176 protein-coding genes and 4 tRNA genes (2 of these 180 running past the window's edge) are annotated in these 230,686 nt (G+C 45.1%); 85 read left to right on the top strand and 95 right to left on the bottom strand.

The features are described from left to right. The 3 genes from F3J22_RS06400 to F3J22_RS06390 form a co-directional block, all read right to left on the bottom strand. Positions 1–553: the 5' end (the start) of a DUF1501 domain-containing protein gene (locus F3J22_RS06400; protein WP_167015414.1), read on the bottom strand. The gene continues 1,034 nt to the left of window position 1, outside the view; 553 of the gene's 1,587 nt are visible here — the first part of the coding sequence; its start codon is at positions 551–553; the stop codon falls past the left edge of the window. Between the two features lie 20 nt (positions 554–573). Next, positions 574–2,193 (bottom strand): DUF1800 family protein, encoded by a 1,620-nt coding sequence (locus F3J22_RS06395; protein ID WP_167015412.1) that lies wholly within the window; start codon positions 2,191–2,193, stop codon positions 574–576. A 220-nt stretch (positions 2,194–2,413) separates the two neighbouring features. Further along, a complete protein-coding gene (locus tag F3J22_RS06390) occupies positions 2,414–3,592 on the bottom strand; it encodes an acetyl-CoA C-acyltransferase (RefSeq protein ID WP_167015410.1) in 1,179 nt (392 codons plus the stop codon). Positions 3,593–3,714: 122 nt separating this feature from the next. Here F3J22_RS06390 and F3J22_RS06385 point away from each other — a divergent pair. The 4 genes from F3J22_RS06385 (at position 3,715) to F3J22_RS06370 (ending at position 7,089) form a co-directional block, all read left to right on the top strand. Next, positions 3,715–3,787 (top strand) — tRNA-Lys (locus F3J22_RS06385). Positions 3,788–3,976: 189 nt separating this feature from the next. Continuing rightward, the gene (locus tag F3J22_RS06380) at positions 3,977–4,522 is read left to right on the top strand and encodes a hypothetical protein (protein ID WP_167015408.1); all 546 of its coding nucleotides are present in this window, start codon (positions 3,977–3,979) and stop codon (positions 4,520–4,522) included. 761 nt (positions 4,523–5,283) lie between these two features. Beyond that, positions 5,284–6,123, top strand: coding sequence for an SDR family oxidoreductase (locus tag F3J22_RS06375; RefSeq protein WP_167015406.1), 840 nt, complete (start codon positions 5,284–5,286; stop codon positions 6,121–6,123). 51 nt (positions 6,124–6,174) lie between these two features. Beyond that, entirely contained in the window at positions 6,175–7,089 is a 915-nt protein-coding gene (locus F3J22_RS06370; RefSeq protein ID WP_167015404.1) for an AraC family transcriptional regulator, read from the top strand. A 170-nt stretch (positions 7,090–7,259) separates the two neighbouring features. Here F3J22_RS06370 and F3J22_RS06365 read toward each other — a convergent pair whose 3' ends face one another. Continuing rightward, a complete protein-coding gene (locus F3J22_RS06365) occupies positions 7,260–7,400 on the bottom strand; it encodes a hypothetical protein (RefSeq protein WP_167015402.1) in 141 nt (46 codons plus the stop codon). A 193-nt stretch (positions 7,401–7,593) separates the two neighbouring features. On the opposite strand from F3J22_RS06365, the gene F3J22_RS06360 reads away from it, so the two are divergent. After that, on the top strand, positions 7,594–8,625 hold the full coding sequence (locus F3J22_RS06360; RefSeq protein ID WP_167015400.1) for a DUF2167 domain-containing protein: 1,032 nt from the start codon (positions 7,594–7,596) through the stop codon (positions 8,623–8,625). Positions 8,626–8,697: 72 nt separating this feature from the next. On the opposite strand, the gene F3J22_RS06355 is transcribed toward F3J22_RS06360, so the two are convergent. From F3J22_RS06355 to F3J22_RS06340, 4 genes are all read right to left on the bottom strand, one after another. Continuing rightward, entirely contained in the window at positions 8,698–9,828 is a 1,131-nt protein-coding gene (locus tag F3J22_RS06355; RefSeq protein WP_167015398.1) for an RtcB family protein, read from the bottom strand. 381 nt (positions 9,829–10,209) lie between these two features. Then, on the bottom strand, positions 10,210–11,610 hold the full coding sequence (locus tag F3J22_RS06350; protein WP_167015396.1) for a RagB/SusD family nutrient uptake outer membrane protein: 1,401 nt from the start codon (positions 11,608–11,610) through the stop codon (positions 10,210–10,212). A 24-nt stretch (positions 11,611–11,634) separates the two neighbouring features. Next, positions 11,635–15,222 (bottom strand): SusC/RagA family TonB-linked outer membrane protein, encoded by a 3,588-nt coding sequence (locus F3J22_RS06345; protein ID WP_167015394.1) that lies wholly within the window; start codon positions 15,220–15,222, stop codon positions 11,635–11,637. Between the two features lie 24 nt (positions 15,223–15,246). Further along, positions 15,247–16,263, bottom strand: a complete 1,017-nt coding sequence (locus F3J22_RS06340; protein ID WP_167015393.1) for a FecR family protein — start codon at positions 16,261–16,263, stop codon at positions 15,247–15,249. Between the two features lie 261 nt (positions 16,264–16,524). On the opposite strand from F3J22_RS06340, the gene F3J22_RS06335 reads away from it, so the two are divergent. Further along, on the top strand, positions 16,525–17,139 hold the full coding sequence (locus tag F3J22_RS06335; protein WP_167015392.1) for an RNA polymerase sigma factor: 615 nt from the start codon (positions 16,525–16,527) through the stop codon (positions 17,137–17,139). 12 nt (positions 17,140–17,151) lie between these two features. Here F3J22_RS06335 and F3J22_RS06330 read toward each other — a convergent pair whose 3' ends face one another. Further along, a complete protein-coding gene (locus F3J22_RS06330) occupies positions 17,152–17,577 on the bottom strand; it encodes a secondary thiamine-phosphate synthase enzyme YjbQ (protein ID WP_167015391.1) in 426 nt (141 codons plus the stop codon). Between the two features lie 173 nt (positions 17,578–17,750). On the opposite strand from F3J22_RS06330, the gene F3J22_RS06325 reads away from it, so the two are divergent. The 4 genes from F3J22_RS06325 (at position 17,751) to F3J22_RS06310 (ending at position 22,236) form a co-directional block, all read left to right on the top strand. Then, positions 17,751–20,174 carry an ABC transporter permease gene (locus tag F3J22_RS06325; protein ID WP_167015390.1) on the top strand — a complete coding sequence of 808 codons (2,424 nt, stop codon included), beginning with the start codon at positions 17,751–17,753 and terminating at the stop codon, positions 20,172–20,174. 152 nt (positions 20,175–20,326) lie between these two features. After that, a complete protein-coding gene (locus F3J22_RS06320) occupies positions 20,327–21,175 on the top strand; it encodes an alpha/beta fold hydrolase (protein ID WP_167015389.1) in 849 nt (282 codons plus the stop codon). Beyond that, the gene (locus tag F3J22_RS06315; protein ID WP_167015388.1) at positions 21,126–21,650 is read left to right on the top strand and encodes an RNA polymerase sigma factor; all 525 of its coding nucleotides are present in this window, start codon (positions 21,126–21,128) and stop codon (positions 21,648–21,650) included. The genes F3J22_RS06320 and F3J22_RS06315 overlap by 50 nt, the downstream gene beginning before the upstream one ends. Next, a complete protein-coding gene (locus F3J22_RS06310; protein ID WP_167015387.1) occupies positions 21,640–22,236 on the top strand; it encodes a hypothetical protein in 597 nt (198 codons plus the stop codon). The genes F3J22_RS06315 and F3J22_RS06310 overlap by 11 nt, the downstream gene beginning before the upstream one ends. Before the next feature lie 103 nt (positions 22,237–22,339). Here F3J22_RS06310 and F3J22_RS06305 read toward each other — a convergent pair whose 3' ends face one another. The 5 genes from F3J22_RS06305 to F3J22_RS06285 all read right to left on the bottom strand — a co-directional run bounded on the left by F3J22_RS06305 (position 22,340) and on the right by F3J22_RS06285 (position 31,403). Next, positions 22,340–23,647 (bottom strand): RagB/SusD family nutrient uptake outer membrane protein, encoded by a 1,308-nt coding sequence (locus tag F3J22_RS06305; RefSeq protein ID WP_167015385.1) that lies wholly within the window; start codon positions 23,645–23,647, stop codon positions 22,340–22,342. Between the two features lie 18 nt (positions 23,648–23,665). Then, positions 23,666–26,782, bottom strand: coding sequence for a SusC/RagA family TonB-linked outer membrane protein (locus F3J22_RS06300; protein ID WP_167015383.1), 3,117 nt, complete (start codon positions 26,780–26,782; stop codon positions 23,666–23,668). A 100-nt stretch (positions 26,783–26,882) separates the two neighbouring features. Next, positions 26,883–27,629: a DeoR/GlpR family DNA-binding transcription regulator gene (locus F3J22_RS06295; RefSeq protein WP_167015381.1), complete on the bottom strand. Its 747-nt coding sequence runs from the start codon at positions 27,627–27,629 to the stop codon at positions 26,883–26,885. A gap of 87 nt (positions 27,630–27,716) precedes the next feature. Further along, positions 27,717–30,182 carry a glycoside hydrolase family 9 protein gene (locus F3J22_RS06290; RefSeq protein ID WP_167015379.1) on the bottom strand — a complete coding sequence of 822 codons (2,466 nt, stop codon included), beginning with the start codon at positions 30,180–30,182 and terminating at the stop codon, positions 27,717–27,719. Between the two features lie 75 nt (positions 30,183–30,257). Next, positions 30,258–31,403 (bottom strand): FAD-dependent monooxygenase, encoded by a 1,146-nt coding sequence (locus F3J22_RS06285; protein ID WP_167015377.1) that lies wholly within the window; start codon positions 31,401–31,403, stop codon positions 30,258–30,260. A 135-nt stretch (positions 31,404–31,538) separates the two neighbouring features. Here F3J22_RS06285 and F3J22_RS06280 point away from each other — a divergent pair, with 135 nt between their 5' ends. Next, positions 31,539–31,925 carry an SRPBCC domain-containing protein gene (locus tag F3J22_RS06280; protein WP_167015375.1) on the top strand — a complete coding sequence of 129 codons (387 nt, stop codon included), beginning with the start codon at positions 31,539–31,541 and terminating at the stop codon, positions 31,923–31,925. Positions 31,926–32,030: 105 nt separating this feature from the next. On the opposite strand, the gene F3J22_RS06275 is transcribed toward F3J22_RS06280, so the two are convergent. Together F3J22_RS06275 and F3J22_RS06270 are read right to left on the bottom strand one after the other, a co-directional pair. Then, positions 32,031–32,675: an SMI1/KNR4 family protein gene (locus F3J22_RS06275; RefSeq protein ID WP_167015373.1), complete on the bottom strand. Its 645-nt coding sequence runs from the start codon at positions 32,673–32,675 to the stop codon at positions 32,031–32,033. Positions 32,676–32,754: 79 nt separating this feature from the next. Then, positions 32,755–33,588, bottom strand: coding sequence for a metallophosphoesterase (locus F3J22_RS06270; RefSeq protein ID WP_167015371.1), 834 nt, complete (start codon positions 33,586–33,588; stop codon positions 32,755–32,757). A 331-nt stretch (positions 33,589–33,919) separates the two neighbouring features. Here F3J22_RS06270 and F3J22_RS06265 point away from each other — a divergent pair, with 331 nt between their 5' ends. The 5 genes from F3J22_RS06265 to F3J22_RS06245 all read left to right on the top strand — a co-directional run bounded on the left by F3J22_RS06265 (position 33,920) and on the right by F3J22_RS06245 (position 43,627). Further along, positions 33,920–35,434: a malate:quinone oxidoreductase gene (locus F3J22_RS06265; protein WP_167015369.1), complete on the top strand. Its 1,515-nt coding sequence runs from the start codon at positions 33,920–33,922 to the stop codon at positions 35,432–35,434. Between the two features lie 241 nt (positions 35,435–35,675). Then, the gene (locus F3J22_RS06260) at positions 35,676–37,079 is read left to right on the top strand and encodes an alpha-L-fucosidase (protein WP_240155009.1); all 1,404 of its coding nucleotides are present in this window, start codon (positions 35,676–35,678) and stop codon (positions 37,077–37,079) included. A gap of 57 nt (positions 37,080–37,136) precedes the next feature. Beyond that, positions 37,137–38,675: a glycoside hydrolase family 28 protein gene (locus F3J22_RS06255; protein ID WP_167015367.1), complete on the top strand. Its 1,539-nt coding sequence runs from the start codon at positions 37,137–37,139 to the stop codon at positions 38,673–38,675. A gap of 126 nt (positions 38,676–38,801) precedes the next feature. Further along, positions 38,802–41,894 carry a TonB-dependent receptor gene (locus tag F3J22_RS06250; RefSeq protein ID WP_167015365.1) on the top strand — a complete coding sequence of 1,031 codons (3,093 nt, stop codon included), beginning with the start codon at positions 38,802–38,804 and terminating at the stop codon, positions 41,892–41,894. Between the two features lie 17 nt (positions 41,895–41,911). After that, positions 41,912–43,627 (top strand): RagB/SusD family nutrient uptake outer membrane protein, encoded by a 1,716-nt coding sequence (locus F3J22_RS06245; RefSeq protein WP_167015363.1) that lies wholly within the window; start codon positions 41,912–41,914, stop codon positions 43,625–43,627. 78 nt (positions 43,628–43,705) lie between these two features. On the opposite strand, the gene F3J22_RS06240 is transcribed toward F3J22_RS06245, so the two are convergent. Both F3J22_RS06240 and F3J22_RS06235 read right to left on the bottom strand, forming a co-directional pair. After that, complete coding sequence (locus F3J22_RS06240) at positions 43,706–44,104, bottom strand: DUF1634 domain-containing protein (RefSeq protein ID WP_167015360.1); 399 nt, start codon at positions 44,102–44,104, stop codon at positions 43,706–43,708. Positions 44,105–44,108: 4 nt separating this feature from the next. After that, on the bottom strand, positions 44,109–44,945 hold the full coding sequence (locus tag F3J22_RS06235) for a sulfite exporter TauE/SafE family protein (protein WP_167015358.1): 837 nt from the start codon (positions 44,943–44,945) through the stop codon (positions 44,109–44,111). 141 nt (positions 44,946–45,086) lie between these two features. On the opposite strand from F3J22_RS06235, the gene F3J22_RS06230 reads away from it, so the two are divergent. From F3J22_RS06230 to F3J22_RS06220, 3 genes are all read left to right on the top strand, one after another. Next, positions 45,087–45,917 (top strand): S1 RNA-binding domain-containing protein, encoded by an 831-nt coding sequence (locus F3J22_RS06230; protein WP_167015356.1) that lies wholly within the window; start codon positions 45,087–45,089, stop codon positions 45,915–45,917. 115 nt (positions 45,918–46,032) lie between these two features. Continuing rightward, entirely contained in the window at positions 46,033–46,233 is a 201-nt protein-coding gene (locus tag F3J22_RS06225; protein ID WP_167015354.1) for a hypothetical protein, read from the top strand. A 203-nt stretch (positions 46,234–46,436) separates the two neighbouring features. After that, entirely contained in the window at positions 46,437–46,667 is a 231-nt protein-coding gene (locus F3J22_RS06220; protein ID WP_167015352.1) for a hypothetical protein, read from the top strand. A gap of 14 nt (positions 46,668–46,681) precedes the next feature. Here the strand turns inward: F3J22_RS06220 and F3J22_RS06215 are convergent, their stop codons facing one another. Further along, complete coding sequence (locus F3J22_RS06215) at positions 46,682–46,900, bottom strand: helix-turn-helix domain-containing protein (protein ID WP_167015350.1); 219 nt, start codon at positions 46,898–46,900, stop codon at positions 46,682–46,684. Positions 46,901–47,115: 215 nt separating this feature from the next. Here F3J22_RS06215 and F3J22_RS06210 point away from each other — a divergent pair, with 215 nt between their 5' ends. After that, positions 47,116–47,346 (top strand): hypothetical protein, encoded by a 231-nt coding sequence (locus F3J22_RS06210; RefSeq protein ID WP_167015348.1) that lies wholly within the window; start codon positions 47,116–47,118, stop codon positions 47,344–47,346. Here the strand turns inward: F3J22_RS06210 and F3J22_RS06205 are convergent. The 11 genes from F3J22_RS06205 to F3J22_RS06155 all read right to left on the bottom strand — a co-directional run bounded on the left by F3J22_RS06205 (position 47,343) and on the right by F3J22_RS06155 (position 65,960). Then, a complete protein-coding gene (locus tag F3J22_RS06205) occupies positions 47,343–47,612 on the bottom strand; it encodes a helix-turn-helix domain-containing protein (protein WP_167015346.1) in 270 nt (89 codons plus the stop codon). The genes F3J22_RS06210 and F3J22_RS06205 overlap by 4 nt on opposite strands. Before the next feature lie 294 nt (positions 47,613–47,906). Next, positions 47,907–48,833, bottom strand: coding sequence for a PorP/SprF family type IX secretion system membrane protein (locus tag F3J22_RS06200; RefSeq protein WP_167015344.1), 927 nt, complete (start codon positions 48,831–48,833; stop codon positions 47,907–47,909). A 13-nt stretch (positions 48,834–48,846) separates the two neighbouring features. Then, a complete protein-coding gene (locus F3J22_RS06195) occupies positions 48,847–56,067 on the bottom strand; it encodes a cadherin domain-containing protein (protein WP_167015342.1) in 7,221 nt (2,406 codons plus the stop codon). 328 nt (positions 56,068–56,395) lie between these two features. Further along, the gene (locus F3J22_RS06190) at positions 56,396–57,838 is read right to left on the bottom strand and encodes a hybrid sensor histidine kinase/response regulator (RefSeq protein WP_167015340.1); all 1,443 of its coding nucleotides are present in this window, start codon (positions 57,836–57,838) and stop codon (positions 56,396–56,398) included. A 41-nt stretch (positions 57,839–57,879) separates the two neighbouring features. After that, positions 57,880–59,301: an MDR family MFS transporter gene (locus F3J22_RS06185; protein ID WP_255492050.1), complete on the bottom strand. Its 1,422-nt coding sequence runs from the start codon at positions 59,299–59,301 to the stop codon at positions 57,880–57,882. Beyond that, the gene (locus F3J22_RS06180; protein WP_167015336.1) at positions 59,298–59,645 is read right to left on the bottom strand and encodes a damage-inducible protein D; all 348 of its coding nucleotides are present in this window, start codon (positions 59,643–59,645) and stop codon (positions 59,298–59,300) included. The genes F3J22_RS06185 and F3J22_RS06180 overlap by 4 nt, the downstream gene beginning before the upstream one ends. Beyond that, positions 59,638–60,585: a DnaJ C-terminal domain-containing protein gene (locus F3J22_RS06175; protein WP_167015334.1), complete on the bottom strand. Its 948-nt coding sequence runs from the start codon at positions 60,583–60,585 to the stop codon at positions 59,638–59,640. Before F3J22_RS06175 ends, F3J22_RS06180 begins: the two co-directional genes overlap by 8 nt. Before the next feature lie 100 nt (positions 60,586–60,685). Further along, positions 60,686–61,708 (bottom strand): glutaminase A, encoded by a 1,023-nt coding sequence (gene glsA / locus F3J22_RS06170; RefSeq protein ID WP_205195150.1) that lies wholly within the window; start codon positions 61,706–61,708, stop codon positions 60,686–60,688. A gap of 10 nt (positions 61,709–61,718) precedes the next feature. Further along, the gene (locus tag F3J22_RS06165) at positions 61,719–63,011 is read right to left on the bottom strand and encodes a DcaP family trimeric outer membrane transporter (protein WP_167015332.1); all 1,293 of its coding nucleotides are present in this window, start codon (positions 63,009–63,011) and stop codon (positions 61,719–61,721) included. A gap of 15 nt (positions 63,012–63,026) precedes the next feature. After that, the gene (locus F3J22_RS06160; protein WP_167015330.1) at positions 63,027–64,463 is read right to left on the bottom strand and encodes an APC family permease; all 1,437 of its coding nucleotides are present in this window, start codon (positions 64,461–64,463) and stop codon (positions 63,027–63,029) included. Between the two features lie 90 nt (positions 64,464–64,553). After that, positions 64,554–65,960 carry a glutamate decarboxylase gene (locus F3J22_RS06155; RefSeq protein ID WP_167015328.1) on the bottom strand — a complete coding sequence of 469 codons (1,407 nt, stop codon included), beginning with the start codon at positions 65,958–65,960 and terminating at the stop codon, positions 64,554–64,556. Between the two features lie 299 nt (positions 65,961–66,259). Here F3J22_RS06155 and F3J22_RS06150 point away from each other — a divergent pair, with 299 nt between their 5' ends. Then, positions 66,260–66,508: a hypothetical protein gene (locus F3J22_RS06150; RefSeq protein WP_167015326.1), complete on the top strand. Its 249-nt coding sequence runs from the start codon at positions 66,260–66,262 to the stop codon at positions 66,506–66,508. Between the two features lie 7 nt (positions 66,509–66,515). On the opposite strand, the gene F3J22_RS06145 is transcribed toward F3J22_RS06150, so the two are convergent. The 4 genes from F3J22_RS06145 to F3J22_RS06130 form a co-directional block, all read right to left on the bottom strand. Further along, positions 66,516–67,376: a DUF4249 domain-containing protein gene (locus tag F3J22_RS06145; protein ID WP_167015324.1), complete on the bottom strand. Its 861-nt coding sequence runs from the start codon at positions 67,374–67,376 to the stop codon at positions 66,516–66,518. A gap of 4 nt (positions 67,377–67,380) precedes the next feature. After that, complete coding sequence (locus F3J22_RS06140) at positions 67,381–70,017, bottom strand: carboxypeptidase-like regulatory domain-containing protein (protein WP_167015322.1); 2,637 nt, start codon at positions 70,015–70,017, stop codon at positions 67,381–67,383. A 36-nt stretch (positions 70,018–70,053) separates the two neighbouring features. Then, positions 70,054–71,043, bottom strand: a complete 990-nt coding sequence (locus F3J22_RS06135) for a FecR family protein (protein ID WP_167015320.1) — start codon at positions 71,041–71,043, stop codon at positions 70,054–70,056. Between the two features lie 165 nt (positions 71,044–71,208). After that, positions 71,209–71,724, bottom strand: a complete 516-nt coding sequence (locus F3J22_RS06130) for an RNA polymerase sigma-70 factor (protein ID WP_167015318.1) — start codon at positions 71,722–71,724, stop codon at positions 71,209–71,211. 186 nt (positions 71,725–71,910) lie between these two features. Here F3J22_RS06130 and F3J22_RS06125 point away from each other — a divergent pair, with 186 nt between their 5' ends. Further along, the gene (locus F3J22_RS06125) at positions 71,911–72,936 is read left to right on the top strand and encodes a quinone-dependent dihydroorotate dehydrogenase (protein ID WP_167015316.1); all 1,026 of its coding nucleotides are present in this window, start codon (positions 71,911–71,913) and stop codon (positions 72,934–72,936) included. 26 nt (positions 72,937–72,962) lie between these two features. Further along, positions 72,963–73,751 carry a TerC family protein gene (locus tag F3J22_RS06120; RefSeq protein ID WP_167015314.1) on the top strand — a complete coding sequence of 263 codons (789 nt, stop codon included), beginning with the start codon at positions 72,963–72,965 and terminating at the stop codon, positions 73,749–73,751. A 991-nt stretch (positions 73,752–74,742) separates the two neighbouring features. Here F3J22_RS06120 and F3J22_RS06115 read toward each other — a convergent pair. The 3 genes from F3J22_RS06115 to dnaB all read right to left on the bottom strand — a co-directional run bounded on the left by F3J22_RS06115 (position 74,743) and on the right by dnaB (position 78,499). Then, positions 74,743–75,450, bottom strand: coding sequence for a 16S rRNA (uracil(1498)-N(3))-methyltransferase (locus F3J22_RS06115; protein WP_167015312.1), 708 nt, complete (start codon positions 75,448–75,450; stop codon positions 74,743–74,745). 25 nt (positions 75,451–75,475) lie between these two features. Continuing rightward, positions 75,476–76,834 carry an MATE family efflux transporter gene (locus tag F3J22_RS06110; RefSeq protein ID WP_167015310.1) on the bottom strand — a complete coding sequence of 453 codons (1,359 nt, stop codon included), beginning with the start codon at positions 76,832–76,834 and terminating at the stop codon, positions 75,476–75,478. A gap of 93 nt (positions 76,835–76,927) precedes the next feature. After that, the gene (dnaB, locus tag F3J22_RS06105; protein WP_167015308.1) at positions 76,928–78,499 is read right to left on the bottom strand and encodes a replicative DNA helicase; all 1,572 of its coding nucleotides are present in this window, start codon (positions 78,497–78,499) and stop codon (positions 76,928–76,930) included. Between the two features lie 557 nt (positions 78,500–79,056). On the opposite strand from dnaB, the gene pheT reads away from it, so the two are divergent. From pheT to F3J22_RS06070, 7 genes are all read left to right on the top strand, one after another. Further along, the gene (gene pheT / locus F3J22_RS06100) at positions 79,057–81,486 is read left to right on the top strand and encodes a phenylalanine--tRNA ligase subunit beta (protein WP_167015306.1); all 2,430 of its coding nucleotides are present in this window, start codon (positions 79,057–79,059) and stop codon (positions 81,484–81,486) included. Positions 81,487–81,500: 14 nt separating this feature from the next. After that, positions 81,501–81,809, top strand: a complete 309-nt coding sequence (locus F3J22_RS06095) for a hypothetical protein (RefSeq protein ID WP_167015304.1) — start codon at positions 81,501–81,503, stop codon at positions 81,807–81,809. Between the two features lie 33 nt (positions 81,810–81,842). After that, entirely contained in the window at positions 81,843–82,136 is a 294-nt protein-coding gene (locus F3J22_RS06090) for a cell division protein ZapA (RefSeq protein WP_167015302.1), read from the top strand. A gap of 170 nt (positions 82,137–82,306) precedes the next feature. Then, the gene (gene rny, locus F3J22_RS06085; RefSeq protein WP_167015300.1) at positions 82,307–83,866 is read left to right on the top strand and encodes a ribonuclease Y; all 1,560 of its coding nucleotides are present in this window, start codon (positions 82,307–82,309) and stop codon (positions 83,864–83,866) included. Positions 83,867–83,976: 110 nt separating this feature from the next. Continuing rightward, positions 83,977–84,591 (top strand): DUF1080 domain-containing protein, encoded by a 615-nt coding sequence (locus tag F3J22_RS06080; protein ID WP_240155008.1) that lies wholly within the window; start codon positions 83,977–83,979, stop codon positions 84,589–84,591. After that, entirely contained in the window at positions 84,591–85,379 is a 789-nt protein-coding gene (locus tag F3J22_RS06075; protein WP_167015298.1) for an SDR family oxidoreductase, read from the top strand. Before F3J22_RS06080 ends, F3J22_RS06075 begins: the two co-directional genes overlap by 1 nt. Positions 85,380–85,549: 170 nt before the next feature. Next, positions 85,550–86,164, top strand: coding sequence for a nucleosidase (locus tag F3J22_RS06070; protein ID WP_167015296.1), 615 nt, complete (start codon positions 85,550–85,552; stop codon positions 86,162–86,164). A gap of 165 nt (positions 86,165–86,329) precedes the next feature. Here F3J22_RS06070 and F3J22_RS06065 read toward each other — a convergent pair whose 3' ends face one another. The 4 genes from F3J22_RS06065 to F3J22_RS06050 all read right to left on the bottom strand — a co-directional run bounded on the left by F3J22_RS06065 (position 86,330) and on the right by F3J22_RS06050 (position 91,868). Next, positions 86,330–88,702 carry an ABC transporter permease gene (locus F3J22_RS06065; RefSeq protein ID WP_167015294.1) on the bottom strand — a complete coding sequence of 791 codons (2,373 nt, stop codon included), beginning with the start codon at positions 88,700–88,702 and terminating at the stop codon, positions 86,330–86,332. Between the two features lie 266 nt (positions 88,703–88,968). Next, the gene (gene scpB / locus F3J22_RS06060; RefSeq protein ID WP_167015292.1) at positions 88,969–90,114 is read right to left on the bottom strand and encodes an SMC-Scp complex subunit ScpB; all 1,146 of its coding nucleotides are present in this window, start codon (positions 90,112–90,114) and stop codon (positions 88,969–88,971) included. 123 nt (positions 90,115–90,237) lie between these two features. After that, a complete protein-coding gene (atpG, locus tag F3J22_RS06055; RefSeq protein WP_167015290.1) occupies positions 90,238–91,119 on the bottom strand; it encodes an ATP synthase F1 subunit gamma in 882 nt (293 codons plus the stop codon). Positions 91,120–91,286: 167 nt separating this feature from the next. Further along, a complete protein-coding gene (locus F3J22_RS06050; RefSeq protein WP_167015288.1) occupies positions 91,287–91,868 on the bottom strand; it encodes a DJ-1/PfpI family protein in 582 nt (193 codons plus the stop codon). 168 nt (positions 91,869–92,036) lie between these two features. Here F3J22_RS06050 and F3J22_RS06045 point away from each other — a divergent pair, with 168 nt between their 5' ends. The 5 genes from F3J22_RS06045 (at position 92,037) to F3J22_RS06025 (ending at position 97,398) form a co-directional block, all read left to right on the top strand. Further along, the gene (locus tag F3J22_RS06045; protein ID WP_167015286.1) at positions 92,037–93,413 is read left to right on the top strand and encodes a DUF1080 domain-containing protein; all 1,377 of its coding nucleotides are present in this window, start codon (positions 92,037–92,039) and stop codon (positions 93,411–93,413) included. 110 nt (positions 93,414–93,523) lie between these two features. Beyond that, the gene (locus F3J22_RS06040) at positions 93,524–95,296 is read left to right on the top strand and encodes a DUF885 family protein (RefSeq protein WP_167015284.1); all 1,773 of its coding nucleotides are present in this window, start codon (positions 93,524–93,526) and stop codon (positions 95,294–95,296) included. Between the two features lie 224 nt (positions 95,297–95,520). Beyond that, positions 95,521–96,102: a hypothetical protein gene (locus tag F3J22_RS06035; RefSeq protein WP_167015282.1), complete on the top strand. Its 582-nt coding sequence runs from the start codon at positions 95,521–95,523 to the stop codon at positions 96,100–96,102. Positions 96,103–96,244: 142 nt separating this feature from the next. Next, on the top strand, positions 96,245–96,763 hold the full coding sequence (locus F3J22_RS06030) for a hypothetical protein (protein WP_167015280.1): 519 nt from the start codon (positions 96,245–96,247) through the stop codon (positions 96,761–96,763). A 278-nt stretch (positions 96,764–97,041) separates the two neighbouring features. Next, positions 97,042–97,398 (top strand): MmcQ/YjbR family DNA-binding protein, encoded by a 357-nt coding sequence (locus F3J22_RS06025; protein WP_167015278.1) that lies wholly within the window; start codon positions 97,042–97,044, stop codon positions 97,396–97,398. 22 nt (positions 97,399–97,420) lie between these two features. Here the strand turns inward: F3J22_RS06025 and F3J22_RS06020 are convergent, their stop codons facing one another. The 5 genes from F3J22_RS06020 to F3J22_RS06000 all read right to left on the bottom strand — a co-directional run bounded on the left by F3J22_RS06020 (position 97,421) and on the right by F3J22_RS06000 (position 104,007). Next, a complete protein-coding gene (locus tag F3J22_RS06020; protein WP_167015276.1) occupies positions 97,421–98,212 on the bottom strand; it encodes a sulfite exporter TauE/SafE family protein in 792 nt (263 codons plus the stop codon). A gap of 499 nt (positions 98,213–98,711) precedes the next feature. Next, positions 98,712–100,049: a Gfo/Idh/MocA family protein gene (locus tag F3J22_RS06015; RefSeq protein ID WP_167015274.1), complete on the bottom strand. Its 1,338-nt coding sequence runs from the start codon at positions 100,047–100,049 to the stop codon at positions 98,712–98,714. Positions 100,050–100,196: 147 nt separating this feature from the next. Then, positions 100,197–101,570, bottom strand: a complete 1,374-nt coding sequence (locus tag F3J22_RS06010) for an alkaline phosphatase family protein (RefSeq protein WP_167015272.1) — start codon at positions 101,568–101,570, stop codon at positions 100,197–100,199. Between the two features lie 47 nt (positions 101,571–101,617). After that, positions 101,618–102,832, bottom strand: coding sequence for a metabolite traffic protein EboE (eboE, locus tag F3J22_RS06005; RefSeq protein ID WP_167015270.1), 1,215 nt, complete (start codon positions 102,830–102,832; stop codon positions 101,618–101,620). Positions 102,833–102,852: 20 nt separating this feature from the next. Beyond that, on the bottom strand, positions 102,853–104,007 hold the full coding sequence (locus F3J22_RS06000; RefSeq protein ID WP_167015268.1) for a 3-dehydroquinate synthase: 1,155 nt from the start codon (positions 104,005–104,007) through the stop codon (positions 102,853–102,855). Between the two features lie 425 nt (positions 104,008–104,432). Between F3J22_RS06000 and F3J22_RS05995 the strand changes: the two genes are divergently transcribed. Together F3J22_RS05995 and F3J22_RS05990 are read left to right on the top strand one after the other, a co-directional pair. After that, positions 104,433–106,397 carry a tetratricopeptide repeat-containing sensor histidine kinase gene (locus F3J22_RS05995; protein ID WP_167015266.1) on the top strand — a complete coding sequence of 655 codons (1,965 nt, stop codon included), beginning with the start codon at positions 104,433–104,435 and terminating at the stop codon, positions 106,395–106,397. Positions 106,398–106,614: 217 nt separating this feature from the next. After that, positions 106,615–106,953, top strand: coding sequence for a LuxR C-terminal-related transcriptional regulator (locus F3J22_RS05990; protein WP_240155007.1), 339 nt, complete (start codon positions 106,615–106,617; stop codon positions 106,951–106,953). A 51-nt stretch (positions 106,954–107,004) separates the two neighbouring features. Here the strand turns inward: F3J22_RS05990 and eboC are convergent, their stop codons facing one another. The 6 genes from eboC to F3J22_RS05960 all read right to left on the bottom strand — a co-directional run bounded on the left by eboC (position 107,005) and on the right by F3J22_RS05960 (position 116,995). Beyond that, positions 107,005–107,880: a UbiA-like protein EboC gene (gene eboC, locus F3J22_RS05985; protein ID WP_167015262.1), complete on the bottom strand. Its 876-nt coding sequence runs from the start codon at positions 107,878–107,880 to the stop codon at positions 107,005–107,007. Positions 107,881–107,975: 95 nt separating this feature from the next. Then, positions 107,976–108,956, bottom strand: a complete 981-nt coding sequence (locus F3J22_RS05980; RefSeq protein ID WP_167015260.1) for a TatD family hydrolase — start codon at positions 108,954–108,956, stop codon at positions 107,976–107,978. Positions 108,957–109,006: 50 nt separating this feature from the next. Beyond that, a complete protein-coding gene (locus F3J22_RS05975) occupies positions 109,007–109,900 on the bottom strand; it encodes an EboA domain-containing protein (RefSeq protein WP_205195149.1) in 894 nt (297 codons plus the stop codon). A gap of 416 nt (positions 109,901–110,316) precedes the next feature. Then, on the bottom strand, positions 110,317–111,852 hold the full coding sequence (locus F3J22_RS05970) for an FG-GAP-like repeat-containing protein (protein WP_167015258.1): 1,536 nt from the start codon (positions 111,850–111,852) through the stop codon (positions 110,317–110,319). Between the two features lie 117 nt (positions 111,853–111,969). Next, complete coding sequence (locus tag F3J22_RS05965) at positions 111,970–113,742, bottom strand: RagB/SusD family nutrient uptake outer membrane protein (protein ID WP_167015256.1); 1,773 nt, start codon at positions 113,740–113,742, stop codon at positions 111,970–111,972. 31 nt (positions 113,743–113,773) lie between these two features. Further along, positions 113,774–116,995 carry a TonB-dependent receptor gene (locus F3J22_RS05960; protein WP_167015254.1) on the bottom strand — a complete coding sequence of 1,074 codons (3,222 nt, stop codon included), beginning with the start codon at positions 116,993–116,995 and terminating at the stop codon, positions 113,774–113,776. 576 nt (positions 116,996–117,571) lie between these two features. Here F3J22_RS05960 and F3J22_RS05955 point away from each other — a divergent pair. From F3J22_RS05955 to F3J22_RS05930, 6 genes are all read left to right on the top strand, one after another. After that, entirely contained in the window at positions 117,572–117,955 is a 384-nt protein-coding gene (locus tag F3J22_RS05955; RefSeq protein ID WP_167015252.1) for a transmembrane 220 family protein, read from the top strand. Between the two features lie 215 nt (positions 117,956–118,170). Beyond that, positions 118,171–118,920, top strand: coding sequence for a FecR domain-containing protein (locus tag F3J22_RS05950; protein ID WP_167015250.1), 750 nt, complete (start codon positions 118,171–118,173; stop codon positions 118,918–118,920). 19 nt (positions 118,921–118,939) lie between these two features. Further along, positions 118,940–119,449 (top strand): DinB family protein, encoded by a 510-nt coding sequence (locus F3J22_RS05945; RefSeq protein WP_167015248.1) that lies wholly within the window; start codon positions 118,940–118,942, stop codon positions 119,447–119,449. A gap of 228 nt (positions 119,450–119,677) precedes the next feature. Further along, positions 119,678–120,418: a 3-oxoacyl-ACP reductase family protein gene (locus F3J22_RS05940; protein WP_167015246.1), complete on the top strand. Its 741-nt coding sequence runs from the start codon at positions 119,678–119,680 to the stop codon at positions 120,416–120,418. 209 nt (positions 120,419–120,627) lie between these two features. Then, positions 120,628–121,080 carry a MarR family winged helix-turn-helix transcriptional regulator gene (locus F3J22_RS05935; protein ID WP_167015244.1) on the top strand — a complete coding sequence of 151 codons (453 nt, stop codon included), beginning with the start codon at positions 120,628–120,630 and terminating at the stop codon, positions 121,078–121,080. 113 nt (positions 121,081–121,193) lie between these two features. Further along, positions 121,194–121,781 carry a YceI family protein gene (locus tag F3J22_RS05930; RefSeq protein ID WP_167015242.1) on the top strand — a complete coding sequence of 196 codons (588 nt, stop codon included), beginning with the start codon at positions 121,194–121,196 and terminating at the stop codon, positions 121,779–121,781. A 157-nt stretch (positions 121,782–121,938) separates the two neighbouring features. Here the strand turns inward: F3J22_RS05930 and F3J22_RS05925 are convergent, their stop codons facing one another. Continuing rightward, positions 121,939–123,189, bottom strand: coding sequence for a DEAD/DEAH box helicase (locus F3J22_RS05925; RefSeq protein WP_167015240.1), 1,251 nt, complete (start codon positions 123,187–123,189; stop codon positions 121,939–121,941). A gap of 30 nt (positions 123,190–123,219) precedes the next feature. Then, positions 123,220–123,744, bottom strand: a complete 525-nt coding sequence (locus tag F3J22_RS05920; RefSeq protein WP_167015238.1) for a YceI family protein — start codon at positions 123,742–123,744, stop codon at positions 123,220–123,222. 133 nt (positions 123,745–123,877) lie between these two features. On the opposite strand from F3J22_RS05920, the gene F3J22_RS05915 reads away from it, so the two are divergent. Further along, the gene (locus F3J22_RS05915) at positions 123,878–124,612 is read left to right on the top strand and encodes a DUF4184 family protein (protein ID WP_167015236.1); all 735 of its coding nucleotides are present in this window, start codon (positions 123,878–123,880) and stop codon (positions 124,610–124,612) included. Here the strand turns inward: F3J22_RS05915 and F3J22_RS05910 are convergent. Continuing rightward, the gene (locus F3J22_RS05910; RefSeq protein ID WP_167015233.1) at positions 124,589–125,272 is read right to left on the bottom strand and encodes an ATP-binding cassette domain-containing protein; all 684 of its coding nucleotides are present in this window, start codon (positions 125,270–125,272) and stop codon (positions 124,589–124,591) included. The genes F3J22_RS05915 and F3J22_RS05910 overlap by 24 nt on opposite strands. 1 nt (position 125,273) lies before the next feature. Next, positions 125,274–125,630 (bottom strand): hypothetical protein, encoded by a 357-nt coding sequence (locus tag F3J22_RS05905; RefSeq protein WP_167015231.1) that lies wholly within the window; start codon positions 125,628–125,630, stop codon positions 125,274–125,276. Between the two features lie 131 nt (positions 125,631–125,761). Here F3J22_RS05905 and F3J22_RS05900 point away from each other — a divergent pair, with 131 nt between their 5' ends. Further along, the gene (locus F3J22_RS05900; protein WP_167015229.1) at positions 125,762–126,343 is read left to right on the top strand and encodes an NADPH-dependent FMN reductase; all 582 of its coding nucleotides are present in this window, start codon (positions 125,762–125,764) and stop codon (positions 126,341–126,343) included. Between the two features lie 134 nt (positions 126,344–126,477). Here the strand turns inward: F3J22_RS05900 and F3J22_RS05895 are convergent, their stop codons facing one another. Then, on the bottom strand, positions 126,478–128,184 hold the full coding sequence (locus F3J22_RS05895) for a chloride channel protein (protein ID WP_167015227.1): 1,707 nt from the start codon (positions 128,182–128,184) through the stop codon (positions 126,478–126,480). A gap of 106 nt (positions 128,185–128,290) precedes the next feature. Here F3J22_RS05895 and F3J22_RS05890 point away from each other — a divergent pair, with 106 nt between their 5' ends. Next, positions 128,291–128,959, top strand: a complete 669-nt coding sequence (locus F3J22_RS05890; RefSeq protein WP_167015225.1) for a Crp/Fnr family transcriptional regulator — start codon at positions 128,291–128,293, stop codon at positions 128,957–128,959. A gap of 27 nt (positions 128,960–128,986) precedes the next feature. Beyond that, complete coding sequence (locus tag F3J22_RS05885; protein ID WP_167015223.1) at positions 128,987–129,391, top strand: NUDIX domain-containing protein; 405 nt, start codon at positions 128,987–128,989, stop codon at positions 129,389–129,391. Between the two features lie 36 nt (positions 129,392–129,427). Here F3J22_RS05885 and F3J22_RS05880 read toward each other — a convergent pair whose 3' ends face one another. The 3 genes from F3J22_RS05880 to F3J22_RS05870 form a co-directional block, all read right to left on the bottom strand. Continuing rightward, the gene (locus tag F3J22_RS05880; RefSeq protein ID WP_167015221.1) at positions 129,428–130,024 is read right to left on the bottom strand and encodes a hypothetical protein; all 597 of its coding nucleotides are present in this window, start codon (positions 130,022–130,024) and stop codon (positions 129,428–129,430) included. Positions 130,025–130,371: 347 nt separating this feature from the next. After that, positions 130,372–131,913 carry a SusD/RagB family nutrient-binding outer membrane lipoprotein gene (locus F3J22_RS05875; RefSeq protein WP_167015219.1) on the bottom strand — a complete coding sequence of 514 codons (1,542 nt, stop codon included), beginning with the start codon at positions 131,911–131,913 and terminating at the stop codon, positions 130,372–130,374. A gap of 62 nt (positions 131,914–131,975) precedes the next feature. Further along, positions 131,976–135,347 (bottom strand): SusC/RagA family TonB-linked outer membrane protein, encoded by a 3,372-nt coding sequence (locus tag F3J22_RS05870; RefSeq protein ID WP_167015217.1) that lies wholly within the window; start codon positions 135,345–135,347, stop codon positions 131,976–131,978. Between the two features lie 425 nt (positions 135,348–135,772). Here F3J22_RS05870 and F3J22_RS05865 point away from each other — a divergent pair, with 425 nt between their 5' ends. The 5 genes from F3J22_RS05865 to bglX all read left to right on the top strand — a co-directional run bounded on the left by F3J22_RS05865 (position 135,773) and on the right by bglX (position 141,395). Further along, the gene (locus F3J22_RS05865) at positions 135,773–136,315 is read left to right on the top strand and encodes an RNA polymerase sigma factor (RefSeq protein WP_167015215.1); all 543 of its coding nucleotides are present in this window, start codon (positions 135,773–135,775) and stop codon (positions 136,313–136,315) included. Between the two features lie 82 nt (positions 136,316–136,397). Beyond that, positions 136,398–137,468 carry a FecR family protein gene (locus F3J22_RS05860; protein WP_167015213.1) on the top strand — a complete coding sequence of 357 codons (1,071 nt, stop codon included), beginning with the start codon at positions 136,398–136,400 and terminating at the stop codon, positions 137,466–137,468. Positions 137,469–137,551: 83 nt separating this feature from the next. Then, positions 137,552–138,208 (top strand): GDSL-type esterase/lipase family protein, encoded by a 657-nt coding sequence (locus F3J22_RS05855; protein ID WP_167015212.1) that lies wholly within the window; start codon positions 137,552–137,554, stop codon positions 138,206–138,208. A gap of 69 nt (positions 138,209–138,277) precedes the next feature. Further along, positions 138,278–139,102 (top strand): endonuclease/exonuclease/phosphatase family protein, encoded by an 825-nt coding sequence (locus F3J22_RS05850; protein WP_205195148.1) that lies wholly within the window; start codon positions 138,278–138,280, stop codon positions 139,100–139,102. Positions 139,103–139,118: 16 nt separating this feature from the next. Next, positions 139,119–141,395: a beta-glucosidase BglX gene (bglX, locus tag F3J22_RS05845; RefSeq protein WP_167015210.1), complete on the top strand. Its 2,277-nt coding sequence runs from the start codon at positions 139,119–139,121 to the stop codon at positions 141,393–141,395. Between the two features lie 59 nt (positions 141,396–141,454). On the opposite strand, the gene F3J22_RS05840 is transcribed toward bglX, so the two are convergent. Both F3J22_RS05840 and F3J22_RS05835 read right to left on the bottom strand, forming a co-directional pair. Then, positions 141,455–142,174, bottom strand: a complete 720-nt coding sequence (locus tag F3J22_RS05840) for a LytTR family DNA-binding domain-containing protein (protein ID WP_167015209.1) — start codon at positions 142,172–142,174, stop codon at positions 141,455–141,457. Continuing rightward, positions 142,171–143,265, bottom strand: a complete 1,095-nt coding sequence (locus F3J22_RS05835) for a sensor histidine kinase (RefSeq protein ID WP_167015208.1) — start codon at positions 143,263–143,265, stop codon at positions 142,171–142,173. The genes F3J22_RS05840 and F3J22_RS05835 overlap by 4 nt, the downstream gene beginning before the upstream one ends. Before the next feature lie 209 nt (positions 143,266–143,474). Between F3J22_RS05835 and F3J22_RS05830 the strand changes: the two genes are divergently transcribed. Then, positions 143,475–144,572 (top strand): acyltransferase, encoded by a 1,098-nt coding sequence (locus tag F3J22_RS05830; protein ID WP_167015207.1) that lies wholly within the window; start codon positions 143,475–143,477, stop codon positions 144,570–144,572. A gap of 59 nt (positions 144,573–144,631) precedes the next feature. Here the strand turns inward: F3J22_RS05830 and F3J22_RS05825 are convergent, their stop codons facing one another. Further along, complete coding sequence (locus tag F3J22_RS05825; protein WP_167015206.1) at positions 144,632–145,327, bottom strand: FkbM family methyltransferase; 696 nt, start codon at positions 145,325–145,327, stop codon at positions 144,632–144,634. Positions 145,328–145,543: 216 nt separating this feature from the next. On the opposite strand from F3J22_RS05825, the gene F3J22_RS05820 reads away from it, so the two are divergent. Continuing rightward, on the top strand, positions 145,544–146,512 hold the full coding sequence (locus tag F3J22_RS05820; protein ID WP_167015205.1) for a phosphatidylinositol-specific phospholipase C: 969 nt from the start codon (positions 145,544–145,546) through the stop codon (positions 146,510–146,512). Between the two features lie 182 nt (positions 146,513–146,694). Here F3J22_RS05820 and F3J22_RS05815 read toward each other — a convergent pair whose 3' ends face one another. Continuing rightward, positions 146,695–147,099 carry a hypothetical protein gene (locus F3J22_RS05815; protein WP_167015204.1) on the bottom strand — a complete coding sequence of 135 codons (405 nt, stop codon included), beginning with the start codon at positions 147,097–147,099 and terminating at the stop codon, positions 146,695–146,697. Positions 147,100–147,204: 105 nt separating this feature from the next. Here F3J22_RS05815 and F3J22_RS05810 point away from each other — a divergent pair, with 105 nt between their 5' ends. From F3J22_RS05810 to F3J22_RS05800, 3 genes are all read left to right on the top strand, one after another. Next, complete coding sequence (locus F3J22_RS05810; RefSeq protein WP_167015202.1) at positions 147,205–147,648, top strand: hypothetical protein; 444 nt, start codon at positions 147,205–147,207, stop codon at positions 147,646–147,648. A gap of 261 nt (positions 147,649–147,909) precedes the next feature. Beyond that, positions 147,910–150,135 carry an arylsulfatase gene (locus tag F3J22_RS05805; RefSeq protein ID WP_205195147.1) on the top strand — a complete coding sequence of 742 codons (2,226 nt, stop codon included), beginning with the start codon at positions 147,910–147,912 and terminating at the stop codon, positions 150,133–150,135. 265 nt (positions 150,136–150,400) lie between these two features. After that, a complete protein-coding gene (locus F3J22_RS05800; protein ID WP_167015198.1) occupies positions 150,401–151,465 on the top strand; it encodes a serine hydrolase in 1,065 nt (354 codons plus the stop codon). Between the two features lie 128 nt (positions 151,466–151,593). On the opposite strand, the gene F3J22_RS05795 is transcribed toward F3J22_RS05800, so the two are convergent. Together F3J22_RS05795 and F3J22_RS05790 are read right to left on the bottom strand one after the other, a co-directional pair. Then, positions 151,594–153,090 carry a DUF1254 domain-containing protein gene (locus tag F3J22_RS05795; RefSeq protein WP_167015196.1) on the bottom strand — a complete coding sequence of 499 codons (1,497 nt, stop codon included), beginning with the start codon at positions 153,088–153,090 and terminating at the stop codon, positions 151,594–151,596. A 350-nt stretch (positions 153,091–153,440) separates the two neighbouring features. Then, positions 153,441–155,018, bottom strand: a complete 1,578-nt coding sequence (locus F3J22_RS05790) for an arylsulfatase (RefSeq protein ID WP_167015194.1) — start codon at positions 155,016–155,018, stop codon at positions 153,441–153,443. Positions 155,019–155,541: 523 nt separating this feature from the next. Between F3J22_RS05790 and F3J22_RS05785 the strand changes: the two genes are divergently transcribed. Next, positions 155,542–157,935, top strand: coding sequence for an arylsulfatase (locus F3J22_RS05785; RefSeq protein WP_205195146.1), 2,394 nt, complete (start codon positions 155,542–155,544; stop codon positions 157,933–157,935). Between the two features lie 132 nt (positions 157,936–158,067). Here the strand turns inward: F3J22_RS05785 and F3J22_RS05780 are convergent. From F3J22_RS05780 to F3J22_RS05745, 8 genes are all read right to left on the bottom strand, one after another. Beyond that, a tRNA-Pro gene (locus tag F3J22_RS05780) sits at positions 158,068–158,141 on the bottom strand. Between the two features lie 216 nt (positions 158,142–158,357). Then, positions 158,358–159,986 (bottom strand): hypothetical protein, encoded by a 1,629-nt coding sequence (locus F3J22_RS05775; protein ID WP_167015190.1) that lies wholly within the window; start codon positions 159,984–159,986, stop codon positions 158,358–158,360. 9 nt (positions 159,987–159,995) lie between these two features. Continuing rightward, positions 159,996–160,529: an RNA polymerase sigma factor gene (locus F3J22_RS05770; RefSeq protein ID WP_167015188.1), complete on the bottom strand. Its 534-nt coding sequence runs from the start codon at positions 160,527–160,529 to the stop codon at positions 159,996–159,998. A gap of 120 nt (positions 160,530–160,649) precedes the next feature. Continuing rightward, positions 160,650–161,009 carry a hypothetical protein gene (locus F3J22_RS05765; RefSeq protein ID WP_167015186.1) on the bottom strand — a complete coding sequence of 120 codons (360 nt, stop codon included), beginning with the start codon at positions 161,007–161,009 and terminating at the stop codon, positions 160,650–160,652. Positions 161,010–161,434: 425 nt separating this feature from the next. Further along, positions 161,435–162,604, bottom strand: a complete 1,170-nt coding sequence (locus F3J22_RS05760) for a metallophosphoesterase (RefSeq protein WP_167015184.1) — start codon at positions 162,602–162,604, stop codon at positions 161,435–161,437. Positions 162,605–162,636: 32 nt separating this feature from the next. After that, on the bottom strand, positions 162,637–163,623 hold the full coding sequence (locus F3J22_RS05755; protein ID WP_167015182.1) for a hypothetical protein: 987 nt from the start codon (positions 163,621–163,623) through the stop codon (positions 162,637–162,639). A gap of 83 nt (positions 163,624–163,706) precedes the next feature. Next, positions 163,707–165,242, bottom strand: a complete 1,536-nt coding sequence (locus F3J22_RS05750; RefSeq protein ID WP_167015180.1) for a hypothetical protein — start codon at positions 165,240–165,242, stop codon at positions 163,707–163,709. Positions 165,243–165,279: 37 nt separating this feature from the next. After that, positions 165,280–168,069, bottom strand: coding sequence for a TonB-dependent receptor (locus tag F3J22_RS05745; RefSeq protein WP_167015179.1), 2,790 nt, complete (start codon positions 168,067–168,069; stop codon positions 165,280–165,282). 213 nt (positions 168,070–168,282) lie between these two features. On the opposite strand from F3J22_RS05745, the gene F3J22_RS05740 reads away from it, so the two are divergent. After that, positions 168,283–168,756 carry a hypothetical protein gene (locus tag F3J22_RS05740; RefSeq protein WP_167015178.1) on the top strand — a complete coding sequence of 158 codons (474 nt, stop codon included), beginning with the start codon at positions 168,283–168,285 and terminating at the stop codon, positions 168,754–168,756. 51 nt (positions 168,757–168,807) lie between these two features. Here F3J22_RS05740 and F3J22_RS05735 read toward each other — a convergent pair whose 3' ends face one another. The 4 genes from F3J22_RS05735 to dnaA all read right to left on the bottom strand — a co-directional run bounded on the left by F3J22_RS05735 (position 168,808) and on the right by dnaA (position 171,847). After that, complete coding sequence (locus F3J22_RS05735; RefSeq protein ID WP_167015176.1) at positions 168,808–169,620, bottom strand: ATP-grasp domain-containing protein; 813 nt, start codon at positions 169,618–169,620, stop codon at positions 168,808–168,810. 113 nt (positions 169,621–169,733) lie between these two features. Next, positions 169,734–169,807: transfer RNA gene (locus tag F3J22_RS05730), tRNA-Pro, on the bottom strand. Positions 169,808–169,829: 22 nt separating this feature from the next. Next, positions 169,830–169,918 (bottom strand) — tRNA-Ser (locus tag F3J22_RS05725). Positions 169,919–170,413: 495 nt separating this feature from the next. After that, positions 170,414–171,847: a chromosomal replication initiator protein DnaA gene (gene dnaA / locus F3J22_RS05720; protein WP_111595019.1), complete on the bottom strand. Its 1,434-nt coding sequence runs from the start codon at positions 171,845–171,847 to the stop codon at positions 170,414–170,416. A 549-nt stretch (positions 171,848–172,396) separates the two neighbouring features. On the opposite strand from dnaA, the gene F3J22_RS05715 reads away from it, so the two are divergent. From F3J22_RS05715 to F3J22_RS05700, 4 genes are all read left to right on the top strand, one after another. Next, positions 172,397–172,780, top strand: a complete 384-nt coding sequence (locus F3J22_RS05715) for a DUF3127 domain-containing protein (RefSeq protein ID WP_167015174.1) — start codon at positions 172,397–172,399, stop codon at positions 172,778–172,780. A 115-nt stretch (positions 172,781–172,895) separates the two neighbouring features. Next, positions 172,896–174,458 carry an NAD(P)/FAD-dependent oxidoreductase gene (locus F3J22_RS05710; RefSeq protein ID WP_167015172.1) on the top strand — a complete coding sequence of 521 codons (1,563 nt, stop codon included), beginning with the start codon at positions 172,896–172,898 and terminating at the stop codon, positions 174,456–174,458. 52 nt (positions 174,459–174,510) lie between these two features. Then, positions 174,511–175,446 carry an ABC transporter ATP-binding protein gene (locus F3J22_RS05705; protein WP_167015171.1) on the top strand — a complete coding sequence of 312 codons (936 nt, stop codon included), beginning with the start codon at positions 174,511–174,513 and terminating at the stop codon, positions 175,444–175,446. Positions 175,447–175,448: 2 nt separating this feature from the next. Further along, positions 175,449–176,744 (top strand): ABC transporter permease, encoded by a 1,296-nt coding sequence (locus F3J22_RS05700; RefSeq protein ID WP_167015169.1) that lies wholly within the window; start codon positions 175,449–175,451, stop codon positions 176,742–176,744. Positions 176,745–176,774: 30 nt separating this feature from the next. Here F3J22_RS05700 and F3J22_RS05695 read toward each other — a convergent pair whose 3' ends face one another. Both F3J22_RS05695 and F3J22_RS05690 read right to left on the bottom strand, forming a co-directional pair. Next, positions 176,775–177,719, bottom strand: a complete 945-nt coding sequence (locus F3J22_RS05695; RefSeq protein WP_167015168.1) for a nitronate monooxygenase family protein — start codon at positions 177,717–177,719, stop codon at positions 176,775–176,777. A 24-nt stretch (positions 177,720–177,743) separates the two neighbouring features. Beyond that, positions 177,744–178,736, bottom strand: a complete 993-nt coding sequence (locus F3J22_RS05690; protein WP_167015166.1) for a sugar phosphate nucleotidyltransferase — start codon at positions 178,734–178,736, stop codon at positions 177,744–177,746. A 173-nt stretch (positions 178,737–178,909) separates the two neighbouring features. On the opposite strand from F3J22_RS05690, the gene glyA reads away from it, so the two are divergent. The 5 genes from glyA (at position 178,910) to F3J22_RS05665 (ending at position 183,202) form a co-directional block, all read left to right on the top strand. Beyond that, on the top strand, positions 178,910–180,190 hold the full coding sequence (glyA, locus tag F3J22_RS05685) for a serine hydroxymethyltransferase (protein WP_167015164.1): 1,281 nt from the start codon (positions 178,910–178,912) through the stop codon (positions 180,188–180,190). A 225-nt stretch (positions 180,191–180,415) separates the two neighbouring features. Further along, positions 180,416–181,249 carry an ATP-binding cassette domain-containing protein gene (locus F3J22_RS05680; protein ID WP_167015162.1) on the top strand — a complete coding sequence of 278 codons (834 nt, stop codon included), beginning with the start codon at positions 180,416–180,418 and terminating at the stop codon, positions 181,247–181,249. A gap of 6 nt (positions 181,250–181,255) precedes the next feature. After that, positions 181,256–182,083: a hypothetical protein gene (locus tag F3J22_RS05675; RefSeq protein ID WP_167015160.1), complete on the top strand. Its 828-nt coding sequence runs from the start codon at positions 181,256–181,258 to the stop codon at positions 182,081–182,083. Between the two features lie 8 nt (positions 182,084–182,091). Continuing rightward, positions 182,092–182,475 (top strand): GntR family transcriptional regulator, encoded by a 384-nt coding sequence (locus F3J22_RS05670; RefSeq protein ID WP_167015158.1) that lies wholly within the window; start codon positions 182,092–182,094, stop codon positions 182,473–182,475. After that, positions 182,465–183,202, top strand: coding sequence for a hypothetical protein (locus F3J22_RS05665; RefSeq protein WP_167015156.1), 738 nt, complete (start codon positions 182,465–182,467; stop codon positions 183,200–183,202). Before F3J22_RS05670 ends, F3J22_RS05665 begins: the two co-directional genes overlap by 11 nt. A gap of 275 nt (positions 183,203–183,477) precedes the next feature. Here the strand turns inward: F3J22_RS05665 and F3J22_RS05660 are convergent, their stop codons facing one another. The 10 genes from F3J22_RS05660 to F3J22_RS05615 form a co-directional block, all read right to left on the bottom strand. Continuing rightward, a complete protein-coding gene (locus F3J22_RS05660; RefSeq protein ID WP_167015153.1) occupies positions 183,478–184,659 on the bottom strand; it encodes a M20 family metallopeptidase in 1,182 nt (393 codons plus the stop codon). Next, positions 184,643–185,083, bottom strand: a complete 441-nt coding sequence (locus F3J22_RS05655; protein WP_167015151.1) for an SPOR domain-containing protein — start codon at positions 185,081–185,083, stop codon at positions 184,643–184,645. The genes F3J22_RS05660 and F3J22_RS05655 overlap by 17 nt, the downstream gene beginning before the upstream one ends. 24 nt (positions 185,084–185,107) lie before the next feature. Next, positions 185,108–185,764 carry a deoxyribose-phosphate aldolase gene (gene deoC, locus F3J22_RS05650; protein WP_167015149.1) on the bottom strand — a complete coding sequence of 219 codons (657 nt, stop codon included), beginning with the start codon at positions 185,762–185,764 and terminating at the stop codon, positions 185,108–185,110. A gap of 157 nt (positions 185,765–185,921) precedes the next feature. Beyond that, entirely contained in the window at positions 185,922–189,242 is a 3,321-nt protein-coding gene (gene secA, locus F3J22_RS05645; protein ID WP_167015148.1) for a preprotein translocase subunit SecA, read from the bottom strand. Between the two features lie 475 nt (positions 189,243–189,717). Next, positions 189,718–191,205, bottom strand: a complete 1,488-nt coding sequence (locus F3J22_RS05640; RefSeq protein WP_167015146.1) for a PKD-like family lipoprotein — start codon at positions 191,203–191,205, stop codon at positions 189,718–189,720. Between the two features lie 24 nt (positions 191,206–191,229). Continuing rightward, positions 191,230–192,000, bottom strand: a complete 771-nt coding sequence (locus tag F3J22_RS05635; protein WP_167015144.1) for a DUF4843 domain-containing protein — start codon at positions 191,998–192,000, stop codon at positions 191,230–191,232. A 10-nt stretch (positions 192,001–192,010) separates the two neighbouring features. After that, a complete protein-coding gene (locus F3J22_RS05630; RefSeq protein ID WP_167015142.1) occupies positions 192,011–193,444 on the bottom strand; it encodes a RagB/SusD family nutrient uptake outer membrane protein in 1,434 nt (477 codons plus the stop codon). Positions 193,445–193,462: 18 nt separating this feature from the next. Continuing rightward, positions 193,463–196,816, bottom strand: a complete 3,354-nt coding sequence (locus F3J22_RS05625; RefSeq protein WP_167015140.1) for a SusC/RagA family TonB-linked outer membrane protein — start codon at positions 196,814–196,816, stop codon at positions 193,463–193,465. 65 nt (positions 196,817–196,881) lie between these two features. After that, positions 196,882–197,853 (bottom strand): FecR family protein, encoded by a 972-nt coding sequence (locus F3J22_RS05620; RefSeq protein WP_167015138.1) that lies wholly within the window; start codon positions 197,851–197,853, stop codon positions 196,882–196,884. A 114-nt stretch (positions 197,854–197,967) separates the two neighbouring features. Continuing rightward, positions 197,968–198,561 (bottom strand): RNA polymerase sigma-70 factor, encoded by a 594-nt coding sequence (locus F3J22_RS05615; protein ID WP_167015135.1) that lies wholly within the window; start codon positions 198,559–198,561, stop codon positions 197,968–197,970. Between the two features lie 175 nt (positions 198,562–198,736). On the opposite strand from F3J22_RS05615, the gene F3J22_RS05610 reads away from it, so the two are divergent. The 9 genes from F3J22_RS05610 (at position 198,737) to F3J22_RS05570 (ending at position 208,853) form a co-directional block, all read left to right on the top strand. Then, positions 198,737–200,032: a sugar MFS transporter gene (locus tag F3J22_RS05610; protein ID WP_167015133.1), complete on the top strand. Its 1,296-nt coding sequence runs from the start codon at positions 198,737–198,739 to the stop codon at positions 200,030–200,032. Positions 200,033–200,062: 30 nt separating this feature from the next. After that, complete coding sequence (locus F3J22_RS05605; RefSeq protein ID WP_167015131.1) at positions 200,063–201,226, top strand: Gfo/Idh/MocA family protein; 1,164 nt, start codon at positions 200,063–200,065, stop codon at positions 201,224–201,226. A 24-nt stretch (positions 201,227–201,250) separates the two neighbouring features. Further along, the gene (locus F3J22_RS05600; RefSeq protein ID WP_167015129.1) at positions 201,251–202,306 is read left to right on the top strand and encodes a sugar phosphate isomerase/epimerase; all 1,056 of its coding nucleotides are present in this window, start codon (positions 201,251–201,253) and stop codon (positions 202,304–202,306) included. Between the two features lie 35 nt (positions 202,307–202,341). Then, a complete protein-coding gene (locus F3J22_RS05595) occupies positions 202,342–202,746 on the top strand; it encodes a c-type cytochrome (RefSeq protein ID WP_167015127.1) in 405 nt (134 codons plus the stop codon). Between the two features lie 30 nt (positions 202,747–202,776). Beyond that, on the top strand, positions 202,777–203,493 hold the full coding sequence (locus F3J22_RS05590) for a DUF1080 domain-containing protein (protein WP_167015125.1): 717 nt from the start codon (positions 202,777–202,779) through the stop codon (positions 203,491–203,493). A 127-nt stretch (positions 203,494–203,620) separates the two neighbouring features. Further along, complete coding sequence (locus F3J22_RS05585; RefSeq protein WP_167015123.1) at positions 203,621–204,349, top strand: ThuA domain-containing protein; 729 nt, start codon at positions 203,621–203,623, stop codon at positions 204,347–204,349. A gap of 27 nt (positions 204,350–204,376) precedes the next feature. Beyond that, positions 204,377–207,778 carry a ThuA domain-containing protein gene (locus F3J22_RS05580; RefSeq protein ID WP_167015121.1) on the top strand — a complete coding sequence of 1,134 codons (3,402 nt, stop codon included), beginning with the start codon at positions 204,377–204,379 and terminating at the stop codon, positions 207,776–207,778. Between the two features lie 212 nt (positions 207,779–207,990). Further along, positions 207,991–208,410, top strand: coding sequence for a hypothetical protein (locus F3J22_RS05575; protein ID WP_167015119.1), 420 nt, complete (start codon positions 207,991–207,993; stop codon positions 208,408–208,410). Positions 208,411–208,460: 50 nt separating this feature from the next. Beyond that, a complete protein-coding gene (locus F3J22_RS05570; RefSeq protein WP_167015117.1) occupies positions 208,461–208,853 on the top strand; it encodes a hypothetical protein in 393 nt (130 codons plus the stop codon). 66 nt (positions 208,854–208,919) lie between these two features. On the opposite strand, the gene F3J22_RS05565 is transcribed toward F3J22_RS05570, so the two are convergent. From F3J22_RS05565 to F3J22_RS05555, 3 genes are all read right to left on the bottom strand, one after another. Beyond that, the gene (locus tag F3J22_RS05565) at positions 208,920–211,211 is read right to left on the bottom strand and encodes a GH92 family glycosyl hydrolase (RefSeq protein ID WP_167015115.1); all 2,292 of its coding nucleotides are present in this window, start codon (positions 211,209–211,211) and stop codon (positions 208,920–208,922) included. 100 nt (positions 211,212–211,311) lie between these two features. Further along, positions 211,312–213,603 carry a GH92 family glycosyl hydrolase gene (locus tag F3J22_RS05560; RefSeq protein ID WP_167015113.1) on the bottom strand — a complete coding sequence of 764 codons (2,292 nt, stop codon included), beginning with the start codon at positions 213,601–213,603 and terminating at the stop codon, positions 211,312–211,314. Positions 213,604–213,774: 171 nt separating this feature from the next. Then, positions 213,775–214,791: a LacI family DNA-binding transcriptional regulator gene (locus tag F3J22_RS05555; protein ID WP_167015111.1), complete on the bottom strand. Its 1,017-nt coding sequence runs from the start codon at positions 214,789–214,791 to the stop codon at positions 213,775–213,777. Between the two features lie 250 nt (positions 214,792–215,041). Between F3J22_RS05555 and F3J22_RS05550 the strand changes: the two genes are divergently transcribed. From F3J22_RS05550 to F3J22_RS05525, 6 genes are all read left to right on the top strand, one after another. Continuing rightward, positions 215,042–216,112: a fatty acid desaturase gene (locus tag F3J22_RS05550; protein WP_167015109.1), complete on the top strand. Its 1,071-nt coding sequence runs from the start codon at positions 215,042–215,044 to the stop codon at positions 216,110–216,112. A 190-nt stretch (positions 216,113–216,302) separates the two neighbouring features. Further along, positions 216,303–217,565 carry a beta-ketoacyl-ACP synthase II gene (gene fabF, locus F3J22_RS05545; RefSeq protein WP_167015106.1) on the top strand — a complete coding sequence of 421 codons (1,263 nt, stop codon included), beginning with the start codon at positions 216,303–216,305 and terminating at the stop codon, positions 217,563–217,565. A gap of 151 nt (positions 217,566–217,716) precedes the next feature. Continuing rightward, positions 217,717–218,589, top strand: coding sequence for a hypothetical protein (locus tag F3J22_RS05540; RefSeq protein ID WP_167015104.1), 873 nt, complete (start codon positions 217,717–217,719; stop codon positions 218,587–218,589). Positions 218,590–218,971: 382 nt separating this feature from the next. Beyond that, positions 218,972–221,854: an excinuclease ABC subunit UvrA gene (gene uvrA / locus F3J22_RS05535; RefSeq protein WP_167015102.1), complete on the top strand. Its 2,883-nt coding sequence runs from the start codon at positions 218,972–218,974 to the stop codon at positions 221,852–221,854. A gap of 24 nt (positions 221,855–221,878) precedes the next feature. Continuing rightward, a complete protein-coding gene (locus F3J22_RS05530) occupies positions 221,879–222,355 on the top strand; it encodes a DUF6452 family protein (RefSeq protein ID WP_167015100.1) in 477 nt (158 codons plus the stop codon). Continuing rightward, complete coding sequence (locus F3J22_RS05525; RefSeq protein ID WP_167015098.1) at positions 222,348–223,115, top strand: DUF6048 family protein; 768 nt, start codon at positions 222,348–222,350, stop codon at positions 223,113–223,115. The genes F3J22_RS05530 and F3J22_RS05525 overlap by 8 nt, the downstream gene beginning before the upstream one ends. A 36-nt stretch (positions 223,116–223,151) precedes the next feature. Here the strand turns inward: F3J22_RS05525 and F3J22_RS05520 are convergent, their stop codons facing one another. Beyond that, on the bottom strand, positions 223,152–223,592 hold the full coding sequence (locus F3J22_RS05520) for a GNAT family N-acetyltransferase (protein WP_167015095.1): 441 nt from the start codon (positions 223,590–223,592) through the stop codon (positions 223,152–223,154). A gap of 26 nt (positions 223,593–223,618) precedes the next feature. After that, complete coding sequence (locus F3J22_RS05515) at positions 223,619–224,968, bottom strand: M28 family metallopeptidase (protein WP_167015093.1); 1,350 nt, start codon at positions 224,966–224,968, stop codon at positions 223,619–223,621. Between the two features lie 92 nt (positions 224,969–225,060). Here F3J22_RS05515 and F3J22_RS05510 point away from each other — a divergent pair, with 92 nt between their 5' ends. Continuing rightward, positions 225,061–226,551 (top strand): ATP-binding cassette domain-containing protein, encoded by a 1,491-nt coding sequence (locus tag F3J22_RS05510; protein WP_167015091.1) that lies wholly within the window; start codon positions 225,061–225,063, stop codon positions 226,549–226,551. Between the two features lie 46 nt (positions 226,552–226,597). Then, positions 226,598–230,686: the 5' portion of an alpha-2-macroglobulin gene (locus F3J22_RS05505; RefSeq protein WP_167015089.1), read on the top strand. The gene runs 1,494 nt beyond the window's last position; only the first 4,089 of its 5,583 coding nucleotides appear in the window; its start codon is at positions 226,598–226,600; the stop codon falls past the right edge of the window.

Here is a 230,686-nt window from a genome sequence, read left to right as displayed (position 1 = left end):
CAGGAGATACGATAGACCCTATCTGAATTGCCAGCGGGTCTGGATTATCTGCGCTGGGATAGCCGTTAGGGAAATCCGGGTTCAGGGATTCCAGGTACCTGCCGGTCCAGCCGGTGGTAAGCACTTCGTTGGAATCGGAGCCAGTGAGCCAGATATCTGTTGCGCGGAAGTGCGAGAAGTTCGGGGAAGGATAGCCTACACTTTGGATGAGGCTTACTTTTCCGTCGTTATATAATTTTTGCAGACCTGTCATGGCAGGGTGCAAACCTGATTTCGTATAGCCGTCAAGTTTAAGGACTTTTCCTTGCGGGATAGCGATGTTGGTACGGGCGGCCTGGTATTTTCCATAGATATCCAGTGGAATGACCATGTTGAGGCCATCGTTTCCGCCAGTCATCTGAATCATAACCAGCACGTGATCATTATCGGAGGCGGCCCCGCTGAGTGCCGACAGCAGCGGAGTAGCACCAAAAGCCTTTACTGAGAAGCCGCCCAGGATTCCGGGAAGCACCGCAGCAGGAGCAGTATATTTAAGGAAATCTCTTCTCTTCATAAATAGGATATTTCAGCGGATCAGGATAGTTGATATTCAGACAGGTCCATGATATATTTATACAGTGCCTGCAAACGGATATGCACATCACTTTTCGCCTGCATATCATTAGGATTGCTTACATAATTTTTCCAGGCATTGGTCCAGTAGTAGTCGGATTGCTGACCGGTAAGCAGGATGGTCGTTTTCAGGAAATCCTTCACATTATCGGAAACGCCTACACGATAAAGAATATCCAGAGAATCCGCCACCAGTGCAACCGGGTTACCGGGATCAGAGAGTTGGGCAGCGAATGCCATAGGATCTATCTGTACGCCGGCAAAGCCGTTATCCCCGATCAGTGCGTCGCTGAGCTGGTTACGTTTGGGCAGGGTATCTGTATTGATCCAGAGTTCATGAAAGGAAGGTTCCTGGTAGTAAGCGTCCCAGCCGGCCACCAGTGGCGGATCGCCCAGGTTTTGCAGCATCATCGCTGTAGCGCGGTGGACGCTGGTCCAGGCTTTATATTGACTGGGATAGTCGGGCGGAAACTTCACAGCAAACTCCCTGCATATACCGATACAAAAATCCACCGGACTTTTAATGAGGCATGCCATATTTAACGGATCGAAGAAGTGATCGCTGGTAAACAGGGCATTGAGAACGGTTTTCATGTCGTAGCCGCTGCTGCGGAAGATATCGGCCAGTGGCGCGATCACATTCTGTTCTGTAGCCGCATCGATATCATAATATACAAAGAAGCGGTATAGTTTCCGGCAGATGAATTTAGCAACTTCCGGTTGTGCGAAGATAATATTGAGGAGGTCGTCCACCTCGGTAGCGCCATCAGTGCCGGTTTTGCCGGAAATGACTTTATTGAGATAGAACGAGCTGAATGACTTATTGGTAATATCGTGCTGAGTGGTGTTGAACGTGCTGACGATATTGACAGGATCGACACGGAAGCCGGTGAGTACGCGGGCGGTGGCCTTCACATCATCTTCTGTATAATGTGAATCCGGGCCTTTACCTACGGTAAACAGCTCATGCAGTTCGCGGGCATAGTTTTCGTCAGCGGCGCCTTTAGAATTGAGGTAACCGTTGAGATATACCAGCATGGCCGGGTCGAGGGTTACCGCTTTGGTCAGCGTTTTGAAATTCCCCAGGGCATTTTGCCGGAGGGTAAGATTATATTGGTAGATGTACCTGCTGTCTTTCACCATGCTTGTTTCTGTAACGAAGTGGTTATGCCAGAAGAGTACCATTTTTTCGTGTATGCTTCGCTGTTGGGCCAGCATTTGTCCGACCCACCATGCCTTGTAGGAGGCGATCCTATCGTCCTCGAGGGTTTCATCTCCTTTAGGTGCGCGGTTCCAGGCGGCGCCTGGCGCAACGCCGGTACTGTCTATCCCATAGTCATTTACGGGTGGAGCAGGATCTGGCTGGGGAGTAAGGAGGATATCCACTACCTGTTGCATGGAAAGGCCTTTCAGTGCGTTGACATCAGCAGGCGTAACACCAAACATGGTGCGTTTGAGGAGGTGGATAAGTTGTAGGGAGCCCCATTGGCCGGTATAGGCTGTGATGCCGGTTACAGTACGGGCAGCAGCAGTGTTCCGGCTACGTGCAGGCGATAAGGTTAGGAATTGTCGACGATCCATAATAAACGATATGGTTGACAGCTTTTTGGCTGAATCGGCAGTAAATTAGTAAAAACTTTAATTCATCTAGATTAAAAAATTATTTCATATGCATTCCTAATCGGTCGAAGAGGTGCTAACCTATTGAGTTAGAACAGGTCGGGATCAAAAATATTTTCGTGGAAATAAAAAGGCAGCGTCTATTGGATAGACACTGCCTTTTGAATTCAGATGGGTATAATTAGTTTATATTTTCGATGATACCGGCGATGCCTTGACCACCGCCTACGCAGGCGGTAACGATGCCGTATTTTTTATTGAGACGTTTGAGATCACCGAGGATTTGTACGGTGAGTTTGGCACCGGTGCAGCCGAGCGGGTGACCGAGGGCGATGGCGCCACCGTTGATATTCACGATATCCGGGTTGATGCCCAGTTCTCTGATTACGGCGATAGATTGGGAAGCGAATGCTTCGTTGAGTTCTACCAGGTCGATATCGCTGAGATTTTTACCGGCTCTTTCTAGGACTTTAGGCACGGCGGCAACAGGGCCTATGCCCATGATACGAGGGTGTACCCCTGCGGATACGCAGGCCACCAACTTACCTATAGGTTTGATATTCAGCTTATTGACCATTCTTTCACTCATCACTATTACGAAGGCGGCGCCATCGGAGGTTTGTGAGGAGTTACCGGCGGTAACGGATCCTCCTGCGGCAAACACCGGTTTCAGTTTACCGAGTGCTTCGAGGGAGGTATCGGCACGAGGGCCTTCATCTGTATCTACTACGTAGCTTCTTGCTGCTTTTTTGCCTTTGGCGTCCACATATACTTCATCTACGTTGATCGGTAGAATACCGTCCTTAAAATAGCCGTTTTTAATGGCATTCAAGGCTTTCATATGTGATTTATAGGAGAATTCGTCCTGATCTTCGCGGGAGACTTTAAATTCATTCGCAACGGCTTCAGCGGTGAGGCCCATACCGATGTAGTAGTCCGGGTTGGATTTAGCCACGGTATAGTTGGGAACGGTTTTCCAACCGGCAACAGGAACGAGGCTCATACTTTCGGTACCGCCGGCGATGATACAGTCGGCCATACCGGTTTGGATTTTAGCGGTAGCGATGGCGATGGTTTCGAGGCCGGATGCGCAGTACCTGTTGACTGTCATGCCGGGAACATCGATACCGAGTGCCCTTACGGAAATCATACGTCCAATCTGCAAGCCTTGTTCTGCTTCAGGCACCGCATTACCGACGATGAGGTCATCTACCTGTTTAGGATCGAGCTGTGGAACAGCTTTGAGCAATCCGGTAATGACATCAACTGCCAGGTCATCGGGTCTGTAAAAGCGGAAACCTCCTCTCTTCGATTTGCCGACCGCCGTGCGGTAACCGGCAACTATATATGCTTCTTGCATTAGACAAATGTTTTATAGTGAGCTAACCTTTTTTATACTATCCTTTCAAATTTAATCAAATAAAATTGATAAAAATTCACAGGAACCGTTAAATTTGGAGATAGGTAATTTAACATTTACTTGTCTTCGTAGCTCAGTTGGTAGAGCAGCTGACTCTTAATCAGCGGGTCTAGGGTTCGAGTCCCTACGAGGACACTTTTATAGGATAGGCTTTCAGCATCAAATCTGCTGAAAGCCTTCTTAATTTGCTTACAATTTGTACGAATTTCTCCCTTCGCTGGATGGCCTGAAGGAAAAATCAGCAAGATCAGATACACAGACGATAGAAAATCAATCAATTAGCACTATCTGAAAATAGTCTACCGGTATTAGTAAAAAATATTAATGAAATCATTAGAACAATATTTCGAGCAGTGTAAGGATTGGGTAAAGGAAATTCAGGAGTATACAGATGCGCTGCTGGAACTGGCAAATTATATCGCTACCGGAGATTTTGAATTACCAATGAACCTACCTGGTATTGCAGCACATATAGATGATTTTATTACCAGAAAGTCAATACTATTATCTGCATTTAAAAAAATGCTCCAGGAGCAGTTAGTACAATCTAACAGTAACGAATATACGCAAAATATGCTTTCCGGATTATGGAACCAATATACAACGTTAGAACAGCTATGCAGTGCATTTCATGAACTAAACAGCAGGACAACCTATTGTTTTATGGAGCATGTCGGCCAGGAGTATAAGCAGCACATGAGTGAAACAGAGGTCATACCTGCAGACGAACAGATAACCAACATTGGCGACATCTTAACAATAGTTAGCTATTTGATTGCATCAGGAATGGACTTCTCTAAACAGATCTCACAGGCGATTCGCTCCGAATCCAACATAAAACAGGGTGACAAAAGCTCCCCGATTGATTAAAGTAAAAATAGCCAGTCATAAAAACACAAGAACGAAACGGCCTGCTAATTAAAAGGAGACAGCTCAGTTAAAGAACTCTGCACAAACGGCATAACAGACAACTCACTGCGAGCATACTTCTTTCAAAAATATTATCATGATATCCCTGTTCTCAAATTCTGACAGGGATTGTCTTTCATTAAACCAGTACACCATCAAAAAAAATTTTCCGCCTCAGAAAAAATACCTACATTCATTAACGTACTGATGACCGATTAGCTTTCCGAACTATATAACCCAATGAACCCGACAGACTAACATTTGTTTTCCCTGGCCTAACTTTCGTATCCAGTACATCTTCCTAGAAAATAAATGCATTATACCTGCTTAACGCTGAACAACCGCTCCACGGCATTGCCACCAAGGCTAAAGACAGGAGAGGACAAATTTCCAAATGTAATCCACCATGAAACAGCAACAAACCAAAAAGCCGCTTCAGTTAACCAAAATCAAAGTAGCTAACCTTAACATGCCTAAACAAAAAGGCCAGGTTTGCTTAACCTCAGTTGATGCAACTACCTGCCCAGGCTGCCGTTTAACAATAACTGTAGACTGTCTGTAACCGACAAGCACCTTCTCCAGGTCAGTCGCTACATGCCGGCAGCTGACCTGGTTACCAACACATTTTCACGATTTAGCTACAGGATTAACTGATCCGGCTACATTTCTTTTTCTATTGCACCTCACCTTTGTTCCATCACTTTAAACCCAAAAAGTAAAGTATGGAAACAAATAACGTATGGCTGGTAACCGGCGCCTCCAAAGGAATCGGACTATCACTCGTAAAAAAACTACTGGCATCAGGCCACAGTGTTGCAGCCACTTCACGCAATGCACAATCACTGATAGATGCCATCGGCGCGCCTGCTGCCAACTTCCTTCCCCTGGAAGTAAATCTTGCCGATAATAACAGCGTACTTACAGCTGTTGAAAAATCCATTGCACAATTCGGCCACCTCGACGTAGTGGTTAATAATGCCGGCTATGGACAGATAGGTACCTTGGAAGAGCTTTCCGACATGGAATCAAGAGAAAATTTTGATGTAAATGTTTTCGGTACTTTAAATGTTATCCGGAATGTAATGCCTCAGCTACGCAAACAACAAAAAGGACATATTTTCAACATTGCATCCATTGGTGGCTACCATGGCGGATTTCCCGGATGGGGAATTTATCTCGCCACTAAATTTGCGGTTGCCGGACTTACAGAATCCCTTGCAGCAGAGATAAAAGAATTCGGCGTGAATGCAACGGTAGTATACCCTGGCTACTTCCGTACTGACTTCTTAAGCAAAGGTTCGGTGGGTAGGCCTGCGCGCCCGATTGAGGCCTATACAGCCGCCCGAAAGGCAGAGCAGGCACATATCAATGAAATCAATCATCAGCAGCCTAATGACCCCGAAAAAGCTGCAGACGTACTGATCGCCATCAGCCAGGAAGCAAATCCTCCGGTACACCTCTTCCTGGGAAAAGATGCATATGACCTCGTACAAGACAAACAAAATATCGTTAACAAAGACGTGGAACAATATAAAAATTACACTTTTTCCACCGCCTATTAATCACGACATTTGCAGTAAAGAGGCATATCGTATATTGTTAAATTAACCAGTATGGATAAGACATTCCGCTTTAATTCAATTGCTGAGTTCCATAGTTTCTGTCAGCTCTCCGGTCCTGACCATCCACTGATCAGTCTGATCGATTACAGTAAGGTTCAGTACCCTATAGATGATACCGAGCTTAAATGGATACAAAACTTTTATTCAATTGGATTAAAACGGAATGTTCAGGGCAGGTTTAACTACGGACAACAACCATATGATTTTAATTCAGGGGTACTTTGCTTTATTTCACCGCTGCAGTTTCTGCGACTTGAAATTCAACCGGATGTACAGGTTCAGCCCAGCGGATGGCTGTTACTCATACATCCCGACTTCTTATGGAATACCCCATTGGCAGCTAAAATAAAGTCGTACGATTTTTTTCAGTATGCAGTAAATGAAGCGCTTTTCCTTTCTGAAAAAGAAGAAACTACCATAGCTGATATCTTAAAAAGTATAGAAAAAGAATATCAGTCAAATATAGATCGCTTCAGCCAGGAACTAATCATAGCACAACTGATATTATTACTTACCTATTCCGAACGCTTCTACGAAAGACAGTTTCTCACCCGTAAAAAATCAAGTCATGAATTACTGGAAAAATTCGAAATGGTATTGAATGAATATATTTCTGCCGGAAACCTACTATCAGCAGGTATTCCAACAGTCACCAGTATCGCACAAAAATTAAACATCTCTCCTAACTACCTCAGTACTTTATTGCGACTTCAAACCCAACAAAATACACAACAACACATACAACGAAAAATGATTGACTATGCGAAGGAACGCCTGAGTACCACCAGCTTGAGTGTCAGTGAAATCGCCTATGAGCTTGGATTTTCGCACTCTCAATCTTTCAGCAAATTATTTAAGCAAAAAACCAATCAGTCTCCAATGGAATTCCGGGCCGCATTTCAATAATTGATCTGCTATCTTGTGGAAAAATGTAATTTCATCATCTTCCCTATTGTATGAAACAACAAATAATCAGGTGGTGTATTACTTTGGTAATCATCCTGGGAACTAATCTTTCCACACACGCTATCAGGCTATTTATTTATGGTAGCGGACCTGGAGGCACTTAGCTTTTCTTACCTGAGGCACGGCATCAGGATGAATTTATGGCCATTGTACGTGTTTTTCATCTTAATGGTAGTGTTCCAGCTTTTATTGCTGGCGGCCATGATATTGAAACGATACAGGTGGTGGTTATATACTTTATTGGTTATCATTTTATTAAATGTCCTGTTACATACAGATGCCTTAATATGGTTAGTTAAATCCTTTCAACCACAGGAAGGAAGGCCTTAAACAAGGGCATTCAGAACTTATCTAGTCACCCCCCATTAAAGTTGTAATCTGGACGACTATGTTTTCATTTCCAGAAGAAAAATTGCACTTTTGCGCGAACCCAAATTTTTTAACATGCGCAATTTTCTGTACCTGGCTGTTATATTGTTTACGACCCTCCAACTGAAAGCCCAGAAAAAAGTGGACTCTTCTGTTGTAGAAGAAGAAGCAATCAATGCATACGCCGACTCTCTCCGGGGAGCGATGAAATACAAGACAGGCCTCGTCACGTTATCGGCAGGCGATGCCCAGCTGAATGTTCCTGCAGGCTTTAAATTCCTTGGAAAAGAACAAAGTCAGTTCATTATTGAAAAGATTTATGGCAACCCTCCTCAGATTGCAGCGGAGGCCCTGGGCATGATCTTTCCCGAAAAATCAGACATCTTAACAGAAAACTCCTATGTTTTTATTGTGAAGTATGAAGATGTTGGCTTCATTAAAGATGATGATGCCGAACATATGAACTACGATGATCTGAAGAAGCAAATAATTGAAGATGAAGTAAAAACCAATGAGGAGCGTAAAAAGAACGGTTACCGCACCATTCATCTGATTGACTGGGCGCAGAAACCATTCTACGATAAAGAACATAAAGTATTGCATTGGGCCAAAGAATTGCAGGTAGGCGAACAACCATCAGATAATAACACCCTGAATTACGAAGTTCGTATTCTCGGTAAAAAAGGTATTCTCTCGCTGGATGCGGTGTGTTCTATGTCAGAACTTCCGCTGGTAAAAGCTGATATCGACAAGGTATTAAAGATGGCCACTTTCACGGAAGGTAATGCCTATGCTGATTTCGATCCTAAAGTGGATAAGGTTGCCGCCTGGACAATCGGTGGTCTGATTGCCGGTAAGGTACTCGCTAAAGTCGGTTTCTTTGCTGTTATCCTGAAATATTTAGCCGTTATCTGGAAATTCCTGGTAGTAGCTGCCATGGCAGTTATCGGCTTTATCAGGAAGAAAATTCTGGGTAAAAAAGATGAACCTTCCTACCAGATAACTACCACGGAAGTACCTGATACTGTCAGCGAAGAAATTGCACAGGATACACCTCCGCAACATCCGTCGTCAGAAGAGCATAAGGATACGCCTCCAATGGTATAAAATATTTTTTTTCTAAAACAGAAAACCACGGAAGATCCGTGGTTTTCTGTTTTTTGCAGCTATCTGCCGGGATTAAATCTCCGTATACTTTACCGTTACAACCGGCTTTGTTTGGGTGATTTTTTTCAGGTATGGCTGATAGTTAAAGATATCCGCATCATCCTTATAGGCAAAGTCAAACTCCTGGATATACCCTGACGGTAAATTCCCGCTGCGGTCCAGCAATTCGCTGAACTGCTCCTGGTAAGCCTTTCGCTGCTTTTCTTTTAATACTGTTTTCCAGTATTTCATGGCTGCATACCTCGACAACCTCCTGCCAGCGCCATGCGCACAGGAATTCAATGCCGTTGCAGCGGCAGCAGTATTATTGATTTCCACCAGCAAACTACCTCTGGACATAGACAACGGGATAACGGCCATCTGCCCTTTTTCCAGCTCTGTACTTCCTTTACGATGCATGATATATTCATCTGTAAAGCGTAAATGATTATGTACGGAGTCTGAAAGGAAATAAGGCGTACCATGTAATATCCCTTCTGCCGCTATATCCTTATAGTTTTTAGCCAGATAATCGCCGGGTATTGTCTCTTTCCTGCATTGGATATAATTCGCCTGTTGCAGGAAGATCAGGGTTTTAATACAGAAATTCCGACGACGTTGCTGACCGAAATCCAATGTCTGCCTGTAATAGTGCACAAAATCCTCTCCGGCGAAATCTTTATGCACAAAATCTACCTGTTGCCCATATTCCTGTGAGAAATCTCTGGTGAGCTGCAAACATTGCTGGTACAGCGCTATACCCCGATCGCGGGTACCGGTATGACAAATAATATAAACTGACTGGTCATCTTCCTCAATAGATAAAAAATGATTTCCTCCACCCAATCCATCATCCGTCATTTTAGTATGAGCCAGCTGAAAGGCTTTATAGTGGGCCTTCTTATCGAATGGTTTCAGCCAGTATTCCTTTTTGATATGCAGCACCATCACGCCACAGCCAATATCCTTGCCGGTGATGAGCGGATAAAAATAGTCCGACGTACGAAAGGCGACACCAACGGGCAACGCCTTTTCATCACAGTAATGAATATCAGTAAATGCGCAGATACGCTCCAGGAAAGATTTTTGGGCATATTTTTCCAGCTGCTGCATCGCATTTTTTTCGATGCCAGCGGCATCGCAATAGAATCCAATAGATTCCATATTCCTTATTTTAAATAAAAAAAGATTAGTTCGTGGGGCCTGGGTAGGTACATCTGCCCCGTTCAGAGATGTCAGCAGCCTGTTAAAGGCGGTACAAATATAGTAAGAATTATTTTAATAGGGGAACAGACAGCAATTCTACCCCTAAAGGGGGATATATCCTCCTGTCCTACTTCGGAAAATATTGCGTAACTTTTCAGTTCTCAAGTATGTCATCTTACAATTAAGTCTTTACTACTATTAGCCTATATTACGCGAATTAATCCGAAGGGTGTGCCAGCAATGGTACACCCTTGTTCATTTATAAAAAACAAACAGGGAGCCTGTACGGGCTCCCTGTTGTTTTTCTAAGAGTTGGTGATTTTATTTACAAAACGGACATTATTTAGAGTTCTGTACCAGGCGTCCTTCGCCGTAGGCGATGGAAGTTGCAGAGAATGGCATGATCCAGATATAGGAATCAGGTGCAATAGAATAGGTAGTTGTTCCTTCTGTTTTGGTCAGTGTGGTTTTATACACAGGGTCCATGTTAAAGCGGCGGTAATCCAGGTACATCATACCAGCGCCACGATATTCACATCTCATTTCCCTACGGATCTTTGCGATAGCTTCTGCTTCTGTTGTAGCAGTTACGTCGCTATAAAAAGCCGTGATGATGCGTTTACGGCGTACGGTATTCAGTACCTCCATTGCTTCCTGCATGTTACCGGCACGGGCCAGGCATTCAGCCTTGATATAATAAACTTCCGGAGTACGAAGTCCGCTCATGTTAGGCTTATCATTACGGCGATAGGAAAGAATGGCCTCACTACTAACTGTTCTCACCGCAAAATTGACTTTTAAGCGGGCATCTCCTTTATCGTACAGTACACTATCACTAGCCTTCAGGTATCCGGTAATGTAATAACCTTGTGATTGGTTGGTACCACCACCATGATTAAACACGTAGTTTTCCGGGTTAGAGAAGTCAATCAGTGGCACATTAATACCAGGAGAATTACCATCGGCCAATGTTTTATTATCATTGTAATACTTCACATAGTCGAAAAGTGTGTTATTCTGTTTCAGTGCATTATCTGCAGCTTCGGCGGCTTTGGCATAATCACGCTGGAACATGTACACTCTTGCCAGTAAGGCATATGCAGCACCTTTGGTTGCATAGTACCCATTCATAGAGGTAACAGGCAGGTCCTGAATTGTTTGTGTTGCCTCCCGGATAACAAAGTCATATACTTCTTTCACGGAAGACTGATTCAGGGTTTGCTCCATATCATCATTCACATTGATCATCACACCGGGATCAGTGGCCGCAGTGCTGGGATTATATGTTTTAGCGTAGGTATTTACCAGGTTAAAATAATGCAATGCTCTGCAAACTCTTGCCTGCGCAATCAATTCTGCTTTCTGTGTAGCAGTACCTGTAGTTGCACTGGCAACGTGATTGATCAATACATTGTAAACAAAAATGGCGGCGTAGGCATCGCTATAGGTCATGTCCGTCAGCACATATTGTAACCGGTCGATACCTTCTTTCCAGTTATAATTTATCATGGCAAAGCTCTGTGTTGCCTGTGCGGTTTGTATGGTATACCATTCGTTTGCTACAACTGCCTGGCTGGTAAAGTCGAAAGTATGTGCCTTTGTGGAACCAAGCAAAGCCTTGTAGTCTTCAAAGGTTTGCGGTATCTTCTGACCTTTCGGTACGATATCCAGGTATTTATTACAACTGGCGGCTCCTGCCAGGACAGCTCCACACAATATCAGTTGAAAAATCTTTTTCATATTCTATTCTTTACTGCCTTTGAATTAGATAGAAATGTTTAATCCGAAATTATAAGTTGGCATGATGCGGTTTCCTCTGGTGAAAGTGGTGAGTCCGCCGGTACCAAATGATCCGGTTTCCGGATCCAGGTGTTGTCCGTTAAAGCTGATATAGAAAAGATTATCAGCCTGGAAGCGGATTTTTGCACCAGCAAGCTTCATGCGTTGTAACCAGTTTTTAGGCAGGTTATAGGTGAGCGCAATATTTCTCGCCTTGATGAAAGAGGCATTCTTAAAGTTGATGTCGGCATTATTCCAGTAAGAGTTACGGAGATTAATCCCCTGGTCACTATAATCCCATGCAATACGAGGGACATTGGTCGTCAGTTCATCTCCCGGCTTTTGCCATGCATTGCCGATACCAGCCATCAGTGGGCTATTAGGATACATGTTTATAGAGAATGGTACTTCTGTTCTCATAACATGGCCTGCATTATATACAAACATTACAGACAGATCAAACTGCTTATAGGAAACGTTGTTGATCAGTGCACCGGAATATTTAGGTACATAACTACCCATATATGCTACTGCAGCAGGAGATGTTACCGTTCCTGAAGTTGGTTTGCCATCCGCCCCAATGATCATTGGGTCACCTTTTGCATCCAGTCCTGCGTACCTGTAACCATACAGCGACTGAAACGGATCACCTTGAAGGATGTAACCAGAAGCATTCGGGATAAGATCAGAAGCCAGTTTAGGGCTATAATCAATTCTGGTTACCTTGTTATCATTAAACGAAGAATTCACTGTTACATCCCAACGTACATTACGGGTACTGATTACATTTCCCCTGAGTGATAACTCCAGCCCTTTATTACGCATGGCGCCATTATTCACATATGCGCTGGTAAAACCCAGTACAGGATCAATTGTTTTACTTACCAACAGATCTTCACTGTTACGAACATACGCATCTACGGAACCAGAAAGCCTGTTTTTCAACACAGCGAAATCAAATCCGATATTGGAAGAAGTCGTTTTTTCCCAACGCAGGTTTGGATTTGGCGGATTGGAAATAGTACCGGTAGGAGCACCTCCGGCAACACTGTTAGTGCCATAGGATGCCACCATAAATGGCCCTGCATTCTTTGCCACGTTTCCGTTGATACCATAGGAAGCTCTAAGTTTCAGCATGTTCAACCAGGAGATCTGATCCATGAAATGTTCTTTAGACATAATCCAGCCTGCACCTACTGACCATAAAGGACGGTATTGGTAGGTAGGATTGGTACCAAAGAGGTTAGACAGATCATAACGAATACTTCCTGATGCCATGTATTTTTCACTATAGGTATAAGCAGCATTTCCATAGAAAGAAGCATACCTGTTCGTCAGTTCATTGAAATTGGCCAGCATAGAATTGCTAAAAGAAGTGGCCTTACCATTTGCAGAGGTGAAACCACCCTGCAATGCTGTTGCATTGACAGGAAGCGTGGAAAGCGTCAGTGGATCATAGCCGTATACCGCATTGAAATCTCTGTTTACTTTACTCTCTCTGATTTCGGAACCCAGGATAGCAGTCACCTCATGACGATCCGCAAAAGTACGGTTGAAGTTAACCTGGTTACGAAGGCTGTAAGTACGTTGGTTGTTATATGTACTTCTCAAAGCATTTCCAACAGGAATATTATAAACTACTGCCCCTTTAGCATCTACGGTACCATACGAGTTAAAAATATCGTGCATGTAGGCAGAGTTCTGGTCCAGGAGCTGTTCTGTTTTCCTGTTATCACGCTCATACAGGAACATTACATCATAATTTAACCATGGCGTAATTTTAGCATTCAAACGCAGGTTAGCTCTTGCATCCAGGCCCTTTGTCTTTAACAGGTTGTAATTAAGGTCCTGCGCCGGATTACGGTCTATTGAATACAGGTTATACAATGAAAACCTGTCTTTCTCTATCTGGTTCTGTTTATTACGCAGTGTCGTAAAATTTCCATTTGCATCATAGATAGATTCAAAAGGCATCAGGTAATTAAAATAATCTTCAGGAGAGGATAAAGAAAGGTTATTATCCGGTGTCGAGTTATCAATATAATTCAGGTAGATGCCCACATCAGCTTTTAACCATTTGGAGATATCCGTACTGTTACGCACGTTGACACCCAGGTTACTGTTGCGGTCATTCTTTCCATACCCAAGACTGTTTTTATAGGTAGCAGAGAGATTGAAGATATTGGATTCACTTGCCTTACCAACAGACAGGTTATACTGTTGATTAGTCTTAGGACGCATAAAGGCATCCATGATCTGCTGATTAAACTGGTTGCCTTTAGTACGCATAACAGCCAATTGGGCATCTGCCTGCTCACGGGTGAGTTTTCCTTCCAGTGTTTGCAGCAGCACATCCAAAGCTGGAGATACATAACCAGGGCCCTCTCTCAATGATTTTATTTCTCCGGCAGTATTTGTTTTTAATAATGTGTTATTATCAAAATAAGAAGTGATGAGGTCCACCATTTCAGCAGAACCGGCCCTGTTATAATAGCCCAGATCATACAAAGGAGTTACTGCATAGTCAGCAGAAAACCCTATCTGTGTTTTACCGGCTTTCGCTTTTTTTGTAGTGACAACGATCACGCCATTTGCCGCTCTGGCGCCATAAATAGACGCTGCTGCCGCATCTTTCAGCACGGTAATACTCTCTATATCTTCCGGATTTATATTTGGTATACTTTCCTGGATATATCTGTTGGCATCATAGGAAGTGCTTTCTACTGGAAAACCATCAATTACATAAAGTGGACTTGCTGTTGCATTAATAGTACTTCTTCCACGAACGTTTATACTTCCACGGTAACTAACCACACCTGGCAGCGTACCTTCCAATACCTGTGATAATGAAGAGATACGGCGCTTTTCCAGGTCAGCAGCCTTCACAATTGAGAAGGAGCCAGTAGCACGCTCTTTGGATAAAGTCTGGTAACCCGTTACCACCACTTCGTTCAGCACCTTACTTTGCATCACCACATTAATATAATTACGGTTCAGTACCGCTACCTTTTCGCGTTCCATACCGGTGTAATTATAAATCAGCTCAGCGGTTTCTTTAGGAACCTTAATAGCGTAGCGACCGGTATTGTCTGTTACTGCCCAGTATTTGCCGCCTTCTGTTTGTACATACACTCCGGGAAGCGGCGTTTTTGCATCGTCGGTAACCATACCGCTGATGATAGTAATTGTCAGAGTGACATTTCCATCACTATCAACGGATTTGACTTTCTCCAGACCAGGAGCCAATGGCACATCTGCGTTGGCAGCCTTTTTACGGGGAACGATGGTATAGTGATTTTTATTTACGTACAGAAAATACAATTCCGGGTAGAGGATCGCTTTCAGTACTTCCTCTACAGGGCGTTTGGACAGTGCTTCTACATTCACGGATGTTTTCTTTCCTTCTACGATCAGCCCTTCATAAATAAAGGTAGTGCCGTAGTACTTTGTTACCTTTTCCAGGGCTTCTTTCACAGAAATTTCCTTTTGCTGTGCATTGGCATAGGTGCAAGTGACTAACAGTACCCACAGGCATAGCAAGCCCCTCAGGCTTTGTCTGGTACAAATCCTCATTGATCTTGGTTTTAATGAAATTGTTTAATACCCCCGCTGGCCGTTACTCTTAAATGTCAGCGTGTCATTGTTCTTTTCGATGGAGACATTCAGTATCGCCTGTAATTCGAAAATTACGGTGTTGATGTTGTCTAGCGATAATGTTCCGTCAATAGATCTGTTGGCAATAGATGAGTTTTGGAGGATGATGGTATAGCCATATGTATCCTGCAATGTCTCAATAATTTCTTTTACTGTCGTATTCTTAAGCTGCATCTTGCTTTCCAGCCAGGCCGTTGATGCGTTACTGTTATCCGGCGGCGTACTCATAAGCATAAATCTGGTTGCATCATAGCTGGCCTTCTGTTCCGGCGCCAGTATGATCGGCTGCTGATGACCATCTGCGGTTACCCTTACCTTACCTGATTGCAGGTAAACCTCAGCATTATCCCGCCTGCTCTTTATATTGAATACTGTCCCTAATACTTCTACTTTTACTTTTCCGGCATGCGCAATAAACGGGAATGCCTTATTAGTGGCCGTTACATTAAAGAGGCCTTCGCCCTCCAGCCATACTTCACGCTTTCCATCCTTCCACGGCCCGTAAGTCAATACAGAATTGCCATTCAGCGTAACGGCAGTGGAATCCGGCAGATGCAACTTTACGATCTGCCCATATCCGGCCTTAATAACAATCGTTCTGTTGATATATTTATAATATCCAAATACAATCGCTGCTGGTATCACCACTGCTGCAGCGGCATATTTCCACCAGTTACTCCTGGATTTTAGCGGATATATTTTTTGTTCTTCACTTATTCCTGCCTGGATATTTTTCCAGACTGCTGCTTTTATATCAGCCGCAGGCGTCATTCTTTCTAACCTGTAGATCCCCGATACTACAGCCTTTGCTTCCAGCATCTCCTGCAGATTTGCCGGCTGCTCCTGCTGCCACAACGTCCAGAATGTCTCCGCTTCCGGGCGGGCATATCTTACCCATTCCAGAAAATCTGCATCTTCCAGAAAATCTTCTTTAGAAAATAAATGATATGCTTTATCCAATATCCACCTTCGTTAGTACCACTAAATCGTTCACAGGATGTAAAAAATAACCCCGTGTTTAAATAGAACACAAGGATTTTACAAAACACCCCACTTTTTTTTAATTTTTTTAATTTTTCTTAAATGAATTTTTAACTCGATTGTTTTTATAATTTTACGACTGCAATTATATCCTTATATCATATCAGCCAAAACAACACAGCCAACTACCGTCTACGGCAATGCTGATTTTTTGTACATTTAATTCGAAGAAGTTGGGATATGGATCTTTTATCTGCATCAGATATTACACTCTGGGAGTCACTAAAACAAAGCAACGAACAGGCTTTTGCTACAATTTATGACCGGTATTTTGACCGGTTGTATGAATATGCTATTCGTTTCCATGCCGATCAGGACCTCGTAAAAGATGTTATCCAGGAACTTTTTATCAAATTATGGACAAACAGAGACACCCTCAGTAACGACGTAGACCTTCGCCCATACCTGTTTGTAGCACTTCGCAGCACTTTGTACAACCGCTTGCGGCCACGCCGCAACGTAACGCTGGTACCGTTCGATAAAGATCAGCACGACTTCCTCGCCAACTTCTCCTACGAGCAGGCATATATTAAAAAAGAACAGGTACAGGAACAGCAGAAACAGCTCACAGACGCCCTCAACCAGCTGAATAGCCGGCAAAAGGAGATCATCTACCTACGATATTTTGAAGAATTAGACTATGATCAGATAGGACAAATTATGGAAATCTCCGTTAAAGGAGCCTATAAACTCGCTGCCAGAGCGCTTAAGAGCATGCGTGATATTCTGCAGGTATCTACCGGCACCTTGCTGATTATGCTCGCTGCATATAAAGTCCATCACCAGGAATTATAATCAGGAATCCTTTTACTCTTCTCCCCAAACGGTGATCACCAGGCTTCTGGCGCCGCCCTCATTTCTGTGCTCACATAAATAAATTCCCTGCCAGGTACCAAAGGCAAAACGGCCGTTATGCACCGGAATCATCACAGAACTCCCCAGCAGAGAGGCTTTCAGATGTGCAGGCATATCATCCGAACCCTCATAGTCATGTTCATAATCGGGATCGTTTTCCGGCACCGCCTTGTTGAAGTAAGTCTCGAAATCCACCCGCACCGTAGGATCGGCGTTTTCATTGATGGTAAGTCCCGCTGATGTATGTTGAATAAACACCTGGCACATACCCGTTTTGATACGCGCCAGCTCCGGCATCGCCTGCATCACTTCTGCCGTGATCAGGTGAAATCCTCTCGCCCTTGGCCTTAGCCTTACGCCTTTCTGATATATCTTCATTACAGCCCGTTTTACCCAAAATTAAAAAATGTAACTTTAATCTATCAGCGATGGCTGTCTGCATTTGAACACTATTGTCTCAAAAACGGACATTATCCCAGTACTTAAAGACAATTAATCTACTGATAATCAATACCAATCCGTTACGGCATTTCCTTTGATTTCCTTTTGACATGATACAGAATTACGCCAAGGTCGCCTTTCGGAACCTCCGGAGCAACAAGGCTTTCACAGCGATCAATATTACGGGACTGGCTATAGGGATAGCCACCAGCCTGATCATATTGCTATATATCAGTCACGAACTGAGCTACGACCGCTTTAACAAACGGTCCGGGGATATAGTGCGGGTGGTCTTCCGCGGCCATGTGAAATCTGACGCGATGAATGAATCACACGTATTTCCACCGGTAGCGCAGACATTGAAAAATGAATGCCCGGAAATTGAGGAGGCTGTCCGAATCAAATTAACCTTCGCTCCCATCATCAGCCTTAACGATAAAACCTTTGAAGAAAACAACTACGCCCTTGCCGACGCATCCTTATTTAAGGTATTTACCATTCCCCTGCTGAATGGCGACCCTAATACCGCGCTCACTGATCCCAATACCATCGTTATATCAAAAGCCATTGCCAGCAAATACTTCGGTGATCAGAATCCGGTAGGACAGCTATTACATTTTAAGAATACCAACCAGGATATGCGCGTTACCGGTGTTTATGATAAAATCCCCGAAAACGCACATTTCCACTTCGATATGATCGGCTCCCTCACAGGATTTCCAGACGCGTCCTCCAATTCCTGGATGACCTCCGGCTACCATACCTACCTGTTGCTACGCCCTGGCAGCGACTATCAGAAGCTACAAGCCAAACTGCCCGCTATCATGGACAAGTACATGGCCCCGCAGATGGAACAATCCATGCACCTTACCCTAAAAGAATTCAGGGCAGCAGGAAATGACATAGGCATCTACCTGCAACCCTTAACAGATATACATCTGCACTCAAACTTCCCGGATGAAATGGAGCCTGCCGGCGACATGAAATACATCTATATCTTCGGCGCCATCGTATTGTTTATGATATTGATCGCCTGCATCAACTTCATGAACCTGACTACCGCCAATGCGATTGGCCGTGTCAAGGAAGTGGCCATGCGCAAGGTTTTGGGAGCTCCAAAGAACAGGCTTGTCTTGCAGTTTCTGCTGGAATCCATTTCCATTACTCTGATAGCCACGCTGCTGGCGGCTATCCTGGCAGTGATACTACTGCCTTCCTTCAACCAGCTGGCACAACGCAATCTCAGTATCTCCGGCCACGACCTGCTATGGCTCATTCCAGGCCTCTTCCTTTTTGCTGTAGTGGTAGGAACCTTTGCCGGCATCTATCCTGCCTGGTTCCTGTCTTCCTTTAAACCGGAGGCCGCACTGAAACGCAGCTTCTCGCCGGGAGGCAAACAGGGCAACCGTCTCAGAAGCGGGCTGGTAGTATTTCAGTTCTTTATCTCTATTACACTGATGGTGAGCACCGCCGTCGTATATAAACAGCTATCTTATATACAGCACAAAAAACTGGGATATAATAAAGATCAGGTCATCATCCTCAACCAGGCCGACCATCTCGACCAGGCCGTATCCGCACGCCTGCGCAGCATCATTCAGCAGGATTCCAGGGTGGCCGATATTACCACCTCAGGTTTTATCCCTTCCGGGCCTACCTATAATAATAACTTCTTCATCTTTGAAAATGGTACCAGTGCCCAGGTAAAATCGATCTGTTACGAGATAGATGAACATTATATCAACGTGATGGGGATGACATTGGCCGAAGGCCGCAATTTCTCACCGGCATACAGTACGGATTCCACCGCAGTCATAATAAACCAGGCGGCGGTAAAAGCCATGGGTTGGACAGGTAACGTGATAGGCAAGACCTTCCGTCATCTCAGCAATGAAGGCATCGGCAAGGAATTCCATGTAGTGGGCGTAGTGAACGACTTCCACTTCAAATCCATGCATAGCCTGATTTCTCCGCTGGTAATGAAATTGAGTGAGAACTACGGCAACATCCTTATTAAAACCAATACCAAAGATGTAACGGGCCTGCTGGCCACCCTCCAGAAAGAATGGGAACAGCTAAACGTAGATACCCCTTTCAGCTATTCCTTCCTGGACCAGCGTTTTGAAGATACTTATAAGTCCGAAGCCAATGTAGGCCGCATCCTGGCCATATTTGCAGGACTCACCGTATTCGTGGCCTGCCTCGGTGTATTCGGACTGGCAACCTTCACTGCGAAGAAGCGTAGCAAAGAAATCAGTGTCAGGAAAGTATTGGGCGCCAGCGTGACCAGTATTATCACCATGCTATCTGCAGATTTCCTCAAACTGGTGATCATCGCCTTTGCAGTAGCCGGCCCCGTAGCATGGTATATGATGAATAACTGGCTGCAGGGATTCGCCTACAGAGTTAATATCAGCTGGTGGATATTTGCAGTATCCGCATTAACAGCCATTCTCATTACATTATTAACAGTAGGTACCCAGGCCATCAAAGCCGCTATTGCTAACCCGGTAAAAAATCTTAAAGCAGACTAACCTTCTCAGCCTTTTGATTTATAAAGAACGCATGTCACCCTCAGGTGCATGCGTTTCTTTTTTGTTGATAATCAATCACTAAAAAAAATTTCAAAAATTTCTGTAACATTTTGAAACGTCGTGTATCTAAAAGGAAATTTAAAACGAAAAACATGAAAAAGTCATTCTTCCTCTTCCTGATACTCGCTACCGCAGCCTTATTCCTGAACCTGTTCGCTAATGCACAGACATCTTCCAACCTCCAGGTAAAAGTGGAAGGAAAAGGAAAACAAGTTGCCATTTTTATCCCTGGTTTTACCTGCAGTGGTGATGTATTTAAAGAAACTGCTGCAGCCCTGAATAAAGATTATACCTGCCACATTTTTACAATGCCTGGTTATGCCGGCGCCCCTGCAGATGCTAATCCAAGCCTCGAAAAATGGGCTGATGAAATTGTCGCCTATGTTCGCAAAAATCATCTTACCAAACCGGTAATTATCGGACATAGTCTTGGTGGTGGTATGGCGCTGATGCTCGCCACCAAATATCCTGATGTGTTCAGCAAACTGGTTATTGTAGATGCACTGCCTTGCCTCAACGCGGCCTTCAATCCTGAATTCAAATCAGTAGAACATCCTGATTGCAGCAAAATGGCCGCCCGTATTATGCCGTTGTCTGATTCTGCCATGTATAAAATGCAGCTGGCTAACCTCCAGCGTCTGATCGTAGACACTGTACATCGTGAAGAAATAGCTATGTGGGGCGTTAAATCTGATAGAAAAACGTATCTTGACACCTATTGCGAATTTTATAATATGGACCAGCGTCAAAGTATTACAGCTATTAAAATCCCTACACTGGTTTTGCTCGAATCTGTATTTGCTAACTATAAACCCGCAATCGAATCACAATATACTAATCTGAAAACCGCAACCCTGAAATACGCAACCAAGGGATTACACTTTATCATGTATGACGATCAAGAATGGTATCTTAACCAAATCACCGAATTCCTCCGCTAAACAACAGGCTGCATTCGATGACATCTATGCAGACTACTGGGACAAAGTATTCCGGTTATGCATGGGTTATGTAAACGATGATGACTGGGCCAAAGACATCGCACAAGACACTTTCATCACCGTTTGGCAACAACTGCCTAACTTCCGCCAGGAAGCCTCCATAGGAACCTGGATCTTCCGGATAGCCTGTAATAACTGCCTCCGGCAACTGGAAAGAAGTAGCAGATTTGTAAACAAGGAAGTAGACAGGGCTGATGAAATCAGCCACCAGGTAAATGAAGATGAAGTGAATTTCCTGTACAAATGTATCGCTACTTTGAATGAAACAGACAGGCTGATCATCTCCATGGAACTGGAAGAAGTAAAGCAGGCAGAAATCGCTACCATTCTTGGGTTATCAGAATCAAACGTACGTGTACGCATTCACAGGATCAAAGAAAAATTAACCGAAAAATTTAAGTCTTATGAGCGTTGAGGATAAACTGCAAAAGTTGTGGCAAAGCAAAAAAACCGCACCTGCACCATCGAAAGAAGCATTGCTGAAAAAAGCCTTTCAGGTAAAAACAGGTTTAAGACGTAAGTTAATTCGTACCAGCATCTTGCTGATCATCACAAGCGTATGGATCATATATGTGGTAGCCGCAGCCAAACCAACGATGATCACCACCTGGATAGGTACAGCCATGGCATTGATTGCCATGTTCCTGTTCCTCTTTTCCTCCACCAAGATGATGCAGATGCTGAGCAACGATCAACACACAGATTTACCTGTAGTAGATTATTTGCAACATATGGTACAGGTAAGAGAGAAACAACGGTTTATGCAGACCACCATCATGAAAATATATTTTATACTGCTCGGTGCTGGTGTCTGCCTCTATATGATAGAATATACACAAACCTACCAACTACCTGTAAGACTCTTCATATTTGCGCTGGTACTGGGATGGATGGCCTTCACCTGGTTCATTCTCGGGAAGCGGGTGATAAAGAAGCAGGAATCTGCCGTCACGGAAGTAATAGAACGATTGCAGTCACTGATAAAAGATAACAACAACTAACTATAAAAAAAATCCCGGCCAACGCCGGGATTTTCAATTTCACAAGCAAAATAAGCAAGACTGAAAACAGGTCTCTACTCTTGAGAGAACAACATATGCATGGTTAGAACGAAGGGTCATTAGGTGTATTCGGATCATCATTTCTTTCAACAAACGGATAAGGGAAATAACTCCGCTTACGCTCACTGTCAGGACGTCCGAAACGGCGCGAATCAATCAGTTCCTGGCCAGCCATAAACAATTCGATACGACGGTGTTTATAAATCAGGTCCAGTAATTGCGCCTGTGAAGTAGCAGTAACAGCTGTCAAACCCGCACCTATGCCAAATGGATCACTAGCCGGCTGTTTGGTTACAATTTTGTTCAGCTCTGTCAGACCATCAGAAATATCTCCCTGACGCGCGTAACATTCCGCTTTAATTAATGTAACCTCACCTGGCAGATACACAGGGATAGCTGTAATGGTGCTATTGTAATAGCCGTTGATAGTCCAGGTAACAACACCTGTAGCGGATACTTTACGCAGCATGTAATACAAAATACGTTTATCGGCTATATCCGGTCTGAACCCTACAGGCAGGCCCATTGTACTGTCTACCGTCTGGAAGATATTTCCGGTAGATGTAGCCAGCGTATAGATTGGGTTTGTAACAGTTGTGTTGAAGTTAAAGGTAGATTTCACCGTCAGATCAACCATTCCTGCCGCAGCAAGCGCCACATCATACTGACCCGCATACAGCGCATAACGAGCCTTTAAGGCATACAGTGTATTTAACAGATTAATACCAGCCGGTACATACTGCGAGAAGCTGGCACTTGGCGGATTTGCAGTAATAACATTAATAGCGTTATTAAGTATGCCCACTGCTTTTTCAAATCCCTGCTGTGCAGGGATGAAATGTACATCGTAATGAGCAGTATCAGGTCTGCCGGTGGTATCGGGTACCTGTGTCCAATAAGTACCCTGTATACCGATAGACATTGCCTTGAACATATAGGCATAAGCAAGGATACCGCTGGCATCAGCTGCAGTAGGCACTACTGTAGGTGTTGCAGCAAGAATGTTATTGGCATCAAAAATAATTTTGTTGGTAACGCTCCAGAGGTTGCCTACCACCACATTTGTATTTAATACGTTACCTCCTCCGGCAGCTAATTGTGCCTCGTCCGTATTACCACTATTGGTAACATATGTTTCACCGGTAAGTAAACTACCTGCACAGACAGTATTATAGATTAAACCGCCTCTGTCTTTTACATACCAGGCCTGCAAACCAACTGCTGCATCCGTGAGGGCTACACGTGTCTGAAATACCTGTGTAGAAGAAGGCCCCGAAGGGTCAGTAAAATTCTTGGAACAGGCTCCCAATACCAATGCGCCTATTAAAGAAAGTGTTATATAGCGTTTCATGATTGTTCGGTTTTTAATTTAGAATTTAGCACGTACCCCAACATTCCATGTTCTTGGAATAGGAATGGTTCCGAAGTCGATACCACGTAATAATGTACTTTGTCCCGCAGCATTTACTTCCGGATCATATCCCTTGTAATGATCCCACGAAATCAGGTTACGGCCACCGAAATTTACCGTCAGATCACTGAATACACCGATTTTTCCAAAGTTATAACTCAATGAAGCTTCACGCAGTTTTACGTAGGAACCATCATCCACTCTCCATTCCTGGATTAAATAAGCCGCACTTATCCAACCTCTTGGCAGTTTACCCTCATCTTCTGCTTCTGCAACTTTACCATTATCAACACCCTGGCGTGTTCTGTAATCTGCATTAAATACATCCACTCCCTGTACAAAGTCGAACTGTGTATGTAAGCTGAAACGTTTATACCTGAAGTCGTTGGTCAATGTACCTGTCCATTTCGGATTAGGATCACCGATTTTCCTATTCAACACCGTTGCAAGGGTATCTGGTAAACCGCCCATAGATCTGTCTACCGTATAGGTCAGCGGAGAATTCTGTACGCCTTTGTCAATGATCGGCAGTCCGTTTTGGTCCAGCAACAGATCACCGTTCGCTTGTCTGGCGAAGAAGGTACCGTAGAAGAAACCTACCGGCTGACCATTGGCAATTGCAATTGGCGCGCCACCTACGGTAGGGAATACCAGCAGTGATTGCCCGATATCAATCGCCTTGTTCCTGTTTCTGTTGAAAATAGCCGTCAGGTTCCATTCAAAATTTTTCGTCTGAACAGGGATGGCATTCAACACTACTTCCAACCCATTATTCTGTAAGGAACCTACATTGGAGAGGTAGTTGGAATAGCCATTGGTAGGAGCTATTGCACGACTAATCAGCAGGTCCTGTACCTTTTTGCGGTAGTAGTTAACGCTAAGGCCTATACGATCTCCAAAAAAGGACATATCTGTACCGAATTCCAACTCTTTCGATCTTTCAGGTTTAACATTCGGATCTGTCCAGGTGGATGGCGACTGGAAGGCCAATGCCCCGATAAATGCAGTACCGGAATAGGTATTGTACCGTGCATAGGCAGGGATGCCGGTTAAGTTACCGGATTCACCATAGGCTGCTCTGAATTTCAGAAGCGTCCACCATTTAGAGATACTGGAATTTTTCCAGTAATCTGCACCAGACAACACGTAGCTTCCACTCAATTTAGAGTAGAGCTGGTTACGTTCATTTTTACCGAATACAGAAGAACCATCCACACGCAATGCACCTGTCAGGAACAAATGATCACGGTACTTAAAGTTCTGCTGAATAAATTCACCATTAATAGAAATCTCTGTACGCTGATCATCACCAGGAATCACCGTTATCGCCTTACTCGGGAATTGGATCTGCGGGCCAAGGCCACGGCCTTGCGCCATAGAATAAGTCATCTTCTGATATTGTAAAGAATAACCTACCTGTGTAACAGAAGATAAATTTTTGTTGATATCTGCCGTATAGGTTGCTCCTACATCATGGTTGATCATGAAGGAAACATTATTCGCCGTACTTGCATAACCGTTCTGGGTTGGATCAAAATTGGCACCACCACCATAAAAGGCAGGACTCACAAAGTAAGCATATGCCGGAATATAGGTAGCCCCATTCTGAGAATAGTTATCGATACCAACTTTATAGTCTATGCTAAGATTTTTAATAGGTTTGATAGATAAGCCAGCACCAGTGATAATACGGCCAACCTGTTGTCCCTGGCGGATATCTTCGATAATAGATACCGGGTTTACACGGCCGAAGTTACCCACTTTTATCAGCTCACCATTTGCATTACGCTGCTGAATATCATAATAGTTACCGATGATGGTAATAGAGTTAAGCGGCGAGTAGAAAGTATTGCCATCTGGTTTTTCATTGGATTTACTGTAGATATAGTTTACAGAACCATTGAAAGTTAACCATTTGGTGATCTCCTGGTCCAGGTTCAGTCTGAAGCTGTAACGCTGGAAGTCAGTATTTTTAACGATACCCTGGTTATAAAAGTAACTGGCAGATGCAAAGTATTTTGTTTTCTCAGAACCACCGTTAACAGATACGTTGTTATCTGTTCCTACGCCTGTACGGAAAATGTAATCCTGGTAGTTATACCTGTTAACATTTGTTTTCTGAGTAGAAAGCGGTTTGGTAATCAGGTCCTGGGTAGTAACCTGAGGATCGCCACCAAACTTGGTCGGGGATTCATTTACGTCCAGTTCCTTACGTAAGCTGCTTAGGGTCATCCCGGTAGAGAAGCTCACTGTTGGTCTTCCGGAAGTACCTCTTTTGGTAAATATCTGTACCACACCGGCGTTTGCTCTGGAACCATAGATCGCAGCAGCAGCAGCACCGTTCAGTACCTCGATATGATCAATATCTGCCGGGTTAATATCTGCCAGCCTGTTCTGACCAATATTACCTACAAACGTACCCCCGTTATAGTTAGGGTCGGTATTGGTAACACGGGTAGTGCTGTTATCGACGATCACACCGTCAATGATATACAATGGTTCGGTAGAGCCACTGATAGTACTGATACCACGGAGTTTCACGGACATAGCACCGGAAGGATCACCAGAATTCTGCGTAATCTGTGCACCGGCGGTTTTACCCTGCAATGCTGTCAGTACGTTACTGGTGGCGCCTTTATTCAGTGCGTCTGCTTTTACAGAACTGATATAGCTACCCAGCTGCTTGCGGGTAGTACCGGCAGAAGTACCTGTTACTACTACCTCATCCAGCTTGGATACGGATTCACTCATTTTTGCATTGAGTGTAACCGTTCCAGTAGCCGTTACCGTTACATTCTGTTGCTGTTGTGCATATCCGATACCGGAAAAGATAAGTGTATAAGTGCCTGCCGGCTGTGTTAAACGAATGGTGTAGTGGCCGGCAGGGTCTGTCTGGGTACCCTGGGAAGTATTTTTTACAGCCACGGTGATGCCTGGTAACGGGTTCCCTGTTTCATCTGTCACCTTACCAGAAATAATGCTTTGCGCGGACGCTGCCAGGGACACACAGCAAAGCAGCAGAAAGAGCAACATGGAGCGCGGACACGCTGCTCGCTTGAATCGGAGCAATTTCATAATTAATGTTTAGACTTGTTGATAAATGGGTGGTTCCCCTAACCCTTTACAGGCAAAGCTCTTGGTTACTGATTTAGTCGAATAGCGGCAAGAAACAGGATTATAAAATTTTGACTCCCTTCCTGCTGTATGGTTGTAATTTCTTTGCCTTTGGATGTAATTCTGTTATTAAAATATCGATATCATCCACTTCACAAACTTTCAAACGATCGGTGGTATCTACCTTTTCTGAAATGCATAAGGCAACGACCTTTCTCGACGTGGCTATCATGGCCTTTTTTACCTGCACTACTTCCCAGTCGTTATCTGTAAGTCCGGCATCGGCATCAATCGCATTCACTCCCAGGAAACACAAGTCTGCACGGATATTCATGATTTTGGTAATGGCTTCACCGCCTACTGTAATTTTAGAATCCTTTGCCAGCCGGTCACCAATTACAATGACTTCAATATTCGGATGATTTGCATACTCAAATGCAGCTGGTAAACTAACAGTAATAAATGTTGCACGTAATTCTGAAGGTAGTATCCTGGCCAATTCTATGATGGTGGTTCCTCCGGTGGTAAGCACAAACATACCATCCTGGATGAGCGTTACCGCTTTCATTGCTATAGTACGCTTCTCTTCCGCAGCATATACGTCCCTGGAGGCAATCCCCTGATGAAAGGAATTGGATAATGCCCCACCATGCACCTTCAATATCTTTCCCTCTTTCGCAAGCTCCGTCAGGTCGCGCCTGATGGTATCTTCAGATACCTGAATCTGCTCACTCAGATGTGATGACAAGACTTTATTGTGCAGGTTTACCTGGTGAAGGATATATGCCTGGCGTTCTTCTTTTAACATGGATCAGGATTCGTTCTGTCAAATTCGGCAAAAAAAAGCATGAATCCAAATATAAACCTGCAAATATTTGCAGGTTTATGCACGATTTTAGTTTTTGAGAAGATCATCAACCCGTGAAAACGTATAGCCACGTGATTTTAACGTATCTATCAGCGCTGGTAACCGGTCATAAAACTTGTCTTTACGACGTGGATCTGTACCTATATGTATTAATAACAGAAAACCATTCAATCCGGTTGGCTGAATGTTGTCATATGTGAGTATTGATTGGAAAATTTCTTCGCTGCCAACATAATTTTTCATCTCCGGATAGGTATAATCCGCATTGGAACGCGTGCCTGGCGTGAAACAGACCAGTTTTAAGCCCTGCTTCCCGGCCCAGCTGGCAATGGTGTCGTTCCACCATTCGTAGGGTGGCAAAAAATACGGGGCTTCCTGCTTACTGATACCGAAACTGCCCATCGTTTTATAGGCAGCGGTAATATCTTTATCGAATGCAGTCCTGGTAACCAATAAACTATCCCGCCTGGTCCAGTCGCAGTACAGCAAATGCGCATCGGAATGCGAACCCAGGTAATGCCTGTCTGCCTGTAATTGCCGGATCAATGCAGGATTTTGCCGGTAAAATCTCCCTGTAAGAAAAAAAGAACCAGGAACCTGCTTGTCTTTCAACGTTTTACGTATAGCCGTGCCTCCATCGGCAAATTCATCACCGGTGAAAACCAGGGCTAAATTTTTTTTTTGCGTATTGCCACGAATAACGGCGCCCTGTACACGTTGCTGTACCGGCATGCCTTCCTGCGCCATAGCGGCCAGCAAATACACCATAGAAGCCGTTCCGTCCATGGTTGGCTCGTTGGTGCTGTAATCCCCGAAATCATCGTGATATACCGCCAGATCGCTCTGGAAATCCGCATAGGCATCTGGCTTAGACAACTTAATACCTATCAGGTTTTTATAAATAGCGGTATATACCGGCCCATCTACCAAACCGCCATCTATCGGATAATTTCCGAGGTGCGTAAAGGCGGAATGCGGGTCTGTAGGGGTATCTCCATCGGCAGGCAACCCATATACCATACTGGTACCCCAGGGGTTACAGCCAAACAGCCAGTCTATATTGGCCTGTTCCAGTTGCGCAAAGCCTTTATCATGGCTCAGCTGCCGGTACCAGTAACACTGAATGGCGAAACTGGTGGTCAGGTTGTTACTACACCATATGAAAGGGATGGCACGGTAGAATGCGTTTTTCTGCGCTTTTTCCCATACGCGCTGAATACCGTCTCTGTAATAACCTACTATCTCCTGCTGTGCTGCACCGTGTAGCTGCTTCGCCAGTTCGTAATGTCCCAGATTGATGAATGGATACCATTGGTAGTGATTGGCGGTATCTTTTCCCAGCCAGGGCGTTACCTTTTCCTGGCGGGCATACGCTACACCCTGTGTCAATAAGGACTTACCAGGAATCTGCCTGCTGATGGCCGCTGCTGCCAGCTCCATATCGTCTGTCCAGTTATCTTCTGCATAGATATAGGGAGAGACTACAGATGCTGTCTGACAAACACCGGGTTGTTTCACGCCCATCTGCCAGGCACTCCATGCACGGCTACGCAGCAACGAAGCATAGGCGGTATCCTGCTTCAGCAGCACAGACCCCAGCGCAAAGGCGCTGGCATATTTGCCCGCAGTAGAGGCTACACCGGTAGATTTATTTTTATATTTCCCCAGGCCCTGCGGTGCGCCTGTACAGAAGTACACCGGCCGCTCGAAGCCTTTTCCATAAAAAGGATCTTCTCCCGGCAAACGCAGTCCGTGATGATCTCTGTCGTCCGCAATCTGATTAAACATAACATCGGCTGCGGGATGCATTTTCAGCAACCAGTCGAGCCCCCATTTGGCTTCATCCAGCACATCCGCACGCTTATTACTGCCAGGCAGTCCGTTGGAGGCATACTGATCGCCAAAAACACCGGGAAAATCGCGCCATGCGGCCAGCAGGTGGTAAGTCGCATTGGCGGAAGTAGTCACATATTGTAAATAGTCGGTAGCATCATGCCAGCCCCCGGCAACGTCTATATGGGTGCTGTCGGGCATAGGGCCGTACATCGTATATCCGTCGTGGGTATGACAGGAATCCTTCATGAAAGGATTGAACCAGCTACGTTGCTGGCGCATATAGCGCAGACAAAAATCAGCTGCACCTTTATACACATCATTACTGATCTGGAAGTTGGGAGATAATGCACCGGCGGCCTTCAGGCGATAGGTGCCTGCCTTATGCCATGCGCTGAAATCCAGGCGGGCTGTATTGGAAAAAGGACCGTATGCCCCGAAATCCTTGCCTGACTTACCTGTAAAAACTACTTTGCCCGTAACAGCGTCCATCAGCTGAAAGGTAGCAGGAACAGCGGCCCCTTTTGCCCCGAATACAGCAACCTTAACCCCTCCGGGCAGATAACCGAGCTGGTTAATACGAATCCATTGCCCCGTCTGCCCGTAACCGGTAGCAGTTATCAACAGCAATAGCAGCGTATATAATGAATAGTTTCTCATAAGCGCGTGGATTAAGTTTCTAAAGCTATAAAACTTCTCCGATACCTGAAACCAGGCTTATGTAAACGGCAACAGTTACCACTTCACATTATACAGGAATTCCATCTGCTGCTGTGTGATGCGGTTCGGTACCATACGTACCATCATATCACGTATTGTAGTGGCCACGGCGCCTTTCCAGTTGGTGAGCTGTGCCAGCTTCCAGGATACTTCCACTACCTTACGTACACGCGCTATTCGCTGCTCCTGGTAACTATGGAATGCATCCGTATAGTTTTTCGTTTGTGCGAGACAGTTAGATAACATCAGCGCGTCTTCGATAGCCTGACTGGCTCCCTGTCCCAGGTTAGGTGTGGTAGCATGGGCCGCATCTCCCAATACCACTATTCTGCCGTTGTACCATTTATCAATTGGTTCGAAATCATACAGATCGGCACGCAACAACATTTCCGGTTTCAACGCGGCGGCTACTTCCGGCATATTCCCTGAAAAACCGGCTAACTCATGTTGCATAAAAGCAACGGCTTCTGCGTCTGTAAACGGCGTATTGGCGGGCATTTGCTTTGTAAACCAGAAATATACCTGTTGTTGATTTACCTGCATATAGGAAGCACGTAAACCATCGCCATCGCCCCATACTTCGGAGCCATTGATCTGCTCTTCATGAGAGAGTGTCATCGGAATGATAGCACGCCAGCAGGTTTGGCCGGAATAGCGATAATTGGCGTGGGTAATATATTGTTCTCTGACCACAGACCTGATGCCATCCGCACCGATCAGTATATCACCGCTGGCAGCCGTTCCATCTTCAAAAAAAGCCGTCACCTGGTCGGCGGACTGTTCTATTTTCACCAGCTTCTTACCCCATTGTACCGGCTGTCTGGTGGCTACTATCAGCTCATGGTGCAGCGCTGCACGATGTATCATATGCGCACCCTGACCATAACGTTGACGGATATACACATTACTGACATGTTGCAGTGTTTTTCCTTTGTAATTACGGATGAAAATATTTTCCGGGAACATGGATTGCCTACGTATGGCTTCGCCAATTCCCAGGCGCTCATACACCGTCATGGCGTTGCCGCCGAGCATGATACCAGCCCCTACCGGTCTGTTTTCCGGTACAGCGTCAAAAATTTCGTAGTCTATTCCTTTCTGCTGCAGTGCGATAGCCGTAGATAAGCCACCAATACCAGCTCCGATGATGATTGCTTTCATAATTATTCCGTTTTACAATACAAAGATAAGGGGGTTTTATTCAAATTAGTACATTTGGCCTAATTTATTTTTTTAGGTAGATAAAAAGCGTAGTGGGAGCGGAAAATCTTAGCTTTGGGCCATCAAATCCAAAATATGAAAGATTTCAAAAAATACTTTAGTGTTGCTGCCCCGCCGGAGGAAGTGTATGCGGCATTAACCAATCCGGCAACAATACAGTTATGGAGTGGAGAGAAAGCGGAGATGTCGACAGAGCCGGGTTCTGAATTTTCTTTATGGGAAGAAAGTATTGTAGGTAAAAACCTGGAATTTGAGGAAGGCAGGAAGATTGTGCAGGAATGGTATTTTGGTGATGATAGCGAAGAACATCCTTCCATTGTAACCATCATCTTACATCCTTCTAAAAAGGGCACTGATGTGGAGTTACGTCATACCAATATTCCTGATGAGGCGTTTGATGATATTACAGAAGGCTGGATTGATCAGTATTGGGGTTCAATTATTGATTTTTATAAAGAATAGTATTTGCGCAAGTTAAAGATAACGGCCGTCCCTTCGGGACGGCCGTTATTCTAAACGAAAGCGGGCTGCCTTCGGCAGCCCGCTTTCGTTTAGAAAGGTATTATTTTATATCACTTCTTCCTGGTAAGGAAAGCTGCTATCCATTAATTGGAAGCTCAGTTCCTGTTCCAGGATCTCATGTAATTCAGCATTCGTGAGCGCTCCTTTGGCGAAAGCCGTCTGTACCACCTGCTGCTGACGTTCGGTCAGGTATGCCGCATGGCTATTCAGCCACAGCTGGCAATTCTCTTTAAAATCGCCGGCACTGATCAGGCCAGGGTAATTGGTGTCCATGTCTGTAATCGCTTCCAGCATCTGCATAAAAATAAATTCCTGCAGGTTACGGGCAAGGATACACGCTTCATTGGAATCATGCCATACCAATACTACCGGTACATCGTCACCATCCTGAAGATTGTAATAAAGCGCATACCAGTCGCCGGCGCCGCTGGTGGCCACCGGCACAAATTGATGTACCGGATCGGCAAACAGGATGCCTTCTTCCATGAGCGTGGCTGCATCAGGAATATCTATTACTTCCAGGTCATTGGCAAACAGCAGTAATGGCGGGTGCGCTCGCAGCTGCGGGAATACACGGCTGTACCATTCCGGGCCGAATGTTCCCCAGTTGAGCATACCATCTGCATGTAACTGTTTATAAAGTGCAGGGTATCTAAAGTTGTGTAATTGCTCTAAAGCTTCGAGTGTCATGTTACAATTGATGAAAACAGGTTAATCCATCGTATCAAGATACTCACTTTGACGAATTCCCCACAATTATTCACAACAATTATTTGGCAGCCACAGCCTTACGGGTATATTCGTTGAACCGCTCTGTCGGATTCAGCATGTAGGTAACCATGGTATTATCCGCCTTCAGTTCCACTATCCTGAAGCCGTGATATTTGGTTCCCCAGCTACCACCGATATGACTGTCGAACAGGAAAGGAATGGTTTCTTCCAGCAGCTTTACATTGTCCTGGTCATGATCATGGCCGTTGAAGATGGCTTTTACGTTCGGGTATTTTTTGATCAGACTGGCAAATTCAGGAGAGGATGCACCAAACTCCGTCCATTTGATGGGCGTGATATGCAGAAATATAAAGATGTTCTGTGCGTTTTTATGTTCTTCCAGTTTTTTCGCGAACCAGGCTACGTCTGGTGTCAGGAAATCGCCTGCCAGATTGGAGGTATCGCCAAACAACAGTACCTGGCCTTTTACCTTTTTCTCATAGTTCAGCGGGAAGCCCCAGTTTTGTTCCCATGCCGCATCCGTTACCCTGTCGTGATTACCACGGGTCGCAAATACCGTAGGGTGAATGGTTTTAAAGAGTTTTACTGCCGGCTCGAGCAGGGTGGGCTCGTTGTGGATAACATCGCCGTTGAGGATGAAGCAATCGCAGGGTGTTTGCTGATGTACCGCCGTAAAGGCCTGTTTCAGGTCCTGGAAATACTGCTCGTAAGGGGTGTTGGGTTCTCCATAGTGCCAGTCGGACCCGATCGCGAACCTGAATATGGTTTTACTATCGATTTGCTGTCTGGTGGCAGCTTGGGCAAATTTTCCGCAGGCAGAGATAATTACGGCTGCAGACATGCCACTGAGGAAGTCTCTTCTGTTCATCATGGGCATAAAAGTATAATGGTTGAAAATGGAATTAAAGGTTTGGCCACAGGGTTAACATAAATATAAAACAACCTGCTTTTTATTCATAGGAAGGTGTTGAAAAAGGTAGTTTTTGAGCTAGATAAGTTCATAAAAATTTATTTCAAAGAAAAAAATTTGCCACATATAATTATTTTTAATATAACGTATGCTTCTGTACGATTGATATTAAACTTTCAATTTATTCAGAAAGAATTGTAATCAGATTGTTAATATTGGTCTAATCGAACAGATTATTCACCCTGCTTAATAGTTTGTATTGTAACTTTGCACCTCGAATTAAATAGGGGTTATGTTTAGAAGCAAGAGTACGTCTGAAACAGGTCCGGATGTGGTTTTAATAGGCGCAGGCATCATGAGCGCCACCCTGGGAATGCTCCTCAAGGAGTTAGAACCGGAACTGACCATCGCCATTTATGAAAGACTGGATGTAGCTGCAGCCGAGAGTTCCGACGCGTGGAACAATGCAGGTACCGGTCACTCCGCTTTCTGTGAGTTGAACTATACTCCACAGAAGCCGGATGGGTCCGTAGAAATTAAGAAAGCTGTGAACATTGCAGAGCAGTTTGAAGTTTCCCGTCAATTCTGGGCCTACCTGGTAGAAAACAACATCGTTTCCCATCCTCAGGAATTTATACAAAGTATTCCTCATATGAGCTTTGTATGGGGTGAGGAAAATGTGGATTACCTGCGAAAGCGTTACAAATCTCTTCAACAATGCCACCTCTTCCAGGGTATGGAATACTCTGAAGACCATCAGCAACTGCGCGAATGGATGCCGCTGGTGATGCAAAACCGCGACGCCCAACAGAAAGTAGCTGCTACCCACATGGAAATGGGTACCGACGTGAACTTCGGTGCACTGACCCGTGAACTCTTCAAACATCTTTCTCAGATGGAAGGTGTATCCATGCACTTCAACCACGATGTGCGTGATCTGAAAAAAACAGATGACGGCCTGTGGCAGATTAAAGTGAAAAACCGCGATACCCGCGAGAAAAATACACTCAGAGCTAAATTCGTATTCATTGGCGCTGGCGGTGGTTCCCTTCCACTGCTGGAAAAATCCGGTATCCCTGAAGGTAAAGGCTTCGGCGGGTTCCCGGTAAGCGGTCAATGGCTGCGTTGCAATAATCCTGAAATTATCGCCCGTCACCAGGCTAAAGTTTATGGTAAAGCCTCTGTAGGTGCACCGCCAATGTCGGTTCCCCACCTCGATACCCGTATGATCGACGGCCAGAAAGCACTGCTCTTCGGACCATACGCCGGCTTCTCTACTAAATTCCTGAAAAACGGCTCTATATTCGACCTCCCGATGTCTATCAAAGCTAACAACATTCACCCGATGGTGTCTGCCGGCCTCGATAACATCCCGCTGACCAAATACCTGATCGCTCAGGTACGCCAGAAACCGGAAGACAGACTCGAAGCACTCCGCGAATACTTCCCGGATGCTGAAATGAAAGACTGGGAACTGGAAATCGCCGGTCAGCGCGTTCAGGTAATTAAAAAAGATCCTGAACATGGTGGTATCCTCGAATTCGGTACCGAAGTTGTCAGCGCCGCCGATGGCTCTATCGCTGCACTCCTCGGTGCTTCTCCAGGTGCTTCTACCGCCGTATCTATCATGCTCAACCTCCTTAAACGCTGCTTCAAGGAAGAACTGGAAACAGAAGAATGGCAGACTAAACTGAAAAAAATGATCCCTTCCTACGGACAATCACTGCTCAATAATCCTGAGCTGACTAAGAAACTCCGTAAATGGACGACTAACGTACTGGAATTGAAACAAATGGAAACTGCCTAACAGCAGCCACGCAGCGTAATATAAAAAAGCTATCATCTTCACCGGTGATAGCTTTTTTTATGCCCGGGTGAAAAAAACATCTGCTTAAAGCAAAATCAAGTCAGCTTAATTCTAAAATTATATGGATTTTTATTCCTGCAATCGTTTGAAGTACCAGTAATTCCTTTTGACTAAGCGCTCAGCCGCTTATTTTTTTCCAGAAGAATGCAAACGATTGCAGAGAACTTAAAAGAATTCCATTATGAAGAAACTAACCTGCTGCCTGGCAGCCATGCTATCTGTTTATTCAGGCCTCTACGCACAGGCTCCCATGAAAGCAGCAGCCTCCGTTACCACACAAGCCGCTCACGACCAGCATATGAAATGGTGGAGAGATGCCAGATTCGGTATGTTTATCCACTGGGGCGACTATGCCGTTCCCGCAGGCATGTACAAAGGCCAACAGGTACAACGCGGCGGCGAATGGATCATGAACCGCGCGAAAATTCCGGTGGCAGAATATCAACAGTACGCCAAACAATTCAACCCTATTCAATATGATGCGGATGCATGGGTGAAAATGGCCAAAGATGCCGGTATGAAATATATCGTCATCACCGCCAAACACCACGACGGATTCGCCATGTTTAAATCCGATGCCAGCAAATTCAACATCGTAGATGCCACTCCATATGGTAAAGATGTACTGAAACCACTCGCAGCAGCCTGCAAGAAATATGGTATCAAACTGGGCTTCTATTACTCTCAGGCACAGGACTGGAATAACCCTGGCGGCGCCGCAGCCCGTAAAGTAGCTGCAGAAGGATGGCCTAACCCGGACTCCTCCCGCATCGATGCATATACCCAGGCCAACACCGGCCACTGGGACCCGGCACAAACTACTGCTACCATGTCTGAATACATCGACAAAGTAGCCGTACCGCAGGTAAAAGAACTGCTCACCAACTACGGCGATGTAGCGGTACTCTGGTGGGATACGCCAACCAACATGACTGATGAATACGCCCAGAAATTACAGGACGTACTCAAAATTCAACCTAATATCATCACCAACGACAGACTGAAACGCCCGAACTTCCCGGGAGACTATAAAACGCCTGAGCAGAAAATTCCTACCAAAGAAGAACTCGATGGCCGCGACTGGGAAACATGCATGACCATGAACGGTACCTGGGGCTTCAAAAGCTGGGACCACAAATGGAAAACTACCGAAACACTGGTGCGTAACCTGATCGATATCGCTTCCAAAAACGGTAACTACCTGCTCAACGTAGGCCCTACCGCTGAAGGTACCTTCCCGGAACCTACCATCGAATCACTGGCAGGAATAGGTAAATGGATGAAAGTTAACGGCGAAGCCATCTACGGCACTTCCGGAAGCAGCCTCGCACCACTCGACTGGGGCCGTTGTACTCAGAAAACAGAAGGTAAGAAAACAACCTATTACCTCTCCGTTTTCAACTGGCCGGCAAATGGTAAACTGGTAGTACCAGGATTGAAAAACAAAGTCAGCAAGGCTTCCCTCCTCGCAAACGGAACCAAACTGACCACCTCCACAGAAGGAGATGCACTGGTGGTAAACCTTCCGGCTACCGCACCAGATAACATCGCTTCTGTTATCAAAGTAGAATCCACTACTCTATAAGTACAAAATGGGTAACGGCTTAATTGCTCGTTGCCCATTTTTTTTAAATTCCACAGTATGTTGAAAACCTGCTTGTCTGCCCTGTTACTGATTTGCACAGCATTATCTCCTGCGCAGGCTTCTCCCGTAAAACCCATCCTCATCAATATCACAGCTACCGGTGCTAACGGCGACGGACATACGCTGAATACCATCGCTATCCAACATGCGATAGACAGCTGTACCGCTCTTGGCGGCGGCATCGTACAAGTGCCCGCAGGAAAGTTCCTCACAGGTACCATACTGCTAAAAAGCAATGTCACCCTTCAACTGGATGAAAATGCCACCCTGCTGGGAAGCACAGATATTAAAGACTACCAGGTAATTGATGGCTTCAAGGATGGACTTGGCCAGCAAATGGGCTACGCGCTGATCGGCGCAGTAGATATTCAACATACCGGCATCACCGGCAAAGGCACCATCGACGGGCAAGGGAAACTGGTATACGCCTCCGGCGGTCACCAACGCCGCCCTTTCCTGGTAAGATTTGTACGCTGCGATACCGTCAATATTACCGGCGTAAGACTTACTGCTCCCACCGCCTGGACATTGCACTTCTTCCATTGTAAAAATATTCAGGCAAGCAACCTGACAATATACAGTCGCGGCCTGGGAAATAATGACGGCATTGACATTGACTGCTGCGAACAGGTAGTAATCCGTGATTGTGATATTAACAGTGGTGATGATGCCATCTGTTTTAAGACCACCAGTCCTTACCCATGTAGAAAGGTATCGGTGAGCAATATCCGCATCAACACCGGCGAAGGTGCCATTAAGTTCGGTACGGAATCTGCCGGCAACTTCGAAGATATTACCGTGAAAAATATTAATGTCGCCTTCGCCAGAGAAGGTGGTATTAAAATATTTTCGGTAGATGGATCACATATCAACAATATCGCCATCAGCGATGTGGAAATGGATAGTGTGAATATGCCTGTCATCATGAGACTTGGCGCCAGACTGAAAACGTTCCGCGACGGAGATGCAAAACAGCCACCAGGCAGCATTACCAATATCAGCATCAAAAACGTAAACGTTAAACACGGCACCTGGACGGGTATGCTGATATCTGGTATACCTGGTCATCTTATTGAAAATGTCAGCCTGGAAAATATTCATATCAACATTCCGGGAACAGGCACTGCAGCTGATGCTGCTGTGGTATTGGAAGAGAAGCCCGCAGATTATCCGGAGATAAAAATGTTCGGGAAGATCATTCCTGCTTATGGCCTATACATTCGCCATGTAAGCAACTTCAGATTTAACAACATCACTTTTACTTCAGATAAAACAGACGAAAGGCCGGCTATCATTGGATATGATCTGGCCAACATTAATTTCAGCAAGTGGAAATTCCCTGCCAGCGGGGGAAATGGACCTGTAGCAATTATTTCAGATGCGAATAAAGTGCAGATGAAAAACATCACCCTCCCAAAAAACCCGAAAACATTTTTGCAGCTGGGTGGCGCCAGCAGCGGAGGCATTGTTGTTCCTAAAAATCTGACCGTGACAACCGACAGCAGTGTACCTGAAAACGCTGTAACAAAGCAATAGTATAACCATATTACCACTTTACCCAGGGCCGCGTAAATCCGCGGCCTGACAGCTTATTGCCTGAACCTGGCAAACCGGTTACAGGCAGATACATCAACCAATTATTATCCACAAAAAACAAACGTTATGAATTCAATTCACTCCTACATGAGATGCATTCCACCTGGCTTAAAAAAATACTGGTATTTTTTACTCTTATTAATTTGCGTATATCCGTCTACGTTATATGCACAACAAACCGTTAATGTACATGGCCGTATTACTTCGCAAAACGGTGAACCGCTTCCCGGCGCCAACGTAGTAATACGCGGTACGTCAAAAGGTGCCGCCACCAGCGTAGATGGCACTTTCTCTCTCAGCGTACCGGCTCATTCCTTTCTACGAATTACCTACACCGGATTTCTAACCAAAGAAATAGAAATCGGTACCACTGATATGCCACATCTCAACATTCAACTCAATGCCAACAAAGGTGAATTGAATGAAGTAGTGGTGGTCGGTTATGGTACACAGAAAAGGTCAGACCTTACCGGTTCCATCACCTCCATTAATGCACAGGCATTGAGAGACGTGCCCGCCGCAAACCTCAGCCAGGCGCTGAAAGGACAAGGCGCCGGCATCGACATTCAGAAGAGTGGCGGCAACAGCAAACCTGGCGCCAAACCTACCATACTCGTGCGTGGCAGCCGATCTATCAGGGCTACCAACGCGCCGCTGTTTGTAGTGGATGGAATTCCTTTCAATGGTGATATCAACGATATCAATCCCGACGATGTAAGCTCCATACAGGTTTTGAAAGATGCCTCCGCCACAGCGATCTATGGCTCCCGCGGCGCTAACGGTGTCATCATCGTTACCACCAAACACGGCAGCGCAGGCGGCACCACCATTACCTATGGCGGCTATGCCGGCTTTGTTAAACCTTCCGGTAAATACGACCTGATGAACTCCCAGCAATATGCAGGACTCAAAAAATGGGCACTGTATAATGCAGATAACGTGAAATACAGCAGCCCGGACGATCCTAAAATTATGCTCGACGGATTTGATGCCATAGAAAGAGAAGGACTGGCAAACGGTCGCAACACCGACTGGCAGGATCTCGTATACCGTACCGGCCTGCAAACCAACCACCAGATCGGTGTTTCAGGTGGTAACGACAAAACGCAGTTCAGCATCTCCGGAGGATATTATAAAGAAACCGGTGTTTATCCTGGTCAATCATTCGAAAGATTTTCTGCAAGAATCAGCGTAGACCACCAGATAAACAAGATCTTCAAAGTAGGTTTAAGTTCCCTCAATAACTTCTCTACTACTATCGGCGAAAATGCCAACCCGATGGGACAGGTATTGCGTGCAAGTCCGATGGCGCCGGCCTTCGACAGCAGCGGTAACATCCTCAATGATTTCGTTGCCGGTAGTGCCGCACAAATCTGGAACCCGCTGGCCAACTTCATCCCGGGCGCTGTAGTGGAAAGAAGAAAAAGAACAGGAACCTTTACCACCGCTTATCTGGACGTTAATATTTTCCCTGGTCTGAAATACAGGCTCAACGCAGGAGCGGAAATTAAAAACGATAACTATGGCAATTTCTATGGTAGCAAAACATCTAACAATCTCGGCGGACTAAACACCAGTGAAACCAACTACGGACAAAGCACCAGCTTCACCATAGAAAACCTGTTGTACTACGATAAAACCATCCGCAAACATCGTTTCAACCTGACAGGATTATATAGTGTGCAGGAATCTAACGCCCGCAACACCAAATACACTAACAGCAATCTTTTATACGATAACCTCGAATATGCCAATGCCCAATACGGTTCCAACCTTTCCGGCAGCGGCACAGACCCTAAATGGGACATCATTTCGTATATGGGCAGGTTGTTCTATAGCTACGACGATCGCTACCTGGTGACATTAACCATGCGTTCCGACGGTAGCTCCAGGCTCGCGCCTGGCAACCAGTTCAAAGGATTTCCTTCTGCCGCTGTCAGCTGGAATATCATCCAGGAACCATGGGCGAAGAATTCACAAACATTCTCCAACCTCAAGCTGCGACTGAGTTACGGCCGTACCGGCAATACCGCCATCGATCCGTACCAGACAAAAGGCTCACTGACCGCCATCAACTATAACTATGGCAGCACCAACGTTACTGGTGCTTATCTCAACACCGCTCCCAATATGAAACTGCAATGGGAGAATACCGCCACCTCCAATGCCGGTCTGGATTTTGGGTTGTTTAACAATAGAATTACCGGTAGTGTAGATGCCTACATTCAACAGACCAGCAACCTGTTATTACCCCAGAAACTCCCTGGCACCAGCGGTATCCCGGGAAATGTGCTCGTAAATGTAGGTAAAACAGAAAACAGAGGTGTGGAAGTACATATTGCTACTGTTAACGTACAATCCAAGACAGCAAACGGTTTCAACTGGACAACAGATCTAAACTGGTACCTAAACCGCGGAAAAATCACACAACTCTATAATGGCATCCAGCAAGACCTTGCCAATGGCTGGTTTGTAGGGCAACCTATCGGCGTATACTACGATTACAAACGTATAGGCATCTGGCAGGATAATAAAATAGATTCCGCTACAGCACTGGCTTACAAACAAAACGTAACAGGCCCTACTTCCGTAATTGGTAATATTCGTATTGCAGATGTGAATGGTGACAGCACTTTCAGCGCCGCAGACAAAACAATTATCGGTAGTGCGCAACCCAAGTGGGAAGGCGGTATGACCAACCGTTTCAGCTACAAAGGGATTGATTTTACCATAGTAGTTTTTGCAAGAGTAGGCGGATTACTGAACAGCAAACTCTATGGTGGCGGCTATGCCAACACCTTCCAGGGAAATTACAATAACCTGAACGTGCACTACTGGACACCTGGCAGCGGAGAAAATTATTATCCAAAACCTAATAATTCATCTACACAAACACAATACAACTCAACACTGGGCTATATAAACGGCTCTTTCCTGAAAGTACGTAGTCTGAGCCTGGGTTACAACATACCACAATCCTATGTGCAGCGCCTGAAGGCGAAATCACTGCGTATATACGCTACTGCACAGGACCCGCTGATTCTCTTCTCACAATACAGGAATAAATATCATGGCGTGGATCCTGAATCAGCAGGTAATATCAACGCAGATACCCCTGGTACCTGGTCTATGATTTTTGGGGTGAATCTTACTTTATAATTTTTAATGAGATTTTTATGAAGAATAAAATATTCTGCATCAGTATACTGGCTATGGGTCTTACTTTCAGCGGATGCAAAAAAATGCTGGAAGAAAAACCACATGCAACCTTAACACCAGATTTCTATAAATCCGCACAGGGATTGAATGCCGCATTAGATGCCTCTTACGCAGGCACGCGCACGATCTGGGGTTGTGAAGATTATTTTTCCATGACTACGCCTGCTACAGATGAATTCATGCGTGGCAATGATGGCAACAAAGACATGTTCCTGCTGGCACCATCCTATCAATCCACTGATGGTAAAGGCACTTCGCTGTGGAATAACTGTTACACCTATATCAACACGTGCAATGCTGTGATTCAGTATGCAAAAGATGTAACCACTATTAAAGATGATGTGAAGAAAAGAATGGTAGCAGAAGCGAAGTTCCTCCGCGCGAATTATTATTTCGTATTGGTGCAGCTTTGGGGAGATGTAACATTAAATACCACCTTCAATGCAGATCCGTCTACCGCTGCAAAACGCGATCCTATGGCGGATGTATACAATGTTATCATTCAGGATTTAAAAGATGCCATGGTAGATTTACCGGCAGGGCCACGTACCAAGGGTGTAGATGCTGGCCGTGCCTCCGGCGCAGCCGCACAACATCTGCTGGCAAAGGTCTACCTCACACGCGCCGGTAGTAAGGCAAAGCAGGGCACCGACTACCGCGACGCCTATACGAATGCGCAGGCAATCATCAATAACGCATCCGGCAACGGATTGGCACTGTTGCCAGATTTCGGAAGTGTATTTGCAGAAGGCAATGAAAACAGCGCTGAAGTGTTATGGGCCGTACAACACACTACCAGCCTGGCATACAACGGTTCGCCCAACCAGGATAACCGCACGCCTGATAATATGCTGGTGCATTTATTTGTACCGCAATATGAAAAGGTAGATGGCATGCAACGTGATATTGCGGATGGCAGGCCTTATATCAGAACGATTCCTACCTTATGGCTGATAGACACCATTTTCAAGGAGCGTGTCAATGATTCCCGCTTTGGTAAAACCTTTCAGACGGTATGGTTCTGCAATAATGCCAGCAGTATTCCCAAGTGGCCTACACCATTACCTGCAGGAGCGCCGGCAGGGGCTGTAGCTGGTGGCCCGAAATTCAAAGTAGGTGATACCGCTATTTATCTGCCACAGGGGCCGCGTACCGCTGCACAGATAGCCGCTGCGCCTTATACGCTGATTCCATCCGCGCAATACAACCCACGTATGGGACCGGCGATGACTAAATTTGTGGATACCAAACGTTCAGATATGAATGCGCCATCTATCAGGCCTGTGATTGCGTACAGATTGGCAGAAACTTACCTGATTGCCGCCGAAGCACTGTTGATGGATGGACGCGCTGCCGATGCATTACCGTATGTAAACGCTATCAGGGAAAGGGCCGCTTATCCGAATGGTAATAAGTCTGCCATGGATGTAACCGCGGCAGACCTCAACCTCGATTTCATACTGGATGAGCGTTCCAGGGAACTTGCGGGTGAAAATATGCGCTGGCTCGATCTTGCGCGTACCGGCCAGCTGGAAGCCAGGATTAAGAAACATACCCCGGATTGCAGGGCGAATTTCCAGAGCCCCAAGCATTTGCTGCGGCCTATTCCGTTGGATCAGATCAATGCAGTGACCACCGGGCCTGCCTATGGTCAGAATGACGGCTGGTTGTAACAGTTATCCATTAAAAGCGGCAGCCTGCAACAGTGAAGTGTTTCACCATTGCAGGCTGCTGTTATTTTATAAAGATGATTATCCGGCCAGATCTCCCAGCATACTGAAGAGTATCACGCCTAAAACAATTAATGTAAGGATGACATACAGGTAATCTTTCTCCAATAAAAATGCAAATACGGATAAGGCTACACGAAGAATAGGTGTAGCGATCAGGCATACAACGCCCAGCTGAATAATTTCCATGCCATGAATGCCACGAACACCGTGTATAATTCCGGAGAAGCTGTCCAGTCCGGCACGGACACCTGTAAACTCTCTGTAGGAAGGCATTTCAGCACCATGACGGTATAGATAGATGAGTCCCCCGATCAGCACCAGCGTGCTCGACATAATCACACCTAAGCGAAGTTGTTTTCCGATCAGCAGCTGAATATCCTTGTCTGCCCAGTAATGTTTTGAAAATAAGTGTTTCATGCGATCAGAGTTTTCCGGTGAAACCATTGTAAATCATCTGGATGGCGAGCAGGGAGATCACTACGCTAAAGACTAAACGAAGTTTCTTCACATTGGCGCGTACCAGTAATTTAGAGCCACCGAAGGCTCCTGCCAGCACACCTATTACCACCGGCAGGCAAAGGCCCGGGGAGATATAGCCGCGTTGGAGGTAAACCACTGCGCTGGCTGCGGCTGTTACCCCGATCATAAAGTTGCTGGTAGTGGTAGATACCTTAAATGGGATGCGCATGATGTTATCCATGGCCAGCACCTTTAAAGCGCCGCTACCGATGCCGAGCAATCCGGACATCACACCGGCAAACATCATCATAAAATAGCCGCCGGCCACCCGGTGCACCGTGTAGGGCACGGGACCTGTCGGGGTGGGATAGGAACCGTTGAGGCGCAGTTTCCTGGCCAGCTCGCTTGTATCCTTATCCGTTACGAACTCCTTTTTAGGTTTAAAGGACATTACTGCTGAAAATATCAGCACCAGGCCGAATATAATGGCCACGATACTCGTAGGCATAAATACGGCTATGAGCGCGCCTATTACCGCTCCGGTAGTAGTGGCAATTTCCAGGAACATCCCCAGCCGGATATTGGTAATACCTTCTTTAACATAGGCAGATGCAGAGCCCGAAGAAGTAGCGATGGCCGCGATCAGTGCAGTTCCGATAGCATAACGGATATCAGTGTGAAAAACGAGGGTTAGCAAAGGAATGATGACAACACCGCCTCCCAGGCCGGTGAGTGACCCCAGCATCCCCGCGAGGAATGCCCCTATCAGCAGGATTAGGGTAAATGATAAAATCGTCATAAGAATGGTTTGGTTGGTATTTGTTGGAATTTTCAGGTATCTAAACCAGATTTTTATCTGATTGTTACAAAAGTAAGTAGAATATGATTCTCGCAATCCGGTAATCTATAAGTAACTTGCACCCGCTAACTAACAAATATTATGATAAGAGTAGGTGAATTCAATTTGCTGCGTGTTAAGAAAAAGGCTGATTTTGGTGTATACATGGAAGCGATAGACCAGGAGATCCTGTTGCCTACACGCTTTGTGCCTGCAGGTACCAAAGTAGGTGATGAGCTGAAGGTATTTATCTACCATGATTCCGAAAACAGGCTGATCGCCACTACCCAGAAACCTTTCGGCGTAGTTGGTGATATCGTTAACCTCAAGGCAGTGAGCACTACTCACCAGGGCGCGTTCCTCAACTGGGGACTGATGAAAGATATATTCGTGCCTACCAGCCAGCAGCTCAGTAAAATGGTAGCCGGCCAGGAATACCTGGTAAGGATTTACCTGGATGAGATGACCGGCCGTGTAGCCGCCACCGAGCGTATTGAGTCGACCCTCAGCAACGAAAACATCGAACTCAAAGAAAAAGACCCGATTGATATCATCATCTATCGCCGTACAGAAATCGGTTTTGTGGTGATTATCAATAATAAACATACCGGTATCCTGCATTTCAGCGATATTTTCCGTACCGTGGATATTGGCGACAAGCTGAAAGGGTTTATCAAAAGTGTAAAAGGCGATAAGATCGACGTAGCACTGGGACAGCCAGGATATAAGCGTGTAGAGGACGAAGGTGAGAAAATCCTGCGTTTGCTCCGGGAAAATAACGGCTACCTGCCTTACCACGATAAGTCCACTCCTGAAGAGATCCAGGCGTTTTTTGGCATGAGTAAGAAAACCTTTAAGATGACAACCGGTAGTTTATATAAACAACATAAGATCATCTTCACACAAACTGGTATAAAAGCAGTTGAAGAATAAAATATTGGGGAGGCACTAGAAAATTAGGCGGATAAACCGTAATTTCATACATCGAAAAACCTATAGATATAACAGAATAGTTATATCATTTTTTACTATCCTAACCATATTGAGAATGAAAAAGTTAGCAATCATTGTCGCAACCCTCGGTGTAATTATTGCCGTTTGCTCGTTTATTGCGAGCGCCAATTCCCTGATAGATATCAAGACCTTTTTTAAGTTGGGACTCGGAGGAATATTCCTGATGATCCTGGCTAGCGTCTATTTTCTGGTATCTACACTCCGGCTCCGGCAAAATTTTCCAGAATTTGAGTAAATTTTTTTTTCAGCAAAGGGGATAACATCCTTCCCCTTTGCTGCTATTGACTTTCCACGTTTTTATTCAAAAAATCATATTCTCAGAATGATCACCATATTATCATGATGAGTATGATTTTATCGAAAAATAAGCACCATTGAACTAGTACAGTTGTATGATATATTTAAATGGCTTATATTCACTTAAAATTTCATCCCCCCATGGAACAAAATGAGCAGGTTTTGGATGTAGTAGAACGCTTTGTTGAGAATTTAATTAAGATAGATGCAGATATGGTAAGCGAAATGACGATTGGATTAACTGTTGACACCGCCCTTTTACCATTAAAAGGGCACATTAAAACAATGATGATAGATGGTAACCGAAAAAAAATAAATACTATGGAAATGGAGCATCCGATGCGGTATGCAGTAATCTGTTACGAAAAATAATCAGCAGGTAAAACTTAAAAAGTAATTAATTCACATGGGTCAACTTCCAGGGCACCGGCCAGCGCCATAATGGTGCTCAGGGAAGGGTCTGCCTTGCCATTTTCCAGGCGCGTCATATAACTTGGCTCAAGTTCCGCCTCAAAGGCAACAGCAACCTGCGTCATTTCCTTCTCTTTCCTGATTCGTTTCAAGTTGGCACCGAAGGACTTTTTTATATGTTCGTTTTTCTCCATCTGCACGGAAATTACCACCTGCAATTATGATAATACCAGTACTACAATACTAGTTTTAATCTACTATACATGTAATAACATGTATTACAGAATGATAATGAGGATATCTAACCTAAAAATAGATTAACAATTTTATACTCGGGATATAAGCTACTATACAAAAATACTAATTTTTTTAGTATAAGAAGCTCTACAATTTGTTAAAACTATTGTCAATGAAAAAACACGAGATTATTCCGAAGCTGGTGAAAAAATTAGTGGAGGAGTTAACCGCCATCCAACAGGATGCAGTTACCCTGGTGACTGTTAACTTACGGATAAATCCGGCCTATATGCCTAAGGAAGGCTATAATGATAGCATTTACGTTGAAGGAGAACTGAAACGCGTGAATGAACAACAAGGAAGTCAGCCAGTGTCGTACTTTATCTCCTGTATAGAAAATTAATTGGATGGTGATTGTTCCTCGTTTTTGGGATGATATTTTGTATACAATACATCCACCGGAACGTCAAAAGCTTCCGCAAAAGCAGCTACAGTAGATGACTGAAGGTTCTTAATCTTCCGCTCTATTTTGGTAATATAGGACTCACTAATATCACTTTTATCTGATAACTCAGCTTGTGTCCAGTCATTGGCAAGTCTGAGGCGCTTTATATTTTCACAGATTATTGCTGGGGTAGTATCAGGATCATAACGCTTTATCTTCTTCATTCAGGAAAAATAAGTAAAACAAACACGCAACTACTCGTACAATTGAACTAATACAACAATGCTAGTTATGTATTAATTTGATATTCAATTACATAAAGGCTGTTTTTCATTAAGAGCTATTTTTACATTTTTAAAAACAGTCTCAAAGTGATCGCCTTGCTTATCTCAAAGTCATTTTTGTGGTATTGAAAAAATATTGCGACGCTATCAGCCATATCCCCTGAAAACCCTAAAAAAAAGCAGTCTCTATTCATTAGAGACTGCTAAACATGGGTTTTCAGTGCTGATAGTTATTTACTTGAACAGGTGTACCACTAGTCCCACCTCCAGTGCGCCACTGGTATAATTTTTCAAACCGGCCGTCTGGGTGGTATACATCACCTGGAAACCCGCGATGGAACGGTAATTGAAGCCAGCACCCACGGTAAAGTTGTTACTGGTATGGTACAACCCGAATACATTCAGATATTGCTGCAGGAAAACTACATTAGCGCCTATATCCACCAAAGCATCATATCCACGAACGCCACGGTAACATACCTTAGGCTCTACATATGGAACAGATTCGCTGACATTAATCTTATAAGACACCGCACCATAAAAGGTTGTAGCGTCTACGGTCTTGTTCTCGTCCTTACGCAGCGTATTCATCAAATTGGGAAAAGCCGCCTGAATGGTCCACTTATCATTCGTATAGGCCATGCCGTAATCGACCTCAAAATAATCATCTCTGCGATTAAATGCATTAATTGTCGGATCATTTTGTTCACCAATGATGGCAGATTTATCCAGACGCTGTGCATTTATCCCTACAGACAAGCCAAAATGCAGTTTGTCTTTCCCCGCTGCATTCAACGGCAAATGATAGGCATAGGTGAGTCCAACCTTGGTACGGTTTATTAATCCGGCTTTGTCATTAAATACTGTCAAACCGGCGCCCACCCTGCTTCCTACATAATAATCGGCAGTAGCAGCCTTCGTTACCGGCGTCCCTGGCACATCAGACCATTGGCCACGATAGGCCACATTGAGATGTAATCCGGTATCAATACCTGCCATTGCGGGGTTGGCAAGGTACTGATTCTGGAAATATTGACTGGTAAGAGGTTGCAGAGGAGCACTGCTCTTAGACCAGTCCTGCGCCTTCACTTGCTGTATCTGTAAGGTTGCGGCAATCAGACCAGCAACCAGTATTCCTATTGATTTAATTTTAACGAACATCTTTTTCATTTTACTATTGGTGAACGATCGTAATGAAGCCTTTTACAACTTTTCCATCGCCAAGGTCCAGCAGATAATAATAGGTTCCTTCTGCCAGCACATGGCCGTTTAATCGTCCATCCCATTCATTGGCATATCCTTTACGATTATAAATCAACCTTCCGGCACGATCGTAAATCCGTACTTCATTATTTGGATACTGCGCGATATTTTTAACTACCCATCTGTCATTGATACCATCTCCATTCGGTGTCAGGATGTTGGACGCTTCTACACCCACTTTACCACTCACTTCCAAACGGAAATCTGTCGTAACCGTACATCCATATACGTTAGTAACGGTAACCAGGTAAGTATTGGTAACAGTTGGCTGAACGGTGAGCACCGCTGAATTCCTGCCACTGATCACATCTGGCGCATCTCCCCATGCATAGGTACTTCCACCTGTTGCAGTCAGGTTCACAATGGTACCTGCAGGCACCGTTGTGCCCTTGTCGCTGGTAACTGTTACTGCCGGCAGTTCATTTACTGTCAGATCAAATGTAATGGACACCTGGTCTTGTCCGCCGTTATCAGTACCTCCATTATCACGTACCAGCACGGTAAGCGTGGTTACCCCGGAAATACCTTTCTTCAGCTGGAAGCGAATAGCACCGGTACCATTTCCATTATCCCTGGTAGTCAGCATATCAAAGAAATCTTTACTGCTGGTGGCAACAATGGTGATCGTCTGGTTCTTTTCAGGACCTGCACTCAATCCACTTAACGCAATTTCCTGTGCCTGCTGTCCGTCGCAAACCACCTGGTTACCCGGATTAGTAATGGTTGGCGGTTCATTTACATCCAGTATATTAATCGTAAAGTTCTTCTCAAAGTATAATCCGCCTCTATCTGTAACGCGTATACGAATAGTGTAACTGTTCTTTGTTTCATAATCAAATACCGCATTGCTCTGCAGCTTATTTCCTACGAGTGTAAACTTACTGTCGTCCGCGCCTCCGGCAAATGACCACGTAAACGTATCTCCTGCATCCGGATCTGTAGCGGTGAAACTGCCTATTGCCGTACCCACAGGACTGTTCTCCAGAATTTTGTTATTATCCAGTGTGATGTCTGTAGGTGCTTCGTTGACATCTGTAACATTGATAGTAAAGTCTTTGGTGTAAGACAAGCCACTACCACCGGTTACCTTGATCTTAATATTATAGACATTCTTCGTTTCGTAATCAAATACGGCATTTGTTTTCAACTCAGTACCGCTAATAGTAAACTGCGCGTCATCTGCACCACCTGCAAAGCTGTAAACCAGACTATTTACCGGATCTACACTGGTTGCACTCAGGTTACCTACCAGCGTTCCAACGGCGCTGTTCTCTGCCACACTATTATTACTCAACGCAATAGCAGTAGGAGGATGTCCGGTATTATTTACGGTAATGGTAAACTGTTTTTCGTAGGTGAGTCCGCCGAGATCCGTGGCACGTATGGTAATAACATACTGGGATTTCACGCTGAAGTCAAATACTGCATTGGTAACCAGTGTAGTACCGTTAATGGCGAAGCTATTGTTGTCGCCACCAGCTAAGAGACTGAAGCTCAGTTGATCGTTGGTATTAGGATCAGTGCCTGTTATAGTTCCTACAGTTGTACCTGCCGGCAATTGTTCATCTACCGATTTTTTACTTAACTGGATATCTGTTGGCGCAACATTCTTCTCTTTAACAGTAATCGTAAATGGTTTGCCGTAGGTCAGTCCGCCACGGTCTGTTACAGTAATAGTAATACTATAGCTGCTTTGCTGTTGCATATCCACTGCAGATACTGTTTGCAGATAGTAATCACTGCCAGACAATACTACTTTGAATTTACCTGCATCCGTTCCTGAAAGCGTATAGGTAAATGTTTCATTCGCATCAGGGTCTGTAGCAGTCAGCTTGCCAACCACTGTATTAGCCGGGCTCTGATCTTCCACTTGCGTATTGCTCAGTTGAACATCAGTAGGAGCCTGATTTACAGGAAGTAATTGAATAGTGAAGGTCTGTTCAAAATACAATCCACCTCTATCTGTTACGCGTATACGAACTTCATAAGTTTGCTGTTGCTGGTAATTCAGTACCGCATTTGTCTGCAATACATTGTTAACGATCTTGAAGCTGTTAGCATCTGCACCACCAACGATAGTATAGGTGAATGTATCGCCTGCATCAGGATCTGTTGCGCTGAGTGTGCCTACTGTACTACCCAACGGCAATAGTTCATCAATTTTATTATTACTCAGCGCAAGACTTGTAGGTGCTTCATTAACATCTGTGACCCTGATAACAAAGTCCTGGGTAGAAGATAATCCACTGGTGTCTGTTACCTTAATTTTAATGTTATAAGTATTCTTTGTCTCAAAGTCAAGTGCAGTATTGGAATTGAGTGCGGTTCCATTGATGGTAAACGATGCATCGTCCGCACCACCGCCAAAGCTATAAACGAGTGTGCTTGCAGCATCCACACTGTTTGCGCTGAGATTACCTACCAATGTGCCTATCGCGCTATTCTCCGGAATACTGTCTTTACTCAGTTGAATACCAGAAGGACCATGGTACTTATTATTTACAGTAATTGTGAACTGTTTCTGGAAGGATAGCCCGAACTGGTCCATCACAGTCAGTGTAATATGAAACTGTGATTTCACACTATAATCCATAGGTAACATGGTAATGAGCTTGTCTCCGTTTACGCTGAAATAGGAATAGTCATCAACAGGCACAATACTGTAGTGAAGTATATTTACCGTATTAGGATCATGACCGATAATTGTACCAACAACTGTAGTGAGAGGTAGTCCTTCGTCTATCCTTGTATTACTCAGCTCCAGGCCATCAGGTGGAAGGTTCTTCTCTGATACATGGATGGTAAAGCTTTTCTCAGTATAAAGTCCACCAGCATCGGTAGAACGAATCGTAATCGTGTATGTAGCCTTCGTTCTGAAATCCAGTACTGCGGCAGTTTTCAACACGTTGCCATCAATAGCGAAGTTAGCCGCATCCGGACCAGCCTGAATGGTATAGGTGAAGGTATCATTGGTATCAGGATCTGTTGTAGAGAGATTGCCTACAACTGCACCTGCTGCCTGTTGTTCTTCTACAGTATCATGATCCAGTGAGATATCTGTTGGATTTTCATTTACGTTGGTTACTTTGATAGTAAAATCTTTCGTAAATGTAAGGCCACTGGTATTTGTCGCGGTAATTTTAATTTGATATGTTTTCTTCGTTTCATAATCGAACGAAGCATTTGTCAGCAGGGTTGTACCTGAAATAGTAAACTGCGCATCATCCGCACCACCACCAAAGGTATACGTCACAGGATCAATACTGGTAGCGCTCAGATTACCTACCAAAGTGCCAACCGGGCTATTTTCAGGGACACTATCACGATCCAGCGCTATATCAGTTGCAGGATGTAATTTGTTATTTACATAAATGGTAAATGTTTTTTCCAGATAGAGTCCGCCGTCGTCTGTAGCCCTTATGGTAATATCATAGGAAGATTTTACACTATAGTCAAATACTGCATTGGTTACCAGTGTTGTGCCACCGGTAATATCGAACTTACCGGCATCCGGAGAAGCCACTATACTGAAGTGCAGATGATCACCAGGATTCGGATCAGTACCGCTCAGGTTTCCAACCGTTGTACCAACAGGAAGGCCTTCATCTACCTTTGTATTATCTAACAGAATAGCAGTAGGCGGATAATTGCCTTGTTTTACCGGGATTGTCAATTTTTGTGAGTAAACCGCACCACCATTATCAGTGACCTCGATCATAACGGTATAGCTGTTCTGCTGATAATATTCTGCCTGTTCTTCTAATTCCAGATAGGTATCTGTTCCAACGGTAACTATTTTAAACTTACTACCATCAAAACCTGACAATATTGTAAAATGGAATGTTTCATTCTGGTCTACATCAATGGCTGTCAGTACACCTACTTTAGTATAGGCAGGGCTGTGATCCACAATATAATCCGGTGTCAACACAATTCCGGTAGGGGCATGGTTTACAGCGGTAACATTTATAACAAACGTCTTTTCGAAATAAGCACCCAATGCATCGGTAACGCGTACACGAATATTGTAGGTATTCTTCGTATTGTAGTTGAACATTGCTCCAGACTGCAACACATCACCAGCAATGATAAAGGAAGCATTATCTGTACTACCAACACCTGCCACCAGCGTGTATGTCAGCGGCACATTATTTTCAGGATCGGTAGCACTGAAAGTACCTACTGAAGTGCCAGCTGCCTTATCTTCCGCAATAGTATTATTACTCAGTAAAATGTCCGCTGGCGCTTCGTTTACATTATTGATATAAATCGTAAAATTCTTTTCAAAAGTAGCACCATACTTATCCGTCACTTTGATACGGATATTATAGCTGTTCTTTGTTTCATAATCAAATGGGGTAGTAGTCACCAGTTGATTACCTGAAATAGCAAAGCCTGCATCATAACCAGGCATCAGCGTGTAGATAAATTGATCTCCTGCATCAGGATCTGTTGCAGTCAGATTACCTACCAGCGTACCGGCTGGCATATTTTCATCTACATTATCCTTAGATAAGTTAATGTCCGTTGGTGGGTGATTTACTACACCGTTTACAGTAACGGTATTAGATATGTTATTAGGACGGCCACCTGCATCCTGGAGTTGATTGGCGCTGAATGTAACACTTACGCTGCCTGTAGCCGCTGGTTTAACGGATACAGTAAAGTGCGTATCATCCACTTTTGTTACATTGTAAACGGTACCATTTACGAGTGTAAACATCGATGCATCCAACGTCGTAGCCGCTTTTGTCAATTCAACAGCCACATCAAAAGTATTAACCGCAGGGTCCGGGGCACTGGTAGATAAGGTTACGTCAAATGAACCTGGATCGTATGTCCAGGTAACAACATTTGATGCTGCATTCTTTATTCCTGCAGCGCTTTTTACCCGCGCCGCTTGCATGAAAATACTTACCGGGCCGGGAGCTATTGGCTGAACCACAACAACCCAATTTCTTCCACTGCCATACAAAGAACTTATAGTACCATTTGTCAGCGTAAACATGGAATTATCCAGTACATTAGGATAAAAATCTGTAGAGAACTGTATATCTACTTTAAACGGTGCATCATAACCAGCTTCTTTAGTCAGGGTTGGCTGAGGAACGGTATTATCGAAATTGACATTAAATGCTGTTTGTTGCAGAGGATTACCCGCCAGGTCTCTCCAGGAGTCTGTATTCAATGTAATTACCACCGCTCCGTTTGCAACAGCACTCACTGTTACTGTCCAGTTTTGGGCATCTACTTTTGATATAACTCCCAATGTGCCGTTTGCAATGGTAATACTACCAGTGTTCTGCACTACAGGTTCAGAAAAATGCAACTGTACGGTGAATGGATCCTGACCAAATATAGTAGCACCCGAAAGGTTCACAGTAGGAGGCGTATGATCTATGGTAACAGGAGTTCCATTGGCAGTGCCACTGAGTGGGTTATTACTCGGATCTTGTATAGAGTTATTTCCTAAAATACCCAGGTTCAAGGTTCCATCTCCGCCAACACTTCCGATAGTAACAATATAATCAGTGGCTGGTGCTGTTCCCCCTACGGGTACAACACTCTGCATGACGCCATTTGCGGTTACTGTTCCCATTACCAGGAAATCTGATAGTTGCGGCTGTGTTACCTTTTCAGAAAATTTCACCTGATAGGTTACTGCAGTAGCATTGGTGGGAGAAGCGGTAGTAGGGGTAATGCTTATAATAGTAGGGGCTAAAACATCGAAATGAAAAATTACGTTAGCCGGAAGGTTATCGTTACCATAATCATCTTTAGAGGCGCCTGCGCTTACACCGAAATTAATATCCATTTCCTGCGCAGCGGGCGTAAAAACCACTTTATAGGTGGTCCTGTCGTTCAGGCTGATTTGTGTCAGCGTAACGGTACCACTGGTTCCTGTCAGTTTAGTGATATCCGGCGTGGTTACGGGCTTACTGAATACCAGCACCGCGCTGAATGTTCCGGTAGCCGCGTCTTGTGAAGGGGTAATCTGCACGGTCGGCTGTACCTTGTCATAAGCTACGGTTACCGTGTTGGAGGCTGTAGTATTCTGGCCAAAGGCATCCTGACCGGCGCCAACAGGCAAGCTGATAGTTGCTGTTCCGGTATTTCCTTGCGGAGAAATGGTATAGGTATAGGGACCTCCGGGAGCCGTTCCTGTAAATGTTGCATTGCAATTGGTACAGGAAAGTTTTGTCGGGTCGAAGGCTTGTAATGTATTACTGAAAGTAACAGTGATGTTGAAGTCACCATTTACTTTTGTTTTATTGTTTTCTACCGTGATAATTGGTGTTGGTGCCGCTGGTGTTCCAGGTCCAATATAAAAGGCATCACTGCCGGCATTGGTCACCATCGGGTTACCGGCGTTATCGGTAATGCCACTGGCAGGACCATTCAACTGAATCTGGAATGTCCGGACGTTTTTCGTATCTGTATTTACAACGTTGTGAAATGTTACGACACATGTCTTAATACCTGTTACCACAACATCATAACTACTAAACGTAAGCGCATTGGAGCCTGCGGCCACCCAACCTGATTTAGTGATATTTTGCACCGGCTCAGAAAACGTTACCAGGAATTGAACATCACTGCCACTGGCAACATTTTGAGCTCCTGCAATATGTATATAGTCCGGATTACCAAAAGCATCTGCTACAAAGGGAGAGGTAGCGTCTATTATAATGCCCGCTGCACTGGTAGTTGCACCAGCCTGAAAGTTTGCTTTCAGACCATTGGGATCTATTGGCGTTGCCGGCGTGTTGGTATCAAAAATATTACCTGCATTGATAGTGATAAAATTATCCCAGGTAACAGTACCGGAGAAATCATCACCATCTGTTAGTGTATAGGAAAAGACCTGTGTCGCCGACGCAGCGCTACTCACCCATACCGCCTGCCTGGCTTTACCAGGCGCCCCTAGGTAAAGCTGAACATAGGTACTCCCCGGAGCCCCGGTAACCTTGACGGGTACACTGAATGTGATGGTAAAACTCAGTACATCACCTTTTTTGTAGCTCTTTGCTGGAGTGGGGCCAGTTACGTTAGTAATAGTGGGTGCAGTTACACGCGCGAGTGGGGTAGCATGCGCGGGAACAACGGTTAATAAGAAATATTGCAGAAGCAATAACAGAGAAATACACAACGGCTTTCTCCTAAAACAAGCGTAAAAATGCTGCATAGCCGATAAATAGCCTGATAATACGCGGCATAGGGCCTACTACCAGAGGTACTTTAATGATTTTGATGCAATAGCGAGGCTTTATGCTGAATGCAATAAGCACGCAGCTTTTCAGTAGGGTGGCTAAAATCGGTTTGTCAGTAAAAAATTGACTTTATAATCTGCTGATTGTAAATTATTAGCAGGAGCTTTTCGGTAGGGTGGTTAAAACAAGTAGGTATAATTCGGCCTGAAAGATAGCGGTTATTTTATCAATTTTAACTTTTTTTTCTGATCAGGCAATACGCGGAAAGGTAATAAAAAAGCTGGAACCTTCTCCCGGCTTACTTTTCACAGTGATGCGTCCCTTGTGGTTCAGGATAATATTCTGTGTAGCCGTAAGCCCCAATCCGGTTCCCTTAGTTTTACTGGTGAAAAATGGCTCAAAAAGTTTACTCATATTTTCATCAGATATACCGCTACCGTTATCGGTTATACGTAGCTGTATATAATATTTATCCGTATCGGTAGAGATTGCCAAAACGCCCTGGCTTGGCGACATTGCCTCTATACCATTAATGATGATATTTAACAGTGCAATGATCAGCTTTTCTTCATCGGCCATCATCATGGCCTGGGTATCGGTGAAGTTTTTGTTTACCTGGATGCTGTTGAGTTGCAGTCTGTCGGAAGCAAGTACCAACGCCTTTTCTACCATATCGTTGATATTCACTGGCTGCATGGTCAGCTCCACCATCTTGGTAGATTGCAGCAGCTCCGTTACCAGTTGGTTGATACGATGACAGTTTCGCTCCATGATATCCAGGTATAGCTGCCCTTCTTCAGATTCAGCCATCGGCTCCATTTTCAGCTGAGAGGTGGCCAGCAATATGTTGGTGAGCGGATTACGCACTTCATGGGCTACCATGCGGGCTATGCGACCAGTAATTGCAAACTTTTCCTGTTGCTGCTTTTCTCTGGCTTTCTGCTTCTGCAAGGTCACATCCTGGATAATACAGAGGTAATGCTCGTTCTTTTCGTCCAGCAGCGATATGTTCATCATCACTTCCAGCAACAGGCCGGCCTGACTCTGAAAAAGATATTCCAGTTGTCCTGCCGGATGATGCGCCAGCGACCGGGATGCAAATACCAGCTTATCTTCATCCCTGGCAATCAGGTCAGAGAGGCACATATGGTAAAGGTGGTCATCTCCATAACCCAACACCTTTACTGCGGCGGGATTCGCTGCTATTATACGCTGCTGGTCATCTACCAGTAAAATAATATCGTTGGATTTCTCAAATATGCTGAAATATCTTTTCTCACTCTTCTCTATAACAGAAAGATGTGCAAACTTATCTAGTGTATACCTGATGGCTCTTTCCAGCAACGCGCCATTGATCTCGCTTTTAACGAGATAATCAGAGGCGCCGGCTTCCATGGCCTCTTTATCGATGAGGTAGTCGCCTTTACCGGTGAAAAGAATAACGGGAGCATTGTAATCCAGCTGACGGAAATATTTCAGCACGTCAATGCCGGTATGACTGCCTAAGCGGTAATCAACCAGGTATAAGTCATGCGCCTGGGTGGCGATTGCTTTTAAACCATTGTTATAGGAAGATGCCCACTCCAGTGTGTACTGATCCGGAGAGATGTCCTGCAGGAGTGCATTTACTAAATAAAAATCATCTTCATCATCATCGATCATGAGGATTCGTTTCTTTCCGGTCGCAGGCATGTTTAAAAAATTAGTTCTGCAAAGGTCTTCAAAAATTATTCCTAAGTATCAATATGTTTATCTGCTTCTTTGAGCACTACGTTCCGGCGGGGCATAAACCACGCAGGGATCAGGGTTACCAGCAGAATGATCATGGAGATATGAAAACCTTGCCGCAAAGCCAGATGATGTGCCCGCATGTTACTTACACCGGCAAGAACGTTTTCGTTGTAGGTAGCCTGGGTAATAATGGCCAGCATGGCGATTCCCAGCGCACCACCTACCTGCTGCATCAGCGTACTGATACTGGATGCCATGGTCACCTCTTCGGGTCTTACGGCACTCAGTGTGGCAGCATTGAGCGGCGCCAGCAGCAGCCCCATTCCCAGCCCGCGTATCACCATGGTGATGATCACACTTTGCATACCACTGTGCGAATCGAGGCGGGCAAACAGGAACATGGAAACTGCCAGCAACAAAATCCCCATCAGCGATATTTCCCGGCTGCCATGCTTGTCCGACCAGCGGCCGGCAAAAGGCATCAGCGCTGCCATAAATACAGAATTGGGTAATATCAGCAGCCCCGACATGCCTTCAGAATACCCCATCTGTTCCTGCAAAAGGAAAGGCATCAGAAACAGCCCGCCAAACAGGGCCGCTGCCCTGGATATCGTTACCAGGATACAACTGACAAAGGAATAATTTTCAAACAGGTGCAGGTCTATGATAGGTGTTTTCACACGCCTGTCTATGCCGACAAAGGCAATCAATGCAAGCAATGCAATGCTCAGTATAATAAGGATCTGGGGAGATGTTATCCCCACTCTTTCTGCTTTGGCGATACCATATTGCAGACATACCAGAAATATGGTCAGTGCGGTAAACCCTGCCAGATCAAATGGCAGCTTGATTTTTGGCTGCTTACGCAATATGCCTAAATACCGGAAGGCCAAATATACCGTCAGGATACCGATGGGCAGATTGATATAGAAGATTGATGGCCAGCCGAATTTTTCGGTGAGGATACCACCGAGTGTAGGGCCGATGGCCGGTCCTACGAGGTTGCCGAGTCCCCACCAGCCCAATATGGTACCCCGTATGCGTGAAGGGAAAACATACGAAATGATTGCCATGGACGTAGGCGCCATGGCGCCGCCTCCCAATGCCTGGATCACCCTGGCCGCCAGCAGCGACGGCAGGTTATCAGACAATGCACACATTAAAGACCCAATGGTAAAGATACTGATAGCACCAAGGTAGAGGTTAAAGAAGCCTATTCTGTTTTTAAGCCAGTTGGTGAGTGGCATGAGCACAGAAAAACTCAGCATATAAACGGTGATAACCCATTCTATTTCATCGAGGGTACAATTGAACTGCCGGCTCATCACAGGAAGGGATATGTTCACGATACTGGAATCTATCCCGGCCATGATAGTTCCCATGATAATGACAATTAGGATTCCCGTCCTGTTTACGTCTCTCATACGCGGTCTTTCATCATAAAAATGAGTTGTGCTTTTGCTACTACCGGATTCAACGGATTGCAGTTGATCATAAAGAGATAGGTAGCCAGTTCAGACAGCTGCCAGTCGGTAATCATTTCTCCGTCTTTGAAGAGGTATACCTTTTTGAAGTTATAGTTTACCGGGATCTGTAGCGCTGCACAGGCATGCATAGCACGGTCCAGCGGCTCCTGGGCCAGGCTCGATTCAGGATAGCCCAGTTCCTGCATGATTTCACTGGCGGTATATAACATCGGAGGATTATTCAGCTGCGAAATCCTTTCCGTGGCAATTACTTCTTCGAGATAATCGAATAACCTAAGCATGGCCATGTGCGTTTAGTTGTGAAAGTTGCTCAAACAATTCTTTTTCCTTGTCGGTAAGGTGAGTAGGAATATGTACTACCGTTTTTATATAAAGATCACCGGCCTCGCCTTTGTTGTCGTATGCCGGCATTCCTTTTCCTTTGAGTCTGAAAACCTTGCCACTGTCTGTTCCTGCGGGGATGTTCATGTTCAGTGTGCTTCCGGGGGTAGGTACGTTGATTTTACCTCCCAGGATAGCGGTGTATAGCGGTACGGCAACGTCTCCGTGTAAGTCTTGTCCTTTCAGTTCATAGCCGGGATGTGGGGCCAGTTGTATGGTAATCAGCAAATCGCCGTTTTCTCCGCCTTTCCGGCCCGGGTTTCCTTTTCCTTTGAGTCGGATCACCTGTCCTTCGTAGAGGCCCGGTTTAAGCTTAATATTCAGCCTGCTGCCACCTACTTCTACCTGCCTGGTGGCGCCGCTGTAGGCATCGGCCAGGGAAACTTCCATGGTTGCCTGTACATCACGGCCTCTGGCGGTGCTTTGGGCACGTCTTCCGCCGGCGCCTCCTGAAAACCGGCTGCCGAAAAGCTGTTCGAAGAAGTCCGAGAAATTCCCTTCTCCTCCAAACATATCTTCCATATTACCGGAATAGTGGTATTGTTGTCCGCCGCCACCACCGCCGCCATATTGCGACCAGTCGAAGTCTTCCGGACGACCACCATGTTGTTCGTAATACTTATAGTTTTCACCAAACTGGTCGTATTTCTTTCTTTTGTCGGCATCACTGAGCACTTCGTAGGCTTCATTGATTTCCTTAAATTTCTCTTCTGCAGCTTTATCACCGGGATTTTTGTCGGGGTGATATTTCACTGCCAGTTTACGATAGGCTTTTTTGATCTGTTCTGCCGTTGAACTCTTCTCTACGCCCAGAATCTTGTAATAATCCTTAACATCCATAATTATAAAACTTGTTATGGTGAGAACTTGTTCTATGAAATTACGGAATAGTGGAGATTTTTTTGGAACTGCCGGTCATGGAACGGCAGTTCCAGAAAAATTAATTTCTTCCGTCGAGCAAGTTCAGCCCGAGCTTATCTACCATATATTTCACTGCTAACTGACCTTTTACGCTATTGCCGGCTTTGTCCAGTGGTGGCGCAAATACAGCAATGGCCAGCTTACCGGGCACTACTGCGATTATACCGCCGCCTACGCCGCTTTTGCCGGGAAGTCCGGTAGCGTATACCCAGTCGCCGGTAGAATCGTATAAGCCTTCAGTGATCATATTAGCCAGTATTTTAGGGCAATATTCGGGTTTAATCACCTGTTCTTTAGTAATCGGGTTTCTGCCTGCATTGGCCAGGGTCCCTGCCATTACAGCCAGGTCTTTTGCGCTGGTACCGTAAGAGCAGCCTTTGGTATACAGGTCTACTGATACATCTACATCATCATAAAACCTGCCATAAGAATAGAGCAAATAGGCGATCGCTTTATTATGCTGATTGGTGGCGCTTTCCGACTGATATAACTTATCGATCACGGGTAAACGCCGTCCTGCAAATTTGGCAAAGATGTCATCAATTCTTTGCCATTTTGCCGCACTGTTGGGTGCCTTTACAAAGCTGTTGGTAGCCATGGCCCCGGCATTTACCAGCGGATTCACCGCCCTGGCAGGCTCCAGCTCCACTGCCAGCACAGAGTTGAATGGCATACCGGTAGCATTAACGCCGATACTGTCTTCAATGGCTTTAGGACCATGGTCCATCATGGCCAGCGCCAGTACAAATACTTTTGAAATGGATTCAATACCAAACTCATATTTGGCATCTCCTACTTCATATAACTTGCCGTCGGCAGTACAAATTGCAATACCATAGAGCTTTGAGTCCACATCGGCCAGAAATGGAATGTAGCTGGCATTAGCCCCGCCAGGCGCGTTTTTGAATTTCTCATAAGCCTCGTTCATAACAGCCTTGAGATTGGCTTCTGTCAGGCTTTCTTTGGCTTTCTGCGCCATCACACTGCTACCGGTAAGCAGTAATACCACCAATGCGAAGAAAATGGAGTTAATGCGTTTCATAAGGTTTGCTTTAGAATTTGTACATCATAGATACCTGTAGTCTGCTGTTGTTACCATCCTGTTTATCAATAATAAGATGCTTGCCATACAGGTATTCCAGACCAAATTTTACAAATGAAGAAGGATAGTACAGCAGGTTTATCACACCGTACTGCGTAGATTTAAAATCTGTCTGGGGCTGCCATTGCTGATCATCCAGCTGTAAAAAACCATAGCCCAGTGATGTACTGAGCTTATCGCTCCACCAGTGATCATAAAACCCCATCACACCGAATACGGGGATGGATTTCAATGCAGTCTGCGACTTCGCGACTGCATCGTATCCGCCACCACCCAGATCATTGAAATATCGTGCAATACCTTGTCCGTACGTTACCTGGTACACGAAATTGTCCTTGATCCTGGGATTGATTTCAATTACACCGGTGAGGTTTGCACCCCAGCCAATGGTGGTATGGGAATCCTGTAACCTGTCATCAAAGGTAATGGGATGGAACAGACCCGCCAGTTGAATATGACTGCCTTCCGTAAAGGTGTGCCTGAACTGCAGCACCGCATCCGGGAAAAGCGTCCGGGCAGACATGCCCGAGTCAACCGGAAATTTCACATCGCTTCCAGGATTTTCGAGACTGAAAGCCAATGTGGTTTTGCGCGATAAAGGTTGTGTATATCTTACCTGAATCTGACGAACAAATACCATCGCGTTAGGTCCTTCATAATCCAATGTATTCGGGAACACGTCGATATCCATAAATGCCGACCAGTACTGACCTGCGCCCCATCTTCCCAACTCTCCCCAGGCATGACGCAAACGTGGTACTGAAGAACCATCCGGATTGAAAAGATCAAATTCCAGGATGGTTTTCAGTTTACCTAATTTGGTGTCTGATTCTGATCCTATGGTCAGGCGCGTCTGACGCGGAGAAAAGGCAATATTCCCCTTAGACGCATTGTTGATGGGAATAGACGATGGCACAAAGGCCTGCGTATTTCCCGGTTGTTTAAAATCATATATGAAATCTGCCTGCACAAATCCACCTATTGTCAGTTTGGTATTCATGAAATCAGCTACCACAAACCCTCCGTATTTGCCCGATTCCAATGCACTTCTCGTCTGTGTTCTGTTCTGCGGCTGCGGCCTTCCGATACGGCTCTGGATACGGTTTACCTTCGCTTCCAGACTATCAATTCTCCTCAGCAAACTATCTGTATCTACCTGTGCATAAACATTACTGACGGCGATTATCAGGAACATACCTGTAAGTAAAAAACCAATACCTGAAAGTCTTAGAAATTTTATCATAGATGCCGGTTTATATTACAGGTGAGTATGTGGTTCTTTGGCAATGAGCAGTGGGATAGCCACAAAGATGATTGTTCCTCCTGCCACCATTGCCACATAGGAAGCCGGACTTCCGACAGGCAGCTGCGTTGGCGGGAAAAACGCCACCACAAAGGAGAACAGCGTAGCCACAAAACCAATACCTGCAAAAAACCACATGCCGCCGTTTCCGCCAGGCACCTTGTACGACCTTGGCAAATCCGGGTCTGTATATCTCAGCTTAATACCTACCGCATACATCATCAGATACATAATCAGGTATAAACCAATGGTGAGCGCACTTAACAGGAAGAATGCAACACTCACATTATCCATGACGAAGTACAGTGATGATAGTACGGTAACGATACAACCCTGTACTATCAGAATATTTATCTGGATACCGTTTTTATTTGTTTTAGACCAGAATGGAGGCAACACACCTTCTTTGGCCGTCCACAGCAAACCACGGCTGGGCCCCGCAATCCAGGAAGTAACCCCTGCCAGCACCCCAAAAGCCGCCAATATGCCAATGATACTGGTAGCCCACGGCACGCCATTCTTATCGAAAATAAACCTGAAAGCCTCCATCAATCCAGCTTGTAAATCTATCTGATCATAAGGCAATACAGTAGCCACCGCCAGCGAACCAAAGGTGAACAACGCAAAGATGATAATACCCGCCAGTCCTATAGCTTTTGGAAAATCCTTCTGCGGATCAGGTAATTTTTCTGCATTTACCGCATGTACTTCCACACCGGCAAACAGTAACAGAATACCCGCCAGGAAAGCGATATCACCCATGCTTTGAATATTGGGAACCCAGCGTGGGTGCAATGTTCCACCAACATCTTTTACAATAGAAGCAACATTTTCTCTGGGATGCAAAAATTGTATTTCTTCTCCCTTGAAAATATATATGATAGCGATGAGGATTATAACGACACCTGGTATAACAGTACCTAAAATGAAACCATAGCTGGTTACCTTACTGATCAGTTCCGTTCCTTTGAAAGCCAGCAGCGTAGCCCCCCAGTAAATTACAATAGAGAATATTCCAACAAAGGTACCGTTATTGGCCAGTTCCGGCTTACCGATCGTATAGGCAATACAGGCTGCAGCAAAAGCAAGAACGGTAGGATACCAAACTACATTTTGTATCCATTGCAACCAGATGGCGAGAAAGCCCATCCTGGAGCCATAACCGGCTTTGATCCAGGTGTATACGCCGCCTCCTTTACTACTGAAGGCGCTACCTAATTCGGCAGCTACCAGTGATGCAGGAATAAGATATAGAAACGTGGCAAAACCAATATAAAAGAACATGGTCAGCTCTTCTTTCGCCATCATGGGCAAGCCTCGCAAACTGATTACCGCAGCAGCAGTCATCAGGGCCAGACTCGTAGTGGTGATCTTAGCAGATGCAGATGCCATACGCGTCAGAGAATTTAATGGGATGAAAAAACAACTGGCAGCATGCTGTTATCCGGATCGGATAATACACGCTGCCAGTCGAAATCTTACTTAGTTATGTGCATAACCTCCTGCTTCTTCCCTTGTAAGAGGAACAGAAATAGGGTGTTTCTGGAAGTAGTCTATAGCACGCTTAATATCCTTGATAAGCAGATCTGCCATATCCCTGCTGAATCCATGACGCACCAGTATACGCTGAATAACGACATTATCCATTTTTGATGGCAACGGATAAGCGGCTATCTGCCAGCCTCTCATGCGCAAACGGTCACTCAGATCGTACAGTGAGAAACCAGGATTCAGGCCTTCCTTGATACGCCAGGAAGCACCTGGTAATCCGCCACGGCCATCATAGAACAAATCGAAATATCCCAGCTCCTTGATCGCGTCAGCGATGTATTGTGCATGTGATAAATTCGTTTCCATGATACGTTTGTAACCTTCACGGCCCAATCGTAGCAGCAGGTAATACTGTGCAATGATTTGTCCGCCAGGGCGCGAGAAGTTCAGGGCAAAGGTTGGCATGTTGCCACCCAGGTAATTCACCCAGAAGATCAGGTCGTCCGGCAGATCTTCTTTATCTCTCCACACTACCCAACCCACTCCCAATGGAGCAAGCCCATACTTATGACCGGAAGCGTTGATAGATTTCACTCTTGGTAAACGGAAATCCCATTCCAGTTCAGGGGTCACGAAAGGCGCGATGAATGCGCCACTGGCGGCATCTACGTGAATAGGGATATCCAGGCCTTTTTCTTTCTGGAGTTTGTCCAATGCTGCGGCTACTGCTTTCACATCTTCGTACATACAGGTGAAAGTAACGCCCAGCGTAGGTACTACACCGATAGTATTTTCATCACAACGCGCAATCACATCATCAGGGTGCATGGTCAGGCGACCTTCCTGCAGCGGAATTTCGCGGATTTCCACATCAAAATAACGGGCAAATTTATGCCAGCATATCTGTACGGCGCCGGTAATAATATTTGGTTTGGAGGTATCTTTTCCTGCAGCTTCTCTCTTCTTGCGCCAGCGCCATTTCAGCGCCAGGCCTCCCAGCATCGCGGCTTCACTGGAACCTGTGGTAGAGCAACCCATCGTGGTAGCTGCTGCCGGAGAATTCCAGAGATCTGCCAGGATCTTTACACAACGGGCCTCTATTTCTGCAGTCTGCGGATATTCATCCTTATCGATCATGTTTTTGTCGATGCAGTCATTCATAAGCTCATGAATCTCATCGTCCATCCATGTCTGACAAAAGGTTGCCAAATTCTGTTTGGCGTTTCCATCCATCAGCAACTCGTCTTTCAGCAGGGCATATACGTTTGCGGGCATATGCTCATGGTCAGGCAGTTTATCTTTTACAATCCCTTCCCGCATATAAGGTGAGGTGTAAATATCCTCCGCCAGCGAAGGCTTTCCATCCGTTTGGGCGCGACTTAAAATTTGTAAGGGCATACAAAAATCGATTTGATGAATGATCTGGTTTCCAGGAGATCAGAGGTAGCCATTGGGATAATTGGACAAATCCGATGATTACGAATACTAGTAGACAATGATAATCAGATAGATATCGACGATATTTCAGCGGGCAACCAACTTCGCCCGGGGTAAGAATAGAACACCTGTAATTTGAAAATGTTCATCCCCAATTACATAGGCATAAAATGATCACAAAAAATTCATAGAAAAAATTAGTTCGTTGTGCAACTAATTCGCTTTTGGGTTGTTATAGCGGAAAGTAATTCAATTTTCACATGGATTGGGATGAGATCTTAGATCCTCTGTCACCTTATTTTCAAGAAGCTATGGAAGAACAGCTACGAATAGTTAACATGCAGGACGGCATTGTCACAGCAGCAACAAAGCTGGCAGCAGAGCACTTTCCGCTGGTTAATAAGCTGTCGGAAGCCGGACGAAAAAAACTGCAAAGGATCATTATCAATCAGTCGGTTCAGATGGCCAATGCCATTCATGAAGCCTTAGTCAGCGAACAGGAGTCGTAACAACGCCTTAGTCAACTTTAAAAACAAGCTTATTAGCATTTATGCCAGCAACGATACCATAACCATTAATGACATTTGTGAAAACCCGTACAGGTTCCGACACAATATCTCCGTTGCCTTCCGCCTGAGCGGTGGCTGTTTTCAGGTATTGCCAGGCATCGTAGGAAAGTGCCGTTACTTCCACCATCAATTTACCGGTAGTGGGAACAGGATCCTGCGTCTGTAATACAAAAGTTACTTCTCTGCCATCAAAACGGCTGTCGCTCATAATCAGGCTGGTACTTTGTACCGTAGAAATGATATCTACCAGGTTATTGTTAAATGCGGGATCCAGCTTGAAATACAGGGCAGACAACGGCCTATTTGCCGTATCAATATTGAAGACACGGATCTGGTAATAATCGTGGGAACCGGGGTTATCTTTCAGGATAAATTTTATCCTGTTACTCCCTCTTTGTGCCGTAGCTTCAGCTGCCTGCGGTTTTGCGGGCAGGGTATCTGCTGCCTCCACCGGCGTGAGTCCGGCGGCGGATGCTGCTACTTTATACCGGTGTCCGCGTGTTGCCGGCTGCGACGAAACATAATACCACTTTCCCTGTATCTGCTGGCGACTTAAAGCCATTACAGTACCTTTTTCATCTGTCAGTGAAACGGTAACATCAGGGAGTTCTTCGAAGGCGCTTTCGTCGTATATATTTACCGGCACACTACGTGTCACCCGCACATATACCGGCGAATCCTGCTGCATCATGGTATTGACAACCAGTTTATTGCCTTCATACACCAGCGTGATATTCACTGGCTTCTCGCAGGCCATACTGAGTATAGCCAATAACGTTAGTAGTAAAAATATATGCCGGTATCTCATCTGATCAAAATTTAACTGCATAGGAAACACTTGGTAACATAGGCAGGATAACGAGTTTGGACAGATATCGCTGCTGCGCGATATCATCCCGTTTCATGTAATAATAAAATGAGTTCATCTGGTTATAAACATTAAACACACTGAAACTCCAGGCCCTGGACCAGTGTTTTTTCTGTTTAGACCAGGTAATGCTGATGTCCAGCCGGTGCGACACTTCGGTACGGTAATTATACCGGTTGGCGTACCGGTCTACCGGAATAGTAGGACTGGTAACCGGGTCCCATGGCGATCCCGTGCCCTGGCCTTCATAGCTGGAAACGGGCAATGTCAGCGGTGTACCGGTGGTAAACCTCCACGCAGCGGAGGCATCCCAGTTTTTGGAAATATGCTGATTGACCACCACTTCCACATCGTGGCGGTGGTCGTATTTGTAAGGATATGGCTTACCATCGTTGATAGCCGCGAATTGCCGTTCACTCCATGCCAGCGTATATCCTATCCATCCCGTAGTACTACCTTTTTTCTTTGCTACCAGGAACTCACCGCCATAACTCCATCCTTTACCGGTAGCTACGCGCTGGTCCCATTTCAGTACATCTGTAGAAAAAATCCCTGTCGACTCCGTGTATTCGATCATGTTATACATGTTCTTGTAATACCCTTCCAGCGTGAATTCCCACTTTTGTCCATTTGTAGTTTTGCAGATGCCTGCCGCGATTTGCCGGGAAGTCATTGGCCCCACCCGCTCCGTTGCCGGCACCCATATATCGGTTGGCAACGAGGCTATATTATTACTGAGGAGATGAATATATTGATTCATATGCGTGTATGCCAGTTTAACAGCCCAGTTGCGTGGCAGCATGTAACGCAGTCCCAGCCTTGGTTGCAGACTACTATAAAATTTCCCGGACACGAAAAATCCACTGGCATGCAATCCTATATTTGCGTATAGGGAAGGGGTAATCTGCCATTCATCTTCTCCATAAACCAACATTTCCAGACCTGTACTTACAGGCCCGCTGGCAGCGGTATCCAGCGGAACAATATTACTGCCTTTATCCACAAATGACGAGACCGCCGGTTTAAAGAAATTCAGCGTCCAGGAAGTACCAAACCTGATGCTATGGTGAGGATGTGGCCTGTAGTCGAAGTCAGCTTTAATACCTGCCGTTTCCATTTTAGAATAGTAGCGGCCGGATTGCTCTGCTTTTTCGCCTGCTACCGGAAGGCTATAGGTATAGCCCATTTCAGTATTGAAAACATATTGCGAATAGTTCAGGCTGATGTTTGAAAAAAGCCGTGGCCCATAGATATGATTCCAGCGTATTGCCCCGATTGTATTACCCCAACCTACTTTAAAACGGTCGAACTGGCTGATCAGATGTGTGCTATCTGCGATGGAAGAATCGCCAAGCTGATTGATATTCATATTATCTTCTCCCTTGTAGAAACTCAGGTATAGTCTGTCTTTGGGAGAGAATATATGATTGACTTTTGCATTGATATCGTAGAAATAGGCGTTTAACTTCGCTCTGGGACTCCCCTTATCTTCCAGCTCCATAATACTGTTATAGAGGATATCCGGGTAAGATCTTCTGGCAGATAAAACAAAGGACGTTTTATCCTTAATGATGGGTCCTTCCAGGTCGAATTTGGCAGAAATCAGGCCTATTGCCGCATTTCCGTGAAAATTCTTCATATCCCCGTCTTTCAGGGTGATGTCTACCACAGAAGAAAGTCGCCCACCGAAACGAGCCGGGAATGCGCCTTTATAGAGGTCTGTATTTTTGATTACGTCTGTATTGAGCAGGGAAAATACCCCGAAGAAATGCGAGAAATTGAAGATAGGCGAGCCATCCAGCAGGATCAGGTTCTGATCGGGGCTGCCGCCGCGTACATGGAGGCCGGCAACGCCGTCCATTCCGCCACTGACACCGGGTACAGACTGCAATGTTCTGAGCAGGTCAGTCTCTCCCAGCAGTTTCGGCTGGGCATTGACGGTAGCTGCTGAAATATTCACTTTGCTCATTTGTGTCTGGTCCTGGAGTTTGCCGCCTTCATCCGCATTAATGATGACTTCTTTCAGCCTGGCGGTAGGCTGCAAAGCAATGGTGCAGAGTTGGTCATTCAGTGTGGACAACTGTATCCGTTGGGAGGCATAGCCAATATAAGATACAACGATGACAGCGGTATCTATGGTCGTAAAACTAAAGAAACCAAATTCGTTGGTGATGGTGCCCTGTTGCAGTGCGGGCGAGAAGATAGTAGCGCCGGGGAGTCTTTCGCCGCTGGCAGCATCCTGGACAAAACCCGTGAAAGTGCGGGAAGGGTGAGGTGTTGGTGTTAATATGATTACATCACCAACACGGGAAAATGTAATTCCATCAGGGGCAAACAAATCCTGCAGCAACTTTTTAAGTTTTTGCTGATGGACAGTTACAGTAATTTTTCTGGATAAATTGACAAGGTCCCGGCTATACGAAAAGTTGATACCATAGGATTTCCCGAGCAAGTCACACACAGCCGACAGTGGCTGATTCTTTACCTCCAATGTTATCTTCGTTTGCCAATCCCATCCCAGAACCTGCAACGGCAGCGCTATAAATAGCATTACCGTTAGCAGTTTTCCGGCTAACGACATATTGGTTAAATTATAAAGTGTTTCAGATTATAGTGATCATCCACCTTTTTTCAGGTGAAACTGCCTATCGCCTGTCTGTTCCCACGAAGCAATTACACTCTTGGCCATGGTTTCCATTACATTTTTGATAGGCTCATTGACAAGTTTGGCCTTTACAGACATTTTCAGCAGGGAGGTATCATCCACGATGATTTGTACATCATATAATTCCCCTACTGTTTTGAGTGCTTCTTCCAGCGTTACATTTTCGAAGTCCAGCACTTTCTGCTCAGGATCTATTACACTGGCTGCAATCCGAAAATCTTTACCGTTCTTTTGCTTCAGGAGCATGCCTGGTGTCAGTACGGCGCTATCTACACGGTTATGGTCGATGACCATTACTTTACCGCTGCTGACATGCACCTGGAGGGTTGACTTTTCCGGTTCATAATCAACGGTAAACTTTGTTCCCAGCACGAGTACATCCGTACTTCCCAGCGTCACGACAAAAGGTTGTTCTGAGTTGGCGGCCACATCGAAGGAAGCGGTGCCACGGAGCATTACCTGTCTGTTGTTGCTGTTGAACCCTCTGGCAACGTTGAGTCTGGAGGCTTCTCCTTTCAGCTGAATATGGCTGCCATCGGCCAGGGTAGCCTGTACCGGACCTGCAAAGCGTTCTGACGGGCGTTTCAGGAAAATCCAGGTGGCAGCAACGACCAGCACCAGGATCACGGCGGCGGCTTTCCATAGTCTGGATACGGAAACGGAGCGCAGTGGCGACTTTCCGGCGGCTGGCGGGGCATAGGTTTCTGCAACGTCCAGCTGGCGGAAGAGCTGATTCCATGAATTGTCAGTATCTGCTTTGGTGGCATACTGCTGTTTGGTGGCAGTATCCAGTACTTTCCGCAACGAATCCAGCAACTGTTGGTTGTCCTTATGTTCTGTGAGCCATCCGTCTACCCATGCACGTTCGCCGGCATCTGCCTCATTGAGCAGATACTTGCATAGCATTGTATACAGTGCTTCATCAGAAAACGAAGGTATCATTACAGTTGCGTGTTTTTGGTCCTAATGATCAGGTATTGACTGAGCGTTGGGGTGAGGCCGGTAACAGCATTTTTTGCAGTTATCCTGCTACAGCCGACTTTCAGTATCCTGTAAATATCAGACGCACCAGGGGAGTCCTTTCCCCTATTCCGGAAAAATATTTTTTCAGAACAGGAAGATAGCCAGTAATGGCAGGTATTCCTTTAATTCCTGGTGCAGAATTTTAAGTGCTTTACCCATTTGATTTTCAACCGTTTTCACGGAAATATTCATGGTTTGAGCAATTTCTGCATATTTCATATGCTGATGCCTGGAGAGCATGAAAACTTCGCGGCACCTTTCCGGCAGGCGTTCCAGTGCCTGCTGATAAAGTTTTTCCAGTTCTCTTACCTCAGCGGCCTGCGTAGCGTTATCCCTGCTCAGCCCATAGGCATTTTCCTTTTCGTTGCGCACGGAAGCCTTGCGCCATTGGCTAATGGCCGCATTCCTGATTGCAGAAAACAGGTATGCCTTTACGGGACCGGTGATAGCGATTGTATCCCTTTTTTCCCATATTTTCAGAAATACCTGCTGTACAATTTCCTCTGCTTCGTGCTGATCACCGGTATAATGAATAGCAAAAGCCAGGCAATGACCATGGTTTTCCCTGAACAGTTCTTCGAATGTTTGGAGCGCCAACATGATGAGGTGCAAATATAAACGTTCTGTGCAGAAAGCGTAAACAGAAAGCCTTACAGCAGCAGCTTTAGCAAAACTTTAATATGTGACAACATGTTTATTGAATGATTACACCTCAAAAATTAAAGCTACATCCAGGGGAATATCGCTTGCTCCTTTGCTGGAAAAAAATATAACTTTGTGCCCGCAATGTACAACCTGATCAAGAAAATACTTTTCCGCTATCCGCCGGAAAACATCCACCACAGCGTAATGCGTGGTATGAAGACAATCTATTCCCTTCCTTTGGGCAAACAGCTGTTAGGCGCGTTTTGCGGCGTGAAGGATAAGGGCCTGGAAAGAGAAGTTTTTGGCCTCAAATTTTCCAACCCTGTTGGACTGGCCGCAGGTTTCGATAAAGATGCGAAGTACATTGACGAACTGGCCGCCCTGGGCTTCGGTTTCGTGGAAATTGGCACCGTGACCCCTGTTGCGCAGCCAGGAAATGACCTGCCAAGATTATTCAGGTTACCGGCAGATCAGGCACTGATCAACCGCATGGGCTTCAACAATGAAGGCGCTCCGGCTGCTGCAGCCAGATTGAAACACAAAAAATCCAACATTATTGTAGGTGGCAACATCGGCAAAAATAAAGTTACCCCTAACGAAGAAGCTGTCAGCGACTACGAAAAATGCTTCCATGCACTTTTTGATGTGGTAGACTACTTCGTGGTAAATGTGAGCTCACCCAACACGCCTAATCTGCGTGCACTCCAGGAAAAAGAACCGTTGAAACAGTTGCTGCACCACCTGCAACAGCTCAACAACCAAAAGCCGGCAAGCAAACCTATATTACTGAAAATAGCACCAGATCTCACTACAGAACAACTGGACGATATTATCGAGATCGTTCAGGATACAAAAATCGCAGGTATCGTGGCTACCAATACTACTATCAGCCGCGAAGGGCTGGCAACACCAGCCGCGGAAGTAGATGCTATTGGCGCCGGCGGACTCAGTGGATTACCGGTAAAAGATAAGTCCACCTCCGTTATCAGATACATTCACAAAAAAAGTAATGGAAGTTTTCCCATTATTGCAGTAGGTGGCATATTTTCTGCTAACGATGCGCAGGAAAAATTAGATGCTGGTGCATCACTGGTACAGGTATATACCGGGTTTATTTATGAGGGGCCGACTATTGTGAAGAATATCTGTAACGGACTACGCCGGTAGCGCGTTTATCTGAACACTTAACCTATATGGAACAATTCCTCACTGCTGAGTCTCTCATCAGTTTATTTACCCTCGTGCTCATGGAGATCGTCCTGGGCATCGACAATGTTATCTTTGTATCTATTGTACTGAACAGGCTTCCCGCGGAAAAACGCGCCGCCGCCAGAAGAATCTGGATGATTGCCGGCATGGCCATCCGCATCATTCTGCTCCTTTGTATCGGCTACATCGTAAGAGCCGTACATCCGCTGTTTAGCATCGGCAGCCATGGATTCAGTCTCCGCGACCTCATCATGCTAGGTGGTGGCTTATTCCTGCTGGTTAAAACAACCCTGGAAATTCACCACAAACTGGAAGGGGAAGAAGAAGGTACCGGCAACGGCAAAACCAAGCCCGCAGCTTCTTTTGCCAATATCGTCGGACAAATCATCGTCATCGACACCGTCTTCTCTTTCGACAGTATCATTACTGCCGTAGGACTGGCACGTCAGATCCCTGTTATGATCATTGCGGTAGTGGTAGCGATGATCGTTATGTTCTTCTTTGCACCTAAGATCAGCGATTTTATTCACAAACACCCGACACTGAAAATGCTGGCGTTAAGTTTCCTCGTAATGGTGGGCGCCATCCTGATCGTGGAAGGCTGGAATGCAGAAGCAGCACACGACATGCACCTGAAGAACTATGTTTATTTTGCCATGGCCTTCTCTTTTGCCGTAGAACTGCTGAATATGCGCGTAAGGAAATCTACCGCCAAACCGGTAGAACTCAGAGAGCCCATAGAGCCAGAGAATCCTGCAAATCCCGGGAAATAAATGAATCTCGCAGACCAGGCGAATTCGTGGGAATAAACGAATACGATGAAACAAGCGCATCCCACGGCATTAACGAATCGTGCAGATTCATCAAATTCCTCAGTGCAGAGACATAAAAAACGCTCAACGACAAAGCACCAGGCATCAAAAGTTCTCAACGGAGTAAAAGAAACTACAGCCTTAAAAGAACACACAATAATACAAGCATGCAATCGCAATAAAAGCAATCAGCAACGCTGATACATCATTCAATCAGGAGTTGGCCATAGAAATGGCCAGCTCCTTTTTTTTGATTGAACTTTCTGATTGGTAAGCAATAAACAGGAAGATGAAAACAGCAACAACATAATACCGTTGCTGAAGAACACCCTCACTGCTCAGGGTTAATGTCAGCCGACTATGTTTCTCAGCCAACTATTGTCTGCATCCTGATTATTTGTCGTTAATCAGGGTACAAATGCAATAACAACCCCACTCTCTCCGGACTGACAGCCCCAGCCACTATACAGGCAGTCTGTTCCTCTTTAGATCACACCTGTTTAATCGCTGGTAATAAAGCCATTCAGTCCGGACCAGCAGTATAAACTATCACTCATCAATAAATTCCATGGCGGGAGCAGGAATACAATCCCGGAATCAGTCATCTTATGGAAAACGATACATATAAAACCAAATCAAAATCATGTTCATTATTAGTTGTTAGTCTTGAAAAAAGGTTGCCTGCATTAAACAGGCAACCATGCCTCCTACAGCTGATTAACCAAAATCAAAAAACCAATGATGCACTATCAACAACAGTATCGTTGTGAATTCATCAAGACAAAATTAAGTTTACAATACACACAAATCTTCACTGAACAGCCGTTTTAGAAAACGAACAAAATGAACAAATCATTCAGCAATGGTCATTCTTATTCTGATCCTATATCTACCTAAAACAAAAAGAGAGAAGCAAAATGCTTCTCTCTTTTTCTATATTTTTAAAAAAAATTTATGCCTTCATATTCATCATTACAACCGCTACCATTCCGGCTGTTTCTGTACGCAACCGCGTTTTACCAAGTGACACCGGTTTAAAACCCGCATCCATCGCCTGTTTTACCTCCTCAGGTGTAAAATCTCCTTCCGGTCCGATCAGGATAATTGTATTACGGCCAGCCTCCATCACATCTCCCAAATCCTGCTTCTGATCAGGCAGACAATGCGCAATAAACCGCTGCTCTTCTCCAAAAGATTGTACAACTTTCGAAAATGCCTGCGGCTCTTCCAGTACAGGCAGGTAGCATTGTTTAGACTGCAGCATGGCCGAAACCAGGATATTCTGTAACCGCTCAGCCTTGATCTTTTCTTTCTCTGTTCGATGGCTTACCAGCGGAATGATCGTTTGTACACCAATTTCAGCGGCTTTCTCCAGAAACCACTCAATGCGCGATGCATTTTTGGTAAAGGCAATGGCTATACGAAGTGCCGGCTCCGGCGCCGGCAGCTGCTCTTTTCCACTGATCTGTACCTGGCATTTCTTCCTGTTATCATCGATAATGACAGTTGTATACCTGCCACCACGGCCATCAGCAAGCAATACCTGGTCACCTTTTTCATGACGTAATACCTGGATACAATACTTGGAAGTATCCTCATTCATTGTATAAACCGTCATACTATCATTCAGTTCCGGCGCGTAAAATACAGGCAGTTCCATAATCCTTAATTTGTCTGCAAAATTCCTAAATTTCTGCTTGTGATTCCAGTTTTTTCGTTTTGGTATGGAATCGTACGAAAAGTAATACGGATGCTACCAGTAACCCCAGCAACAGTGCCCACCAAACGCCTTCTACGCCGAATCCTAAAGTAATCCCCAGGAAATAACCCAAAGGAATACCCAGTACCCAGTAAGCCAGCAGGGTAATTACCGTTGGGATGCGCACATCACCTAAGCCGCGCAGCACGCCCAATCCAACTACCTGTGTACCATCAAACAACTGGAAGAAAGCCGCAATGATCAGCAGTCGTGCTGCTATGCTTACCACCTGGTTATCCTGGATATAGAGTTGTGGCAACAGGTGATTGCCAAACATAAAGAGGAGAGCGGTAGTACCCATCAGCACCAGTACCATATGGTAACTGGCAATGGCAGACATGCGCAGGGATTTAAAATCACGGCGGCCGAAGTTATTTCCGCTCTTAATACCTGCAGCAGCAGAGATACCACTGGCCATCATGTAGGTCATGGCCGCCAGACTCAGTGCGATCTGGTGAGCGGCCAGTTCCGCAGCACCCATCCAGCCTACCATTACAGCGGCGCCACTAAAGGCACTCACTTCAAAGATGTACTGTAAGGCAACCGGCGTGCCTATGCCCAGGATTTTTTTGAGCGTAGCAGCTTTTATGTTTTCAAAATTGAAGTTTTGCAGATAAGCCTTAAACCTTGGCGAACGCAGCGCATAAATGGTCATCGTAACCCCCATCAGTAACCGGTCTGTAAAAGTGGCAATACCCACGCCTACAACACCCATGCGCGGCAATCCGAACAGGCCGTATACCAGTGATATACCGATGATGATATTGATGATATTCCCGATAATACTGATATTCATGGCCTGCCGTGTAAAGCCAAGCCCTTCGCAGAACTGTTTAAAGGTCAGGAACAGCATCAGCGGAATAAAGGAAAAGCCAAGATAGCGGAGGAATGGCCTCGCCTGTTCCACCACATCAGCTTCCTGTTTCAGCAGGTCCAAATGGGCACTGCCGAAATAGATCAGTATAGACAGCAGGACACCCACTGTCATATTTATTACCAGGCTGTTACTGAGCAGGTGACCGATCTGGCTTCTGTTGCCACGGCCATTTTCCTGTGCAATCAAAGGGGTTAGTCCGTACGACATGCCGATACCTGTTACCATGAATATGGAAAACAGGCCGTTACCTAATGATACGGCGGCCAGGGGTACTTTTCCGGTATGGCCGATGATCAGGCTGTCGGACAGCGCTACCAGGGTATGTCCCAGCTGGGAAATCACCACAGGATAGGCTAGATTAAAATTGTCTTTGTAATAGCTACTGTACTTAGCATATAGTTGTTTCATAGATTCATCTGTTATATCTACAGGTTATTAAATAAAAGTAAAAGGCCGTCTCTACATGGTAGAGACGGCCTTTTCGCAATAATATTATTAAAGCTAAAATGGTGCATCTTCCATACCATCGTCAAAGTCCATATCATTCATTTTGGACCCTTTCTGTATGTAGAGTTTTGCTTCGTCGTTGCCGCCGGCGCCGCCGCCATGTTGCTGGCGCATGCCAGCGAATGGGTTGCCACCGCCTGGGTTTTCCAGGGAACCGTCGTCTTCGAAGCGCTGGAATTCCAGTACTGCCCTGAGCTTGATGGTATCGAGCTGACCGTTACGGTGTTTGGCTATACGAACGTGGGTTTCACCCTTGTTGGATTCACCCATTTCATTGGTGTTGATTTCGTAGTATTCAGGACGGTAAAGGAACATAACCATGTCGGCATCCTGCTCGATCGCTCCGGATTCACGGAGGTCACTCAGCTGCGGCATTTTGTTACCGTCTTTACGTTTTTCCACGTCTCGGGAGAGCTGTGACAGTGCGATTACCGGCACCTGCAACTCTTTTGCGAGCCCTTTCAGGTCGCGGGAGATTTTGGAAATTTCCTGTTCACGATTGGATCCTCGTCCATCACCACTGCCGCTCATGAGCTGCAGGTAGTCGATGATGATTACACCGACGCCGTGGTTATGCACGAGGCGTCTACACTTGGCGCGGAGTTCGAAGATATTGAGTGCGGGGGTGTCGTCGATGAAGATGGGAGCTTTGGCCAGGCGTTCGATACCATGGGTCATCAGCTTTTTCATCTCATATTCTTCCAGCTTACCGCGGGAGATTTTCTCCAGTTTGATTTCAGATTCTGCGGAGAGGATACGTTGTACGATCTGTCCGGACGACATCTCCAAAGAGAATACGGCGGCTCCTTTCGGGAATCTTGGGTGCAGGGCGGCATTACGGGCCAGGTTCAGTGCAAACGCGGTTTTACCTACGGAAGGACGTGCCGCGATGATGATAAGGTCAGTAGATTGCCAGCCATAGGTTACTTTATCCAGAGAAGGGAACCCGGAAGGTACCCCTGTGATATCATCGCCTTTATTACGAAGGTCCTCGATACGTTTCATGGTATTCACGAGTACACGGTCGATGGAGTCGTAGTTTTTACGAAGGTGGTTATTGGTGATCTCAAACAGCTTCGATTCGGCACTGTCGAGCAGGTCGAATACGTCGGCCGTATCCTCATAGGATTCTGTGAGGATTTCACCGGAAATACGGATCAGTTCCCGCTGAATGAATTTCTGCAGGATGATACGGGCATGTGCTTCAATATTCGCTGAGGAAACAACCGCATTGGTGAGTTTCATCACGGTAAAGGGACCGCCTACAGCTTCCAGAGAGCCCATAGAGCGAAGTTCTTCCGTAACAGTGAGAATATCTACCGGCATTGATTTGGCCGCCAGCCGGGTCATAGCGGAAAATATGAGCTGGTGTGCTTCTACATAAAAACATTCTCCCTTCAGTATCTCTACCACAACGTCGAAAGCACCTTTTTCCAGCATGATGGCTCCCAAAACAGCTTCTTCCAGTTCCTTAGCCTGAGGCGGTACTTTTCCGTACACTAAGGACGACACCTCAATGGACGATTTTCGTCGCACATTGCGGTCTTTCTTGAGATTGAGATCCATTTATGGTCAGCTTATTAAAAAAAGTTAATAAAAGGTTACTGTTTGGGCTTTTCCTGGTGTTTTACAAATCTGATTGCATTATTCCCGCATTCTGAAGCTTATGCTACTTTATGAAATTGTAAATTTTTTCGAGCCGTACAAACTAAGGTAAAGGCATTTTTTCATTTATCATTAATCCTGCACGGTTTAAATTTATTAAGCTCCTTCAACAGGTTATTGACACGCCATACGCCAGTTTTCCACAGACAAAAACCAGTTTTCCACATAAAAGTAGGAAATTCCCGGGCAAAGGTCTGATTATTCACACACATTTGTGAAAAAAGATTATCCACATCAAATATTTTTTCTGCTAACCCTGCCGATATCAGCCATTTATCTGTTTTCAGCGAGATACCCACCAGTTATCTCCTATCTCAAAAGTCAATTCCATGGCGGAATACAGCACTTTTCCACCCTTATCCGTCCGCCCTTATGAGAAAATATCGCCACAGAGGAGAAACTCAGCCAGAATCCTTTAACTTTACGGCTCATATATATATAAACCGAGCAGACATAAAATGACGATTTCATACAACTGGCTATGTGATTATTTACCGGTGAAGCCTACGCCGGAGGAGTTGTCCACCATTTTAACACGTATAGGCCTGGAGGTAGAAAGCCTCGAACGATTTGAAGCTGTAAAAGGGAGTCTTGCCGGACTTGTGATTGGAGAGGTACTTACAGCTGAACAACACCCAAATGCAGACAAACTGCGACTGACCACCGTAAATACCGGTGGCGAAACCCCGCTTCATATCGTATGCGGCGCCCCAAATGTGGCCGTAGGACAGAAAGTAGTAGTAGCCACCATCGGTACTACCATCTACCCTGTTGGCGGTGAACCGCTGACAATGAAAAAAGCAAAAATCCGTGGTGAAGAATCAGAAGGGATGATCTGTGCTGAAGATGAAATCGGACTTGGCAAAAGCCACGCCGGTATCATGGTGCTCGACCCGTCGCTGGTACCAGGTACGCCTGCCAGCGAGATCTTTAAACCACAGCAGGACTGGATCTACGAAATTGGCCTTACACCTAACCGTATGGACGCCATGAGCCATATCGGTGTTGCCAAAGATGTATGCGCTTTCCTCAACAACCTGGAACATACTCATAAATATAAAGTACAGCTGCCGGCATTTACCTTACCTGCAGCCAGCGGCGAACCGCTGCCAATCAGCGTTACCATCGAAAATACCGATGGATGCCCGCGCTACTCCGGTATCAGCATCACCAACGTGAAAGTAGGCCCTTCTCCTGAATGGCTGAAAAACCACCTGGAAGCTATCGGGGTAAGATCTATCAACAACATTGTTGATATCACCAACTTCGTACTGCATGAAACAGGTCAGCCTTTGCATGCATTCGATGCGGATGCCGTAAAAGGCCAGGCTGTAGTGGTTAAAACACTGCCACAGGATACGCCTTTCGTTACCCTCGACGGTAAAGAAAGAAAACTGGACGCCACAGACCTGATGATCTGCAACGGCGCCGGCGAAGGTATGTGCATTGCCGGTGTATTCGGTGGTGAACATTCCGGCGTTACCGACAACACGACCCGTATTTTCCTGGAAAGTGCCTTCTTCAATGCGGGCATGATCCGTACCACTTCCTTCCGTCATGGCCTGCGCACAGATGCAGCTACCCGTTTCGAGAAAGGTGTGGATATCTCCAATACCATTTTTGCACTGGAACGCGCTGCAGCCCTCATCTGTGAATTGGGCGGCGGTCAGATCGCCTCTCCGGTGACGGATGTTTATCCAAGCGTAAAACGTAAGACAGAGGTGGAAACCACCTATGCTTACGTGCGTAAACTCAGCGGCAGCAACTATGGCGCTGATAAGATCAAAACCATCCTGGTAAGCCTGGGCTTCGATATCATCGCGGAAACGTCTGAAAGTCTGCGTGTTGCAGTTCCTTTCAGCAAACCTGATATCAGCCTGCCGGCAGATCTGGTTGAAGAAGTAATGCGTATTGATGGGCTTGATAATATTGAGATCCCATCCAGGGTAACTATTTCTCCGGCATTATCTGCCCAACCGGATGCAGAAAAGGTAAAGGAGAAAATTGCTGATTACCTGGCGGGTAATGGTTTCAATGAAATCTTTACCAACTCTATTACCAACAGTAAATATTATACACCGGAAGTACTGGAAACAGCGGTGAAGATGATGAACAGTCTGACCGTAGAACTGGATATCATGCGTCCTTCTATGCTGGAATCCGGACTGGAGGCTATTGGATACAATCTGAACCGTAAGAATGAAAACCTGTTATTCTTCGAGTTTGGTAAAACATATTTTGCGAAAGAAGTAGGTAAATACCTGGAAAACAATCACCTGTGTATGTATCTTACCGGAGCGCAAACGACCGAAACATGGATGCATAAATCCCGTCCGGTTGATTTTTACTTCCTGAAAGGTTATGTTATTAATATTCTGAACCAGCTGGGTTATAAAAATCTGGTATGGCAGGAAAGCGAAAGCAGCCTGAACCCTTCATGGGAGATAAAGGTTAAGAATCAAGTAGTTGTAACTCTTGGCGGAGTGCCGGCAGCGAAGTTGAAACAGTTTGATATCAGGCAGGCGGTATGGTTTGCAGATTTTAACTGGGATAAAATGCTGGGACTCTTGCAAAAAAGTGATAACTTTTACAAAGAAATACCACGTTTCCCGGCAGTACGCCGCGACCTGGCATTAGTGCTGGACAGGCAGGTGAAGTTTGCCGCTGTAGAATCTGCAGCAAAAGCAGTAAAATCACCGCTGTTACAGGAAATAAATCTGTTCGACGTGTTCGAGAGCGAAAAGTTGGGGGCAAACAAGAAATCTTACGCCGTTAGCTTCACCTTCCTGGATGCCCAGAAAACCCTCACCGACAAAGAAATTGACAGCGTGATGGATAAACTGGTGAAAAACTTCCAGACACAGTTACAGGCTGAAATAAGAAAATAATTTAGAAGTAATAAATGGTTCTCGAGCAATACATACAACGCATTGAAGAGAAACTGCATCTGCTGCTAAAAAAAATGCAGCAGGTGCAGGCCGAAAATGTGTCGTTGCGAGAGGAACTCAATACCAGACAGCAGCAAATACAAGAGCAACAGGGAATGATACAGGGCCTGGAAGAGAAACTGCAAATGGTTAAAATTGCAGCTACCACCCAGGGCACGCATTCGCTGGCAGAAGATGATGAGGCGTTCCGTAAGGAAATCAAGGGCAAAATCAATGATTATATCAAGGAAATTGACCGCTGTATTGCCTTATTGAATGCATGATAATGTTACCAGACCAGATATAAATAAATATCCATGGAACAGCTCATTCCGATTAATATAATTGTGGCAGACCGTTCTTACCGTATCAAAATAAAACCGGAAGAAGAAGAGGAAGTACGTCGCATTATGAAAGAAGTGAATGAGAAAATTGTTGATTTTAAAGCCGCTTACGCAGGAAAAGATCTCCAGGATTATATCGCTATGGCCCTCATCATGTATGCAACTCACCCCGTAACGAGCGGAGGCAAGGCACAGGCCAATACCGCCCCATTTTTACAGGAAAAGCTCGAAAAGCTCGAAGAACTTATCAACCAGGCGCTCGGTTAACACGTTAGGCCTTGCTAAGCAACACATTAGCTAAGCAGCTAATAATCACGTATTAAACACGCTTTTACTCCTATTTTTTTGTATTTTCGCGGGTCAGTTCTCGCCCCTGCAACTTTTTATCAGTTGCCTGGGTAAGAGGATTCTACATAAATCAAGTTTAAAGAATTCATATGGATGTTACAACTATAATAACAGCAATAGCAGCTATAATAATAGGGATTGGGCTAGGTAAAGTGATTTTTGCAAAAAATACGCAACAAAAAATCGACGACGCTGAACAGCAGGCTAAAAAAATCATCGGAGATGCTGAGACCACCGGTGAAAACATTAAGAAAGACAAACTGCTGGAAGCCAAGGAGAAATACCTGCAGATGAAGAGTGAGCACGAAAAGGAAGTGCTGCAGCGTAACCAGAAAATCCTGGAATCAGAAAACAGGATCAAGCAAAAAGAACAAAGCCTCAATCAGAAAAATGAGCACATTCAGAAACAAATCAATGAGAATGATGCTATTAAAGATGGCCTGAACCGCCAGATGGAACTGGTTACCGTTAAACGCACGGAACTGGAAAAACACCAGGAAGAACATATCCGTCGCCTTGAAAAAGTAGCCGGCCTCACCGCTGAAGAAGCTAAACATCAGCTGGTAGAAAGCCTGAAAGAAGAAGCCCGCTCACAAGCACTGGCTCATATTCAGGAAATCATCGAAGATGCCAAAACAAAGGCTAACAAAGAAGCCAAAAAGATTATCATCCAGTCTATCCAGCGTACCGCTGCCGAACAGACTATCGAAAATACCATCACTGTATTCACCCTCGAAAGTGATGAGATCAAAGGCCAGATCATCGGTCGTGAAGGTCGTAACATCCGTGCGATCGAAGCTGCTACCGGTGTTGACCTGATCGTAGATGATACCCCTGAAGCAATCGTACTTTCTTCCTTCGACCCACTGCGTCGTGAAATTGCCCGTCTGTCGCTGCAACGCCTCGTTCAGGACGGCCGTATTCACCCTGCTCGTATCGAGGAAGTAGTTGAAAAAACCAAGAAACAACTGGAAGAACAGGTAATGGATATCGGTGAAAGAACCGTTATCGAACTGGGTATCCATGGTTTACATAAAGAACTCGTTCGTCTGGTAGGTAAGATGCGTTTCCGCTCTTCCTATGGTCAGAACCTGCTCATGCACTCTAAAGAAACCGCTAACCTTTGTGCGGTAATGGCTGCAGAACTGGGCCTCAACCCTAAACTGGCGAAACGTGCCGGTCTGCTCCACGATATCGGTAAAGTGCCAGATGAAGAAACAGAACTGAGCCACGCCCTGTTAGGTGCTAAACTGGCTGAGAAATATGGTGAACATGCTGCCGTTGTGAACGCTATCGGCGCGCACCACGATGAGATGGAAATGCAATACGTTATTTCCCCTATCGTTCAGGCATGTGATGCTATCTCCGGTGCACGCCCAGGCGCACGCCGCGAAATCATGCAGAGCTACCTGCAACGTATCAAAGACCTGGAAAACCTCGCCCTCTCTCACGATGGCGTGGAAAAAGCTTATGCTATCCAGGCAGGCCGTGAACTGCGCGTAATCGTTGAAAGTGAAAAAGTAACCGACAACGATGCTGACCGCCTCTCCTTTGAAATCGCCAATAAAATACAAACAGAAATGCAGTATCCTGGCCAGATCAAAGTAACCGTTATCCGCGAAAAAAGAGCGGTGAACGTGGCGAGATAGTTCATGTAAGAAATTTAGAAAATAAGTTTTTAGAGATTATATTGAGACCTTCGGCATTTGCTGAAGGTCTCTTTTTTTATTCCAGAAACTCTAAACGCTCACTTGACGTTATGAAGAAATCCATGTTTAAATTCATCCTGGGAGCCTGCATCCTCCTGGGTTCCAGCCAAACTTTCGCCCAAAAGGCCGTATCTCTCTTCAATGGTAAAAATCTCGACGGCTGGAAAATCTATGGTACTGAAAAATGGTATGTGGACAATGGTGAACTTATCTGCGAATCCGGCCCCGACAAAGAATACGGCTACCTGGGAACCGATAAGGATTACAAAAATTTTGAACTGACAGTAGTATTCAAGCAGGAAGCCGATGGCAACAGCGGCGTATTCTTTCACTCTTCCTTCGAAGGTACCAAAGTAACCGGCTGGCAGGCAGAGGTAGCACCTCCCAACCTGCATACCGGCGGTATCTATGAGTCGTACGGCCGCGGATGGCTTATTAAACCTGCACCCGAAAAGGAACAATACCTGAAAATGGGTGAATGGAATACCATGAAAGTACGGGTACAGGGCGACGACGTTACTACCTGGCTCAATGGTCATGAAATGATCCAGCTGAAAGATCAGAAAATCGGCGCTGCAAACGGCCAGATTGCCCTTCAGATCCACGCAGGGGGTGGCATTAAGGTAAGATGGAAAAGCGTTAAATTGGTGCCATTGAAATCATAATGACATACCAGGATAAAGTTATATTAATCACAGGCGCCAGCTCCGGCATTGGAAAGGAGCTGGCGTTACTGCTTGCCGCTGAAAAGGCACGTATCATCCTTTCTGCCCGAAACGAAGCCCACTTGCTGGAAGTACAGGCACAATGCCTGTCGCTTACGCCCCACTGCCACGTCCTCCCCATGGATATCACGGATGAAAGGCAGGTGCAGGAAGGCGCAGCCAGCGCCATCGCTATTTATGGCCGTATAGACGTACTGATCAATAACGCCGGCGTTACCCAACGCTCCAAACTGATCGATACCAGCCCGGCAGCCATTCGTAAGTTAATGGAAGTCAACTTCTTCGGCCCCATGATGCTGACAACCGCATTGCTGCCACAATTCAAGGCGCAGCAACAGGGACAAATCGTTGTCATCAGCAGTATGGCAGGCCTCTTCGGATATCCCTGGCGCTCCGGCTACAATGCCGCCAAACATGCACTGCAAGGCTATTTCGAGACATTGCAAACCGAACAACCCATACCCGGACTCTCCACCACCATCATCTGTCCGGGCCGCATCCACACCGATATCACCTACTCCGCCATCACCGGCGACGGCAGCGCCTATGGCGCCATGGACCCCGGCCAGGCACACGGCATTCCCGTGGATGTCTGCGCCAGAAAGATTGTGAAAGCCATGCGGAATAAGAAAAAGCTGGTGCTCATTGCACGTATGGAAAAAGTGTTGTTGTGGATGAAACGATATTTTCCCCCATTATTTTATTTTATTGCCCGGAAAGGCAATTAACTTGCGTTCGAATTAAGCAGTTTTTTTTGCCCTTTCGCAAATATTCCGGCCCGATCTATCCGTGGTGCCTTCGGCACCACGGATAGATCGGGGGGATACGGCCCGCCACTGGCGGGCCGTATCCCCCCGAAGCCCCCACTATTGAGTAGAAAGGAGAAACATAAAGCATTATGCAGGAAACTAATACACAAATCGCTACCGCCAGTTTGCGCGAACTGCTGGCACAAAATCCACTATTTGTTTTTGCATTGGAATCAGAAGCAAAAGGAGAATTTGACGAGGTAGACGCCCTCTTTGCAGGTATCGGAAAAGTAAACGCCGGATATCATCTCACTAAAAGAATTGTAAACAACAAACCCAGTATAATCGTAAATCTTGGTTCCGCAGGAAGTAATTCCTTCCATCGTGGAGAAGTAGTATGCTGCACACGATTCATTCAGCGTGATATGGATGTCACTCCACTCGGATTTGCCAAATATGAAACACCACTGGCCAACATTCCGGTAGTGCTGGAATACGGTATTACCGCCGGTCACCTTCCTCAGGGCATCTGCGGTACAGGTGATAACTTTGAAGTTGGTCATACCACAGATGAGTATAATGTTATTGACATGGAAGCCTGGCCACTGGCCTGGATAGCGCAACAGGAAAACATTCCTTTCCTCTGCCTGAAATATATTTCTGACGGAGCTGATGGCGCCGCAGCGGAAGACTGGTCTGAAGCGGTTCATCTCGCTGCTGAAGCACTCAAAAAAGTGATAGACGAATTAAGGGAAAATTGTTAGTTCTATACTAGAAAAATTCAAACTGCAACTTTAGAAAATCAACGTTCTTAACAGGCTATTTTCAGAAGTTGCAGTTCCTTCTCTCTAACCCCGTGTATCCCGGCAAAATCAATCATCTCACAATAAATCTATTGTCAGTGGCACCTGCTGGTACCGCTGATCCTATCAGGATTGTAAACTCTTCAATGGCTGTTGTGTGGCCGCTTTTACAGCCTGTACACTAACAACGATAATGGTCAGCACCAGTGTAATCAGTCCGGACAAAGCAAATATCCACCAGGCAAGTCCTGCCCTGTAGCTATAATTCTGCAACCAGTTATGCATACAATATCCTGCCAGTCCGAATGCCATTGGCATAGCGATGAGAATCATTCGTACAAAGTCGCGCGATAACAAACGCCATAAGCTGAATACACTGGCCCCCAGTACCTTACGGACACCTATCTCTTTGGTGCGCTGTTCAACAATGTAAGAAGCCATTCCAAATAAGCCTATACAGCTGATAAAAACAGCCAGGCAGGAGAAGATACCCACCAGTTTAGCGAAGCGGTTTTCTGCCCCGAATTTCATGTTATAATCGTTGTCTGCAAATGCATAATCGAATGGATCATCAGGTGCAGTGGCAGCGTAAATCGATTCTACTTTTTTCAGCGCGGTACTAACACCCATCGCGGGATTCAGTCGGACCAGCATTCTCGTTCCCTGACCACTGTTTAAATGATAAAACGCAGGACGCGCGGGTTCATACGGCGATTCTGCCACTACGTTTTTTACGATACCAACAATATGATAGGGTTCATCATCCCAGGTTATTTTAGCACCAACAGGGGCTTTCAGGCCCATATATTTCGCTGCTGCTTCATTGATCACAAAAGCTGCCGAATCGCTGGCAAAATCCCGTGAGAAGTCTCTCCCTGCAACAAACTGCCAGCCGATAGTATGGCCATAATCATAAGATACCGGCTCATTCGGAAAATCAAGTGCTACAGACATATCCCGGCCTTCCCATTTAAATCCGCTATTTGTATTCCATACTGCGGTAACGGGACTCCATGATTCAGCCATATCCAATGCAGCATTGGATTCCAGCAGTTGCTGCTTCACGGCATCAAAGTGATCATGAATAGCAGCTGTGTATGACGGAATGATAATCAGTCCATGCTGTTCATAGCCTACCGGTCTTTCCGTTCCCAGCTTCACCTGCCTGTATACCACCATGGTAGCAACCAGCAGCACCATTGCAACGGTAAACTGTGTAACCAGCAATATCCGGCGAGGCATCGATGCACCCTTAGCAGCATGGAATGTACCTTTCAGCACCTTTACCGGCCGGAAAGAAGAGAGATAGAAAGCTGGATAGCTACCAGCAATCAACGCCACCATCATGCAGAAAAGGAGGATGGTTCCCCAGAATACTGCACTATTCCAGGGCATATGCATGGCTTTATCTGTAATTGTATTGAAAAGCGGTAATAGTTGTTGTACAATGAGAATAGAGATTACCATCGCCAGCATACTCATGATCAGCGACTCCGTAAAAAACTGTACTGCCAGCTGTGCACGCCGGGACCCGATTGCTTTTCGGATACCCACTTCCTTTGCCCGCTTCTCTGATCTTGCTGTGCTCAGGTTCATAAAGTTGATGCAGGCCAGCAACAGGATAAACAGGCCACTCACGCCTAACAGCCATAAATACTGGATAGGGCCACCACTGTTTACACCATTGGTAAATTTGCTGTATAGATGCCACCTGGCCATGGGATGCAGGAAGAGCTGCGGTTGAAAAGTCTTTTCATCAGCGTGGATATGATTCAGTTTAACATCTTTAATTACCTGGGAAACCTTGTCCATGGTAGTGTTGTCGGCTATCTGGACGAATACCCGGTAAGAATTTGAACGCCATGGATTTTCTCTTTCCGCCAGATGTTGCATGTTGGCATATCGCTGCCAGGGCATGATAAACTTCACCATTCCAAACTCGCTGTTGACCGGAAAATCCGGATAGGTACCTGCAACGGTAACCGATCTGCCGCCATCGGTTATTAAGGTTTTATTAATAGGATTTTCATTACCAAAACAGGCTTTAGCCTGGGAGGCAGACAATAAAATACTGTTGGGGTCTGATAATTGTTTATTACCGGAAACGGCCAGCTGCAACATATCCGGGAGGCCTTGTTCCGCATAGATGCCATTGGCACTGAGGTTCTTTTTGTCTTTGGACAATACCACTGTTTGCACCCAGGTACAGAGGGCAACCTGTTTGAAGTAGTCACCGAAATCACTGCGTAGCGTAGGCGCTACCGGGAAGGGCATATTATTACCTACGCCGATATTTCCGTTGGCAGTGGTTTGCTGGTAAACCTGTGCCACCTGTTTATAGTTAGCGAATTGTTTGTTGAATTGCCATTCATCGTTTATCCACAGGCCGATGAGCAGCACCGTGACGATACCAGACGTTAACCCGACAATATTAATTATCGCGTATGGTTTGTTCTTTAAGAGATTACGGATAGCTACTTTAAAATAATTGCGGAGCATAACGCCTGACTTTTCCGGGGATATCACCTAAAAGCACACCAAAATATTAAATCGTTGTGTGATAATGGTTTGGTCAGATTATTCAAATAACATATGTCCTAAACCGGACACTTTGTTGTTCGTTTATGGAGATAAAAAAAGTTGTCAGATGGTGTTTGCCGGATTTGCAACCGATCTCTACTAAGTAGAGACGGTTGATGGGTTCCGTGCTGCGCGCAGTGGGCTATAGCGGCCAGCGAAACTATCGTTGAGATAGCCGCGCCGTTTTATTTCTTATCAAGATCGTTTTCGTCAGCGTCGTCGGTGTCGGTACCAGGAAAATCGTCTTCTTCATCTTCATCATCTTCGAGGCCTTCTTCTTCGTCCTCGTCCTCTTCTTCCTCCTCATTTTCATCTTTTGAATGGAAATAATTTCGGGCAATTTCATCGTCTGGCTCTGCGTCTTCGTCTTCTGCGGCGCCGGAGCGGTCTTCTTCAGCGTCCCTGAGGAAACTTTCGAAGTTGATGATTTCGTCGTCAGGTTCGGCTTCTTCGTCTTCGGAGGCGGGCAGCGATTCGTGTTCCTGGTCCATGAGGTGGAAGTCGGAATGCTCTGCTGCCGGCGGAGTTGGAGGACCAGCCGGTTTTTGCGGGGCTGGAGGTGCAGGAGTCTCTGCCGGAGCTGCGGGCAGTTCATCCAGCTGATGGTCAGGATCGAGGAGTTCACCATCTTCTGAAACCATCATGGTATGGCCATCTTCACCGATTTCTTCCGGCGTAGCTTCGTTCGTGTATTCGTTATCGTTAGACGGCTGTTCTTCACGGATATCATCTCTGCCGATGGTAGCTGTTTCATCGGTGATGAGGGTAGGTTGTATCATTTCCTCATCGAAGAGTTCTTTCAGTTTAGGCAGATCTGCCGGGGAGTTGATACCGAAGTAGTCCATAAAGCCTCTGGAAACGGTGTATAGCAGTGGTTTTCCGGGGAGGTCTTCGCTACGGCCGGAGATCACGATCAGTTCTTTTTCCAGGAGTTTTTGAATGGAGTAGTCGGTACTTACACCGCGGATATATTCGATTTCGCCTTTGGAGATGGGCTGGCGGTATGCGATGATGGCCAGTGTTTCCAGGGCTGCTGTGGAGAGTCTTTTCAGGAATTTGTCGCCATTGAGCTGGGCAACGGTTTGGTAATAATCTCTTTTGGTGAGGAATTGAAATCCTCCGCCACTGCTTCTTACTTCAAATGCATAGAATTCTGAGCTATATTTTTCTCTGATAGCTTCGATGGCTGCTTCCACCTGATCGGCTGTTGCGCGATCTTCGAGGAATGCCAGTGCATTATTTAATAAATCCAGTATTTCCAGCATGGGCAACGGCCTGTCGGCAGCAAAGATGAGTGCTTCCACATGCGGGATGATCTGAGATATTTCCATAAAATAAAAAAGCTGGAACGAGATTTACAAAAAAGGTCAAAGACCGAAAATACAGTCTTTGACCCTATTCTGAAAATATTATTATTCAGTTGTTGACTTATTGTGAATAACCTGATCTGGTTATCAACCGGCGAGAGCGGCGGCACCGGAAACGATCTCAGTGAGTTCGGTGGTGATGGCAGCCTGACGTGCGCGGTTGTAAGAGATTTTCAGGTTGCGGAGCAATTCGCTCGCATTTTCAGTTGCTTTATCCATGGCAGTCATACGCGCACCGTGTTCGGAAGCGTGGTTATCCAGGATGGCCTTAAAGAACTGAGTGTTCAGGATTTTAGGCATCAGCTCAGCTATCAGTACATCTTTCTGCGGTTCGAAGATGAAGTCAGCTTTGAGGCTGTCTTCTTCGTTCTCTACTTTTGCGATAGGCAGGAACTGTTCATTTACGTATTCCTGAACGGCAGCATTTTTGAATTCGCTGTAAACGATTTCCACTGCATCGTAGGTACCGTCGATAAAGCCCTCCATTGCTAAAGAAGAAGCTTCTTTAACGTGGTCGAAGGTGAGGTTACCAAACATGTTCCAGAACTTGTCATTTACTTTATAACCGTTGTTCAGGAAGTGCTCATAACCTTTTTTACCGATAGGTAATAACTCAACATTCCCTTTCTCAAATTGTTCAGCATATTTATCACGGATAACGCGTTTTGCTGCTTTGATCAGGTTGGAGTTGAATGCACCGCACAAGCCTCTGTCGGAAGTAATTACAACGATCAGTACTTTTTCAATCTCACGTTGAGCGGCCAGTGGTGTATTGATATTGCCTTCGCTGTTGGAAACAATATTCTGTAACATTTCCTGGAGTTTTACGGCATATGGACGCATTAAGGTAATGGCATCCTGTGCACGTTTCAACTTTGCAGCACTCACCATTTTCATGGCTTTCGTGATCTGCTGACCAGATTGAATAGATTTGATTCGGTTACGAACTTCTTTAAGCTGTCCGGACATATAATTAAAATCAGTTACGAATTACAAATGATTGCAAATTTCGGGGCTTAAACCCTTCAATTTGGCTGCAAAGGTAAGCATTGCCGCCTTAATTTGAAAATCCGTAGAAAGATTCTTTTAATTTTATTTAGATGATTAAATATCAATCATCTACCTATATAAAAATACTATAACTCAATAGAAGTACCTAATACCTTCAGGAAAGCAGCAATCCACTGAGGATGAGCAGGCCATGCCGGCGCTGTTACCAGGTTACCATCAGTAACTGCATCGGTCACATTTACAGATACATAGGTACCACCGGAAGCAGTCACTTCTGGGGCTACCGCAGGATAGGCAGTAAGTTTACGGCCACGCACCACATCAGCAGCCGTTAATATCTGGATACCGTGGCATACTGCAGCCACCGGCTTATCATTTGTAAAGAAGTGCTTCACCAGCTCCAGGACATTTTTATTAAGACGCAGGTATTCCGGCGCACGGCCACCCGCAATCACCAGCGCATCATATTCACTGGCTTTCAGGTCATTAAATGTTGCATTCAGTACAAAACCATGACCCGGCTTCTCGCTGTACGTCTGGTCGCCCTCAAAATCATGAATCGCTGTTTTTATCTTGTCGCCGGCTGCTTTGTCCGGGCAAACAGCATGTACTTCATGCCCGATCATCTGGAGCATCTGGAATGGAACCATTGTTTCGTAATCTTCCGCATAATCGCCTGTCAGTAAGATAATTTTCTTTTGTGCCATGGGTTAAATTTTGAGATTATTGAAATATAAGCTCCTGAAGATAATAAATTTCACAACGGCAAATTACCGCCTGACAACAGATTTAACATCTTCATAAAAAACTATTATGCAATCGGTTGAATAAATCAGGATCATTTTATATTTTGGGGGTCTATTCCGTTTATAGTTATGAAAAAGTTACTACTTGTATGTGGCGGTATCCTGCTGATGTCAGGTACACTGCTGGCCCAGAAAGCCAATAAATCCGGATGGCAAGACCTCTTTAACGGCAAGGACCTCAAAGGCTGGAAACAGCTGGGCGGTACCGCGATCTATTCGGCTAAGGACGGCGAGATCGTAGGGACGACGGTGATGAACACGCCTAACTCCTTCCTCTGCACAGATAAAGACTATGGCGATTTCATCCTCGAGCTGGAATTTAAGCTGGACAAAGAATTCAACTCCGGTATCCAATTCCGCAGCCAGAGCAGGGCTGATTACCAGAATGGTCGCGTATTCGGCTACCAGATGGAAATAGATCCTTCCGACCGTAAATGGAGCGGAGGTATTTATGAAGAAGGCCGCCGCGGATGGCAGTATCCGATGGAATACAATCCTGCCGGGCAAAATGCCTTCAAAAAAGATGGCTGGAACAAATACCGTATCGAATGCCGTGGCAATGAGATGCGTACCTGGGTAAACGGCGTACCAACCGCTCACCTGGTGGATACCGCGCTGCCTAAAGGCTTTATCGCCCTGCAGGTACACTCTATCGGCAAAACTGAAGCTGATAACGGCAAAAGCATCCACTGGCGCAATCTCCGTATCATAGAAAACCCGGCTGCCAGCCAGTATTCTCCGTACGACAATATCTACGTGGTTAACAATGTCGATAACACTATTTCCGCCCAGGAAAAGAAAAATGGCTTCCAGCTCCTCTGGGACGGTAAAACTTCCAAAGGATGGAGAGGCTACAACCAGAAAGGTTTCCCTGATAAAGGCTGGACCATCAACGACGGTACCATCACCATCCACGCCAGCGACGGCAACGAAGAAGGCAGTGGCGGCGATATCGTTACAGATAAGGAATACGGCGCCTTTGAAATGGATTTCGAATTCAAACTGACCCGCGGTGCCAACTCAGGCGTAAAATATTTCGTGAAAGAATCTTACGATACCAAAGGTAAATCCGCCATAGGACTGGAATACCAGGTACTGGACGACGAAGTTCATCCCGATGCCAAGCTGGGCCGCGACGGAGATCGCACCTTGGCCTCACTTTATGACCTGATTGCCAGAAAACAGGAAAAACGTGCAATATTACCAATTGGAGAATGGAATAAAGGTCGTATTATTGTGTATCCAAATAATCACGTGGAGCACTGGCTGAATGGTTTCAAAGTGTTGGAATACGAAAGAGGATCCCAGAACTTCAAAGATTTGGTAGCTATCAGTAAATACAAAAATTGGAATAACTTTGGCCTGTGGCCGGAAGGTCACATACTCTTGCAAGATCATGGTAACGAAGTGTCATTCAAGAGTTTACGCATTAAAGTTCTCAAATAAAAATATTTTATCTTTTTTTTCATTGTTCACTGTTCTAAATAAGCATTCCGATTCTTCGGAATGCTTTTTTTATTTTAATAACGATTTAAATCCTGCTAAACCATTAATAAATGAAATTATTTCCACTGAAAGTTAGCATGGTAGCCCTCGGCGCCCTGCTGGCCACCGCCTGTAACCATGGCAATCCGCAGCTGAATGCAGACAAACTGCACCATCTTTCTGCGCGTTATTATGACGAAAGCATGTCGCTGTACCCGATTACGGCCACCTTCAATGGTGAAAATCAGCACAATGCGGAACTGACCATCGACATCGCCGATAGCTGGCGCGCCAAAACAGACGCCATCTTCCGCGCCTACCAGGACAGCCTCAAAGAAATCGATACCAGCCTGCTCAGCCCCAACGACCGTATTACCTATGATATGCTGCAACGTGAACTGGCTATCAACAGGGAAGGATTTACCTTTCATGATAACCTGATGCCGGTACAGCAGTTTACCTGTCTGCCTATCACCCTTGCACAGTTAGGTTCCGGCAGCTCTGCACAGCCTTTCAAAAACCTGAAAGACTACCAGAATTTCATGCAGCGTATGCAGCTCTTTGCACAGTGGTCAGATACTGCCATTGCCAATATGCGCAAAGGTATCAGCACCGGCTACGTACTACCTAAAGCGTTAGTTGAAAAAACCATTCCTCAGCTGACAGCCCTCGCCAAAAAAGACAGCAGCAATATCTTCTATGCTCCTTTAAAAAGCATTCCTGATTCCATCAGTGCTACCGACAAGGCGCAGCTGATACAGGACTATACAAAAGCCATCGAAACTTATATCCTTCCAAGCTATGCCAGACTCGGTGCCTTCATGCAGGAAGAATATCTGCCTAAAGCCCGCACCAGCAGCGGTATTGATAGTCTGCCCGATGGAAAGGAATATTACAATTATCTCATTAAATACTGGACTACTACCAACAAAACACCGGAAGAAATTTTTGCTTTGGGAGAGAAAGAAGTAGCGAGGATCAGAGCGGAGATGGAAGCGATTAAAACCAGTACCGGTTTTAAAGGCGATTTACCGGCATTTTTTGAATTTGTGCGTACAGATAAGCAATTCCATATTTTCTCAACACCAGGCGCTATCCTTGACTCATTCAAGGCCATCGAAAACAAGATCATGCCGGGGGTGAAAAAAATGTATGGTCATCTTCCTAAAACAAAATTTGAAATCAGACAGACCGAAGCCTTCCGTGCCGCTTCTGCCAGCGCGGAATACCAGCCAGGCTCTCCTGACGGTACGCGTCCGGGTATCTTCTATGTACCTATCCTGGATGCTAAAAAATTCAGTTATATCGGCATGGAATGCCTGTTTCTGCATGAGGCAATTCCGGGTCATCACTTCCAGATGTCTTTACAAATGGAGAATGACAGTCTGCCTAAATTCCGTCGCTTTGCATGGATAGGCGCCTATGGCGAAGGTTATGCGTTATACTGTGAGAGCCTGGGTAAAGAACTGGGACTGTATACCAATCCATATATGTATGTTGGCCGTCTCAGTGATGAGATCCATCGTGCTATTCGTTTAGTCGTTGACGCTGGTATGCATGCGAAAGGCTGGACACGCGAACAGGCGATCAAATATATGATGGATAATGAGCCGGTATCTGAAGCAGAAGTAACCGCTGAAATTGAGCGCTACATGGCGATTCCGGGTCAGGCACTCTCCTACAAAATAGGGGAGTTGAAAATTCGTGAGCTGCGTAATAAGTATACAAAAGAATTAGGCGATAAATTCCATTTATCCTCTTTCCATGATGAGTTACTGAAAGATGGTTGTGTGCCATTATCAGTACTGGAAGATAAGATGGCAAGATGGGCGAAGGTGCAGTAATTGCGCAAAGCTTTATTTATTTTCTAAGCCCGGCAGCTACACTGCCGGGCTTTTTTTATTCACACTTTCGTGTGGTTGTGACGGCATTAACATTTCTTTAAACAAGCCACCACAGCCAACTTCAGATTTACTCCAGGATGATTTAACAGTAATTAACGGAGGCAAATGAACAATTGGCAACTTCTGGCATTGCGTTCGCATTATTCCAGTCAAACGATCATCATATGAAAAAGGCAATAATTCTTTTCGCAGCAGTAATATTAGCAGGAGTAAGTATCAACAGAAGTTATGCCCAGGTGAGTGTTAACATTAATATTGGCAGTCAGCCTACATGGGGCCCGGTTGGATACGATTATGCCCAGTATTATTATATGCCGGACATCGACGCATATTACAATATAGCCAACAGGCAGTTTGTATACCTGGAAAGAAACCGTTGGGTCTTTGCTCCAAGTTTACCAGGTTACTACAACTATGACCTTGACAGGGGTTATAAAGTAGTCATCAACGAACCTAATCCATGGATGCGCCCGGACATATACAGAGCAAGGTACGCAGGTTACAGAGGCTGGTATGGCAAACAGGTCATCATCCGCAACAGTCACGACGACCGTTATATGATGCCTAACCGTATACAGGATTACAGAATAGAAAGAAGAGACGACAGAAGAGTGTATACCGACCGTGATAACCGTGGCTGGGGCCATGACGACAGGGGCTGGGGCCGCGACAACCGCGATAACCGCAACGACGGAAACAGATTTAATGACAGAAGAAATGACAGAAACAATCGTTGGCATGACTAACAACTCTACTCTCTAACATACTGAACAGTGCTTCGCACTGTTCAGTATCCTTTCCTTCAACGCTTATTCAAACGAATAATAACACGTATCTCATGTGTTAATTGGCATTGTATTCGATTATAAAAATTAAAATCATAAGGGTATGAAAAAGATTGCAATATTATTATCAATGGTTATATCATTGGGTATGTTTGCAAAAAGTGCAGATGCCCAGGTTAATGTCAGCATTAACATTGGAAGTCAGCCTATGTGGGGCCCCGTAGGATATGATTATGCCAGCTATTATTATTTTCCAGATATAGATGCTTATTACAGCATTTCCAAACGTCAGTTTATCTACCTCAATGGTAACCATTGGGTATGGGGTTCCAGTCTCCCGGGCCGTTACAAATATGATCTGGACAGAGGATACAAAGTAGTGATCAATGATCCTGACCCATGGACAAGGGCGCCATATTACAGGCAGCAATATGGCAGATATAAAGGCTGGTACGGTAAACAGACGATTATCAGGAACAGTAATGATCCTAAATATTATCAATGGAACGGCAGAGGACCCAAAGGCAACAACGGCCATGATAACGGAAACGGCCATGGTCGCGGAAATGACAATAACCAGGGACATGGCAATGGGCACGGACATGGACATGACCGCAGATAATGTTTTAATCTGATAACTTACCTAGTAAGTAGTCTTTCAGGGACGGAGAGCGGGTACTTTTGTACCTGCTCTTTTTTTGTGTATGAAATTTATTGTAAAGTTTTTGTACGGGAATTCTTTGGGTGTTATTATTTCGTATTTTTATATGGCAGTTCCATCACTATTTATAGAAATTTCCATGCATCATTCCGGTACGGGATGGTATTAAAAGTTTGACCTTTATATTTCTCGTTATGAATCAGTAAACTATTTTATGATTTGCATAAAAACCTGCTGCTATGTTTGATAATACCCTGGCATTTTGCCGTTCCCTTCCAGCCGTTACCACTGATATGAAGTGGGATAATGAACTGCGTTTCTTTGTAGGAGAGAAATTGTTTGCGATGCTTTCCATGAATGAACCGCACCGAATTTCGTTTAAGTGTCAGCCTGCCACTTTTCACAGTCTGATTGCCCAACCTGGTATCGTTCCTGCTCCTCATCTGGCGAGGTACCACTGGGTACAGCTGAAACAGGACGACACCCTGCCAGCCACAGAGCTGGAACAATACCTCAGAAAGGCCTATGAGCTGATTTTTGGCACCTTGCCGGAGCCTGAGCAACGCAGCATCAGGGAGCACCAGGTAAACGCCTGATATTGCCCCTTTATATATTTTTTTATTTATGCAGCAGCGTAAAGAAGATATCGTATAACCCAAAGAGAATTAAAGTCAGGGCGAAAAGTCTTTCCAGCAGCGGCGTTTTCATTTTCACAGCAGTTTTAGCCCCCAGGTAGGAAGCAGGAAAAGCAGTGAGCGATAACAGCAGTGCAATATTCCAGTCTATATGCCCCAGGTACCAGTGGGTCACCGCCCCTGGAATGGACAGTATAGCCGACAGCACCACCGCACATGCCAGCGCCTGTTTAATAGGCATTTTCAATTGTTTAATAAAGAAGGAGCTGAAGAGGATTCCGCCGGCATTAGCCAGTAATCCGGCCAGCAGACCTATCCCCATGGCGGCCCCCATCAGTTTACCCGCCGGCACTGTTGCCAGCATGGGCGCATCTGAAGTAGCGGTTGTTTTCTTTTTCATGAAAGAATACAGCAGCGAACAGCCAATCCCCACAATAAATACCGCCGTTAATATCATCAGTGTTTTTCCGGGAAGCAGGCTGCTAAACCAGCTGCCGATAATAGTTGAAGGCACTGCAATGACCGCACTCAAAAGAATCACCCTCGTGTTAAAGAGTTTTTCCTTTCTGTATACTGCAGTGGCCGATAAGGTACTGGTGATAGATGCCGGCAATGGAGATGCCAGTGCAAAAAAGGGCGTCACGCCCGCGAATATCTGCAGTGCCGGTGTGCTGATAGCACTGCCGCCTTTGCCTAATAATCCTGATAAATAACCTACGATCAGGCCAATAACAAGTACAGGCAGATAATTTGATTGTTGTAACAAAAAATCCATTAAATAGTCTTTCCCTCCACGCATGGCTGGAGGATGGTTGGTTCGAAATAAAAATTACAGGTACAACAAATTTAATGGATCATCATTCCGTAGAGAAATAATATCGATAACTAAAAGTTATGGGGAATAACTTATTATTATATTTATTTTTAGTCTATAAACAGAATAGGGATAAGGGTTTTAAGCGATTAGCATGTATGTTTTTCTATTTTTATCTGGATATGGGGAGATCAGGTTTTGCTCTTTCAGGCCGATACCTTCGGTATCGGCTGGGTTCTTCCGGCCCTTCGGGCCGGGGCCGATGATTAGTGCTCTGATGATCACCGGAGAGGATTGGCAGAGAGGACCGGAAAGGATCGGAAGAGAGGATCGGAAGAGAGGATCGGAAGAGAGGATCAGCAGAGAGGATCAGCAGAGAGGATCAGCAGAGAGGCTATTTAAAAATGCAAAGGACCGACTACGAGGTAGCCGATCCCTGCAACTATAGGAGCTCTTAAAATTAAACTTTAGGTTCCCAGCCTTTCTCATATTCTCTACCCCAGAGTTTCATGGCAGCAGCATCGCCCAGGATATGGCCGTTTTTAGGGTCGGTGTGTAACACACGACCGGTGCGCTGCGCAATATTTCCCAGCAGGCAAAGCAATACGCTGCGGTAACCGATATTGATCTCGGAGTTTAGTTTTGCGGTACCACGGATGGAATCGAGAAAATTTTGAATGTGAATAGCATCGTAGAATTCACCTGCCGGACTCACCGTATTGGTTACACTGCGTTGCTGATCACTATCCTGCTTTACTTCCTTAATGACTTTATTGTTGTTATCCACAATTTTGTAGGAGTCGTTGCCACTATTGTACAGGGCGCCTTTGGAGCCAAAAATGGTAAATCCGCGGCCGCTGCCTTCCAGGTTGAATGGATTACAGCTGCGGCCTTCCCAGGAAATAGCTTTGTTACCTTCAAATTCGAAATTGAGGGTTTGGGTATCCGGTGTCTCCCAGTCGTCAGGAGGATAGGCGTAACGGCCACCTGCCGAAGTTACTTTAGTGGGGAAGTCGACACCCAGGAACCAGCGCATACAATCCAGTTCATGCGTGGCGTTATTACAGGTTTCGGAAGTGCCCCAATGCCAGCGCCAGTGCCAGTTATAGTGAACGATATTATCCAGGTAATCTCTACGTGGGGCAGGGCCCTGCCAGAGGTCCCAGTTGAGTGTTGCTGGCACCGGTATCTTCTTACCTATACCAATCGGTTTTCTATCATTTACATACCATCCTCTTCCATAATAAACATCTCCGATAATACCTTCCTCGCGTACTTCTTTTACTGCTTGCTGGAGGTTAGGCCAGGAGCGGCGCTGGTTGCCCATTTGTACGTGCCTGTTATATTTTGCGGCAGCAGCAATCAGTAATTCGCCTTCGCGGGGATTGGCGGCACATGGTTTTTCCACATATACGTGTTTTCCTGCGGCTGTAGCCATGATAGCAGCGGGGGCATGCCAGTGGTCAGGGGCGGCCACTACCAGCGCGTCGAAATCCTTTTGCTCCAGGAGTTTCCGGATATCCTTTATAACGGTAGGTTTACGTGCCTGGGCGCCAGCAACAGCTTTCATCCCTTTAGCAATTGCACCATCTTCCACATCGCAGATATAGCCTATTTCAGCGCCTGGTAGTTTGGCCGCTGTTTGTGCCAGCCAGTTACCACGGGAGTTAACGCCCATCACGCCTAATACGATCTTATTGCTTGGTGCATTTTTACCGAATACCGGAAAGTTCAACACGGTCAGTCCTGCACCTACACCTGCGGCAGTACCGGTTTTAATGAAATCCCTTCTTTTCATAACGGAATATTGTGGTTTAACTTGATGTATGGCTCTACTGATTGCATAGGTTTTCCTGTTCGCTGTCTTCATTAGCAATCGGTTGCATGAAAATAGAGAAATAATTGAGCAAACCTAATTTTTTTTGACTGGTGGTGTGCGTCCCTTTTACTGTGTGTCGCCTGTCAATGTTTTCCACATAACGCCATAGACATCGGTGGCCTGCAGGGTATCTTTTCCGGAAGGTTTATTGGTGATAATAACGGGATGCAGGGAAGCATCCTTTTCGAGGCGGCCGTGAGAACCTTTTATCAGCGTGGCATCCAGTGGAATAACGCTCATCAGGTAACGGAAGCCCAATTTCTTCTTCAGCAGCTGGAAGGCCGCTTTCAGTTTCACGAATGGATTTTTCGGGTCCATGAACATCTCTACCGGGTCGTAGCCGGGTTTGCGGAAGATTTCGACGATGCGGGCAAAATCAGGCGCTTTATTATCATCCAGCCAGTAGTAGTAGGTAAACCAGCTGTTTGGTGCTGCTACCAGCACTAAATCGCCGCTACGGCTATGATGGAGGTTATGCTGACGTTTGCCTTCCCTGTCGAGCACCAGTTCGATATCCGGGTGTTTTTCCAGCATGTCCCTGACTTTTTTATAGCAGGAAGGATCGTTGAAGTAGAGATGTGCGAGCTGGTGATCAGCAACGGCAAACACTTTAGAGGCACCGGGATCAAGGATTTCGAGGCCACGTTCTTCCCGCACAGCCAGCAGTCCTTCCTGACGGAGAATTCTGTTGATATCTACCGGTTTGGTAGCATTGGAAATACCGTATTCAGACAGGATAATAATCTCTGCCTGTACCTCTTCATAATAAGTAATTAACTGCTTTAAAACACCATCAATTTCTAATATCTCTTTCCTATTGCGTTCCATATCCTGCCCGAATTTTTGCAGACAGTAGTCCAGATGCGGGAGATAGATAAACGTCATGGTCGGATTATACTTCTTATCAGTGTAGATGGAAGCGTCCGCGATATATTGGGAAGATTTAATGCTGGCGGTAGGTCCCCAGTAGTTGAACAGGGGGAAGGTGCCGAATTTTTCCCGGAGTTCGTCTCTGAGGCCGGCAGGTGTCGTATAGCAGTCCGGTATTTTGCGACCGTCTGAAAGGTAGTTCGGGCGGGGCGTGAGTGAGTAATCGACGTTGGCGTACATATTGTACCACCAGCACATCTGGGAAACGGTAAATTCCGGGTTTAGCTGACGGGCTTTGTCCCAGATTTTGGGCGCGTCTACCAGCTTATTCGATTGTTTCCAGAATTTTATTTCGCTATCTGTGCGATCGTACCAGCCGTTGCCTACAATGCCGTGTTCGGCCGGCCACTGACCGGTAAGATAGGTGCTTTGAACCGCAGTGGTGACTGCCGGCAGCATTGGTTGAATGGTTGCCAGATGGTGGTTTTCCGTGTATGCCTTCAGGTAAGGCATATGGTTAATCAGCGATGTGGATAAACCTACCACATCGATTACTACTGTTTTTCTCATAGATTCTTAGGCCATTGCTTAATTGACATAAAGCTATAATTCAAGGTTCACAATTCCAATACTCCTTTCACCCACAGCAGCTCTCTGGATATAGAATCGTCCATTTCCAGTTTCAGTGCCGGTGGTAAAACATCCCAGGTATATGTTTCTACTTCCAGGTGATTGGTAAAAGATTGCTGTTGCTGCAGTTTCAATACTTCGCGGATATCTGCCTGTGTAGATTCCAGTACTTCATATCTCTCTAAAAAAACAGGCACATGAAAATGTGAACGCCATTCCCGTACCCTTGGATTATCCTGGTCTTCAAATGCCTGTGGCAAATCAGGATAATGAATCAGGGAACCTGTGTCTGTTCTGGCAATTACCTGGTGCAGGTAAACAGGTTCCATAAACTGACGGAAAGCGTCCAGGATTACTTTACGTTTATCCGTTTCCGTTGGCATATCTGCTTTCAGCGCTGCACTCAGTTGTACTTTCCCTACTTTAATACCATATGCGGCTATCTGGTCCAGCACTTTCGCAGGCTGTTCATACACCAGGGCGAAGTGGCAGACATCATAGCAAAGGGCTACGTGGTCTTTGATCATCTGCGCAGCAGTCGCTTCATCTACCCGGAATTTATCCTGCAAAAATATAATACCTGTGGGCATCAGCTTATGCAGGTACCAATCGAGAAACTCAGCGGTATTTTCGAGCAGTCCGTCTGGTTCAGGTTCTATGTCGAGGTGCAGCAGCGGTCCGCCACTGCGTCTGATACGCACGAGATGTTCCACTACGAGCAGCATATTCAGTGTGGCGCTTTCTGTCACGGAATTTTGTTCTTCTTCACAGCGATTGCACCAGTATTTATAACTCAGGGGGGAGGTAGAGATACCACCATCCATGCCATAAGGCAGCAGGGTGGCCAGTAGCCGGAACAGGCGAATGGTATAGGCCACGCGGTCGGGGCTTGTCCAGTCGGGTGCATGTACCTGGTCTTTCACAACAACGTTATGAAAGCCGCCGTACGGGAAGCCGTTCATGGTAAAAACGTAACAATCCTGTTCTTTGAGCCATTGCTGGAATCCGCGCAGGTTCTCTTCCCTGGCCAGTTCCAGGCTGGCGGTATTAGACAGGCGTAATCCGATACCAAAGGGTTTATCAGGAGAAACGGCCCTTTTAACAGCAGGTATATTTGCTTGTAATTGTTTAAAGTGGTCGCCCCAGTTTTCGCCGGGGTGTATATTGGAGCAATAGGTCAGCTGCCCGTAAACTGTTTGCATATCAAGATATTTAAAGCTGACTATTGCAGTTGTTTGCAGATAGCAGCGGCTTCATAGAGTTTATCCACATTCATTTCATGTACTTCTTCTCCTCTTCCGATGGCGCGGAGCAGGGAAATGGTGAGTTGTCCGCCGAGGTGTTCGCGGAATTCTTCCAATCCTGCAATCACGGGAGAGTCTTTATCTGCCTGTTTTTCCATCAGGGGATGCCAAACGGGCAGTTGCATATTTTTCAATACACGGATGATACGGTGCATATCATCTTCCTGCAGCCAGCCTAACAGGTAAGAATATACGCTATCGATGGCAACGCCGATGGATACGGCTTCTCCGTGGCGAAGCTCAAAGTTTGTCAGTTGTTCCAGTTTATGCGCGCTCCAGTGGCCGAAGTCGAGCGGGCGGGAAGAGCCGCTTTCGAAAGGATCACCGCTACCGCCGATATGCTGCATATGTAGCGCAGCACAGCGGTATATCAGCTGCTCCATATCTTCCATATTACCACTACTGAGAGCGAGGGCTTTTTCTTCCATCCAGTTAAAGAAGGCGGCATCTTTGATGAGTGCTACCTTCACTGCTTCCACCATACCGGAGTTCCAGTCGCGTGGCAACAATGTTGTCAGGAAATGGCTGTCGTTGAAAACGGCCTGTGGTGGGGCAAAGGCGCCGAGGAAGTTCTTTTTGCCGTTGAAGTTGATACCGTTTTTCACGCCTACGCCGGAATCGTTCTGCGATAATACGGTAGTGGGTATACGAATATGTTTAACGCCACGATGTGATACTGCAGCCACAAATCCGGTAAGATCGAGCAGGGAACCACCGCCGATACCGATCAGGAATGAATGCCTGTCTATAGCGTATTTATCAATAGCATTTACCAGCGACAGGAATAAGGGCAGGTCGTTTTTCACGCTTTCACCACCAGCGATGGTAATAATTTCAGGTACCAGCTGGAAGCCATTTACCTGACGCAGGTAAGTGGCTATCTGTTGCGGCAGGTCCGGATAATGCGCGGCCATACCGGCATCCAGGATTACCAGTAATTTCTTTTGATAAGCTTTTACTGCCTGTGATTCCAGGTAGCTTCTCAGACAGTCATTTGCGGGGTCGAACAGATGGGAAGTAAAATGTACCTTAAAATTGAAGTTGACATCAAAGTTCTGTAGTATGTTTTCCATGGCTAAACGTCTAACGATCTTTCTAAAATTGTAAGCCTTTAAATGTACATAAAAATCGACACTGTACAGATTAAAAAGACCTTATTTTATTCCGGGTATGCTGTTGGCACGGATCTTCCAGGGACACCTCCGGTATCGGGGAACGTTTCCGTGGGTATCGGGAGCCTTCGGCTCCCGATACCCACGGAAAAACTATATGTCCTGGCCAAAAATAAACCGTTGCAAACTTCACAATTAGCAAAAAAAAGATGATCTTTACACCCCGTGAATGTAGTGTAGCGGGAAACAGCTTTGATGTTTGTTTTTAGCAGTTAAATAGTGTGCCCCAGGAAATTACCCCATTAACCGATGGTTTATCCACACCGATCTTGTAAAAAGCAACGCGTTTTTAAAGCACAGTAACCAGACAACCAAAAGGCGGTGCTATGCACAGGCAATTTATGCTGATATGTTTATGGCTGGCTATAGCTATAGCCGGAACTGCGGGCAGTCTGCCCCGGCAAGACAGTCTTTTGCGTCGTATACAGCAGCTTCCTCCGGGTCTTGAAAAGGTCTATACACTGTATGAGTACGGAGAATCATTGTTGCCGGATAACATTCTGCGGGCCAACAAATACATGATGGAAGGGCTCACCATGAGCATTCAGCTGGGGTCGCCGAAGGCGATAGCTGATTTTACAGGCTATTACCTGCATATCCAACAGCTGCGTGGGGATAACCTCTCCGCCCTTTTCATGCTGCACCATGCACTGAAGATATATGCCTGTATCAATGATACTGCCGGGTTAATAGCCGCCAACAGGAAATTGGGAAGGGTATATCTGCGTATAGACAATCACGTTGCCGCTGCCGACCATTTTGCAGCTACTCAAATGCTGGCAGCAAACAGACAGGATAGCTTTCTGCTGTATAGCATCCTGAATGAAATGGCCGCCATTCATATCAGCGATGGCCGCTACCGGGAAGGGTTTCATGAGGCATACCGTGCATGGGCATATTTTACCGGACATGCTGCCAACAGAGGTATGGCCACAGCCCTGCTGAATATGGGTAATGCCTCGTCCAGGCTGGAAATGCCCGGTGCAGCAGTCATCTTTTATGATGCCGTCAAACAAATCGGGCGGCAATCCGGCGATAGCACCTACGTACTCGATGCGCTGCTACGTCATGGTGAAAGCCTTACCAACGCAGGGTTTTACCCACAGGCATTGAAGGAGTATGCAACAGCGTTCGATATCTCCCAACGATACCCTGTGCCTGACTACCTGCTTTCCATACAGGCAGGCTATGCGAAAGCATTATATCAGACAGGGCATTACAATGCTGCTGCCAGCATGATACAACAGGCCATAGGACTGAGTAAATTGTATGTTGCCGGCAACGAACTGCAGCAGGCTTATCTGCTGGCGTCAGAAATAGCGCAGTCAGTAGGAAAACCCACACAGGCGCTACTTTGGCGGAAGGAATATGAGCATGTACATGATTCGCTGCGGGAACTGAATACAGGCAGTATTGTACAGCAGCTGCAGCTGCAATTCAACATTGAAAAAAATGATCACCGGATCACCAATGCCAGTCTGCTCGCCGCACAAGACAATATACTATTCCAGCGGTACAGGCTGTGGGTAATTATTATAATTGTCATATTAACAATTATAATAGCCGGATTATTGATATACCGGTGGAAGCTAATACAGCAGGCGCGTTTGAAGATAATGGAGTTACAGGCAGCCGAAAACAACAGCAATATCCGGTTACTATCCGCCATGTTATCGGGGGAAGAGCAGGCCAGGATATTTTTATCCAAAGCCCTGCATGATAATGTAGGCAGCGTAATCAGTGCCGCCAAGGCGGAGATAGCAGCCTTACAGGCAGGACAGGCGGACTTACCGGCGCCGATATACCACGACACGCTGAACATGCTGGATAATGCAGCCGTGGAAGTGCGGAAAACAGCCCAGATGCTGATGCCTGAAATCCTTTCCAGGCAAGGGCTTGCAGCAGCATTAGGATTCTATTGCCGTAATTTCCATCATAACAGGAAATTATCACTGACCTATTACTGTTCAGGAGAAAGCAACCGGTATAAAGTGAGTTATGAACTATCTGTATACCGTATGGTACAGGAACTGGCAGGCCAGATACTGCGTCATTCGAGGGCTACGGCCGCACAGATACAAATGACATTGCAACCAGACAGGATTACGATCAGCCTGGAAGACAATGGCATTGGTTTTCAGCACCAGCCGGCATTACTGGAGGCTGCCTGCTACAGGAACCTGCAGGCACGGATAAAGGCCTTTGACGGTGTATTCAATATTGATATCAGCAGAGACCGCGGCACCAGTGCCTATATTGTTTTTCAGGTGAAAAACGGGTATATGGTTTAGTAGGAGCCTTCGGCAGATGATTATGTTTTGTTGTTTGTGTCATTGTTCGCCCAGACTTCGATCAACTGCCTTCGGCAGTTGATCGAAGTCTGTCTTTTGACGCCGCCTGCGGCGGCGTCAAAAGACAGAAAAAATTATAGTTATTAATTGTTAACCCTTTTTAAGATTTGTGAAGATGCAAGTTAAAATGATCCTAGGATTACCCTCATCAGAAGAAATGAATTTCTCACGTACAGTACGTCGGTTATATCCACGTGTCAGGATTGTGAACCTAATGGAATTTGAGCAGGAGACCACAGTGCAGGATATGCCGGCAGCAACGCCGGCGGGGCCACTTAAGCTGGCGCCACAAAGAAATCCTGTTGAACTGACAAAGCGGGAAGAAGAGATCCTGCAATTGATTGCAGAAGAATATACCAGCCAGGAGATTGCGGGAAGATTATTTATCAGTATGCGTACAGTAGAAGTACACCGTTTGAACCTGACCCAGAAATTAAGTGTAAGGAATGTGGCGGGGTTGGTAAAAGAGGCGGTACGTAGAGGTTTGGTAAAGTGATTAAACCATCAGCCTTCAGGTGAAATCTGAAGGCTGATGTGTTTTATAAAATCAGGTTACAGCGAAAAGTTTTCCTAATCCCATAGATACCGGGAGGAGCAGCAATACAGCGATGGCGAATGCCGGCTGAGCAAAAACGGCCACCCATGCAGCATTCATCACGATCAGTGCGATGATGCCACCTTTCACGGCTTTGCCAATATTGGGTCCCGAAGGGTTTTTCATGGCAACGCGGAGTGGTTTGTTTACCATCACAATAAAGAGGAGGATAAACGGCGCGGCCCAGATGCGCTGATGAAGTACCGCCATGGCTATCATGGCAATATAAACAGCAGCATAGCCAGTGGCGCTGATGCGCATATTCCTGGTATCACCACCATGTACTTCTCCTCTGCTGATATTGGTAATGGCCGCGATGTATACGATAGGGATAATTCCCATCCACCAATATTGGTCGAGGGCATCGGGCATTACGCTGATACCGAGCAGCAGGTTGAGTCCGCGGCAAAGTCCCATATTCAGTGGCCCCCAGAAAGAATGGTGTTTTCCCCATTTGTTATAAACGATGGCAGCGAAGGTGATGCCAATAGCAATCCAACCTGGGGCACCGGTAAGGTGTCCTACTGAAAAGGCGCCTAAAACACCTACGAGTAGCAGGTATGCACCGAGAATAATAGCTTGTGTATAGGAGATAACGCCGCTGGGAATAGGGCGCTCAGGCCTTTCTACTGCGTCCAGTTGTGCGTCGAATACGTCGTTTAGTACGACTCCGCCGCCGTAAAGTCCGGCTGCCGCCAGGCAGAGACAAATTACCGGCAGTGTAAAATCCCATGTCACCGTTTCATAAGACACGTTAATAAAATAGCCCGAAATTGCTACTCCAGCCAGTACATCTGAAATAGCAGTTATCATATTGGCCGGCCTCATGAGACGTAGGTATCCTAACAATTTACTTGTAATATAACTCACCTCATTAATGGGTTTTCATGGTCTCAGGCCGGTACATTAGTATGTACAGGGCTTTACCGGATGATGGTTGTGTTTTTATTGATTCTTGGCTGTTGCCCACCACGTAAAACAGTACTTCCATTGAATTTTTCACTTTGATCACTAGCAATTCCAAAATCGGATTCATTTATCTGGCCACTCTGGGCAAACGCCCTCACAGCATTGGCGTAAGTTACCAAATGAATGTCATTCGAGTCAATACCACTTTCGTGCATGAGCGCGGCGGTTTTGGGAACGGCCAGCGGATCGCTGATACCCCAGTCTGCGGCGGAATTAACCATGATATTCCGGCTTCCGTACTGTTTAACAACTTCTACCATACGTTCATTCCCCATTTTGGTAAAGGGGTAAATGGTGAATGCAGCCCAGAAACCTCTGTCGAGCACTTCTTTTACGGTTTCCTCATTATTATGGTCTACGATGACCATCTGCGGATCGAGGCCGTGTTCTATGGCGATGTCCATGCTACGGCGGGTGCCTTGCTTTTTATCGCGGTGCGGGGTATGTATCTGTACCGGCAGGCCGGCTTCTTTGGCCAGCTCCAGTTGTGCGCGGTAATATTTTTCTTCCAGGGCTGTCTGGTCATCGAAACCGATTTCCCCGATGCCTACTACGCCTTCTTTGTAGATGAACTGCGGGAGGATTTCCATGACTGCTTCGGCGAGCTTTTCATTATTGGCTTCTTTGGAATTGAGTCCGATGGTGCAATAATGTTTGATCCCGAATTGGGAGGAGCGGAACCTTTCCCATCCAACGAGGCTGCTGTAGTAGTCGCGGAAGGAATCAACACCGGTGCGGGGTTGTCCGAGCCAGAATGCGGGTTCAATAATGGCGACGATGCCGGCATCTGCCATTGCCTGATAATCATCCGTTGTCCGGGAGGTCATGTGAACATGCGGGTCAAAGAAGCGCATGCCTTTAATTTTATCTAGATAGGCAGGATGATGGGTGAGTGGCTGCAGATCGTGTTCTGTTAAATCATGAATGCCGCACATAGTCAGATTTTTTAAAGATGGATAAAATGAATGATGGTATAAATTGGTTACTACAGGGATATTTTGTCAGCGATGGTATTCCAGGAGATCAGGCCCTGACTGATTTCGCGGGCTATTTCGGGGGCCTGCACCAGCAGTTCTCTTGCGGGAGGGTAGCTGCTTTCGCTGCAAACTAGCGCGGCGGCTTCTTTTTCCACGTTGAGGGCTGAGTTCCAGAGCCGGGCGATATCCGGGAAGTTGGTACTGTTCAGGAAATGAGTGAGCAGTTGCCATTGCAATGGGTTTACCGGCCTGCCTGCTGCCTGCCTTTCATGGGCAAAGTCTACGATGATGGCAGCCAATGGGGCATTTGCCCTACGGGAGAGTCCTTCTATCGATTGCAATGGTTTATCAGTAAAGATGGCTTTCATTACCAGCTGGTTCCAGGCGGCTTCCGGGAGATATCGGGCGGGGTAAGGATTACGTACCATAATGGCTTCCTGTACCGGTGCGATATTGGACCGGATGCCTTCTGCGGTTCTCGGTATCCACTCTTCCGGGTATGCCAGCAGTGGCAGTGCGCTGTAGAGTGTTGCCAGCTCATTCATTTCGGCGCCGTTGAACAGGTTTTCTACCTGTTGCAGATAAAACGATTTATCATCTGCCGGTAAAAGCAATAGCCACCATACACGCGCAAGTTTGTCTAACGTCCAGTCATATACGAAGAAGCCAGGTATTTCCTTTTGTAGTGCGGTAGCGGTTTCCTGAGAAACGGTCACTGGCTGTTTGCCTGTAAAACGTGGAATAGCGGTGAAAGTGAGGAGATACTGCTGCGTGGAATTTCCTGATTGCTGTATCTGAAGGCGTTTTTCCAGCCATTGGCCGGCGTTGTCATTACCCTGATCCTGCAGGAGCTGATATAACAGCAGGCTCACTTTCCCCAGGTCATATACATAAGCGGTCACTTCAAACCTATTTATTGATGCAAAAATTATTTCACTCTAAAATTAACCAGATAAGTGATATTTCCACTCTCTGGGTGGTATTTTTATGATGGGTGGTAGTGATGTCCGGGGTATAAAATAAAAGAGAGGCAATACTGCCTCTCCTTCCGCCATTCTAAAGCCTGATTATTCATCAGGATATCTTAAATATCTTGACAGGTGCATGACAGATGGCGTCTGCCTAAGTGCAACCAGGTATAACATCTATGGAAAATTACGGGCAAAAACAAAAAACGACGACGATCACATATCACTATGAAAACTACTCTTTCATAGTTATGCCCGGTTTACTTTAATGGACTTGGAAGTTAAATACGGGTGTAATATACATATTATTCTATTTCTCTTCCAAATCTCCCGGCGATTTTTTGTTGCCACTAAGGATGCTTCAGGGTGTTCCGGAGAAGTATAAATGGCTGATACTCTTTCCAGTTAGGTCGATAATCTTCCTGTATAATAAAACCTTTAGCATAATTTCCTAGTATGATATCCACATCTCCATCTTTATCTACATCCACTGCATCCATACAAATCCAGTGTCCTTCATTTTCTATAGGAGGTGAATATGGTGCAAAATTAAAGGCATTATCTTTTCCTTCAAAAAAAATGAATTTCTCGGAAGGATTATTTTTCAGGTCTGCGAAGAAAGCAATGGTCGCAATATCTACTTTGCCATCCTGATTAAAGTCGCCAGCGATCGCTTTCGTACAGCCGTTAACGGGATAAAACCAGGCCTGTTTATATTGGTTATTTCCTTTATTTTCAAATACATACACACCGTGATAAGGTTTTAATATCATGGAATAATCTGCGTTATCTCCACAGGTATATACGATATCTTTCTTTCCATCTCCATTCATATCTATCAGCTGAAAACTGGTAGAACCCCACAGTGGCGGGAATTCCAGCAGTTTATCACTGGTAAAACCACCTTTATGATCGTTCTGAAACAGCCATATTCCTTCCCTGGCAGCGGCGAATAAAACCATCAGATCAGGCCATCCATCGTTATTGAAATCATCCACCACAGCGTGTATAGCTCCTGGCAGTTCCAATATTGGATGTTGATCGTATGAACCTGTCGGTAATTTTTTTAATAAATATAGTCCGCCGGTGTTATGACCGAACGAGCAACTAATCAAGTCCACCAATCCGTCCTTATCGAAGTCGGCTGAAAGCGTTTGAACCGGTCTTTGCAAAAAGGCTTTTAGGTCAGTTGGCTTAATTCCGGGTGTATTCAGATCCAGTTCAGCAATTACACCGCTGGGTTTATCTACTGCACGCATATCACCTATTTGTGTAATGAGTGCCAGATTTTTTCCGCTATCTTTTTTAAAACTGATGTCTACAATGGGAGATAAGCATTTCCAGGTATTTGCTTTTTCGAGTGTTGCATTCCATTGCACAAGCGTATTCTCGTAGGCATCGCTGGTATATATCATACCGGCAGTAGCATCGGCAGCTACCATGGTGGTGGCAGCGATGGTAGTATCTTTTATGACGGGGGCCACCAGCTCAAATCCTGCCCAGCCTTTCTGAACGGGATAAGGTGCTTTTGCCGGGGTCAGCTTTTCGGGAGCGTTGGTGGTATAATATTCGACTATTTCTTTCCACTCGCTGAAGGGGATTTGTCCTGGCTTTTCTCCGGGCATTGGCGGGAAATATTCTTTTTCTCCCCATACATTCACGCCGAGGCGCTTTGCCATATTGGGGAGTACATGGTCCGTCCAGGTGGCCTTATCCAGCATGGAAGGATCTACCGGCAGGTGGCAGCTACCACAATATTTCTCTGCAAGCTGTCTGGCTTTTTCTTCTTTGGTTTGCACATGGCATGCACTGAAAACTGCGAAAGATGCAGCGGAGAGGAAGGCAAGTGCAAGCCCCCATTTGTGGAATTTCTGTTGAGCTGACATGGGTAATAATTAGTTTTTCTGGCAGATGTAAAATAGCGAATAGGAATTTAAAAAATAAATGCAGCGGAATAATCCGCTGCATTTATTTACTGTTTATGGCAAGTAAGAAAAACCAGGTTAGTATCCACCGTTTTGTGACAGGGTAGGTTTACCCGCTTTCTGTGAAAGGTCTATCTGTCTTTGTGGTACCGGGAAGTATTCGTTTCTTCCTTTTTTGTATTCTGCATTTTTGAGGTCACCTGTGATTGTACTTTCGTAATCATAGAATGCCTTCATTAATGTAGCACCATCATCCCAGCGACCGATATCGAAGTAGCGATGGCCTTCAGTTGCGAGTTCCAGTTTACGTTCAAATTTAATTGCCTTGAGTGCATAAGCCTGATTGGCAAAGGCAGGATATTCATTGATTACGTAATTGGCTGCCAGCTGATTACTCCAACCCGCCATTGGTTTGGTATTATCTGCATATTTGTGCAGCCAGTTTTCAGGATGGTCGATCATTCTGTGACGTACCTGGTTAACATATTTCAGTGCCGTTCCCAGGTCTCCTGTTTGTGCAGCACATTCGGCTGTCATTAACAGTACATCAGAGAAGCGGATCAGCACTACGTTAATCGCAGAACCTGGCGCCCATGAGTTGGCATCATGATATAGGTTCTGGTTAAACTGCCAGTAGATCATTTTTTTACCAGCGTAAGGACCACCGGTATTTTGCTGACGCACCCATTTCATACCCGGGAAAATACCCCAGTCGTGATAAGGCAGGCCACGGCGGCCAACGGTCCAGTCTAAGCGTGGATCGAGATTTCCGGTATCAGGTACATAAGCACTGTCTGAGGAGATACCCATATCGCTTTTTACCGGATATGAATTATAAGCATCCAGGTAAGGAAGCCCTGTACCATCTGTACGATAGGAGTTCACCAGGTCCTGTGTAGGCTGGAAGAATCCGCAACAGCCAAAAGGACTGTTATATGGATAGTTCAGCATATCACCGGCATTCGCGTTGGTGATAGTACCGGTACCGTCGTTTGCAGTCATCTGGATGGCGAAAACAGACTCAGGACCATTTTTCGCAGCTGCATCAAAGTTATTTTCAAACTTCGCTTCAAGTGCATAAGGTTTACCGTTGGAAGTCTGGCCATTGGTAATAGCGCTCTGGAACAACGGTAAAGCAGTGCTATACTGTTTCTGGTAGAGATAACATTTCGCCAGGTAAATCTGTGCAGCCCATTTGTTTGCTCTTCCGAGATCGCTCTGCGTGGCAGGAAGATTATTCATGGCAAAGGTAAAGTCAGCGACGATGTTAGGCCAGATATCCACTGTATTTGGCTGCAATACATCTGTAGTGGTGTCGCTGATCCATGGTACATTATTGAACATTTTTTTCAGTTCAAAATAATAGTGACCACGCAGGAACCTTGCTTCCGCTTCCACTTCCTTCTTTTCATCAGCAGTCATGTCAGTGGCTCTGCTCATGAATTTCAGGGTATTATTACAGCGGGTAACCCCTTCGTATACTGCTTTCCATTTTGCATTGATAAAGGTATTGGTAGCTGATTCCTGACCGGTTGCAATCGCGTTGATATCAGGCTGGTCAGTACTTTCAGAACCTTTATGTGCATCACCACCGGCCACACTTCCGTATACCCAGTTGGTAGGGGATGCCATCCAGCCGGATCCGGTACCGCCGAGGGCGTTATTACCGGGAGCCTGGCCATCCAGGGCACCATAGGCGCCCACGAGCAGATAGTTCACACCATCTTTGTTAGCGATAATTTCTTCGGTGAGCGCACCGTATGGAGGACGTTCCAGGAAAGACTTTTTGCAGGCAACGAACATACCGGTTGCGAGCAATAATGCGATACCTGAATATTTAAGTTTTTTCATCTGTTTCAATTTTGCTTGTTCAGTAATGCTATCAGAATGTTACGTTCAGACCAACCAGGTATTGACGTTGATTTGGATAAGCACCTTCATCGATACCGAATGAAGTGGTAGTACCACCGATTTCAGGATCTACACCAGTGTATTTGGTGATAGTGAAGACGTTAGCTGCCTGTACATAGATCCTGCATTTTTGAACACCGATGTTTCTCAGTGCAGCTGCCGGTAAGGTGTAGCCCAGCAACATGTTTTTAGCACGCAGATAAGAACCATTTTCTACGAAATAAGAGTTTGGCTCATTGAAGGTGCTGGCATATGCAGCAGCTTCCTGGATAGGCGCTTTAGCATTCATGTGCGTTGGCGTCCAGGAATCGTATACTGCGGTTTTGCTTTTTGCACCAGCAAAAGAGTTGTAGAAGTCTGTCCACCATCTGATCTGGTTCCAGATTTTATTGCCCTGTACACCATACAGGAACATACTGAAATCAAATCCTTTGTAGGTCAGACCGATATTAAGGCCGTAGCTGAATTTAGGGGTAGGTGAACCGAGGAAAGTTCTGTCGGCAGCATCTACTTTACCATCTCCATTAACATCTGCATATTTGAAACGACCTACGCCGATATCCTGTTGATAAGAAGAGATATCAGGATATTTTTTGATAGCAGCATCGTTGGCAGCTTTTACTTCATCAGCTGAATTCCAGAAGCCTACGATTTTGTAACCATAGAACTCAGAAATAGAGTGGCCTACAGCGTTACGGATGATCGGGCTACCGAAACGACGTTGATCAGAATCGAAGTAGGTGGCGCCGTTAGAAATCGCCTGGATCTTGTTATGATAAGTAGTCAGCGTAGCGCTTACATCCAGTTTCAGGTCATGCGTCAGGTAAGTATTACCAGTGATATTGAGGTCAATACCATTGTTTTTCATCTGCGCAACGTTAGAGTACGGGAAGGTTTCACCACCGTAAGTACCTGCGAGTTCAGGGTTATACAGCAGGTCTTTCACCACTTTCTGGTAGTAATCAACGGTGAACTCGAGGTGGCCTTTCAGCAGGGTTGCATCGATACCGATGTTGGAGTTGATGTTACTTTCCCATTTAGCATCCGGGTTACCCAGCTGGCTCCAGTAGAAACCTTTCTGGATATTGGTACCATCCATTGGATAGAAGGTAGATGATCTGTTAAATCCGTAAGAGTTATAGGTATTACTTGGAGATACGTTGATCTGGTTACCCATGATACCCCATCCACCGCGGATTTTCAGGTCGCTGAGCCAGGTGAGTCCTTTCATGAACTCTTCCTGAGAGAGACGCCATGCAGCACTTACCGCAGGGAAGTTACCATATCTGTGACTAGGACCGAACCTGGAAGAACCATCCCGACGGATCAGTGCACCGAGCAGGTATTTATCGCGGTAAGCATAATCTACTTTAGCAAATAAAGACCATAAACCATCAGAGCCATAATTGCTGTAGTTGGTCTGGGTACCGGTACCTGTAGAGAGATTTACGAAGTTAGGATCAAAGGTGAAGTAGTCCTGTGTAGAACCACCAACGTTTCTGAACTCTTCGTCAAATGCTTCTGTACCTAACAATACTTTCAGATCATGGGTACGGTTGAAGTTTTTGTGGAATGTCAGGGTGTTGGTCCATGTCCAGTCATAACCAGTACCTGCATTTTCTGTGTAGATATTGGTACGAACCGGTTCCTGGTTTTCATAATCAGGAGGAGCAAAGTTGTGGTTATTGAAGTTAAATAATTCACCACCGAAGCTGGTTCTGAGGGTGAATAACTTCATGATGTCTGCTTCTGCATACACATTACCTAACAAGCGGTTAGCCAGTGTTTTGGTATTGCCGAAACGGTCCTGAATAGCTACAGGGTTTTTGGCGTTACCTAAATCATCTCCTTTACTACCTGCATAGTTACCTTTGATATCATATACAGGGATGATAGGCATTTCACGGAAGGCCATGCCTATACCGCTACCTTCCTGTAAGATACCTATCTGTGGGTTGCTGATTACAGAGTACTCCATATTTTCGCCTACGCGGATATGGTCGGTAACATTGTAATTAGAGTTTGCACGCACTGCATAGCGTTTGTTATAGGTATTTTTCAGGGTACCCTGTTGGTTGAAGTAGTAGAAAGAGAAGAAGTAGTTACCGATATCGCTGCCACCTGCAACAGAGATGTTGTGGCTGGTGATAGGTGCTGGTTTGAAGATTTCATGGAACCAGTCTGTACCGGCTTTATTAGCTTTGGTAATACGGTAGAAGTTATCCCAATCACCTGCATTTTTATAGTTTGGATTTACGTAATACAGGTCCGGGTTGGTAGAAGGATCACCTTCTTTTGCGCCGGTTGGTGAGATATAATCCGGTAATACCGGCGTAGCACCGTTACCGTATTGTTTGGATGAAACTTTGGTAGGGTCAGTATTGGTGAGGGCTGTCCACATGAGGTTGGCCTGTTCCTGTGGTGTAGCGATGTGGTAAACGTTGCCGCCTTTAGGAACCTGTGTACCATAGTAACCGTCGTAGGAAACCTTTACTTTACCGGTACCGCGTTTGGTGGTGATGATGATTACACCGTTAGCAGCACGGGCACCGTAGATAGAAGCAGCGCCGGCATCTTTCAGCACCTGCATGGTAGCTACGTCATTGGGGTTGAGGTCTACCAGACTGTTGATAGCCACTCCATCCACTACATAGAGCGGGGTGTTTACACCGAAGGTATTCACACCACGGATCTGCACCTGAGGTTCCTGTCCTGGCTGACCGGTACCAATAACGGTGATACCGGAAACCTGGCCTTGTAACTGGTTAGAGATCTGCGCAGTTGGTTGTTTGGTAAGGTTTTCCACTTTCACGATGGAAACGGCGCCTGTCAGGTCTTTCTTTTTCTGACTGGCGTAACCCGTTACTACCACTTCTTCGAGTGAACCGATTTTTTCTGCGAGACGAATTACTATTGGGCCGTTGCCTACAGTAATTTCCTGTGGATCATAACCGACAAATGAGGTGACTAATACGTCTCCTTGTTTTGCCTGGATGGAGAAAACGCCGGTAGGATCTGTGGCGGTTCCACGGTTGGTGCCTTTAATAACTACGGTTACGCCGGGGATAGGATTTCCTGATGTTTTATCAGTAACCTTACCTGTAATTTTCGTTTGTGCGTAAACGTTAGTACCGGCAAGCATGAGCAATATACCGCATAGCACGGCAAGCGCCTGGTAAAAATGTTTTTTCATAACGTGGTTTAAGGGTGACGTTTAAGAAAAATGAATAAATAGAGTACCTGTCTTTTATATCTCATCATCACTTACTGCCGGGCATAGGATGTCCTGGTCTTGTTATCGTTTATAACAAAACAGCTCAACAAAATGACAATAAACTGCCTGTATTACCAGATCAGATGCAGTATCCGGTAACGTCAATTAATTGTGTAAGTGACAATTATAATATACCTGTATAAAAATTGATGGCGTACTATGTATATGCCAACACTAATTCAGCTCATTTAAGCACTAAAATGTTTTTTAATGATGAAGGAAAAACAAACCTGTTGTGTCAATAAAAATGTTGTGAGAAATAACGTACCCTGTATTTGCTAATTAAATCTATCTCCTCAGATTTTGGTTCTCACGTGGAATTTTATAAGTCTTTCGCCGACTAATTTATAAATATAATTTAACTCAAGCAAGCATCTTTTAACATTTTTTTAGTTTTTTTTACTCAGCCTGCTATTATTAAATAAATTTCCGTTCGACATAAAATATTTCATCTACGTTAGTTTTTATGTATGTTTAATCATTAATCATGAAGTGATGAAAGTTTTCAATATTTTTTTCTGCGTTGTGTTTATCATCTTTGCCGGCTTACAATACAACGATCCCGATCCTTATGTGTGGATGCCCATATACCTCTATGCTGCATACTTCTGCTGGCAGGCGGCCCGGAAACGTTTTTATCCTAAATGGTATTGGGCAGGTATCTTCATATACCTGGGATATGCCATTTACCTGTTCTTTACAAAAGACGGTGTAATTGATTGGGTATCGCAACATCAGGCAGAGAATATTGCGCAAACAATGAAAGCGGAAAAGCCATGGATAGAAGAAACCAGAGAATTCTTTGGTTTGTTCATTTGTATCGCGGTGTTGCTGATCAATTATTGCTACTGTAAAATGCAACTTCGCAAAGCAAAATAATTTACCTGCGATGATCTGGCAGTAATGCCTGGTCATCTATTTAATACAGCCGCCGGGTACGGAAAGTGATCATATCGCTGTCCGTACCCGGCGGTCTCTTTTATGGCCATGCAGTTTTTAACAGGATTCTAACACCCTAAAAAGACGAATATCCAATCCAATTTGTACTTTCAGGACATTATTAAATAATATTTACATAAACCTGTAATCAAGCAATGGAAAACAGTCCGCAACGTGCCACTCCGGCTGTGTGGATAACAATTATCAGTATTCTTGCTGTGATATCTGCCATTTGGTGGTGGGTACAAAGACCAGCTTACGTTGCCATTCCCCAGCGGGAGGCCGTCATCAATGATAAAATTACCTTAACGCTTTCCGGAGGGCAGATAATAGACCTTACAGATACTTCCTATAAAATTACCCAGACACCTGATGCCGTCGTATATGCGTCGCCGGCAGGTGTAACGTATACGCCTAAAGGAAACGGTGTTACCTCCTGGAACACGCTGTATGTACCGGATGGCAGGAAATATACCCTGATACTGGCAGATGGCACACAGATCTTTCTTAACAGCAAAACGACCTTACGTTTTAAATTCGTGAACGCCGGCCGGAAAAAACAATTATTCGTTGATGGTGAAGCCTTTTTCAGGCTATTACCCAACGATACCGCTATTTTGACGGTACATACGCCAGTAACGGATATCACCACCAGCAATGCCGACTTCGATGTCATCTCCTATGACCGGGAGCATGTCAGTACGATCCTGGTAAGAGGAACACTGGAAGTAACAGACCAGCGAACCACTGTCACCCTGAAACCCGGTACTGCGGCCATTTACCATTCAGACGATGACTTTACGACTGAGCCGGCTGATATTAAGGAAATCTTAAAATGGACAGAAAAATTAAAATCAGGCACCGAGTTGCGCGAAAAGATTAGTACTTTAATACAAGAAAACTAAGTATTCTGAAATTAAAGTCATGAAGAAAACTGCCATTTTTCCAACTCCACATTACTATGATCGATATATTGATCTTGTTCCGGATGTAACCTTGCAGGAAGCATTCCAATATGCAAGAGAAGAGCTTGATAAATTCAATCCTGCCCGCCATGAGCTGAGAGGAGATTTTGCTTATGCTCCCGGTAAATGGACTTTAAAAGATGTTATCCTCCACATCACGGATACAGAGCGCGTACACCTGTACCGGGCCATGAGCTTTGCACGTAAGGAACGTGGGCCTCTGGCAGGGTTTGATCAGGATAAATATGCTGCAGGCGGACTAACACAAACCCGCACGCTCGATAGCCTGATTACAGAACTGAAAATTATCAGGGCTGCCACAGAAAACATGTTTGCCACTTTCAGCGATCCGGTTTTGCTAAGGGTAGGCGTTTGCTGGAAATATGAGATGAGCGTGCTCGCAATGGGTTTCTGTATTATCGGGCACCAGCTGCACCATTTTAAAGTAATTAAAGAGAAGTATCTATAAACTACTTTAAGTTTTATTGGGGAGCCGGGCCTTCGGCCCCGCAAAACTCCAAAACCAAAGGGCTGCCGTTGGCAGCCCTTTGGTTTTGGAGGCAAAATACGCTAATGGCAATTTTTAAAATTCAACCCCAGTCAAAAACTAACATTTAGGTTAGTATTTAACAATTAACTCCCGTCTTCTCCGGCGTTTCAACGGCTCCTACCTTTATTGCACAAAATCAGAAAACACATGAAACGTTTAGATAGTAAAGTTGCGCTGGTTACAGGCGGTAGTCGTGGTATAGGAGCAGCAATAGCCGCCAGACTGGCTTCAGAAGGTGCCGATGTTATAATCACCTATGCACAAAGCGAACAACGCGCGGAAGAAGTACTTAAAGCCATAGAAAACCATGGCCGGAAGGGCAAAGCCATAAAAGCGGACAGTGCTTCCGCTACGGCAGTTCGCGATGCAGTGCTGCTCGCCGTAAAAGAGTTTGGTCGTATAGACATTCTCGTTAATAATGCTGGTACATATACACATAAGTTACTGGAAGATTATACATTGGAAGAATATGAACATATGATGGCGGTAAATACCCGTGCCGTATTTGTGGCTACGCAGGAAGCCGCACGTCATATGCCCTCAGGTGGCCGTATCATTACTATTGGCAGCAACATGGCCGAAAGAGTCGCTTTTCCGGGTGGTGCATTGTACGCCATGAGTAAGTCGGCCCTGACAGGTTTCAATAAAGGCATCGCCAGGGACCTGGGCAGTAAAGGCATTACCGCCAACCTGGTGCAGCCTGGCCCTACCGATACCGAAATGAACCCCGCCAACAGCGACTTCGCACCTGTACTGGCACAACAGACAGCCCTGGGGCGTTACGGTACCGTCAACGAAGTGGCATCACTGGTGTCGTTCCTTGCCGGGCCTGACAGCAGCTTCATTACAGGTACAGAACATACTATCGATGCAGGATTCAATATTTAAAATGATGAGGCTGGTAAAAGGATGCTGCTTTTACCAGCCTCTGCTTTTATCTTTATAACATATTGATTGTGTTTTGTTAATACAAAATAACAACCGGTAGATGACAACCTTATGTCAGTAGCACCAGGGAATTTTTCCAGATTTTTTGGAGAGATGAAAAAAATACATTTACCTTTGTTGTATAGACAACAGTTGTAGATGTAGTTATTATGAAACTGGAAGACGAACTGAAACAATATAAATTCAAGGACGATTATCAGCGCGCACTGCTGAACATCATATTTACCGCCGGCTGGGTGGGAGTAGGATTGTCGCAGGTGCTGAAACAATACGACCTGTCTTCCCAGCAATTCAATGTACTGCGTATACTTCGTGGCAGCCGCCCTAACCCATTGAACCTGCTGGATATCCAGGAGCGTATGATGGACAGGATGAGCAATGCCACCCGCCTTGTGGAAAAGCTCCGTCAGAAAGGATTATTAACACGTATCCAATGCGAACAGAACCGCAGAAAGGTGGAAATCGACATCACGGAGAAAGGCATCGCTTTACTGGCCGAACTGGACCCGCTTATTGAAGAGAATCAGCGGAAAATGACGGAGACCATTACGCCTGAAGAGGCCCGGCAACTGGACAGACTGCTGGATAAATTAAGGGGCTGAGGCCTTTTTTTTACCACAACTGTTGTATATACAATAATAGTACAAACCTCATACTAGTTTCTACTGTTATATCATCTACCAGCTTTTAATCTTTATATTATAAAAACAACATCATGAAAAAAGCATTCTTAGTTACTGCAATGTTACTGATGGCAGGTATTGCCTCTTTTGCTCAGGTTAAATGGGCTGCAGATCCTGCTCACACCACTATCGGGTTTAGTGTTAACCACCTTGGCATCAACTTCGTTCAGGGTAAATTCGATAAATTCAATGGCACTGTAGAAACTGCTGATACCACCAACTTCAACAACGCTAAAATTGAATTCACTGCCGATGTAAACAGCATCAACACTGGTGTTGCACAGCGTGATGGCCACCTGAAAACAGATGATTTCTTCAATGCAGAGAAATATCCTTCCATCACTGTTAAAAGTGTTTCCTTCAAAAAACTGGCTGGCAACAAATATGTAATGCTCGCAGACGTTACCATCCGTGAAACAACCAAACGTGTAGCCTTCGACGTTACTTTCAATGGTGTGATCAAAGATCCATGGGGTTTAAGAAGAGCTGGTTTCACCGCTAAAAGCAGCATCAACCGCCTGGATTTCGGTCTGAAATATGCTGACAAACTGCCTAATGGTACTTATGCAGTAGCACCTACCGTTGATATCCTGGTGAATGCTGAAATTGTTAAGCAATAAGCTGATATTATTATAAATGAAAAATGCCGTCTCTACTGAGTAGAGACGGCATTTTCGTTTATGTCTGATTGTGTTTTGCTGTTTTTTTAAACTGACATCTTCGATGTCAGTTTGGGGTTTCCGCCCCTTCGGGGCGGGCCTCTTCAAGGAATAGAAATTATTTCTTCTTCTTTTTCTTCTTCTTACCTTCTTCCAGCTCCTTGTTATGCTGGTCTAATAACAGCTGCCAGTTATCGTTGGGAGTATCTTCAGAGAAACTGATCGTTTCACGGTAGTCATCTTTGTTGATCTTCATTTCTGTAACTTCCTTACCGATAAATTTCTGGATTTCCTCCAGCAGTGGCTTTTCTTCCGTGGCTACAAACGAAACTGCCTTTCCTTTCTGTACACCACGACCGGTACGGCCTACACGGTGAACATAGTTTTCCGGCACATCCGGCAGATCGTAATTCACCACATAATCTACATTGGGAATATCAATACCTCTGGCGTTTACATCTGTGGTGATCAGCAATTTGATATCACCTTTCTTAAACTCTTCCATCACATTGAGGCGATCGCCCTGTTCTTTTCCACCGTGCATTGCCAGCGACTTGATCCCAACACGTTCCATGGCAGCCACCACTCTTTCGGCGCGCACCTTGGTACGTACGAAAACGAGAATTTTACTGTCAGGGAATTCTTTAACGAGGCGCTCCAGGAAGAAACGCTTGTCGTCCATCTCCACGTAGGCAACGGAATGCGTTACGTTTTTGGAAACCGGGTCCTGCGGGGAAATCTGTATACGGATAGGATTATTCACAACGGAATAAGCCAGGTCTTTAATGTCTTTATCCAGGGTAGCGGAGAAGAATAACGTCTGGTGATTGCGGGGAATATGTTTGATCACATCGCGGATATCCCGGATAAATCCGAGGTCCAGCATGTGATCCGCCTCATCGAGGATGAGGGTTTGTACACTCCGGAGATCGATATGGCCCTGATTGAGCTGGTCAAACATACGGCCAGGGGTGGCAATGAGTACATCCACACCCTTTTCGAGGATCTTTATTTGCGGGTCCTGATCTACACCGCCCACCAGGGCGAGTATGCTGAGATCAGTATATTGGGCAATTTTCTGAAATACTTCCGCGATCTGGATGGCCAGCTCCCTGGTGGGAACCATTACCAGGCATTTCACTTCATATTTACGTTTATCATATCTAAGCTCCTGCTGTTGCAGGCGATGGAGCACAGGAATCGCGAAGGCAGCGGTTTTACCGGTACCAGTTTGTGCAACAGCCATCACATCATCCCCTTTCAGGATAGAAGGGATGGCTTTGAATTGAATATCTGTAGGGCGCTTAAAGCCCAGTTCTGCCAAACTCTCTTTTATCTCCGGCGAGATGTTATACTGTTCAAATTTCATGCGCCAAAGATAAGAAGAATGGTGTGATTCCTAAGATTTCACCAGTTGCACTTCCATCAGGAGCTTAACTTCATCGCTGAGTACGATGCCGCCGGCTTCTGTGGTAGCGTTCCAGCGTAAGCCGAAATCGGTTCTGTGCAGACGGCCTTTCAGGGCGAATCCGGCTTTTTGTTGGCCCCATGGGTCCACGGTAACACCGCCATGTTCTACATCCAGCTCAATGGGGTGTGTCTGTCCTTTAATGGTCAGGTCGCCAAGCAGCTTGTAGCGGTCGCCATCTACTTTTTTTACCTTTTTAGATTTGAAACTGATTTTCGGGAAGGTGCCCGCGTCAAAGAACTCTCCGTTTTTCAGGTGCTCATCGCGCTGGCTGTTTTGTGTGTCGATACTGTTTGCTTCTGCTTCAAAATTAATCGTCGCGTCATGAAAGTCTTCGCTCTCTGTCAATACTTCACCACTGAAACGGGTGAAATAGCCACTTACGTTGGTAATCATCAGGTGTTTCACCTTAAATCCGATTTCGCTGTGTGATTCATCAATTTTCCAGGTAGTCATGGTTCATCTTTTTTAATATTTCGTAAAATTAAATAGTATAACGTTCGAATAATTGGATAAATTGCCGATAATGATGGACGATTTTCCGTCGACAGGGCAAAATCTGTTACACTAATTAATTAACCGAGCCTGCATGCCATTTACTATATCCCATGCGGCCATTGTGGCGCCGCTATACCGGTTACCAAAAAGATTTGCCTCCCTAAGCGGGCTGATAATAGGGAGTATGGTACCTGATTTCCTGTACTTTTTCAGATTGAACCCCTATGCTGACGATGGTCATCATTTTCCGGGGATAATAATTTATGATCTGCCACTGGCGATACTCCTCGCCTACGCCTGGCACCACTGGTGGCGATACCCCATTATGGAATATGCGCCGCCTTTTGCCGCAGCAAGAATCCGGAGATACCGCTTCTTCAACTGGCACCAGTATTTCTGTCAGCATTTCCTGGTGGTAATTTGTTCTGTCATGGTGGGCGTCTTTTCCCATCTCTTCCTCGATGCCTTTACGCATGAGCAGGGATATTTTGTGCAACTGATTCCTTTCCTGCAAAAACATTCCGGCAAACAACCTAACTGGTACCTGATGCAGTATGCAACTTCCGTTGCGGGATTATTTATACTCTTTTACTATTTCTTTAAAATTCCTGTTAAAAAACCGCTACCACATATAACGTTGAAGGATACACTTTTTTTCTGGGGTGGTACTGCCATATTCTCTTTCCTGATATTGTTCATCAACGAAAAAGTACATTATATCAATTGCAAAGGACTGGATTACCTGGCGATAATACTTGGAGGTGTCATGTATGGCTACATCGCCATGGCAGCCATTTATAAGCTAAGGCTGGTCAAACGTTCCTAAAGGAACATAATCATACTTTTCTAACTCACTGGTATCTTTTATAGATCTGCAAATACCATCCGACAACAATATAATTTTATCACTCGCCCTGATAATATCCATATAATTATGATCTGTAATAATAAATCCTTTGTTGTCGCGATAAGATTCTAGCAAGCCTATAATTTCATCTACATAAATCGGTTCTACGCCGTTAAAAGGTTCATCCAGCAAAACGAACTTTACATCCAGGTGTATTACCAGGAGTATTTCCAATATACGCAGGGTTCCGCCGGAAAGCTCGTCCCGCCTCAGTTCCAGATGAGGAGCTACACGGGGATGTGCCTTTACCTGGTTAGCCGCACTTATATCTTCGAGATATACATCAATTATTTCTCCCACCGTAATATTGGTGGGAAGAAAGCCTTCCTGTGGCAGATACGCCAGATTCTTTCCTGTAGCATAAGGCGTAGGAAGTGCTTCTTCATCAATACTTACATACCTGTTTAGTGCATCGCAGGTGCCAAAAATTATTTTTAATAAAGTAGATTTCCCACAACCGTTTCTTCCCAGCAAACCTACTACCTCACCGGTTTTACATGACAATTGACAATCCCTGAGTAATGTACGTTTCCCGTAGTTTTTAATGATACTATCTGCTCTTAAAATATGTACCGGCATCTTAATAAAAAATTATAAATAGTAACAGTAATAGAAAACCTATCAACAGGTTTATACCATAGGCAAATCCGATCAGCTGAAATTTAGAATAGCCTTTGTTGTGGTAGAAATAGTATTGATTTTTTCTGCGTCGTTCAAATAAGAACAATGACAACAGAAACCCTCCGGTAAGCATAGCAATTACAAAGGCTCTGAGTATTACCGACAAGGACGATGCACTATTACCGGCTTCCATATAAGGTAGTTTGGGCGTGACTGGCACCGCCAACAATGCAAGAAATATGGAAAACGCATAGTTGGGCAGGTTGATCGCACGATAGTAATGCCACAAAAAGTACAGGTTTTGGGTTGGCTTCATGGGAATTATATTGCGGCAGATAGCAACAATAACAATGCCACGTAGGTTATTCTTATCTTCTATAGGCAGATAGATATTGCAGATATTGTTCTAACTGGTCAATAGCTACCTTGTAAAGGATTTCGCATCTTATGAAAGAAAAAATATCCGTACTCGCCATATCAGGCAGTACACGCGCTCAATCATCTAACCATCAGCTGATACATGGTATCACAAAAAAATATGCAGATAAGATTGCTGTTACTTTTTTTGATGATCTCACCACCTTACCTTTTTTTAATCCGGATATTGACAATGAAACGCCGCCCGCGTCGGTGACTGCTTTCAGGGAAGCTGTTCGTGCCGCAGACGCCGTACTGATCTGTACACCGGAATATGCCATCGGGGTGCCGGGCGTATTAAAAAATGCGCTGGACTGGGCGGTTTCCAATATGGCCTTCAGTCAGAAACCTGTAGCATTGATCACTGCCGGTACAGCGGGATTTCATGCGCATAAGTCGCTCCTGGGCACACTGCTGATCATTGAATCGAGCATCAGTGAAGATATGCAGTTGGTTATATCTGCCGTAAAAACGAAGATCGATACGGCGGGAAATATTACCAACACGGAAACTTCCGAAAAAATAAACAAGCTAATAGATGCCACCATAGCCGCTGTACAAGGAAACAGCGACCTTACTTTCCTGCAACCGCCACCCATGATGCAGGCCTGATTTTACGGATTTAAAACATCACACTTATATACCATTTTGGGATAAAGGGTAATTCTGTTCACAAATATTTCTTTATTTGCGACCAGAATTACCTATTTATCCCTATGCTATTCGAATGAGTTAACCCCGGCTATTTATTTCTGATTAAAGATTTTCTTACCTCTTACCAGTAATTTATTTCTTCTTCTCTTAATGGAAATCACCTGCTGATAACGATCTCCTGCCTGTCTGAATTCCGTATAGGCGTTAAAGATAGTTTGCGGTGTAACAATACCAATCAGTGTATTATCGTCCGGATTGAGCACGGGTAATACCGGCAGTTTGTACGCGCTTATCAGTTCCACCGCCTGATTGAGTTTTGCTGTCGGGTAGATATAAACAGCGGTATCTACCTGTTCATCTTCCTGGGAAGCATTGGCCATAGCCTCGCTCACAGGAAGCTGCGACAATACATCCGGTTCAAAAGAATGCGGCGTAGCCACTCCGCGACGCTGAATTTTCTCGGTCATGATACTGCCTTTCATCAGGAAAAAGGATACAAAGTAAGAAGCAGCACAAGCGCCCAGTAAAGGTAATAGTCCATGTGGCTGCATGGTGACTTCGAAGGCAAAAATAACCGCTGTCAGCAAGGCTCTTGCAGCGCCGGCAAACATAGCAGCCATACCGATCAGCGCGCAGGTAGGCAGGTTAATCTGACTTTCCGGGAAGAAGTGCAGGACGATCATCCCAAATAAGATGCCCGTAGCACCGCCGATGGTTAATAATGGCGCCAGTGTACCACCGCTGGTACCACTACCGAGGGAAATAGCCCAGGAAATAAATTTCAGGAAACATAACCCCAGTACCATTTTCAGGGGTAGTGAACCTCCCAGCAATGCGGTGATATTATTATATCCCACTCCCAGCGTGTATGGCGCGAAATAGCCTGTAACACCAATGGCTACTGCACCTATGGCTGGCCACCACATCCAGTGTATAGGCAGTTTTTCAAAGAGGTCTTCCACTGCATAGATGCTTTTTGATACCAGTGCCGCCAGCACGCCAATGATGGCGCCGCCCACCACGTACCATATCAGCGCCTGCGCCGTAGGGGCTTGCAGCACCGGCATCGGAAACACAGGCCCACTGCCGAATAACCAGATATGCATGGCCGTACCTGTAGCACATGCCATGGCAACCGGGATAATACTTTTAGGGGAAAACTCGAACAGCAATAATTCTATCGCCAGCAGTACCGCTGCTACAGGCGTACCGAATATGGCCGCCATACCGGAGGTGGCACCTGCCGTCAGCATGATTTTACGCTCGTTGGGAGAAATGCGCATGATCTGTCCGGTGAATGAGCCGAAAGCACCACCGGTAGAGATAATGGGACCTTCCGCACCGAAGGGACCGCCGGTACCTATAGAAATAGCGGCGGATAAAGGTTTCAGGATGGTAATGATAGGCTTGATACGGCTTTCATTGGTGAGTACCTGCTCCATTGCTTCCGGGATACCATGGCCGCGGATGGCAGCTGAGCCTAATCTTGCCATGATACCGATTATGATGGAGCCAATGATGGGTATAAATATTACCCATAATCCCAATGTGTTATGGGCAGGACTTGCTTCGGCAGCTGAAAACTTGCCGTAAAAAGAGATATTGGTGATGAGATTGATTAATAATACCAGTACCTTGGCAATGAGTCCGATAATGAAGGCGTTTACCACGGCCTGTATGGTCAGATAAAAGAGTCTTCCGGAAATGGTTTTATCCATTGCTGTTTTCTCCGGGTCGTAGGCGTGCCCATCCAGAGAAGGAGCGATGGATATTGTTTCGTTCATATTTTTGTGCTTCATTAACTTTAATTTGACTACAAAAGTATTACCTTGGCAATAAAAATTCATCTTTTTAATTATTTTTTAAGATAATTTTATTGCCATCGCAATAAATACATATATAATTATGCAGCAACACCACCATTGTTTCCTTTCCAGATACAGCTTACCGGAGTGGCAGGCGGCCATTGCTACGAACGCCACCATTCATAAATTCAAGCGGGGAACGGTGATTTTCAGGGAGTCGGAAGAGGTGACAGGCTTTTATTTTATCCACTCAGGGAAGGTGAAAGTCCATAAGCAATGGGGCGAAGATAACCGCGACCTGATCGTGAAGTTTGCCCTGGCGGGAGATATTTTGGGGCATCGCGGGCTCGGGCAGGATCATTTCTACCCGGTAACAGCCACTGTCATAGAAGATGTAGAGGCCTGCTTTATAAGCGCCGAATTTTTCCATACCACCCTCCTGGTAAATCATGAGCTGGCGTACCATATGGTACTTTTTTATGCTTCAGAACTGCAAAAGGCAGAGCAGGCCATGCGCGATATGGTATTTATGAGTGCCAAAAGCAAAATGGCAAATGCCCTGTTGAAAATCCAGGATATCTTCGGCACCGATGAAAATGGTGCGATCCAGAGTAACCTGAGCAGACAGGAAATTTCTGCGTACGCCGGCACCACCTATGAAACTTTATTCAAAACACTGAATGAGTGGATAGAAGAAGGCTTCATCACCGTTGCAGGGAAAGCCATTACCATACGTGACCAGGACAAACTACGGGCATTGGTGCAGTAGTTACAGGATTGAATTATTTTTGTGCGCATGAGATATATCAACACTGCAGGACTGATAGTAATAGAAAACCGTAAGCTGATGCTGGCTTTCAGCCGTAACAAAGGTGCCTGGTACCTGCCCGGAGGTAAAGTAGACCCGGGAGAAACAGACCTCGAAGCACTGCACCGCGAAATAAGAGAAGAGTTGGATATCGATCTTAACAAGGAGCAGCTGCAGCTATATTATTACATGGAAGCCCCTGCATTCGGTGAAAAAGACGTGCTGATGAAGCAGCATGCCTTCATTTGCCAGCTACAGCAAACACCGCAACCCACCGCAGAAATTGCAGCTATCCGATTTTTCAGCGAAGCCGAATATAAACTGGAAGAACACCAGGTAATTGGTGTTATCAATGCGTTTCGTAAGCTTAGGGAAGATGGGTTGGTGGATTAACGGTATAGTATATACGAAGTTATCAACATAGTTTTTTTAGTCCAGCCAGCCGGCGTCCATGGAGCGGTTGGTATCGTAAATGCAGTACTCGAACTGCTGCTTTTGCAGGTTCCATCCGCCTTTAGTCAGGCCGTTCTTCACCGCTTTTACTCTTGCCTGAAACAATTCCTCGTCTGCATATTCGCGCAGGGTGATGAAGCGGTTATCGGGGTCGTTACGTAGTGCGTTCTGCGATAAACGTACATTGTACAACTCGCAAAGTCGCATCAGTTCCTCTTTTTTTATAAAATCTATTTTTCCTCTCCACTCAAAATACGGTGGGTAATCTCCATCATTTATCCAGGAAAAAGCGTGATCTGCGGGTATTTCTATTTTACTTCTCTTTACAAAAAAATCATTCGCGATCAGCGATTCTGTATAACTATCACACTGCTGCAATACTTCCTGGTAGGAGTTTGTAGACAATACCGCATATAGCATTGGTTGCTGAATGCAGGTACCTTTTGAGAGTTCGATGAGTAAGGGGCGGGCCGACAACCGGTTGCAACAATCAGAAAATGAGGCCACGCGTTCCTGCGTAATTTCGGAAATGGTCAGATGTACTTCGAAGGGTATTGGCCTGTTTGTCTTCATTAAGACGAATATAATAGAGTGCCTCCTAATAATGAAATTCTTTTGACCGATTACGTGTTAAAATTCTATTAGCACTCAATTTTTATTGACAATTCGAATGGATAGGGCTTTCGAGGCTATTCTATATAAAGTTTCCAAGCTATTGTTGATTTTTATTTTTAAAAAGATGAAAAAATTTCGTCTGGTTAAAATGAAATTTAATAGTTGTAAAAAAGAGTACAGTATTGTTTAACAAGTAATGGGGATTTTAAAAAATGATAATCATCTGTCAGAAAAATACAAATAAAAAGCAGCGCCGTAGATACGACACTGCTTTTTTGAACTGATAACCTTGTTATATATTCCTATTATTGGAGGAGCCACATGGATTGTGAGCAATCATCATTGCCTTTAAACTGACGTTGAATAGCTTCGTTCAAATTGTCCGAGTTATAATTCAGTTCATTGGTAGGGTACATCCATCTCAGCGGGAAGCTGGTGGATGGAACGTTCAGGTTGGTGCTGCTGTTCAGTTTGAACACAGGGTAACCTGTACGTCTGTTTTCATACCAGGCGTTGAAATCGGAATTCTGGAAGAATCCGGCGATATATTTCTGGGTGATGATCTGCTGGATCTGATTTTCTGTAGTACCTGTGAGTGCAACAGTAGCAGGGAATGAGCTGATATAGGCAGCATCGATAGCCATGTTATGTGCATAGGATGCAGGTGCATATTTCGCCAGGAAATTCAGGTGGCCTTTGATACCGTTTTCGTAGTAGGTTTCAGCGGCGGTACCGCTGATCCAGCCACGAACGGTAGCTTCCGCCAACAGGAACTGTACATCCCAGTAGTTCAGCAAGCCAACAGGTTCTGCATTGTACATTTCTACGTAACGTTTATTCACATCACAGTAGCTACCGGCAGCTTTTTTGTCGGTAGTAGAAGTATACTGATCAGAAGGTTCTACACCCATATAGGCATCAAAGTCTGACATCGTTTTACCGGCTTTAAGCTGAGCAGGAGTAGGTTCTGCAAAGTAGAACAGACGTTTGTCCTGCGAAGTTTTCAACAAATCGACCAGGGTGGTGGACATCATCGGATAGATCACGAAAGAGTTGATCTGTGCAGCGGTATTGCTCCATGGGTAGCAATAACCTGCAGAAGCCTGATAGGTTACAGCGAAGTTATCGGTGTAGTCTCTCATCAGCGGACGCTGAGCCACTGCTTTAAATCTGTTGATAACATCCAGGTCTGCGTCGCCGGTTTTCTTCACGAGGTTCATCAGTACATGCAGCTGGAAGCTGTTTGCGAGTCTTCTCCACTTATCCACACTACCGGAGTAGATGAAGTCGCCGGAGAAGTCAACACCTTTTGCCAGCAGGGAATCTGCCTGGTCGAGTTCTTTCAGGATGCCGATAAACACTTCTTTCTGTGTATCATATTTTGCTTTGATAACACCTGTAGATCCCTGTACTGCCTGAGAGTAAGGGATATCACCTACCTGCATGGTGGTCTGGAAGAACTGCCATGCACGGATAAAGTGCCCAAAACCATTATATGAATTTTTCAGATCGCCGGCCGCGGTATTGTTCACCATTGCAGTTATATCTCTCAATACTAACAATCTGTTGAAAGAAACCCTGTCAAATTTATTGTATTGGTAAGCGCTCGCCTGTTCAGTCCAGCAAATATATTTGCCGAGTGTGAAAGGCTGACGGAAGTCGGTAGCAGAAGCGATATCTTTAGAAGTAACGGAGGTCAGGATATTGGTAGCCAGCCATGCAGAGGAAGCGGTAGAAGGTTTATCCGGATTGGTGTTAATCTGATCAAACTTCTTGGTACAGCTGCTGAGGCCAATACCAGCCGCCAGTGCTGTGATGATAGATATTTTTGAAATATGTTTGTTCATTTTTTCAGTTTTTTGATAAGCGCCACCATTAAGTATTGGTGGCGCTTTCCGATATGATTCTACTAGAAACCTACTTTTATGTTCACACCTACCATACGTTGCGCAGGGGAGTTCATATTTTCAGTATCAATATCCGGGTCAGCGAATTTAAATTTGGTCAGCAGCAGCAGGTTTTGGCCGGTAACTGCAACAGATGCATTTTTAATACCTGATTTACCAAACCATGCTTTAGGCAGTGGATAAGCGATAGATACTTCTCTCAGCTTAACGAAGCTTTTGCTCATCACACCAACTTCGTAAGAGTTACCCCATGTCTGCATATAATCCTGGTAGCTTACCTGAACATCGTTTGGCGCATACTGACGGGTATCTTTAGTGATACGGCCGAAGTTATCGTAGGTTACTTCACCGCTGATTACTTTCACACCTTTACCAATATAGTTTTTCAGTCCTTTCACTACTTCGTCGTAGCGGTATTGGTTATCTGTTTCAGGATTAGAACCGGTATCAAACATCTTAGCATAGATGTAGTCATACATCACACCACCGATACGGCCGTCGATGCTAATGGTTACATTGAAGTTGTAGATATTGAAGTTGTTCACGAAACCGAAAGTGAAATTAGGGTCGGAGTAACCAAATTGTTTGCTGTATTTGCTCATCAATGGCTTACCGTTCTGGTGGATCACATTTCCATCAGGGTCTCTGTCTGCCATGCCGGTATTTGCAAATACATCATAGCGGCCACCTGCAACCGTCCATGGATTCTTTGCGGAATACACAGGGTCGATATCAACATAATATCTGTGCTGTGATGCAAAGTTGATCATGGAGTTCCACTGGAAGTGCTTTCCGGTCATTACGGTACCATCCAGGGTTAGCTCAATACCACGACGTGCGTAGGTTTCACCCGTATTGATCAGGGTACTTGCGTAACCGGAAGAAGGCGCCAGTGTTTGTTTCAGCTGCTGGTTGTAATACAGTTTGGTATAGTAGGCCGCATCCACATGGAGTCTTTTACCGAACAGGTAACCTGCGGTACCAAATTCCCAGGTACGGGTGGTGGTAGGCAGCAGGGAAGCACCTGCGAGGTTATCAGGCGTAGAAGCACTTGAATTTCCCCATGAATTATTTATTGTATAGGAGAGATTATTCGCGTAGATATCCAGCGGAGTTTTAGTGATGGTCCATGAACCTCTTACTTTCCACAGGTCCACCCACTCCGGCATTTTAATAAATTCAGACATTACAACAGAAGCTGCAACGGAAGGATAGAAATAAGAGCGCTGACTAGCAGGCTGGGTAGAGCTCCAGTCGTTTCTTCCGGTGAAGTCCACATATGCAAAGTTGTTATACGATGCAGTTACTTTTCCGTAGATACTGTTGGTTTGCTTAGACCAGGTACCATAGTTGTTTTTGATAGCATCTACACCGGCAGTAGTTGAAGCCACGGCATTAGCAAGAGAATACCATCCCGGAACAGCCAGACCGTTTCTGGTTTGTGCGCCGAATTCCCTGTTTTTAAAGTAGAAAAGGGATCCGCCACCTAACGCGTCGATATTAAATTTCTTAATCTGTTTGTTATAGGTTAAGATCAGGTCACTGTTGATACTGTTACCCCAGGTTTCATCCATACCATATAAACCTTTACCGCTGAAGGCGAAGTTGAAGGTATTACCCATGGTAGTAGAACCAGGGATGGTATTGAAAGTCGCACCGTTGGTAGAGAAGATGCCTGCAGGGTTTCTGATGCCATCTTCATTTTTGAAGTAATCGTAACCATTTCTGAACATCAGTTTCAGATCTTTAGAGAACGCGTAGTTCATGGTCAGACTGGCATTCAGTTTATTCTGCTCCGTGCTTCTCAGTTTTTCGTTGGCAATCAGCCATGGGTTGTCATACCATGCGTTGTATAACCAGTTCTGTTTGGTGTTTGGAGTAACCCAGTAATCTTTATATTGTCTGATATCATAGTCGGCACCGGTCCACATGAGGATCTGATAGATATAGCCCTGGGTCCCGTAACCACCGCCCCACAGCTGTGGTGCTTCGGTGCGGGTATATCCCATGTGGCTTTCCAGGCTGAATTTATCACCAGCTTTCAGTTCGCCGCTCATGGTATAGTTGAGGATATTCAGTTTCTGGTTAGGGAACTGGCCTTTATTATATACATGGTTTACACCTGCTCTGAAGAAACCGTTCTTACCACCTTTGGTAACAGCAATGCTGTTATTGGTGATCAGGCCTGTTTGCATGAAGTTTTTCAGGTTATCCTTACCACTTGACACCAGGGGCATTTCCTCGTTTTGTTTAGTGATAGGGTTCCATTGAACAGCAGTCTGGCCAATATCCAATTTAGGTCCCCAAACGTAGTCTGTATTGATTTTACCACCGAGACCGTGACCGTAGGAAGTCTGGGTTTTAGGGATAGCGAGGTATCCCAGTGTGAACATGGTATTGCTGTTTACATCAACGGAGAGGCGATCTTCTTTACCACGTTTGGTAGAGATCATGATAGCGCCGGCAGAACCGCGTGCACCGTATAATGCCGCTGCGGTAGAACCTTTCAGCATGTTGATGCTTTCGATATCATCAGTAGGTACATCGCGGAGGGTCATGTTGCCATAAGGAACTCCGTCGATTACGAGCAGTGGGGTTTCTCCGCGCATTTCCAGTGCAGGCTGGCCGTTGAACTCAGTAGAGTTCTTCACTACCAGACCAGCCACCTGACCTGTCAGGGAGGTACCGAGGTCCACACCCTTAACGGTTTGCATGTTGCTGCCTTTAACGGTTTGCACCGCATAACCCAGTGCTTTCTCTTCACGTTTCACACCCAGTGCCGTTACAACAACCTCACCTAATTGTTTGGTAGATTCCTGCAGTTTGATCTGGATGTTGTTACGACCACCAACGGTTTCCGTTACTGGTGTATATCCGATAGAAGTGAAGGTCAGTACAGCGTTTGCGTTAGAAACAGTGATGGTATAGCTACCATCTTCCTTGCTCATAACAGCGTTGGTAGTACCTTTTTCCACCACGCCAACATTAGGAATGCGTTGTCCGGATTCGTCGGTAATGATACCGGTTACTTTCACCTTTTCGTTGCTCTGGCTGGATATTTTAGCATTGTCATCATCTACTTTTGTAGATGGGTTTTGATATTCACCTAATCTGTCTTTTTCGACGATGGTGTAATAATTCGGTTTAACGTAGAGGAATACGAGTCCATTAGGATACAGGACGCCTTTGAGCACATCTTCCAGGGATTTACCGGAGAAGTTTAGATTGTAGTTGGTAGTTTTGTTTTTTACTACCTGTGGGTCGTACACAAAATCAGCTTTGAATTCTTTTGTAATTGCTTTCAAAGCGTCATTTACCGTAGTCGCCTTCTGGGCGCTGGCCTGAATGCCGACACCGACAAGTAAAAGTAGCACAAGCAACCGCTTAAAACAGCGAAGCATCATATTAGCATAGATTTAGTAGTTAGATAAAATGGATTCTATCTTTTTATGCTGATTAAGTGTCGGAGATAAATCTTTTTACCCCACCATCGCTGGAATATTTTTTAGAAAGATGTCAGAATTGACAAAAGTCCTTATCGGTATTGTATTTGCAGCCGATACCTTCGGTATCGGCTGGTTGGTTTCGCGCTGCGCGCGATGGCTATCGCCAAATAAATTATTTGGAGCAATTCATAAAATCAGCATAATCATCTACATAAATATTATAATTGTACCTATACCCGATAACAATTAGTTAACATACTGGCGGGCATTTCTGGCGGAAATACTGACGATTGTGTGCTGCATTTTTAATAACTTCGCATCCGTAAAAATTCCACCAATCACTTACCTGCGTAATGGACAATCCAACTTTTCAGCGAATTATTGAAGGCGACATGGACGCCTACAGTGGATTGTACAAGGAATATTATAAACGATTCTTTAACTACGGCAGGAAATTCACTACCAATATTGTTTTGATTGAAGACAGCATACAGGAAGTATTCCTGGATGTCTGGAACAGGCGGGATAAGCTGTCACATGTTGATTCACCGAATTACTACCTGTACTCATCGTTCCGGTATATTCTGATGAAGAAGATCAGGCAGCATGATAAAATTGTTTTTGACCGGTCTGCCGAAGAGGACTATGAATTTTCGATTGAGAATGTGATCGTCAGCAATGAGTTGAACGAGGAGATGAAGACCAAACTGCAACATGCTATTAAAACGCTTACCAGCCGGCAGCTGGAGGCGGTTTTCCTGCGATTTTATGAAAATCTTTCCTACCAGGAAGTAGCATCTATTCTTAAAATTTCAGTGAAAGCGACCTACAAAATTATGGCCCGGAGTCTTTCTGCGCTGAAAGAAAACATTATGTTCTTATCTATTTTATTTTAAAATTTGCTCAATATCAAACTGTTAGTAAATTTTTTATCCCACTTGGGGTAATTATTGCAGCACATGCCACTATAATAGTAGAATGGAAAGAAAAAGTATAGCTGAAAGATATTCTCAATATAACGAAAACGATTTCCTGACGGATCCTTACTTCCAGGAATGGGTATACACGCCCACCCCTGAAACAGAGGCCTACTGGCAGGAAGTACGGCTTGTGTTACCCCTCAAAATAACGGATATGGATAATGCCCGTCTCTATCTCCATCATATTTCCTTTAAACAGCATATTCCATCAGATGAAGCAGCACAGGCTTCCTGGGAAAAGCACCTGCAACTGATCAGTGCACAGGAAGCTAATAAAGCAGCACCTGCTCCCGCCAGCATTTTTCCTTTGCGCAAAGCATTAAAAATTGCAGCCATGTTTGCAGGAGTGGCCATTATCACCGCTACATATATCTTTTTCCCAAGAAGCGCCACCAGGATCACCGCACAAACAGGTTACGGCGAAATCCGCCAGATAACTCTTCCCGATGGCTCCCTGGTAGACCTCAACGCCAACAGCAGTATCTCTTATAACAGCAAATGGAAATCAGGGGAAAAAAGAGAAATATGGCTGAAAGGCGAAGCACTTTTTAACGTAGTACATATTAATAAAGACACCAATAATATTAAAGAACAGGAAAGATTCCTCGTACATACCAAAGGCCTTACCGTTACTGTATTAGGGACTGTTTTTGATGTAAGACAACGCCGCCAGAAAACGGAAGTAGCCCTGCAGAGCGGGAAAATCAGGCTCTCCTTTGAAGATGCAGATAAAGACGACGTCATCCTGCAGCCTGGTCAGTTTATCTCTTATAATGAAGGCGATAAACAAACTGCCACTGAAAACATTGCCGCAGAAAAATTCAGTGCCTGGAAGGATCGCAAACTAATACTCAACAACCCCTCTGTCAGTGAAATCTTAAAATACCTGGAAGATACCTTCGGGAAAAAAATTATCCTGGAGGACAAAAAGAGGGATTCCCAAATCATCAATGGTCCGATATTACTGAGTTCTCTTGACGACGCCTTGTTTGTATTATCCATGGTTCTTGAAGCACAGGTCATTAAAAAAGATACCCAGACCATTATTTTACGTACCAGGCCGATATAATCCAATAATTTTTTTCTACTTCATGGGGTAAGATAAACGCTCTGCTACACTATAGTTAAAAGTGAGCTTTTAAACTGATAACATTGAAGAAGATATTATTCACCGCGTTTTGCAGCTGTTTCATCCTGCTAACAGCTTTTGCCCAGCAATATCCTTACCATAGTGATATCCAGGCGTTTAAACGAGCCGACTCCCTGAACAAACCTGCCGGCAACGAGATCCTGTTTATCGGCAGTTCATCTTTTACCTACTGGACAGACGTTCAAAATTATTTCCCCGATAAAAAGATCATCAACCGCGGATTTGGTGGATCTACCTTATTAAACCAGCTGCATTATGCAGATGATGTCATTTTTGCCTATCACCCTAAGCAGATAGTGATCTATTGCGGAGAAAATGACCTCGCAGATGCCGACACTGTTACTGCGGATTCGGTATTACATCGCTTCCAGACACTATTCACGATGATCCGAAACAAAATGCCCACGGTACCTATTGTGTATGTATCGCTGAAACCTAGTCCCAGCCGGGCCAGACTGATGGAAAAAATGGTGGCAGCAAACGACAGCATTCGTAAATACCTGCGCAAACAGCGTCGTACGGCCTTTGTAGACGTTTACCATCAAATGCTCAACGCCGACGGCACCATCAAAGCGGAGCTCTTCAAAGAAGACCAGCTTCATATGAAAGCCGCCGGATATGCCATCTGGCAAAAGGCGATCGCGCCGGCACTCAAATAACAGCAATTAATTTATCATCAATCTATAGAAAACATGCAAGGATCTTTTTTAAAAAGGTGCGGCCTATTGTTGCTTGCATTTTTTCCGGCAGTATTATCTGCACAGAAAAAAACCGAGTTAAACGTAGCCACCTATAACCTGCGTCTGAATGTACCATCGGACAGTGCCAACGCATGGCCTCACCGCAAAGCAATGGTGCAGGACCTCATCCAATATCATGAATTTGATGTTTTTGGTGTACAGGAAGCGCTGTCTGGTCAGATGAAAGACCTGGAAGAAATGCCCGCCTATGCACATGTCGGCGTAGGCAGAGACGACGGAAAAGATGGCGGTGAATATTCAGCCATCTTCTATAACAAACAAAAATTCAAGCTGGTAAAATCAGGTAACTTCTGGTTGTCACCAACTCCGGAGAAACCCGGCAAAGGCTGGGATGCTGCCTACATCCGTATCTGCACCTGGGCTTGCCTGCAAGACAAAAAAACCGGCAAACAGTTTTTTATGTTCAATACTCACTTTGATAATGAAGGGGTTGTTGCAAGAGAAAATGCTGCTAAACTTATCCTGGAGAAAATTAAGGAATACGCTACGGCCAAAACACCGGTTATCATTACCGGCGATTTCAATTCCAACCCGGAAACCACTGCCTACGGCACTATCGTCCAGTCATTTAAAGATGCGAAACTGGTTTCACAGGCTAAACCTTACGGCCCGGACAGCACCTTTAATGATTTTAAATACCATAACTATACGAAGGTTGTCAGAGAAGGAAGAATCGACTTCCTCTTCGTCAACAATAACATAGAAGTACTCAAATATGCCGTGCTGACAGATTCCAGGGACCTCAGATTCCCATCGGATCATTTCCCGGTTGCTTGCAGACTTCGCTTCTGATCTTTAATTTTAGCGCATGAAATTCTATAAAATATCTTGTACGCTCGCACTGTGCTTCCTGACTTATGTCGGCCAGGCACAGAATACCAAGATGAACACTTTCATCAATTCCCTGATGAACAAAATGACCCTGGAGGAAAAACTGGGTCAGCTCAACCTGCTTACCTCCGGAGATGCCGTTACCGGTTCCGTGGTAAGTACCGGCGTAGAGCAAAAGATCAGGGAAGGTAAGGTAGGCGCTTTGCTCAACATGACCAAAGTTGCCGATATCAGGAAAGCCCAGCAGCTTGCTGTTGACGGCAGTCGCCTGAAAATTCCGATGTTATTCGGTCTGGATGTGGTGCATGGTTACAAAACCACGTTTCCTATTCCGCTGGCATTATCCTGCTCCTGGGATATGGACATGATCGAAAGAAGTGCACAGATTGCTGCCATTGAGGCCAGTGCCGATGGCATCAACTGGACATTCTCCCCGATGGTGGACATTGCCAGAGATCCACGCTGGGGCCGTATTGCAGAAGGATCAGGAGAAGATCCCTACCTGGGTTCCAAAATTGCTGCAGCCATGGTAAAAGGCTACCAGGGCGATCTTAGCAAAAACAGCAACATCCTTGCCTGTGTAAAACACTTCGCATTGTATGGCGCTGCGGAAGGCGGCCGTGACTACAACACCACCGACATGAGTCGTGTAAGGATGTACAACGAATACTTCCCTCCCTACAAAGCCGCTGTAGACGCCGGCGCCATGACCGTTATGACTTCCTTCAATGAAGTAGACGGCATCCCAGCTACCGCCAACAGATGGCTCATGACCGATGTACTGCGTAAACAATGGGGCTTCAACGGCTTCGTGGTAACAGACTACACTGCTATCAACGAAATGATCAACCACGGCATAGGTGATCTGAAAACCGTATCAGCACTGGCTTTACACGCAGGCACCGACATGGACATGGTAGGTGAAGGATTCATCGGCACCCTGAAGCAATCCCTCCAGGAAGGCAAAGTGACGCTCAACGAAATCAACATTGCCTGCCGTCGTATCCTCGAAGCCAAATACAAACTTGGCCTCTTCGACGATCCTTACCGTTACTGCAACCCGGAGAGAGCACAGACAGAAATCTACACTGCTGCGCAGCGCCAGGAAGCACGCAAAGCTGCTGCCGAAACATTTGTACTGCTGAAAAACCAGCAAAACCTGCTCCCGCTGAAGAAACAGGGTTCCATCGCACTGATCGGGCCACTGGCTGATACCAGGGAAAACATGACAGGTACCTGGTCTGTATCTGCAGATATTAAAAATATCCCTTCCCTGCGTGAGTCACTGCAAAAAGAAGTGGGCAGCCAGGTAAAAATCAATTATGCCAAAGGCTCCAACCTCACTGCCGACTCCATGCTGGAAATCAACAGCACCATGTTTGGCCGTTCACTTCACCGCGATGGCAGAACTGCTGAAGAGCTGAAAAAAGAAGCATTGGCCGCAGCTGCACAATCTGATATCATCGTCGCTGCACTGGGTGAATCTTCCGAAATGACCGGAGAAGCCGCCAGCAGAGCAGATATCAGCCTTCCAGACACCCAGAAAGAATTACTGGCAGCCCTGCTCGCAACAGGCAAACCGGTAGTACTGGTGCTGTTTGCTGGTCGTCCTATGACCCTTACATGGGAAAACCAGCATGTTCCTGCTATCCTCAACGTTTGGTTTGGTGGATGTGAAGCAGGTGCAGCTATCACAGATGTATTATTTGGCGACGCTACCCCATCCGGTAAACTCACCACTTCCTTCCCGCAGCTGGTAGGACAAATACCTGTTAACTACAATCATAAAAACACCGGCCGTCCACTGGCTGGCAACGATAAATGGTTTACCAAGTTCCGTTCCAACTACCTGGATGTTTCCAACGATCCACTGTACCCATTTGGTTATGGCCTGAGCTACACCACTTTCTCCTACAGCGATGTTACCTTAAACAGTAACGCACTGAAAGCAGGTGGTAAAATCACCGCATCAGTTACCATTACCAATACCGGTAAAACAGATGGTGTGGAAATAGCACAGTTATATATCCGTGATATGGTGGGATCTATCACCCGCCCGGTAAAGGAGCTGAAAGGTTTCCAGCGTATTGCGCTGAAAGCGGGAGAATCTAAACAAGTAACTTTCGATATTACTGAAAACGACCTGAAGTTCTATAATTCAGATCTGAAGTTCGTTGCGGAACCAGGTGACTTCAAGGTATTCATTGGCGGCAACAGCCGCGATGTGAAAGAAGCTGCCTTTAAACTGCAATAAGTTTTTACGATAGATTAGGTGCTGACCGGGGCTGATCAACATAGTTGATCAGCCCCGGTCTATTTAAGCAGGTGATTATCCGTCATCATCGCTTTCCGGATATACTCCCTGTAATTCGCGCCAATAGGGAGTTCTATACTACCCAGTTCTATATCTGTATTGGTAAAAGCTGTTATTTTATTTATGTTGATGATAAAAGAGCGATGTATCCGAAGAAAGCCCTTATCATTTAAAGCGGTCTCCATATCACTGATCTTATACTTCGCGATAATCTCCTTATCTGTGGTATAGATCTTAATATAGTCTTTAATACTTTCCAGGTAGCAGATTTCGGCGGTATATAGTTTAATATGTTTTACCCCTGATTTTATAATAAGATGAGGTTTTTCTGCGCTTACAGCGGGCGGCGGTGTGGTAACAGGTATATGTAAACTGTTATAACGTTCGATTGCTTTCATAAAACGCCCAAAGGAAATGGGCTTGAGCAGGTAATCGATCACGCCCAGGTCATATGCATCCATGGCGAATTCCCTGTAAGCAGTGGTGAGTATCGTTTTAGGCGGGTTACGCAGTGTTTTCAGGAAAGAAATCCCCGAAACCTGCGGCATCCTGATATCCAGAAAAAGCAGGTCTATTGCTGTACTACACAGTATTTCATTCGCCCGGGCTACATTATGACAGGTAGCCGTCACCTCAAAATCCGCCAGCTGCTGGATATGTTGCTGCAGAAGGCGTATCGCCAGTGGTTCATCATCTACTAACAGACATCTTACTTTCATACTTGCCTTGTTTTTATCCGGATGGCTAAATGTACCTTAAAATAGTCATCATCGCGGGCAACATCGAGTACATAATCACCCGGGTATATCAGTTCCAGTTGTTGCCTGATATTCAGCAATCCGATCTTGCCGTTCCTGGTTTCCGGCATATTATCTCCTACGGTATTGACTACATCAAAAGTAACAACATCCTCTCCTGTTGTTACTTTTATACTAATAGCCGGATTATCTTTTGTATTACTCAACCCGTGCTTAAAGGCATTTTCTACTACAGATACCAATATCAGCGGGGGCACCTCCAGCTCCTGCCGGATGTCGATATCCAGCTTGAATTGCAGACTATCGGTATACCGGAGCCGTTCCAGGCTACAGTAGTTTTCTATCAGCTGTACCTCTTCCCTGATGGGAATCAATGGATGCTGACTTTTGTACAATACATGGTCCAGCATTTCCGACAGCCGGAAAATAGCATCAGACGTATGTGGAGAACCTACGATAGACAGGGAATAAATATTGTTCAGGGTATTAAAGAGAAAATGTGGATTTAGCTGATTCTTCAACAATTTCAACTCCGTAGCGATCTTCTCTTTTTCCAGTCTGATGGCCTTTTCCCGGATATCATACTGATCTTTAAAAAGTTTCACCGTCAGGAACAGAAAAGGGATTGACAGGGTATGGTACACATACACTTTGAAGAGTTTGTACAAGTCTGTGGCGATCTCGGACAGTGGCTCCTTAGGCTCCAGCGGGTCCGTACATTGCGTAAATGGTAATACCAGTGGTTCTGCTACATATACCACCAGTATCCTGGCAAATACACTGAGCAGGTAGCATACCAGTATAGCCAGTAAGGTAGTAGTAATTATTTTTTTGTGAGAAGATAAACGCGGAATAACAAAATATGCCAGGAAATAAGCGGTAGGTATTTGTGTAATCAGCAATACCAGCGCATAGATCAGGGAGCTCATGAATGACCATGAAGGCCCCTCAAAAAAGTCGGTGCTTACCGACAACAGCAGCATGGCTACCCAAAAAAACAGGTGCGCCTGTACCCGATGCGTTTTACAGTAATTCAGAAATGTATTCACCATGCCCATAACGCGCAAATATTGACATTTTAAAGGTAACCAGCAAACCTTGCGACAGAAACCTTCAAATACCGCCTGAAATGATTAAATCCGCTTATAAACACGCAATAATACCATGAGGCAGCTTTCCGTCATCTATTCCTGAGCGTTTGTCGGATTTGCCAAAATCTATCCTTTCTGAAAGATATTTTTGTTCAAATTCACAACATTACATGCAGCTTAAAGCACGCCTTCACGGGCTGGACCACCTCCGGGCACTGGCCATCTTCCTGGTTTTTATCTTCCATTACGGCCCCCTCTCAGCCTATCCTCCATGGCTGGCCGATTTCAGCAGATTTGGCTGGACAGGGGTAGACCTGTTCTTTGTACTGAGCGGCTACCTGATCGCATCTCAGCTTTTTGCAGCATACCAGGAACAGGAAAATATCTCCTTAAAAAATTTTTATATCAAACGCTTTTTCAGAATCATACCTCCTTACCTCCTGGTGGTAGCGATCTACTTTTTAATTCCCGGAGCCCGGGAAAGAGAGGCGCCGGCGCCACTCTGGAAATACCTCACCTTCACGCAAAACCTCGGGCTGGACTTAAGTAAACAGGGAACCTTCTCTCATGCATGGTCGCTGTGTATTGAAGAACAATTCTATCTGCTATTACCACTGGTAATACTGATCCTGATAAAAACAAAAACGCTGCATAAAGGATGGTGGCTAATTCCGGCACTGTCACTCGCCGGCGCCGGGCTAAGGATCTGGAGCTGGCATACCTTCGTGGAGCCTGCCGGAGATGATTGGTGGATCATCTGGTATAAATGGATATATTATCCTACCTGTACCCGCCTGGATGGATTATTAGCAGGCATCAGCATAGCTGCCATGTTGCATTTCAAACCCTTATTCAGTAGGCGTTTGCAGGAATACAGCTACCTCTTTCTCACTGCGGGAATACTGATACTCACAGCGGCATTTTTCTTATGTAAAGATCAAAGTACCCTGGCGGCTTCTGTATATGGGTTTCCGTTAGTAAGCGTTGGATATGGTTGTATTGTATTTGCGGCTGTTAGTCCTGCTAACATATTATACAGGCATTCATCTGTCATTACTTCCTATATCGCCATACTTTCCTATCTTATATATCTCACACATAAAATTGTGAATCATCTTGTGCAGGACTTTATGACTACCAGGGGATTTGAGAAGAATAGTCTGCCTACCTTCCTCGTTGCCGTGACGGCCTGTGTACTGGTCGCAGTTCTTCTGCGACAACTTATAGAAAAGCCGGCAGCATTATTAAGAAAAAAATTGATTTCCTGAAACAGGAAGAGCTGCCTTTACAATGTAAAGGCAGCTCTTTTATTGATATCGTTATATATTTAATTAATCTTGATAAAAGATATTTCTTCCAGGGAATCAGACACGCCAAATACCTTATATCCATGGGCTTTAAAGGCATTCAGCAGTTGTTGTGTTCTGGCTTTTCCGTCAGGGTAGAACCGTTCATGAATCTCTACCAGGATCTGATCAATTTTTACCGGCGATGCCAGGATGCTTTCTACCACTGCATATTCACTACCTTCGATATCCATTTTCAGGACATCGATATGTGTATGACCGAACTCTTTTACTATATCAGCAAAGGATTTCATTGGTACAGAAATGCTGTTGTGGCTATCTACATTTTTATGATCCGCAACACTGCCGGAAACATGGTCTGCATTTTTGGGCAGGTTAAACGTTACGAAGCCCGTAGTAGCTCCAAGGCCGTAGTCCTGGAAGCGAAAACCTGCCATGGGTGGTTGTTTTTTAATCCAGTTGATGGATTTAGGCGTAGGATCAAATGCAAATACCTGTGCGCCATGTTGCTGCATAATTGCAGTATCAAATGAAATATCTTCTCCAATTCCAAAAGAGTAAACAACTGACTGGTTATTCAGCTTATCCGGGTGTACATAAAAGCCACCATAGGCATTTCCATACCATTCCCGGTGGATATCCACTTCCACTTTGACACTAGAAATCTTACCCGTCAGGACTTTTAATTTATTCTTGATACTTTGAATCGTATTCATGATAGTGTTTTCTGGTTCGGGAATACTGCCATACAGCGGCATTCACTTGCGACATCCAAGATAATGGATTTATAGTTGATCTTCAAAAGATATGGGGATCGTGTCATCCGGAACGGCTGAACTCCCTTTTTTTATATTTGTTACCGAATTATTAATTCCCTTTTTGAGCATAGTTAAAGATGCCGGGTGATGTGTTCATCGGGTAAATCTTTCACTATGAAAAAACAGACCCTTATCCTGGCCTTTGCTGCCAGCACCCTTTTTGGCTGTAAAAAAGATGAAATGAACAGTCTCCCTCAGCCCGAAAAAATCAGTGCCGTTAAAACTGAAGCACTTAGCAGCAGTCTGGCAGTTACCCTCAATGGCTGGATGAACAATCTTGCCGACAACACCAGCTTAACTGCCATTACCATTCCTGGCACCCACGACAGCGGCGCACGCTTTGAACCTATTGGTGGCACTGCCAAATGCCAGGACCTTACCATTGCACAGCAGCTGGACGCAGGAACCCGCTTCCTCGACATCAGGTGCCGCCACATCGACAATGCCTTTGCCATTCATCACGGCAGTATTTATCAGAACATGAATTTCCAGGATGTCATCAATGCAGCCTTTACCTTCCTGGCCAACAACCCTTCCGAAACCATTGTAATGAGCGTGAAAGAAGAGTATGATCCCAGCAACAACACCAGAACTTTTGAACAAACCTTCGACACCTACACCCAGCAGCAGCCGTCTAAATGGTACCTGGGAGCTACCGTTCCTACACTGGGACAGGTAAGAGGTAAGATCGTATTACTCAGAAGATTTGGCGCATCATCCACGCCTAAAGGCATTGATGCTACCAATTGGGCAGATAATACTACTTTCTCCATCAACAATGGCAATGCTAATCTCCGTGTACAGGACCAGTACCAGGTACCGGACAACAACGGCAAATGGAACAATATCAACAGTTTGTTTACGGAAGCGCAATCTGGTAATCAGTCTACGCTTTACATCAATTTCAGTAGCGGTTACAAATCACTGATTTTTGGTATTCCAAGCATCACCACCGTTTCAAATGCTATTAACCCTCAGCTGAGCAGCTATTTCACCAGTCATACGCAGGGGCGTTTTGGTATTTTACCGATGGACTTCGCAAATGCAGACAGAAATACGTTGATCATCAACACTAATTTCTAATTTCTACTCTCTTACAACCTTTTCATTCGTTGTAATGTACAATGAGTGGAAAGGTTGTCTGTTTAATGACAGTGGGCATATTCCGTAAACGCAATGAATGAGCGTGCAAACAGGAAAACCATAACTCCCGGAAAAATAATTGCGACCCCAAATACATATAACCTTAACGAACGTACGAATGATCATCTTTTTATAATTAAAAAGAGAAACACCATCGTATATACTAACGAAAGTATAGCGGCGATATAATAAAATACGTACACGATTTTATTATTGGAACCAGGCGCTTTTTTATCAATGCCACGTGCACCGGTAAATGCCGCCAGCAGCATTCCTGCGGCGAAACAATAATTTGAAATAATGATACTGTATAGCAGATAAACAGCATAATTAAAATCCGCTGTCAGACCATTAAAAAAGGGGGCGAATGCCAGCAGCATGATGCCACCCATCACAGAGGCGGAGTGCATCAGTTTCCAGGCGGATTCATTAGCAATGACTTTCCTGATGGCTTTTGAATAACCTATACCTGAGAGGTTGCCGATTAATATGGTAAGAAAACCGTGAAATAAAAGGGTATAATTCATGATAGGGATGTTTATGCTGATTGTCAGATTATTGATCAAAATACATTCTTTTACAAAAAATCAATACATTGTCGGTATTCATTATTCCCTATATCGATTACAACTATGAGAACGATAGATCAATCCGTTCATAATATATCCATCAATGCCATAAAAAGGCATACGATGAAGCCTTATAATTTCCAATGGACAAGGTTTTACGAGGATAATGCCGAATTTAAAAATACTTATCCAGGTTTCGACATCGAGCTTATTGATACCGAACTTTTCATCTGCAGCACAATCGTTGGTCCTGATAATTTCAGCATCTTAACAACACGCCGGCTGATCACAAAAGATAACGGCGATCTTCAGACAGGTATGCTGGCTGGCGCCTGTGGAAAAGGGCATGGAGATTTCAAAGGAGTGATGAGGAAAGAGGCGACGACTTTCGGTACGATTCTCCTGGAAAATGGTAGCAGCATGAAATATGTTATTGAAACCGGTAAAGCCTCTATGATAATGATTTACGGCGTGGATACCGCCATTGGAAAGTTGCGTCGGCAGTAACAGCAACCGATTGTCATATTCTTCTAATATGAAACAAATTTCTATCTCCTCTGTTTTACTTTGACAATATCAACCCTATTCTCTAAGCATAGCAAATAGTATCATCAGGAAAAATTTCTTCAGACTATCTCAAAAACAAGAGAGGATATGAATAAAATCTCCCGATTAATACTAGTTAATTTAGCCATTCCGTTAGCCTTAATGGCACAAACGAAAACGCCGGAAGTCTTGCCTCGCCCTGATTTTCATTTTCCTGGACACATGGGGAGAACCTATCTTGAGTCAGATCCGGCACAATTCCCGCAAATGGTAAGTGCCCCTAAAGGAGCGCCAAATGTGGTCGTAATACTGATTGATGACGCAGGGTTTGGCCAGTTCAGTACCTTTGGCGGAGGAGTACCTTCCCCTACTATGGACAAGCTGGCTGCTGATGGCTTACGGTTTAACCGTTTTCATACTACCGCCTTATGTTCTCCTACCCGGGCCGCACTGATTACCGGCCGCAATCACCATTCTGCCGCATTTGCCGGGATCACGGAGCTGGCAACAGGATATGACGGATATACCTGTATTCTGCCGCGGAGCTGCGGAACAGTTGGGGAAGTACTCAGGCAGAACGGTTATGTAACCGCCTGGATAGGCAAAAACCATAACACGCCGCCATGGGAACTCAGTCAGGCCGGTCCCTTTGACCGCTGGCCCAATGGGCTGGGCTTTGACTATTTCTATGGATTCAATGCCGGTGACATGAACCACTGGAACCCGATATTATTTGAGAATCACAACCTGGTACCCGCATCGAAAGACCCGAACTATTATATGACCACAGACCTGGCAGATCATGCCATCGCCTGGGTCAGGGAAATGAAAAGCATTGCACCCGATAAACCATATTTCCTGTATGTAGCTCCCGGTGCTACCCATGCGCCGCACCAGGTACCAAAAGAGTGGATAGATAAGTTTAAAGGCAAATTTGATGGCGGTTGGGATGCTTATCGTCAGGAAACATTTGAGCGCCAGAAAAAACTCGGTGTAATCCCGGCAGATACAAAGCTCACTCCACGGCCTGAAAGTTTGCCTGCATGGTCATCCTTAAACGCTGACCAGAAGCGGCTTTATGCGAGAATGATGGAAATCTTCTGCGCTTATGGTGCAGAATGTGACTACGAAATGGGAAGAATCGTAGATGCCGTAAAGCAATTGCCGGATGCAGACAATACCATGATCATCTATATCGCCGGCGACAACGGCTCCAGCGCTGAAGGCGGTCTGGAAGGGTCTCTAAACGAGAATATCTTTTTCAATGGCTTTCCGGAAAAATGGCAGGATAATATCAAAGTAATTGACGAATTGGGAGGCCCGAAACATTTTAATCACTTCACTGCAGAATGGGCCTGGGCCATGAATGCACCCTTTCAATGGACCAAACAGGTAGCCAGCCATTTTGGAGGCACCCGTAATCCATTGATCGTTGACTGGCCTGCAGGCATAAAAGATAAAGGTGGCCTTAGAAGTCAGTTCCTCCATGTAACAGATATCGTACCCACTATCTATGAAGTATGCGGCATTACTGCGCCCAGACAATTAAATGGTGTAGAGCAGAAACCATTGGAGGGTAACAGCTTTGCTTATACATTCAGCAAAGACAGCACAAAAGCCAAAGGACGCCATGAAACACAATATTTCGAAATGGCCGTCAACAGGGGGATCTATAGCAACGGATGGATGGCCTCTGCCATGGCCTTTGTGCCCTGGAATCCGAACAGATCGGATTTTGACCCCGACAAACAAAAGTGGGAGCTGTATAACATCGACGTAGATTTCTCACAGGCAAACGACCTGGCAGCAAAATACCCGGAAAAATTACGGCAACTACAGGACCTCTGGTGGGTAGAAGCTTCGAAATATAACGTCCTTCCGCTGGACTGGAGAGGTACCATACGCATGAATGCAGAGGCAATGGGCAGACCCAGTCTGATAAGAGGCAGAAAAACAATCACCTATTATCCAGGCACCATTGGCGTACCGGATGCGGCTTCTCCTCCAATGCTCAATAAATCATGGGTAATAACTGCTGACATAGTAGTGCCCGACAAAGACGCCAACGGCATGATCGTTACACATGGCGGCCTGGAAGGCGGTTATGGCTTATACCTGAAAGATGGTAAGGCTTCATTTGTTTACAACTATCTTGGTATCGAACGCCCCACTTTTACAACACAGGATGCATTGCCTGCCGGAAAGGTTAAACTGGCGGTACGCTTTGATTACGATGGTGGAGGAATGGGTAAAGGCGGCACCATCACCATGACGGCCAATGGTAAGGAAGTCGCTAAAGGACGGCTTACCAAAACTATTCCGATCCAGTTTACTATTGCGGAAGGTTTAGATATCGGGCAGGATGTAGGGTCACCTATTGACTTTACTTACAAGATGCCGTTCGCATATACCGGCACAATAGAAAAAGTAGTGGTAGACCTGAAATGATAACGTTAGTCAGAAAATTTGCAATACCGGTGGCAACATTCAACCACCGGTATTTTTTTGTCTTTATTAACAGCGCTTACCTCCACTCCGGATAATAGCGGAGCAATTATATGCCCTGCCCAAACTATCATGTATTCGATTCATCTCTTTTTATGTATTTTAGCCTATGTTCAAAGCATTGGCCATGTTCCAGCAACATTGCCGCTTTGGGGGCTTCAATATTCTGTACTTTCACTAATGCCATCATGTTTAACTACAACCTATAATGACAAAGATTAAAAGCATCATCACAATAATTCTCATCGCTTTTTCAACAAATGTTTTCTCTCAAACACACAATTTTGAAAATCTAAACAAATACCTCAGCTATATTGAGAATAACAATCTGGGCGTTGGAAGTGTATCAATTTTTGAAGATAATAAGGAAGTATATCAAAAGAATTTCGGTCAGAAAAACATTCAAAATCTGGCATTTGATAATAACACTAAATATCAGGTAGGCTCAGTAACCAAAATGATTACAGCAGCCTTAATTTTTAAGTTAATTCAAAATAATCAATTAAAATTAGAGGATAAACTATCAGAGTTTTATCCACAAATTCCGAATGCAAAAATAATTACAATTAAAAATTTACTGGAACACACGAGTGGGCTGGGAAGTTATGTTGTCAAAAATGGTGTTGTATGGGTAACGGAGAACGTAAGTGAAAAAGAAATTCTTGACTTGATAATACAGCAAGGCGTACTCTTTCAGCCAAATGAGCAAGTAAAATATTCAAATTCGGCTTATTACTTATTAACAAAAATCCTTGAAAAAATCCATCAGCAACCTTTTCATAAAATATTTGATGCAGAAATAGCAAAACCATTGCACTTAAAAAATACTGCTTCTATAAAATCAAATCCAAAAAATATATTTAAACCTTATAAATTCAACAACCACGAATGGACGGAATTAAAAGAAGAAATTTACTATCCAAATGTGATTGGTGTGGGCGACATTGCTTCAACTCCAAAGGAATTAAATATCATCATCAATAGCTTATTTCAGCACAAAATAGTTAAAAAAGAAACGCTGGAACTAATGATGCCTGTTTTGGATAAAGAAGGTTGGGGAAGAGGTTTAGCTCTTTGGGATTTCGATGGCTACATATTTTTTGGGCATGGCGGAGACACTTTAGGATCACATGCACTTATAATCTATAACAAAGAAAAAAATTTATCCATCGCGTATAATACTAATGGAGAAATTCTTCCTAAAGAAGAATTTGTAAAAAACATTGTTCATTCTCTTTATGATGAAGCGTTTCATCTACCTGAAATTAAATGATGTCATATAAAAACAATAAACCCGCTCTAAGAGCGGGTTTATTGTTTTACTTCACAAGCAGATGTATTCCGATACTTTTATTAAAAACCTGACTGTTATTGGAATAACGGATAAAAAAGACAGGCCGCCTACTTCCTGATTTCTTCTATATCCGGCAATTCCCAGCTTTTATCGAACCAGGGCTGTAGTGGTCCATATAATCTGAAAATGGTAAACCAGCTTTTATTTGGAATCGTTTGAATCCAGTTTTTTGTATTATCTGGTCGAACCGGACTAAAATAAACATCTGTTGATCCATCTGCATTTACATCAGGTCCCGACTGACTTGACAAGCTAGGAAATTGTTGATCCGTTTGCAGCATGGAGCGGGTTTGTACATCGTACAACACTACAGACCAAAAATCTTTTACCGGAACTTTGGCAGGGACATGCAGGCGATACGTTTTACCACCGTCGAAAGGCGCGCCGGCAGCATCCAGGTTTGCCGATGCGTATTGTGAACCTACACCAGGCATAGCAACGGCCATCGCAGGCGTATTAACAGTAGCCACGTAGAAAAACATGGTGCGGGCATCAAAGTTTCGCGCACCACCTTTGGTGAGCCATTCATAGCTACCACCAATAAAAGGTGTATTCCAGTGCTTTCCAAGATAAATAGCGGCTTCCGGATTACGGTTGCGGAAATCAATCGATCTGGCAATAGCATTACCGGTGGCCACTGCATCTGTCAGGATTTGCTTCATACGTTCATCAGGCGCAAAAGGTTTTCCTTTAACAATGCCTATAGCATTAAAGATTCCCATCATATCCGGTCCGTAAGAATCTTCCGGTTCTTCCTGGACTACCTCATTTAATTCCCTATAAAAATTAAAATCGTTTGAATGTATCGTATTTATTTCTTTACCGGATGACTCCACAAACTTTTCCGGGTGAGGCTTTCCAGCTTCAGACAGTGGATAAACCCGCATCATTTTTTTAATTGTTTCTGAAGCAAATTTCGGCGAACCATTCTTCATAAACCCACGACCAATAACGATATTACCATAAGTGGGTGATTTATACACAAAATAACCTGCAGGAACTGCTCCTTTATAGCCAGGAGGCAGGATCAAGTATTTACCGCCCTTTCCCTTATCGGGCCCTGCATTACCAAGATCAGTAACGTACCTGAACCAGGCATCATTCACGACACCTAAAACTTCCGGCGGACTTTCTACCACAATTGGCCCATTTTTGAGGTCGATCCATGTCTGGTAATAAATGCTTTCCGTATTAGCAGTCAGGAAAAGTGATCTTGAATCCATTAAATCCGAGCATATGGCAATGGTTCCATCTATTGCGCCAATTGACTTACAACCTAACTTCAATGCATACATAGAAGCACCAGGAACACCATTTAAAAATGCTTCAATCCCTCTGCTGTAATCCAATTGATCATAGGCCTTTTGCGCCGTTTCCTCAGTGGGAACACCATCAAAAAATTCTAACGTACCGATGCGTGTATTTACACTTGCCGGTGTTGTAATACCGGGAGGAATGGCGGTCGTCATTTTGTAGGTCGATTGCGCCAAAGCGTGTACAGTACCGCATATTAAAATGGAAATGGTATACAGAACCCTATTCATAACAGCTATTTTTGGGTGTTACAGTTCCTGAATAATGAAGACAGTTATTGAGATATGCCGGTTGTCTCCGGAGGTTTTGAAAGATGTTCGCTAATTGCAGATACTCAGGAGAGATGGAGTTGCTATTACAATTCAATAAATGAGTTTGTTTATTATTTCGGGAAAGAGAGATAACATTAGCGTTATATAAGAGGAAAGGTTAATCATCATGGCTATAAAACAAAAAAGGATAGTATTGCTACTATCCTTTTTCTTGTTTCCGTCGGGGTGGCAGGATACATTTCGAACCAGTTTATCATAGATTTGACTATTATTGGAAAGCTTTGGTTGTAAATAAACATCTATGAAAATCAATCAGCCCCTGGCTTACTTAATCCAATATCTTTCATGGGGTATTTTTTATAGGTAGCCAAATGAGCAGAGATCAGGCTCATTACACCTGGAATCCCCCATTCAAAATAGCGATGACCAGTGCTGAGTTGTTCTTTTGGATCAACATATAGGTTATATACCCAAGGGCTCATCCCAATATTTTCTATTGTGGATTGATCAAGATTTTTCCTTGGAGCTGAGGTGTTAAATACTTTCATATGAAGTTTGTATTCCTGCCACCTGACCGCCATAAATTGCTTTTCAGAATACATAAATACCGCATTTCTGTTTGTATGGCCTGTATCTGAAAGGAGAAATGATGCCTGATCAACTCCATCGATATAGTTAGTTGAAGGTATTTTATCAACTGCCCCTGCAAGTGAGAGTGAGGTATTAAACAGATCACAGAGGTCGAACAAGCCGTCACTGATCCTGCCAGGTTTGATCATACCTTTCCAGTAGGCAATTCCTGGTACCCGAACACCGCCTTCCCAGGTAGTGCCCTTCCCTCCGCGAAAAGGCGTGTAGCCGCCGTCAGGCCATACATCCTCATTAGGACCATTATCTGATGTTATAAACACAAATGTGTTATCATCGATATTTAAATCTCTCAGAACACCCATAATCCTACCTACAATATCATCCACTTCAATAACAGCATCTTTGTAGGGAAAGGCTGCAGGACTTTTGCCTTTATATCCTTTAGATACATAGTTGTCATTGTGTACCTTTGAGAATGAATGAATCAGGTAGAACGGCTTATCCTGCTTTACAGCTCTTTTGATAAAATCTTCGCTATAGTCTGCGAAAATCTGGTCCACCTTCGACAGCTCTTCAATCGTTGTTATTGGCTGTACCATTTTATTGTCCTCTCCACGTTTCCCTGTTACCACTGATTGATCTACCAGTTTCCTCATTGCGGCTAAACGATCGGGTTTATTGATTAAATCAGGATATATCCATTCGTTCACAAACTGCGCATATTCAGATTGAACTGCGGAAAATCCCAGCCATTCGTCATATCCGACATCATTGGGTAGACTTCCTTTGTTTTCACCCAGATGCCATTTGCCTGAAATTGAAGTGATATAACCATTCTGTGATAATATTTTGGCCGTAGTATTTTCAGATGCCCAGGGATTTACTTTCGGATTCTCGCCAGTAAGTGTAGGACGTGTCAAACCTGATCGGGCAGGGATTCTACCTGTCATCAACGCTGCACGTGTAGGCGTGCAAGTGGGTTGCGCATAGGTAGATGTCAATTGTAATCCTTCGTGTGCCAATTTATCGATATTGGGCGTAGGAGCACCAATGGCGTAACCACCGCCATACACGCCAATATCGCCATAACCCATGTCATCTATTAGAAAAATAAGGATGTTTGGCTTCTTTTTCAACTTCGACATTTTGTCCTTCATTTCTCTATCTTGCTCCGGGTGTGGAATAGCTGGTTCCAGATAATCCTTCACGCGTACTGTTGGATTAAAATAACTTAGCTGCGCGTTGGAAATCATTGCATACGCTGTAAGCAGCAGCAATAGTGTAAGTCGTTTCATAAGGCTTTTTTAGCAGTCAAACTATTCAAATGAGTTTTACAAACAGGTAATTCCCCTTTTGATTTGAAAGGTTGTTTTTTTGATGACCGCAGGAATTACGAGGAGTCAAATCTTAAATTGAATCCATGTTGTTTATGTCAGGAAGAAAGGACAAAAATGACTGATATTAGAAAGGACTGATATTTTTATCAACAATAAGAAGTGACTTTTGTTCAAGTGAGAATTTGAGTTGGATAGCTGTTCCGATTAAGATGAGGTTTTCATCCCGCTAGAATTACAGGCAACTTCCCTGAGTAAAAGTTCTGGGAAGTTGAACGCTTAGAAAAACGGACACAACAAAAGTAAAATGGCCCGCAGATAATCTCCCGCCTTTCAAAAACATATTTTGCACCAGCTTGTTATAGAACAATCCCTGTGTTATTACCCTGAAGCTTAGCAAATTTCTATCATCTACCTTACTAACGTGTAATCGTTCTAGTTGTGAGCCATTTCACCATTTTATCAATGCACAATAGTTATGTATATGAATAGGAAAAAAAGTTATGTTATAGCGCTCCTATTTTGCGCCCTGCTTATGGGACAAGCTAATGCACAAACTGTATTGCCACGTCCCGACCCGCCATTTAAAGGGGTAATTGGGAATACCTATAAGGAATCGAAACCTGATAAGATTCCCATTATCAAAGCTCCCGACGGTGCTCCTAATGTATTACTAATCCTGATAGATGACTGCGGTTATGGTCAATGGGGAACATTTGGAGGTCAGGTTCCTACACCCAACCTGGACCGGCTTGCCAAATCCGGTTTAAGATATACTCGATTTCATACCACAGCCCTGTGTTCTCCAACAAGAGCAGCATTATTAACCGGAAGAAATCACCATTCGGCAGGTACTGGCGTAATTACTGAGCTTGGGGATGCCTACCCTGGCTATAGCGGCCAAATACCCAAAAGTTGTGCAATGGTTTCTGAAATATTAAGACAAAATGGCTATAGCACCTTTTGGGTAGGAAAAAATCATAATGTACCAGATTGGGAAACCAGCATTTCAGGGCCATATGATCGATGGCCTACTTTACAAGGCTTTGATCACTTTTATGGGTTCATTGGTGGAGAGTGTAATCAATGGCAACCTGCAGTATACAGGGATAATTCACCTGTAGAAATGGAAGTCCCTAAAGGAAAAGAATCATCATATACCTTGAATGATAATCTCGCCGATGAAACTATAAAGTATATATATCAACAAAAATCCGTGACCAGAGACAGGCCATTCTTTATGTACTATTCGCCTGGTGCTACGCATGCGCCACATCATGTACCAAAGGAATGGATGGACAAATATAAAGGCAAATTCAGCCAGGGATGGGATAAATATAGAGAAGAAGCCTATCAACGTCAATTGAAACTTGGTGTAATCCCAAGTGATACTAAACTTACTTCCAGACCTAAAGAAATTCCTGCATGGTCCAGTTTGAGTGCTGACCAAAAGAAAATTGCCGAAAGACTGATGGAAGCTTTTGCTGCTTATACCGCACAAACAGATTATGAAATCGGCAAAATTCTGGATGCACTGCAAAATATCGGGCAACTTGAAAATACATTGGTAATCTGTGAAATCGGAGATAATGGTTCTTCCATGGAAGGAAGTTTAAATGGTCTGTTTAACGAAATGCTTGGATTAAATGGTTTGCAGGAAGATCCCGCAACTGTTTTAAAGCATCTTGATGAAATAGGTGGCCCTAAGAGTTATAACCACATTCCTGTGGGCTGGGCCTGGGCAATGAACACTCCCTTTCAATGGGGAAAACAGATCGCCTCACATCTGGGAGGAACACGTAACCCATTGGTGATATCATGGCCAGGACACATCACTGATGTAGGTGGTGTGCGTTCACAGTTTCATCATGTTATTGATATTGTACCTACAATCCTGGATGTAGCGCATATCCAACAACCAGAAGAAGTGAATGGTGTAAAACAAAAGCCTATAGAAGGTGTAAGTATGGTATACACATTTAAAGACGCAGGTGCCACCAGCCCACGAAAAACCCAATACTTCGAAATGTTCGGTAATAGGGCATTATACAATGATGGCTGGATTGCAACCTGCCGGCATGGAAGATTACCATGGGAAAATCAGGGCAGCTATTCCTTTGACAAAGATGTCTGGGAGCTGTACGACCTGGATCATGACTTTAGTGAATCTAATAACTTAGCCAGTCAAAATCCACAGAAACTAAAGGAGTTGCAGGATATGTTTTGGGTAGAGGCTAAAAAATACAATGTACTTCCTCTCGATGATAGGTTTATTGAACGTGCGGACCCAACATTAAGGCCTAGCCTGATAGAAGGGGTTACTAAGTTTACTTACTATCCAGGAACAGTCCGAGTTGCCGAAAACTCATCACCGAATATTAAGAACAAATCCCATACTATCACAGCAAGCCTTAATAAGACCGGGGATGGTGTAATCGTTGCTGCAGGTGGCACTGTAGCTGGTTATGCATTATATGTAAAAGGTGGAAAACTTATTTACGACTACAACTATTTCAGCAATACACATTATATAGTTACGTCAACGCAAATTTTGCCGCCGGGGCCATGCATCGTAAAAATGGAGTTCAACTATGAAGGTGGGGGTGTTGGAAAAGGTGGTACGGTTACATTGTATCTTAATAATAAGAAGATTGGTCAAGGAAGAGTGGATAAAACAGTGTTCGGACGTTTTTCTGCTGACGAAACATTTGATGTTGGAGAAGATTTGGGCTCTCCTGTTGGAGATTACAGCGCACCATTCACTTTTAGAGGAAGTATAGGTAAGGTAGATATTGATTTAGCACCGGCAAATCTTACAAAAGCAGATTTGGAAAAGATAGATAAAGCAAAAAGAAATGTGGCTATAGGAATTGAATAACTAATTGTATGTTCCTATACAATAGGTCCAGCATGATTCGAACCTTAAATACTTTAAAATCAATAGCAAAATCAAGAAGGAAAATATTTAAAAATAGAAAACCCGCTCTACGAGCGGGTTTTCTATTTTCCGTCGGGGTGGCAGGATTCGAACCTACGACCTCCACATCCCAAATGTGGCGCGATACCGGGCTACGCTACACCCCGAAACTTTTTATCCGGTCGCAATCTCAGTGTGTATTCCTTCAATTGCGGGATGCAAAGGTAGCGATAAGTTTGTCACTTTTCCAAATCTTCTTTAAAAAATTTTAAAAAAAATACTGCTGAGCATCAAAAACTTATGCAGAAACCAGTTCAACTAACACCACTAAACCTTTTACTACATTACATTACAGCCAAAACACAACATCTTGCAAACAGCAATTATTTTTTCTTATAAATTTTGAACCTTAGCAGTATTTCGGCCTGCATGCGTGCTTTTATGTTACTGGTGAGGGAGTCTGTTTTCATCAGAACGGGGATTTGTACCCTTCCACCTACCTGCCACCTGTCGTGGTTGTAAAACCCTTCTGCGGAGATACCCCAGTGCCATCGGCCCACATGTTCCCAGATAGCTGTTTTATCGCCATAGCGACTATTTTTTATCAACAGGTTGGAAGAATCGTATCGTTGGGTATAGTCGATCGCGCCTTCTCTGGCATAGAATGCCTGGATACCGGCGGCCCCGTACCATTTGTTATAAATCCTGTGCTGGTAGGCAAGTGTGGCGCTATAGCCATAGGATTTCAGGAGAATGAAGCTTTCATTTTTCCGCAAAACACCGGAATCCGGCAGGGAAGAGGAGGTCAGCTTATAGCCCGCGCTGTTATACGCCTGGGTAGCCACAACATTCAGGTCCAGACTGACAGCTGCCTCCGGGCGACCGTACTGGAGTCTTAGTCCGGGGATTAACACGGTATATGCCTGGGTTTTCCCGGCAGCTCCTTTGAGCCAGTTATCACCGGCAGGCAATGGCAGGTTCCATTGAAGCAACAGCTCCCAGGCCATACCACTACCTTTCCGAGGCGGCCGGGAACTAAATAAACGGTTTATTACTTCTTCGGGGGCCTGCAATAATTTGTGTTCATATGGCCTATTGGTAGCTACTGGTGTTAGCAGGTCCCGGATATTGGCTGCTGTTGCCGGTGCCAGGGCTCCCTGACTGGCAGATGCTACATTGGAGGTGATTGGATTTTTTGCAGGCATATCGGTGACACCGGTTGTTGATAGCAGCTGCCCGTTATCCTGCCTGGCAACGGATGGCAGGTCATTACCCTGCGGCAGATTTGCCTTAGGTTCTTTTTGCCAGAGTGTGTCTTGTGTTTTTCTGACAGATGCCTGCTGATCATTCTCCGCTTCATTTACCGATTCCTGCGGTGAGGCGTCTTTCTTACCATTTGCCTTTGTATGCCTGTTTCTTTCTGAAAGCCTGTTGGTCGCTGGTATAATGGCAAGTGACTGCCCGCTGCGAACCTGTATCGGTGGAGAAGGTGTTGCAGTATTTTGATTTTGGTGATTTTCAGGCGTTTTAGCGGCTGTTTTAACGCCAGGCACAACATAATCCTCCGAATGACTTACAGCCGTTTTTTCGTCAGCTAATGGCTTTTGCGGAGGGTTTTCTGCAACAGCATGTGAATCAGGCTGCAGTTTATCCGGATTATCAACCGTCACATCGGCCAGGGCCTGACGCTTTTCTACAATATCCTGATTTGCATTTGGAGCAATAGGTTTCGTATTGTTGGTGGCAGGGTGCAACAGCAGTGTAATGTAAATGATGCCTGTCACGCAGAGGGTGGTTACTGCTGCTATTCCTATGACGAGTTTGCCCAAAGTAATACCACCTGATTTCACAACGGCCCCTTTGACAGCTGCAGCGGCGTCTATAGCGCCAGTTACCGGCATAACAACATCCAGGCGCGCAGCCATCTGCCTCCAACCTTCTTCAGCAGGCGGAATCGGAATAGGCGGCGTTCCTTCATCCAATGGGCCGGTATTTTTAATCCTTTCACTCACGGGTTGGTATCAAATATTTAGGTAGTACTGCTCCAATATTGGTTTTAATTTGCTCCGGGTTTCACTCAGGTGCCACTTAACCGTTCCCTGGCTCATCTGTAATTGTTCTGCTGCTTCCTTTATTGAAAACCCTTCCAGGTAAAATAGCGTACAAACAGCTCTTGTCATCGCTGGAAGGGCATCCAGCAGTTTATAGATATCTGCTCCATTGAGCTTACTTAAAATGTTATTCTCTGTAACAACAGTATCCTCTTCTATCTCCCCATATACCGGCATTTTCTTTCTTCTGACTTTATCCAGCGCCACATTCCTGATCACGGTATATGCCCAGTTAATGAATTCCCCCTTCTCCGCGGCATACCGATGCAGTTGTGTAAATACCTGCAACATACCATCATTCAATACTTCCATCGCCTCCTCATCATTATTGAAAAATTTCCTGCACAATAGATAGAACACAGGATAAAACTTCTTGTAAAGTTTCTCCTGCCCAAGCCTGTCGTTGGCCAAACAATCTCTTATCAACTGATGTATGTCTTCCAATTGTTTATGCTACCGTTACAATATACACACAAGTGTATGGGTTATATCAAACAGAAAAAGTTGCCTCAGGCAAAACCTGAAACAACTGTTTTTCTTTCGAAAAAAATCACCAAAAACATTTTAATACCGTACGACAGTATCTCTACCCGGGCGAACAGTATCTTTCGGAGGATAGTACGTAGTATCCCTGCAACAAACACCTCCACCTGGTATAGTATCGCCAGGATGAATAATAACTGTATCGCCGGGATAATGAATAGTAGTATCGCCGGGATGATGAATAATAGTATCACCAGGATGATGCGTAGAATCTCCCGGATAATGATGTGACGTATCCACAGGATGGCCAGCTGAATCCAGCAGCGCTGTCTTAGCCGAGTACAGCGACTGTTTTGAATCCAGGCTGGCTTCCTTTGAGCACCCTACTATACTGCAAAAAGCCAGTACTACTCCCAAAAAATATAACGGTAAATATCTCATAGAATCATATTTATATTAAAGTAAACGGGCGTACTTTTTCAAAAGGTTGGGTCGAAAAAAAATTTTATCAGCAAAATCTCCGGATACTTATCTTGTAGCCATTCCGGCCGGCCGAAAAGCGCCACCTATAGCCGCTATCATTCACTTACACCCTAAAAATGACCACTTAGGAAAAAAGTTATACCGATCCCCATTTACATTTTCCCAGCCCCCGCATTCTGCCTAATTTCACCTTAATTATCTGCTATATCTAAGCGTTTAAACTATCTGTCGAAAATGCTACGATATCTTGTTAGCCCCTGTTATGAAGACTATTCAAACGACCGGCTGGCAAACCCCTTCCGGTCATTTGAATAGTCTTCTTTTTGGCTATAACGCAAAAAGCCACCCATTACGGGTGGCCTCGCTTTCATCTCCTCCAGTAATTATTTCAGACTAATGGTAATCTTATTACCCCATTTAATAGCAGCAGCCGGGTTAGCAGGCTCAGGATTCCAATACACCTCACGAATAGTCATCGTTTTGGTTTTTGGGTCCAATACACCGAAATGATAAGTCAGTTTCGTCTCGTCAGCACCTGACACAACACCCTTCATTGGACTGTCGGCACCCACGGTTGGCAACGCTACATCATTGTCGGGGCCAGCATAAGTATAGAATTTACTTTCATGTGCATGACCATGCAAATAAGCCTTGATATTTGTATGTTTTTTCAGGAATGCCACAAATCCACGTTGCTCGATAACATCAGCAACACTCGCGGTTTTACCAGATTTAAACATCTCATCCAATACATTATCAAACTTATCGGTGTTGTTAATACCATGATCGCCGTTAGGGTTGGTAAAATGGTTTGATACAACCGCTGGCTGATCATGTGCTACAATCACCACGGGCGTGGTTTCCGCCACTGCTTTCAGGTCACTCTCCATCCAGACTCTCACACTGCTGTCGGGCCACATCTGAATAAAACAGAAGTGAACGCCGGCAATATCTCTTGAATAGTTGATCCTGTCTGTTTTAGGATTGAAATTAGCCGCAGTTTTGGTAGAAGTTTTGAACATCAGGTTATAGATGTTTGCCATAGAGGAAGCATCGGTAACTGGCGACATAACTGCATAATAACCAATACTATTGGATACATCGTGGTTACCAGGCACCATCAGCACTTCTGCTTTCTGGCCGTTTTTGCCTTTAATGGACAGGTTTTGCAGGTAGTCTGTTTTGAACTGCTCCCAGGAAGCAGCGCCGGTTTGTACGGCAGCAGATACTTCCATGCGGTTCGCAATATCACCACCTTCAAAGAGATAGTCAATGCTGCCGATTTTCTGGCTGGCATTGAGGCCATCATCCGCAGGAAGCGTCAGGTCCGGCATACCATTGATTTTTGCAATCATAGCAGCATTAACCGTATGTGCATCAACGTTAGTTTTTCCCTGGAATGCTGCCCTGACAATACCATAGTGTGCATCCGAAGTAAAAATGAATTGTACTGGCGACTGATCTTCCTGCTTGTTATCGTCTTTCTTACAGGCAGTAAACAATAATGCTACGAGTGGAGCCAGGTAAAAGGCTTTGCAGATACTTTTTTTCATCTGTTATAGGTTATAATAGCGGTTATGTAGATTTATTTTCTTTTGTAAAAAGAGATATTGGAAATAGCTCCCGGATAATCGCGCACCTCCGTATCGGTATAATAACCGCTACCATCGGCAGCGAAACCAACACCTTCACCCTGATGCTCATTACCAGCATAAGGTACCGTTTCCGGCGCCACCAGTAAGGCTTGCACAACCGTCTGCGTGGCACCACGTTTCCAGTACCAGATCTGCCCTTTACTTCTTAACATAATTTCCGTTCCATCCGGGGAAATATCTCCGGATGTCAGCAGATCAAAATTTGTAGTTAGTACAGAAAATAAAGGGTTAGGCCCCGTGGAAGATTGCGGGTACGGCGCTTTATAGAGAATACTTTTCGTGCTTTGTTTAGTGGCGATATAAATATCTTTTGTAAGCGGATCTACCAATAACGTCTCCGCATTCACCGCGGTTTTCGGATATACAAATTCCAGTTTATCCACCGCCGTTATATGTATTTTCGTAGTGGCGTCAGCGTTATTAATAATGGGTTCTTCGAATCTATATACTGCAACAGAAGTTCTTGCTGCGTTATTATCCCCGATATCTCCCACATAGATGTATGTCTTGCCCGCCACCGGACCAGGGCCTACTGCTATATCTTCCATATTGCGCGTGCTGACATTATCCAGGATAATCTGCCCCAGGTCATCACCGTTGGCATTGGTAATCACAACGGTTCTGTTACCGTTATAATCATCATGCACATATAAAATTCCTTTATTCAACTGGCTGGCAGCAATACCTGACAATTCGTTATAGTCCTGACGTGCCATTGCATGTACTTCAGGTGTGGTCAGAAATGCGTTGGACGAAGCCAGCAGGGTGATATCATATTTAGCCTTAGGGGTAGTATCCTGCGCTGCAGGAGGGTCTACAGGAGGTGTTACCGTGGACTGGTCATCCGACTTTTTAGCACATGCACTGAAGATGATCCAGGCGCCAAAACAACAATATACCAATGCAGATCTCTTCATATAACTAAAATTAAAAGGGCTGACAAACAGCCTGTTTCTCAGAACAGGTTGTGCATGTCAGCCCCCGATAGATTTTTAAAAGATTAATATACGTGCTGGTTACCGCTGCCATCTGTAGGGAATGCACCCAGGTCTTTATTTGGCGCAGTTACATTTGGAGCGAACTCACCAGTCTGCATAGACAGTACAGTTGTAGGGAAACCATATTGCATCAGCAGTGGAGCAGTAGCTTTCGAAGGAATAGCAGTAGCGCCGCTACCACCTTTCCATACACCTACACCAATTGCAGGAGAACCACTTTTCAGGTGGAAATCAGCACCGGTAGGGATTACGGCGTTTCTGTAAGCAGTATTTAAACTGTTCACCGCAACATCGTAGTTTTTGAACATTGGATCGTATTTCAGGGAGTCGTTGGAATTGTTGCTACCATCGTTGGTACCGTTAGCCAGTGTAGGACCGTTAAGATATCCGTTGATGTCAGTAGGCTGTTTGATAGTATACTGTTTAGGTTCGATGAAGATCATATATTGCTCCGCACCGCCCATTGGTTTACCACGACCAATACAGGTCAGGCTGTTACCATAAGAAGTATTCAGGGTATCGCTAGGTTTACCTTTTTCTGACTGCCAGGAAATTCTCAGACCAGATTTACAGTTAACAACGATGTTATTGTAGATATAACCACCTGAGTTAGTTTCAGTATTGATAGAACCGTTACGGGTAGCTTTAGTTTGTCTGAAACCACAGTTAACCAGGGTATTATTGTAGATGTTCACAATAGTGTTAACACCGTCAGTAGAAGCGGTTTTCAGACCATTGGTAGCGATACCGTAGCAGAAGTTATAGGCAACATCACCAAATACATGGCTTTTCAGGTTAACACCTTCACCACCGGTACCACCCAGTTTATTGAAGGTATTTCTCATAATGCTTACATAGGTATTTTCACATTTACCGATACAGTCATCTTTACTACCGAAGAACCAGGAATCTTCCAGGATCAGTTTAGAGAAACCTGATTTACGGTTCATGTAAACAGTGGCCCGTGCATCACCAGGTTTAGCTCCGAAATCAGCAGCATTGCTACCCCATGCACCACCGGTGTATTCTACGTGTGTCCAGCGGAGCAACAGCAGGTCTGCGTCAGGGCCGCATTGGAAACCACCCCAGTAACCAGCGTAAGCAGGGTCATTGGTTGCGTCATCTTTATAGCTGGCGTTGGACAGCGGTGTATTGGTGGTTTCTTTAACAGTAAACCAGTTCTGTGCTTCTTTGGTACCAGCACTTACCAGGGAACCTTTTACGTAGAAAGCAGGGCTGGTTTCAGGGCTTTTACCATCTGCTTCGATCAGTACTTTCACACCAGGTTGCAGGTACAGGGTATCACCGGCGTTGATGGTTACATCAGCAGTGATATGATAGGTTTTACCGGCCAGCATGGTTCCTTTCAGGGGAATAGCATTACCACTGGCATCTTTCTTTGGCAGCACGGTGTCAGAGATAGGCTCACCTACTACTGTCAGTGGCTTGGAGATGTTGGTATTTTCGTTTTTCTTACAGGAAAACATAGCGACCGAAATGAAACCAATCAAAGCGATCTGTAAAGAATGTTTCATCATAACTAATTCTTTATTGAAATTTTAGCGTGAAGGTTGATTACTTGTTAAGGATGAATCTTAGTCCGAGTATATAATTTTGTCCGTACTGATCACGTTGGGCAAGGGTTTTACCAGAAGATGGGTCCTGGAATGGAACCGCCACATCGTTAATAGTTGTTTTATTGATGTACATCTCTGGTCGGGCATTTAGCAGGTTCTGTACTTTTGCGAACACTGCAAAGTGTCTGGCGAAGCGCTTTTCAGCAGAGAAGTCAAAAATATTCATAGGTTTCTGCCAGTAGTCAAATCCATAGTATGGAGATACCAGCGCGATACGTTTGCCGGTATATTGCCATGCCAGCTGCATATCCAGTCCGAGTTTTCCGTTCTTATACAGCAATGCGGCATTGGCAATATGGTCTGCCTGGCCTTGCAGCGGGCGGGTTTCATTTAAATAAACCTGTTGAAGGACACCGTCTTTTCTCACAGAAGTACGCTTGGTAGCGGTAATCTGAGAATGGATGTAGGTATAGTTAGCCCTGATACCGAAATTGCCTATATACTTTTCATATACCAGCTCAAAACCGTAATTGGTAGCATTACCAAAGTTCAGCGGCATATACGCGGTATTGTTGGAAGTACCGGTAAATTCGAAACCATACTCAATAGGGTTCTGAATCGATTTATAGAAAGCACCTACCAGCAACTGCTCATTAGATCGCGGGAAAAGCTCATAGCGTATATCGATGTTATTGCTGGTAGTATGTAACAGGTTAGGGTTACCAGCTTCATCAAATTCATCTCCGCTATAGTTGTAAGGAACCACTTCAAAGAATGATGGCCTGCTGATGGCTGCATAGTACGACAGGCGGAGGTTTGATTGCTTATTCAGCTCATACTTAAAGTTCACACTTGGCAGCACATCCATGTAGCTGATAGTACCAGACTTAGCTGCCTGTGTAACGGGAACGTCTGTATCAAAATCCTGGTCTGTATTCTCTGCACGTACGCCCGCAACTGTTTCCAGGTTACTGACTTTGAATTTCAGCATGAGGAAACCGGCGGTGATACGCTCATTGGCCCTGTAGTTGTTGGCTTCACCCGGCGATCCTTTAGGGTTGAAAACCGTCCAGTTGAAATGATAGATATCTGTCCACAGTTGCTTGGAGCCGTCTGTGTTGGGCACCGGACGCAGTTCGTAGTTATCGTATTTGTTATCCCGGTGTTTATCTCTGTACATGCCACCAGCGGTAACGGTGTAAGGAATGTTCCAGGCTTTGTTGGTATAGTGTAGGTTCAGGTAACCTGCGAGGTCTCTGTCGGAGTTTTTCCACCAGGTGCGGTGCATGTTCTGCGTTACATCCGGGTGTTTGTAAGGAGGATCGTTAGGAGTAGATGGATCGGTATAAAATCCACCATCATACTCATATTCTGCCCAGTCAGGAATCTCGCTGGTGGCTTTGGAATACACCGCAGACCAGTCCAGTTTCAACCTGTTGTCCACAATGGTGTGATTACCCTGCAAGCTATTGCTGAAGATATTCTGATGCTGGTATTTTGATCTTCCAAACTGCCAGACCTGTCCGGTACCTGGTTTGGTACGAGGGTAAGGCATGAGGGAGTCGGTAGTAAGTCGGGCCTGCGCATCCTTCAGGTCGGCCATTACGCTGTAAAGGCTGATTTTATGCTTAGGATTGATATTAAAATCAATTTTGGCATTTACACCTGTACGGGTCAGGTGAGAGGAATAATCGCGCTGATAGGCATGTTTAATATACAGTTCACCACCTTCCTGGAATGTAGCGGGAATGAAGATGCTGTTATAAGCTTTATAGATATTCTGGTAAGATCCGCCTAACATTATACCCAGGCGGTTGTTGAAGAACCTGTTGCCCACAGACAAGGTACCCATTGCATTTGCAGGGGCAGACTTATGTGTATAATTGAGGTTATCGCGTGTAAAATCAGCAGGCGTAGCAATGTAGCCAGGGCCATTTTGCTGGTAAGGAGAAGATTTTCTGATAGCACTTACCGGGTAATAATCAAAACCATTTTCCAGGACGTTCTGGCTGAAACCAGTAGCAGCACTGGCATTGACGTACAATTTTTCAGGTGCATTCTTCATCACCATGTTTACGGTACCGCCAACTGCATCGCCTTCCATGTTAGGCGTAAGCGTTTTATTTACCTCAATTCTTTCTACCAGTTCAGCAGGGAAGATATCCAGTGGTACGAAACGGCTTTTATTATCCGGACTAGGGATTTTAATACCATTGATCAACGTGTTATTATAACGCTGGTCCATACCCCTGATAACGGCATAACGGCCATCTCCGTTGCTGGAGCGCTCGATTGTCACACCAGACACACGCTGCATAACGTTTGCAACAGTAATGTCGGGGGAGAGTTGAATTGCTTTTGCGGAGATGATATTTACAACGTTGAAGGCGTTCTTTTCAGATGCTTTGGCAGCTGCTTCTGACTCTGAAGTAACCCCGTTCGATTTGCCCACTACTACTACATCGCCTAAAGTAGCGACCGTGCTTTTCAGCGGGAGGTTTACCGTAAGATTTCCATTCACTGTAACCACCGTATCAACAGCTACATAACCCATGTAGGAACAACGAATATGATAAGTACCTGCAGGAATACGGTCAAGACTAAACGTACCGTCGAGTTTTGCTACAGTATTTCGCTTCAGTTCAGGAATACTTACCACCGCACCGATGAGTTGTTCTTTAGATTGATTGTCAGTAACAGTACCTTTGATATTATGGCTAACCTGTTGACTAAAAGCAATCTGGGTAGTACTTAGCAGACCTAGGACTAGTAAGGGCCTCAGAGACATTTTTGATTGATTTTCGGGCAAAGAAATAAAAATAAAATACGCTCTCTAAGCCATTCATATCAAATAATGTAATAGTAATGATATGGTAATGATTTCTTAATAAAAACTCCAGAATATGCTCAGAAATATGTGCGAAAGTTAGGAATGCATCTAGATAAGTATTTTAAAGAAAAACAGTTATAACGTGAAAGGATATACTATCTTTCATTAACTATGAGAAGTATAATATTTATACTATTATGTCTATGCTGCCTGCATGCTGCCGGGGCGCAGCAAAAGAAGCGGCATAAGACCACAGTCACCCAAACCTATATCGATGGTACTTATACAGGAACAGGAATTTATCTTGATCCGGAAAATATTAAGGAAGAGAAGATTAAGCGAAGATCAACAAAGGATACTGTTTTTATAAAGAGATATGTTACATGTAAACATGCCCCACAATTAGCGAATATTAAAACCTTCCTACCCAAAAATTATAATAGAAAGGAGCGTATTCTTTTTGTTATTGATGGTTATGCTTATGAAGAAACAGAACAAATTCAAATCGAACCTAATGCAATTGATTCATTTCAGATTTTTAATCCAGAGGACTCCCCCAACATTATATCATGCCGGCCTCCGGCGGTAGTGGTGTTAATTATAACAAAAGAAGCAGCAATAAAGAAGAATAGAAAAAAGCCCTGACAATTTGTTAAAAGCTAAAAGGGCTATTTCTTTCAGTACATAAGATTGGGATTAACTGCAAGTGGCAACAACATATTCTGATACAGCCTTTACTATGTCAAATACATTTCCTTCGTAAAAGCCGGCAGCATTCATAGTGCCACATTCTACGATAAACAGCTGCTCACTGCACAGGCATACATCCATCACAAATACATCGTGCGGTGTATATTCCTTACATCTGGCTTCTGCAAAGGCGATGACATCATCCGGACAGCCAGCAGCCTTTTTTAATTTAAAAAATTCGCGGTATTGACTTGCCGCCACTACTTTCCCTTTTACGATCCATAAGCGCCATTCTTTCGCAATATTATACGGTTCTCCTGCTATGATGGGCGTATGCTCATTTAAATCGAAATTTCCGGCCTGTATGACCTGTTTATACCAGGCGGCTATTTCATCAAAGCGTTTTACTTCGCCGGCAAATGATTTATCATCACCATCAGGCCGGATAAATAGTAGTTTATCATTGGGGTAAGATGATTGTGTGATGAGGTCATAGAAGGTGGTAGTTACTGCGCCGTAATTCAGCATATGTTCTTTCCATACTTCGAGGTAATTGGCCATTGAAAATTTGTCGGCATCATAGAACACACCCTTTTTGAGTAAGGGATCTTTTGCTGCCAGTGCATGAAAAGTAGTGGAACCGTAGATGATGGAGTTATGTTGTTTTTCAAAATCCGGCAGGGTATCAGTAAATGGTATAACCATTACCGTTATGACGGGAATACGCAGGGTATTGCATGCAGCCTGGATTTGCCGGAGATGATCAGGAGTGGTCAGGTTTTGTTGTACTACCCATTGGATATTGGGATAGGTGTTCATATGTGGGATTATTGATGGTATGAAAATAAAAATAGAGAATAGGGTTATTAATCTGAAAGGGATTACAAACAAAAAAGCCTTATAGTTTTTACACTATAAGGCTTTTGTTTCCGTCGGGGTGGCAGGATTCGAACCTACGACCTCCACATCCCAAATGTGGCGCGATACCGGGCTACGCTACACCCCGAAAGAATCCCGACTTGGATTCGCGGTGAGGGAGGGATTCGAACCCTCGGTACAGTTTAACCCGTACGACGGTTTAGCAAACCGTTCCTTTCGGCCACTCAGGCACCTCACCTTTCTTTTGTTTCCCTTCGCTTTGTGTGTGAAGGGGTTGCAAAAATAGGAAATATTTTAAATGCACAAAAAATATTTACAGTTTTTTCGAACTTTTTTTGAAAATAGTTTTCCAAAGCTAACGCCAATTTATCCAAAACCCTTTACCACATTACATTACAGACAATGCACTTCGTCCACGGCTACACGAAATTTTTTTCAATTTTTTTTAGAAAACAGGTTCAAAAACGAGTAAACCGGGTATTTTTCGCCTGATCTAACAGAAAATAAAATCGTGGCAGACATCTTTTTAAACATTAAAATCAAAGCCCATTCTTCCTGAAACAACAAAACACCATCCTTACAAACAACAAAACACAGGCCTTTGCTGCTTTGCCCCTTATACTGTTTCTACTAAGTAGAGACGGGAAAAAGAACGCGCCGAAGGCGCTCGGGTAAAAAAAACATGCCCTCTACAACGTAGAGGGCATGTTACAAATAGGTTACAGGGGGGTCGTTACATTGCCGCCAGCTGAACTTTCTGTTGTAGTTCAATAACGCTGTCGCGGAAATTATTATCGGTATCCATTAAATCTTTCACTGTCTGACAGGAGTGGATCACAGTAGTATGATCTCTACCTCCGAAATGCTCACCAATTGTCTTTAAAGAGTTTTTGGTGAAGGATTTAGCCAGGTACATGGTAATCTGGCGTGCCTGCACGATCTCACGTTTACGGGTCTTCTGCAGCAGTTTATCGTATGGTACATCGAAATATTCACAAACCATTTTCTGAATGCTTTCGATGGTAATTTCTTTGGAAGAAGTTTTTACGAAGGATTTCAGCACACGCTTCGCCAGCTCCAGGTCAATCTCTTTTCTGTTGAGAGATGACTGGGCGAGGAGGGAGATGAGTGCACCTTCGAGTTCGCGTACATTCGTCTGGATATTGTATGCTACATACTTCACTACTTCTTTCGGCATTTCCAGTCCGTCATTTCTCATTTTCATTTCCAGAATTTCCATTCTGGTTTCGAAATCAGGGATTTGGATATCTGCGCTAAGTCCCCAGCGGAAGCGGCTTAACAGGCGTTCCTGTACACCGTCAAGATCTTTGGGTGCTTTATCAGAAGTAAGTATCAGTTGTTTTCCTGACTGATGCAAATGGTTGAAGATGGCAAAAAACGCATCCTGTGTTTTTTCTGCGCGGGCGAAGAACTGAATATCATCAACGATCAGCACATCGATCAGCTGATAGAAGTGAATAAAATCATTGATAATATTATTCTTACTATGATCAATGAATTGATTGATAAATTTCTCCGCACTTACATACAATACAGCTTTGTTTGGGTGAATTCTTTTCACCTCATTACCAATTGCCTGTGCAAGATGTGTTTTGCCGAGTCCAACACCGCCATAGATAACAAGCGGGTTAAACGAGGTACCACCGGGCTTTTCAGCTACAGTTTTACCAGCACGGCGAGCTACTCTGTTACAGTCACCTTCTATATAAGAATCAAATGTATAATTTGGATTCAGCTGTGAGTCAATCTGGACACGCTTAATCCCCGGTATTACAAACGGATTCTTAACCGGATTCTGGATCGTTAACGGGAAATCAACTTCATTGTCTTTCTGAGGTTTAGTAAACTGCGTAGGCATGTTTACAGTTCTTGGATTCTGGTGTGGCGTACCGTTCTCTACTACAATGCGGTATTCCAACCTGGCTTCTTTACCTAATTCTCTTTTGATGGTTTTTCCTAACAATCCCACGTAATGCTCCTCTAAATACTCGTAAAAGAATTGGCTGGGGACCTGGATGGTTAAAACATTGTTTTCAAGTTTAATGGGTTTAATTGGCTCAAACCATGTCTTAAAAGGCTGCCACTCCACAATATCCCTAATTATATTAAGACACCTTTCCCAAACTTGTTCGCAAGTTTTATTCATTGAGATAAAAAAAATTAGTTTGTTTCTTAATTAAGGATGTTCTCGAATTCGCTATTCCTCAACGCAGGATGTCGAAAAATGTTCAGACAGGAGGACGAATATCTGTAGAAAATGTTGAAAAAAAAAATTTATCTACCCTTGTTTATATTGTCCTGACTACAGTGTGCAAACATTCGCTGTTTGCCCGTCACTATTGCTTTACAGCATTGACATACCGAATTTTTTTACTGCTTTAAACCCAATTGATTTGCAACAGCTTTACGAAATCATTGACTCATTTATCACAAATAGTATTGCATTCGTGATAAAATAACATCGTACAGATAAAGCCCCAAAAATTTAGCGCTTGATAAACTTGCAGATATTCACAATTTTTTTCGCGAGGGTGCAAAACTATGTTAGTATCTCCATTAAAAAAAATCCCTTTAGGGCTAGTTTATAAGGAACTATTTATTTATTATCACGCGCGCCTGTTTTCAATAAAAAATATTTGCACGCACTACTGCGAAATCCCTATCTTTGACCCTTCTGAATTTAAAATAATTATCTATGAGTTTTGAAATTACCGGAAAGCTGGTGGTGAAGTATAACACGGTTCAACGTAGCGAAACTTTTAAAACCAGAGAGTTCGTTATAGAAAAATCTGATGATATCAATGGCCGTATTATCAATAACTATATCAAATTCCAGGCTGTACAAGATCGCACTGGTATCGTTGACCGGTTCAATGAGGGTGAAAATGTTAAAGTTTATTTCAATATCAAAGGTACCCGCTGGGAAAAAGATGGTAAAGTAAACTACATTACCAACCTCGACGCATGGCGTATGGAATCCGTAATGGCAGCTGCCGCTCCAGGCGCTGATCCAATGCCTAACTACAACGCTCCGCAGATGCCTGCAAGCGGTGACAGCAGCGACGACCTTCCGTTCTAACCAGATCACATTCTTATATCTTACGGATTTGCAGAGAATCTAACGGTACCTTATCAACGAAAGTACCGCTCTCCGCAAATCCGTAATTTTTTCTTTAGGATAACTACCTAACAACATGATCCAGCAAGTATCTGTAAAACTCCTGCCAGCTGAAGCCTCAGCCAGTGCATTCATTCTCAGGGCCGCAGCAGCTGCCCTCAACGTAGCCCCTAAGGCAATTACCGGCTACAACCTCCTCAAACGGTCCATAGACGCACGTTCCAGACAGGTATACTTTATACTTACCCTCCAGGTATTTATCAATGAACCCTTTCATAAACGCGCTTCCAACGAACCAGTCTATAAAGACCTCCCCGCACGCGCTCCCAAAGTATTGATCGCCGGAGCCGGCCCTGCAGGCCTCTTCGCAGCATTACGCCTCATAGAACTCGGCATCAAACCCATCATCCTCGAAAGAGGAAAAGATGTAAGAGCCCGCAGACGCGACCTCGCAGCGCTCAATAAAACCGGTGTCGTTCATCCCGACTCCAACTACTGCTTCGGCGAAGGCGGAGCCGGTACCTATTCCGACGGTAAACTATATACACGCTCCAATAAAAGAGGTGATATTAACCGTATACTCAATATATTCATCCACTTCGGCGCAGATGAAAATATCGGCATAGATGCCCATCCACACATCGGAACCAACAAATTACCACACATCATCACCGCCATGCGCGAACAAATCATCGCCAGCGGTGGAGAAGTACACTTCGAACAACGTATTACTCATATCAATATCCAGGATGGAGCCATCACAGGCGTTAAAACCGCCAGCGGCGCACATTTCGACGGCGAAGACCTTATCCTCGCCACCGGACACTCCGCCCGCGATATCTTCATCATGCTCAATAACCAGGGTATCCTCCTGGAAGCAAAACCTTTCGCACTCGGGGTTCGCGTAGAACATCCGCAGGAACTGATAGACAGCGCCCAATACCATTGTGCTGTCCGTGGCGAATTCCTCCCCCCAGCCAGCTATAGCCTGGTTGAACAGGTACAGGGCCGCGGCGTATTCTCCTTCTGTATGTGCCCCGGCGGTATCATCGCCCCGGCATCCACAGAACCCGGCGAACTCGTGGTAAACGGATGGTCACCCTCTAAACGTAATAACCCATACGCCAATTCCGGTATGGTGGTTAGTATCGAAGCGGCTGACTTCCAGCCATTCGCCGAACACGGCCAGCTCGCTGCCATGTACTACCAGCGCGAAGTGGAAATAAACGCCTACAATGCAGGCGGCGGTAAATTTGTAGCGCCGGCACAACGTATGACCGACTTCATCAAAGGCCGCGTTTCCGCCACACTACCCAATTGCAGCTATGTACCAGGCGTAAAAAGTACCGACCTCCGGGAAGTACTGCCCGCCGTAGTACATACCCGACTGGCAGAGGCTTTCAAAGCATTCGGTAAAAAAATGACCGGATACTACACCTCCGAAGCCATCCTCGTAGCTACTGAATCCCGCACCTCTTCACCTGTTCGCATACCAAGAGATAACGATACCCTGGAACACCCACAGGTAAAAGGCCTCTACCCATGCGGTGAAGGCGCCGGTTATGCCGGCGGAATCGTATCCGCAGCCATGGACGGCGAACGTATCGCCAACGTTATCAACGCCAAATTATCAAAGTAATTTTTTCATTTGCCGCCCAAGGGAATCTCATGATTTATGATTAATTTTCATCATGAACCTCCTGGAAGTACAACACCTGAAAAAGTACTATGCCACCCATAAAGCTGTTGATGATATCAGCTTCTCCATCTCAAAGGGTAGCATTTTCGGCCTGTTAGGCCCCAACGGCGCAGGTAAAACAACCCTGCTGCGCATGATCACCGGAATCTTCTATCCCGATTCCGGAAATATCCTCTTCGATGGCCGCCCATTCGTCGCCAACGACGATATGCAAAGCATTGGCTATATGCCCGAAGAAAGAGGTCTCTATAAAAAGAAACCGGTAGCTGACCAGATCCTCTACCTCGCCCAGCTGAAAGGCCTCGACAAAAAAACAGCCCAGTCACGCGTCAACTACTGGCTCGATAAATTCGAACTGCAGAAATGGGCCCACAAAAAAGTAGAGGAATTAAGTAAAGGCATGCAACAAAAAGTACAGTTTATTGCCACTGTACTACATGAACCACAATTGCTTATACTTGATGAACCCTTCTCCGGACTGGATCCTATCAATTCCAATATCATCAAGGATGAAATGTTTCATCTGGCCGAAAAAGGTACCACCATCATCTTCTCCACACACCGCATGGAACAGGTTGAAGAAATCTGTGACCATATCATGCTGGTAAATAAAGGACATAAAATCCTGGATGGCAGCGTAAAACAAATCAGGCAAGACTTCAAACAGGGCCTTTTCCGTATAGGGGTGGGTGTTATGCCCAATGCCGCACAGATGGCCACCTGGCACTTCACCATCGTGGAAACACATGAAAATGCCTTTACCGTAAAACTGAACGAGGATAGCAGTACTAACGATATTCTGCTGCACTTTATCAGGCAGGATATCCCTGTTACTTTCTTCGAAGAGATATTACCTACTATCAATGAAGTATTTATCTCACAGGTACAAAAAACCTCCACTCCTGAAGCGTTACTCCAACAAGCATAACCATGAACAAAATATCCCTGATCATACGTCATGAATTCATGACCAGAGTAAAAAAGAAATCTTTCCTGGTAGTTACATTGCTGGTGCCACTGGCAATTGCTGCCATGATGATCATCCCTGCATTAATTGCCGGCAAATCCGCTTCTGATAAGCGCATTGCCGTCATCGACAACAGTGGCTACTTTACCGGCCAGTTCAACGATTCTAAAAATACTTATTACAAATTTCTTGCAGGTACCAACCTGGATTCGTTGAAGCAGAACTACGAAAAGATGGGTTACGCAGGCATCCTGTTTATTCCACAGATAGATATCAACCGCCCATCCGGCTTTGAATACTACAGCAACGCACAGGCCAACCTGGCGGTGGAATCGTCCATTACCGGCAATCTCAATGCTGCCATCGAAAAAAAGCGTATGGAACTCAATGGCATCGATAAAAACAAACTGGATGAGATCCGCGCCAATGTTACGGTCGATTTTAGAAATACCAAAAATGAGAAAAGCAGTAGCTCTGCCGTTTCTTTCGTGATTGGCTACGCCAGCGGCTTAATCATTTACGTCATGCTCCTGATCTTTGGCACAACGGTAATGCGCGGTGTAATGGAAGAGAAGGTAAACCGCATCGCGGAAGTGATGATCTCCAGCGTACGCCCGTTCCAGTTAATGATGGGAAAAATCATCGGTATTGCCGCTGTAGGACTGGTACAGTTCTTCATCTGGGGCATATTAATATTTTTTATGACGCTGCTGCTGCCTGCCTTTATCTCTCCGGAGTCGGCGCAGATGGCCGGCGGCCAGGCTTCCAACCCTGAAATGCAGGAAGCAATGAAGAAAATGACTTACGTGATGGGTTCTGTCAACTGGACATTACTCATCGGTTGCTTTATCTTCTATTTCTTCGGAGGATATTTATTCTATTCTTCGCTGTTTGCCGCGGTTGGCAGTGTGGTAAATGAAGATCCGCAGGATGCACAGCAGCTTTCCCTGCCTGTTACCATGCCGATTATTATCAGCATTGTGATTATGATGCGGGCGGTTTCTGATCCTACAAGTCCGGTGGCTGTATGGGCAAGTATTATTCCTTTCAGTTCACCAATGATTATGATGGCGCGTCTTCCGGCAGGTGTTCCCGGCACGGTGCCTATCTGGCAGCTGGTATTGTCTATGGCCTTACTGATTGCCGGATTTCTCTTCACTACGTGGATGTCTGGAAGAATTTACCGTACCGGCATTCTGATGTATGGTAAGAAAGTTACGCTGAAAGAAGCGAGCAAATGGATTTTCAGTAAAGTATAATATATATCGCTGGAGTGCTGGGTGTTACACTCAGAACTCCAGCATAGCTATTTTTTTTCTGCCGCTTTCAAAGTCATCCCAGATTTCCTTCACTATTTCGGCGGCAGGTTTTATTTCTTTTACAAGGGCGCTTACCTGGCCTATTTCCAGTTCTCCTTCGGAGAGATTTCCTTCGAACATGCCTGTTTTAGCGCGGGCGCGACCTAGCAGAACTTTCAGCTTTTCTACATCGGCGCCTTCATCTTCTGCAGCTTTTACGAGATCATAAAAATGATTTTTGATCAATCGAACCGGTGTCAGTTTTTTCAGGCTCACCATGGTGTCGCCTTCTCTGGCATCCACTACTGCATTTTTAAAATTGATATGGGAAGATGCTTCCGGTGTAGCAACGAAGCGGGTACCTACCTGTATACCTTCAGCGCCCAGTGCAAAAGCTGCTACCATGGCCTGTCCGGTGCCGATACCTCCAGCTGCAATTACCGGTATTTTCACCTTGGCTGCTACAGCAGGTATCAATACCATGGTGGTTGTTTCTTCACGCCCGTTATGTCCGCCAGCTTCGAAACCCTCTGCTACTACGGCATCCACGCCGGCGGCTTCGCTTTTCTCTGCAAACAGTGAACTGGATACTACATGTACTACCGTAACGCCGGCCGCTTTCAGTGTACCTGTCCATGTTTTGGGGTTACCGGCAGAAGTAAATACAATCGGTACTTTCTCTTCCAGGATAATATTTATCAGCTGGTCTATATCAGGATACAACAATGGCAGATTTACGCCAAAAGGCTTGTCTGTAGCCTGTTTGCACTTATGTATATGGTCACGTAAAACATCCGGGTACATAGAACCTGCTCCAATAATCCCCAATCCGCCGGCATTACTAACGGCGCTGGCTAAACGCCAGCCACTAGCCCATATCATGCCAGCCTGAATGATAGGATATTGTATATTAAATAATGTATTAATCCTGTTCATAGCGAGAAATATGTTGGCCAATTATCAGCCCAGGTCTATCTCGGTATTATCACCGATATTCAGGCTCTGGCTAAGTCCGCGTATATTGGCATCACTGCCTATTAAGGAAGATTTCAGTACTACTTCGTAGAGGTTGGAGAAAGATCCGATAATAGAATCTTTCACGATCGAATAATTTACGACCGTATTATCACCGATAGCCACGTTAGGACCGATGATGGAGTTTTTGATATTACAACCTTCCCCAATGCTTACCGGCGGTATGATAATGGTATTTTCATAAGGTAATACCGGGTTATTGGCGAGTTTATATTTTTTAAGAAGAATGGCATTTGTTTCCAGCAATGTATCCTTGCGGCCACAATCGAACCAGTTGTTTACTTTAAAGCCATTAAAGCGAACCCCTTTCTGGATCATGCATTCCAGCGCATCGGTGAGCTGAAATTCATCATGCGATTTGACTTTATTGTCGAGGTTTGTTTGCAGGCATTCGTACAGCGATGCTGATTCTTTGATTTTGTAGAGTCCTACCAGCGCCAGATTTGACTTAGGTATCTGTGGCTTTTCCACTACCCTGGTGATCACGCCATGTTCATCCAGTTCAGCTACACCGAAGTTGCGCGGGTCATCCACTTTTTTGAGTCCCAGCATAGAATGCGGAGAGGCGATGACCTCTTTAAAATCACATTCACAGATAGTATCTCCTAAAACAATGAGGATTTCATCATTTCCTACAACTTCCCTGGTGAGCAAAATAGCATGTCCGGTCCCTTCTCTGCTGTTTTGCTGAACGAAGTGACAGGTGAGGTTAGGATATTTATCCTCTACATAATGCTGGATTTTTTCGCCCAGGTATCCCACAACGAAAACGAATTCGCTGATACCTGCATCTACGAGCTGATCAACTATAATACTAAGTATTGTACGACCTGCAAGTGGAATTAAAGCTTTGGGTTGGGTATATGTATGTGGTCGGAGTTTAGTGCCTGCTCCGGCCACTGGTATTATTGCCTTCATGATGGGGCGAAAATAGGATAATTTTAGACATGGTCAGATGCCTGAAGAAATATAGTAAAAATTATATGTATAAGCTTGCTGTTATGATAAAGATGGCAGCTTCCTGTAAAATCGTGTCAGCAATTGCAATTGATTAACCTTTATTCTAACTTTGCGTCAAATTTTAAGGCATCATGCAAAGAGACCAGCAAATATTTGATATCATCCGCCAGGAACTGGAACGTCAGCGTCATGGCATCGAGTTGATCGCTTCAGAGAACTTCACCAGCTTACAGGTAATGCAGGCAATGGGTAATGTGATGACAAACAAATATGCCGAAGGGTACCCAGGCAGAAGATATTACGGCGGTTGTGAAGTCGTGGATTTGAGCGAACAATTAGCTATCGACAGGGCAAAACAGATTTTCGGTATTGAGTACGCCAACGTACAGCCTCACTCCGGTGCACAGGCGAATGCGGCGGTATTGCTGGCTATCCTGAACCCTGGTGATAAAATCCTGGGCCTGGATCTGAGCATGGGCGGTCACCTGACACACGGTTCTGCCGTTAACTTTTCCGGTAAATTATATGAGCCTCATTTCTATGGTGTAAACAAAGAAACCGGCCTCGTTGAATACGATAAAATGGAAGAAGTTGCCAACCGTGAGAAACCAAAAGTAATCATCTGTGGTGCTTCTGCGTATAGCCGCGACTGGGATTACAAGCGTATCCGCGAGATCGCTGACCAGGTGGGTGCTTTCGTAATGGCAGATATCGCACACCCTGCGGGTCTGATCGCGAAAGGCTTACTCAACTCTCCATTTGAACATTGCCACTTCGTTACAACTACTACCCACAAAACCCTCCGTGGTCCTCGTGGTGGTATGATCATGATGGGTAAAGATTTCGAAAATCCATTCGGTCTGAAAACACCAAAAGGTGAAACCCGCATGATGAGCTCCCTCCTTGATCTCGCTGTATTCCCAGGTATCCAGGGTGGTCCGCTTGAGCACGTAATCGCTGCAAAAGCAGTTTCTTTCTTCGAAATTCTCTCCGACGACTATACTGTTTACGCTAACCAGATCATCAAAAACGCACAGGCAATGGCTAAGAGCTTCGTAAGCCGCGGCTATGAGATCGTTTCCGGCGGTACTGATAACCACCTGATGCTGATCGACCTGCGTAATAAAAATATCTCTGGTAAAAAAGCAGAACAAACACTGGTAAAAGCAGATATCACTACCAACAAAAACATGGTTCCTTACGATGATAAATCTGCATTCGTTACCTCTGGTATCCGTATGGGTGTTCCTGCCATCACCAGCCGTGGTCTGAAAGAAGGTCATATGGAACAAATCGTTGACTGGGTAGATCAAATCCTCATGGATGCTGATAACGAAGCGCTTATCACTAAAATCCGTGGTGAAGTGAATGGCTTTATGCAACAGTTTGCACTGTATCCTGAACTGGGATAAGCAGTAATAATATATTTTTTTAGATCCCGCTGGCAGATGACCGGCGGGATTTTTTTTGCCCGCATTTGCTACCCTTTTGCGGATGGACGTGCCTTCGGCAGACAATAAAATACCCTTAAACCCGAACTTATCATCTGCAAAAAAAAATTTTGCGAATTCAAATCTATTTGTACTTTTATAGTGTACTATTTAACTAGTACACTAAACCACACACATTCTAAAGCTATGATTAACATTCAATCCCTAAAATTCAGCTATAAGCCCGGCAGGCCGTTATTTGACGGACTGAACCTCCAGCTGGAACCCGGTCATATATACGGGTTATTAGGTAAAAATGGAGCTGGCAAATCAACCTTGCTCAAACAAATGGCCGGCCTCTTATTCCCTACCGGCGGTAAAGTAGAAATCCTCGGCTTTGATGCACACAAACGCCAGCCCGCACTCCTCGAAGAAATATTCCTGGTGCCGGAAGAATTCTACCTCCCTAAAGTGAGCATTAACATGTTCCTCACCACCAGGGCTGTTTTTTATCCACGCTTTGATGAAAAGGCTTTCTTTACCTATCTGAAAGAGTTTGATATCCCCCAAAACCAGAAGCTGACGGAAATGTCCTACGGACAAAAAAAGAAATTCCTCATCAGCTTTGCCCTGGCTACCAATTCCCGCGTCCTCATTATGGACGAACCAACCAACGGCCTCGACATCCCTTCTAAAAGTATCTTCCGTAAGCTCATCGCCGGTTGTCTTTCCGAAGAGAAATGTGTGGTCATCTCCACCCACCAGGTACGTGATCTCGACAACCTGATCGACAGCATCGTTATCATCGACAACCATCGCATCATCTTCCGCCAGGAAGTAGAAACCGTAACTGATAAGCTGAGCTTCAAACTGCTGCCACAACTGGATAAGTCGATGCCTGTACTGTATGCCGACAGCAACCTGAGAGGCCATGCCGTTGTCATGCGCAATGTCACACAGGAACACAGCAAAGTAGATATGGAACTGCTTTTCAACGCAGTACTCAGTAACCGTCAAAGTATTGAGGAAATCTTTAACTAACCAATTATGCATCCCAACAACACATTCTCTCTTAAAAGATTCGGACTTTATCTCCGTAAGGATATACTGGACAACTATAAAATGTACCTGCTCGTAACAGGTGCTATGCTGGCCGGTGCCTGCCTGGCCGGATTCCTGTTCTCCTTCCGCTGGAGTATGAACGATCAGGGTATTCACACATCGCGTATGGCGCCGTTCTATGTGATGCTGACACTTTTCTTCACCGCCCTGGTAACTTCCAGAAGTTTTATCCAGCTCGGACAACAGGAACAGCGGATCGATTTCTTTATGATCCCCGCCTCCATCCTGGAGAAGGTGCTCACCAGGTTCATCCTCACCATACTAACGGTTACCATCGTGCTGAACCTGGCAGTATATATAGGATTCAACGTATTTGAATACGTTATCACCAATTTCAGGGAAGGGAAAATTATTCATGATATACCAACTGTCTTCAGCGGACCATTTGGTATTAGGGCAATAATCCCTATGGCACTGGGTATGCAGGCAATTTTCTTCTTCGGGGCTACGATATTCTACAGATTCAGTTTCCCTAAGATATTCTTCAGCTTCTGCGTATTCTTGTTCACATTATGGCTGGTGAATGTCCTTTTCATTAATATTTTCTTCGGAGGCCACCTGGTAGAATGGTTTTCTGCCGTGCCTTTCGCAGCAGTGTTTACCAACAAACCAGCAGACATCTATCATTCAATGACCACCACTTTTGTCCCTGAATGGCTGGGCAGAACCCTCCTGTTCGTCAGCCAATATTGCATCATCCCGGCCTTATGGGTACTGGCATATTTCAGGATTAAAGACAAAGAGGTTCAATAATTAAAACTATGGAATTCAAAGATACACAGGCGATCTACATACAGATTGCCGATTACATAAACGAACAGATCCTGTTAGGAAAGTGGCTGCCCGAAGAACGAATTCCGTCCATCCGTGAACTGGCCATCGACCTGGAAGTTAATCCCAACACAGTAATGCGCACCTGCGAATTACTACAGCAACAGGACATCATCTACAACAAAAGAGGTGTAGGTTATTTTATTAAAGACCACGCAATCCAAAAAATTATGGATACTAAAAAAGAAGCTTTCATCAATAACGAGTTACCTCAGTTCCTCCAAAGCCTGTATCTGCTGGGCATCTCCCTGGACGACCTGAAACCCTATTTCGAGCAGTTTAAACAAACTAAACTCAACGGCCATGAAAACTAGTACCAAACTCATTTTTGGCTTCTTCGGAGTACTAATCTTTCTATTGCTCCTCTCTGATATCACCATCTGGGCCAGCTTTAAAAATGGCAAAACCAACCAGGAATGGGTAGATAACTGGAGCAAAAAAATGAAAGGCCGGGAAAATCAACCCGAACAAAAAATAAATCAGATTTCCGTGCAACCTTTTAAAGTGTTGCTCGTCTTTAATGAAAAGGCGGAGAAATTTCACAAGGAAATCGAAGGTAAAGGCGGCAACTATCAGTTTCAGGATTCTTATATGAACCTTGTATCGGATACCAAACCATCTATCGAATGCTGGGGATACACGCCGAAATATCAGCAATCAGGCGATACATTGTACCTCTGGCTGGATAATGAACACCACATAACATTAAAAACACCGGATGTACAGGAAATCAGGAGTTCATACGCCAGCATAGAGCTGAATGACCTGAATATCGATCACCTGACAATCGCCACATCAGCGCATTGCGGCAATATTTTCAATCAGAATAATATCAAAAATCTGGTGATTGCAGGGAATGAAAACAACTACCTCGAGATTCGGAACGACGCACATATCAGTTCAGTTGATATTACACTGAAAAAAGGTAGTGAACTGCAACTGGATGATGTCTCTTTCGACAAGCATAAGATTAGTGTTGATAGTCTGGATAGACTGGATTTGCAGGGTAGAAGTCTTAAGATGCTGACAGAGATTAAATAAAGATTCTTTTAGTGTTAGAATAAATTATACTTATCAGTTTTACAAGCAATAAAAAAGAAAGGCTGATTTTCATCAGCACTCTCTCATAACAACATTTTCCTTAGTAATAAAATGCCGATATCCATCGGCATTTTTTATTTCCCGGAGGTGCTCTCCGCCCACTGTTATTTTTCCTCCGGTTTTATGAAGATGCCGGAGGCATCTTCATAAAACCGGAGGGGAGTTTCTCCACGCCTTCGGCGTGGAGAAACTCCCCTCCAAAAAATATGTTTATTTTATTTCTTAAACTGTGTCGCCAGGTACGCCATAGTCCCCATTCCGATTTCAATCGCTTTAGCGTCGATATCGAAAGTAGCGGTATGTACGCCGGAGTTAATGCCTTTGGCGGCATTACCTGTTCCGAGCCGGAAGAAGCAGGCCGGAATGATCTGTGAATAGAAGGCAAAATCTTCTGCGCCCATTCTTATCTCTGTATCCAGTACATCTTCTTTACCGATAAACTCTTCTGCCAGACTGCGTGCCTGTGCAGTTACCGCTTCATTGTTGTAAAGCGTTGGGTATCCAACAAGAATATCGATGTCGATTTCAGCGCCCATTGCTTCTGCGATACCTTTAGCCTGTTTACGGATCAGGTCATGTGCTTTGAAGCGCCATACTTCGTCCATCGCCCTGAAAGTACCCATCAGCTTCACTTCGCTGGGTATTACGTTTGTCGTAAAACCACCATTGAAGGCACAGATGCTCAGTACAGACGGAGAGAAAGGATTATTATTTCGGGAGATGATCTGTTGCAGACTAACAACAATATTGGAAGCGATGAGGATGGTATCTGCTGTCAGCTGAGGTAAAGCGGCATGGCCACCTTTGCCTTTAACGGTGATGTAGATCTCATCAGCGCTGGCCATGTACTGACCTGCTCTGAAACCCAGGTTGCCGGCTTCCATGGTAGGCTGTACGTGCATACCCAGGATAGCGTCGGGACGTGGGTTTTCCAGTGCGCCTTCTTCAATCATGATGCTGGCGCCGCCAGGATGCTTCTCTTCACCCGGCTGGAATAATATTTTGATAGTTCCTTCGAACTGATCTTTTATTTCATTCAGAATTTTGGTGGCGCCGAGCACACAGGTAGTGTGTACATCGTGGCCACAGGCATGCATGACGCCTTCGTTCTGCGATTTGTAGGGAACCTTGTTAGCTTCTGTAATGGGTAAAGCATCGATATCTGCGCGCAGCGCTATCACTCTTGATGCAGGATTTTTTCCTTCTATCAGGGCTACAATACCGGTACCGGCCACACCGGCTTTAAAAGGAACGCCAAATTCTGTCAGCTTCGCTTGTATAAACTTTGAGGTTTCATATTCCTGGAATGACAGTTCCGGGTGGGCATGCAGATGTTCCCTGATCCCGATAAACTCCGGAGCATAGGCTTTTGCCAGCTCCTTAATTAGATTCTTCATTAGATAGTTCTTTATCCAGTGACACATTGATGGTGGAAGGCACTACAAACACGCCGCCAGAAAAAAGGCTGGAGAGTTTATCGCGCAATTCACCTGCTTCCTCGCGGGTTTTATAATCACCCACGCGCACTTTGAAATAAGGGGCCTGAAACTCCATGTAGGTGCGGAGGTCAGGGTATAATTGCATCACACGTTGTTTGGCTTCGTTGGCATCTGCACGTTTGTTGGTGGAGATGACCTGCACTCTGAAGCCCGATTGGTTACGGATGGCCAGAGAGTTGATATAAATCTGCTTTTTAACCAGCGCATCAACACGACTATCCTTGATCACCTTTACGGAACCATTACTGGCGGTAGCATTATCCTGGGCCATAACACAGGTGCCTGCAAACAGACAGCAAATCAGGAGGAGAAATTTATGCATAGTTTTTTAATTGGTCATGAGCAATCAGGCCTTAGCCTCTTTCACAATGGAAACGCTGGCACTGGCGCCAATCCTGGTAGCGCCGGCTTCGATCAGTTCCTTTGCAAATGCGAAGGTACGGATACCGCCGGAAGCTTTAATCTGGATTTCAGCAGGCAGGTTGGCTCTCATCAGCTTCACAGCATGTAAGGTAGCCCCTTTTTCAGCATAACCGGTGGAGGTTTTAACAAAATCCACGCCGTACTTTGCATACAGCTGGCAACACTTCACAATTTCCTCGTCTGTCAGTATCCCGCTCTCAATAATTACCTTGATCACCTTTTTCTTCTCCCGGATGATGTACATCAGGTTAGCGATCTCTTTTTCCAGGTATTCCCAGTCATTATTTTTTATGGCGGAGATATTGATGACCACGTCCAGTTCATCAGCCTCATCAACAATAGCCAGTACCGTCTCAGCTACTTTGGCTTCAATAGCCGAATAACCAAAAGGGAAGCCGATTACGGTGGCTACTTTGGTATTGGTATTTCCCAGAAACTGTTTAGCAATTTTTACGTACAGCGGCGGTACACAGGCAGCAGCGAAGTCATACTCTACGCATTCCAGACACAGGTTTTTGATATCTTCCAGTGTGGTCGTAGGTTTCAATATAGTATGATCTATATAGCGGTTAATTTCCATCAGATTATATTATTGGGCGAAATTAAACAATCTTTTTCTTTTCCCCGGGCAAAGGAGGCAGCACCGGGTTATCTTTTAAGGGCATTATAAGGCTGCAAAACAAAAAGGGACCGGCTTTGTAAGCCGGCCCCCTGATTATTTAACGGTTATCACCTGATTACAGGTCACGACCATGACATTGTTTGAATTTTTTACCGCTTCCGCAAGGGCAAGGGTCGTTACGACCTACTTTAGGACCTACGCGTACTGGTTCGGTTTTTTCTTCTTCTACTTCCTGTGCGTATTCAGCTGTAGCGCCCTGGTAGCTGTTTTGAGCAGACATATCCTCATGCGTTGCGCGCATTTTGCTCATATCTGTTCTTTCTTCCTGGCGTGCTGCTTCCGGCATTGGCTGCTGACCTTCATTTTCCATGAAGATCATGGCTTTGGTGAGGAAGGCTACGATATCGCGGCTGGTTTCACCATCCATTTCCTTGAAGAGGTTGAACGCTTCAAATTTATAGATCAGCAACGGATCTTTCTGTTCGTAAACTGCACTTTGTACAGATTGTTTCAGGTCATCCATTGCACGCAGGTGCTCTTTCCATGCATCATCGATGAGGTGCAGGGTGATGGTACGTTCGAGGGTATTCATCACTTCATGACCATGGGTTTCTGCAGTTTTGTGCAGATCAGGATAGATCTCCATACGTCTGCGGCCATCGGTAAATGGAATACCGATTGAACCGTATTGGTTAGGATGGTCCGCCATGATACGGGTGGAGATACCTTCAAAGTGTTCAGCGATCGCTGCTACTTTACGGTTATAGTTAGCTTTACCTTCGTGATACAGTTTGGTAGCCAGTGCATTGATATCGGTACGTGCCAGCTCTTCTTTAGTGATTTCAGTATCAATAGAGAAGTTCATGATGGCATCCATTTTGAAAGCTTCATAATCGCCGCTTTCTCTGTGGGTATTTACCAGGTTTTCAGCTACGTCATAGAATGCGTTATCGATATCGATCGCCAGACGTTCGCCAAACAGTGCGTGGTTACGTTTGCTGTAGATAACCGTACGTTGTTTGTTCATTACGTCATCGTATTCGAGCAAACGTTTACGGATACCGAAGTTATTTTCTTCTACTTTTTTCTGTGCTCTTTCGATGGAACGGGTAATCATGCTGTGCTGGATTACTTCGCCTTCTTTGTAACCCATACGGTCCATCAGACCAGCGATACGATCGGAACCGAACATACGCATCAGGTCATCTTCCAGGGAAACGAAGAACTGGGAAGATCCCGGATCTCCCTGACGACCGGCACGACCACGCAGCTGTCTGTCTACACGACGGCTTTCGTGTCTTTCTGTACCGATGATGGCCAGACCACCTGCTTCTTTCACGCCAGGTCCGAGTTTGATATCCGTACCACGACCCGCCATGTTGGTAGCGATGGTCACAGCGCCGGCCAAACCAGCTTCAGCAACAACCTGTGCTTCACGGGCGTGCTGTTTCGCGTTCAATACGTTGTGAGGTACTTTTTCGAAGGTGAGCATTTTGCCCAGCAATTCGGACACCTCTACAGAGGTAGTACCTACCAGTACCGGACGACCCGCAGCCTGCAGTTTCTTTACTTCTTCGATAACTGCTTTATATTTATCTCTCTTGGTTTTGTAAACCAGATCTTCAGCGTCATTACGGGAGATAGGCAGGTTAGTAGGGATGGTGATTACATCCAGTTTGTAGATTTCCCAGAACTCACCCGCTTCCGTAGTAGCGGTACCGGTCATACCACCAAGTTTGTGGTACATACGGAAGTAGTTCTGTAAGGTGATGGTTGCGAAGGTTTGTGTAGCAGCTTCTACTTTCACATTTTCCTTTGCTTCGATCGCCTGGTGCAGACCATCAGAGTAACGACGACCATCAAGGATACGACCTGTCTGTTCGTCTACGATTTTTACTTTACCATCCATTACCACATATTCCACATCTTTTTCGAAGAGGGTATATGCTTTCAGCAATTGCTGAGCGGAGTGGATACGGTCAGATTTAGCTGCAAATTCCTGCAGCAGGGTATCTTTACGCTGGAGTTTTTCTTCAGCAGGAACATCCAGTTTTTCGATTTCAGCCAGTTCAGAACCAACGTCAGGGAGGATGAAGAAGTGTTCATCTTCACCGGAGCCGGTAATTTCAGCGATACCTTTATCAGTCAGGTCTACGCTGTTATTTTTTTCTTCGATAGCGAAGTATAGGCCGGCGTCTACTTTAGGCATTTCGCGTTGCTGATCTGCCAGGTAGTAGTTTTCTGCTTTCTGCAGTAATACTTTCATACCTGGTTCGCTGAGGAACTTGATCAGGGCGCTACTTTTAGGTAAACCTCTCCAGGCGCGCATCAGTGCAAGGCCACCGGTTTTAGGATCATCTTTACCTTCTGCGATCAGCTTTTTAGCTTCCAGCAGGTATTTATTTACTTCTCTTCTCTGTAATTCAAACAGGTGAGCGATACGCGGCTGCAGTACATGGTATTCCTGTTCTTCACCACGGTATACCGGACCGGAAATGATCAGCGGTGTACGGGCATCATCGATCAATACGCTATCCACCTCATCGACCATAGCGAAGTGATGTTTGCGTTGTACCATTTCCTCAGGGCTGTGCACCATGTTATCACGGAGATAGTCGAAACCATACTCGTTATTGGTACCATAGGTGATATCAGCCAGGTAAGCCTGACGACGGGCAGCGGTGTTCGGTTGGTGAACATCGATACAGTCAACGGTAATACCGAGGAATTCGAAGAGAGGGCCGTTCCACTCAGAGTCACGCAGGGCGAGGTAGTTATTCACGGTTACGATGTGAACACCTTGTCCGGCGAGTGCGTTGAGGTAGGCAGGAAGGGTAGATACCAGTGTTTTACCCTCACCGGTAGCCATTTCGGAGATTTTACCCTGGTGTAATACGATACCACCGATGAGCTGTACATCATAGTGTATCATGTTCCAGGTAACCTGGTTGCCTGCGGCAGTCCAGGTGTTTTTCCAGATAGCCTTGTCACCTTCGATGGTAACATAGTCTTTGGTAACAGCCAGCTGACGGTCTAACGCGGTAGCGTTAGAGGTAATGGTAGTATTATTTGCCAGGCGACGGGCAGTTTCTTTGACAACTGCAAAAGCTTCCGGTAACAGTTCCTGGAGAATTACTTCCAGTTGCTTGTCACGGTCTTTTTTCAGTACGTCTATTTCTTGATAAATAGCATCTTTTATGGTAACATCCTCTGAATTGTCCGCAGTTTCCTGTTTTTCTGTTATATCCTTATCAATAACAGCAAGGTGTTCCTTGATACGGGCGCGGAAATCCTGGGTTTTATGACGCAGGTCGTCAATAGGCAGGGATTGCAGTTTCTCATACTCCTCATTGATCTGCTTCACTATTGGAGCGATAGACTTGATATCTCTGTCAGACTTATTCCCTCCAAACAGCTTTGTTAAAAAACCTAACATATAGAATGTTTAATTACGAATTACGATTTCAATTTCAAATGTAACTTACCTATCGTGGCTGAGTCGGAAGTAAATCCATCATCAGTTTTCATTTTTCCGTAACCAGTCCCTTTCAGTAGGAAATCCGGTTAAGTTAGTTGGACAGATAGGGATTGATGTTACTCAAATATTATGCTTGGAAGGCGGCAGCTGACAACGTGTCAGTCTATATTGCTGCTTTTCAAGGCCTGTAAAATTAGTAATAAATTCGGGGATTTCCGGGATGAAATAACGGCATAATACGGAAGAAATGATTTTTAACAAAATACAATTTGCAATCAGGCCAAATTGACGGATTTTGCCTATTACACTGCAAATCAGCATCGGCAGGGCTGTCAAAATGCCCATAAAAAAGCAAAAAGGCTGGCCTCTTCCTGAGAGACCAGCCTTTTAATATCAAAAACAGGGACTAGTTATAGCTATCTTTATATAATAATTATTTCTTATACAACATTTCTACTACTTTACCCACTCCTTCAATGGTTCGTACCAATATCAGCGGATCCAGCCGGCTTTCTATCCAGTACTGACGAATAGTACCATTGCTGCCGGCAGCTTTAGCCGGATTATAGGAGGCTACCATTACGCAATTTTCCAGATCAGCTAAAGGCCCGCTGAAATTATAGAAGTTCGGAATATATAAGCTGGTAATCTTCTCATTACCAAGGTCCACCATTAACCTGGCCAGACCAGTAGCAGCATCTGCCTCATACAGCTTGCCACCAGCTGCATAAAAAAGAAATCCATATGTATTGCTGATCGCAAAAGAAGTGGCATTGCCGATTTCAGGGTAACCGGAAATATCGTAAACCCCATCATACCTGACAGCACCATAGTCTGGTCCAAACTTGTAAAGTTTATAGATCCCTTTCTTACGGTCACCTACGACAGCGGAACTCTGCCCGTTGAGAAAGCGGCTGTCTCCCATCCAGATCAGGTCCAGACCAGTAGTAAAATTATCCGGAAGATCCGACGACTCACTGGATCTGGCATAAGGATTGAAAGCCACGAAGCGCTTTTCATCATCATTATACAATACACCTATCATACCTGTTCCCATCGCCACGAACGGGGCTGCACGAAACATACCGGTGGCGCCCTTCATCCTGTTGACAGGCAACGCAAAAGCCGGTACCCCCATTGGAGCGAAGTTGAAATACACATTCCCTCCGCTTATACAGAAATTAAGGCTGCTTTCATTAGATGCCATCGCCTCAGCAGTGGTTATATCACCGGCATTTACAAAATCATATGGCAGGCTATAGGTGCTTTTCCACTTCATGTAAAGATTATCTACTTTATACGCCGCCTTATCTCCCAGAATATAGGTCATATCACCGGTGAGCGTAGAATACCTGCGCAGGGCCTTAGGATTGGTAATTTCCGGCATTCCTGCTACTGTAAATTTCAGTACATCATCTATCAATGTATCCCTGGTCAGCAGATAAGATAACATATCCAGTCTGGCTTTTCCATTCACATCATTGAGGATCAGGAGGCCATTGGTAATCATGGTGGTAATTTTGAGCATGAACCGTTTCTGCTGGCTTAACCCTGTAGACTTGTCTGTGATCTTGAAAAAACAGGTGTAGGTATCAGGCTTCAGATTAGCGGCCCACTCCAGCGTAGGCGTGGTAGCAAATACTGTTCGTATAGTATCGCCTACAGCTACGTTGTATTTGTAGGAAATCCATTGGTAGCCAAACTTGTTGGTATCAGCAAGATTCGCATTGCTGTCGATACTCATCCTGACTGCTGGTTTAATACTGAGGGTATTGCCATACAGCATAACATACCCTTCATCGATATTGCTTATTTCAGTGACTTCATTGATGGGATGATAACTGTAATTACCCTTGTCTTTATAACAGCCGGTAAATACCATCAGTACACATGCCATTAAAGGGAAAAATATATTTTTCATTTTCATGTTTTCTGGTTAGATAAATCAGATAGATGCGGCAGGGCCCATCGTCATAACAGTACCATCTGCTTCGCGGATAGTATCACCTACCGCCGCATGATCTTTGAAATAGCGCATCATAAAGGAACTCAGATAAGTACAGGTAGGTACAGGAAGATAGGCGTTATTCGCAGTTGCAAAAGCTTTAATATCATAAGGAACGGCAGACCCAATCAGCAGAATTTTTTCTTTGGAGTATTTTCCAAAGTAAATATCTGCCCAACCAGCTGGTTGCGCTAATCTATCATCAATGGTGATTACATGACGCAATACATTTTTTGTAATGCCTTGTGCCTTATCAACCACAGCGGCTTTCAGACTAGTCGTAAAATTTTCATTCGGCAAAAGATGCATGTCGAGTACATATGTTTGTGTAGCCATCTCTTTTGTTTTGTAAAAACGGATGGGTATATACACCGAAAGTTTGCCTGCCGGCATCACCAATGATGAAGGCATATCATAATGAATGCCTCGTTTGGCCGGATTACCGACGGTATCCGCTATTTGCAGATTAAACGCACGGTCCTGTTTACTTGCAGGTCCGGTAACCCGGATCAGGAAGTTTACAGTGGTATCTGTAGTGAAAGGTGTATAGGCAAATGTTACAAAGCTTGTATCTTTTGGGATACTATTACTTGTAATAGAGAAATACACATCGTTGGTACTGTTATATGCGGGAATATCTTCCCTTTTGCAGGAGATTACAAAAAGACATCCTGCTATAATTATAAATAATCCTGTGATAATTTTTTTCATGGCAAGCGTATTAATTTCTGTACAAAATTTCATTTTCCGGAATCGGTAAAACGTACTGTGTTGCAGACATTCTCACTGTAGTGCCGCTTCCATCGCCTTTTGTGATGGGGGTAGAACCTAACCTTTTATAATAAAAGAAGCATTGCCCTTCTCCATAAAATTCTCTTTTAAACTCTTTCATCAATTCGGTAGCCACAGTAGCTGTAGCTGGTGCATCGAATACTTTACGTGCTTTCCTGACTGCATTCAGATATCCGAGTGCGGTTGCTTTATCTGATTCACATTCTGCTGCAATCAAATACATTTCTGAAATACGGATCATAGGCAGATGATAGACAAAGGAATATTTTGTCGGCTCACTGATATCCGCATATTTATAAAAGCATCTGTAGATTTTTACGCCACCAGCCGGAGTTACCCAGTTTGCAGTATATCGGGGATCATTGTCATTCCTCTCATATTCATTTCCCAGGTTGGCGGGAGCAGCAGCAAGAATGTTTGCATCCTTGTTAGATGGAGAGAAATACTTTTGAAATTTAGCATCCATATTGATATCCTGCAAAGCGAACAACAACTCAGAAGCAAAGAGGCGATCAGGGTTCGGACCAGAGACATTTCGTGGATCGACAAAAGGAAATTTCGGTCCGGCTGTCGTTATTACTTTCTTTGCATACTGATAGGCCGCTGCTTTGGCTTTAGTATAGAGATATACTCTCGCCTTGAGCGCCTGTACTGCATATACGTTCAATCTGAACTGGCGGAAATGCCAGGTAGGATTGTCAATGACTGAATTGGACCAGGTTCTGCCTTCTGTAATAACCGGATCATCCTGCAATAAAACTTCTGCACTATCCAGGTCATTTAATACATGCTTCGCCACTTCATTAGCGGGAAGAAAAGGTAAATACTTGTCAGTGAATTTATCGTAATATGGAATTCTTGCAGAGAGGCTGTCCGTACCATACACCGGGCCATAAAGCCTCAATATATCGAAGTGCAGGTATGCGCGTAATCCAAGTAATTCTCCTTTAATCCATCTGCGGTGTTCCGCTGTACCTACCTCTTTACGAACTTCCAGCTGGGAAAGGGCTTTATTCACTGCTGCAATATGTTTGTACATAGCAGCCCAAACTTCTCCGAATTTATCTTTCACCTTGTCATCCGTATAGTTATATAGCCCCAGCTGATAATACGGGCTCTCATCACTCAGAGAATAGCGCTGGCCAAGCACTTCTACCATTTCCATTGTCATGGCGCCACCATAAGTGCTGGCCTGCGTCATGTCCAGGTATACCCCATTCAATGCCTTCATAAAGCCAGCTTCTGTGGAAAACAGGTCATCGGCAATTACCTGGTCTCTTGGCTTCACATCGAGGTATTTTTTACAGGAGGTAAAAGCTGTTACAGCAAATAATATGATAGCGTATATAGTTAATCGTTTCATCATTATTCTTTTAAACAATTAAAAGCCTACGTTAATAGAAAAGGCCACTGTATTGGCAAAAGGATAGTCCAGGCCCCGTTCGTTCCTAATCGTTGAAAAACGGAAAATATCATTCGTATATGCGTTCAGGCGAAGACTGGTCAGGCCGTATTTACGAATCATCTGTATGGGAAAATCATAGCCCATATTAATGGATTCACCAGCGAGGGTATTTTCTCTCTGAACAAAGCGTGAAGTCATTTTGGAAGTATTGGCGATGAGGGCATTTTTATCTGCGGTCATAGTGATTTTCCTGTATTTAGCCACGTCGCCTGGATACAGCCATCTGTCGTAATATGCACGACGGTCGGCATTTTTGCCTACATTTTCATAGCTGATATTATCTACCTTATCATAAACGGCTTCATTAAATGCATCTCCGCCGTAACGATACCTCAGGTAAACACCCAGGGTAATGCCTTTATAGAAGAAATTCGTCCCGATGATACCATCGAGTTTCGGACGGGTGTCACCCAATACTACCTCGTCTTTGGAGTCATAGGTGAAGGTGTGTGTTCCATCTTTCTTAATAAAAATCTCATTACCTGTACCAGGATCAATACCGGCAGAACGTACGCCCCAGATAGCGGTAGGACTTCCCCCATCATAGTAACGGGTGGTATTCAGGCCCTGATTTTCTTTATTCATACCTGCCAGTGCAGTACCCATACCTTCATAGCGGGCATTTTCGTGTTTGGCAGAGAAATTAATTGTCCATACCACTCTTTCAGCGGTACGCATAATCGGAGAAACAGCCAGCTGGAAATTATAACCGTTGCCTACCTGCTTACCCAGGTTCATACTGGTAGTGGTAGTTCCGGTAGATACAGGCACATTAAAGACAGCCACCAGCGGATCTGTTTCACGGTTATAGTAATCGCCGTTAAACTTGATTCTGTTGTTTAGCATTACCAGGTCCAGCCCAATGTTCTTATCTAATGTCTTTTGCCATTTCAGGAAGGGATTTCCAAAGGAATTGATATTAACGCCCGTACCAAATTCATTACTTAAACCGAGGTTGTAGGTATAGAGTGTATAGGTCTGGTAGGAGGGGAAATTCTGGTTACCGGGAGTACCTACAGAAGCTCTTAACTTCAGCATGGATACATTACGGTATTGCTCCATAAATGCTTCGTTATGAATATTCCACGAAGCCCCGACTGACCATGAGTTGGTAAACAATCTGTCTAAGCCATAGATAGAAGCACCATCTTTACGATAATTCGCCTCCAGTACATAACGTCTGTCATATACATAACCTCCATTAAAATAGAAGCTGGTATTACGTTTGGTTGATTCTGCCGTGATCGGCCTGCCATTTAATTTGTAAGCTGCAGCAAATCCGGGAGAATCCATATCATCAGGGAATCCGCTGCTCTCATATCCTTCACGGGTTTGTAGTCTGCTCTGGAAATTCCAGCCACCAACAGCATTCAGCTGATGTTTGTTGGCAATGATTTTACCAAAGGTAACCGTTAACTCTCCATCATAACCGAAGGTATTATTGGATACTTTCTGATAATAACCACGTTCTTTTATCGGCTTAAAATAAAAGTCCGTATTCCGGGATGGGGAGAATACCTCTGTATTATTGTCGTCTTTTGTAAGACCAAGGCGTGCACGAACGCGCCAGTCTTTGGTCACGCTCCATTCAGACATAAAGTTGTTGATAAGCTGCAGGTCTTTGGTCCTGTTCCTACTGTTCAGCGTTGCGTTATACAATGGATTTACAACGGTATCCAGTTTATCGTTTGCATCATAGTAGATTTCCAGAAAAGGTGACACAGAACCATCATCGTTACGCTTCTTATAATAAGGGTTGGCATAAGCAAAGCTGGAAAAAGAGCCATATGGTGATTCATCCGCGGTATAGAAACTGACAGACAGGTTATTGCTGAACATGAATTTTTTCTTGCGGTACATCAGTTTCAGGTTTCCACCTCCCTGATCTCTTCCGGAACCTTTCATTACACCGGATATCTTTTTGTAGTTGACACCCGCGGAGTAGCGCATATCATTATCCCCACCTTCTATATACAGGGAATGACCGGTGGTTATTCCTGTTTGCAGTGGTTCGCTCAGCCAGTAAGTATTTACACCTTGTGCAACATTACGGAGATGCGCGTTATAAACACTATCCAGTCGTTGTCCGTACTCTGTTTCAGTGAGATACTGCTTATACTTACCCACTGCATACTCAAATGCCAGTTTTTCTGAGGCATTCATCAGGTTGTAATCCCTGAGGTCCGGTACAGTGACGGAGTTGTCGGTGACATAGTTCACACGTAGCTGCCCTGGTTTAGGTTTTTTTGTTTCTATCACCACTACGCCATTTGCTGCTTTGGAACCATAAATAGCGGTAGATGCAGCATCTTTCAGAATGGTAACACTTTCTACGCGGTTCATATCCAGATCTACGACAGTCCGAAGGTCTGCTTCAAAACCATCGAGGATAAACAATGGTTGATTCGGATCAGTACCGAATGTTTCCTTCATCCCTATCACGCTTGTCTTTCCACGTATCTCCAGGTTAGGCAGTACGTTAGGATTGGAGCCAGTGAGGTTATTTTCAAATACGGTAAAGGCAGGGTCCAGTGAACGAAGGCTCTGGATGATATTCTGGTTACCTATCTGTTTCAGTTCACGGGCGGTGTAGTTGGAAACACTACCTGAAAAACTTTCTTTACTCCTTTCGAAGATACCGTTTACTACTACTTCCTTGATTTTACTAACATCTTCATTAAGCGTGATGTTAGCAGATTTACGGCCTCCCACCGCGTATTCCAGCGGTTTATACCCAACATAGCGAAACACGAGTATATCATCTTCCTTAACGGTAATGGTAAACTTACCGGAAGGATCTGTCTGTGTTCCTTTGTTAGTGCCTTTGACCTGAATGGTAACACCGGGAGCCTGGGTATTTTCACCTGTGCGGTCATTCAGCACAACACGACCGGTGAAGGAATACGTTTTTTCCTGCTGTACTTTAGCGGCGTGTGTTTCAGCATTTCTGACAATTACTTTATCACCGATAACAGTGTAAGTAAAATCATTTTTAAAAACATCTTTTAATACTTCCTGTACAGCCATATTTTTTGCAGTGATGCTGACAGGTTCCTGACGGCTGGCAATATCGCCGTCATAAACGAAGTTGAGGTTGGTCTGACGCTCGATCTCGTATAATACGTTGGAAATGGACTGGTTTCGGACATTTACGCTAATCCTTTGAAATAGATTTTGTGCTCCGGCAGGCAATGCCAGCGTCGTCATCAGTAGACTGCAGGCTACACTGCGCCCAAACCAACCTTTAAAAGTCAGGTAGATTTTTTTCATGGCATAAGCATTTTTAGCTTCTGGCTGATTTTAGTTGATAATTAGAAAATAGAAATGTCAGTACGTTATTTGAAATAGATAGTGTCGTTCTTTTTTTCCGCCTTACACAGATATGTTGTTGTGATAATACCCAACACTTCTTCCAGGTTGTTGTCGTCAAACCTTACCGTCAGTTTTTTATTAACCAGGCTTCCCGGAAGAATATTGACATGATAATAGGCTGATAATATTTTACACACTTCCGGCATTGGTGTATTTCTGAAAGTCAGGCGATGTGTTCTCCATGCGATGGAGTTTGGATCATCGGGCAGGGCGTTAGTTTCCTGCGATTGCAGATCGAATTGTCCCTGATTGCCGGCAGACAGAATGACGCCGTGCATATCGCTGCGTCGTTCGAGTGAAACCTTACCGGTATTTACTGCTACAAGAATATGGCGCCCGTTAATTTTCATATTGAAAGAGGTACCGAGTACCCTTACAGCAGCTGTTCCGCTGTTGACGATAAACGGATGCTGCGGATCATGGGCAACATCAAAGAATGCCTCTCCTGATTCCAGCTCCACTTCCCTGCTCCCTGAAGCTTCAAAAGAAGCAGGGTAGTGGATAACGGCGTAGTGATTGAGATAAATTTTAGAATGGTCGGGAAGGAGCAGGGAATCAATATTCCTTTGCGTCGTTTTGGTGAGCCACTGTTGTTTGGCTGTTGGTTGGTCTTTCCAGAGCCAGTAGCAGGTAATTAATGCGGCTACGGAAGCGGCGGCGGTCCAATACTTCCAGTACAGGCGGCGTACAGGTACCTGATCATCCCCCTCCAGTGCGGAGAGGCGACTTTCAAATCTTTTGGCAGCCGCAGGAGCGTCGATGCCTTCCCAGGCAGCCGCTGCTGGCGCCTGTGCCCAGATCTCCGACAGCTCTTTCCAAATAATGGCATGCTCCGGTTCCTGTAACCAGGTTTTTAATGATTGTTGTAATGCTACGTCCTCTGGCGACTGCAAACAGCGCAACAGAAACCCATAATCAATGGTTGGTTTTTTCATCTTCACGAACGGCGTTGTAATGCTGAGACAAATCAGCCATCACGAACCCCCAAAAAATTTTATTTTTTTTACGAGATTTTTTTGGCGGGCGTTAACAACACATTAAATATTATACTATATGCCTATCAGTAACAGGATGAGATTTCTTGCTGCCGGTGAAGGTGAGGTTGCAACTTTGTCCAACAGCTCTTCCTTCAGCTGCCGGAGTGCGATTGTCATCTGATTCTCTACCGTTTTGACAGAAATCCCAAGTTTTGTCGCAATTTCCTGATTTTTCAGTCCGGAATAACGATTTAGTTTAAAAATTTCCCGGCATTTTTTGGGAAGGCGCTCGATAGCGTAAAAGATACGTTCCTGTAGTTCCTGTTCTTCTATAAATGTACAGAGGTAAGATTCGTCCTGTAATCTCGTGATATTATCGTGGTGTGTTTTGTGGGAAGATTCTTTCCTGAGATGGTTAATAGCGCGGTTTACCACAGCTTTGTACAGGTAGCTTTTTAAGGCTGCCGGGTGTTCCAGCTGAATTTCTTTTTCCCAGACAGACAAAAATACGTCCTGCACAATTTCTTCGGCCTGCTCTTTACCAACCAGGTTGGCGGCAGCTACGAATAATTGTGGATATAACAATTGATAAACATTGGTAAATACAGACTTATCACGATTTTTCAGGCCGATTAAAGTCTGCTCGGTATTAAAGCCGGCACTCATCACAAATATTATTTAAAATACATATATATCATCTGGTCATTTAGTCCCAGCCGGGACTATGTAAATTTTTTCTTAAAAAAGCCATTCATCCATAAAAAGGCGAAAAAGTGTGAATACTTTTTATAAATTTAGTCGTTTTATTACAAGTTTCTAAAATTCACAAAACTCCACGTTTATGGCAAAGGCGATTCAGCCAAACAAATTATTTGTAGCCAGTTGTATGGCACTGTTAGTAACCTCTCTGTCCTTTGGCATCCGTGCCGGTATTCTGGGCGAGCTGGGAGCGAAATTTGATCTTAGCGCTTCACAGCTGGGGGTCATTGCCAGTACAGCATTCTGGGGATTCCCGCTGGCAGTTGTTATTGGGGGTTTTGTGGTAGATATCATCGGTATGAAACGCCTGTTGCTGGCTGCTTTTATCCTGCACCTTGCCGGTATTCTGCTGACAATATTTGCCACCGGTTTTTCTACCCTCTTTATTTCCACGCTGTTCATAGGAATGGCCAACGGTACAGTGGAAGCGGCATGTAATCCGCTGGTAGCTACTATTTTCCCTGACAACAAGACAACGAAATTAAACCACTTTCACCTCTGGTTCCCTGGTGGTATTGTAGTAGGTGCATTGCTGGTATTTTTCATGAGCAAAATAGGTCTCGGATGGCAGATCCAGGTGGGTTCCATGATTATCCCTACCCTGCTTTACGGCTACCTTTTCCTCCAGCTGGATATGCCGGTTACTGAGCGCGTTGCCGCTGGTATCAGCACTAAAGATATGTACAGAGCGGTGTTCACTCCACTGTTCGCTGTTATTTTCATCCTGATGTTCGGAACAGCCATTACAGAACTGTTTACTGGTCAATGGATAGAAATCCTGCTAAAAAACGTAACAGAAAACTCCATCCTGATCCTGGCGATGACTGCCGGCGTACAAACATTTGGAAGAGCTTTTGCCGGCCCGGTGGTACATCGTATGTCACCAACAGGCGTATTGCTGATTTCAGCCATTCTTTCTGCGCTTGGTTTATATATGCTCGGCCATGTTTCCGGCAATATGATTTTCCTGGCCGCCTTTATTTTCGGTATGGGCGTAACTTATTTCTGGCCTTGCATGATCGGATTTGTATCTGAAAATCTTCCTAAAACAGGCGCACTCGGTATGAACCTGGTAGGTGGTGCAGGTATGTTTGCCGTATCTATCTATACTATCTTCATGGGTGGTGTTTATGACAGCATCATTGCACGTCAGCTGCCTGCAGGCGCATCCCTGGATGCTTACCGTACCGCAGCAGCAGGCAGTCCTGAAGCAGCGGAATTCGCAAAAGCACAAGGTGTTGCCGGTCCGGAAATATTGAATACCACCCTGGTAATTCCTATTATCCTGATCGTTGCCTTTACCTTACTGTATTTCTACATGCGTAACCGCAAAAAACCTGAAATCGCACACGTAGCAGCTGCTGAAGCTGTAGCATAAATTATTAAAATAAAAAGCTGATTTGAATATATGACACGCAAGCTCAGAATGGGAATGATCGGAGGCGGAAAAGATGCCTTCATCGGTGCTATCCACCGTATCGCCGCCAACATGGACGGTCTTATAGAACTCGTTGCAGGCGCACTCAGTGTAAATCCTGAGATCGCTGTGGATTCCGGAAAAATGCTTTTCCTGGACCCGGAACGTACCTACACCGATTTCAAAACAATGCTGGAAAAAGAAGCTGCCATGCCGGCAGATAAACGACTGGACTTCGTTACGATCGTTACGCCAAACTTTGCACACTTTGAACCTGCTATGATGGCGCTGGACAAAGGTTTCAACGTGGTAATCGAAAAACCTATCACCATTTCCCTGGAAGAAGCCAAACAGCTGAAAGCAAAAGTGGAAGAAACCGGTCTTTCCTTACTGCTCACCCACACCTATACTGGCTACCCGATGGTAAAACAGGCACGTCAGATGGTGAAAAACGGTGACCTCGGAAAAATCCGTAAAGTATGGGTGGAATATCCGCAAGGCTGGCTGTCTAAACTCAGCGAAAGAGAAGGTAACGCACAGGCAGCATGGAGAACAGACCCTAAACGTTCCGGTAAAGCCGGCGCTATGGGCGATATCGGTACACATGCATTTAACCTGGCTGAATATATTACCGGTGCTAAACTGGAAAAACTTTGTGCAGACCTGAACATCGTGGTTCCTGGCCGTGCACTGGATGATGATGGTGGCGTATTACTGCGCTTCGACAATGGTGCTTCCGGTGTGCTGATGGCATCACAGGTAGCTGCCGGCGAAGAAAATGCGCTGAAAATCCGCGTGTATGGCGAAAAAGGCGGCCTCGAATGGGCACAGCATGAGCCAAACACCCTGCTGGTAAAATGGCTGGACAAACCAACAGAAATCTATCGTGCAGGAAACGGATATAGCTTCCAGTCTTCCTACATGACACATAATACCCGCACACCAGGCGGCCACCCTGAAGGATACCTGGAAGCATTCGGTAACCTGTACCGTAATTTCGCACAGACATTATCCGCTAAAATCGACGGCGTTCAACCATCTGCTGAATCACTGGATTTCCCTGGTGTAGAAGAAGGTATCCGCGGTATGGCGTTTATTGATAATGTTGTTAAATCTTCACAGAGCGAAGTTAAATGGACTAACTTCGAAATTTAATCACAGGTTAAACGGAAAGGTATTATGAGAACAATAAAAGGACCTGGTATTTTTCTTGCCCAGTTTATGGGCGATGCAGCCCCCTTCAACAGTCTGAAAAGCATCTGTGAGTGGGCCGCTTCCATCGGTTTCAAAGGTGTACAGATCCCTAGCTGGGATGGTCGCCTGATCGATCTGCAAAAAGCTGCGGAAAGCAAAACCTATGCAGATGAAATCAAAGGTATCGTGAATGAAGCCGGGCTGGAAATCACAGAACTGAGCACACACCTGCAGGGACAACTGGTAGCAGTAAATCCTGCTTTCTCTGAAATGTTTGACCAGTTTGCGCCTGCGCAATATCACAATAACATCAACGCACGTACGGAATGGGCCGTTAACCAGCTGAAATATGCTGCCAAAGCCAGCCGTAACTTCGGACTGGATGCACATGCTACCTTCAGCGGTGCACTGCTCTGGGCGCCAGCCATGTACCCATGGCCACAACGCCCTGCAGGACTGGTAGAAGCCGGCTTTGCCGAACTGGCAAAACGCTGGATGCCTATCCTCAACGAATTTGAAGAATATGGTGTGGACGTATGCTACGAAATCCATCCAGGTGAAGACCTGCATGATGGCGCCAGCTACGAGCGTTTCCTGGAAGCTACCGGCAACCACAAACGCGCCTGCCTGCTCTACGATCCGAGTCACCTGGTATTACAATGCCTGAACTACCTGGAATATATCGACATTTATCACGAAAGAATTAAAGCTTTCCACGTAAAAGACGCGGAATTCAATCCTACCGGCCGTTCCGGTGTTTACGGCGGTTATCAGTCCTGGATAGATCGTCCGGGAAGATTCCGCTCCCTCGGCGACGGACAGGTAGACTTCAAATCTGTTTTCAGCAAATTAACACAGTACGACTACGCCGGCTGGGCTGTAATGGAATGGGAATGCTGCATGAAACATCCGGAAGATGGCGCAAAAGAAGGCGCTCCTTTCATCAAAGATCACATCATCCGCGTAACAGAAAAAGCTTTCGATGATTTTGCAGGCGCCGCCACTGACGACGCTTTCAATAAGAGAATATTGGGAATCTGATAATATAAAGCAAACTAAAAATCAATTAACAGAAAATGAAAAAGAGATATCTGGCTCCGTTTGTATTGAGTGCTTTATTCTTCGCAGCATGCGGAGGTGGTAGCAACTCTGCAGAGAAACAGGCGGGCAGCGAAACGGAACATGCAGCAGACAACTCTATGGTATCACCTAATGCCGATAAGCCAATGACCAAAGGTCAGGAACTGATGGCACAGTCAGATTGTAAAACCTGTCATAAGGAAGAAATCAAAGTAGTTGGACCTTCATTTAAAGATATCGCCGGTAAATACCCAAACACCGACGAAAATGTGGATAAACTCGCAGATAAAATCATTAAAGGTGGATCCGGTAACTGGGGCGAAGTAGCTATGCTGCCGCACACCAACGTATCTAAAGATGATGCTAAGGAAATGGTGAAATACATCCTTTCTTTGAAATAGTCTGATTTTTCATCATAACAAAATGCCAGCATGAAAAAAGTAGTTATGGCTGCTGCCCTCGCAGCACTCGTTTGCACATCAGCTTTTGCTCAAACACCGAATACCCTCACTGCTAAAGAGAAAAAAGCAGGCTGGAAACTCCTGTTCGACGGCAAAACAACAACCGGATGGCATACTTACCAAAAAGATGCTGCCAGTCCTGCATGGAAAGTGGAAGATGGGGCCCTCGTACTCGACCAGAACGCCAAAAAGAACGGCGCTCCCGGTGGAGACCTGGTGACCAATGAGGAATATGAAAACTATGCACTGAGCATCCAATGGAAAATATCCGAAGGTGGCAACAGCGGAATCATATTCGGCGTACATGAATCCCCTGAATTCAAAAACACCTACGAAACAGGTCCTGAAATGCAGGTATTGGACGATGACAGACACCCTGACGGGAAAATCATCAAGCACAATGCTGGCGATCTGTATGATCTTGTTAAATCTTCCAGCAAAGCTGTAAAGCCTGTAGGAGAGTGGAATACCGCTGAGATTATCAAGAAAGACGGTCACCTGACCCTCAAACTGAATGGTGTCACCACCGTTCAAACCACCGTAGGCACTCCTGAATGGGATGCCCTGGTTGCTAACAGTAAATTCAAAACCTGGAAAGGATTCGGCAAATATCAGAAAGGCCATATCGCTCTACAGGACCATGGCAACGAAGTAGCTTACCGCGATATCAAAATCCGCGCCCTGTAAGCTGTTTCCAGTCTTTTATTATCGAGGCATCAAGCATAAAGCCGGCTACACATGTTCTATTGTCTCAGCAGCTTTATGCTTAATGCCTTTTTTTATTATCCAGGATCAAACCATAGCATCTAGTAAGATGAAAAAATTCACCACGTTCCTCGCCTTTTTATTACTGGTGACAGCCATCTCTGTCAGTGCAAAACACAAATACCGCGTACTCGTATTTTCCAAAACCAAAGGTTTCCGTCATGATTGTATCCCTGTTGCCAAAGCAGCCATCATGAAGCTCGGGCAGGAAAACAACTTCGCCGTGGACACCACGGAAGATGCTTCCGTTTTCACCTACGAAAACCTGAAAAAATACGATGCCGTAATTTTCAGCAGTACCACCGGCGACGTACTCGACAGCGCCCAACAGGAAGCCTTCACTAAATATATTCACAAAGGAGGCGGATATATGGGTATACACGCTGCTACCGATACGGAATACGACTGGCCATGGTACGGCAAACTGGCAGGTGCTTACTTCACCAGCCACCCTAAACAACAGGTTGCTACGCTCCACGTAGTCGATAAATCAAATATCGCTACCAAACATCTCCCTGATAACTGGTCACGCAAAGACGAATGGTACAATTTTAAAGATATCAATCCTGATATCCACGTACTGATCAAAATCGATGAATCTACCTACGAAGGTGGTAAAAATGGTGATAACCACCCGATGGCATGGTACCACGATTTCGAAGGCGGACGCGCTTTCTACACCGAATTAGGTCATACTAAAGAGTCGTATGATGATCCTGCCTACCTGCAACATCTGCTCGGTGGCATTCAATACGCAGCCAACATCAAATCAAAATAATTGTTAACGAATTTATTTTCTCCCATCATGAAACCTATTTCCAGACTGCTCCTGCTGGTAGCGCTAGTGACTACCTTTGCCAGTTGCAGTAAAAAAAGAGAAGGAAAGCCAAGGATACTTGTATTCACAAAAACAATGGGCTTCCGCCATGCTGCTATTCCGGCAGGTATTGCCGCTTTTCAGCAGAAACTTGCCACAGACCTGAATATCAGCGTAGATACTACTGAAGATGCCTCCAAATTCAATGAGGATACCCTCGCGCAGTATTCCGCTGTAGTATTCCTGAATACTACCGGCGATGTACTCAACAACTACCAGGAAGCAGATTTTGAAAGATATATCCAGGCCGGTGGCGGCTTCGTTGGCGTACATGCCGGCACCGACACTGAATACGGCTGGGGATGGTACAATCACCTGGTAGGCGCACAATTTGCCAATCACCCCGAAGGCGTACACGAAGCAAAACTGGATGTTGTCAACCAGAAATTCTTCGAGCCTTTCAAACTCCCGCCATCATTCAATCATACCGACGAATGGTATAATTTCAAAAACTACGATACCACTGTTAAGGTGCTCATCAAACTGGATGAAACTACCTATAAAGGTGGTACGATGAATAATAATCATCCTATCGCCTGGTACCACGATTACGATGGAGGCCGTGCCTTCTATACCGGCATGGGACATACCGAAGAATCTTACAAGGAAGAAAACTTCCTCAACCAGCTGAAAGCAGGTCTGACCTATGCTATCGGCGACAACCAGGTGCTGGACTACAGCAAAGCCACTACTGAACGTGTGCCTGCTGAAGACCGCTTCACTAAAAACGTACTCACTTCCGGCCAGTTCTTCGAACCAACGGAAATGACGATACTCCCTAACCTGGATATCCTCGTGGCACAACGCCGCGGTGAACTGATGCTCTATAAGTCAGCCGACAAAACCCTTACCCAGGTTGGTTTCCTGAAAGTTTATTTCAAAGCAGAAGTGCCCAATGTAAATGCGGAAGAAGGTTTCCTCGGTCTCGCTGCAGACCCTGATTTCAAAACCAATCACTACATCTATGTGATGTATTCTCCGGCAGATACTTCTGTAAACAGGCTTTCCCGCTTCAAATTTGAGAATGATAAACTGGATATGGCTTCTGAAAAGCAAATTCTGCAATTCTATTCTCAACGTAATATCTGCTGCCATACCGGCGGTTCTATTGCCTTCGGCCCGGATAAACTGCTGTACCTCTCTACTGGTGATAATACTACGCCATTCGATGAGCCTAACCAGCAATTTACCACCAAGTCTTTCGGCCCTACAGACGACAGACCCGGACACCTGCAATATGACGGTCGTCGCACATCTTCCAATACCAACGACCTACGCGGTAAAATTCTCCGTATAAAAGTAGAAGCAGATGGTAGCTACACCATTCCTGAAGGAAACCTCTTCCCTAAAGGAACGCCTAAAACAAGACCTGAAATTTTCGCCATGGGTACACGTAACCCATATCGTATTTCTGTAGACCAGAAAACAGGTTTTGTGTATTGGGGAGAAGTAGGCCCGGATGCCAATGCAGATGATTCATTGCGCGGCCCTCGTGGCTATGATGAAGTAAACCAGGCAAAGAAAGCCGGCTACTACGGTTATCCGATGTTCATCGCCAATAATAAGCCTTATCGTGAGTTCGACTATGAAACCGGTAAGAGCGGCAACTGGTACGATCCTAAAAAACCTGTTAATACATCCAGGAACAATACAGGTCTGAGAGAATTACCTCCTCCTGTGCCGGCAATGATCTGGTACCCTTATGGTAAATCAGATGAATTCCCGCTGGTAGGCTCTGGTGGCCGTAACGCAGAAGCTGGCCCGGTATACCACTCTGAATATTATCCTAAGGAAACTCGTTTCCCGGATTACTATAACAACAAACTGTTTATCTACGACTGGATCCGTGGTTGGATCATGGCCGTAACCCTGGATAAGGATTACAACTATTCCAAGATGGAGCGTTTCATGCCACATATCAAGCTGAATGCGCCTATCGACATGGAAATGGGTCCTGACGGACGTTTATATGTACTGGAATATGGCAATGGCTGGTTCAGTAAAAACGTAGACGCCGGATTATCCCGCATAGATTTCAATGGCGGCAACCGTGCGCCTGTAGCTGATTTAGAAGTAGATAAACTGAACGGCAGTCTGCCATTTACCGTGAAACTCTCTGCAAAAGGCAGTAAAGATCCTGATGGCGACAAGCTGACTTATCTCTGGTATTTCGGTAATGGTAACAAGAAAGAAACCACAGAACCTACGGTAGATTATACTTTCACCACTGCAGGTGAATATAGTATAGCCGTTGAGGTTATAGATGCCAATGGTGCTAAAACACGCAGCCGCGAAATACCTGTATACGCAGGTAATGAAGCGCCTGTTGTAAAAATTGACATCACTGGTAATAAGATGTTCTACTTCCCTGGAAAACAGGTACAATATGCGGTTTCAGTAACAGACCATGAAGATGCGCCTAATGGTGGTGTTATCACTGACCTGACAGACCTCTTCGTAAAAGCAGATTACATCCAGGGTAATGATAAAGCTGCTGCGCCACAAGGCCACCAGATTATCACCGGCGCCATTGCCGGTAAAAATATCATGGAGATATCTGACTGTAAAACCTGTCATAAACCTGATGAGAAGTCTATCGGACCATCTTTCAAACAGGTAGCAGATAAATACAAGGCAGATCCTGCTGCACCGGAAAAACTGGCGCATAAAATCATCAATGGTGGTGGTGGCGTATGGGGCGAAACCGCTATGTCTGCCCACCCTGGCCTGTCTATGATAGAAGCGAAACAACTGGTAGAATACATTTATTCCATCGGTGGTGCTACTGCGAAAATTCCTTCGCTGCCGGCAACTGGTAGTCTGAACCCAAGCCTGAAAGGCGACATCAAAGATGATGGGGTATTATATCTCTCTGCTTCTTACACCGATAAAGGTGCAGTAGGCATCAAACCTATGACAGGCACAGCAAGCGTAGCACTCTACAACCCACGCATTGCAGCCAGCGCATACACCAAAGCTGACGGCGTTTCTGCCTTCGAAATGAATGGCATGAAATTCCTCATCCCGGGAGTGGCCGGCAGTGCAGTTGAATACGGCAACCTCGACCTGACCAGCGTTTCAGGCGTTGACATCAACTACATGACCAATGCTGCGGTAGATGCAGGCTTTGATGTAACGGCCTTCCTGGATGGCAACCAGATCGGCACCATGCAGATCGGTCCGGGTGCTGTACCAATGAAGCCGAATGCATCATCTGTGAAACTCCCTCCGGTAACGGATGGCAAAAAACACACACTGAAGTTTGCATTCAAACCAATTGATCCTGCCAAGCAGCCTCCAATTGGTATTACATCGATTTCATTGCGATAATAATAATTTAACATTATAACAAACGGCGTCTCTACTTGTAGAGGCGCCGTTTTATTTTTTACTGCCGCCATATATCAGTAACCTCATTTAATTTGGACACCGAACCAATTACAACATGTACTGTTAATTACGCTAAACTCATCTTTCCTAGCACTTCTCACATTACGAAACATGGAAATATCTTGATTTCTTCATTAAACAACTTACCTTTTATGAAACAGCTATTTCTTTTATCATTATTCATTAGTTGCCTTCTTTTTAATGCAACCAGTAATGCGGCCAGCGAAACGCACACTGCTAAAACTCCGGTAACCAAAAGAGTTACATTTACTATTAAAGTCACCTACACCATTCCTCTCGGCGCCCTGGCCACTGACCCCAATGCAGGTAGTATTTTTATCATTAACCAAACTACTGGCCATCAGTATGACGGTAATAGTGACCGGTCTGTATTAGGTATAATAACCGGATACGCGGACAATGTAGAGGTTTCTGTTGGCGACCAGCTCACACTAAACCGTAAGGCCTTATTTCTGTGGTTCGACGAATTTGGACCGTACACTGTCACACAGGCAGATATAGTTCGGGGACAGAAGGACATTCTTGTGCTGTTACCTGTAATTAAACTTTAAACTGAATTACTATAACGTCAATTCTTATCATTTCATCTAAAAAAACTAGTATGAAAAATCTATCTATTGCTATGTTCCTCGCTGTTTGCATCATTGCCAGTGCAACAATGCCCGCGTCAGCCGCGGTTAAAACCACTGCACCAACTGCCGCAAAACGCACAAGGACCCTACTTGTATATGTCACCATGACAGTGGTGGGACTACAATTACCCGGCATAACCTGCAATGTTGTTAATCAAACAAAAGGAACAACAACTCCGGCAGAGGTACATATTGTAGCTGAACATGGTTTGAGTGTTATGGCAGCGATACAAGCAGACGCAGGAGATGTTATTTATGTAGAAGCCCTACTTGGTCTTCTCAACAAAAACAGTCAGCCTTATACCATTACACAGGGCGATATTAATGATGGTAAGCTATTTACTCACATATTATTGCTGTAGGTATATCTTTAATAAATGAAAGAGGCGTCTTAAAGACGCCTCTTTCATTTAATATTATTGAGTCGGTTACTTCGTATAGTCCTTCGGTTTATTCCCCATCACAAACGTCAATGTACCACCATTCATAATATCAGCATGTGAAATAGTCAGCTGTTTCCACGGCTTACCATTCAGCAATACCTGCTGTACATATACATTTTTGTCGTTCTGATTTTTCGCCTCTACTACAAAGGTCTTTCCATTTTCCAGTTGCAGCGTGGCTTTATCCACCGCAGGACTTCCCAGTTCATACTGGTCGGAACCCGGACACATCGGATAAAAACCTAAAGAAGAAAATATATACCAGGCGCTCATCTGCCCGCAATCATCATTACCACCTAATCCATCAGGACCCGGATGGTACATCTTCTTCAATATCATGCGTACCCTGTCCTGCGTTTTCCAGGGTTGGTCGGTATGGTTATAAAGATATACCACATGGTGGGACGGCTCATTTCCATGAACATAATTCCCGATAATACCATCTCTGGTAATATCTTCTGTTTCTGCAAAATATTTATCCGGCAGCTCCATGGTAAACAGTGAATCCAGATGACGTGCAAAGGCCTTTTTACCGCCCATCATGGTGATCATATCAGCCGGATACTGAGGAACGTATAAGCTATAGTTCCAGGCATTCCCTTCAATGAAGCCCTGATCGTGCGTTTGCAGGGGATCAAAATCTTTTTTGAAGCTGCCGTCGCTCAGGCGCGGACGCATAAATCCTGTACTACGATCATAGACATTTTTATAGTTTTGAGAACGTTGGATGAATTCGTCGTAGATATCCTGCCTGCCCAGCTTTTTAGCCACCTGCGCGATACACCAGTCGTCGTAGGCATATTCCAATACTTTCGACACAGAAGAGCCTTCTTTATCTTCAGGGATGTAGCCCTTATCGATATAGTAACCCAAGCCATCGTAGGAACGGTGTCTGGCGGTCGTTACGCAGGCGTCCAATGCCTTGTTTGCATCGAAAGGTGCATTCCCTTTCATGATCGCATCAGCAATAACGGACACGCTATGATAGCCGATCATACACCAGTTTTCATTGGCATAATGCGCCCATACCGGCAGCATATGCTGTGCACTCTGTTCATAATGCGAGAGCATGGAACGTACCATATCCGCATTACGCGTAGGTTGTATCACATTAAAGAATGGATGTAATGCCCTGTAGGTATCCCAGAGAGAAAACGTAGTATAATTCGTATAACCGTTTGTGTTATGAACATTCATGTCCAGCCCGCGGTAGTTCCCATCAACATCCATATAGGTAGTTGGGTTGATGAAGGCATGGTACATCGCAGTATAAAAATTCTCTTTTTCTTCTTTACTGGAAGATTCGATATGTATTTTATTCAGCTCTTTTGTCCAGAGCGCTTCTGCAGACTGCTTTACCGCTGCAAAGTCCCATCCTGGCGCTTCTTCCTGTAAGTTTTTCAAAGCACCTGCAGTACTTACCGGAGATAATGCTACTTTCAATTCCACATTATCGCCCGGTTTAGCGTCAAAGTCGAAATAAGCACGGATCTGCTTTCCTGCCATTTCAGGAAAGTTATGTGTCTGATCAAACTTGCGCCAGAAGCCACGGTACACATCACTGGCATAATTACGCTGACCATAGCTCTTAAATGGTTTGGAGAAAGCAATCGCAAAGTATACCGTTCTCGTACGTGCCCAACCGTTAGTTTGTCTGAAACCTGTGATCAGCGAGTCATTTTCAACACGGATATACGTCCATACATTCTTATTTTCATAATTGTAGATGTTGTACATCATATCAAGAATGATATGTGCAGGGCCGCCGGCATTGAAAGTATATTTATGAAAACCAACACGGTTGGTAGCGGTCATTTCTGCGGTAACATCAGGCCGGTCCAGTTTCACTTTGTAGTAACCCGGTGCCGACACTTCATTGCTATGCGAAAACGGTGAACGGTAGCCACTTTCAGGGTGATCTGCCGTACCCGGATTTAATTGCAGTTTACCTACAGCAGGCATAATCAGGATATCTCCCAGATCGGAATGACCTGTACCACTGAAATGTGTATGGGAGAAGCCCACAATAGTTTTATCCTCATACTGATAGCCAGCGCAATATTTATATACATCCGGATTGTATTTACCATTCATTTCATATGGAATGGTATCCGTTTCCGGACTTAGCTGCACCGCCCCGAAAGGTACAGTGGCGCCGGGATAGGTGTGACCCATGCGCTGCGTCCCGGTGATAGGTTTTACATACTGTAACACATTTTCCTGTGCGTAAGTATGTATCACCGAAAGTAGAAAAACAGGTATTAATATCTTCTTCATGGTTGATAGTTAAATCGCTTAAAAAAAAGACATCCCGAAGAATCGGGATGAAGTATTTACAGTGAACAATGAAATAGTTCGAAAATTATATATTCAATGTTTACTTATTTGCTGTTGAATAAGAATATGGATAATCCGCCGGATTAGTGCCTCTGGCTTTCTGTGGCTCGTTACCCATTTCGAAAATCAGCTTACCGCCTTTCTGAAGATCAGCATGACCGATCCAGTTTTTCGTATATGCGGCACCGTTCAGTTCAGCCTTTTGCACATAGAGATTTTTTTCGCTGTTATGCGGCGCGTCAATTTCCATTACTTTACCATCTTCCAGTGTCATAGTGAGTTTGGCAAAAAGTGGCGTACCAAGTACATACTGCGGTGTACCCGGACAAACAGGATAGAAGCCCATTGCAGAGAATACATACCAGGCAGAAGTCTGTCCGTTATCCTCATCACCGCAATAACCATCAGGCGTGGCTTTATACAGTTTCTCCATTACCTGGCGTACCCAGTACTGGGTTTTCCACGGCTGACCTGCATAATTATACAGGTAGATCATATGCTGAATAGGCTGGTTGCCATGTGCGTACTGTCCCATATTCATGATCTGCATTTCACGGATTTCGTGAATGGTAGTACCATAATAGCTATCGTCAAACACAGGTGGCATCGTAAATACTGAGTCCAGCATTTTCACAAAAGATTCTTTGCCACCCATCAATGTGGATAACGCATTGATATCATGGAATACAGACCAGGTATAATGCCAGGCATTACCTTCCGTAAATGCATCTCCCCATTTAAACGGATTAAAAGGTGTCTGGAATTTGCCATCCTGGTTACGGCCACGCATCAGCTTTGTTTCCGGATCAAATACGTTGCGGAAGTTCTGTGAACGCTTTGTAAATCGCTCCAGTTCTGCCTTTGGACGATTCAACGCTTTTGCCAGCTGCAGAATGGTGAAGTCGTCATATGCATATTCCAGCGTACGGGCAGTGTTTTCATTGATCTTAACATCATAAGGCACGTAACCTAAAGTGTTGTAATATTTCACCCCTTTACGACCTACAGACTCCAGCGGGCCTTCGTTTTCCGTATTTTTCAGAATAGCCTGGTATAATGTGTTGATATCATATCCGCGAATACCTTTTACATAGGCATCAGCGATAAGAGAAGCAGAGTTGGAACCGATCATACAGTCACGGTGACCAGGGCTTGCCCACTCAGGCAGCCAGCCGCTTTCCTTGTAGGCGTTGGCAAGTCCTTCCATGATATGGCTGGTCAGACTCGGATACATCAGTGTAAAGAAAGGATGTACCGCTCTGAAAGTATCCCAGAAGCCATTATCAGTAAACATATAGCCAGGTAATACCTCGCCATTATAAGGACTATAGTGTACCACTTCATTTTTAGCGTTCAGCTCATAAAACTTGCGCGGGAACAGCAATACACGGTACAAGGAAGAGTAGAAGGTACGCACTTGTTCAGGCGTGCCACCGGAAACCGCGAGGCGGCCCAGTTCTTTATTCCATACGGCTTTGGCTTTACTTTTTGTTACGTCGAAGTTGTCGTTGCCCACTTCATTTTTCAGGTTCAGTTCTGCCTGATCAAAGGAGATAAAAGAAGATGCTGTTCTGATGGTAACCTTTTCACCTTTTGTTGTTTTAAAACCAACAACGGCGCCGGCATGATTGGATTGTAATTCTTTTACGTCTGCTACGGTAACGCTATCGTTCCAGATGGTGCTGGTAGTAAAAGGTTTGTCAAAGTAGATGACGAAATAGTTTTTGAAATTCGCCGGCACGCCGCCACTGTTCTTGGTGGTATAGCCGATGATTTTCTTTTCTTCCGGGATGATTTTGATGTAGGAACCTTTATCGAAGGCATCTACCACCAGGAAGGCGCTGTCAGTGGCTGGATAGGTAAACCTCAGCTGAGCGGCTCTTTCAGTGGGAGTGATCTCTGTGGTTACATCTGCATCTGCCAGATATACACTATAATAATATGGTTTTGCAATTTCTGTTTTATGGGAGAACCAGCTGGCGCGTTTGTTCTGGTCAAACTTCATGGTTCCTGTTACGGGCATAATGGCAAACTGGCCATAGTCGTTGATCCATGGAGACGGCTGGTGTGTTTGTTTAAACCCGCGGATTTTGTCGGCAGTATATTGATATCCCCATCCATCGCCCATTTTACCTGTCTGCGGCATCCAGAAGTTCATACCCCATGGTAATGCAATGGCAGGGTAGGTGTTACCGTTAGATAAACTAACTTTTGAGTCTGAGCCCATCAGCGTGTTTACCCAGTCTGCCGGGTCTGTTACTTTATCAACTGTCTGGCTTCTGACGCCATTCATGACCAATAAAGCTGCTACTAGCAATCCAACTTTTTTCATATCTATTTATCTATGGAAAACTTTAACAAAATCGATTTAGCACAGGTATTTTAAAAAAAGATTCATGGCGAATCTTTACTATCTCTCACTAAGCCTGATTAATAAAAGTATTTAATTTTTTTCAGATGTACCTACAAGAAGGTGTTATTTTTTTTGAGTGGCATCGGGGGCTCATACGGAGCCCCTTTCAATGAGTTTGCCTGGCAGGGCTACCTGTGCCTGTTTGAGGCTGCCCTGCTGCTTGTTGAGCTGCTGCATCAGCAGCGTGATGGCGGTTTTAGCGATACCCTCGATAGGCTGTTCTATCACGGTGATGCCGGGAGGGTATAACCTGAAGATATCGTGATCATCGAAGCAGAGCACCCCCATTTGCTTGGGCATATTGAGTTTCAGCCGGCCGATGGCTTCCAGCCCCAGGATACCCAGGTAGTTGGTAGCAAAGAAGATAGCATCCAGATCGCGGTTTTCGCGGATGAATTTCTCCAGCTGCTGCAGGGATTGTTCGCGGCTGTCGTGGTAACTCAGCTCCAGCACCCGTTTTTTACGGAAAGGGATTTCTTCTTTCTTAAGTGCTGCGATGTAGCTGCGCTGGCGTTCTGCCAGCTGCACCAGGGATACATCAACGGTAACATATCCGATTTTTTTGTATCCTTTGCTAAACAGGTGGTTCATGCCCAGCTGTACGCCGTGAAAATTATCTATCAGTACATAAGGGGCGCGGATATTCGGGAAATAGCTATCCATCAGTACTACTGGCTTGTGCATTTGTACTAATCTGCGGATATCACTTTCCATGCCGGGAGCGGGTGTGATGAGGTAGCCATCTACCATCTGCCGGCCCAACATGCGGATCAGCTCTCCACCTTTCTCTGCATTATTTTCGGTGCTGCAATACACCACGTTATAACCTAATTTTTCGGCTTCAGACTCAATGGTACGCGCCAGACTGGCAAAGAAGCTGCCAGAGATGCTTTCCACGATCAACCCTAATGTTTTGGACTGACCGGTACGCAGGTTCACGGCCACACGATGGGGTTCGTATCCGGATTGATTAACGACACCCATGATTTTTTGGGCCACTTCATCACGGATACGCATCTGCTTGGCTTTTCCATTCAATACAAATGATACCGTACTAGGGGCTACGCCAGCCATTCTGGCTACATCCTTGAGCGTAAGTCTCTTCATTTCGGAGATTTTTTTTGGACAGTTCAGCACTGAAAATCAGCCAGTTAACATACCGACTTCCAGTACCCGTAGATTTCCGGGGGCGGAAATTACGAAAATAGTGTCAGACCATGTGAAAATGCTTATCTTCCCACTATATAAATATCATAGAGGATAATATCAAAGGAATTATACCGTTATAATTCACGACGACGCGAAATTGATCACCTGGAGGCAGATAGCACTGTAGCCAATTTTACACTGATTTTTCATGAAACAACTTGGCCAACTTACCGATCCGATATACGTACAACCTGCTGCTGAATCAGCAACAGACAGATTTTTCAAACGTTTTATCCGGGATGAACGTGATCTTCCGTTTGTATACCTTACTTTGAAGATTACCTTCACCTTATGGCCGCTGGCCATCCTGCTGTATATACCAGGCCTTAATAACTGGATATGGTGGACGGCAGCTGTACTTTATCAATTCTTTAACAATGTAACATTCAAAGGCCCCTTTGGGCTGATGCTGCACTGTACCAGTCACCGTGTCTTCTTTGAAAGGAAGTTCCAGCTCATGAACCATTACCTTCCGTGGGTAATAGGTCCGTTGTTCGGACAAACTCCCGAAACCTACTATAGTCACCATATAGGCATGCACCACCCGGAAAACAATATGCCGGAGGACGAAAGCTCTACCATGTCGTACGAGCGCGATTCATTCCGTGGCTTCATGCATTACCTGGGAAGCTTTTTCTTTGCAGGCGTGTATCACTTATGTACCTACTTTGTCAGAAAGAAGAGAAAACGCCTGCTGATGCGATCAGTCAGAGGAGAGTTTTTGTTTATCGCCACCTGTGTAGGACTTTCCTTTATTAACTTTCCGGCAACATTTGTAGTATTTATATTGCCTTTCATTATTTCCAGGATCATTATGATGGTGGGTAACTGGGCACAGCATGCCTTTATCTGCGCAGGCGATCCTGACAATGCCTATAAAAACAGTATTACCTGTATCAATACCAAATACAATCATAAATGCTGGAACGACGGATATCATATCAGTCACCACGACAAGCCCAACATGCACTGGACAGATCATCCCGTATATTTTAAAAAGACGATAGACAGATATATTACCAATGATGCGATTGTGTTTGATGGGATACATTTCCTGCACGTGTGGCTTTGGCTGATGATGAAGCGCTACGATCTGCTGGCCAGGCATTTTGTAAACATTGGCGATAAATTCGGTACTGACGAAGAAATTGCTGCTTTTCTGAAGGCCCGGACGGGAAGGATTACCGTCGTTCCGCAGCCGGCTTTGGCCGCTGCATGAGGCAATCAGACCAGACAGATTAAAAAATAATTAGTTTTATTGGCCGGGGCCGGGGAGTAAAATCCTTTGCCCCGGCTGATTTTTAGGGGTTTACTGAGATATTATATCAGAATATCTTTATGTTTATGATTATTCATAACAATAAGTGACTAAATTTGCGCTCTAACTTTTTTTATATAAAGTAAAAAATATGCGTACTGTTACACTGAAAAGGGTTGTGATCACCGGCTTGGGGGCATTAACACCTATCGGGAATGATGTAAATACTTTTTGGAGCAACTTGAAAGCGGGCGTTAGTGGCGCCGGTCCTATCACTAAATTTGACACCACAGAGTTCAAAACAAAATTTGCCTGTGAAGTGAAAAATTTTGATGTGGAAAAATACATGGAGAAAAAAGAAGCCCGCAAAATGGACAACTTCACTCAGTACGCTATGGCGGCTGCACAGGAAGCGGTTCTCGATGCAGGCCTCGACAAAGAAGGCATTGACAAAACTAAAATAGGCGTTATCTGGGCTTCAGGTAACGGTGGTATGCTGACCTTCGAAGAGCAGATCGTTGAATTTGCCGCAGCTAACTTTGTACCTAAATTCAATCCTTTCTTCATTCCGAAACTGATATCCGACATCGCTGCCGGCCAGATTGCCATGAAATATGGTTTCATGGGTATTAATTTCTGTACTGTTTCTGCTTGTGCTTCATCCAGCAGCGCGCTGGTGGATGCATTCAATTATATCCGCCTTGGTAAAGCCAATGCAATTGTTACCGGTGGCTCTGAAGCCCCTGTAACACGTGCCGGTATCGCCGGATTTAACGCACTGAAAGCATTATCTACCCGCAACGAAGATCCTACCACCGCATCCCGTCCTTTCGACACTGATCGCGATGGTTTCGTAATGGGAGAAGGCGCTGGTGCCATCATCCTGGAAGAATACGAACACGCAATTGCCAGAGGTGCTACCATCTACGGTGAAATGATCGGCGGTGCAATGACATGCGACGCCTACCACCTGACCGCTACCCACCCTGAAGGCCTCGGCGCTAGACTGGGTATGGAACAGGCACTGGAAGATGCTGGTATCAGTACCACCGATGTTGATTATATCAACTCCCACACCACTTCTACGCCTGTAGGTGATATCTCCGAACTGAAAGCTATCGTAACTGCATTTGGCGAACACGCTGAAAAAGTAAATATCAGTGCCACCAAATCCATGACCGGTCACCTCCTCGGTGCTGCCGGCGCTATCGAAGCCATCGCCTGTATCAAAGCGACTCAGGAAAATATCATACCTCCAACCATCAATACTACCGTATTAGGTGAAGGTATCCCTACAAACCTCAACCTGACCCTCGGTAAAGCACAGGAACGTGAAGTAAACGTTGCCATGAGTAATACCTTCGGTTTCGGTGGCCACAACGCTATCTGCGTTTTCAAAAAATACAAAGCGTAATCTATAACGCTTACTAATATTAAAGCTGGTCTCTACTGAGTAGAGACCAGCTTTTTTTCGTGTATATATACCCGAAAAACCACTCTTTATCTCCCTACCCACTACGCTACTTTTACATAGTAAATATTTCTTAACCTCTAATTATCTAACTATGTACCAACGATTTAGCTGCCATAGCAGACGCCTGTCTGTTATAGCCGCCCTTTTACTCATCTTCGTCAGCTGCCGTCGCGACAACAACACCCTGCAACCTATCCCGAAAGCAAAGACCCTCGCACTCAGCAACTCCACTCCAGACACCATATGGAAACTATCGGAACTCACCTTCACATATGGTGGAACTCCTGGTGCACCCGGCGTAATAAATTCCTACGACAGCAGCGGAAAACTTACTGCCATGGATTTAAACGGCAACTTCGGCAATCCCTATGGCACACACAATTTCCAGGTTTACTACAATGCGAATTATGTATATTTCTATGATGAGTTAACAGAAGATACCACACTGACCGTACGCCTGGACAGCATTGGCCGCCCTTCTGATTATACCTGCCTGCACACCAGCACCCCCTGGGGAAATAGCCTGCAAACAGGACATATCACCTATAATGAAACGAATCACACTCTCTCTGAAATCAATCGTACCATTGATGGCGTTCCCAACATAATGTTATTCTGGCAACATTCCGATTACGACCTATTTCTCAGAACGAACAATGGTCTTACAGTTCATTATCTGACGCCGGAAGTTACGTCGGCCGCCGCAGATACCACTGAAACACTGCATGCATATTATGATGAAGTAAATCAACCGGACGAATGGCCTGTCAGAATAATGCAATACAGTGGTATTCTTCCCTATAATCCTAAACATCGAATCATCGGGATCAACTATGATCAAGCTGGTGGAAGTAGCGCTGCCTATACATACACCAACCACGTCATCGACTATGGTAAAAAACTCACCAGCTATACCTGTAACGGCAACATATACAGCCTGAAGTGGGTCGCTTTTCCACAGTAACCGCTAAAAATGCCCTTAAGGCTGTCTCTGCTAAAACGACGGCCTTTTGATGGTTTCACCGTTAAAAATTCAAAAAATAAGGGTGAAATCACTGTTTTACGACATTTTTCGCCGTCCTAACTTTGTAATGGTAATCTGATACACCCACTTAATCAGGATGATTTCGATGACACTTACGCCTGATTAAAGGTTAGCCCAAAATATTTTATCCGGCCTGCCGAATTTTTCGGCAGGCCCTTTTTGTGCCCCTCTTTCTTTGCGCAAAATGACGTAGCTTAGTACTTTAATTCCCGTCCACCATTCGCCTGCTTCTTAAAGATGCTGCTAACCTGGAAACTATAAATTCAAGCAGGGAATGCACTTTGTGGACACCTCGACTATTATGGCAAAGAAAAAAGAGAATGTAACCGCTGCTTTAGCACCCCAGGGACATTCAGATGACCATATCGCCGTATTTGGCGCAAGGGAACACAATCTGAAAAATCTGGACCTGCAGTTGCCAAAGAACAAACTGGTGGTGATCACCGGCATCAGCGGCAGCGGAAAATCATCACTGGCGTTCGATACCATCTACGCTGAAGGTCAGCGCCGTTACATGGAAAGCTTCTCCGCATATGCCCGCCAGTTCATCGGCGACATGGAAAGACCCAATGTGGATAAAATTACCGGGCTTTCACCGGTCATCTCCATCGAACAAAAAACTACCAACAAAAACCCACGATCTACCGTAGGTACCATCACGGAGATATATGACTTCCTCCGGTTACTGTACGCCCGTGTTGGTGTAGCTTATTCCTACAATACCAATAAACGGATGACCAGGTTTTCGGAAGAAGAAATCATCGATCATCTCTTTAAAAATTATAACAAGAAAAAACTGGTGATACTCGCCCCCCTCATCCGCGGGCGTAAAGGGCACTACCGTGAACTGTTCGAACAGGTACGCAAACAGGGTTATCTCAAAGTCCGCGTAGACGGCGAAATCCTCGACCTGAAAGAAAGAATGCAGGTAGACCGCTACAAGATCCATGATATTGAACTCGTGATCGATCGTATCCAGGTAACAGAAGATGCCCGCACCCGTATCAGCCAGAGCCTCCAGAAGGCGCTCACCATGGGTAAAGGCCTGCTGTTTGTTCAGGACCACGACAGCGGTAAAGTAAGCCAGTACAGTAAACAACTGATGTGTGAAGATACCGGGATCTCTTATGAAGAACCTTCTCCGAATACCTTCTCCTTCAACTCTCCTTATGGCGCCTGCCCGCGCTGTAAAGGCCTGGGCTCCATCTACCAGATCAGTATGGACGAAGTAATCCCCGATTACAGCGTTTCCCTCAATGATGGCGGCCTCAAACCACTCGGCGAAGCCCGCGATACCTATACCTTCAAACAGGTAGAAAAACTCGCGAAAAAATATAAATTCTCCATGACGGGGCCTATTTCCGATATCCCGCAGAAAGCACTCAACCTGCTCCTCTTCGGTGATGAAAACGGAAAACTCGATGAAAATGTCGACTTCGAGGCGGCCGCTACAGAAGATGTAACGAAATACTCCGTCGACTTCGAAGGCGTCGTGAATACCGTACGCCGCTTCTTTAATGACACGGCTTCCGACCACGTACGTAGCTGGGCAGAAGGTTTCATGCACCTCAATACCTGCCCGGAATGTAACGGCACCCGACTCAGAAAAGAAAGTCTCTACTTCAAAGTAGATGAACGCAATATCTCTGAACTCGGCAACATGGACCTGGACAAGCTCCAGCAATGGTTTACCAATATCGAAGACAGACTGGAAAATAAACAGAATGTCATCGCGAAAGATATCCTGAAAGAAATCCGCGAACGACTGGGGTTCCTGCTCAATGTAGGTTTAAGTTACCTCACCCTGAACAGGGCTACCAGAACGCTCAGTGGTGGCGAATCGCAGCGTATCAGGCTGGCCACACAGATCGGCTCCCAGCTGATGGGCATCACCTATATCCTGGATGAGCCCAGTATCGGCCTGCATCAGCGCGACAACATGCAACTGATCGATGCCCTCCGCAACCTGAAAGATATGGGCAACACCGTTATCGTGGTAGAACACGATAAAGACATTATGCTCCATGCCGATCACCTGGTGGATATCGGCCCTGGCGCCGGTGTACACGGCGGTCAGATCATCGCCTCCGGCACGCCGAAGGAAATACTGAAACTCAACACGCCAACTGCTGGTTATCTCAACGGAAAAACAGCATCTCCCATCCCGGAAAGACGTAAAGGCAACGGTAACTTCCTCGAACTGAAAGGCGCCACCGGTAACAACCTGAAAAATGTCAGCGTGAAATTTCCGCTGGGAACTTTCATCTGCGTAACCGGCGTATCAGGTAGTGGTAAATCCACCCTCATCAACGAAACTTTATATCCGATCCTCTCTAAACATGCATATGATTCCAAACAGGTACCTATGCCATATAAGAGCATCAAAGGATTGGAAAATATCGATAAGGTAATTGAAATAGACCAGTCGCCGATTGGCCGTACTCCAAGAAGTAACCCTGCCACCTATTGCGGGTTCTTTACGGATATACGTACCCTGTTTGCACAGGTACCTGAAGCAAAAATTCGTGGCTACAATGCCGGCCGTTTCTCCTTCAACGTGAAAACAGGCCGCTGTGATGTTTGTGAAGGCGGTGGTATGCGCGTGATCGAAATGAACTTCCTTCCGGATGTGTATGTACACTGCGAAAAGTGTAATGGTCGCCGTTATAACCGCGAAACACTGGAAATCCGCTACAAAGGAAAATCTATCTCCGATGTCCTGGACATGACGGTAGATGAAGCCGTAGAGTTCTTCCAGGCAGTGCCATGGATACACCGTAAAATTAAAACACTGCAGGACGTAGGCCTGGGGTATATCACCCTCGGACAATCAGCCGTAACCCTCTCCGGAGGCGAGGCCCAGCGTGTTAAACTGGCAACGGAATTATCTAAAAAAGATACCGGCAAAACCATTTATATCCTCGACGAACCAACCACTGGTCTGCATTTCCAGGATATACAGCTATTGCTGACAGTACTGAATAAACTCGTCGACAGAGGAAATACCGTGCTGGTCATCGAACATAACCTCGATGTTATCAAGATGGCTGACTACATCGTAGACCTGGGGCCGGAAGGCGGCGCCGGTGGAGGTACTATCCTCTGCACAGGCACCCCTGAACAGGTGAGCACCTGTAAAGACAGCCATACAGCGCGTTTTCTGAAAAAGGAGCTGGGAATTTAATATATTGCCAACGCAAATTTCAGCATGAAGAACATTTTTAGACTTTTTATAGCCGGCGCGTTACTATTCGGATTCATCGCCTGTGAAGACGAAACCAAAGTTTGCGACCAAACGATGACGGCCAATGTGCACGTTGTTTTTGTGAGAGATAGCAGTGGCTTCGTATGGGATACCACCTTCAGAGCAGTTACCACACTGGCACTGAACAGGGATACCCTACTCAATAACGCAGCCACCAATAACGCCTACTTTAACCTGTCGCCGGTATCAGACACCAGTCAGTTTTACCTGCGCGCAGATTCATTATTACAAGCTGATACTGTCACCTTCATCTATAAACGTCAGCCTAAATTCATATCCGCCGGATGTGGGTTCGGCACGATTTATAACCTGGATACGGTATTTGCTACACGTAATTTAATAGACTCAGTTCAAATTCTTCAAAAGTCAGTAACAAACAGCAATGACACGCACGTTAATCTTTATTATTTTAATGAGTAGCTGCCTTTGCAGCCTGGGATTGATGGCGCAACAAAAGCCAGTGATCCCGCCTGCAAAGCCGACAGATACCACGCATGTCAGCACTGTTAAACCAGTGGTGGTTCCGCCTAAAGACAGTTCCTGGCTTATTCCCGGCGGACTGCGTATAGGCGTAGACCTTAGCCGTATTGTCAATAATATCTATTATCCTTACCGCCAGGAATACACTGTAGTGGCAGATCTTCGCGTAAACACCCGCTGGTATATAGCCCTGGAAGGCGGCTTCGGCAATACGCCCCACACCGACTCCAACTATACCTATAAAGGCAACGGGATGTACGCAACGCTGGGATTTGATTATAACTTTCTGAAAAGACAGTTCCCGAAAGAAGGTAATATGTTCTTTGGTGGCCTCCGTTATGGGTTTTCACACTTTAACTACGAAGTGCCGACCTACACCATTCACTCTCCTTACTGGGGTGATCAGTTGTCTGGCAAATATCCTAAAACAAATGCCAATGCACATTGGATTGAGTTTGTAGTGGGATTAAAAACAGAAGTCCTGAAAAACTTCTACCTGGGCTGGAACCTGAGAGAAAGAATTCTTTTAAATTCAGTCAAAACAGACAATTTCACACCATTAGCCATTCCAGGCTTCGGTAGCGGCAATAAAACCGCTGTATTCGACATGCAATACACGATATCATATGTTTTCCCGCTCTACAAAATCAGAGAACATTATCATCCTCCGGTAGATAAAAAGAAAATACCTAAAAAATAACAAAAGGGTCTCTACTTAGTAGAGACCCTTTTACTTTTACTTCAGCATTTCCACATGCGGGATATTATCTTCCAGGTACATATCACTTACTGTTGTGAAACCCAGGCTACCATAGAATTTCTCCAGGTATTGCTGTGCCCCGATCCGTATAGGCTGTGTACCAAAATGTTTATATACCTGATGAATTGATTCTTCCATCAGCGACCTGCCGGCGCCTTTACCACGGGCAAAAGCAGCGGTAACAACCCTGCCGATAGAAGCCTCTTTAAACTTTATACCTTTATCAAATAAGCGTGTATACGCAGCCAGGCGGCCCTCTTCATCATAACCCATCAAATGCAATGCCTTCTGGTCTGAATAATCCAAATCCTGATAAGGGCAATTCTGTTCTACTACAAAAATCTCGCTGCGCAGATGCAGTATCGCATAGAGTTCTGTAGTACTTAATTCTTCAAATTTCTTTGTCTCCCAACGCATAAACCTGTTTTTTGCTAATTTAATATTTACCTGCCAATACCAGGGAATACGGCCTGACTTTCTGCGCTATTTTCTCCTACGGCCTGTACACCAAACAGGTAGTTATCCTTAGAATATGGGATCGTCAGCTCAGTGGCTGTAGTGAAGAATTTCTTCTGCCACACAGGGCTGCTGGTTTCGCGCATCATTACGTAATATCCTTTCGGTTTGCCATTCTGCGGAGCTGTCCAGTATAAACGACTGTAGTTGGTCAGCTGCTTCACATCCAGTTTTACGTCCTGCGGTTTGGAAGGCGCTGTGGCCAGACTCGCCAGTACAGAGAGGTTCAGCGCTGTATTTTTACGCAGGTATTCAAAATCCATGAACTCAGGCAGATCACCATATTGCACCCCTTTTTCCTTACGGATAGTCTGGTGTTGATGGTCATAGTTTTCGTACATATCTGTGATACGGACTGCTGTCATACCACGTTTCACGAACGGCGTATGGTCCCCGCCTCTCAGGAAGCGGTCGTTCCGGTAGATCAGCATTACATCCAGGTTATCCACATATCTTTCGCCGGTTTCCTTGATGTAACGTGCCAGCTGGCGGGCATTTCCGTCGTTCTCCATTCCTACCTGCCTGATGAAAGCCAGTTGCTTTTCATCTGCTGTTGCAGGAATACCTTCAGAGAATACACGTACGCGGGTATTGTCGTGGAGATCTGTTTCACTGGAAGAGTTCTGCCCGATCATATCGTTATTAAGCATGGCGTCCACCTGCCAGTTTTCTTTTGAAGCCCTGTCTGCCAGATGGTCAGAACCCTGCAAACCTTGTTCTTCACCGCTAACAGCTACAAAAACGATCGTAGCGGGGTAGGGATGACGGCTCATTACGCGCACCATTTCAATCAGTGCAGCCACACCGCTGCCATCATCATTGGCGCCGGGTGCATCAATGGTACGGTCCATAACGTCGGTGGCGCGGCTATCCAGATGACCGGTTACCACATACACTCTTTTATCCTGCGGATCAGTACCGCGTAAAGTAGCCATTACATTGCCAAGATTTACCGGCACATCAATACGCTTGCCATCAGCCGGCAGTGTGATGGTGTCCAGTGCTACGGATAAACGGCCTCCGGATGCAGGAATATTGGATTTGAATTGCTCCAGGACCCAGTTCCTGGCGGCACCAATGCCCTTTTTCTTGTCGGTGGTGGAACTCAGCGTACTACGTGTGCCAAAACTTACCAGCCGATGAATGTAGCTTTCCAGGCTATCTGCCCGTACTTCCGCTACCATACCGGCTATCACCGGATCTCGCTGCACAATCTGCTGCGCATCTACACACATCCCTGCCCCCAATAAAAGCGGCAGGATAATTCTTTTCTTCATAAGCAATTTTCTTTGCCATAAAAATAATAGAAGGCTTTCAATATTCCTGCTAATTTTACCAGCCAGACTAATCACTAAACAACAGTGCAAATATGGGAACCAGCATTAACCCGTTCCTCTCTCTGGAACATATAACAGTAAGATTCTTAGACAAAACGCTCTTCGACGGCCTCTCCTGGGAAATACAACCCAACGAACAATGGGCCATCACCGGCCCCAGTGGTTCCGGGAAAACAGCCCTCTTAAACACCATACTTGGTAAGTTTAATATCATCAATGGCAGCATCCATTATTATTTTTACGATAACTGGCGTCAGCATAACACGGTCACTGATCCCTATTTCAATTATCGTAACCTGATAGCCTATGTAGGTCATCATCATACCTTTAAAAATAATTCCAACACAACGACCGATTTCTATTACCAGCAGCGCTTTAACAGCATGGACGCCGACAATTCGCCTACCGTTCAGGAACACCTGGGCATTACGGATATTCCCGCCCTGCTGGAACCATTGAAAATAGGCCCATTGCTGGCCAAACGCCTGATCAAGCTCTCCAACGGCGAAACCCGCAGGGTAATGATCGCAGCGGCTTTGCTGAAACAGCCACAGTTGCTGATGCTGGATAATCCCTACATCGGACTGGATGTGCAAACACGCAAAGATTTCACCGCCATGGTAAATGAAATCATTGCCACTGGTACCACCGTGCTGTTATCCACATCTCCGCAGGAAATACCGGAACATATTACCCACGTGCTTACATTGGATAATGGTAAGATTACAGGAAGATATACCCGCGAAGAATACCTCCGGTTGCCGGTAGCACAGGAAGTAAAGCCGGAATTACCCAAACTGGAGGCAGGAAAAATTGCCGCACTGGTGGCCAACAGACAAGAATTTGTTTTTGAAGATATTATCCGCATGGAAAATATCAACATCAAATATGGCGAAAACGTTATTCTGAAAGATATCAACTGGACAGTCAGACAAAACGAGAAATGGGCACTCCTGGGCCATAACGGTGCAGGAAAATCAACCTTACTCAGCCTGGTTAATGGTGATAACCCACAGGCATATGCGAATAAATTATGGCTGTTCGATAGAAGAAGAGGTAGCGGAGAAAGTATCTGGGATATCAAGAAAAAAATAGGCTTCGTAAGCCCTGAGTTACATCAGTATTTTGGTGCGAGAGAGCATTGTCTGCAAGTAGTCTGCTCCGGCTTTTCAGATATCATCGGCAGCACAAAACCCGCTACTGAAGAGCAACGCAACATCGCACTAACGTGGATGGATATACTGGGAATCAGTCAGTTTGCAAACCAACCTTTCAAGCAGATACCTGAAAGCTCACAACGCCTGACGCTACTGGCCCGTGCGCTGGTAAAAAACCCGCCACTACTGATATTTGATGAACCATGTCAAGGCCTTGATGCTCAACAGAAATTACACTTCAAACAGGTCATAGAGCAACTGTGTGAACACATGCCGGTAACGATGGTATATGTTACGCACTACGAAGAAGAATTGCCGGCAGCAGTGAATAAATTCATCCGGCTAAGTAAGGGGCAAGTAATATAATCTTATATTCGTGCCCAATAAAGTTAATCACCATAATACTTTCCTAATGTTCCCAAAAATACGTTATGCTGTTCTGGCATCCTTATTTTGTGTAGCAGTGTTGTGGATGTTTAGCAGTTGTCATACTACTAAACAGGACACAGCGAAATTTGATAAATATATCGAAGCCTATACGGCCGGTATCATTTCAAAACAAAGCGCTATCCGCGTACATCTCGCCGGACAGGCCAACGTAACACATACACAAAACGAGCCGCTGGACAAGCAGGTATTCGACTTTTCCCCTTCCATAAAAGGGAAAACGTACTGGGTAGATGCCACTACTATTGAGTTCCGGCCAGATGAAAACCTGCAACCGGGCAAACAATACAAAGCCTCGTTCAAGCTGGGCAAAGTGATGGATGTACCTACAGAACTCAAAACATTTGATTTTGATTTCAAAGTCATCCAGCCTTCATTTACCGTAGACCTGAACGGCCTTAAATCTGCCGATCAGAACTCCATGGACAAAATGGTTTTCACCGGTGTGATCAATACCGCTGACGCTGAACAACCGCAGTCCATAGAGAAGATTATGACTGCTAACTATCAGGGAAAATCACTGCCCATCACCTGGCAGCATAGCCCGGTAGAACATCTTTCCAGATTTACTGTAGCTAATATCCAACAGGGAAATTCGGCCAACACCCTAACATTGCAATGGTCCGGAGCGCCACTGAATATTAGCAACGACGGCAAACAGGAAATCGAAGTTCCTGCCATCGGCGATTTCAAAGTACTGGACGTCAAAGCTGAATCCGATCCGGAACAACACCTGCTGGTACAGTTCTCCGATCCTATCAGCATGGCGCAGTCGCTGGAAGGCCTGATCAGCATCAGTGGCCAGTCCGACCTCCGTTACAGCATCGACGGCAGTGAGGTAAAAGTGTATGCACCGAACAGACTGGAAGGTAATTACAGTGTGGTGATTAACGAGGGTATTCTGAATATTGTAGATAGAAAACTAGGTAAGACATATACATCGAATGTCAATTTTGAGAACACACTTCCTTCTGTGGAAATTCCTGGAAAAGGTGTGATACTGCCGGAAAGCAACAAAATGGTCATGCCTTTTGAAGCGGTAAATCTGAAAGCAGTAGATGTTACCATCATCAAAATTTATGAAAATAATATCCCGCAATACCTGCAAAGAAACGACCTCAACGGTTCGGAAGAAATTCGTCGCGTAGGAAAACCCGTGGTAGAAAAAACCATTCGCCTTGATAACGACAAGTCACTCAATCTTCATAAAAAGAACCGGTTCTTCCTGGACCTGGACCAGCTGATCCGCACAGAACCAGGGGCAATCTATCGCATCACCATTGGCTTCAGAAGAGCCTATGCGCTGTCGTCCTGCAAAGTGGAGAAAGAAGCAGTACCCAATACTGGCAGCACCGGAGAAGAAGATTTTTCAGACGATGACAATGATTACTATGGGGAGAAAATTGATGAGGATGATGATTTCTGGAAGAGATATGACAACTATTACCCGATGGGCTTCAACTGGAACGAGAAAGACGATCCTTGTACAAGCTCCTACTATAACAGGGACAGATGGGTATCCCGTAACGTCATTTCTTCCAATATCGGCCTGACCGCAAAACGCGGTAACGACAATAGTATGCTCGTTGCCGTTACCGATATCCGCGATACCAAGCCTTTAATGGCCGTAGAGCTGGAACTGCTGGACTACCAGAACCAGGTGATCTTCAAAACCAAGAGTGATGGCGATGGCCTGGCTACTTTCGACCTGAAACGCAAGCCATACCTGCTCGTAGCGAAGAAAGGCACCGAACGCGGCTACCTCAAATTAGATGATGGAAGTTCCTTACCGCTGAGTCGTTTTGATGTACAGGGCGAGGAAGTACAACAGGGTATTAAAGGGTTCCTGTATGGAGAACGTGGCGTATGGCGTCCGGGAGATAGTATTTATCTGACATTTATCCTGGAAGATAAAGAGAAGAAATTACCAGCAGACATGCCGGTAACCATGGAGCTCTATAACCCTAAAGGACAGCTCTACAAACGTATCAATTCCAACAGCAGTCTGAATGGCTTCTATAGCTTCGCGACTGCTACCCAGGCAGATGATATCACCGGTAGCTGGCTGGCAAAAGTAAAAGTAGGTGGCGCCACCTTTACCAAAAATGTACGCGTAGAAACCGTAAAGCCTAACCGCCTGAAAATAAAAATGGATTTCGGTCCGGGCAACTCCTTATCCAAGGCCGGTACACAAGGTACCTTATCCGCAATGTGGCTGTTTGGCGCTACAGCACAACACCTCAAAGCTAAAGTGGATGTATCGTTGTCGCAACAGAAAACAAGCTTCAAAGGCTTTAACGACTTCAGCTTCGACGATCCTGTTACCAAATTTGAAGCGGAAGATAAAACCATCTTCGAGGGAGCCCTCAGCGATAATGGCACTGCACCTGTCAATGCCAACATTCAGTTGGGTAAGCCGGCCCCTGGCCAGCTGAAAGCCAACTTCGAAGTGAAGGTATTTGAGCCGGGCGGCGATTTCAGCATCGATAATTTCTCACTGCCATACAATCCATACACCTCCTATGCAGGGTTACGTATCCCGCAAGGCGATAGAATGACCGGCATGTTGCTGACAGATCAGCCACATATGGTAGACCTGGTAGATGTTGATGATAAAGGAAATTATGTCGGTGGTAGCAGGCAGGTACAGGTAGAACTATATAAAATCCGCTGGAGATGGTGGTGGGATGGTGGTGACAACGACGATTACTCCAACTTCACACAGGATAGCTATAACCAGCTGATATCCAAAGAAACCGTTACCCTACAGAATGGTAAAGGTAAATGGGCACTTCGCGTCAATTCACCTGAATGGGGCCGTTACCTCATCCGTGTGAAAGACCTCCAGAGTGGCCACACAGCCGGTAAAGCGGTGTATATCGATTATCCGGGATGGGCAGAGCGCGTGCAGAAAGAAAACCCTGCAGAAGCTTCCATGCTGGTATTTACCTCCGATAAAACCACCTACAAAACAGGTGAAGATATCACCCTCACCATTCCAAGCAGTGAAGGTGGCCGTGGCCTCATCAGCATTGAATCAGGCAGTAAAGTATTGCAGACCTCCTGGATCACCACCAAAAAAGGGCAGACTACCTATAAATTCAAGGCAGCCAAAAATATGGCGCCTAATATATACGTGAACGTTAGTCTGCTGCAACCGCACGCACAAACGATCAACGACCTTCCAATACGCATGTACGGTACTATTCCTATCATCGTGGAAGATCCTGAAACCATCCTGAAACCAGTGATCAGCATGCCTGATAAGCTGAAACCGGAATCCGACGCCAGCATCACCGTAAGTGAAGCCAGTGGTAAAGCGATGACCTATACCGTGGCCATTGTTGATGAAGGCTTATTGGACCTGACCAGGTTTAAAACACCTGATCCACACAGCTCTTTCTATGCACGCGAAGCGCTGGGCGTAAAAACATGGGATCTCTTCGACTTTGTGATCGGCGCATGGGGCGTAGACATGGACCGCATCCTCAGCATCGGTGGTGACGAAGGCCTCAACAGAAATGCCGGCGCAGCCAAAGCAAACCGCTTTAAGCCTGTTGTTAAATTCATGGGGCCATTCTACCTGAAATCCGGTCAGAAACAGACACATAATTTCAAACTGCCACCATATATCGGTTCCGTTAAAGCCATGGTAGTAGCCGGACAAGACGGCGCCTACGGGCAGGCAGACAAAGTGGTTTCCGTGAAGAAACCTTTGATGCTGCTTACCTCCGCACCTCGTGTATTAGGCCCTTCTGAAACAATGCAGCTGCCGGTAACCGTATTCGGCCTGGAGCCAAGCGTTCGCAGCGCTACCGTGACCCTGAGTACCAGCCCGCTGCTGGAAATTGTTGGTGATCGTACAAAAACTGTCAACTTCCCTGTTCCTGGTGAACAGATCGTATACTTCGATGTGAAAGTGAAACCACAGACAGGCGTTGCGAAAATCAAAGTAACCGCCAACAGTGGCCGCGAAGTGGCTGAAGATAACGTCGAATTACAGGTACGCAATCCGAACCCGTACGTCACTAACGTTAGCGAATACACGCTGGAA

The organism is Chitinophaga sp. Cy-1792, assembly GCF_011752935.1.
Lineage (GTDB): Bacteria > Bacteroidota > Bacteroidia > Chitinophagales > Chitinophagaceae > Chitinophaga.
The sequence above is the reverse complement of the archived record's forward strand: the minus strand, read 5'-3'. Positions and strand labels throughout refer to the sequence as shown.

Coding starts and splice junctions, on each gene's coding strand:
- F3J22_RS06395 (WP_167015412.1), bottom strand. CDS start 2,193: ATGGATCGTCGACAATTCCTAACCTTATCGCCTGCACGTAGCCGGAAC.
- F3J22_RS06390 (WP_167015410.1), bottom strand. CDS start 3,592: ATGCAAGAAGCATATATAGTTGCCGGTTACCGCACGGCGGTCGGCAAA.
- F3J22_RS06380 (WP_167015408.1), top strand. CDS start 3,977: ATGAAATCATTAGAACAATATTTCGAGCAGTGTAAGGATTGGGTAAAG.
- F3J22_RS06375 (WP_167015406.1), top strand. CDS start 5,284: ATGGAAACAAATAACGTATGGCTGGTAACCGGCGCCTCCAAAGGAATC.
- F3J22_RS06370 (WP_167015404.1), top strand. CDS start 6,175: ATGGATAAGACATTCCGCTTTAATTCAATTGCTGAGTTCCATAGTTTC.
- F3J22_RS06365 (WP_167015402.1), bottom strand. CDS start 7,400: ATGATAACCAATAAAGTATATAACCACCACCTGTATCGTTTCAATATC.
- F3J22_RS06360 (WP_167015400.1), top strand. CDS start 7,594: ATGCGCAATTTTCTGTACCTGGCTGTTATATTGTTTACGACCCTCCAA.
- F3J22_RS06355 (WP_167015398.1), bottom strand. CDS start 9,828: ATGGAATCTATTGGATTCTATTGCGATGCCGCTGGCATCGAAAAAAAT.
- F3J22_RS06350 (WP_167015396.1), bottom strand. CDS start 11,610: ATGAAAAAGATTTTTCAACTGATATTGTGTGGAGCTGTCCTGGCAGGA.
- F3J22_RS06345 (WP_167015394.1), bottom strand. CDS start 15,222: ATGAGGATTTGTACCAGACAAAGCCTGAGGGGCTTGCTATGCCTGTGG.
- F3J22_RS06335 (WP_167015392.1), top strand. CDS start 16,525: ATGGATCTTTTATCTGCATCAGATATTACACTCTGGGAGTCACTAAAA.
- F3J22_RS06330 (WP_167015391.1), bottom strand. CDS start 17,577: ATGAAGATATATCAGAAAGGCGTAAGGCTAAGGCCAAGGGCGAGAGGA.
- F3J22_RS06325 (WP_167015390.1), top strand. CDS start 17,751: ATGATACAGAATTACGCCAAGGTCGCCTTTCGGAACCTCCGGAGCAAC.
- F3J22_RS06320 (WP_167015389.1), top strand. CDS start 20,327: ATGAAAAAGTCATTCTTCCTCTTCCTGATACTCGCTACCGCAGCCTTA.
- F3J22_RS06315 (WP_167015388.1), top strand. CDS start 21,126: ATGACGATCAAGAATGGTATCTTAACCAAATCACCGAATTCCTCCGCT.
- F3J22_RS06310 (WP_167015387.1), top strand. CDS start 21,640: ATGAGCGTTGAGGATAAACTGCAAAAGTTGTGGCAAAGCAAAAAAACC.
- F3J22_RS06305 (WP_167015385.1), bottom strand. CDS start 23,647: ATGAAACGCTATATAACACTTTCTTTAATAGGCGCATTGGTATTGGGA.
- F3J22_RS06300 (WP_167015383.1), bottom strand. CDS start 26,782: ATGAAATTGCTCCGATTCAAGCGAGCAGCGTGTCCGCGCTCCATGTTG.
- F3J22_RS06295 (WP_167015381.1), bottom strand. CDS start 27,629: ATGTTAAAAGAAGAACGCCAGGCATATATCCTTCACCAGGTAAACCTG.
- F3J22_RS06290 (WP_167015379.1), bottom strand. CDS start 30,182: ATGAGAAACTATTCATTATATACGCTGCTATTGCTGTTGATAACTGCT.
- F3J22_RS06285 (WP_167015377.1), bottom strand. CDS start 31,403: ATGAAAGCAATCATCATCGGAGCTGGTATTGGTGGCTTATCTACGGCT.
- F3J22_RS06280 (WP_167015375.1), top strand. CDS start 31,539: ATGAAAGATTTCAAAAAATACTTTAGTGTTGCTGCCCCGCCGGAGGAA.
- F3J22_RS06275 (WP_167015373.1), bottom strand. CDS start 32,675: ATGACACTCGAAGCTTTAGAGCAATTACACAACTTTAGATACCCTGCA.
- F3J22_RS06270 (WP_167015371.1), bottom strand. CDS start 33,588: ATGATGAACAGAAGAGACTTCCTCAGTGGCATGTCTGCAGCCGTAATT.
- F3J22_RS06265 (WP_167015369.1), top strand. CDS start 33,920: ATGTTTAGAAGCAAGAGTACGTCTGAAACAGGTCCGGATGTGGTTTTA.
- F3J22_RS06260 (WP_240155009.1), top strand. CDS start 35,676: ATGAAGAAACTAACCTGCTGCCTGGCAGCCATGCTATCTGTTTATTCA.
- F3J22_RS06255 (WP_167015367.1), top strand. CDS start 37,137: ATGTTGAAAACCTGCTTGTCTGCCCTGTTACTGATTTGCACAGCATTA.
- F3J22_RS06250 (WP_167015365.1), top strand. CDS start 38,802: ATGAATTCAATTCACTCCTACATGAGATGCATTCCACCTGGCTTAAAA.
- F3J22_RS06245 (WP_167015363.1), top strand. CDS start 41,912: ATGAAGAATAAAATATTCTGCATCAGTATACTGGCTATGGGTCTTACT.
- F3J22_RS06240 (WP_167015360.1), bottom strand. CDS start 44,104: ATGAAACACTTATTTTCAAAACATTACTGGGCAGACAAGGATATTCAG.
- F3J22_RS06235 (WP_167015358.1), bottom strand. CDS start 44,945: ATGACGATTTTATCATTTACCCTAATCCTGCTGATAGGGGCATTCCTC.
- F3J22_RS06230 (WP_167015356.1), top strand. CDS start 45,087: ATGATAAGAGTAGGTGAATTCAATTTGCTGCGTGTTAAGAAAAAGGCT.
- F3J22_RS06225 (WP_167015354.1), top strand. CDS start 46,033: ATGAAAAAGTTAGCAATCATTGTCGCAACCCTCGGTGTAATTATTGCC.
- F3J22_RS06220 (WP_167015352.1), top strand. CDS start 46,437: ATGGAACAAAATGAGCAGGTTTTGGATGTAGTAGAACGCTTTGTTGAG.
- F3J22_RS06215 (WP_167015350.1), bottom strand. CDS start 46,900: ATGGAGAAAAACGAACATATAAAAAAGTCCTTCGGTGCCAACTTGAAA.
- F3J22_RS06210 (WP_167015348.1), top strand. CDS start 47,116: ATGAAAAAACACGAGATTATTCCGAAGCTGGTGAAAAAATTAGTGGAG.
- F3J22_RS06205 (WP_167015346.1), bottom strand. CDS start 47,612: ATGAAGAAGATAAAGCGTTATGATCCTGATACTACCCCAGCAATAATC.
- F3J22_RS06200 (WP_167015344.1), bottom strand. CDS start 48,833: ATGTTCGTTAAAATTAAATCAATAGGAATACTGGTTGCTGGTCTGATT.
- F3J22_RS06190 (WP_167015340.1), bottom strand. CDS start 57,838: ATGCCTGCGACCGGAAAGAAACGAATCCTCATGATCGATGATGATGAA.
- F3J22_RS06185 (WP_255492050.1), bottom strand. CDS start 59,301: ATGAGAGACGTAAACAGGACGGGAATCCTAATTGTCATTATCATGGGA.
- F3J22_RS06180 (WP_167015336.1), bottom strand. CDS start 59,645: ATGCTTAGGTTATTCGATTATCTCGAAGAAGTAATTGCCACGGAAAGG.
- F3J22_RS06175 (WP_167015334.1), bottom strand. CDS start 60,585: ATGGATGTTAAGGATTATTACAAGATTCTGGGCGTAGAGAAGAGTTCA.
- glsA (WP_205195150.1), bottom strand. CDS start 61,708: ATGAAACGCATTAACTCCATTTTCTTCGCATTGGTGGTATTACTGCTT.
- F3J22_RS06165 (WP_167015332.1), bottom strand. CDS start 63,011: ATGATAAAATTTCTAAGACTTTCAGGTATTGGTTTTTTACTTACAGGT.
- F3J22_RS06160 (WP_167015330.1), bottom strand. CDS start 64,463: ATGGCATCTGCATCTGCTAAGATCACCACTACGAGTCTGGCCCTGATG.
- F3J22_RS06155 (WP_167015328.1), bottom strand. CDS start 65,960: ATGCCCTTACAAATTTTAAGTCGCGCCCAAACGGATGGAAAGCCTTCG.
- F3J22_RS06150 (WP_167015326.1), top strand. CDS start 66,260: ATGGATTGGGATGAGATCTTAGATCCTCTGTCACCTTATTTTCAAGAA.
- F3J22_RS06145 (WP_167015324.1), bottom strand. CDS start 67,376: ATGAGATACCGGCATATATTTTTACTACTAACGTTATTGGCTATACTC.
- F3J22_RS06140 (WP_167015322.1), bottom strand. CDS start 70,017: ATGTCGTTAGCCGGAAAACTGCTAACGGTAATGCTATTTATAGCGCTG.
- F3J22_RS06135 (WP_167015320.1), bottom strand. CDS start 71,043: ATGATACCTTCGTTTTCTGATGAAGCACTGTATACAATGCTATGCAAG.
- F3J22_RS06130 (WP_167015318.1), bottom strand. CDS start 71,724: ATGTTGGCGCTCCAAACATTCGAAGAACTGTTCAGGGAAAACCATGGT.
- F3J22_RS06125 (WP_167015316.1), top strand. CDS start 71,911: ATGTACAACCTGATCAAGAAAATACTTTTCCGCTATCCGCCGGAAAAC.
- F3J22_RS06120 (WP_167015314.1), top strand. CDS start 72,963: ATGGAACAATTCCTCACTGCTGAGTCTCTCATCAGTTTATTTACCCTC.
- F3J22_RS06115 (WP_167015312.1), bottom strand. CDS start 75,450: ATGGAACTGCCTGTATTTTACGCGCCGGAACTGAATGATAGTATGACG.
- F3J22_RS06110 (WP_167015310.1), bottom strand. CDS start 76,834: ATGAAACAACTATATGCTAAGTACAGTAGCTATTACAAAGACAATTTT.
- dnaB (WP_167015308.1), bottom strand. CDS start 78,499: ATGGATCTCAATCTCAAGAAAGACCGCAATGTGCGACGAAAATCGTCC.
- pheT (WP_167015306.1), top strand. CDS start 79,057: ATGACGATTTCATACAACTGGCTATGTGATTATTTACCGGTGAAGCCT.
- F3J22_RS06095 (WP_167015304.1), top strand. CDS start 81,501: ATGGTTCTCGAGCAATACATACAACGCATTGAAGAGAAACTGCATCTG.
- F3J22_RS06090 (WP_167015302.1), top strand. CDS start 81,843: ATGGAACAGCTCATTCCGATTAATATAATTGTGGCAGACCGTTCTTAC.
- rny (WP_167015300.1), top strand. CDS start 82,307: ATGGATGTTACAACTATAATAACAGCAATAGCAGCTATAATAATAGGG.
- F3J22_RS06080 (WP_240155008.1), top strand. CDS start 83,977: ATGAAGAAATCCATGTTTAAATTCATCCTGGGAGCCTGCATCCTCCTG.
- F3J22_RS06075 (WP_167015298.1), top strand. CDS start 84,591: ATGACATACCAGGATAAAGTTATATTAATCACAGGCGCCAGCTCCGGC.
- F3J22_RS06070 (WP_167015296.1), top strand. CDS start 85,550: ATGCAGGAAACTAATACACAAATCGCTACCGCCAGTTTGCGCGAACTG.
- F3J22_RS06065 (WP_167015294.1), bottom strand. CDS start 88,702: ATGCTCCGCAATTATTTTAAAGTAGCTATCCGTAATCTCTTAAAGAAC.
- scpB (WP_167015292.1), bottom strand. CDS start 90,114: ATGGAAATATCTCAGATCATCCCGCATGTGGAAGCACTCATCTTTGCT.
- atpG (WP_167015290.1), bottom strand. CDS start 91,119: ATGTCCGGACAGCTTAAAGAAGTTCGTAACCGAATCAAATCTATTCAA.
- F3J22_RS06050 (WP_167015288.1), bottom strand. CDS start 91,868: ATGGCACAAAAGAAAATTATCTTACTGACAGGCGATTATGCGGAAGAT.
- F3J22_RS06045 (WP_167015286.1), top strand. CDS start 92,037: ATGAAAAAGTTACTACTTGTATGTGGCGGTATCCTGCTGATGTCAGGT.
- F3J22_RS06040 (WP_167015284.1), top strand. CDS start 93,524: ATGAAATTATTTCCACTGAAAGTTAGCATGGTAGCCCTCGGCGCCCTG.
- F3J22_RS06035 (WP_167015282.1), top strand. CDS start 95,521: ATGAAAAAGGCAATAATTCTTTTCGCAGCAGTAATATTAGCAGGAGTA.
- F3J22_RS06030 (WP_167015280.1), top strand. CDS start 96,245: ATGAAAAAGATTGCAATATTATTATCAATGGTTATATCATTGGGTATG.
- F3J22_RS06025 (WP_167015278.1), top strand. CDS start 97,042: ATGTTTGATAATACCCTGGCATTTTGCCGTTCCCTTCCAGCCGTTACC.
- F3J22_RS06020 (WP_167015276.1), bottom strand. CDS start 98,212: ATGGATTTTTTGTTACAACAATCAAATTATCTGCCTGTACTTGTTATT.
- F3J22_RS06015 (WP_167015274.1), bottom strand. CDS start 100,049: ATGAAAAGAAGGGATTTCATTAAAACCGGTACTGCCGCAGGTGTAGGT.
- F3J22_RS06010 (WP_167015272.1), bottom strand. CDS start 101,570: ATGAGAAAAACAGTAGTAATCGATGTGGTAGGTTTATCCACATCGCTG.
- eboE (WP_167015270.1), bottom strand. CDS start 102,832: ATGCAAACAGTTTACGGGCAGCTGACCTATTGCTCCAATATACACCCC.
- F3J22_RS06000 (WP_167015268.1), bottom strand. CDS start 104,007: ATGGAAAACATACTACAGAACTTTGATGTCAACTTCAATTTTAAGGTA.
- F3J22_RS05995 (WP_167015266.1), top strand. CDS start 104,433: ATGCACAGGCAATTTATGCTGATATGTTTATGGCTGGCTATAGCTATA.
- F3J22_RS05990 (WP_240155007.1), top strand. CDS start 106,615: ATGAATTTCTCACGTACAGTACGTCGGTTATATCCACGTGTCAGGATT.
- eboC (WP_167015262.1), bottom strand. CDS start 107,880: ATGAGGCCGGCCAATATGATAACTGCTATTTCAGATGTACTGGCTGGA.
- F3J22_RS05980 (WP_167015260.1), bottom strand. CDS start 108,956: ATGTGCGGCATTCATGATTTAACAGAACACGATCTGCAGCCACTCACC.
- F3J22_RS05970 (WP_167015258.1), bottom strand. CDS start 111,852: ATGTCAGCTCAACAGAAATTCCACAAATGGGGGCTTGCACTTGCCTTC.
- F3J22_RS05965 (WP_167015256.1), bottom strand. CDS start 113,742: ATGAAAAAACTTAAATATTCAGGTATCGCATTATTGCTCGCAACCGGT.
- F3J22_RS05960 (WP_167015254.1), bottom strand. CDS start 116,995: ATGAAAAAACATTTTTACCAGGCGCTTGCCGTGCTATGCGGTATATTG.
- F3J22_RS05955 (WP_167015252.1), top strand. CDS start 117,572: ATGAAAGTTTTCAATATTTTTTTCTGCGTTGTGTTTATCATCTTTGCC.
- F3J22_RS05950 (WP_167015250.1), top strand. CDS start 118,171: ATGGAAAACAGTCCGCAACGTGCCACTCCGGCTGTGTGGATAACAATT.
- F3J22_RS05945 (WP_167015248.1), top strand. CDS start 118,940: ATGAAGAAAACTGCCATTTTTCCAACTCCACATTACTATGATCGATAT.
- F3J22_RS05940 (WP_167015246.1), top strand. CDS start 119,678: ATGAAACGTTTAGATAGTAAAGTTGCGCTGGTTACAGGCGGTAGTCGT.
- F3J22_RS05935 (WP_167015244.1), top strand. CDS start 120,628: ATGAAACTGGAAGACGAACTGAAACAATATAAATTCAAGGACGATTAT.
- F3J22_RS05930 (WP_167015242.1), top strand. CDS start 121,194: ATGAAAAAAGCATTCTTAGTTACTGCAATGTTACTGATGGCAGGTATT.
- F3J22_RS05925 (WP_167015240.1), bottom strand. CDS start 123,189: ATGAAATTTGAACAGTATAACATCTCGCCGGAGATAAAAGAGAGTTTG.
- F3J22_RS05920 (WP_167015238.1), bottom strand. CDS start 123,744: ATGACTACCTGGAAAATTGATGAATCACACAGCGAAATCGGATTTAAG.
- F3J22_RS05915 (WP_167015236.1), top strand. CDS start 123,878: ATGCCATTTACTATATCCCATGCGGCCATTGTGGCGCCGCTATACCGG.
- F3J22_RS05910 (WP_167015233.1), bottom strand. CDS start 125,272: ATGCCGGTACATATTTTAAGAGCAGATAGTATCATTAAAAACTACGGG.
- F3J22_RS05905 (WP_167015231.1), bottom strand. CDS start 125,630: ATGAAGCCAACCCAAAACCTGTACTTTTTGTGGCATTACTATCGTGCG.
- F3J22_RS05900 (WP_167015229.1), top strand. CDS start 125,762: ATGAAAGAAAAAATATCCGTACTCGCCATATCAGGCAGTACACGCGCT.
- F3J22_RS05895 (WP_167015227.1), bottom strand. CDS start 128,184: ATGAAGCACAAAAATATGAACGAAACAATATCCATCGCTCCTTCTCTG.
- F3J22_RS05890 (WP_167015225.1), top strand. CDS start 128,291: ATGCAGCAACACCACCATTGTTTCCTTTCCAGATACAGCTTACCGGAG.
- F3J22_RS05885 (WP_167015223.1), top strand. CDS start 128,987: ATGAGATATATCAACACTGCAGGACTGATAGTAATAGAAAACCGTAAG.
- F3J22_RS05880 (WP_167015221.1), bottom strand. CDS start 130,024: ATGAAGACAAACAGGCCAATACCCTTCGAAGTACATCTGACCATTTCC.
- F3J22_RS05875 (WP_167015219.1), bottom strand. CDS start 131,913: ATGAACAAACATATTTCAAAAATATCTATCATCACAGCACTGGCGGCT.
- F3J22_RS05865 (WP_167015215.1), top strand. CDS start 135,773: ATGGACAATCCAACTTTTCAGCGAATTATTGAAGGCGACATGGACGCC.
- F3J22_RS05860 (WP_167015213.1), top strand. CDS start 136,398: ATGGAAAGAAAAAGTATAGCTGAAAGATATTCTCAATATAACGAAAAC.
- bglX (WP_167015210.1), top strand. CDS start 139,119: ATGAAATTCTATAAAATATCTTGTACGCTCGCACTGTGCTTCCTGACT.
- F3J22_RS05840 (WP_167015209.1), bottom strand. CDS start 142,174: ATGAAAGTAAGATGTCTGTTAGTAGATGATGAACCACTGGCGATACGC.
- F3J22_RS05835 (WP_167015208.1), bottom strand. CDS start 143,265: ATGGTGAATACATTTCTGAATTACTGTAAAACGCATCGGGTACAGGCG.
- F3J22_RS05830 (WP_167015207.1), top strand. CDS start 143,475: ATGCAGCTTAAAGCACGCCTTCACGGGCTGGACCACCTCCGGGCACTG.
- F3J22_RS05825 (WP_167015206.1), bottom strand. CDS start 145,327: ATGAATACGATTCAAAGTATCAAGAATAAATTAAAAGTCCTGACGGGT.
- F3J22_RS05820 (WP_167015205.1), top strand. CDS start 145,544: ATGAAAAAACAGACCCTTATCCTGGCCTTTGCTGCCAGCACCCTTTTT.
- F3J22_RS05815 (WP_167015204.1), bottom strand. CDS start 147,099: ATGAATTATACCCTTTTATTTCACGGTTTTCTTACCATATTAATCGGC.
- F3J22_RS05810 (WP_167015202.1), top strand. CDS start 147,205: ATGAGAACGATAGATCAATCCGTTCATAATATATCCATCAATGCCATA.
- F3J22_RS05805 (WP_205195147.1), top strand. CDS start 147,910: ATGGGGAGAACCTATCTTGAGTCAGATCCGGCACAATTCCCGCAAATG.
- F3J22_RS05800 (WP_167015198.1), top strand. CDS start 150,401: ATGACAAAGATTAAAAGCATCATCACAATAATTCTCATCGCTTTTTCA.
- F3J22_RS05795 (WP_167015196.1), bottom strand. CDS start 153,090: ATGAATAGGGTTCTGTATACCATTTCCATTTTAATATGCGGTACTGTA.
- F3J22_RS05790 (WP_167015194.1), bottom strand. CDS start 155,018: ATGAAACGACTTACACTATTGCTGCTGCTTACAGCGTATGCAATGATT.
- F3J22_RS05785 (WP_205195146.1), top strand. CDS start 155,542: ATGAATAGGAAAAAAAGTTATGTTATAGCGCTCCTATTTTGCGCCCTG.
- F3J22_RS05765 (WP_167015186.1), bottom strand. CDS start 161,009: ATGAGATATTTACCGTTATATTTTTTGGGAGTAGTACTGGCTTTTTGC.
- F3J22_RS05760 (WP_167015184.1), bottom strand. CDS start 162,604: ATGAAAAAAAGTATCTGCAAAGCCTTTTACCTGGCTCCACTCGTAGCA.
- F3J22_RS05755 (WP_167015182.1), bottom strand. CDS start 163,623: ATGAAGAGATCTGCATTGGTATATTGTTGTTTTGGCGCCTGGATCATC.
- F3J22_RS05750 (WP_167015180.1), bottom strand. CDS start 165,242: ATGATGAAACATTCTTTACAGATCGCTTTGATTGGTTTCATTTCGGTC.
- F3J22_RS05745 (WP_167015179.1), bottom strand. CDS start 168,069: ATGTCTCTGAGGCCCTTACTAGTCCTAGGTCTGCTAAGTACTACCCAG.
- F3J22_RS05740 (WP_167015178.1), top strand. CDS start 168,283: ATGAGAAGTATAATATTTATACTATTATGTCTATGCTGCCTGCATGCT.
- F3J22_RS05735 (WP_167015176.1), bottom strand. CDS start 169,620: ATGAACACCTATCCCAATATCCAATGGGTAGTACAACAAAACCTGACC.
- dnaA (WP_111595019.1), bottom strand. CDS start 171,847: ATGAATAAAACTTGCGAACAAGTTTGGGAAAGGTGTCTTAATATAATT.
- F3J22_RS05715 (WP_167015174.1), top strand. CDS start 172,397: ATGAGTTTTGAAATTACCGGAAAGCTGGTGGTGAAGTATAACACGGTT.
- F3J22_RS05710 (WP_167015172.1), top strand. CDS start 172,896: ATGATCCAGCAAGTATCTGTAAAACTCCTGCCAGCTGAAGCCTCAGCC.
- F3J22_RS05705 (WP_167015171.1), top strand. CDS start 174,511: ATGAACCTCCTGGAAGTACAACACCTGAAAAAGTACTATGCCACCCAT.
- F3J22_RS05700 (WP_167015169.1), top strand. CDS start 175,449: ATGAACAAAATATCCCTGATCATACGTCATGAATTCATGACCAGAGTA.
- F3J22_RS05695 (WP_167015168.1), bottom strand. CDS start 177,719: ATGAACAGGATTAATACATTATTTAATATACAATATCCTATCATTCAG.
- F3J22_RS05690 (WP_167015166.1), bottom strand. CDS start 178,736: ATGAAGGCAATAATACCAGTGGCCGGAGCAGGCACTAAACTCCGACCA.
- glyA (WP_167015164.1), top strand. CDS start 178,910: ATGCAAAGAGACCAGCAAATATTTGATATCATCCGCCAGGAACTGGAA.
- F3J22_RS05680 (WP_167015162.1), top strand. CDS start 180,416: ATGATTAACATTCAATCCCTAAAATTCAGCTATAAGCCCGGCAGGCCG.
- F3J22_RS05675 (WP_167015160.1), top strand. CDS start 181,256: ATGCATCCCAACAACACATTCTCTCTTAAAAGATTCGGACTTTATCTC.
- F3J22_RS05670 (WP_167015158.1), top strand. CDS start 182,092: ATGGAATTCAAAGATACACAGGCGATCTACATACAGATTGCCGATTAC.
- F3J22_RS05665 (WP_167015156.1), top strand. CDS start 182,465: ATGAAAACTAGTACCAAACTCATTTTTGGCTTCTTCGGAGTACTAATC.
- F3J22_RS05660 (WP_167015153.1), bottom strand. CDS start 184,659: ATGAAGAATCTAATTAAGGAGCTGGCAAAAGCCTATGCTCCGGAGTTT.
- F3J22_RS05655 (WP_167015151.1), bottom strand. CDS start 185,083: ATGCATAAATTTCTCCTCCTGATTTGCTGTCTGTTTGCAGGCACCTGT.
- deoC (WP_167015149.1), bottom strand. CDS start 185,764: ATGGAAATTAACCGCTATATAGATCATACTATATTGAAACCTACGACC.
- secA (WP_167015148.1), bottom strand. CDS start 189,242: ATGTTAGGTTTTTTAACAAAGCTGTTTGGAGGGAATAAGTCTGACAGA.
- F3J22_RS05640 (WP_167015146.1), bottom strand. CDS start 191,205: ATGAAAAATATATTTTTCCCTTTAATGGCATGTGTACTGATGGTATTT.
- F3J22_RS05635 (WP_167015144.1), bottom strand. CDS start 192,000: ATGAAAAAAATTATCACAGGATTATTTATAATTATAGCAGGATGTCTT.
- F3J22_RS05630 (WP_167015142.1), bottom strand. CDS start 193,444: ATGAAACGATTAACTATATACGCTATCATATTATTTGCTGTAACAGCT.
- F3J22_RS05625 (WP_167015140.1), bottom strand. CDS start 196,816: ATGAAAAAAATCTACCTGACTTTTAAAGGTTGGTTTGGGCGCAGTGTA.
- F3J22_RS05620 (WP_167015138.1), bottom strand. CDS start 197,853: ATGAAAAAACCAACCATTGATTATGGGTTTCTGTTGCGCTGTTTGCAG.
- F3J22_RS05615 (WP_167015135.1), bottom strand. CDS start 198,561: ATGAGTGCCGGCTTTAATACCGAGCAGACTTTAATCGGCCTGAAAAAT.
- F3J22_RS05610 (WP_167015133.1), top strand. CDS start 198,737: ATGGCAAAGGCGATTCAGCCAAACAAATTATTTGTAGCCAGTTGTATG.
- F3J22_RS05605 (WP_167015131.1), top strand. CDS start 200,063: ATGACACGCAAGCTCAGAATGGGAATGATCGGAGGCGGAAAAGATGCC.
- F3J22_RS05600 (WP_167015129.1), top strand. CDS start 201,251: ATGAGAACAATAAAAGGACCTGGTATTTTTCTTGCCCAGTTTATGGGC.
- F3J22_RS05595 (WP_167015127.1), top strand. CDS start 202,342: ATGAAAAAGAGATATCTGGCTCCGTTTGTATTGAGTGCTTTATTCTTC.
- F3J22_RS05590 (WP_167015125.1), top strand. CDS start 202,777: ATGAAAAAAGTAGTTATGGCTGCTGCCCTCGCAGCACTCGTTTGCACA.
- F3J22_RS05585 (WP_167015123.1), top strand. CDS start 203,621: ATGAAAAAATTCACCACGTTCCTCGCCTTTTTATTACTGGTGACAGCC.
- F3J22_RS05580 (WP_167015121.1), top strand. CDS start 204,377: ATGAAACCTATTTCCAGACTGCTCCTGCTGGTAGCGCTAGTGACTACC.
- F3J22_RS05575 (WP_167015119.1), top strand. CDS start 207,991: ATGAAACAGCTATTTCTTTTATCATTATTCATTAGTTGCCTTCTTTTT.
- F3J22_RS05570 (WP_167015117.1), top strand. CDS start 208,461: ATGAAAAATCTATCTATTGCTATGTTCCTCGCTGTTTGCATCATTGCC.
- F3J22_RS05565 (WP_167015115.1), bottom strand. CDS start 211,211: ATGAAGAAGATATTAATACCTGTTTTTCTACTTTCGGTGATACATACT.
- F3J22_RS05560 (WP_167015113.1), bottom strand. CDS start 213,603: ATGAAAAAAGTTGGATTGCTAGTAGCAGCTTTATTGGTCATGAATGGC.
- F3J22_RS05555 (WP_167015111.1), bottom strand. CDS start 214,791: ATGAAGAGACTTACGCTCAAGGATGTAGCCAGAATGGCTGGCGTAGCC.
- F3J22_RS05550 (WP_167015109.1), top strand. CDS start 215,042: ATGAAACAACTTGGCCAACTTACCGATCCGATATACGTACAACCTGCT.
- fabF (WP_167015106.1), top strand. CDS start 216,303: ATGCGTACTGTTACACTGAAAAGGGTTGTGATCACCGGCTTGGGGGCA.
- F3J22_RS05540 (WP_167015104.1), top strand. CDS start 217,717: ATGTACCAACGATTTAGCTGCCATAGCAGACGCCTGTCTGTTATAGCC.
- uvrA (WP_167015102.1), top strand. CDS start 218,972: ATGGCAAAGAAAAAAGAGAATGTAACCGCTGCTTTAGCACCCCAGGGA.
- F3J22_RS05530 (WP_167015100.1), top strand. CDS start 221,879: ATGAAGAACATTTTTAGACTTTTTATAGCCGGCGCGTTACTATTCGGA.
- F3J22_RS05525 (WP_167015098.1), top strand. CDS start 222,348: ATGAGTAGCTGCCTTTGCAGCCTGGGATTGATGGCGCAACAAAAGCCA.
- F3J22_RS05520 (WP_167015095.1), bottom strand. CDS start 223,592: ATGCGTTGGGAGACAAAGAAATTTGAAGAATTAAGTACTACAGAACTC.
- F3J22_RS05515 (WP_167015093.1), bottom strand. CDS start 224,968: ATGAAGAAAAGAATTATCCTGCCGCTTTTATTGGGGGCAGGGATGTGT.
- F3J22_RS05510 (WP_167015091.1), top strand. CDS start 225,061: ATGGGAACCAGCATTAACCCGTTCCTCTCTCTGGAACATATAACAGTA.